The 226,264-nt window shown below is 69.2% G+C and carries 213 protein-coding genes, 3 tRNA genes, 1 pseudogene and 2 riboswitches (1 of these 219 only partly in view); of the genes and pseudogenes, 104 read left to right on the top strand and 113 right to left on the bottom strand.

Annotated elements, in window-relative coordinates; all coding sequences use genetic code 11:
* Positions 1–1,275: 1,275 nt before the first annotated feature.
* Together ACFYRH_RS03435 and ACFYRH_RS03440 are read right to left on the bottom strand one after the other, a co-directional pair.
* Positions 1,276–3,798 carry a right-handed parallel beta-helix repeat-containing protein gene (locus ACFYRH_RS03435; RefSeq protein WP_387767385.1) on the bottom strand — a complete coding sequence of 841 codons (2,523 nt, stop codon included), beginning with the start codon at positions 3,796–3,798 and terminating at the stop codon, positions 1,276–1,278.
* Entirely contained in the window at positions 3,795–14,702 is a 10,908-nt protein-coding gene (locus tag ACFYRH_RS03440) for an actin cross-linking domain-containing toxin (RefSeq protein ID WP_387767387.1), read from the bottom strand. The genes ACFYRH_RS03435 and ACFYRH_RS03440 overlap by 4 nt, the downstream gene beginning before the upstream one ends.
* Positions 14,703–14,851: 149 nt before the next feature.
* Between ACFYRH_RS03440 and ACFYRH_RS03445 the strand changes: the two genes are divergently transcribed.
* Together ACFYRH_RS03445 and ACFYRH_RS03450 are read left to right on the top strand one after the other, a co-directional pair.
* Positions 14,852–15,754, top strand: a complete 903-nt coding sequence (locus ACFYRH_RS03445; protein WP_387767390.1) for a hypothetical protein — start codon at positions 14,852–14,854, stop codon at positions 15,752–15,754.
* Between the two features lie 14 nt (positions 15,755–15,768).
* Positions 15,769–16,077, top strand: coding sequence for a hypothetical protein (locus tag ACFYRH_RS03450; RefSeq protein ID WP_387767393.1), 309 nt, complete (start codon positions 15,769–15,771; stop codon positions 16,075–16,077).
* A gap of 66 nt (positions 16,078–16,143) precedes the next feature.
* On the opposite strand, the gene ACFYRH_RS03455 is transcribed toward ACFYRH_RS03450, so the two are convergent.
* From ACFYRH_RS03455 to ACFYRH_RS03465, 3 genes are read right to left on the bottom strand one after another with little or no spacing between them, the layout of a single operon-like run.
* Positions 16,144–20,646: an FtsK/SpoIIIE domain-containing protein gene (locus ACFYRH_RS03455; protein WP_387767396.1), complete on the bottom strand. Its 4,503-nt coding sequence runs from the start codon at positions 20,644–20,646 to the stop codon at positions 16,144–16,146.
* Positions 20,637–21,695, bottom strand: coding sequence for a hypothetical protein (locus ACFYRH_RS03460; protein WP_387767399.1), 1,059 nt, complete (start codon positions 21,693–21,695; stop codon positions 20,637–20,639). Before ACFYRH_RS03460 ends, ACFYRH_RS03455 begins: the two co-directional genes overlap by 10 nt.
* Entirely contained in the window at positions 21,692–22,249 is a 558-nt protein-coding gene (locus tag ACFYRH_RS03465) for a sigma-70 family RNA polymerase sigma factor (RefSeq protein ID WP_387767402.1), read from the bottom strand. Before ACFYRH_RS03465 ends, ACFYRH_RS03460 begins: the two co-directional genes overlap by 4 nt.
* Before the next feature lie 203 nt (positions 22,250–22,452).
* Here ACFYRH_RS03465 and ACFYRH_RS03470 point away from each other — a divergent pair, with 203 nt between their 5' ends.
* Entirely contained in the window at positions 22,453–23,403 is a 951-nt protein-coding gene (locus tag ACFYRH_RS03470) for a ricin-type beta-trefoil lectin domain protein (protein WP_387767405.1), read from the top strand.
* Here ACFYRH_RS03470 and ACFYRH_RS03475 read toward each other — a convergent pair whose 3' ends face one another.
* On the bottom strand, positions 23,404–24,306 hold the full coding sequence (locus ACFYRH_RS03475; RefSeq protein WP_387767408.1) for a 1,4-dihydroxy-2-naphthoyl-CoA synthase: 903 nt from the start codon (positions 24,304–24,306) through the stop codon (positions 23,404–23,406).
* 14 nt (positions 24,307–24,320) lie between these two features.
* Positions 24,321–25,334 (bottom strand): LacI family DNA-binding transcriptional regulator, encoded by a 1,014-nt coding sequence (locus ACFYRH_RS03480; protein WP_387767411.1) that lies wholly within the window; start codon positions 25,332–25,334, stop codon positions 24,321–24,323.
* A 156-nt stretch (positions 25,335–25,490) separates the two neighbouring features.
* Here ACFYRH_RS03480 and ACFYRH_RS03485 point away from each other — a divergent pair, with 156 nt between their 5' ends.
* Together ACFYRH_RS03485 and ACFYRH_RS03490 are read left to right on the top strand one after the other, a co-directional pair.
* Entirely contained in the window at positions 25,491–27,425 is a 1,935-nt protein-coding gene (locus ACFYRH_RS03485; protein WP_387767414.1) for a Xaa-Pro dipeptidyl-peptidase, read from the top strand.
* A 184-nt stretch (positions 27,426–27,609) separates the two neighbouring features.
* A complete protein-coding gene (locus ACFYRH_RS03490) occupies positions 27,610–28,464 on the top strand; it encodes a DUF559 domain-containing protein (protein ID WP_387767417.1) in 855 nt (284 codons plus the stop codon).
* Between the two features lie 87 nt (positions 28,465–28,551).
* Here ACFYRH_RS03490 and ACFYRH_RS03495 read toward each other — a convergent pair whose 3' ends face one another.
* Positions 28,552–29,478, bottom strand: coding sequence for a helix-turn-helix domain-containing protein (locus tag ACFYRH_RS03495; RefSeq protein ID WP_387767420.1), 927 nt, complete (start codon positions 29,476–29,478; stop codon positions 28,552–28,554).
* Positions 29,479–29,619: 141 nt separating this feature from the next.
* Here ACFYRH_RS03495 and ACFYRH_RS03500 point away from each other — a divergent pair, with 141 nt between their 5' ends.
* Both ACFYRH_RS03500 and ACFYRH_RS03505 read left to right on the top strand, forming a co-directional pair.
* On the top strand, positions 29,620–29,946 hold the full coding sequence (locus ACFYRH_RS03500) for a PadR family transcriptional regulator (protein ID WP_387767423.1): 327 nt from the start codon (positions 29,620–29,622) through the stop codon (positions 29,944–29,946).
* A complete protein-coding gene (locus ACFYRH_RS03505) occupies positions 29,943–31,193 on the top strand; it encodes a DUF1700 domain-containing protein (RefSeq protein ID WP_387767426.1) in 1,251 nt (416 codons plus the stop codon). Before ACFYRH_RS03500 ends, ACFYRH_RS03505 begins: the two co-directional genes overlap by 4 nt.
* Positions 31,194–31,197: 4 nt before the next feature.
* On the opposite strand, the gene ACFYRH_RS03510 is transcribed toward ACFYRH_RS03505, so the two are convergent.
* From ACFYRH_RS03510 to ACFYRH_RS03535, 6 genes are all read right to left on the bottom strand, one after another.
* Positions 31,198–31,914 carry a GNAT family N-acetyltransferase gene (locus ACFYRH_RS03510; RefSeq protein WP_387767429.1) on the bottom strand — a complete coding sequence of 239 codons (717 nt, stop codon included), beginning with the start codon at positions 31,912–31,914 and terminating at the stop codon, positions 31,198–31,200.
* A gap of 236 nt (positions 31,915–32,150) precedes the next feature.
* On the bottom strand, positions 32,151–33,158 hold the full coding sequence (locus ACFYRH_RS03515; RefSeq protein ID WP_387767432.1) for an adenylate/guanylate cyclase domain-containing protein: 1,008 nt from the start codon (positions 33,156–33,158) through the stop codon (positions 32,151–32,153).
* 48 nt (positions 33,159–33,206) lie between these two features.
* A complete protein-coding gene (locus ACFYRH_RS03520) occupies positions 33,207–33,605 on the bottom strand; it encodes a cyclic nucleotide-binding domain-containing protein (protein ID WP_387767435.1) in 399 nt (132 codons plus the stop codon).
* Positions 33,606–33,677: 72 nt separating this feature from the next.
* Positions 33,678–35,060 carry an FAD-dependent monooxygenase gene (locus ACFYRH_RS03525; RefSeq protein ID WP_387767438.1) on the bottom strand — a complete coding sequence of 461 codons (1,383 nt, stop codon included), beginning with the start codon at positions 35,058–35,060 and terminating at the stop codon, positions 33,678–33,680.
* The gene (locus ACFYRH_RS03530) at positions 35,057–35,692 is read right to left on the bottom strand and encodes a VC0807 family protein (RefSeq protein WP_387767440.1); all 636 of its coding nucleotides are present in this window, start codon (positions 35,690–35,692) and stop codon (positions 35,057–35,059) included. The genes ACFYRH_RS03525 and ACFYRH_RS03530 overlap by 4 nt, the downstream gene beginning before the upstream one ends.
* Positions 35,689–36,282, bottom strand: a complete 594-nt coding sequence (locus ACFYRH_RS03535) for a TetR/AcrR family transcriptional regulator (RefSeq protein WP_387767443.1) — start codon at positions 36,280–36,282, stop codon at positions 35,689–35,691. Before ACFYRH_RS03535 ends, ACFYRH_RS03530 begins: the two co-directional genes overlap by 4 nt.
* Before the next feature lie 148 nt (positions 36,283–36,430).
* Between ACFYRH_RS03535 and ACFYRH_RS03540 the strand changes: the two genes are divergently transcribed.
* Both ACFYRH_RS03540 and ACFYRH_RS03545 read left to right on the top strand, forming a co-directional pair.
* On the top strand, positions 36,431–37,957 hold the full coding sequence (locus ACFYRH_RS03540) for a DUF4185 domain-containing protein (protein ID WP_387767446.1): 1,527 nt from the start codon (positions 36,431–36,433) through the stop codon (positions 37,955–37,957).
* Entirely contained in the window at positions 37,954–39,522 is a 1,569-nt protein-coding gene (locus ACFYRH_RS03545; RefSeq protein ID WP_387767449.1) for an RICIN domain-containing protein, read from the top strand. The genes ACFYRH_RS03540 and ACFYRH_RS03545 overlap by 4 nt, the downstream gene beginning before the upstream one ends.
* Here ACFYRH_RS03545 and ACFYRH_RS03550 read toward each other — a convergent pair.
* Genes ACFYRH_RS03550 through ACFYRH_RS03560 form a run of 3 tightly spaced genes read right to left on the bottom strand, consistent with a single transcriptional unit; the run spans position 39,519 to position 43,331 of the window.
* The gene (locus tag ACFYRH_RS03550) at positions 39,519–40,868 is read right to left on the bottom strand and encodes a threonine/serine exporter ThrE family protein (RefSeq protein ID WP_387767452.1); all 1,350 of its coding nucleotides are present in this window, start codon (positions 40,866–40,868) and stop codon (positions 39,519–39,521) included. The two genes, ACFYRH_RS03545 and ACFYRH_RS03550, sit on opposite strands and share 4 nt — an antisense overlap.
* Entirely contained in the window at positions 40,869–41,843 is a 975-nt protein-coding gene (locus ACFYRH_RS03555) for a sugar-binding transcriptional regulator (RefSeq protein ID WP_387767455.1), read from the bottom strand.
* A gap of 33 nt (positions 41,844–41,876) precedes the next feature.
* Complete coding sequence (locus ACFYRH_RS03560) at positions 41,877–43,331, bottom strand: DUF4038 domain-containing protein (RefSeq protein WP_387767458.1); 1,455 nt, start codon at positions 43,329–43,331, stop codon at positions 41,877–41,879.
* 47 nt (positions 43,332–43,378) lie between these two features.
* Positions 43,379–43,512: riboswitch (FMN riboswitch) on the top strand.
* A gap of 85 nt (positions 43,513–43,597) precedes the next feature.
* Here ACFYRH_RS03560 and ribB point away from each other — a divergent pair.
* Positions 43,598–44,212 carry a 3,4-dihydroxy-2-butanone-4-phosphate synthase gene (gene ribB, locus ACFYRH_RS03565; RefSeq protein WP_387767460.1) on the top strand — a complete coding sequence of 205 codons (615 nt, stop codon included), beginning with the start codon at positions 43,598–43,600 and terminating at the stop codon, positions 44,210–44,212.
* On the opposite strand, the gene ACFYRH_RS03570 is transcribed toward ribB, so the two are convergent.
* From ACFYRH_RS03570 to ACFYRH_RS03600, 7 genes are all read right to left on the bottom strand, one after another.
* Positions 44,196–45,164, bottom strand: coding sequence for a transketolase family protein (locus ACFYRH_RS03570; RefSeq protein WP_387767463.1), 969 nt, complete (start codon positions 45,162–45,164; stop codon positions 44,196–44,198). The genes ribB and ACFYRH_RS03570 overlap by 17 nt on opposite strands.
* Positions 45,165–45,282: 118 nt before the next feature.
* On the bottom strand, positions 45,283–46,161 hold the full coding sequence (locus tag ACFYRH_RS03575; RefSeq protein WP_387767466.1) for a transketolase: 879 nt from the start codon (positions 46,159–46,161) through the stop codon (positions 45,283–45,285).
* A complete protein-coding gene (locus ACFYRH_RS03580) occupies positions 46,158–47,153 on the bottom strand; it encodes a sugar phosphate isomerase/epimerase family protein (RefSeq protein WP_387767469.1) in 996 nt (331 codons plus the stop codon). Before ACFYRH_RS03580 ends, ACFYRH_RS03575 begins: the two co-directional genes overlap by 4 nt.
* A gap of 34 nt (positions 47,154–47,187) precedes the next feature.
* On the bottom strand, positions 47,188–47,991 hold the full coding sequence (locus ACFYRH_RS03585) for a carbohydrate ABC transporter permease (protein ID WP_387767472.1): 804 nt from the start codon (positions 47,989–47,991) through the stop codon (positions 47,188–47,190).
* Positions 47,992–48,074: 83 nt separating this feature from the next.
* Positions 48,075–48,965, bottom strand: coding sequence for a carbohydrate ABC transporter permease (locus ACFYRH_RS03590; RefSeq protein WP_387767475.1), 891 nt, complete (start codon positions 48,963–48,965; stop codon positions 48,075–48,077).
* Positions 48,966–48,969: 4 nt separating this feature from the next.
* Complete coding sequence (locus ACFYRH_RS03595) at positions 48,970–50,262, bottom strand: ABC transporter substrate-binding protein (protein WP_387767478.1); 1,293 nt, start codon at positions 50,260–50,262, stop codon at positions 48,970–48,972.
* On the bottom strand, positions 50,259–51,152 hold the full coding sequence (locus tag ACFYRH_RS03600) for a nucleoside hydrolase (protein WP_387767481.1): 894 nt from the start codon (positions 51,150–51,152) through the stop codon (positions 50,259–50,261). Before ACFYRH_RS03600 ends, ACFYRH_RS03595 begins: the two co-directional genes overlap by 4 nt.
* A 118-nt stretch (positions 51,153–51,270) precedes the next feature.
* Between ACFYRH_RS03600 and ACFYRH_RS03605 the strand changes: the two genes are divergently transcribed.
* The 8 genes from ACFYRH_RS03605 to ACFYRH_RS03640 all read left to right on the top strand — a co-directional run bounded on the left by ACFYRH_RS03605 (position 51,271) and on the right by ACFYRH_RS03640 (position 60,280).
* Positions 51,271–52,674, top strand: a complete 1,404-nt coding sequence (locus tag ACFYRH_RS03605; RefSeq protein ID WP_387767484.1) for an FGGY family carbohydrate kinase — start codon at positions 51,271–51,273, stop codon at positions 52,672–52,674.
* Positions 52,675–52,913: 239 nt separating this feature from the next.
* A complete protein-coding gene (locus tag ACFYRH_RS03610; RefSeq protein WP_387767487.1) occupies positions 52,914–53,648 on the top strand; it encodes a cupin domain-containing protein in 735 nt (244 codons plus the stop codon).
* Between the two features lie 7 nt (positions 53,649–53,655).
* The gene (locus ACFYRH_RS03615) at positions 53,656–54,831 is read left to right on the top strand and encodes a Gfo/Idh/MocA family protein (protein WP_387767490.1); all 1,176 of its coding nucleotides are present in this window, start codon (positions 53,656–53,658) and stop codon (positions 54,829–54,831) included.
* A complete protein-coding gene (locus ACFYRH_RS03620; RefSeq protein WP_387767493.1) occupies positions 54,831–55,979 on the top strand; it encodes a dihydrodipicolinate synthase family protein in 1,149 nt (382 codons plus the stop codon). The genes ACFYRH_RS03615 and ACFYRH_RS03620 overlap by 1 nt, the downstream gene beginning before the upstream one ends.
* A 5-nt stretch (positions 55,980–55,984) precedes the next feature.
* Positions 55,985–56,800 (top strand): sugar phosphate isomerase/epimerase family protein, encoded by an 816-nt coding sequence (locus tag ACFYRH_RS03625; RefSeq protein ID WP_387767496.1) that lies wholly within the window; start codon positions 55,985–55,987, stop codon positions 56,798–56,800.
* An 18-nt stretch (positions 56,801–56,818) separates the two neighbouring features.
* Positions 56,819–57,574 carry a sugar phosphate isomerase/epimerase family protein gene (locus ACFYRH_RS03630; RefSeq protein ID WP_387767499.1) on the top strand — a complete coding sequence of 252 codons (756 nt, stop codon included), beginning with the start codon at positions 56,819–56,821 and terminating at the stop codon, positions 57,572–57,574.
* A gap of 88 nt (positions 57,575–57,662) precedes the next feature.
* Positions 57,663–59,102 carry a diguanylate cyclase domain-containing protein gene (locus ACFYRH_RS03635; RefSeq protein ID WP_387767502.1) on the top strand — a complete coding sequence of 480 codons (1,440 nt, stop codon included), beginning with the start codon at positions 57,663–57,665 and terminating at the stop codon, positions 59,100–59,102.
* Positions 59,103–59,200: 98 nt separating this feature from the next.
* Positions 59,201–60,280, top strand: coding sequence for a hypothetical protein (locus ACFYRH_RS03640; RefSeq protein ID WP_387767505.1), 1,080 nt, complete (start codon positions 59,201–59,203; stop codon positions 60,278–60,280).
* A 90-nt stretch (positions 60,281–60,370) separates the two neighbouring features.
* On the opposite strand, the gene ACFYRH_RS03645 is transcribed toward ACFYRH_RS03640, so the two are convergent.
* Complete coding sequence (locus tag ACFYRH_RS03645) at positions 60,371–60,850, bottom strand: GNAT family N-acetyltransferase (protein ID WP_387767508.1); 480 nt, start codon at positions 60,848–60,850, stop codon at positions 60,371–60,373.
* A gap of 45 nt (positions 60,851–60,895) precedes the next feature.
* Positions 60,896–61,123 carry a hypothetical protein gene (locus tag ACFYRH_RS03650; protein WP_387767511.1) on the bottom strand — a complete coding sequence of 76 codons (228 nt, stop codon included), beginning with the start codon at positions 61,121–61,123 and terminating at the stop codon, positions 60,896–60,898.
* 167 nt (positions 61,124–61,290) lie between these two features.
* Here ACFYRH_RS03650 and ACFYRH_RS03655 point away from each other — a divergent pair, with 167 nt between their 5' ends.
* Positions 61,291–62,871 carry an alkaline phosphatase D family protein gene (locus ACFYRH_RS03655; RefSeq protein WP_387767514.1) on the top strand — a complete coding sequence of 527 codons (1,581 nt, stop codon included), beginning with the start codon at positions 61,291–61,293 and terminating at the stop codon, positions 62,869–62,871.
* A gap of 1 nt (position 62,872) precedes the next feature.
* On the opposite strand, the gene ACFYRH_RS03660 is transcribed toward ACFYRH_RS03655, so the two are convergent.
* Positions 62,873–63,619, bottom strand: a complete 747-nt coding sequence (locus ACFYRH_RS03660) for an SDR family NAD(P)-dependent oxidoreductase (RefSeq protein WP_387767517.1) — start codon at positions 63,617–63,619, stop codon at positions 62,873–62,875.
* An 86-nt stretch (positions 63,620–63,705) separates the two neighbouring features.
* On the opposite strand from ACFYRH_RS03660, the gene ACFYRH_RS03665 reads away from it, so the two are divergent.
* Positions 63,706–64,548, top strand: coding sequence for a helix-turn-helix transcriptional regulator (locus tag ACFYRH_RS03665; RefSeq protein ID WP_387767520.1), 843 nt, complete (start codon positions 63,706–63,708; stop codon positions 64,546–64,548).
* A gap of 3 nt (positions 64,549–64,551) precedes the next feature.
* On the opposite strand, the gene ACFYRH_RS03670 is transcribed toward ACFYRH_RS03665, so the two are convergent.
* The gene (locus tag ACFYRH_RS03670; protein ID WP_387767523.1) at positions 64,552–65,364 is read right to left on the bottom strand and encodes a polysaccharide lyase family protein; all 813 of its coding nucleotides are present in this window, start codon (positions 65,362–65,364) and stop codon (positions 64,552–64,554) included.
* Complete coding sequence (locus tag ACFYRH_RS03675; protein WP_387767526.1) at positions 65,361–66,869, bottom strand: alkaline phosphatase D family protein; 1,509 nt, start codon at positions 66,867–66,869, stop codon at positions 65,361–65,363. The genes ACFYRH_RS03670 and ACFYRH_RS03675 overlap by 4 nt, the downstream gene beginning before the upstream one ends.
* A 171-nt stretch (positions 66,870–67,040) precedes the next feature.
* On the opposite strand from ACFYRH_RS03675, the gene ACFYRH_RS03680 reads away from it, so the two are divergent.
* The 4 genes from ACFYRH_RS03680 to ACFYRH_RS03695 all read left to right on the top strand — a co-directional run bounded on the left by ACFYRH_RS03680 (position 67,041) and on the right by ACFYRH_RS03695 (position 70,207).
* Positions 67,041–67,913: an aldo/keto reductase gene (locus tag ACFYRH_RS03680; protein WP_387767529.1), complete on the top strand. Its 873-nt coding sequence runs from the start codon at positions 67,041–67,043 to the stop codon at positions 67,911–67,913.
* 37 nt (positions 67,914–67,950) lie between these two features.
* A complete protein-coding gene (locus ACFYRH_RS03685; protein ID WP_387767532.1) occupies positions 67,951–68,280 on the top strand; it encodes a tetratricopeptide repeat protein in 330 nt (109 codons plus the stop codon).
* Positions 68,281–68,462: 182 nt separating this feature from the next.
* On the top strand, positions 68,463–69,608 hold the full coding sequence (locus ACFYRH_RS03690; RefSeq protein WP_387767535.1) for an LLM class flavin-dependent oxidoreductase: 1,146 nt from the start codon (positions 68,463–68,465) through the stop codon (positions 69,606–69,608).
* Positions 69,605–70,207, top strand: a complete 603-nt coding sequence (locus ACFYRH_RS03695) for an FMN reductase (RefSeq protein WP_387767537.1) — start codon at positions 69,605–69,607, stop codon at positions 70,205–70,207. Before ACFYRH_RS03690 ends, ACFYRH_RS03695 begins: the two co-directional genes overlap by 4 nt.
* Here the strand turns inward: ACFYRH_RS03695 and ACFYRH_RS03700 are convergent.
* The gene (locus ACFYRH_RS03700; RefSeq protein WP_387767540.1) at positions 70,193–70,966 is read right to left on the bottom strand and encodes a TetR/AcrR family transcriptional regulator; all 774 of its coding nucleotides are present in this window, start codon (positions 70,964–70,966) and stop codon (positions 70,193–70,195) included. The genes ACFYRH_RS03695 and ACFYRH_RS03700 overlap by 15 nt on opposite strands.
* Before the next feature lie 94 nt (positions 70,967–71,060).
* Between ACFYRH_RS03700 and ACFYRH_RS03705 the strand changes: the two genes are divergently transcribed.
* A complete protein-coding gene (locus ACFYRH_RS03705) occupies positions 71,061–72,008 on the top strand; it encodes an ATP-binding cassette domain-containing protein (protein WP_387767543.1) in 948 nt (315 codons plus the stop codon).
* Positions 72,005–72,829 (top strand): ABC transporter permease, encoded by an 825-nt coding sequence (locus ACFYRH_RS03710; RefSeq protein ID WP_387767546.1) that lies wholly within the window; start codon positions 72,005–72,007, stop codon positions 72,827–72,829. The genes ACFYRH_RS03705 and ACFYRH_RS03710 overlap by 4 nt, the downstream gene beginning before the upstream one ends.
* A gap of 99 nt (positions 72,830–72,928) precedes the next feature.
* Here the strand turns inward: ACFYRH_RS03710 and ACFYRH_RS03715 are convergent, their stop codons facing one another.
* Complete coding sequence (locus ACFYRH_RS03715; RefSeq protein ID WP_387767549.1) at positions 72,929–73,696, bottom strand: SDR family NAD(P)-dependent oxidoreductase; 768 nt, start codon at positions 73,694–73,696, stop codon at positions 72,929–72,931.
* 151 nt (positions 73,697–73,847) lie between these two features.
* On the opposite strand from ACFYRH_RS03715, the gene ACFYRH_RS03720 reads away from it, so the two are divergent.
* Positions 73,848–74,387, top strand: a complete 540-nt coding sequence (locus ACFYRH_RS03720) for a GNAT family N-acetyltransferase (protein ID WP_387767552.1) — start codon at positions 73,848–73,850, stop codon at positions 74,385–74,387.
* A 55-nt stretch (positions 74,388–74,442) separates the two neighbouring features.
* Here ACFYRH_RS03720 and ACFYRH_RS03725 read toward each other — a convergent pair whose 3' ends face one another.
* From ACFYRH_RS03725 to ACFYRH_RS03750, 6 genes are read right to left on the bottom strand one after another with little or no spacing between them, the layout of a single operon-like run.
* The gene (locus tag ACFYRH_RS03725) at positions 74,443–75,258 is read right to left on the bottom strand and encodes a bifunctional allantoicase/(S)-ureidoglycine aminohydrolase (RefSeq protein ID WP_387767555.1); all 816 of its coding nucleotides are present in this window, start codon (positions 75,256–75,258) and stop codon (positions 74,443–74,445) included.
* Complete coding sequence (gene allB, locus ACFYRH_RS03730; protein WP_387767558.1) at positions 75,255–76,595, bottom strand: allantoinase AllB; 1,341 nt, start codon at positions 76,593–76,595, stop codon at positions 75,255–75,257. The genes ACFYRH_RS03725 and allB overlap by 4 nt, the downstream gene beginning before the upstream one ends.
* Positions 76,592–77,803 carry a glycerate kinase gene (locus ACFYRH_RS03735; protein WP_387767561.1) on the bottom strand — a complete coding sequence of 404 codons (1,212 nt, stop codon included), beginning with the start codon at positions 77,801–77,803 and terminating at the stop codon, positions 76,592–76,594. The genes allB and ACFYRH_RS03735 overlap by 4 nt, the downstream gene beginning before the upstream one ends.
* Positions 77,803–79,578 (bottom strand): glyoxylate carboligase, encoded by a 1,776-nt coding sequence (gene gcl, locus ACFYRH_RS03740; protein WP_387767564.1) that lies wholly within the window; start codon positions 79,576–79,578, stop codon positions 77,803–77,805. Before gcl ends, ACFYRH_RS03735 begins: the two co-directional genes overlap by 1 nt.
* Positions 79,575–80,459: a 2-hydroxy-3-oxopropionate reductase gene (locus ACFYRH_RS03745; RefSeq protein ID WP_387767567.1), complete on the bottom strand. Its 885-nt coding sequence runs from the start codon at positions 80,457–80,459 to the stop codon at positions 79,575–79,577. Before ACFYRH_RS03745 ends, gcl begins: the two co-directional genes overlap by 4 nt.
* Before the next feature lie 21 nt (positions 80,460–80,480).
* Complete coding sequence (locus ACFYRH_RS03750) at positions 80,481–81,293, bottom strand: hydroxypyruvate isomerase family protein (RefSeq protein ID WP_387767569.1); 813 nt, start codon at positions 81,291–81,293, stop codon at positions 80,481–80,483.
* A gap of 299 nt (positions 81,294–81,592) precedes the next feature.
* Between ACFYRH_RS03750 and ACFYRH_RS03755 the strand changes: the two genes are divergently transcribed.
* The 6 genes from ACFYRH_RS03755 (at position 81,593) to guaD (ending at position 91,041) form a co-directional block, all read left to right on the top strand.
* Positions 81,593–83,125, top strand: coding sequence for a PucR family transcriptional regulator (locus tag ACFYRH_RS03755; RefSeq protein ID WP_387767572.1), 1,533 nt, complete (start codon positions 81,593–81,595; stop codon positions 83,123–83,125).
* A gap of 120 nt (positions 83,126–83,245) precedes the next feature.
* Positions 83,246–85,171, top strand: a complete 1,926-nt coding sequence (gene uraD / locus ACFYRH_RS03760) for a 2-oxo-4-hydroxy-4-carboxy-5-ureidoimidazoline decarboxylase (RefSeq protein WP_387767575.1) — start codon at positions 83,246–83,248, stop codon at positions 85,169–85,171.
* A complete protein-coding gene (locus tag ACFYRH_RS03765; protein ID WP_387767578.1) occupies positions 85,168–86,604 on the top strand; it encodes a xanthine dehydrogenase small subunit in 1,437 nt (478 codons plus the stop codon). The genes uraD (ACFYRH_RS03760) and ACFYRH_RS03765 overlap by 4 nt, the downstream gene beginning before the upstream one ends.
* A complete protein-coding gene (gene xdhB, locus ACFYRH_RS03770; protein WP_387767581.1) occupies positions 86,601–88,940 on the top strand; it encodes a xanthine dehydrogenase molybdopterin binding subunit in 2,340 nt (779 codons plus the stop codon). The genes ACFYRH_RS03765 and xdhB overlap by 4 nt, the downstream gene beginning before the upstream one ends.
* A complete protein-coding gene (xdhC, locus tag ACFYRH_RS03775) occupies positions 88,928–89,764 on the top strand; it encodes a xanthine dehydrogenase accessory protein XdhC (protein ID WP_387767584.1) in 837 nt (278 codons plus the stop codon). Before xdhB ends, xdhC begins: the two co-directional genes overlap by 13 nt.
* Entirely contained in the window at positions 89,761–91,041 is a 1,281-nt protein-coding gene (guaD, locus tag ACFYRH_RS03780; protein WP_387767587.1) for a guanine deaminase, read from the top strand. The genes xdhC and guaD overlap by 4 nt, the downstream gene beginning before the upstream one ends.
* Before the next feature lie 31 nt (positions 91,042–91,072).
* On the opposite strand, the gene ACFYRH_RS03785 is transcribed toward guaD, so the two are convergent.
* From ACFYRH_RS03785 to ACFYRH_RS03820, 8 genes are all read right to left on the bottom strand, one after another.
* Complete coding sequence (locus tag ACFYRH_RS03785; protein ID WP_387767590.1) at positions 91,073–92,026, bottom strand: hypothetical protein; 954 nt, start codon at positions 92,024–92,026, stop codon at positions 91,073–91,075.
* 102 nt (positions 92,027–92,128) lie between these two features.
* Complete coding sequence (locus ACFYRH_RS03790) at positions 92,129–93,481, bottom strand: 8-oxoguanine deaminase (protein ID WP_387767593.1); 1,353 nt, start codon at positions 93,479–93,481, stop codon at positions 92,129–92,131.
* A gap of 4 nt (positions 93,482–93,485) precedes the next feature.
* A complete protein-coding gene (gene pucL / locus ACFYRH_RS03795) occupies positions 93,486–94,379 on the bottom strand; it encodes a factor-independent urate hydroxylase (protein WP_387767596.1) in 894 nt (297 codons plus the stop codon).
* Positions 94,380–94,384: 5 nt separating this feature from the next.
* On the bottom strand, positions 94,385–94,702 hold the full coding sequence (gene uraH / locus ACFYRH_RS03800; protein WP_387767599.1) for a hydroxyisourate hydrolase: 318 nt from the start codon (positions 94,700–94,702) through the stop codon (positions 94,385–94,387).
* Complete coding sequence (uraD, locus tag ACFYRH_RS03805; RefSeq protein WP_387767602.1) at positions 94,699–95,187, bottom strand: 2-oxo-4-hydroxy-4-carboxy-5-ureidoimidazoline decarboxylase; 489 nt, start codon at positions 95,185–95,187, stop codon at positions 94,699–94,701. The genes uraH and uraD (ACFYRH_RS03805) overlap by 4 nt, the downstream gene beginning before the upstream one ends.
* Before the next feature lie 88 nt (positions 95,188–95,275).
* Positions 95,276–95,629, bottom strand: a complete 354-nt coding sequence (locus ACFYRH_RS03810; RefSeq protein ID WP_387767605.1) for a helix-turn-helix domain-containing protein — start codon at positions 95,627–95,629, stop codon at positions 95,276–95,278.
* The gene (locus tag ACFYRH_RS03815) at positions 95,622–95,861 is read right to left on the bottom strand and encodes a thiamine-binding protein (protein WP_387767607.1); all 240 of its coding nucleotides are present in this window, start codon (positions 95,859–95,861) and stop codon (positions 95,622–95,624) included. The genes ACFYRH_RS03810 and ACFYRH_RS03815 overlap by 8 nt, the downstream gene beginning before the upstream one ends.
* A 94-nt stretch (positions 95,862–95,955) precedes the next feature.
* Positions 95,956–97,155 (bottom strand): DUF6986 family protein, encoded by a 1,200-nt coding sequence (locus ACFYRH_RS03820; protein ID WP_387767610.1) that lies wholly within the window; start codon positions 97,153–97,155, stop codon positions 95,956–95,958.
* Between the two features lie 117 nt (positions 97,156–97,272).
* Between ACFYRH_RS03820 and ACFYRH_RS03825 the strand changes: the two genes are divergently transcribed.
* Positions 97,273–98,037, top strand: a complete 765-nt coding sequence (locus ACFYRH_RS03825; protein WP_387767613.1) for an IclR family transcriptional regulator — start codon at positions 97,273–97,275, stop codon at positions 98,035–98,037.
* Between the two features lie 307 nt (positions 98,038–98,344).
* On the opposite strand, the gene ACFYRH_RS03830 is transcribed toward ACFYRH_RS03825, so the two are convergent.
* Positions 98,345–98,923, bottom strand: a complete 579-nt coding sequence (locus ACFYRH_RS03830) for a GNAT family N-acetyltransferase (protein WP_387767616.1) — start codon at positions 98,921–98,923, stop codon at positions 98,345–98,347.
* Between the two features lie 31 nt (positions 98,924–98,954).
* Complete coding sequence (gene fgd / locus ACFYRH_RS03835; RefSeq protein ID WP_387767618.1) at positions 98,955–99,959, bottom strand: glucose-6-phosphate dehydrogenase (coenzyme-F420); 1,005 nt, start codon at positions 99,957–99,959, stop codon at positions 98,955–98,957.
* Positions 99,960–100,051: 92 nt separating this feature from the next.
* Here fgd and ACFYRH_RS03840 point away from each other — a divergent pair, with 92 nt between their 5' ends.
* The 3 genes from ACFYRH_RS03840 to ACFYRH_RS03850 all read left to right on the top strand — a co-directional run bounded on the left by ACFYRH_RS03840 (position 100,052) and on the right by ACFYRH_RS03850 (position 102,059).
* Positions 100,052–100,375, top strand: a complete 324-nt coding sequence (locus ACFYRH_RS03840) for a hypothetical protein (protein ID WP_387767621.1) — start codon at positions 100,052–100,054, stop codon at positions 100,373–100,375.
* Positions 100,376–100,676: 301 nt separating this feature from the next.
* Positions 100,677–101,507 (top strand): carbon-nitrogen hydrolase family protein, encoded by an 831-nt coding sequence (locus tag ACFYRH_RS03845; protein ID WP_387767624.1) that lies wholly within the window; start codon positions 100,677–100,679, stop codon positions 101,505–101,507.
* 51 nt (positions 101,508–101,558) lie between these two features.
* Positions 101,559–102,059: a methylated-DNA--[protein]-cysteine S-methyltransferase gene (locus tag ACFYRH_RS03850; RefSeq protein ID WP_387767627.1), complete on the top strand. Its 501-nt coding sequence runs from the start codon at positions 101,559–101,561 to the stop codon at positions 102,057–102,059.
* Between the two features lie 5 nt (positions 102,060–102,064).
* On the opposite strand, the gene ACFYRH_RS03855 is transcribed toward ACFYRH_RS03850, so the two are convergent.
* Complete coding sequence (locus ACFYRH_RS03855) at positions 102,065–102,907, bottom strand: DUF72 domain-containing protein (protein WP_387767630.1); 843 nt, start codon at positions 102,905–102,907, stop codon at positions 102,065–102,067.
* Between the two features lie 9 nt (positions 102,908–102,916).
* Between ACFYRH_RS03855 and ACFYRH_RS03860 the strand changes: the two genes are divergently transcribed.
* Complete coding sequence (locus ACFYRH_RS03860) at positions 102,917–103,870, top strand: phosphotransferase (RefSeq protein ID WP_387767633.1); 954 nt, start codon at positions 102,917–102,919, stop codon at positions 103,868–103,870.
* A 92-nt stretch (positions 103,871–103,962) separates the two neighbouring features.
* On the opposite strand, the gene ACFYRH_RS03865 is transcribed toward ACFYRH_RS03860, so the two are convergent.
* The 4 genes from ACFYRH_RS03865 to ACFYRH_RS03880 are packed head-to-tail and all read right to left on the bottom strand — an operon-like array spanning position 103,963 to position 105,859.
* Complete coding sequence (locus ACFYRH_RS03865; protein ID WP_387767636.1) at positions 103,963–104,337, bottom strand: hypothetical protein; 375 nt, start codon at positions 104,335–104,337, stop codon at positions 103,963–103,965.
* A 22-nt stretch (positions 104,338–104,359) separates the two neighbouring features.
* Positions 104,360–104,884: a hypothetical protein gene (locus ACFYRH_RS03870; protein ID WP_387767639.1), complete on the bottom strand. Its 525-nt coding sequence runs from the start codon at positions 104,882–104,884 to the stop codon at positions 104,360–104,362.
* Positions 104,874–105,422, bottom strand: a complete 549-nt coding sequence (locus tag ACFYRH_RS03875; RefSeq protein WP_387767642.1) for an AAA family ATPase — start codon at positions 105,420–105,422, stop codon at positions 104,874–104,876. The genes ACFYRH_RS03870 and ACFYRH_RS03875 overlap by 11 nt, the downstream gene beginning before the upstream one ends.
* Positions 105,419–105,859: a hypothetical protein gene (locus ACFYRH_RS03880; protein ID WP_387767645.1), complete on the bottom strand. Its 441-nt coding sequence runs from the start codon at positions 105,857–105,859 to the stop codon at positions 105,419–105,421. Before ACFYRH_RS03880 ends, ACFYRH_RS03875 begins: the two co-directional genes overlap by 4 nt.
* Positions 105,860–105,959: 100 nt before the next feature.
* On the opposite strand from ACFYRH_RS03880, the pseudogene ACFYRH_RS03885 reads away from it, so the two are divergent.
* The 3 genes and pseudogenes from ACFYRH_RS03885 to ACFYRH_RS03895 all read left to right on the top strand — a co-directional run.
* Positions 105,960–106,071: pseudogene (locus ACFYRH_RS03885) on the top strand (ClpX C4-type zinc finger protein); the annotation flags it as partial.
* Positions 106,072–106,300: 229 nt separating this feature from the next.
* Positions 106,301–106,909 (top strand): histidine phosphatase family protein, encoded by a 609-nt coding sequence (locus ACFYRH_RS03890; RefSeq protein WP_387767648.1) that lies wholly within the window; start codon positions 106,301–106,303, stop codon positions 106,907–106,909.
* A gap of 46 nt (positions 106,910–106,955) precedes the next feature.
* Positions 106,956–107,624 (top strand): hypothetical protein, encoded by a 669-nt coding sequence (locus ACFYRH_RS03895; protein ID WP_387767650.1) that lies wholly within the window; start codon positions 106,956–106,958, stop codon positions 107,622–107,624.
* A gap of 247 nt (positions 107,625–107,871) precedes the next feature.
* Here ACFYRH_RS03895 and ACFYRH_RS03900 read toward each other — a convergent pair whose 3' ends face one another.
* The 3 genes from ACFYRH_RS03900 to ACFYRH_RS03910 all read right to left on the bottom strand — a co-directional run bounded on the left by ACFYRH_RS03900 (position 107,872) and on the right by ACFYRH_RS03910 (position 110,839).
* Entirely contained in the window at positions 107,872–109,086 is a 1,215-nt protein-coding gene (locus tag ACFYRH_RS03900; RefSeq protein WP_387767653.1) for a hypothetical protein, read from the bottom strand.
* A 68-nt stretch (positions 109,087–109,154) separates the two neighbouring features.
* Positions 109,155–110,069: a phosphotransferase family protein gene (locus ACFYRH_RS03905; RefSeq protein WP_387767656.1), complete on the bottom strand. Its 915-nt coding sequence runs from the start codon at positions 110,067–110,069 to the stop codon at positions 109,155–109,157.
* 5 nt (positions 110,070–110,074) lie between these two features.
* A complete protein-coding gene (locus ACFYRH_RS03910; protein WP_387767659.1) occupies positions 110,075–110,839 on the bottom strand; it encodes a phosphotransferase enzyme family protein in 765 nt (254 codons plus the stop codon).
* 126 nt (positions 110,840–110,965) lie between these two features.
* Here ACFYRH_RS03910 and ACFYRH_RS03915 point away from each other — a divergent pair, with 126 nt between their 5' ends.
* Positions 110,966–111,376, top strand: a complete 411-nt coding sequence (locus tag ACFYRH_RS03915; RefSeq protein ID WP_387767662.1) for a nuclear transport factor 2 family protein — start codon at positions 110,966–110,968, stop codon at positions 111,374–111,376.
* On the opposite strand, the gene ACFYRH_RS03920 is transcribed toward ACFYRH_RS03915, so the two are convergent.
* Positions 111,373–112,080 carry an SAM-dependent methyltransferase gene (locus tag ACFYRH_RS03920; protein WP_387767665.1) on the bottom strand — a complete coding sequence of 236 codons (708 nt, stop codon included), beginning with the start codon at positions 112,078–112,080 and terminating at the stop codon, positions 111,373–111,375. The genes ACFYRH_RS03915 and ACFYRH_RS03920 overlap by 4 nt on opposite strands.
* A gap of 201 nt (positions 112,081–112,281) precedes the next feature.
* Between ACFYRH_RS03920 and ACFYRH_RS03925 the strand changes: the two genes are divergently transcribed.
* Positions 112,282–112,857, top strand: a complete 576-nt coding sequence (locus ACFYRH_RS03925) for an AAA family ATPase (RefSeq protein WP_387767668.1) — start codon at positions 112,282–112,284, stop codon at positions 112,855–112,857.
* 448 nt (positions 112,858–113,305) lie between these two features.
* On the opposite strand, the gene ACFYRH_RS03930 is transcribed toward ACFYRH_RS03925, so the two are convergent.
* Positions 113,306–114,052, bottom strand: a complete 747-nt coding sequence (locus ACFYRH_RS03930) for a phosphotransferase family protein (protein ID WP_387767671.1) — start codon at positions 114,050–114,052, stop codon at positions 113,306–113,308.
* A 151-nt stretch (positions 114,053–114,203) separates the two neighbouring features.
* On the opposite strand from ACFYRH_RS03930, the gene ACFYRH_RS03935 reads away from it, so the two are divergent.
* From ACFYRH_RS03935 to ACFYRH_RS03945, 3 genes are all read left to right on the top strand, one after another.
* Positions 114,204–114,989 (top strand): RibD family protein, encoded by a 786-nt coding sequence (locus tag ACFYRH_RS03935; protein WP_387767674.1) that lies wholly within the window; start codon positions 114,204–114,206, stop codon positions 114,987–114,989.
* A 1-nt stretch (position 114,990) separates the two neighbouring features.
* Positions 114,991–115,563, top strand: coding sequence for a DinB family protein (locus tag ACFYRH_RS03940; protein WP_387767676.1), 573 nt, complete (start codon positions 114,991–114,993; stop codon positions 115,561–115,563).
* Between the two features lie 688 nt (positions 115,564–116,251).
* On the top strand, positions 116,252–116,758 hold the full coding sequence (locus tag ACFYRH_RS03945) for a hypothetical protein (RefSeq protein ID WP_387767679.1): 507 nt from the start codon (positions 116,252–116,254) through the stop codon (positions 116,756–116,758).
* Positions 116,759–116,843: 85 nt separating this feature from the next.
* On the opposite strand, the gene ACFYRH_RS03950 is transcribed toward ACFYRH_RS03945, so the two are convergent.
* Positions 116,844–116,916: transfer RNA gene (locus ACFYRH_RS03950), tRNA-Arg, on the bottom strand.
* 262 nt (positions 116,917–117,178) lie between these two features.
* On the opposite strand from ACFYRH_RS03950, the gene ACFYRH_RS03955 reads away from it, so the two are divergent.
* From ACFYRH_RS03955 to ACFYRH_RS03970, 4 genes are all read left to right on the top strand, one after another.
* Complete coding sequence (locus tag ACFYRH_RS03955) at positions 117,179–117,733, top strand: hypothetical protein (RefSeq protein WP_387767682.1); 555 nt, start codon at positions 117,179–117,181, stop codon at positions 117,731–117,733.
* Between the two features lie 260 nt (positions 117,734–117,993).
* The gene (locus ACFYRH_RS03960; RefSeq protein WP_387767685.1) at positions 117,994–118,584 is read left to right on the top strand and encodes a hypothetical protein; all 591 of its coding nucleotides are present in this window, start codon (positions 117,994–117,996) and stop codon (positions 118,582–118,584) included.
* A complete protein-coding gene (locus tag ACFYRH_RS03965; RefSeq protein ID WP_387767688.1) occupies positions 118,581–119,807 on the top strand; it encodes a hypothetical protein in 1,227 nt (408 codons plus the stop codon). The genes ACFYRH_RS03960 and ACFYRH_RS03965 overlap by 4 nt, the downstream gene beginning before the upstream one ends.
* A gap of 325 nt (positions 119,808–120,132) precedes the next feature.
* A complete protein-coding gene (locus ACFYRH_RS03970; RefSeq protein ID WP_387767691.1) occupies positions 120,133–122,031 on the top strand; it encodes a phosphoenolpyruvate carboxykinase (GTP) in 1,899 nt (632 codons plus the stop codon).
* 58 nt (positions 122,032–122,089) lie between these two features.
* Here the strand turns inward: ACFYRH_RS03970 and ACFYRH_RS03975 are convergent, their stop codons facing one another.
* Entirely contained in the window at positions 122,090–122,746 is a 657-nt protein-coding gene (locus tag ACFYRH_RS03975; protein WP_387767694.1) for a phosphoribosyltransferase, read from the bottom strand.
* A 28-nt stretch (positions 122,747–122,774) separates the two neighbouring features.
* On the opposite strand from ACFYRH_RS03975, the gene ACFYRH_RS03980 reads away from it, so the two are divergent.
* From ACFYRH_RS03980 to ACFYRH_RS04010, 7 genes are all read left to right on the top strand, one after another.
* Positions 122,775–123,188 (top strand): PPOX class F420-dependent oxidoreductase, encoded by a 414-nt coding sequence (locus ACFYRH_RS03980; protein WP_387767696.1) that lies wholly within the window; start codon positions 122,775–122,777, stop codon positions 123,186–123,188.
* Positions 123,179–124,069, top strand: coding sequence for an LLM class flavin-dependent oxidoreductase (locus tag ACFYRH_RS03985; protein ID WP_387767699.1), 891 nt, complete (start codon positions 123,179–123,181; stop codon positions 124,067–124,069). The genes ACFYRH_RS03980 and ACFYRH_RS03985 overlap by 10 nt, the downstream gene beginning before the upstream one ends.
* 74 nt (positions 124,070–124,143) lie before the next feature.
* Positions 124,144–124,233: transfer RNA gene (locus tag ACFYRH_RS03990), tRNA-Ser, on the top strand.
* A gap of 392 nt (positions 124,234–124,625) precedes the next feature.
* The gene (locus ACFYRH_RS03995) at positions 124,626–126,200 is read left to right on the top strand and encodes an LCP family protein (protein WP_387767702.1); all 1,575 of its coding nucleotides are present in this window, start codon (positions 124,626–124,628) and stop codon (positions 126,198–126,200) included.
* Positions 126,201–126,281: 81 nt separating this feature from the next.
* Positions 126,282–127,250 carry a hypothetical protein gene (locus ACFYRH_RS04000; RefSeq protein WP_387767705.1) on the top strand — a complete coding sequence of 323 codons (969 nt, stop codon included), beginning with the start codon at positions 126,282–126,284 and terminating at the stop codon, positions 127,248–127,250.
* A gap of 34 nt (positions 127,251–127,284) precedes the next feature.
* Positions 127,285–127,743, top strand: a complete 459-nt coding sequence (locus ACFYRH_RS04005; RefSeq protein WP_387767708.1) for a hypothetical protein — start codon at positions 127,285–127,287, stop codon at positions 127,741–127,743.
* 37 nt (positions 127,744–127,780) lie between these two features.
* Entirely contained in the window at positions 127,781–128,707 is a 927-nt protein-coding gene (locus tag ACFYRH_RS04010) for an acetylxylan esterase (protein WP_387771706.1), read from the top strand.
* Here ACFYRH_RS04010 and ACFYRH_RS04015 read toward each other — a convergent pair.
* Both ACFYRH_RS04015 and ACFYRH_RS04020 read right to left on the bottom strand, forming a co-directional pair.
* Positions 128,687–129,358, bottom strand: coding sequence for a response regulator (locus ACFYRH_RS04015; protein WP_387767711.1), 672 nt, complete (start codon positions 129,356–129,358; stop codon positions 128,687–128,689). The genes ACFYRH_RS04010 and ACFYRH_RS04015 overlap by 21 nt on opposite strands.
* A complete protein-coding gene (locus ACFYRH_RS04020; RefSeq protein WP_387767714.1) occupies positions 129,355–131,292 on the bottom strand; it encodes a sensor histidine kinase in 1,938 nt (645 codons plus the stop codon). Before ACFYRH_RS04020 ends, ACFYRH_RS04015 begins: the two co-directional genes overlap by 4 nt.
* 140 nt (positions 131,293–131,432) lie before the next feature.
* Here ACFYRH_RS04020 and ACFYRH_RS04025 point away from each other — a divergent pair, with 140 nt between their 5' ends.
* The 3 genes from ACFYRH_RS04025 to ACFYRH_RS04035 all read left to right on the top strand — a co-directional run bounded on the left by ACFYRH_RS04025 (position 131,433) and on the right by ACFYRH_RS04035 (position 136,496).
* Positions 131,433–131,810, top strand: coding sequence for a hypothetical protein (locus ACFYRH_RS04025; protein ID WP_387767717.1), 378 nt, complete (start codon positions 131,433–131,435; stop codon positions 131,808–131,810).
* Between the two features lie 30 nt (positions 131,811–131,840).
* Positions 131,841–134,999, top strand: coding sequence for a BTAD domain-containing putative transcriptional regulator (locus ACFYRH_RS04030; protein ID WP_387767720.1), 3,159 nt, complete (start codon positions 131,841–131,843; stop codon positions 134,997–134,999).
* Between the two features lie 84 nt (positions 135,000–135,083).
* A complete protein-coding gene (locus ACFYRH_RS04035; RefSeq protein ID WP_387767723.1) occupies positions 135,084–136,496 on the top strand; it encodes an FAD-binding oxidoreductase in 1,413 nt (470 codons plus the stop codon).
* Here the strand turns inward: ACFYRH_RS04035 and ACFYRH_RS04040 are convergent.
* The 4 genes from ACFYRH_RS04040 to ACFYRH_RS04055 all read right to left on the bottom strand — a co-directional run bounded on the left by ACFYRH_RS04040 (position 136,486) and on the right by ACFYRH_RS04055 (position 138,742).
* Positions 136,486–136,890: a GNAT family N-acetyltransferase gene (locus tag ACFYRH_RS04040; RefSeq protein WP_387767726.1), complete on the bottom strand. Its 405-nt coding sequence runs from the start codon at positions 136,888–136,890 to the stop codon at positions 136,486–136,488. The genes ACFYRH_RS04035 and ACFYRH_RS04040 overlap by 11 nt on opposite strands.
* Before the next feature lies 1 nt (position 136,891).
* Positions 136,892–137,470, bottom strand: a complete 579-nt coding sequence (locus ACFYRH_RS04045) for a class I SAM-dependent methyltransferase (RefSeq protein WP_387767729.1) — start codon at positions 137,468–137,470, stop codon at positions 136,892–136,894.
* Positions 137,467–137,700 carry a hypothetical protein gene (locus ACFYRH_RS04050; protein WP_387767732.1) on the bottom strand — a complete coding sequence of 78 codons (234 nt, stop codon included), beginning with the start codon at positions 137,698–137,700 and terminating at the stop codon, positions 137,467–137,469. Before ACFYRH_RS04050 ends, ACFYRH_RS04045 begins: the two co-directional genes overlap by 4 nt.
* Before the next feature lie 175 nt (positions 137,701–137,875).
* Complete coding sequence (locus tag ACFYRH_RS04055) at positions 137,876–138,742, bottom strand: HIRAN domain-containing protein (protein ID WP_387767735.1); 867 nt, start codon at positions 138,740–138,742, stop codon at positions 137,876–137,878.
* 231 nt (positions 138,743–138,973) lie between these two features.
* Here ACFYRH_RS04055 and ilvA point away from each other — a divergent pair, with 231 nt between their 5' ends.
* A complete protein-coding gene (gene ilvA, locus ACFYRH_RS04060) occupies positions 138,974–140,284 on the top strand; it encodes a threonine ammonia-lyase IlvA (protein WP_387767737.1) in 1,311 nt (436 codons plus the stop codon).
* Here the strand turns inward: ilvA and ACFYRH_RS04065 are convergent.
* The 6 genes from ACFYRH_RS04065 to ACFYRH_RS04090 all read right to left on the bottom strand — a co-directional run bounded on the left by ACFYRH_RS04065 (position 140,281) and on the right by ACFYRH_RS04090 (position 146,034).
* Positions 140,281–140,733 carry a hypothetical protein gene (locus ACFYRH_RS04065; RefSeq protein ID WP_387767740.1) on the bottom strand — a complete coding sequence of 151 codons (453 nt, stop codon included), beginning with the start codon at positions 140,731–140,733 and terminating at the stop codon, positions 140,281–140,283. The genes ilvA and ACFYRH_RS04065 overlap by 4 nt on opposite strands.
* 71 nt (positions 140,734–140,804) lie before the next feature.
* A complete protein-coding gene (locus ACFYRH_RS04070; RefSeq protein ID WP_130386717.1) occupies positions 140,805–141,047 on the bottom strand; it encodes a LuxR C-terminal-related transcriptional regulator in 243 nt (80 codons plus the stop codon).
* A 5-nt stretch (positions 141,048–141,052) separates the two neighbouring features.
* Positions 141,053–142,474: a rhamnulokinase family protein gene (locus ACFYRH_RS04075; protein WP_387767743.1), complete on the bottom strand. Its 1,422-nt coding sequence runs from the start codon at positions 142,472–142,474 to the stop codon at positions 141,053–141,055.
* 10 nt (positions 142,475–142,484) lie between these two features.
* Positions 142,485–144,518, bottom strand: a complete 2,034-nt coding sequence (locus ACFYRH_RS04080; RefSeq protein WP_387767746.1) for a bifunctional aldolase/short-chain dehydrogenase — start codon at positions 144,516–144,518, stop codon at positions 142,485–142,487.
* A gap of 6 nt (positions 144,519–144,524) precedes the next feature.
* Positions 144,525–145,688, bottom strand: coding sequence for an L-rhamnose isomerase (gene rhaI, locus ACFYRH_RS04085; RefSeq protein ID WP_387767749.1), 1,164 nt, complete (start codon positions 145,686–145,688; stop codon positions 144,525–144,527).
* A gap of 4 nt (positions 145,689–145,692) precedes the next feature.
* Complete coding sequence (locus ACFYRH_RS04090; RefSeq protein WP_387767752.1) at positions 145,693–146,034, bottom strand: L-rhamnose mutarotase; 342 nt, start codon at positions 146,032–146,034, stop codon at positions 145,693–145,695.
* Positions 146,035–146,229: 195 nt separating this feature from the next.
* On the opposite strand from ACFYRH_RS04090, the gene ACFYRH_RS04095 reads away from it, so the two are divergent.
* Both ACFYRH_RS04095 and ACFYRH_RS04100 read left to right on the top strand, forming a co-directional pair.
* The gene (locus ACFYRH_RS04095; RefSeq protein ID WP_387767755.1) at positions 146,230–147,306 is read left to right on the top strand and encodes a LacI family DNA-binding transcriptional regulator; all 1,077 of its coding nucleotides are present in this window, start codon (positions 146,230–146,232) and stop codon (positions 147,304–147,306) included.
* Positions 147,307–147,375: 69 nt separating this feature from the next.
* Positions 147,376–148,446, top strand: a complete 1,071-nt coding sequence (locus ACFYRH_RS04100) for a YbhN family protein (RefSeq protein WP_387767758.1) — start codon at positions 147,376–147,378, stop codon at positions 148,444–148,446.
* Positions 148,447–148,449: 3 nt separating this feature from the next.
* Here the strand turns inward: ACFYRH_RS04100 and ACFYRH_RS04105 are convergent, their stop codons facing one another.
* Complete coding sequence (locus ACFYRH_RS04105; RefSeq protein ID WP_387767761.1) at positions 148,450–149,085, bottom strand: TetR/AcrR family transcriptional regulator; 636 nt, start codon at positions 149,083–149,085, stop codon at positions 148,450–148,452.
* 95 nt (positions 149,086–149,180) lie between these two features.
* On the opposite strand from ACFYRH_RS04105, the gene ACFYRH_RS04110 reads away from it, so the two are divergent.
* Genes ACFYRH_RS04110 through ACFYRH_RS04125 form a run of 4 tightly spaced genes read left to right on the top strand, consistent with a single transcriptional unit; the run spans position 149,181 to position 151,563 of the window.
* Positions 149,181–149,984: an alpha/beta fold hydrolase gene (locus ACFYRH_RS04110; RefSeq protein ID WP_387767764.1), complete on the top strand. Its 804-nt coding sequence runs from the start codon at positions 149,181–149,183 to the stop codon at positions 149,982–149,984.
* A 29-nt stretch (positions 149,985–150,013) separates the two neighbouring features.
* On the top strand, positions 150,014–150,685 hold the full coding sequence (locus ACFYRH_RS04115; protein WP_387767767.1) for an aldo/keto reductase: 672 nt from the start codon (positions 150,014–150,016) through the stop codon (positions 150,683–150,685).
* Positions 150,616–150,957: an aldo/keto reductase gene (locus ACFYRH_RS04120; protein ID WP_387771709.1), complete on the top strand. Its 342-nt coding sequence runs from the start codon at positions 150,616–150,618 to the stop codon at positions 150,955–150,957. Before ACFYRH_RS04115 ends, ACFYRH_RS04120 begins: the two co-directional genes overlap by 70 nt.
* Before the next feature lie 54 nt (positions 150,958–151,011).
* Entirely contained in the window at positions 151,012–151,563 is a 552-nt protein-coding gene (locus tag ACFYRH_RS04125; RefSeq protein WP_387767770.1) for a DUF4240 domain-containing protein, read from the top strand.
* Here the strand turns inward: ACFYRH_RS04125 and ACFYRH_RS04130 are convergent.
* From ACFYRH_RS04130 to ACFYRH_RS04140, 3 genes are read right to left on the bottom strand one after another with little or no spacing between them, the layout of a single operon-like run.
* Complete coding sequence (locus ACFYRH_RS04130; protein ID WP_387767773.1) at positions 151,560–152,225, bottom strand: hypothetical protein; 666 nt, start codon at positions 152,223–152,225, stop codon at positions 151,560–151,562. The genes ACFYRH_RS04125 and ACFYRH_RS04130 overlap by 4 nt on opposite strands.
* Before the next feature lie 37 nt (positions 152,226–152,262).
* Positions 152,263–153,489, bottom strand: coding sequence for an RNA polymerase sigma factor (locus ACFYRH_RS04135; protein WP_387767776.1), 1,227 nt, complete (start codon positions 153,487–153,489; stop codon positions 152,263–152,265).
* Positions 153,486–153,839: a YciI family protein gene (locus ACFYRH_RS04140; RefSeq protein ID WP_387771712.1), complete on the bottom strand. Its 354-nt coding sequence runs from the start codon at positions 153,837–153,839 to the stop codon at positions 153,486–153,488. The genes ACFYRH_RS04135 and ACFYRH_RS04140 overlap by 4 nt, the downstream gene beginning before the upstream one ends.
* 180 nt (positions 153,840–154,019) lie before the next feature.
* Here ACFYRH_RS04140 and ACFYRH_RS04145 point away from each other — a divergent pair, with 180 nt between their 5' ends.
* The 3 genes from ACFYRH_RS04145 (at position 154,020) to ACFYRH_RS04155 (ending at position 156,086) form a co-directional block, all read left to right on the top strand.
* Complete coding sequence (locus tag ACFYRH_RS04145) at positions 154,020–155,447, top strand: MFS transporter (protein WP_387767779.1); 1,428 nt, start codon at positions 154,020–154,022, stop codon at positions 155,445–155,447.
* Between the two features lie 12 nt (positions 155,448–155,459).
* Positions 155,460–155,615, top strand: a complete 156-nt coding sequence (locus tag ACFYRH_RS04150) for a DUF6131 family protein (RefSeq protein WP_387767782.1) — start codon at positions 155,460–155,462, stop codon at positions 155,613–155,615.
* A gap of 108 nt (positions 155,616–155,723) precedes the next feature.
* Entirely contained in the window at positions 155,724–156,086 is a 363-nt protein-coding gene (locus ACFYRH_RS04155; RefSeq protein WP_387767785.1) for a YciI family protein, read from the top strand.
* Here the strand turns inward: ACFYRH_RS04155 and ACFYRH_RS04160 are convergent.
* A complete protein-coding gene (locus tag ACFYRH_RS04160) occupies positions 156,057–156,824 on the bottom strand; it encodes an enoyl-CoA hydratase/isomerase family protein (protein WP_387767788.1) in 768 nt (255 codons plus the stop codon). The two genes, ACFYRH_RS04155 and ACFYRH_RS04160, sit on opposite strands and share 30 nt — an antisense overlap.
* A gap of 237 nt (positions 156,825–157,061) precedes the next feature.
* Between ACFYRH_RS04160 and ACFYRH_RS04165 the strand changes: the two genes are divergently transcribed.
* On the top strand, positions 157,062–158,030 hold the full coding sequence (locus ACFYRH_RS04165) for an SH3 domain-containing protein (RefSeq protein WP_387767790.1): 969 nt from the start codon (positions 157,062–157,064) through the stop codon (positions 158,028–158,030).
* 50 nt (positions 158,031–158,080) lie between these two features.
* On the opposite strand, the gene ACFYRH_RS04170 is transcribed toward ACFYRH_RS04165, so the two are convergent.
* Positions 158,081–159,349 (bottom strand): FAD-binding oxidoreductase, encoded by a 1,269-nt coding sequence (locus ACFYRH_RS04170; RefSeq protein WP_387767793.1) that lies wholly within the window; start codon positions 159,347–159,349, stop codon positions 158,081–158,083.
* 83 nt (positions 159,350–159,432) lie between these two features.
* On the opposite strand from ACFYRH_RS04170, the gene ACFYRH_RS04175 reads away from it, so the two are divergent.
* Entirely contained in the window at positions 159,433–160,176 is a 744-nt protein-coding gene (locus tag ACFYRH_RS04175) for a phosphotransferase family protein (protein ID WP_387767796.1), read from the top strand.
* On the opposite strand, the gene sigJ is transcribed toward ACFYRH_RS04175, so the two are convergent.
* Positions 160,157–161,047 carry an RNA polymerase sigma factor SigJ gene (sigJ, locus tag ACFYRH_RS04180; RefSeq protein WP_387767798.1) on the bottom strand — a complete coding sequence of 297 codons (891 nt, stop codon included), beginning with the start codon at positions 161,045–161,047 and terminating at the stop codon, positions 160,157–160,159. The two genes, ACFYRH_RS04175 and sigJ, sit on opposite strands and share 20 nt — an antisense overlap.
* Before the next feature lie 223 nt (positions 161,048–161,270).
* Here sigJ and trpD point away from each other — a divergent pair, with 223 nt between their 5' ends.
* From trpD to ACFYRH_RS04195, 3 genes are read left to right on the top strand one after another with little or no spacing between them, the layout of a single operon-like run.
* Entirely contained in the window at positions 161,271–162,311 is a 1,041-nt protein-coding gene (trpD, locus tag ACFYRH_RS04185; protein WP_387767801.1) for an anthranilate phosphoribosyltransferase, read from the top strand.
* Positions 162,311–163,246 (top strand): sigma-70 family RNA polymerase sigma factor, encoded by a 936-nt coding sequence (locus ACFYRH_RS04190; protein ID WP_387767804.1) that lies wholly within the window; start codon positions 162,311–162,313, stop codon positions 163,244–163,246. Before trpD ends, ACFYRH_RS04190 begins: the two co-directional genes overlap by 1 nt.
* 31 nt (positions 163,247–163,277) lie before the next feature.
* A complete protein-coding gene (locus ACFYRH_RS04195) occupies positions 163,278–164,027 on the top strand; it encodes a YybH family protein (protein ID WP_387767807.1) in 750 nt (249 codons plus the stop codon).
* On the opposite strand, the gene ACFYRH_RS04200 is transcribed toward ACFYRH_RS04195, so the two are convergent.
* Entirely contained in the window at positions 164,012–164,626 is a 615-nt protein-coding gene (locus ACFYRH_RS04200) for an alpha/beta fold hydrolase (protein ID WP_387767810.1), read from the bottom strand. The two genes, ACFYRH_RS04195 and ACFYRH_RS04200, sit on opposite strands and share 16 nt — an antisense overlap.
* Positions 164,617–165,612 carry an acyltransferase domain-containing protein gene (locus tag ACFYRH_RS04205; RefSeq protein ID WP_387767813.1) on the bottom strand — a complete coding sequence of 332 codons (996 nt, stop codon included), beginning with the start codon at positions 165,610–165,612 and terminating at the stop codon, positions 164,617–164,619. Before ACFYRH_RS04205 ends, ACFYRH_RS04200 begins: the two co-directional genes overlap by 10 nt.
* Positions 165,613–165,730: 118 nt before the next feature.
* Here ACFYRH_RS04205 and ACFYRH_RS04210 point away from each other — a divergent pair, with 118 nt between their 5' ends.
* Positions 165,731–166,498, top strand: a complete 768-nt coding sequence (locus ACFYRH_RS04210) for a DinB family protein (protein WP_387767816.1) — start codon at positions 165,731–165,733, stop codon at positions 166,496–166,498.
* Between the two features lie 44 nt (positions 166,499–166,542).
* Here ACFYRH_RS04210 and ACFYRH_RS04215 read toward each other — a convergent pair whose 3' ends face one another.
* From ACFYRH_RS04215 to ACFYRH_RS04230, 4 genes are all read right to left on the bottom strand, one after another.
* Positions 166,543–166,887 carry a YciI family protein gene (locus ACFYRH_RS04215; RefSeq protein ID WP_387767819.1) on the bottom strand — a complete coding sequence of 115 codons (345 nt, stop codon included), beginning with the start codon at positions 166,885–166,887 and terminating at the stop codon, positions 166,543–166,545.
* Positions 166,888–167,040: 153 nt separating this feature from the next.
* A complete protein-coding gene (locus ACFYRH_RS04220; RefSeq protein WP_387767822.1) occupies positions 167,041–167,604 on the bottom strand; it encodes a dihydrofolate reductase family protein in 564 nt (187 codons plus the stop codon).
* A gap of 133 nt (positions 167,605–167,737) precedes the next feature.
* Complete coding sequence (locus tag ACFYRH_RS04225) at positions 167,738–168,442, bottom strand: DUF4386 family protein (protein ID WP_387767825.1); 705 nt, start codon at positions 168,440–168,442, stop codon at positions 167,738–167,740.
* Between the two features lie 235 nt (positions 168,443–168,677).
* Positions 168,678–168,766 (bottom strand) — tRNA-Ser (locus ACFYRH_RS04230).
* A 305-nt stretch (positions 168,767–169,071) separates the two neighbouring features.
* On the opposite strand from ACFYRH_RS04230, the gene ACFYRH_RS04235 reads away from it, so the two are divergent.
* The 3 genes from ACFYRH_RS04235 to ACFYRH_RS04245 all read left to right on the top strand — a co-directional run bounded on the left by ACFYRH_RS04235 (position 169,072) and on the right by ACFYRH_RS04245 (position 172,481).
* Positions 169,072–170,310 (top strand): MFS transporter, encoded by a 1,239-nt coding sequence (locus ACFYRH_RS04235; RefSeq protein WP_387767828.1) that lies wholly within the window; start codon positions 169,072–169,074, stop codon positions 170,308–170,310.
* A 74-nt stretch (positions 170,311–170,384) separates the two neighbouring features.
* The gene (locus ACFYRH_RS04240; protein WP_387767831.1) at positions 170,385–171,602 is read left to right on the top strand and encodes an MFS transporter; all 1,218 of its coding nucleotides are present in this window, start codon (positions 170,385–170,387) and stop codon (positions 171,600–171,602) included.
* A gap of 279 nt (positions 171,603–171,881) precedes the next feature.
* A complete protein-coding gene (locus ACFYRH_RS04245) occupies positions 171,882–172,481 on the top strand; it encodes a gamma carbonic anhydrase family protein (protein WP_387767834.1) in 600 nt (199 codons plus the stop codon).
* 49 nt (positions 172,482–172,530) lie between these two features.
* On the opposite strand, the gene ACFYRH_RS04250 is transcribed toward ACFYRH_RS04245, so the two are convergent.
* The 5 genes from ACFYRH_RS04250 to ACFYRH_RS04270 all read right to left on the bottom strand — a co-directional run bounded on the left by ACFYRH_RS04250 (position 172,531) and on the right by ACFYRH_RS04270 (position 177,419).
* Entirely contained in the window at positions 172,531–173,424 is an 894-nt protein-coding gene (locus ACFYRH_RS04250; protein WP_387767837.1) for a sucrase ferredoxin, read from the bottom strand.
* A gap of 103 nt (positions 173,425–173,527) precedes the next feature.
* Entirely contained in the window at positions 173,528–174,817 is a 1,290-nt protein-coding gene (locus ACFYRH_RS04255) for a cupin domain-containing protein (protein WP_387767840.1), read from the bottom strand.
* Positions 174,814–175,401 (bottom strand): hypothetical protein, encoded by a 588-nt coding sequence (locus tag ACFYRH_RS04260; RefSeq protein WP_387767843.1) that lies wholly within the window; start codon positions 175,399–175,401, stop codon positions 174,814–174,816. The genes ACFYRH_RS04255 and ACFYRH_RS04260 overlap by 4 nt, the downstream gene beginning before the upstream one ends.
* Positions 175,402–175,543: 142 nt before the next feature.
* Entirely contained in the window at positions 175,544–176,572 is a 1,029-nt protein-coding gene (gene cobC / locus ACFYRH_RS04265; protein ID WP_387767845.1) for an Rv2231c family pyridoxal phosphate-dependent protein CobC, read from the bottom strand.
* A 55-nt stretch (positions 176,573–176,627) separates the two neighbouring features.
* Entirely contained in the window at positions 176,628–177,419 is a 792-nt protein-coding gene (locus tag ACFYRH_RS04270) for a carbon-nitrogen hydrolase family protein (RefSeq protein ID WP_387767848.1), read from the bottom strand.
* A gap of 82 nt (positions 177,420–177,501) precedes the next feature.
* On the opposite strand from ACFYRH_RS04270, the gene ACFYRH_RS04275 reads away from it, so the two are divergent.
* Genes ACFYRH_RS04275 through ACFYRH_RS04285 form a run of 3 tightly spaced genes read left to right on the top strand, consistent with a single transcriptional unit; the run spans position 177,502 to position 179,937 of the window.
* Entirely contained in the window at positions 177,502–178,041 is a 540-nt protein-coding gene (locus ACFYRH_RS04275; RefSeq protein ID WP_387767851.1) for a molybdenum cofactor guanylyltransferase, read from the top strand.
* 41 nt (positions 178,042–178,082) lie between these two features.
* The gene (locus ACFYRH_RS04280; protein ID WP_387767854.1) at positions 178,083–178,943 is read left to right on the top strand and encodes a phosphotransferase family protein; all 861 of its coding nucleotides are present in this window, start codon (positions 178,083–178,085) and stop codon (positions 178,941–178,943) included.
* A 16-nt stretch (positions 178,944–178,959) separates the two neighbouring features.
* On the top strand, positions 178,960–179,937 hold the full coding sequence (locus ACFYRH_RS04285; protein WP_387767857.1) for an NAD(P)H-quinone oxidoreductase: 978 nt from the start codon (positions 178,960–178,962) through the stop codon (positions 179,935–179,937).
* A gap of 114 nt (positions 179,938–180,051) precedes the next feature.
* Here the strand turns inward: ACFYRH_RS04285 and ACFYRH_RS04290 are convergent, their stop codons facing one another.
* A complete protein-coding gene (locus ACFYRH_RS04290) occupies positions 180,052–180,471 on the bottom strand; it encodes a VOC family protein (protein ID WP_387767860.1) in 420 nt (139 codons plus the stop codon).
* Positions 180,472–180,543: 72 nt separating this feature from the next.
* Here ACFYRH_RS04290 and ACFYRH_RS04295 point away from each other — a divergent pair, with 72 nt between their 5' ends.
* From ACFYRH_RS04295 to ACFYRH_RS04320, 6 genes are all read left to right on the top strand, one after another.
* Positions 180,544–181,116 carry a TetR/AcrR family transcriptional regulator gene (locus tag ACFYRH_RS04295; RefSeq protein ID WP_387767863.1) on the top strand — a complete coding sequence of 191 codons (573 nt, stop codon included), beginning with the start codon at positions 180,544–180,546 and terminating at the stop codon, positions 181,114–181,116.
* Positions 181,117–181,149: 33 nt separating this feature from the next.
* Positions 181,150–181,722, top strand: a complete 573-nt coding sequence (locus ACFYRH_RS04300; protein ID WP_387767866.1) for a helix-turn-helix transcriptional regulator — start codon at positions 181,150–181,152, stop codon at positions 181,720–181,722.
* Complete coding sequence (locus ACFYRH_RS04305) at positions 181,719–182,435, top strand: ABC transporter ATP-binding protein (RefSeq protein WP_387767869.1); 717 nt, start codon at positions 181,719–181,721, stop codon at positions 182,433–182,435. The genes ACFYRH_RS04300 and ACFYRH_RS04305 overlap by 4 nt, the downstream gene beginning before the upstream one ends.
* Positions 182,435–185,056: an FtsX-like permease family protein gene (locus ACFYRH_RS04310; RefSeq protein ID WP_387767872.1), complete on the top strand. Its 2,622-nt coding sequence runs from the start codon at positions 182,435–182,437 to the stop codon at positions 185,054–185,056. The genes ACFYRH_RS04305 and ACFYRH_RS04310 overlap by 1 nt, the downstream gene beginning before the upstream one ends.
* Before the next feature lie 334 nt (positions 185,057–185,390).
* On the top strand, positions 185,391–185,921 hold the full coding sequence (locus ACFYRH_RS04315; protein ID WP_387767875.1) for a CGNR zinc finger domain-containing protein: 531 nt from the start codon (positions 185,391–185,393) through the stop codon (positions 185,919–185,921).
* Between the two features lie 20 nt (positions 185,922–185,941).
* Entirely contained in the window at positions 185,942–186,556 is a 615-nt protein-coding gene (locus ACFYRH_RS04320; protein ID WP_387767878.1) for a bacterial proteasome activator family protein, read from the top strand.
* 4 nt (positions 186,557–186,560) lie between these two features.
* On the opposite strand, the gene ACFYRH_RS04325 is transcribed toward ACFYRH_RS04320, so the two are convergent.
* Positions 186,561–187,370: an HAD family hydrolase gene (locus ACFYRH_RS04325; protein ID WP_387767881.1), complete on the bottom strand. Its 810-nt coding sequence runs from the start codon at positions 187,368–187,370 to the stop codon at positions 186,561–186,563.
* Positions 187,371–187,948: 578 nt separating this feature from the next.
* Between ACFYRH_RS04325 and ACFYRH_RS04330 the strand changes: the two genes are divergently transcribed.
* A complete protein-coding gene (locus ACFYRH_RS04330) occupies positions 187,949–188,506 on the top strand; it encodes a WhiB family transcriptional regulator (RefSeq protein WP_387767884.1) in 558 nt (185 codons plus the stop codon).
* 104 nt (positions 188,507–188,610) lie between these two features.
* Here ACFYRH_RS04330 and ACFYRH_RS04335 read toward each other — a convergent pair whose 3' ends face one another.
* Positions 188,611–189,405 carry an HAD family hydrolase gene (locus tag ACFYRH_RS04335; protein ID WP_387767887.1) on the bottom strand — a complete coding sequence of 265 codons (795 nt, stop codon included), beginning with the start codon at positions 189,403–189,405 and terminating at the stop codon, positions 188,611–188,613.
* Positions 189,402–190,676 carry a serine--tRNA ligase gene (gene serS / locus ACFYRH_RS04340; protein ID WP_387767890.1) on the bottom strand — a complete coding sequence of 425 codons (1,275 nt, stop codon included), beginning with the start codon at positions 190,674–190,676 and terminating at the stop codon, positions 189,402–189,404. The genes ACFYRH_RS04335 and serS overlap by 4 nt, the downstream gene beginning before the upstream one ends.
* Before the next feature lie 94 nt (positions 190,677–190,770).
* Here serS and ACFYRH_RS04345 point away from each other — a divergent pair, with 94 nt between their 5' ends.
* Positions 190,771–192,363, top strand: coding sequence for a diacylglycerol kinase family protein (locus ACFYRH_RS04345; protein ID WP_387767893.1), 1,593 nt, complete (start codon positions 190,771–190,773; stop codon positions 192,361–192,363).
* A gap of 139 nt (positions 192,364–192,502) precedes the next feature.
* Here ACFYRH_RS04345 and ACFYRH_RS04350 read toward each other — a convergent pair whose 3' ends face one another.
* Positions 192,503–192,988: a DUF4446 family protein gene (locus tag ACFYRH_RS04350; RefSeq protein ID WP_387767896.1), complete on the bottom strand. Its 486-nt coding sequence runs from the start codon at positions 192,986–192,988 to the stop codon at positions 192,503–192,505.
* 113 nt (positions 192,989–193,101) lie between these two features.
* On the opposite strand from ACFYRH_RS04350, the gene larB reads away from it, so the two are divergent.
* Both larB and larC read left to right on the top strand, forming a co-directional pair.
* Positions 193,102–193,818 (top strand): nickel pincer cofactor biosynthesis protein LarB, encoded by a 717-nt coding sequence (larB, locus tag ACFYRH_RS04355; protein WP_387767899.1) that lies wholly within the window; start codon positions 193,102–193,104, stop codon positions 193,816–193,818.
* Entirely contained in the window at positions 193,818–195,176 is a 1,359-nt protein-coding gene (gene larC / locus ACFYRH_RS04360) for a nickel pincer cofactor biosynthesis protein LarC (protein WP_387767902.1), read from the top strand. Before larB ends, larC begins: the two co-directional genes overlap by 1 nt.
* A 114-nt stretch (positions 195,177–195,290) precedes the next feature.
* Here larC and mptB read toward each other — a convergent pair whose 3' ends face one another.
* Positions 195,291–196,850: a polyprenol phosphomannose-dependent alpha 1,6 mannosyltransferase MptB gene (gene mptB / locus ACFYRH_RS04365; RefSeq protein ID WP_387767905.1), complete on the bottom strand. Its 1,560-nt coding sequence runs from the start codon at positions 196,848–196,850 to the stop codon at positions 195,291–195,293.
* The gene (locus tag ACFYRH_RS04370; RefSeq protein WP_387767908.1) at positions 196,847–197,638 is read right to left on the bottom strand and encodes a glycosyltransferase; all 792 of its coding nucleotides are present in this window, start codon (positions 197,636–197,638) and stop codon (positions 196,847–196,849) included. Before ACFYRH_RS04370 ends, mptB begins: the two co-directional genes overlap by 4 nt.
* A gap of 203 nt (positions 197,639–197,841) precedes the next feature.
* Between ACFYRH_RS04370 and ACFYRH_RS04375 the strand changes: the two genes are divergently transcribed.
* Positions 197,842–198,432, top strand: coding sequence for a dihydrofolate reductase family protein (locus tag ACFYRH_RS04375; RefSeq protein ID WP_387767911.1), 591 nt, complete (start codon positions 197,842–197,844; stop codon positions 198,430–198,432).
* Positions 198,433–198,526: 94 nt separating this feature from the next.
* Positions 198,527–199,738 carry an arginine deiminase gene (locus tag ACFYRH_RS04380; RefSeq protein WP_387767914.1) on the top strand — a complete coding sequence of 404 codons (1,212 nt, stop codon included), beginning with the start codon at positions 198,527–198,529 and terminating at the stop codon, positions 199,736–199,738.
* Between the two features lie 213 nt (positions 199,739–199,951).
* Here ACFYRH_RS04380 and ACFYRH_RS04385 read toward each other — a convergent pair whose 3' ends face one another.
* From ACFYRH_RS04385 to ACFYRH_RS04425, 9 genes are all read right to left on the bottom strand, one after another.
* A complete protein-coding gene (locus ACFYRH_RS04385; protein ID WP_387767917.1) occupies positions 199,952–200,923 on the bottom strand; it encodes a DUF5926 family protein in 972 nt (323 codons plus the stop codon).
* Positions 200,924–200,990: 67 nt separating this feature from the next.
* Complete coding sequence (locus tag ACFYRH_RS04390; protein WP_387767920.1) at positions 200,991–201,407, bottom strand: ATP-binding protein; 417 nt, start codon at positions 201,405–201,407, stop codon at positions 200,991–200,993.
* A 241-nt stretch (positions 201,408–201,648) separates the two neighbouring features.
* Complete coding sequence (locus tag ACFYRH_RS04395) at positions 201,649–202,470, bottom strand: glycerophosphodiester phosphodiesterase (protein WP_387767923.1); 822 nt, start codon at positions 202,468–202,470, stop codon at positions 201,649–201,651.
* Positions 202,471–202,673: 203 nt separating this feature from the next.
* On the bottom strand, positions 202,674–204,011 hold the full coding sequence (locus ACFYRH_RS04400) for an LLM class flavin-dependent oxidoreductase (RefSeq protein ID WP_387767926.1): 1,338 nt from the start codon (positions 204,009–204,011) through the stop codon (positions 202,674–202,676).
* Positions 204,008–204,691, bottom strand: a complete 684-nt coding sequence (locus tag ACFYRH_RS04405) for an ABC transporter ATP-binding protein (RefSeq protein ID WP_387767929.1) — start codon at positions 204,689–204,691, stop codon at positions 204,008–204,010. Before ACFYRH_RS04405 ends, ACFYRH_RS04400 begins: the two co-directional genes overlap by 4 nt.
* Positions 204,692–204,696: 5 nt before the next feature.
* Positions 204,697–205,533: an ABC transporter permease gene (locus ACFYRH_RS04410; protein ID WP_387767932.1), complete on the bottom strand. Its 837-nt coding sequence runs from the start codon at positions 205,531–205,533 to the stop codon at positions 204,697–204,699.
* Entirely contained in the window at positions 205,530–206,603 is a 1,074-nt protein-coding gene (locus ACFYRH_RS04415) for an ABC transporter substrate-binding protein (RefSeq protein WP_387767935.1), read from the bottom strand. The genes ACFYRH_RS04410 and ACFYRH_RS04415 overlap by 4 nt, the downstream gene beginning before the upstream one ends.
* On the bottom strand, positions 206,596–207,150 hold the full coding sequence (locus ACFYRH_RS04420; RefSeq protein WP_387767937.1) for a flavin reductase family protein: 555 nt from the start codon (positions 207,148–207,150) through the stop codon (positions 206,596–206,598). The genes ACFYRH_RS04415 and ACFYRH_RS04420 overlap by 8 nt, the downstream gene beginning before the upstream one ends.
* A gap of 117 nt (positions 207,151–207,267) precedes the next feature.
* The gene (locus ACFYRH_RS04425) at positions 207,268–207,339 is read right to left on the bottom strand and encodes a putative leader peptide (RefSeq protein WP_387771715.1); all 72 of its coding nucleotides are present in this window, start codon (positions 207,337–207,339) and stop codon (positions 207,268–207,270) included.
* A gap of 93 nt (positions 207,340–207,432) precedes the next feature.
* Between ACFYRH_RS04425 and ACFYRH_RS04430 the strand changes: the two genes are divergently transcribed.
* Positions 207,433–207,927, top strand: a complete 495-nt coding sequence (locus ACFYRH_RS04430) for an RNA polymerase sigma factor (RefSeq protein ID WP_387767940.1) — start codon at positions 207,433–207,435, stop codon at positions 207,925–207,927.
* Positions 207,920–208,510, top strand: a complete 591-nt coding sequence (locus ACFYRH_RS04435) for a methylated-DNA--[protein]-cysteine S-methyltransferase (protein WP_387767943.1) — start codon at positions 207,920–207,922, stop codon at positions 208,508–208,510. The genes ACFYRH_RS04430 and ACFYRH_RS04435 overlap by 8 nt, the downstream gene beginning before the upstream one ends.
* A gap of 98 nt (positions 208,511–208,608) precedes the next feature.
* On the opposite strand, the gene ACFYRH_RS04440 is transcribed toward ACFYRH_RS04435, so the two are convergent.
* Together ACFYRH_RS04440 and ACFYRH_RS04445 are read right to left on the bottom strand one after the other, a co-directional pair.
* Entirely contained in the window at positions 208,609–209,292 is a 684-nt protein-coding gene (locus ACFYRH_RS04440) for a class I SAM-dependent methyltransferase (RefSeq protein ID WP_387767946.1), read from the bottom strand.
* A gap of 26 nt (positions 209,293–209,318) precedes the next feature.
* Entirely contained in the window at positions 209,319–209,936 is a 618-nt protein-coding gene (locus tag ACFYRH_RS04445) for a hypothetical protein (RefSeq protein ID WP_387767949.1), read from the bottom strand.
* 85 nt (positions 209,937–210,021) lie between these two features.
* Here ACFYRH_RS04445 and ACFYRH_RS04450 point away from each other — a divergent pair, with 85 nt between their 5' ends.
* From ACFYRH_RS04450 to ACFYRH_RS04470, 5 genes are read left to right on the top strand one after another with little or no spacing between them, the layout of a single operon-like run.
* On the top strand, positions 210,022–211,950 hold the full coding sequence (locus ACFYRH_RS04450; RefSeq protein WP_387767952.1) for a thiamine pyrophosphate-binding protein: 1,929 nt from the start codon (positions 210,022–210,024) through the stop codon (positions 211,948–211,950).
* 9 nt (positions 211,951–211,959) lie between these two features.
* A complete protein-coding gene (locus ACFYRH_RS04455; RefSeq protein ID WP_387767955.1) occupies positions 211,960–212,664 on the top strand; it encodes a flavodoxin family protein in 705 nt (234 codons plus the stop codon).
* 24 nt (positions 212,665–212,688) lie between these two features.
* The gene (locus ACFYRH_RS04460; protein ID WP_387767958.1) at positions 212,689–213,321 is read left to right on the top strand and encodes an RNA polymerase sigma factor; all 633 of its coding nucleotides are present in this window, start codon (positions 212,689–212,691) and stop codon (positions 213,319–213,321) included.
* Positions 213,318–213,548: an anti-sigma factor family protein gene (locus ACFYRH_RS04465; protein WP_387767961.1), complete on the top strand. Its 231-nt coding sequence runs from the start codon at positions 213,318–213,320 to the stop codon at positions 213,546–213,548. Before ACFYRH_RS04460 ends, ACFYRH_RS04465 begins: the two co-directional genes overlap by 4 nt.
* A 38-nt stretch (positions 213,549–213,586) precedes the next feature.
* Positions 213,587–214,807, top strand: a complete 1,221-nt coding sequence (locus tag ACFYRH_RS04470; protein WP_387767964.1) for a cation:proton antiporter — start codon at positions 213,587–213,589, stop codon at positions 214,805–214,807.
* Here ACFYRH_RS04470 and ACFYRH_RS04475 read toward each other — a convergent pair.
* From ACFYRH_RS04475 to ACFYRH_RS04495, 5 genes are all read right to left on the bottom strand, one after another.
* Positions 214,746–216,071: a purine-cytosine permease family protein gene (locus ACFYRH_RS04475; RefSeq protein WP_387767967.1), complete on the bottom strand. Its 1,326-nt coding sequence runs from the start codon at positions 216,069–216,071 to the stop codon at positions 214,746–214,748. The two genes, ACFYRH_RS04470 and ACFYRH_RS04475, sit on opposite strands and share 62 nt — an antisense overlap.
* Positions 216,066–216,182, bottom strand: a riboswitch (TPP riboswitch). (Overlaps the previous gene by 6 nt.)
* 18 nt (positions 216,183–216,200) lie before the next feature.
* Positions 216,201–216,860: an alpha/beta fold hydrolase gene (locus ACFYRH_RS04480; protein WP_387767970.1), complete on the bottom strand. Its 660-nt coding sequence runs from the start codon at positions 216,858–216,860 to the stop codon at positions 216,201–216,203.
* Positions 216,857–217,720, bottom strand: a complete 864-nt coding sequence (locus ACFYRH_RS04485) for a hypothetical protein (RefSeq protein ID WP_387767973.1) — start codon at positions 217,718–217,720, stop codon at positions 216,857–216,859. Before ACFYRH_RS04485 ends, ACFYRH_RS04480 begins: the two co-directional genes overlap by 4 nt.
* A 29-nt stretch (positions 217,721–217,749) precedes the next feature.
* The gene (locus tag ACFYRH_RS04490; RefSeq protein WP_387767976.1) at positions 217,750–218,619 is read right to left on the bottom strand and encodes a DUF3152 domain-containing protein; all 870 of its coding nucleotides are present in this window, start codon (positions 218,617–218,619) and stop codon (positions 217,750–217,752) included.
* Positions 218,620–218,823: 204 nt separating this feature from the next.
* On the bottom strand, positions 218,824–220,017 hold the full coding sequence (locus ACFYRH_RS04495) for an ATP-binding protein (protein WP_387767979.1): 1,194 nt from the start codon (positions 220,015–220,017) through the stop codon (positions 218,824–218,826).
* 305 nt (positions 220,018–220,322) lie between these two features.
* On the opposite strand from ACFYRH_RS04495, the gene ACFYRH_RS04500 reads away from it, so the two are divergent.
* Entirely contained in the window at positions 220,323–221,339 is a 1,017-nt protein-coding gene (locus tag ACFYRH_RS04500) for a GTP pyrophosphokinase family protein (protein WP_387767982.1), read from the top strand.
* On the opposite strand, the gene ACFYRH_RS04505 is transcribed toward ACFYRH_RS04500, so the two are convergent.
* Entirely contained in the window at positions 221,323–222,753 is a 1,431-nt protein-coding gene (locus tag ACFYRH_RS04505; RefSeq protein ID WP_387767985.1) for an MFS transporter, read from the bottom strand. The genes ACFYRH_RS04500 and ACFYRH_RS04505 overlap by 17 nt on opposite strands.
* Positions 222,754–222,932: 179 nt before the next feature.
* Between ACFYRH_RS04505 and ACFYRH_RS04510 the strand changes: the two genes are divergently transcribed.
* A complete protein-coding gene (locus ACFYRH_RS04510; protein WP_387767988.1) occupies positions 222,933–224,693 on the top strand; it encodes an ABC transporter transmembrane domain-containing protein in 1,761 nt (586 codons plus the stop codon).
* A protein-coding gene (locus ACFYRH_RS04515) for an ABC transporter ATP-binding protein (protein ID WP_387767991.1) crosses the window boundary here: on the top strand, positions 224,690–226,264 show its 5' portion. It continues 204 nt past the right edge of the window; the window shows 1,575 of its 1,779 coding nt (coding positions 1–1,575); it begins with the start codon at positions 224,690–224,692; its stop codon lies off the right edge, out of view. Before ACFYRH_RS04510 ends, ACFYRH_RS04515 begins: the two co-directional genes overlap by 4 nt.

Raw genomic sequence — 226,264 nt, forward strand, 5'->3', positions numbered from 1 at the left:
CCAATCCGGAACCACAACTCACGACTCGGCGAACCACCACCAACCAAACGCCACGACTCGGCGGATCGAGGGACGGGTGGAGGTCGGGTGCGAGGGGCGCCCGTACGGCGCGCTCGTCACTCGAACCGCTCGTCACACGGCCGCACGACAGCACCGCCGGCGATCCGTCGAGTCGTGGGGACTGGCTGCCAATCCGGGACCACAACTCACGACTCGGCAAATCGCCGCCAACCAAACGCCACGATTCGGCGGATTCGGGGGACGGGTGGAGGTCGGGTGCGAGGGGCGCCCGTACGGCGCACTCGCCCCCCGCGGCCGGGACGCACCCGCTCGCGTCTCGCGCCTCATGCTCGCGCCTCGCGTCTCGCGTCTCGCGTCTCGCGTCAGACGATCCCGTCTCTGGCGCCCCTCCCACCCGCACATCCGCCGGCTCCTTGGCAGGACTGGCTGCGATCCGTCGAGTCGTGAGAATTGGCTGCCGATCCGGGACCACCACTCACGACTCGGCGAACCGCCGCCGACCAAACGCCACGACTCGACGGATCCGAGGGTCACGGAGACATCGGGGTGCGAGGGGCGCCCGTACGGCACTCGCCGGGCCGCTCACCGCGCAACCGGGACACACCCGCTCGCGCCTCGCGTCCCGCGTCCCGCGTCCCGCGTCCCGCGTCTCGCGTCTCGCGTCAGACGATCCCGTCTCTGGCGCCCCTCCCACCCGCACATCCGCCGGCTCCTCGGCAGGACCGACTGCGATCCGTCGAGTCGTGGGGACTGGCTGCCGATCCGGGACCACAACTCACGACTCGGCAAACCGCCGCCAACCAAACGCCACGACTCGGCGGATCGGGGGACACCGAGAGCTCGGATGCGAGGGGCGCCCGTACGGCGCACTCGCCGCCCCCGCGCCCCACGGCCGAGACGCACCCGCTCGCCCCTCGCGCCTCATGCTCGCGCCTCGCGCCTCGCGCGTCTCGCGCGTCGTGCTCGCGTCTCGCGCGTCGTGCTCGCGCCTTGCGCCTCGCGCCTCGACGATCTCGTCTCTGGCGCCCCTTCCACCCGCACATCCGCCGGCTCCTCGGCAGGACCGACTGCGATCCGTCGAGTCGTGAGAATTGGCTGCCGATCCGGGACCACAACTCACGACTCGGCAAACCATCACCGACCAAACGCCACGACTCGACGGATCCGGGGGGACACAGAGAGAGCGGGTGCGAGGGGCGACCGTACGGCGCGGTCCCACGCCCTCGTCGCTCGCGGGCGGAAGGGGCGCGCGGGCTAGACGGTTTCGGGGAGGTCGGCCGCTTCGAGGGCGACGAGTTGTTCGGGGGTGGGGGCGGTGAGTTCGGAGAGGCGATGGGCCTGGCGTTCGGTCATCGCCTGGAAGATCTGGCGGGCCGAGCGGCCGTTGCCGAAGCCTTCGCCGCGGGGCATCCGTTCGAAGAGGTCGGAGAGCGCGGTACGGGCGTCGGTCGTGACCTCGTACTGGTGACCGCCGGCCTGGTGCTCGACGATCGCCACGAGCTCGGCGGCCGTGTAGTCCTCGAACATCAGCGTCCGGGTGAAACGTGACGACAGACCGGGGTTGGACCCGATGAACCGGGACATGTCCCCTACGTACCCGGCCACGATCACCACCAGGTCCTCGCGGTGGTCCTCCATCAGTTTCACCAATGTGGCAATGGCTTCCGCGCCGAAATCGTTGCCGATGCCAACGGGTGCGAGCGAGTACGCCTCGTCGATGAACAGCACCCCACCGAGTGCCTGGTTCACCGCCGCGGTCGTCTTCGGCCCGGTGTGACCGACGTACTCGCCGACGAGTGCGGTCCGATCCACCTCGACCAGGTGCCCCTTGCGGAGCAGACCGAGCGCCTTCAGCACCCGCCCGTACAGCCGCGCCACCGTCGTCTTGCCGGTACCGGGGTTGCCCGCGAACACCAGGTGACGCGACAGCGGCGGCGCGGGCAGACCCGCCTCCTGCCGCATCCGCACCGTCTGCATGAGCTTCACCATCGACTGGACGTCACGCTTGACCCGGTCCAGGCCGACCTGCTCGTCGAGCTCCGCGAGGACGTCCTCGAGCGTCTCGTCGTCCGGCGGCATGCTCTCGTCCAGTCCGGCAGTCGGCGTGGGCACGACCCCGGGCACGTTCGCGGCCGCCGCGAGCGCCGGTGCCGGCGCGTTCATCGGTACGCCGTCCACGGTGCAGTCCTCGAATGTCGGGTTCGCCCCGTCCTCCTGCCCGACCGCCTCCACGCAGTCGCGGATCCGGAGGTGCTGGAACACCGGCGCGGAGGTCTTGCTCAGGTGCAGCGCCGGGTACTTCGTCCCCGTCACGTCGCAATCGGAGTACGTCCCGGCCGCCTTCTCCGCGAGGTAGATCCCGTTCTTCGCCACACTCGCGACGCGCAACGCCCGTACGGCGGGACTCGCCCCCGACCAGACAACGAGCCCGGACCCACCGCACTCCTCGATCGTGCTGCCCGCCACGTCGGCCGCGGCGCCGGTCCCGATCACGATCCCGGCGGCCTTGGACGCACTCACCCGGACCGCGTCGAGCGTGGCGAGTCCGGCTCCGGCCAGCTCGATCCCGGTCCCGGCCGTCCCGCTGACCGACGTACCGCGAACTCCGGTCGCCACCGAGGATTCCAGGTGCAGGCCCGTCCCGCCGCCGCTGACCCGGCAGTCCACTGCCTCGGCCGCCGCGCCCTCGACGATCGACAGGCCCGTCAACCCGACGTCGGCGATCCCGCACCTCGTGAGCTCGATCCGCGACGAAGCGGTCGCATGGACGCCGTGCTCCGCGCCCTCGCGCACCAGACAGTCTGTCAGCCGCACGACCGACGTACCGGTGAGGTGGACGGCGCTGTAGACCGAGCGGTCGAACCGGCTGTCGGTCAGCGTCGCCATGGCGGAATCCGAAGCCAGCAAGGCGTTCGCGCCCGCGTCGCCGACGATGCAGTCGGACGCCGTCAGGCCGGCCTGGTCCTGCACGACGAGCCCACTCGCCCGCGAGTTCCGCACGCGACAGTCGGTCAGCGTCACCTTCGCCGTACCGGCCGCGTGAATACCCGGCCCACCCGGCCGGTCGATCCGAACGTCGGTCAGCGTCGCGCTCGACGAGTCCTCCAGGAGTACGCCGGCCATGCCCGTCTGGCGGATCACGCCATCGGTCGCCTCGAGGCGGCTGGAGCCGCGCAAGCGGAAGCCGTATCCGGACGTGGTGTTCAGCCGCAGCCGGGACGCCTCCAGGAACGCGTTGCCCGACAGCACCACGCCGATCCCGTCGATCGTGTCGATGACCGAGTCCTCGACCTTCGCCCGGACCCGTCCGGACAGATGCAGCGCGGCCAGCCGGCCCTTCTCGATCCGCGTCCCGCGCAGCATCAGCGTGGTGACGCCGTACCCGGTCAGGTCCGTGCCCTGGCCGCCGCCTTCATTGCCTCGGGCATGGATCCGGCCGCCGACCACGGTGCAGTCGTCCAGCATCAGCCCGGCGCCTGGCGCGACGCCGACGGCCGGCGTACCCCCGTCGTCCCCCGCGGCCCGGATCACCAGCCCGCGCAGCGAACACTCCAGCCCTTCCGCCACCACCGCGGGCTCACCCGGTACGCCGACCAGCGCGACGGCACCGCCCTGCCCCGGCTCGGCGACGATCGCGACCGACCGGTCCAGCCGGAGCTGCTCGGCGTACTCGCCCGCGCTCACGACGATCACGTCACCAGGCGCGGCGGCCCGCAACGCCTCACTGATCCGTCGATAGGTCCCGCGCCCCTTCGGCGCCACGTAGCGGTTCGTCACTGTGCTCCTTCGACAGGAGGAAGTACCGGCGGAACTTGATACCACGACGGGTTGATCGACGCGCGGATCGCGGGGGTCAGGAACGCTCCGCCGATGCCCTTCTCGAAGAGCCGCAGCGGCATCGTCAGCACGATCTCGGCGAAGCCGCCCTTCTGGTACAGCCGGCCGATCGCGAGGTTGCCGCCGACCAGTTTCGCCAGGCCGAGGCTGTTCGCGATCGCATAGCCGGTCAGCACCGCGATCCCGCCCTCACCGACGGCCTCCCAGCCGGACAGCTTGACGGTCTTCCCGTCCGCGTTCGGGACGCCGAAGATCGCCGCATTCATCGTGCCGTTCACGAAGCCGGTGAGCGGCAGCAGCAACATGTTCAGGCTGTAGTCGAAGGTGCCGCCGCGCCAGCGCAGCGGACTGGTGTTCCCGGCCCACTCCACGCCCCACGTGGCGTCGTTGTTGTTCGGCCGCTTGGTGATGAGCTTGCCGCCGTCGAGGTTGCCCATGTCCTGTTTCAGCGTCCGCAGCGAGCCGCCGAGTTTGGTCTCCGTGAGTGCCGCACCGGCCACCGATTTCAGCGTCGCGCCGACGGCCGCGTTCATCAGTGCCTTCAGCGCGTCGTTGCCGGTGAACGGCTTGTTCTGCGCCTCCGCGACGATGCCCGCGATCATCAGGCTGGCCGCGTAGTCGAGGAAGAACTCGGTCCCGACCTGGATCAGCACCTTCTGGGTCAGCAACCGCGAGAGTGGCGCGTAGTTCGCCTCCCGGAAGGTGTTGCCGCCTGGTGTCAGCGTCTTGTCGGACAACGTCCAGTCGGACTGCATCAGCCACGGTTGCCGCTGGGTGTCACCGAGCCGCGTGTTCCAGCCGCGGTACTCCGTGAGCGCGCCCCGGAAGTCGAACTCGTTGCCGGTCAGCGTGAGTCTGCCGTCTCGCAGCTCGAAGACCAGACCGTTGTCCGAGCGCTCGCCGATCACCGCGCCGTGCTCGTCGTACAGCTTCCACTGGCCGTGCACCTTGTCGGTCTCGAGGAAGTTGTCGCCCGACTTCACCCGCTCACGGACGACCTTGTCGAAGTCGAACTCCTTCCACTGCGCGAGATCGCTCCGCCCGTTCTCGACCTTGTACTCGCGGACCCGGATCGGCCGCCCGTCGCCGACGTGCGGTGGCGTCTCGCGGACGATCTGCGGCCCGACCTGACCGTTCTGCGGCAGGCTGTCGCGGAAGTGTTGCGCGCCGGGTGTCCAGTTCTGCTGCCAGGTCCCGTCCGCGGCCCGCCACTGCCGGTCCAGGCGGGTGCTGCCGGGCACCTCGGCGCCGGTCTTGTCGAACTCCGCGACCCGCCACTGGTTCCCGTCCTGCCAGGACTCTATGAAACGGCGCTCGTCCAGCAGGTGCCGGTCGCGGATCAGGTTGCCCGCGGCATCGAAGTCGCGGAACGAGTTGTCCCAGCTGATGCCCTCGTCCCTGGACCCCTTGAAGTGGAACCGGTCGCCCTCCCGGCCGGCGATCTGGACGCCGTTGTGGTCCAGCTCCTGCCAGCGCCAGCGCGAGGAGTCGGCGCTGCCGGTGGCCACGACGTACCGGTGGTTGCCGCCGACCGGCGCCGGGGTCTGGTGCGAGCTGCCGACGAGGTTGCCGTGCGCGTCCCGCTGGACCCAGATGTTGCGGTCCGCCGGCTGCGTGTACTCGCGGACCACGCCGCCCGGGTGACTCTCCCGGACCACGGTCCAGCCCTGGACCCCGTCGACTTCGGCGACGTCCCGCCAGCCGTTGTTGTTGTCGAACACCCGCCAGCCGTTCAGGTCCCCGGCCGTCCACGGTGTGGTCGAGTTCGGGTGCGCGGTCCCGGGGGCGGTGGCGTGGTCGCCGACCTTGAGTTCGGTGCCGTCGTGCAACTTGCCCGTCGAGCGGACGAAATCGCCGTTCATGGTCACGTCGACGATCGACTCGTCCGTCCCGACGTACCGGATCCCGCGGCCCGCGTCGATGCCGTCGCCGCTGGTCTGCCAGCGGAAGATCTGGAACCGGTTGTCGCCGGAGATGTGCGCGACACTGCCGACCGTCGGTGGGTTGTCGAGGAAGTTCTGCCGGACCCAGATCGGCGGCCGCTGGTCGCCCTGCCGAACGGTCGTCAGCAGCGCGCCGTTGTCCAGCAGTTCGCCCTTGCCGACCGACTTCAGCTGCGGCGACTGGACCTCGAACTCGCCGGATCGGGTCGGGTGGTTCGCGCCCGGCTCGAGCTTGAACTCCTGGTACTGGCGTGCCTTGTCCGGGCCGTGCCACATGCCCCACTTCTGCTGCGCGACCCGCGAGACCTCGTGGCCGTTCTCCAGGACTCGGACGGTGTCGGTCCAGCCGTCGCCGATCGTCTCCAGGGTGCGGCCGCCTTGCGCGACGTGCAGGCCCTGTGCGTCGTACCGGTGCCAGGTCCAGTTCCGCCCGTCCTTGATCGCCAGTACGTGACCGGGGATCTCCTTGTCGGCCTTCCCGAGTGGCGTCGGCTGTTCGGCGATCGGGTTCGCGTACTTCTGCAGGCCCTGCTGGTAGTCGCGCACCGTGTTCCCGTGGTGGTCGTAGTCGCGCCATGACGCCCCACCGGTGTCCATGTGCCGCTTACCCCAGTTCGTCAGCGCGCCGTTGGCGTCGTACGTCGCCCACGTCGTGCGCCGGTCGAACCAGCCGTACCCGAGGGTGTCGGTCTTACGGAAGCTGTCCAGGACCGTGCCGTCCGGCAGCCACCGGCGTTCGAAGACCTCGACCTCCTTGGCGGTCGAGCTCTGCAGCCGGATCCGCCCGTTGTCCAGGCCGGCGATGTCGACCTTGCCGTGCTGGAAGCCGCCGGTCCCGCCGACGTTCGCGTCGTCGACCCGGCGCCACGTGTTGTCGGTCCGGTTGACGACGTACGTGAACTCGGTGGCCTGGCCGTTGCGGACCACCGGGAAACCCTGCTCGGTGAGGTTCCCCTCCCGCGAGAACACGTGGAACTCCCCGTTCCGCGGGCCGCCCGGCACATCGATCTCCAGCCGTACGCCGCCTTGCGCGTCGATCGTGACACGGTGCGGAGTCGGGACCGGTACGCCGTTCCGGTCGGTCCAGGTGATCGCGCCGTTCTGGTCGCGAGTGACGCGGGTGAGCCCGGCGCCGAGCCCGTGGCCGTCCAGGTCGGTGACCTCGCGCACCACGCCGCCGTTCAGGTCGAAGACGTCGTGACCGCCGGTTCGCGTCACGGTGATCTCGCCGGCTGCCGCGTCGAACGTGACGGTGCGCCCCGGGATCGGCTGGTGGTTCGCGTCCAGCCGGCGTGCGCCGGTGCCGGTGATCTCGAGGAAGCCCGTCTGGCCCGGCAGGTTCACGGTGTGACCGTGCGCCTGGAACACGCCGTCGGCGTCGTACGCGTGGTAGTTGCCACCGTCAACGACTCGGTAACCGCCGCCCTGGATGTGTTCGACCGTGCGGCCGGGGCCGCTCGGGTTGTGCAGCGTCAGGTGGTTGTTGACGTCGTGGACGACCGTCTCCGGCCCGATCGGGATCCGGCGGTCCAGATAGGTACCCGAGTCGTCGAAGGTGCGCGCGATGCCGTTCGCCTCGGTGACCCGGAAACCGCCGCCTTCGAGCGTCGTGACCGTGCCGGGCAGGTGCGCGCCGGCGCTGTCGAGGAGCTCCGGATCGCGACCGAGACCGTGGTGCAGGAAGACCTGACCCTGATGCGCCGGGTCGGCGACCCGGAAACCGGAGCCGCGGTAGACACCGTCCTGGCCGTACCAGCGCACATCGCCGAGAGTGTTGTCGGCGACCCGGAACTGCCCGTTCGGCAGGTGGTCGACCGTGGTGTTCGCGAGCGGGTTGCCGTGTACGTCGACTGCTCGGAGCCCGCCGGCGCCGTCGGGTTCGGTGAAGAACGAGCCACGCACGTGGAACGGGTCGTTGAGCACTGTCCCGTCGGCGAGATGTCCGGCGTCCGCGCCGTACCGCGCCATCTGGCCGCGCGGGCCGATCACCCGGAAGCCACCGTCCGGCAGGTCGACCACGCGGTACAGACCCTGGTTGTCGCCGGCCACGTGCGGGCGACCCTCGAGGGGGTGCACCACCCACTGGTCGCCGAACCGGCCGCCGACCTGCACGCGGACGTCGAGCTGCTTGCCGTCGGCACCGAAACCGATGCCGTTGCGTCCGTCCGTGACCACGAACCGTCCGTCCGGCAACCGCTCGAGCTGCGTGTTCGGGATCTGTACGCCGTGCCCGTCGACCAGGCGGGTGCCACCGCCGGGGATGTTCTCGGTGAAGTGGTTGCCCTGCGGGTGTTGCAGGCGGATCCCGTCGCCGAGCAGTACGCCGTTCCCGTCGTACCGCTGGGTCCGTCCGTCGGGGCCGACCAGGCGGAAGCCGTCGTCGCCGAAGTCGTTGAGCGTGAGGTGCTGCGCGTTCGGGCCGGTGACGTGCGGCGTACCGCCCTCCGGCCGGACGACCACGTGGTTGTCGAACGCCCCGCCGAGCTGGTGCTGCTGGATCTGCGGCATCTGCACGGTTCGCACGATCACCGGCTCCTGCCCGGCGAGGACCTGGTCCCAGGCCTGCGGCTTGTGCGTCATCATCCACTCGGCCTTCTGCTGGACCGTGGAGATGGTGATCACGCGCTGATCGGTCTTCGTGGCGTGGTTCGGGAACTTGTCCTTGAACCAGCCGGCGAAGTCGCCGCTGTTGTCCGCGTGGCCGATGAAACCGTTGATGCTCCGGACCGCCGCCGGGCGGCCGCCGCCGAGATCGGCGAGTAGGTCGGTGATCGACGTGGCCGGCAGCTTGTGCGTCGGGACCAGGTGCTTCAGGCCGTCCGGGACCTCGCGGAACTCGAACAGCAGTGCTTTCTCGCCGCCGATCAGCGCGTCGTTGATGCCGTGCCCGGCGACCTCGCCGCCGCCCAGGATGTACGACTTGGACTCGCGCCAGATGGTCCCGTCACCGATCTCCGGCATCTCCCGGAGCAGCTTCAGCGTCGCGGCCTTGTCGACGTCCGACAGGCCCTCCAGGACGATGTTCGGCCGAGTCCGCGGCAGCACGGACCAGCCGTTCTTCACCACTGGGTCGGTCAGGCTGCGGAACGGCTCGGCACCCGGGTAGGCGCCGATCGGGATGCTGTGCTTGTCCACCTGCTTCGCGGTGAAGCTGATGATCGACTTCAGATAGGTGTACGCCGACTCGACCGCCTCGGGATCGTCGAGCGTGGCGCGGTCGAGGTTCCGGACCGCGTCGTCGGTGCGGAACTCGGCGTTGTACCAGGGGTTGTCGCGGAGCAGCCGCAGCTCGGTGGTCAGATCACTGCCGAAGTCCGACGCCTTCACGCCGACCGTTATCTGCTGACCGCCCAGCGGCATCGTCACCGAGCCCACGTCGTCCAGGTGCATCCCGCTGCCGCCGGCGATCACGTGGCGGCCGTTCGTGATCTCCAGCTTGAAGCGGCCGTCCTGGCTGACCACGGACTCCAGGGGGTGGTGGTTGGCGCCGGTGAGGCGGCTCTTGAAGGTGTCCAGGAGGAACTGCGTGGCGTCGTCGCGGAGCGCGATGCCGGTCTGGTCGGCGACGCGGGACGGGTAGTTGACCAACTCGACGGTGTGCGTCGTCCAGTTGCCGGCGCGAGCGCCGGGCAGGTCGCCCGGGTTCCGGTAGACGCCGTTGTTCATGTCCTTGGTCACCATCACCAGCGACTCGCCGGTGTCGGCCTTCTTCACGAACGCGAACACGCGGTGCGAGCCCTCCGGCATCGCGACCACGAACCCACCGAGCTCGCTCTCGGTCCCGAACGAGGCGGAGTCGAACTCCTTCTGGAACTCCGGCGCCACCGCCCGCTGAGTCCGCGGCGGCAGATGCCCACCCGGCACATTCCCCCGGATCCCCACCACCGGCGGCGCAGGAGGCGCTCGATGCCCCGCCAACGGCGGCGGCGGAGGCGGCGGCGCCCCGTGCGCACCCGGGTCGGGCACCGCACCGTGCGTGCTGGGCTGTGGCAGCCCACTGTCCCTCGTGAGTGGCGTGGGAGCGGTGTGCGTGGTGGGCGGGGATGGTGGTGCGGTATGGGTGGTCGGGATGCTTGTGTCGGTCAGGTCGTCGACGGTCGAGTTGCCGTTCATGCCGCCGACGAGGCGGGGGCGGTCCTTCAGGGACTGGTCGAGGAGTTTGCCGAGCTGCAACTGGATGTCGTCGGCCTTCAGCCCGTACTTCGCGTCGAACGTCGCCTTCGCCTGGGTCAGCTGGTCCTGCGCCTTCCACAGGTTGACGAACATCTTCGCTCCGACCGGCGGCCCGTCCGACGGACCGTCCGCCCGATGCCCGTACATCCGCACGTCCTGTAGCGCCGCGTCCACCTTCGCCTGCGCCTTCTGAACCTGCACGAAGTCGTCCATCTTCGCTCCGACCATCGCGTCGGTGTCCCCCGGCGACCGGAACACCTCGAACCGCGCCGCGAAGTCGTCGTCCCAGGCCTTGGCGATCCCCTTGCCCTTGCCCGGCACCTGATCCCACGACGCCGGCTTCGGCATCCCGACGAACTGGTCGTTGTTGTGCAGTACGCCGCCGCGCAGGTCGGTGGCGAGGTTCGAGAACTGCTGCCCGCTCCACGTCTTGTCGAACTTGTTCGCCCCGTCGACGGTCCAGATCACCCGGACCGAGTCGGTCTGCGGATCACGCAGTACCGAGATCGTCAGTTCGTCCACGGAGCCCGGCTTGCCGACATGGACGGTGTGCGACAGCCCGTCGACGCTGGTGGTGGCCCGGGTGGTGATGTCGTCGAGCCCTTCGAAGGCCCGCAGGTTCGGCGCGTCGAACGCCTTCACGAAGTCGCCGAACGCGGTCTCCGAGGACAGCCCCGGCCACTTGGCGGTGATCACCTCGTCGAACTGGGCGAGCGGGATCGGCTCGGCCTTGACCGGGATGATCCGGTGCCCGTTCTCGATGAAGTCCGGACCGGTGCGGGTGAACTTGGCCGGCCCGAGGGTGATCTCCCACTGGTCCTGGTTCCAGGCCTTCGCCTCGCTGCCGCCCGGGTGGTAGCCCTCCGGGTACGACATCGAGAGCTTGCTGTGGTTCGGCGGGGAGTCGATCTTGAACACGACCCGGTTCGAGTCCACGCCGTTTTTCGCCCAGTCGTCCTGGAACTTCAGCGTGCTCGAGGTCGAGATCGGCAGCCGCTCCACGAACTCGTCGGCCTGGGCGCTCGCCGGGTCCATCGACACCCCGCGGTACACGGTGATGTTGTCGGTCGCGCCCTTGAACTGCAGGTCCTTGGCGATCGTGTCGAAGTTCTTCACCTTCGCGACCAGCGTGCCGTCGGCCAGCGCGGTCGGGTTCACGTACCCGCCGAAGCCGCGCTTGGACGTGAACGAACCGCCCATCACGTCCTTCATCAGGTTCTCGACCGCCTTGTTGCCCGCGGCCTCGGTGAGGTGCGTGCGGGACAGGTCGACCTGTGCGTTCCACCGGGCCAGGTCGGCGCCCTCGAGGTGCGGCGGCGGGACGGGCCGCGCCATGTCCCCGGTCGCCGTCGAACCGATGCCGTGGAACTCGCCGTCCCGGGTGTAGTTCATCGGGCCGTGCGGTGACGCGACCACCAGCCCGTCGTCGGTCACCTTGACCGGGAACTTGCCGTCCACGACCCCGCTGTCGAGGTTCCCGAGCTTGCCCTCCAGCGACAGCGTCTTGGCGTTGAACTCCCCGCCGCGCAGCGCGAACGACTCGCCGACATGGTTGGCACGGCCACCGAATCCGAGGCTGTACGTCCAGTTGTGCCCGGTCGAGGTGTCGGTGATGGTCAGCGTCTTGCCCACGACCGACGAGGTGAATTCCTCCGAGCCGGGACCGTGGACCGTGACCTGACCACCATTGACGTCGAACTTCACACCGGCGTTGCCAGGTACGTCGTACGTCATCGTGCGGCCCGAGCCGAGCAAGCGCGGGCGCAGGTTCAGCGACTCAGTCGTCAGGTCGTCCAGCTGCTTCTGCAGTCCGTCGACGCTGAGGCCGTGCTTGCCCTCGAACGCGTTCTTGGCCAGGTCGAGATCGTGCTGCGCGCCGTGCAGGTCGATGTGTACCTGCTCGCCGACCGACGGGGCGTTCGACGGGCCGTCCACCCGGTCGCCGTGGATCGCCACGTTCTCGTGCGCGAGGTCGAGGTTCTTCTGCGCCTGCTGGACACCGGTGAAGTCGTCCATCTTGGCGTTCACCGCGACATCGGTGTCGCCGGGCTTTCGGAACACTCCGGCCTTGGCCGCGAGGTCGCCGTTCCAGGCCGCGCTCACCGACTGGCTCTCGAGCTTGCCGTTGGCGTTGTAGTGCCAGGACATGCCGTCCTTGCCGAGCACGTTGACGCCGCCGGTGTCGAGCGCCCGGATGGTCAGCTGGTCCGGTACGGCGCTGCCGTCCAGGTGCGTGATGCGGAATCCACCGTCCGGTTGCTTGATCAGCACCCGGTCGTCGATCCGCGACAGGCCGTCGGCCCTGGTCAACCGCACCCCTTGGTCGACGACGAACCCGTTGCTGTCGAACCGCGTAGTGACACCGGTCGAGGTGTCGGTGAACCGCAAGCCGCCGCCGTTCAACGGGTCCAGGCGCCCGTTCGGCCCGCCGCCGTGCAGGTTGAACTGCGTCACCCCGCCCTCGAACCGCTCCACCTTCACCGTCAGGCCAGGGTGATCCGGGATCCCGTTCAGCGGGATCTCGGTCTTGCCGGTGGCGAACGAGTGCCCCGGCTGCATCTGCGTCTGGATCGGTACGTCGGTCTTCGGCAGCGTCACCGGCTGCACATGGGCCGTCGGCGGTGTCGCGACGTTCTGCACCCCGTTGAACGTCGGTACGTCGGCCCGCAGGTTGCCCGGGGCACCGATCTTCAGGTCGGCCGGCCCACCGGTGACCAGGTCGAGTGCGGCGTTCACCCGGTCGACGGTCGGCGGGTTGACGGCGTGGCCATTGGTGCCCACAGACGGTGCCGGCGGTCGGCTGAGCTCGTCGATCGACAGCCGCAGGTGGTTGGCCTGGAAGCCGTGCGAGACACCCTCGTTGATCGAGGTCGCGAAGTGTGTCGAGATGGTCGGGGTGTTGTTCCGCAGCCCGGTGCTGACCAGGTCACTCACACTCGTGGACCCCGGTGCCGAGACGTGCAGTGATCCGACGTTGGTGGCCGGCGGGTTGACGTGGACGCCGCCGTTCAGGTGCGCCGTCGAGATCGCCGTACCAGGGATCGACACGTTGGTCGCGCCGGGCACGCCGACGTGCCCGGCCGGCAGGTTCTCGACCAGGCCGTGGATCCCCTGTACGCCGTTGACGCCGTGCACCCCGTTGATGCCGTTGACCCCGTTCACCGACGGCTGGCCGATGTGCGGCGACGGGATGTTGATCGCGAATCCGTTCGTCCCGGCGGTCGCGGGCAGGTGCACGCCGCCCGGTGTGACCACGGTCGGTGGGTTCACGCTCTGTCCGATGATGTTGCCGTTGAACTCGTTCATCGGCGGCATGTGCAGGTCCTGGAACGCCTTGCCGGCCGTGAACCCGGACTCGATGGACAGCCCGAAGCCGTTGATGTGCACCGCCGGCTCGAGCCTCGGCGGCTTCATCATCCCGTCGAAGAACGACTTCACGTTCCCCATGAAGCTCAGCTTCGGGGTGTTGATCGGGATCGCGCTGACCGTGTGCCCGAGCGCGCTCACCATCGGCAGGCCGAACACGTGCTGGCTCGCGATCCCCCGCCCGAAGACTCCGACCTTCAGCGCCTGGGTGAAGGCCTGGAAGTCGGTCATCCCGAGCGCCTTGAACGCGCGGATCTCGTCCGCCGCGACCGGCAGGAACAGCCGGGTCCACTGCAGTCCGCCGAAGTGCGCGGAGAGGAACTCCTTGCCGCCGTTCCAGACCGTTCCGATGCCCCTGCCGACGGTTCCGAACCCGCGGATGATCGTCCCGGGCAGCTGCGTGAACGCCGTACCGAACTTGCCCAGGGCACCGAGTGTGATGCTGCCGAAGTTCGCGCCGAAGTTCCCCACCGAGATCGCGAAGTTCCGGATGTTCGAGACCACGAACAGCCCGGTCTCCTTGATCGACAGCGTGGCGATGAACGGCAGGCCCTTCAGCCCGGTCATCGCCTTGAACAGGAAGTCCTTGCTGAAGATGTTCCGGAAGGCGTTCGCGACGCCCTTGACGCCGGCGCCGATACCGCTCGCGATGCCCTTGATGATGCTGAAGATCGGCAGCGCCTTGGTGGTCGGCGCGATCAGCCCGAGGCCGGCCAGGAACAGGTCGAGGAAGCTCGCGTCACCGTTCGCGACGTCGACGATGGTCTTGATGAACAGCGCCAGGTTGACGCCGAGGGCGAGCAGCGCGATCGGGCCGCCGAAGATCAGCGCCGGGATGATCAGGATGATCGCCAGCCACTTGAACGCCTCCCAGAACGCCTCGCAGGACGAGATCGGCAGCTGGATGTCGGAGACCCCGTTGATCCGGCCGGAGTACGTCGAGGCTTGGTCGGACTGGTCCTTACCGGCCTGCTCCGCGATGCCCTTCTGCCGGTCCCGCTCCGGGTCGTCCTCCTTGAGCCCGCGCCCGGCGGCCAGGGCGGCGTCGGCCTTGCGCTGCTGCTCCTCGACCACCCCACGCCAGTCCCGCAGCGCCTGCGCCGAGGTCTCGAACGCGTTCGCCACGTCCTCGACATGCCCGCGCAGCCGGTCGTCCACCTTGCCGCGCAACGCGTCCGCGGCCTGGCCGACGAACACGCTGTCGTTGTTGGTGTTCATCACCGACTGGATGGCGTTGAAGATGTCCCGCGCCTTGCCGCCGAGTTTCTGCAGCACCTCGGCGAGCTGACCGATGGTCTCGGGCTCACCCGGGGTCGGGTCGCTGCCGAGTCCGATCGCGTCCCAGTCGGTCGGCCGAGGCATTCACCCTCCCTGGTGATCCGTTCTCCCACCCTGACCACGCGGCAGCAGGCCGTCGGGTTCACTCGAATGACCCCGAATGAACCTGGACCGTGGTTGCCGCGTGGTCAGGGTGGAGCCGTCGCGTTCGAGAAGGCCGAGGAGGGAACGCCGTGCCGGACAAACTCAAGATGAACTACAACCTGCTGAACGACGCCAAACGCAACCTGGAAGACCTGGCGAACAACATCGAGCCGACGCTCAACGACAGCCTGTTCAGCACGCTGGCGGGGCAGGACAGTTCGAGCATCCTCGGTAGCAGCGAGATCGACAGCGCGATCACGTCCCTGCACACGAACGCGCAGGGCACGATGACCAAGGCCGAGAAGGGCCTGAAGGAGCTCGCCAACTCGTTCGGGTCGGTCGGCGAGGCGTTCCTGCAGTTCGACGCCGAGATCGCCCAGGGCATGAACGTCACGAACACCAACCTGGCGCTGTCGAACTGGCAACGGCAGAAGGACCAGTGGGACTACTACCAGTCCCACAAGAGCGAGTGCGAGAACCTCCCGGCCGGCCAGAAGGCGCCGGACTTCTGCAGTGCCAAGGACCCCGGGCAGCAGCCGCTCGACCAGACCATCACGACGGACCGCGGCACCATCCACACCCACCTGACCCTGGACGACAAGGGCAACGTGGTGAAGGAGGAGACCACGGTCACGTACGACGGGAAGACGTACACGTCGACCTCGACGTACAGCGACGACAAGCACCACGTGATCACCGACAGCACGTATCCGGACGGCAGCACCGTGCACGACGACACGCACCTGAAGGACGACGGCAGCAGTACGACGACCACGACGAGCACCGACACCGACGGTAAGAAGGACACCGCTGACATCAGCCTGAAGTCCGACGGCAGCGGAACGAAGCACTCGACCGACAGCGACGGCACCACGCACGACTACACCCGTGGGCCGGACAACTCCGACGGTACCTCGGCCGACTGGGTCGAGACGCAGGACAGCATCGACCGGAACACCCCTGACGACACCTACATCCCCACTATCTACTGAAAGGCAGCGCAGCCATGGCGTACGACGGCATCAACCTCGAGTACGGCAAGATCACCGAGGTCGCCAACCTCCTGCACAACGCCCACGAGCAAATCGTTCCGCTGATCGTCAACCTGCGCAACAAGGTGAACCACCTGGTCGAGGACGGCTTGGTGTTCAAGCAGTCCAGCGAGGTCATCCGGAACACCTACAACCAGTTCGACACCAGCCTGAACCTCGCCGTGAAGGGCATCGAGGACTTCAAGGAGATGTTCAACAGCATCATGAAGAACGCCGAGGAGTTCGACAAGGGCATCAGCGACAGCCTGAACCAGAAGAAGTAGTAACCGCAGTCGCCCCACGCGGTGCTCCAGGCCACAGCCTGGAGCACCTTTTGCTTTCCTGTCCTGCTACTGCTGGAGTTTGAGGACGGTGAGGGGGACTTGGACGGGGATGGGTTGGGAGCCGGGGCCGGTGGTCCAGGCTCGGCCCAGGCGGGGGGTGGCGCGGGTGATGTTGGCGCCGAGGCGGACGCCGATCAGCTCGCCGTCGCTGAAGGAACGGGCCTCCAGCAACAAACCCCGTCGCGCACGGCGGGCCGCGCCGGCCCAGCCGCTCATGCCGGACTGGAAGCCGTCCGTCGTGGCACCGAACACGAGGGCAAGACCCTGGTCGCGCCCAGACACCACGATGTCCTTCAACAGCTTGTCCGCGGCCGCCGTCATCACCAGGTCGGCGTCGTCGATCACGACCACCTTCGGCCCGCGCGGCAGCTGTTCCAGGGCGCCCCGCAGTACGTCCTCGGCCGGATCCGCCTGCTCCATCAGCAGCACGTGCGGATGCCGCGCGAGCATCCGCAGCGGCGACTCGCGAGGCGTGATGACGGCCAGCGAGGACCCACCGGCCAGCAACGAGACCGCCAGGCACGACAGCGCGTTGCTCCGTCCGGACCCGGGCGACCCGAGGACGGCGTACGACGACCCGACACCGCCAAGGTCGACACCGACGGGACCGACCTCGTCGCCACCGATCCCGATCAGGCCCCACTGCGGCCGCCGGTCCGCGTCCGCCACCCGCTCGTACGCCTCGGCGAACTCGATCGCCGACGGCAGCTCCGCCATCTGGAACGGCCGCCGCGCCGCCGGCACCTTCGCGTCCCGCTTCGCGGCCTCGGCGGCGATCGCCGTCATCGCGTCGACCTGTTCCGCACCACCACCGGCCGCGAGTACGGCGACCTGCGTCTCGGTCCCCGTCAGCACATGCCAACCGCGTCCCGGGTTCACGATCGGCGGGATCTTCACCCGCAGACCGACACCCTGATAGTCGGTCCGATCCGCCTGCCGAAGCAGCAGCTTGTGGTCGTTGTGCGACGCCAGGCGCCCACCGAGCAGCGACCGCTCGGACGTCGCGATCACATGGATACCGAGACCGGCACCTTCGCGAAGTAGCCGGGTGATGTCCTGCAGCAGGTGATTGTGGTCGCTGTCGTCCAGCGTCGCCGACAGGGCGTCCCAACCATCGACAAGCACCAGCACATGAGCCGGCCGCTCGTTCTTCGGCAACACCTTGCGCAGCTCGTTCAGCCCGGTCGCGTTGTGCTTGCCGGCGAGCTCCTGCCGATCGCTCAGCTCCTGGTTCAACCGCCGCAGCAGCCGAGTCATCCGCTCCATGTCGTGCCGCGAGACGATCGCGCCGCAATGCGGCAGCCTCGACAGTGGGGCGAGACCGCCACCGGCAGCGTCGATCCCGTAGATGTGCAGATCGGCGACACTCAGGTACTTCGCCGCCGAGCCGGCCATCGTGCGGAGCGTCTGCGTCCGGCCGGATCGCGGCGCGCCGATCACGTAGAGATGCCCGAACGTGTCGAAGTCGAGGCCGGCCACCCGCTGCTGCTGCAGCGCCGGAATGTCCTCCAGCGCATACGGCGCGAACATCGGCGTCTCGCTCGTGTCCGGAAGCTCGTCGAGCAGGATCTGCGGCGCGAGCGCCGGCTTCCAGGGCTGCGGCTGCGCAGCGAAGTCCGGCAGCTCGGCGGCGGCCGCCCGCAGTGCCTGAACCAGCGCCTGCAGGTCCGTCGGCGCCGGCGCCGTACGCCGGTCGGATTCGGGCTCGGGATCGTTGTCCCGGTCAACGGCCTTGCCGAGCTCGTTCCACGGCAGCTCGGTGACCTGGACACCGGCCGGATCGACCGGACCGGCCGGCTCCTCCTGCTCCTCGGTCCGCTCGGCTCCGACCCACGCGGTCTGGAACAGGTCCGCGAGCCGCGGCCCGCGCCGGATCAGCGCGCGTCCTGGGATCCCCGGGCTGATCGACGCCGCCTCGTTCACGTCGACGACGTCCTGGCTCTCGGACTGGTCGGTCACCCGCAGCGCGATCCGCAGGTTGGTGTTCGCCCGGATGTCCCCGGTGACCACACCGGCCGGCCGCTGCGTGGCCAGGATCAGGTGGATGCCGAGCGACCGGCCGCGCTGCGCGATGCCGATCAGACCGGGTACGAAGTCGGGGATCTCGCGCACCATCGCGGCGAACTCGTCGATCACCAGCAGCAGCCGCGGCAACCGGGCCAGCTCCGGGTTCACCATCCGCTTGGCCTGGTAGTCCGGCAGGTCCTTCGCGTCGGCCGCGGCCAGGATCCGCTCCCGCCGCCGCAGCTCGGCCTCCAGCGACTCCAGCACCCGCTCGACCAGGTGCGCGTCCAGGTCGGTCACCATGCCCAGGGTGTGCGGCAGGCCCGCGCACTCCTTGAACGCGCTGCCGCCCTTGTAGTCGACGAGGACGAAGGTCAGTTCGTCCGGCCGGTTCGCGACCGCGAGCGACGCGACCATCGACTGCAACAGCTCCGACTTGCCGGACCCCGTCGTACCGGCGATCAGGCCGTGCGGGCCGTCGGCGACCAGGTCGACGGTGAACTTCCCGTCGAAGTCGCTGCCGAGCACGAACGACGTACTCGCGGGACGGCGTCCCCAGCGGGTCACGATCTCGGCGGGCTCCGGCGGTTCGAGACCGAGCTCTTCGAGCAGCTTCACCATCTTCGGCAGGCCGGCGTCGTGATCCGGGCTGACGTCGCGGACCGGCGCCAGCGAGCGGGCGATCTGCTCGCACCACTGCGGCGACACCAGGTCGGCCCGCACGTCCTTCTGGTCCGGGATCCCGGGCCGCCGGACGAGCAACGTCTGGTCCTCGGCCAGCACGACCCCACTGCATTCCTGGGGCAACAGCCGCTCGTCGCGGTCCAGGCAGACGGCGTACACACCGACCGCCGGCCCCTCGGTGAGCACCTGCACGAACCCGGGTACGTCGCGCAGCCGCCGGGAGCCGTCGGCGATCACCATCACCTCGTAGTCGACCACCGTCTCGCGCTCGTTGGAGGCCTCCGCCCGCCGATGACGCCCCTGGACCTGCGACACCAGCTCGCCGACCCGGGCCGCGGTGGTTGCCTCGTCGTTCGCGATCAGGACCGCCGCCGGTCCCTTGTCCGGACGCAGCTGCGGCAGCCACCGCACCCAGTCCCAGTCCTCGGCGTCATCGGACTCGGCGAGTACGACGATCCGCAGCGACTGCGGCGAATGCAGGACCGCCGCCTGAATGGTCAGCCAGCGCGCCAGCCCACGCACCGTCGGAGCAGCCCCGGCGATGCCGAGCACCCCGTGACTGCGCAGCGGTACGGCGATCGGCGCGTCCGGGATCGTCCATCGGATGGTCCGGTGGTTCTCCTCGCGCCCCTGGTCGTCGAGCTCCTTCAGCGACGCCTGGTCCGCGGTGCCGACGCGCAGCAGCAGGTAGTCCGGATCGTGCCGGCGGCGTTCCCACAGCCGGCTGCCCGGCCGGGTCGCGAGCTGCGCGATCCGTACCGGATCCGGAGCGGTCAGGTTCCGGATCACTCGCTCGCGGGCGACCGCGACCGCGATCTCCTCGTCGAGCGCGGCCTGCCGGGCGAAGTACAGCTTGCGGGCCTTGATGTGATCGAGCCGGTTGGACTTCCGGCTGGAGAAGAAGTTCATCCCCATCATCATTGGACTGACCAACGTGAAGACGAGGAAGTAGTACGAGTTGAACAACCCGACCATCACCAGACCGAGCACCAGCGGCATCAGCACCACCGGCCACGGGAACGGCCGGTTCTGCGGCGGCGGGGGCGGCGGGGGCAGCCGGAGCTTCTCCTCGTCGAGATGCGGCGCGAGCCGCGGCGGCCGGTTGTAGTCCAGCCCGAACCCGTCGTCGGCGACCCGGATCGCGGCGATCGGCTCGATGTCACCGCTGCACCGCAGCAGCATCGGGCCGACCACGAGGTCCTCGTCCGCCGGCCAGGACCGCACCTCGCCGACCGGCGCCGTCGCCGGGTCGACGACCCGCTGCCGCGGCTGCGGGTCCGGCATCGGCTCGTCGTCCTGTGGCCGGATCGCGCTGGTCGCCGCGTCGTCCTCGGGCGGTCCGATCCGCCGGCTCAGCACCTCGCCGCCGACGTCCTCGGTCCGGTGCCAGTACGCCTCGCCACTCGCGCCGACGGTGATCCACAGACCGCGCGCGGGTACGTCGTCACCCTCGAGCCGGATCGCACACTGCGGATCGGCTCCGATCTCGTGACTGCCCGGCCCGACCCGCCACACCCGCCCGGCCTGCGGACCGGACACGGCGTGCAGCTCGACGACGACCGGTGCGTGCCCCTTCGGCGCGCTCTGCAACAGATCGGGTACGTCGACCGGCCCGCCGACTCCGATCACGCCGCCTTCGCGGACACCGGACTGGGCCAACGGCACGCCCGGGTCGAGGCGCTTGCGGCCGAGGAAGAGCGTCGTACCCGGCTTGCCGAGGCCGTCGGCGAGACCGGCGACCGACAGTCCGCGCGGAACCCGGACGATCTTGTCGGCGCGGGCTCCGGAGCGCGAGTCGACCGTGGTCAGGTTCAGCTCCACGAGGCCGCCTTCCGGTCGGTGGAGGTCTCGTCCGTGGTCAGGGCCGACACGCCGACCGATCCGGCCGGCAGCTCGAGGTCGCCGAGGTCCTCGGTCGCGGTGGTCTCCGGGCCGAACGGCACGCCGCTCTCGAACTCGTGCGGTGGCAGCCGCCGGATCGACCGCGCGACGGCCTTTGCCAACGGCAACGGATCGATCCGCAGCCAGGGCGCGGCGCCGTGCAACCGCAGGGTCTGGTCGGGCAGTGCCTCCAGCAACCGGCTCGACCCGCGCGCGACGCCGAGCGCGACCATCCGCCGACCGGCCGGAAGCGGCCCGGGCAACGGACCGGCACCGACCACGAACCACGCGCCGAGCCGCCGCGCGGCCTCCTCCAGCGGCAACCCGTCGTGCCGCGGATGGATGCCGTCGGCAACCTCGATCGCACCGACCGGCAGCCGTACGTCGAGCTGAGCCGCGATCGCCTGGACCACCGCGCGGGCGGTCCGATCGACGCCGTACACGGACAGGATGCGCGGGCCGGCGAGCAGGTCGAGCAGGATCACGGTCGTGCCGCCGGTGTCGATTCCGGCACAGACCAGCAACGGCAGCTCCCGCACCGAGCCGGTCTCCGGTACGTCGGTGCGCGCGATCCACCACAGCCGCGGATCCTGCGGGTCCGCGGCCCAGGGTGCCGGAGGCTCGAGATCGGAGGCGCCGGCGAGCAGTACACCGATCCGCTCCTTGGCCAGCGCGACGGCGTACGGCGCCATGCCCGGGCTGACCGCGGCGGCGGCCACGATCGCCTGCTCGGCGTCGGCCCAGCGCTCGCGATCACGCAGTACCGAGGTCAGCAGCCGCAGGCGGCGCTTGTACCGGCGACGGGCCCGGATCGGCTCGGTGAAGGCCCGCACCGTGCGCTTGGTCTCGCGGCCGACGAACCGGAACAGCTTCTTCCAGCCGCCGAGCCGGCGTACCAGGAGATTGACCAGGATGACCACGAGCAGCGCGACGCCGATGTAGCCGAGTACACCGCGGACACCGCCGCCGCCCCCGAACGCCGAGTTCATGCTGCGACTCCGGCCCAGTCCACGCGGCTGAGCTCCGCCCTGATCTGCCGGACGGCGTTGTGCGCCCGCGACTTGACCGTCCCGATCGGTACGCCGAGCACTGCTGCGACCTCCTCGCCCGCGTGCCCCAGGAGATGCACCCGGGCGATGACCTCACGATGCGCCGGCGACAGACCGCGCAGTACCTCGACCAGCACCCGCCGGTCGATCACCTGCTCGGCCGGGTCCGGCTGGCTGACTGAGTGCTGCAGCTCACTCGCGCCGAGACCGACGGGTACCGCGCGCCCGGACCGCCGATGATGATCGACGACCAGGTTGCGGGCCACCCGGAACATCCACATCCGCACCGGCCGGTCCTGCCACTCGATCCGCTCCGCGAGCTGCCAGGCCCGCAGCAGCGTCTCCTGGACCACGTCCTCGACGGCATGGCTGTCCTGGCCGAGGATGCTGGTGACATACCGGCGAAGGCTTTCCCTTTCGGCCAGACACAGTTCGATGACGGTCGTCCGGCGGACTCGCTCGTCGATGATGGATCTCCCTCGTGGGCGACGCAAAGCGGAGAACCTGGCTGCGCTTCAAAATAGGTTGAGAACGCTCTCATGACAACGCCAATGGATGAACTCTCAGCAACAATTCGATCTCAGGCGGTGATCGAGATCACCTTTTCGCGCACCGTTTGACGTCAGTGGGGTGGCCGGGTGATCCTCGGCCTCAGACACGCGCAACGCCCCTTCCGTCCCAGAGCACAGGAGCAGACGTGCGACGCCGATCCACCGGTTCGTCCCGTTTCGCGGACACCTTCGCGAGCCGCCCCGGAGTACCCCGGATCACCCGGATGCCCGACCGGCGGGCCTGGTCCACCACCGCGGTCGTCGCTGCTCTGATCGGTGGGATCGCGATCGGCGCCACCGCCATCACCGGCGGCGGCTCCGGGCCGACGTACACGACCGACGTGGCCTACGTGCCGCAGAGCCGGCCGACGGTCACGCCGACCGTCACGGTGACGCCGACGCCGGAGAAGGTTGCCGGCCCGACCAGGACGATGACGGTCAAGGGCGATCCGCAGCAGGTGGTGAAGACGGTCGTGATGCCGGGCGTCACGGTCACGCTGCCGCCGGCCACGGTCACCGCGAAGCCGCCGCTGGCCGGGAAGCCGCCGACCGCGACCGTCACCGCGACCACGACGGCAACCGCGACCACCACCGCGACAAAGACGGCGACGGCCAGGACCACGACCACGACGACCGTGACCACGAAGCCGCCGGTCAAGACCACGCAGCCGCGCGGTGCGACCACCCAGGGGCCGCCCGCTGTGGCCGCGGCGCCCGCGGTTCTGCAGAACGACAGCACCAAGCGCTGCATCGACGTACAGAACTCGACCGACGGCATCGGCCGGGACGGAACTCCCTTGCAGGTCTGGGATTGCAAGGGCGTCGCCAACCAGGAATGGGTCTTCCAGCCCGACGGCACGATCCGCTCGATGGGCCTGTGCATGGACCTCGCCTGGGCATCGACCGCCGACGGCACTCAGGTCCAGCTGGTCAACTGCAACGGCGGCTGGGCCCAAAAGTTTGCCCTGAGCAACCAGCACGAACTGGTCAACCCGAGCTCCGGCAAGTGCGTAACAGCCGATGCTCCGGGCAACGGTGGCAAGCTCACGCTCCGTGGATGCACCGGCGGCGCGAACCAGAAGTGGCACAAGCCCTGACTAGTAGGCGTACGGATAGCCTGACCAGTCGGCAGGGCGCTTCTCGAGGAACGAGTCGCGGCCCTCGGCGGCCTCGTCGGTGCCGTAAGCGAGGCGGGTCGCTTCGCCGGCGAACAACTGCTGGCCGACCAAACCGTCGTCGATCAGGTTGAACGCGTACTTCAGCATCCGCTGCGCGGTCGGCGACTTCGCGCAGATCTTCTTGCCCCACTCCAGCGCGACCGCCTCGAGCTCGGCATGCGGCACGACCTTGTTCACCATGCCCATCCGGTACGCGTCCTCGGCGGAGTACTCGTCACCGAGGAAGAAGATCTCCCGCGCGAACTTCTGCCCGACCTGCCGGGCCAGGTACGCCGACCCGAACCCGCCGTCGAACGACGCCACGTCCGCGTCGGTCTGCTTGAACCGCGCGTGCTCCGCCGACGCCAGCGTCAGGTCCGCGACCACGTGCAGGCTGTGCCCACCACCCGCGGCCCACCCCGGAACGACACAGATCACGACCTTCGACATGAAGCGGATCAGCCGCTGTACTTCGAGGATGTGCAGCCGGCCGGCTCTCCCCGGGTCGATCGTGTCGGCCGTCGTACCCTCGGCGTACTTGTAACCGTCCTTGCCCCGGATCCGCTGGTCGCCGCCCGAGCAGAACGCCCAGCCGCCGTCCTTCGGCGACGGGCCGTTGCCGGTCAGCAGCACGCAGCCGACGTCGGTCGACATCCGCGCATGGTCCAGCACGCGGTACAGCTCGTCGACGGTCTGCGGCCGGAACGCGTTCCGCACCTCGGGACGGTTGAACGCGATCCGCACCACACCGGCGTCGACCGCGCGGTGGTAGGTGATGTCGGTCAGCTCGAAGCCGTCCACCTGTTTCCAGGCCGCCGGGTCGAAGATCTCGGAGACAGTCACGGGGCGAGCATATTTCAGCGCTTGGCGGTGCTTTCCCGCAGTACTACCTCGGCCTTGAAGGTCTCGGTGGTGATGTCGCCGCCCTCGATCGCCAGCTCGAGCGCCCGGCGACCCATCTGCTCCAGCGGCAGCCGTACGGTCGTCAGTCCCGGCCACACGTCCCGCAGGGTCGCGATGTCGTCGAACCCGGCCACGCCGAGCTGCCCCGGTACGTCGACCCCGCGCGCCCGCAACGCCGACATCGCGCCGACCGCCATCACGTCGTTCACCGCGAACACGCAGTCGACGTCGGTCTCGCGATCCAGCAGTTGCTCCGCCGCGGCGTACCCACCGTCGCGGGTGAAGTCGCCGGTCTCGACAGCGAGCGGCCGCAAGCCGGCCTCGGCCAGCCCGGCGAGGAACCCGTCCCGCCGGTCCCGGGCCGTCGCGAGTCCTTCCGGACCACCCAGTACCGCGAACTTCCGCCACCCGAGCTTGACCAGCTCCCGCGCCAGGTCGGCCGAGCCCGAACGGTTGTCCGGCTCGACGGTGTGGGCCGGCATCCCGGACTGGCTGACCAGCGCCAGACCAGCGCCGGAGTTGAGGAAACTCTCCACCTCGGTGGCGGTCCGGGACAGGCTCTCGGTGTCGGTCCGCCGGCTACCGATCATCACCGCGGCCCGCGCGCGCTGCGCCCGCAACGACGACAGGTATGCGATCTCGCGCTCCGAGTCGCGGAACGTACTGGCCATCATCACCAACAGATTGCGCTCGTCGGCGGCGCGCATCACGCCGTTCGCGATCGCGGCGAAGTACGGGTCCTCGATGTCGTGCACCAGGATGCCGACCACGTTGGTCGACGACTTGGCCAGCGCCTGGGCCTGCGCGTTCGGCGTGTAGCCGAGCTCGTCGGCGGCCGCCTTGACCCGTTCCTGCAGTTCTGGACGGGGCACGCGGTCCCCGCCGTTCAGCACGCGGGAGGCGGTCGCGACCGACACCCCCGCACGTTGTGCAACGTCCAGCAACGTCACTGGTGCTCGCAGATTCACTGGCCTACCCTTTCGTGCGTCCCCCCGGGGGCGGTGGCGGTCACCCTATCGAATCGCCCGTTCCCTCCGGCGTCCTCACGCTGAGTATCGGGCAGGTCGCTGCCAATCTCGGCAGAACCTGGCGTTGCGGCGCGCGAGTGACTAGCCTTCCCAGCCATGACGACCGTCCGCGCCAGGGTGACGATCCTGGTCTCGTCCGCCGTGCTCAGCCTCGCGGCCGTTACCGGTCCCGCCGTGGCCGCGCCGCTCCCGGACGGGCCCGGTGCGACCGCCGCCCCGGCAGCTCCCAGTGTGCCGCAGCACGTCGACGCGCGCACCAAGAGCACGCAGCCGGTCTACGACTACGCAGGAGCGATCCGCGAGTCGGTGTACGTCGACACGACGATGGACACCGACTCCGACGGCACGAACGACGTGATCGCGGTCGACATCGTCCGGCCGAGCGAACCCGCGCTCACCGGTACGAAGATCCCGGTCATCATGGACGCCTCGCCGTACTACTCCTGCTGCGGACGCGGGAACGAGAACGAGAAGAAGACGTACGACGGCAACGGCGTGATCCGGAAGATGCCGCTGTTCTACGACAACTACTTCGTACCCCGTGGGTACGCGATGGTCGGTGTGGACATCGTCGGCACCGGCCGCTCCACCGGCTGCGGTGACGTCGGCGGCCGCGACGAGATCCAGTCCGTCGTCGACGTGATCGACTGGCTGAACGGACGCAACACCGCGCACACCGCCGACGGGCAGAAGGTGACCGCGTCCTGGACCACCGGCGCGGTTGGCATGATCGGGAAGTCGTACGACGGAACCCTCGCGAACGGCGTCGCGGCGACCGGCGTGAAAGGCCTCAAGACGATCGTGCCGATCTCGGCGATCTCGTCCTGGTACGACTACACCCGTTCCGGCGGCGTCCCGTACTCCGACGACTACATGCCCTGGCTCGGCGGGTACGTCGGCCACGACAGCGCCGCGTGTGACGAGGTCCGCGGACAGCTCGGTGACAACGACGACGACGAGACCGGCGACTACACGGCGTTCTGGGCCGAGCGCGACTACACGAAGAACGCGTCGAAGGTGAAGGCGTCGGTCTTCATGACCCACGGCCTCAGCGACTACAACGTGCAGACCAACCATTTCTCGCAGTGGTGGTCGGCGTTGTCCCGCAACAACGTGCCGCGCAAGCTGTGGCTGGGGCTCGAGGACCACGTGGACCCGTTCGAGTTCCGGCGCGACGAGTGGGTGGACGAACTGCACAAGTGGTTCGACTACTGGCTGCAGGGCCTGCAGAACGGTGTGATGAAGGAGCCGGCGGTCTCGGTCGAGACGTCGCCCGACGTCTGGCGCGACTACAAGACCTGGCCGGCCGTGAACCGTCCGACGGCGGTCCCGCTGACCACCGGCAAGCTGGGGGCCGCGGGCAAGGGTTCGGTGCAGATCACCGACGATCCCGACCTCACCGAGGACGACATCGTCGCGGACCCGTCCCAGGTGATCGCCGGACGGCAGATGTTCCTCTCCGCCCCGTTGAGCGCCGCGATGCGGATCAGCGGTACGTCGTCGGTGACGCTGCGGCTGAAGTCCGACTCGACGACCACCCCGGTGACCGCACGACTGATCGAGTACGGCGACGCGCAACGGTACTCCGGAATTCGGCGTACCGACGAGAGCACGTGTGAGGGCTCGAGCACGGACTACGACGACAGCTGCTACTACACGGTCGAGAAGCAGACCACCCAGAGCGACCACGGCATCGTCAGCCGCGGCTGGATCGACGCCGCCCACAGCAAGTCCCTGTCCGAGCCGACGCCGCTCAAGCCCGGCCAGTGGACCACCGTGAACGTCCCGCTCCGCTCCCAGGACCAGGTCATCCCGAAGGGCCGCATCGTCGGCCTGGCGATCACCCTGTCCGACACCGAGTGGACCTCCCCCAACGACACCGGCGCCACCGTCGACATCGACCTGGCCGGCAGCCAACTCAACATCCCCGCCACCGGCGCCAAACTCACCGCCCCCACCAAGCCCCAGTCCATCGACGTGGACATCACCACCCCCACCCAACGCCCCGACCTCCGAGACCCCAAGAACTAGCCCTTTCCTTCCGCCGAGTCGTGGGGAACGGCTGTGGTTTCGGGACCAGAACCCACGACTCGGCGGGTGGGGTGGTAGCCATTCGCCACGACTCGGCGGGTGGGGTGGGAACCATTCGCCACGACTCGGTGGGGGTTGTGGATAACGGGGCTCGTGGGGTGTGGGGAATCGGGAGAATGGGGGTGTGTTCACGGCGGCGGAGGCTCGGGCGACGGGGATGCCGCGGGGTGTACTGCGTGGCGTGGGGTACCGGCGGGTGCTGGGTTCGGTGTACGTCGACGCGCGGGTGCCGCTGACGACTCGGGTGCGGGCCGAGGCGGCGTTGATGATCACGCCCGGGGCAGTCGTGAGTCACCACACCGCGTTGAGTTTGTGGACCGGTGAGGATCGGGCCGGACGCGTTCACCTGACGGTCGAGCGTGATCCGCATCGGACTCTCCCGCGGGTGAGTGGCCTGCGAGTGCACGAAGTACAGCAGCTCGAACGGGTACTGCGGGACGAGCTGCCACTCACCCCACCCGAGCGGACGTTCCTCGATCTCGCGCCGTACTGCGATCTGACCAAGCTCGTCGCCGCCGGCGATGCCCTGGTACGGCGTACCGATGCGGATCCCGAGCGCCTCGTCGACAGGGCGAAGGCGGCGGTCGGCGTCCGCAGCGTCCGCCTGGCCCGTGAGGCGGCAGTCCTTGTCCGACCCGGGGTGGACTCACCGATGGAGTCACGGCTGCGACTGCTACTCGTACTCGCCGGCCTGCCCGAACCTCAGATCGGTCACGTCGTCCTCGACGCCGACGGTGGCTGGCTGGCGCGGCCGGATCTGTCGTACCCCGAGCTGAAGATCGCGATCGAGTACGACGGGCAGCACCACCTGGTGGACCTCCGCCAATGGCAGCGCGACATCCGCCGCCGCGAGAACCTCGAACGCGAAGGCTGGCTGGTCCGTGTGATCACCGCCCACGACATCCTCCGCGCCCCCGACACCGTGGTGGCCCGCATCTCCCACGACCTCCGCACCCGTCGCACACACCTCGCCGCCTAGCCGAGTCGTGGCGAAAGGTCCGCCACCCCAGCGCCGAGTCGTGAATCCTGGCGGGTGTTCGGCGACCAGAACTCACGACTCGGCGGGTTAGTTGCTTTCGGCTACGAAGTGCATGGGGTCGCCGAAGGCCAGGTCCGTGATGCCGGCGGTGTGGAAGGCGCCGACGAGGAGGGAGCGGCGGTGGGCGGCGAACGTAAGGACGTGGGCGACCATGCCGCCGTACGTGAAGACTCGTGGGGGTTCGCAGGTGGTGTCGACGAAGCTCTCGTCGAAGCGGCCGTCCTCGTTCAACTGGTTGACCAGGGCCACGAAGCGGGCGCCGGCCTCGGCGTGCCGGACGCGGAGTTCGGGGATCGGCGTGACGACCTGCCGGCCGCATTCGGGGACCTGGAAGGGGCGGTCCTCGACCGAGGCCAGCCACATCTCCTCCTGCCAGACCAGGCGGTCGAGCAGGTACCGGATCGAGATGTCGTCGTCGATGCCTTCGACGGACAGTTCGATCGGGCGATCCAGGGTGGCGGCGTCCAGGCGGGCGCCGCGTTCGATCAGTTCACCGGTCAGCCAGACGTGATGCTCGACCATCCTGACAAGTACGTCCATCCCTCTCACCTTTCGTCGGGCCGGCAGCCGTAACCCGGCCGGCGGCTGAAAATGCACTCCACTCGGCGCCGCGAGGAAGAACACCCGCGACGCCTCCCGCCGCCACTCCCGTGGCGGCATTCCGTAAGCCCTGGCGAATGCCCGCGTGAAGGCCTCGTTCGACCCGTACCCGGCCTCGACGGCCACATCGAGTACGGCGACCTGCTCGGCCAGCAACCGGTACGCCGCCCGCTCCAGCAGCACCCGCCGCCGGAACGCGAACGGCGACTCACCGGCCACCGCCCCGATCACCCGGTCGAAGTGGAACCGGGACAGATGCGCGCGCCCGGCGAGGTCGGTGCCGTTCACCGCATCGCACGGCTCGGCCAGTCCCGCCGCCACCGCTCCCACGAACTTCTCGAACACATCCGCCATGTCCACCACTGTGCCCCCACTCGGCCCGCTCCGACTTGATCGAAATTGCGGACCCTCTGCCTGGTTCGCGGAGTACTCCGCAATCTGTAGTAGTGTTCGCCGCGGAACACCGGGAGCGTGACCGGTGCCGGAGGAGGTCTGATGGACACGAGCCAGCTGCTCAAGGGCGTACTCGATCTCGCGGTGCTGGCCGTGCTGCGGGACGCCGACGGCTACGGGTACGACGTCCTGCGCCGGCTGCGCGCCGCGGGCCTCGAGGACGTCGCGGACGCGTCCGTGTACGGCACCCTTCGGCGACTGTTCCAGGCCGGCGCGCTGACGTCGTACGTGCAACCGAGCGAGGAAGGCCCGCACCGGAAGTACTACGGGCTGAACAAGACCGGCCAGGAACTCCTGGCCCGATCCACCAAAACCTGGAATCACTTCGCCGACACCATGTCGGTGCTGCTGGAGGAGGAGGCCGCGTGAACAGCACCGTGACCGGAGCGGTCGGGATCTATCTGGCCCAGGTGCGGGCCGAGCTCAGCGACCTGCCGCCGGGCGAGCTCGCGGACGTGCTGGAGGACGTGAGCGGTCACCTCACCGAGGTGGCGGCCGAGTTCGGCACCGAACCGACCGTCGCCGACCTGCAGGAGCGGCTCGGCACCCCGCGGCAGTACGCCGACCAGTTGCGCACCGCCGCGGGCTACCCGCCCCGTCCCGCGCCGGTCGGCCAGACCCACCCCGACGCGGGCTGGAAGGCGCTGCGCTGGGGACTGGTCTCCGCCACGGTCGGGCCGTTCTTCATCGCGATCGGGATCTTCGCCTGGTCCCGCGACGAGACGACGTTCTTCGGGCTGCTCGGGTTCGGCGTGCTGTTCGTCGCGGCGTTCCTCGGCGTACGGGCGTTGCGCGGGCACGACCCGCGGATCGTCCTGGACACCCCGCGCGGGGCCCGCGGCGCGGAGGCGATCCGCGGCTGGATCGACCAGATCCCGCCACACATCCGGCGCGAACTGGTGACGATCGGCCAGCCGGTCTGGTGGGTCGCGCGCGGCGTGATCGGCGCGGGCGGGTTCTTCGCGCTGTTCGGCGCGGCGTCGGTGACGGTGGTCGCGTCGGTCGCGGGTGCGGCGGTGTCGATCTGGATCGGCCGGAAGACCCAGCAGGACCGGCGCTGGCTGTGGTACGTCGTACCGCTGAACGTCGTCGCGGCGATCGCGGTCCCGGCGTTCCTGGCCGCGGCGTACGCCGGGACGTCGTTCGGGTTCCTGAACAACTACAACGACTACCGCGGGAGCTCGCGCTACAACCCGCCGCCGTCGGGCGGCCTCACGCTGGACGGGGTCGAGGTCACGAACATCTACCCGTTCGATGCCCAGGGCAAGCAGGTCCCGGTCCGGCTGTACGACCAGGACGGCAAGCCGATCGCCCTCGAGCCGCAGGACTGCGCGGCCAACTTCGGCCAGGGCCCGCGCGGCACGACCACGAACCTGTTCCCGCTCGCCGTGGTCACCCCCGACGAGAACGGCGACGCCGGGCCCGAGAACTGCAAGGACACCACCAAGGCCCCGTTCGTCCCGCCGCCGGCCCCGGCGACCTCCAGCCCGACTCGCACGCCGAGCGCCGGTCCGACGACGACCAAGCCTTCGACAACCACGCCGTCGACGACCAGGCCCTCGACCGCGGCGACGACCAAGCCCGGCGTAACGCTCACCGTCGAGCCCACCAGGTGATCGCCTACAGGTGCGCCGCCGCCACCCGGCGGTACCTGTAGCCCAGCCGCTCGTACACGGCGATCGCGGCCGCGTTGTCACCGTTCACCATCAACGCGACCCGGCCGTGCCGCTTGATCAGCTCGGCCGTCACGAACGCGCACACCTGCCGCGACAACCCCTTGCCGCGAGCAACAGGATGCGTCGCCACCCCGGCCAGGAACCCGACCCCGGGCGCACTCCACGCATCCGCCGCGATACTCAGCAGCTCACCCCGATCGCCCGTCACCGCGGCCCACCGACGTACGCCGGGATGCCCGGGCCACGCGTACGACGACGGCGAGGCCTCGGCGAGCAACGCCTCGACGCCGGCGTCCCCGTCCAGCCAGGCGGCCGTCGTGGTGACGTCCGGGAGCTCGGACGCGTCCATCCAGCCGAACGTCGCGGCGAACTCCAGCCCTGGCACCCGCTCCGCCAGGCCGCGGATCAACTCCTCGTCCCCGAACGGACGGTACGACGGCCCGACCTCGGCCAGCACGCTCGTCGTCAACCGCGCCGCGTCGTCGACCGGACCGGCCACCGCGAGCCGATCGTGCTTCGACACATCCGGCGAGGCCACCGCCACCGCGGCGCCCGCACTCCACACGCGCACCCCGGGGCCGAACCCCTGAGCCGCCCAGGCGATCAGCGGATCGCCACCACTCACCAACTCCAGCTGAGCCGGAGCCTCGATCTCACGCACACGCTCAACTTTAGGACAGACCCTGACGCGGCAGCGACCGACCGGGGCTTGCTGGGTGGTGCAGGTCCGGTGCGGATCTGCAGGACATCACAATCCGCGAGCCACGGTGGTGCTGAGCGTGCGTGCGGCGCTCGGAGCGCGATCGTGATGGCCTGGCGGTCCGCCACCGGCCGCGCGCGGTGGCGGTGGCCTGCAGCCGGCGCGCTGGACGGCGCAGGGGGTGAGATGGCGGTGGTCTACTGGTCGGCGCGTTGGACGGCGTACGGCGTGAGGTGGCGGTAGCCGCGGACGGAGACCCGGCGCAGGCGGTGCAGGGCGTAGGCGGGGTGGCCGTCGAGGGCGGCGGCGAGTTCGCGGTCGGCGAGCACCCGGCCGGGTTTGCACTCGGTCGTCAGGCGGGCGGCCAGGTTGACGACCTCGCCGTACACGTCGCCGAGGCGGATCAGGATCGTTCCGTACGCGAGACCGATCCGCAGCTCGGGCAGCTCCTCGTCAGCGCTCACCGCGTCCTGGAGCGCCAGCGCGACCGCGGCACCCTGCGCGGCGGTGTCGGTGACGAACAGCACCTCGTCGCCGATCGACTTGATCACCCGCCCGCCGTTCAACGCGACGACGTCCGCGGCCATGCCCTCGAACCGCTCGATCAGCTCGCCGAGCTCGGCCTCGGTCAGCCGCCGCGTGAGGCGCGTGTAGCTGACGATGTCCGCGAACCCGACGGCGCGCACACCGCGCGCGAGCTCGTCCGAGCCCGCCACCGCCCGTCCGGCGGCCGCCGCGAGGTGCCGGCGCCAGACGTAGGTCTGCAGCCGCTCCATCGCGGGCAGCAGAAGGCCCGCGACCTCGATCGCCTCGTCCGCCGACAGCTTGGTCCCGCCGAGGAAGTCCAGGAACATCGCGGACTGCCACGACGCCAGCCGGGACTGGGTCTGGCCGAGCTTCCGCGCCAGCGAGGACTCCATCTCGGGCTCGATGAACCCGTCGTCCTCGAGCGCCGCGACCAGCCGCAACGCCTCGACGTCGTCGTCGGTGAACGCCACCTCGTCGTCCGGCACCGTCGCGAACCCGAGCGCGTGCCACATCCGCTCGGCGCGCTGGATCGAGATCCCGGCCCGCTCGGACACCTGCACCCGGGTGAACTTCCGCTCGCCACCGAGCAGCGTCTGCTCGAACTCACGCTGCAGCGCGCCCAGATCCACCTGTCCCGCGGCCGGCTGCGCGCCGGCCGGTTCATCGGACGCGTTCACGCCCACATGTCCCCCAGCCGCGTGCGCTGTCGTCCGCGGGCCGGAGGGTCAGGACGTACCACGACGCTCGGCGATGGTGGCGTCGATCGCGTCCCGGAACGCGGGCAGCCGACGCGTCAGGTCGTCGAACTTCTCCCGGGTGAAGTGCAGCAGCTGCAGCCGCGACTTCGCCGTCACGGTTGCCGTCCGCAACGTGTTCTTCCGGACCGCGACCTCACCGGCGATGTCACCGGGCCCGAGCTCGGCGATCTCCTGGCCCTTCTCCCGGACCGCCGCCGTACCGCTGAGGATCAGGTACGCCGCGTCCGGTGGGGTCTGCTCCAGGATCAGCGACCACCCGGCCGGTACCGAGACCTCCTCGCCGGCCTTGAAGATGTCCCGGATGTCGCGTCCGGACAGATCCGCGAACAGCGGCAGGTCCCGTGGGGACGTCCTACCCAGTGCCACGTCGATCCTCCTCGTCGGCACGGTGCCCGCCGGGCCACCCCGGCGATCCGCCGATGTTTCCAGTCGGTAACTCTAGCGGCTCGCGGCCACCCCGGTCACCCGGAGGTCAGCATTCTTCCGTCCTTCGTCCGTTGCCCACTGCACATACCCGTCCGGGCGCACCATGATCCGCGCCGCCGGGAGCTCGCCGTCGCGCGCCGCGTCGAGCAGCACGTGGCGACCGGCATGCAGCCGCCGTGCCACCGTCGTACCGTCGCGCAGCGCGAGGTCCGGCATCCGCTGCCCGACCAACGGGTGATCACCCTCCGCATAGGACAGCCCGAGGCCGGAGATCGCGCCGGCCAAGCGGCGATTCGCCTCCGGTACGCCGAGTAGATCCACGAAGGTCTCGCGCAGGCAGGCGACGTCCTCGTCGGGCACCATCAGCACGCCCTGCGCCCGGGTGTTCGCGAGTACGGCGCTCCCGGCCGGGTGGCGCTCGTCGTGATACGAGTCCAGCAGGTCGTCGTCTGTGTCGCCGCGGATGACCGCGCCGAGCTTCCAACCAAGGTTGAAGGCGTCCTGCAGTCCGAGGTTCATCCCCTGGCCGCCGGTCGGTGAGTGGATGTGCGCCGCATCGCCGGCCACGAACACGCGGCCGACTCGATACCGGTCGGCCTGCCGTGCCGCATCGGTGAAGCGGGAGGCGTATCGAAGCTCGCGCAGTACGACGTGCTCGCCGTACCAGGACTGCAGCGCGGACGCGACCTCCTGGTATGTGACCGGCTGGTCCTTCGGGAGGTTCTGTTGGTCCGGGCCGGTGAAGAGCGCCCGGTGTACGCCGTCCTCGAGCGGGACAATCGTCATCACGGCACCGTCGCGCGGCGCCAGCGACGGCAACTGCCACCCGGGATCCACCCCGGAGATCACGATGTCCGCGACAACCGCGCTGAACCGCCCGTCCCGGCCCGGGAAGCCGATCCCGGTCAGCGCGCGTACTGCACTTCGCGCGCCGTCACAGCCGACGATCCACCCCGCCGAGATCGTCGTACCGTCGGCGAACGTCGCTTCGACGCCGGCGTCGTTCTGCTGCAACTCGGTCAGCTTGAGACCACGTCGTACGACGACCCCGTGCGCGGCCAGGTGATTCTCCAGGTGCTGTTCGATGCGCAGCTGTGGAATGCCCAGCTGGTAAGGGAATCTGGTGTCCAGCGCCGTGTAGTCGAGTGGCACCGGCAGTCCGGCGAAGTGCCCGGCCGGCAGGCGTGGTGCGTCGTCGAGCAGCGCGGTCAGGAGTCCGCGGGAGTGCAGGATCTCGATCGACCTGGGCTGCAACGCCAGCGCCTTCGACTGACCCGACCGCTCGCTCGCCTTGTCGACGAGCACCACGCTCGCGCCGGCCAGGGTCAGCTCCGAAGCCAGCAACAACCCGGTCGGCCCAGCGCCGACGACCAGGACGTCATGCGGCCGGCTCATGCGAGGAGTGCGTTCTTGCGGGAGTAGATCATCATGAAGCTGTAGAGCAGGGCGAACAGCACGATCCACTGGATGGTCGTGACGCCGGGCACGGAGTCGAGCGGCAGCGTATAGGCGATCACCACCCGCACGACCGCGTCGGCGACCAACCCGACACCCCAGACGATCGTGATCAGCCGGATCCCGTGCCGGAACCGCGGCTCGTCGTCCCATCGCCGCGCCCACACCTCGCCGCCACCCTTGCCGCGCTTGGCCTCCGCGATGCCGCGGCCGATCGCCAGCAACAGAGGCTTGCCCAGGGCAACGGTCCCGAGCATCCACAGCCCACACAGCGCCGTGATCACGCCGTCCTTCGCGAGCAGCATCCGCGGACTGTGCATCGCCAGCGACGCGACCGTCCCGACCGCCAGCGCGACGATCATGAACACCGCCATCCAGTCGACCTTGCTTCCGCGAATCACGGCGTACGCGGTCCGCACGACCGGGATCACCGAGCCGGCCAGTGTTGCGCCGACCACTCCGACACCGGCGCGGCGGAGACCGTAGAAGATCAGCAACGGCAGCACGAGATCGATCAGCACGGGGGCCAGCACGGCACCCCACCGCGCCTTCGGCTGCACCTCGGTCGTCATCGCTGGATCCTGGTCGCGCGGCGGAACGTCTCGGCGAGCTCGGTCGCACACAGTTCGGGGTCGGCGCCCGCGATCAGCCGGCCGGCGACGGCGTCGATCGCCGCGCGCACCGTGACCGCCATCAGGACCGGGTCGAACTTGCGGAAGAATCCGGTCCGCTGCCCTTGTTCGAACAGCGCCACCAACCGCGACACCGCCGCGTCGGACTCCTCCGCCGGAACGTGCGCGCCCCCGAACACGATCTGCTGCACCGCCCGCACGTGATCCGGCCGTGCCGCGATGAACTCGACGTTCGACCGGATGTACGCCGCCAACTTGTCGTCCGGCCCGTCCGCCGCCTCGATCGCCGGGCGCATGACGTCGGCCGCATCGCCGGTGATGCGGCGGAGGACCTCCGCGAGCAGCTCGTCCTTGGTCGTGAAGTGGTACGAGATCAGCCGCTTGCTACTCAGCCCGGCGATCTCACAGATCGCCTCGTACGACGTGGCCGCGTAGCCGCGCTCGGCGAGCACGGTGATCGTCGCCGCGACGATCTGGTCCCGCCGGGCCGCCGTACTCCGACTGCGATCGGTGCCCTGTTTTATCCGCATGAGTAAAAGTTACTCACCTGAGTAAAAGACTGTCAAGCGCGACCCGGTCGACCGCACGCCGTTGACCCCCGCCGACCGCCGCGGTTACGGTGACCGGCAATCGATTTCTTCCCGCAGCTCTCTCTGACCACCGCCCTAGGAGACCCTGATGCGGAAACGATGGTTGCTCGTCCTGCCTGCCTTGATCGCGACGGCCGTCGTGCCCGCCGACCGGTCCGCACCCGCCCAGGCGGCGGCCGTGCCGTCTCCGGTGCAACGTGTCGCCAAACTCACCGGTCCGCAGTCGATCAACGACACCGAGACGCGCTTCGGACTGAAGGCGACCGATCTCGGCATCCTGTGGGACAACGGGTCCGGCGAGATCCTCACCGCGTTCGGCGACAGCTACGGCAGCGGATGGACCGGTCCTGGCGGTGGTGCCGGCGATCAGGCGACGATCGACTGGCGGTGCAACCTGCTGTTCCGCAGCACCGACCGCTCACTGGCCGACGGGATGGCTCTCGATTCGGCCGCCGAGGACCGGCCCGGTCACGCCAAGGAGTTCCTGCCCTGCAAGAAGATCGACCGCGACGAGCACACCGTGATCCCGACCGCGGGGATCTCGGTCGGCAAACGCCAATACGTGCAGTACATGTCGGTCAACTACTGGGGACCGGCCGGCAGTTGGTTCACGAACTACTCCGGCTTCGCCTACTCCGACGACAACGGAGAGAACTGGACGAAGGATCCGAACGCGCGGTGGCAGAACACCAGGGCCTGGGACGACAACTTCCAGATGACGGCGCTCGCCAAGGACAAGGGCTACGTCTACATGGTCGGTACGCCGAACGGCCGCTTCGGCAACGCCCAGCTCGCGAGGGTCCCGGAACAGCAGGTCCTGCACAAGAAGGCCTGGCGGTACTGGGACGGCCGCACCTGGTCACCGCAGGAGACCGCCGCCGCACCGATCGCGGCCGGTCCGGTCGGCGAGGTTTCGGTGCAGTGGAACGCCTACACCGGCAAGTGGCTGATGATGTATCTCGACGAGCACCGCGCCGCGATCGTGCTGCGATCGGCCAAGGACCTCACCGGTCCCTGGAGCGGCGAGCAGATCGTTGTCAAAGGCACCGACTACCCAGGCCTCTACGGATCCTTCATGCACCCGTGGTCGTCAGGACCGGACCTCTACTTCACGATGGCGCAATGGGACCCGTACAACGTGTTCCTGATGCACACGAAGCTCACCGACGACGCCCAGCCGACGAACCTGATCAGCGACCCCGGCTTCGAGGCCCAGACCAGCGGTACGCCGTCCGCGCCCTGGCAACTGAGTGGCACCGGCGGCATCGACCGCACCGACCTCGGACACAGCGGCACGAACAACGCCTTCGTCCGCGACTCGATCGGCACCCACCAGCTCCAGCAGACCGTCGCCGTACGGCCCGGCCACCGCTATCGGCTGTCCGCCTGGATCCGCACCGCGGACAACACGTCCGAAACCATGCTCGGCGTCCGGACGCTCCGTGGACAGCCGATTGCGCAACAGTCCGGCGGCGCGCATCCGCAGTACACGCAGGTCAGTGTCGACTTCGATTCCGGCAAGCAATCGCTCGTCCAGGTGTACGGCGGGTTGTTCGGGCACGGACAGGATGTTTGGCTGCAACTCGATGACGTGATGCTGGAGGAGGTCCGATGAAGCGACTGCTACTGGCCCTGCTGATCATCGCGAGCGCCCTGATCGCGACGCCCGCCCAAGCCGCCACCGGTCAGCTGTTGCGCGATGACACCGGTCTCTACCCACGCGCGATCCGCCTCGAGCACAGCGGTACGGCGAACGGGCGCGTACTCGCGAGCGTGGTGACCTTCAACGGCAACAACGGTCTCGGCGCGATCTACGAGAGCACCACCAACGGCTCCAGCTTCACCCAGGTCGGAACCGTCGCGGACCCGCAAGCCTCGGCAGGCAAGGGCCTGTGCTGCGCGACCCTGTTCGAGCTCCCGCAAGCAGTCGGCGCCCTACCGGCCGGCACGCTCCTCTGGGCCGCGTCGGTCGGCGCCGACGCGCGCCCGATGTCCCTCCGGATCTGGAAGAGCAACGACATCGGCCGCACCTGGAGCTACCTTTCCAACTGCGCGACCACGACCACCACGAAGGGACTCTGGGAGCCTGAGTTCTCGGTCTCGGCCGACGGCCATCTCGTCTGTCACTACTCCGACGAGACCGATCCCGCCCACAGCCAGAAGCTGATGGAGGTCCGCAGTACCGACGGTGTCACCTGGACGGACCCGTTGCCGACCGTCTCCAGCCCGACGTTCGGGCATCGGCCGGGCATGCCCGTCGTACGGCGGCTGCCGAGCGGGACGTACGTGATGTCGTACGAGATCTGCGGTCTCGGCGGGCAGTACGACTGCGCGGTGCACACGCGCCAGTCGGCCGACGGCTGGAACTGGGGCTCGCCGTCCGACCTCGGTGTCCGAGCCCAGACCGTCGACGGCAAGTACTTCACCCATGCCCCCACCATCGCGCTGGCACCGAACGGGAAGCTGCTGCTGATCGGCCAGATCCTGCAGAACGCCGACGGATCCGTCGCCACCGACAACGGCCGCACGATCCTCACCAACACCGAGGGCGGGAACGGCAACTGGTACGAGCTGCCCGCGCCGGTCGCGGTCAACAACCCGTACAACAACTACTGCCCGAACTACAGCTCGCCGATGGTCGTCTCACCCGACGGCGCCGCCGTTCTCGAGCTCGCCTCCGACTACGACGGCACGGTCTGCAAGACGTACTTCGCCACCGGGTCGGCCCAAGGTACGCAGGACGCCGCAGGCCTGACGAATGCGACGTACCGCTTGGTCAGTGCGCAGAGCGGGAACTGTCTGGACGTCTCCGCGGACTCCCGGGACCCGGGCGGCAACATCCAGCAGTGGACCTGCAACAACCTCGGCCCGCAGGCCTTCCAGCTCACGTCCGAGGGGAACGGCTACTTCCGGTTCCGCGGTCAGAACAGCCAGCTCTGCATGGAAGTCGCGAGCAACTCTTCCACGCCCGGCGCGAACGTCCAGCAATGGACCTGCCAGGACGGCGGCTGGCAGCGCTGGAAGGCGGTGAACGTCGGGCGCGGGTACTACACATTCGTCGGCCAGAACAGCAACCTCTGCCTCGACGTCGCCGGCGGCTCGACCGCTCCCGGCGCCAACGTGCAGGTCTGGACCTGCAACAACCTCCAACCCCAGATCTGGCGGCTGGAGCCCCGCTAGGCGGCGCCGCGCCGCCGGCGGGTCCTTCGGGGACCGGTCCGGCGGCGTACCGGCCGGCGAGGTCCGACCAGGCGTGGACCGGCGAGCCGGTCCTCGAGGCGGCGGGCCTCGCGGCGGATCGGCTGGGCGACGTACTCACCGAGGATCAGGCCGGAGGCGATCGCGATCGCGATCGACAAGGCGGTGGCGAGGCTGACGATGCCGAAGATGTTGCCGCGGCTCATCAGTTCGTAGAGCCCGCGGTAGATGGTCAGCCCGGGTAGCAGCGGGATCGAACCGGAGACCACCACGATCAGCGGCGGGACGCCGGTCCGGCGGCCGAGCGAGTAGCTGCCGATGCCGACCACGAACGCCGCCGCCGCGGTGGACCAGGCCGGTCCGAAGTCGGCGCGGTTCATCATCGTGAAGACCAGCGAGCCCAGCGCACCAAGGACGGCGACCGGCAGCAGCGCCCGCAGCGGCGCGTACGACGCATACGCGAACGCCACCGCCATCACCGCGCCGGAGCCGACCATGATCGGGAGGTTCGACAACTGGACCGTCTGCGCCTCGATGCCGACGTTCAGCCCGAGCTTCAGTCCGATCGCGAGACCGAGCGAGACGCCGGCGATGATCCCGCCGGTGAGCAGCATCGCCTCGAGCGTCCGGGCCGCGGCCGTCACGTAGTACCCGGTGATCGCGTCCTGGACGGCACCGGTGAGGGCGATCCCGGCCAGCAGCATGATGATGCCGGCCGCAACGACGAGTGACGGTTTCACCGGCGCGTGGACGGCGTACAGGACGAGCGCGACGGCGGTGGCCACGAAGGCGCCCGCGACCTGCTGATAGAACGCGGGCAGCCGCTGCCGGTTGAACCAGCGGTTGTTCAGGTCGATCACGACCGCGGTGACGACCGCCACCGCCGTGATCAGCCAGCCGCCGCCGAGCAGCAGCGTCGCGCCACCGGCCATCACGCCCCAGGCGAGCACCGCACTCCACCGCGGGTACGGCGGGCCCGCGGACGTCAGCCGGGCCAGCTCGCGGGATGCCTCGTCACGCGTCACGTCACCGCGGGCGAACCGGCGTACCAGGCGGTCGACGTCGGTCAGCCGGGAGAAGTCCTGCGAGCGGTACCGGACCAGGCGGATGTGGGTCTCGGGCGCAACGTCCGGCGCCTCCTGGTACGAGACCGCCATCGAGGTGAAGGTGATGTCGACCTCGCAGCCGCGCAGTCCGCCGGCCGCGGTGACACCGAGGATCGTCGCGGTCGCGTCCGCCGTACCGGCGCCGCTGGACAGCAGCACCTCACCGACCCGCAACGCCAGGTCGATGGTGGCGTAGACCTCCCGCTGCTCGTCAGGCTCCATCTACTCTTCGAGCAGGCGATGGGCCATCGCCAGGTCGGTGATCAGGATGTTCACCCAGCCGCCGAGCAGCGCGGCGCGGATCGCGGAGTGTTTGCGGTCGCCGCCGGCGACCCCGATCCGGCGCGGCACCGCCAGCAGTTCCTTCGCGGTCACCCCGATGACCCGCTGGTCGAACGTCGAGCGCACTAGCTTTCCCTCTTCGTCGAAGAACCGGAAACACACGTCCCCGACGGCACCGAGCCGGCGCAGTTCGTCCTGGTCCGCCTCCGCGACCGCGTTCCCACTGCGCTGCAGCAGCGGCGAGGGCTCCAGGCTGCCGATCCCGACCAGGGCGTCGGTGAGTTGTCCCCAGGTGCCCAGAACGTCGCGAACGGACACGTCGTTCATCATTGCCCGCCGGACACCCGGCGTCCCGACCAGACCGGGCGCGGGCAGGTAGACCGGCATTCCGCCGGTCAACTCGGCGAACCGCGCGGTCAGCCGGGTGGCCTGCATCTGCACCGCGGCGTCACCCAGACCGCCGACGATCTGGACCACCTTGTCGACCACCGGCACGCTCTTGCGCGGCATCCGGTCGACGGCGCTGATCAGCGTCTCGCTCCAGGACGAGATCCCGATCACGTGCCCGCCGGTGAGCGTCATGTCCAGGTACGCCGCCGCGCCCGAACCGAGCGCCGGCAGCACCTCGTCACCGATCCCGGCGGTGTCGACGACCACCGCGTCGCGCAACCCGTACTTGCCCTGCAGTTCGTCCTCGAGATCGCTGTGCACACCGCTCGGCATGGTCACCACGGTGTGCACGATGCCGACCTCGACGGCCTGCTTGAGCATCCGGGAGACCCGGGCCTGGGACAGGTTCAGCTCGGCGGCGATCTGCGGCTGCCGGATACCCTTCTCGTGGTACATCCGGGCCACCTTCGCGAGCAGCCGCAGCTCGTCCAGCCCGGGCTGGCGCACCGCGCGGTTGCTGTTCACCGGCTCCCCCTTCACGAGAACGATCAGACTGGACTATAGGCAGATGTAGACCCGCGGCGCGCCACCCGCGTCAGGCAGCGGACTGCCCGGCGTGTCCCGTACGCCGCTCGCGACCACCGAGCCGTTCCGCGGGTCGACGATCGTGTAGCTCAGCGGGACGCTGTCGTCGAAGACCATCACCGGCCCGCCGGTGTCGCGGTACACGATCAGCATCCCGTTCGCCCCGCGCAGCGCGCGGCCGGAGATCACCCGGGTCCAGTCCGGAACCATGTCGGTGGTCGGCAGACCGGCGAGGATCTTCCCGAGCAGTCCGACGTACGTGGATCCCTCGAAGCCGACCGCCTCGCGCCAGCCCGCGCCCGGCGCGAGGAAGAACTCCGAGTGCCCCGGCTCATCCGCGTGCAGGCGCCACTGCCACAGACTGCCCGCGCCGTAGACGACCCCCATCGTCCCGCCCGCGCACAGGTTGCTCCACGCCTCGTGCCCCTGCCACCAGCCCTCCGCCACCCCGGTCCGGCCGGTGTGCTCGTACGTCGGTTCGCCGTTCGCGACCGCCTTCACGGGCTGGTTGCGCCACATGTCCGCGACCCGCTCGGGCACGTGCTCGCCGGTGTGCCCGGTCTGGCACCACTGGAAGTCGAGCCAGTCCGCGTCCTGGTGAGCCGCCGGCCGGATGTGCGGCCGGTAGTGGATGCCCGTCGGCTGCTCGTAGCAGTCCGCCGCCTGGACCTCCGCTCCACCCGCTGCGATCTGTGGCTCGGTGCCCGTGCCGTCGGCTCCGACCAGGTAGATCGCGGGCTGAGCGCCGTACCGCGCGACGAGGTAGCGGCAGTAGGCGGCGTACTCGTCGGGAGGGACAACCGTGCCGGCCACGTCCAGGCCCTTCCAGCCGAAGCCGTGGAAGACCGGCTGGAGAACCGGGACGATGCCGTGGTCGACGAGGATCCGGAGCAGTACGTCGAGGTACCGGAAGTACTCGATGTTCATCTGGTTGAGGTGGCCGTCCGGCAGGTCCTCGAAGGCCACGCCGAAGCCCTCGTCCTGCGTCCGGTCGCGGGGACCGACGGCGCGCATGTCGGGCTGCACCGACATCAGCAGGACCGCGTTGAAGCCCTTGGCCTGACGGTCGGCGGCGTACTCACGCACCTGGTCGGGCGTGGCACGCCACGGCAGCGCCCAGGCGGTGTCGGCCACCAGCACCGCGGGTGTGCCGTCCGCGTGCACCAGGCTGCGGCGGCCGGGTGACATCCGCCAGAACCCGTGCCGGTAGAAGGGGTTGGATTCGTCAGCCGGACCGTCCGCGACCTGCAGCTCACCACCCGGCCAGGTCCACCGGCCGGGTAGTGGCGCGGCGAAGCGGACCTTCGAGTCCTCGCCACCATCGGCGAACGTCGGGCGCCGCAGCACGAGACCGCTCTCGTGGGTGAACTCGACCCAGTCGGTCGTCGCGGACAGCTCGATCTCCCGCCAGACGGATGAGATGGACATGACACTCCCGGGTCGCTGGTTGCCGTTAAGCTGAGATGGAGAAGAACACACGTGCTCTGGGGTCGGTGAAATTCCGAGCCGGCGGTGACAGTCCGCGACCCGTGACTTCGCAAGAAGAAGCGGTTGACCTGGTGGAACTCCAGGACCGACGGTGAAAGTCCGGATGGGAAGACGCACGTGGCAACCGCACGCCCCTGGAAACAGGCGCGTGAGGTTTGTCGTTGCCCCGGAGTGCTGGTGATTTCACAGCCGAGAGGACAACGATCGTGAACACCATCACCAGCCTGGACACCATCCGACGCGCCGTCGCCGAGATCGCGACCGGACGTCCCGTCGTGGTCGTCGACGACGAGGACCGCGAGAACGAAGGCGACCTGACCTTCGCCGCGAGCCTCGCCACCCCCGAACTGATGGCCCTGCTCGTCCGCCACACCAGCGGGTACGTCTGCGCGCCGGCCGCACCGGAGGTCCTGGACCAGCTGCGGCTGCCGCTGATGGTCCCCGACAACCAGGACAGCCTGCGGACGGCGTACACCGTCTCGGTGGACGCGGCGACCGGCGTCGGGACCGGCATCTCCGCCGCGGACCGGGCGCGGACCGTCCGGGTGCTGGCCGATCCCTCGGCCCGGCCCACGGACCTGATCCGGCCCGGTCACATCCTGCCGCTGCGCGCCGTCGACGGTGGAGTCCGGCAGCGGCCCGGTCACACCGAGGCCACTGTCGAACTCGTCCGGCTGGCCGGACTGCCGCCGGTCGGCGTGATCGGCGAGCTGATGAACGACGACGGCACGCTGATGACCGGTGCGGACCTGCGCACGTTCGCCGACGCTCATGGCTTCGCGATGATCTCGATCGCGGACCTCGTCAGCTACCTGAGCTGACGAGCTCGCGGGCAGCGTCGGCGATGCCCTCGGGGGACAGTCCGTAGCGGTCCAGCAGGTATCCGGCCGACCCCGTGGGCGCGAACTCGGGAATACCGAGGATCGACACCCGGGCCGGATGGTGCTGTACGACGGTCTCGGCGACCGCACCGCCGAGACCGCCGCCGCGCACCGCCTCCTCCGCGGTCACGATGCCGGCGGTCTCCCGCGCGGCCGCGACCACGGCGTCGGTGTCGAGCGGCTGCACCGTCGGCATCGACAGCACGCGCGCCGAGATCCCTTCCGCGGCGAGCCGTTCGGCGGCGGCGAGGGCGCGCCACAGGACCGTCCCGTTGCTGATCACGGTCACGTCGGCGCCCTCGCGGACCGTGATCGCCTTGCCGAGGTGGAACTCGTAGTCGTCGGAGTAGACCTTCGGCACGCTCATCCGGCTGACCCGGATGAACACCGGTCCGTCCGTCGCGGCCGCCCAGCGCAGCGCCGCCGCGGTCTCGATCGGGTCGGCCGGCACGATGATCCGGATTCCCGCGATCGCCCGCAGCCAGGCGATGTCCTCGATCGAGTGGTGCGTCGGCCCGAGTTCGCCGTACGCGACACCCGGGCTCATGCCGCAGAGCTTCACGTTGGTGTTCGAGTACGCGACGTCGGCCTTGATCTGCTCGAGCGCCCGGCCGGTGAGGAAGCAGGACGCCGCCGACACGAACGGGATCCGGCCGCCGTTGGCCAGCCCGGACGCGACGCCGACCATGTCCTGCTCGGCGATCCCGACGTTGATCAGCCGGTCCGGGAACGCCTTCCGGAAGCTGTTCAACTTGCTCGACCCGACCGAGTCGTTGACTACACCAACGATCCGGTGATCGGCCTCCGCGAGCTCGGCCAGCGTCTCGACGTACGCGTCCCGGCAGTCGTACCGCGGCTGGTCGGCGATTGACGGAGTGTGCACGAGGGTCATGGGGCCTCCCGGCCTGGACTGAGGAACGGAGGGAGCGAAGCGACTGGAGTGACGAGGGAAGGCCGGGAGTCACAGCCCCATGACCACGCCGGCGCCGAAGGCCCGGCCAAGAGCACTGTCATGCCAGCTCCTTCAGGGCTTGCTGGTACTCGGACGCGTCCGGCACCCGGTGGTGCCACGCGACGTTGTTGCTCATGAACGAGATCGGGTGGCCCTTGTGCGTGTGCGCGATCACGAACGTCGGCTTGCCGGGCCGGAACGGTACGGCCGACAGCACGTCGAGCAGTTCGCCGTGGTCGTGACCGTTCACCTCGACGACCGCGAACCCGAACGCGGCCGCCTTCTCCGGCAGCGGGTCGAGATCGTTGGTCTCCTTGGTGGTCGCGCCCTGCTGCAGCCGGTTCCGGTCGACGATCACCGTCAGCCGGTCCAGCTGGTACTGCGAGGCCGCCATCATCGCCTCCCAGTTCGAACCCTCCTGCAGCTCACCGTCCCCGACGAGCACATAGGTACGGCGCAGCGAGACGTCGAGCTTGGCGGACAGAGCGTGCCCGACCGCGACCGGCAGCCCGTGACCGAGCGGACCGGTGTTCGCCTCGACGCCCGCGACCTTGTTGCGGTTCGGGTGCCCGTTCAGCGCGGACAGCGGTTTGAGGAACGTGGCGAGCTCCTCGACCGGCAGGAACCCGAAGGCGGCCAGCGTGGTGTACAGCGCTCCGGCAACATGCCCCTTGCTGAGGATGAACCGGTCCCGCTCGGGGTCGTTCACCGTCTCCGGCGTGATGTCGAGCACCGCGCCGTACAGGGTCGCCAGGATGTCGATCGCGGAGAAGTCACCACCGATGTGCCCGGCGCCGGCGTGGTGCACCAGCTTCAGATCCTGGATCCGAATCTGCTTGGCCGCCTCGGCGACGTGCGCGACCTGCTCGGCGCGGCTGCTGTGCACCGGCAGCCGTCCGAGGACGGGCAGCGTCGCGTGCTCGGCCGTCAGCGTCATACGATCTCCGCCATCGAACTCAGAAGCACCTTCTGCACCAGCTTCTGCGCGGCGAGGGCGTCGTGCGACGCCTGCGCGGCCGCGAGCGCGTCCTCGTCCAGTACGTCGAGTGCGTGGTGCACCGCCTTCAGGAAGGTGATCGCCTGCTTCGCGGCCTGCACGCTGTCCTCGCGGAACGGGAACTGGTCCAGCTGCCAGACACCTTCCCAGTTGTTCTTCCGCAGCGTGTGGAAGAACTCGAACGTCTCGACCAGGTGCACCGACCCGACCACCATGTCGTCGTCCCAGCCGCGCAGGTTGTCGTTCACGTCGATCGCGAACAGCCGGCCGTAGTCGATCGCCAGCTGCGCCGCGTCGGCGGGCGTCTCCTGGCCGTACAGCGAATGCCCGAAGTCGAGCAGGATGCCCAGGTTCGGCAGGCCGATCTTCTCGATCCCGAGCAGGGTCCGGGCGACGTTCGGGAAGATGATCTTGACCCGCGGCTCGCGCGGCTTGTACTCGATCACGAAGTTGATGTCCGGATGCGCGGACACCAGCTCCTTGAGTCCGTCCAGCGCCAGGTTCCAGATGTCGTGGTAGTCGACCTGGAACGGGTAGTCCCAGCCGTCCTGTCCCGGCCACAGCTTGACGTACGAGCAGCCCAGGTCCTTGGCCAGCTCGGTTGCCTGGTGCAACAGTTCCAGCGCCTGCTTGCGCTTGGCCGGGTCCGGGTTGGTGAGCGAACCCTTGACGAAGTCGCGGGTGTAGATCTCCGGTGTGATCGCGATCGCCTTCAGGTTGTTCCGCTGCAGCGCGGCCTTCACCTCGTCGAGCGTCCCGTCGTACCCGGCGAACGGCCAGTTCAGGTCGACGACCGAGAGGTCGCCGACCGCGCCGGCGCGGTCGATCTGCTCGAGCAGGCCGACGGGCTCGCCGTACCCGTCGGTGGCGTAGCGGTCCTTGTACGTCGCGAAGTGCCAGATTCCCGCGCCGAAGACCGGTAGGTCAGTCATGGTTTCCTATCTCCTTGGTGTGGGGCGGTGAGGATCAGCCCTTGAGAGAGCCGGCGGTCAGCCCGCCGACGATCCAGCGCTGAAGCAGGGTGTAGGCAATGAGGATCGGCACCACCGCGATCAGGATGCCTGCCGCGAGGCCGGTGTTGTTGTTCGCGAACTGGCCCTGGAAGTTCAGCAGTCCCACCGGGATGGTCTTGTGCGCGTCGGAGTTCAGCAGGATCAGCGCGAACAGGAACTCGTTCCAGGTCGCGACCGCGTCCAGGATCGCCACCGTGACCAGGGCGGGCACCGACAGCGGCAGGATGATCGTGAAGAACACCCGCCAGTCGCCGGCACCGTCCACCTTGGCGGCCTCGATGATCTCGTCCGGGATCTGCCGGAAGAACGACTGCAGCACCAGCACCTCGAACGGGATGCCGAACGCCAGGTACGGCCCGATCAGCCCGAAGATGCTGTCGGTCGCACCGGCCGAGCGCATCATGATGAAGACCGGGACGATCGTGATGTAGATCGGGATGGTCAGCCCGAGGAACACCGAGAACATCACCGTCCGGCGGAACTTCATCCGCAGCTTGGCCAGCGCGAACCCGAGCATCGCCGAGACCAGCACACCGAGCGGCACCTTGATGACCGCCAGCACGGCACTGTTGCGGTACGTCGTGGCGAAGTTGCCGATGTCCCACGCGTCGGAGAAGTTCTTCCAGGTGAAGTCCGCGGGCCAGGAGAGCGGGCCGTTGCCGATGAAGTCGGACAGGGGGCGTACCGCGGTGATGACCAGGAGGGCAAGTGGTGAGATCCAGAAGAGGGCTATGACTGCCAGCACGAGTGTTGTCACCAGGCCTCGACGTCCTTTTGGCCCGGAACTGGTGGAGTTGAGGGTTTCCACAGGCAGCTCGACTGGCGCTTGGGCTGTGAGGGTCATGAGGCCTCCCGCGTCTGGGAGCGGACGTACGGGATGCCGACAGCGATGGCCACCAGCGTGATCACCACGGCGATCGCGGTGCCGTAGCCGGCCTGGTAGTACTGGAAGACGTTGAAGTACATCCAGGTCCCCATCACCTGCGTCGACGTACCCGGACCGCCGTACGTCATCGCGTAGATCAGGTCGAAGACCTTGAACGAGTCGATCAGGGACAGCGCGAGCACGATGTAGTGCGCGGGCCGCAGGCTCGGCATCGTCACGTGCCAGAACTGCTGCCACTTGGTCGCACCGTCCACGGTCGCGGCTTCGTAGAGCTCCTGCGGGATGCCCTGGAGGGCGGCCAGGTAGAGCAGCATCGGGAACCCGGTCCGCAGCCAGATCGCCGGTACCATCACGGCCCACAGCGCGGTCGAGTCCTGCCCGAGCCATGCCTGCGCCAGCCCATCGAGCCCGATCATCCGCAGGAACGAGTTGATCGCGCCGTACTGCGGGTTGTAGAGCCAGCCCCAGATACTCGCGATGGACACCAGCGGCAGGACGGCGGGCGTGTAGAAGACCAGGCGGAGGATCGGTTTGCCGTGCACCTTTCCGTTCAGCGCGATCGCCAGCAGCAGGCCGATCACGGTCGGGACGGCGATCGTGACGACGGTCCAGATCAGGTTGTTCCGGACCGCGGTCACCACGACCGGGTCGCTGGGCAGCTTGAAGTAGTTGTCCAGCCCGACGAACTTGTACGTCGCGCTCAGGCCGTCCCAGTTGGTCAGGCTGAACCACAGTGACGACACCGCCGGGTACACCAGGAACGCGACGTACACCGCCAGCGCCGGGATCGCGAAGAGCCAGGGTGACCAGCGGCCACCACGTTTGATTGCGACTGTGCCGGCCATGCGCTCAGCTCTTCGCCCAGGCGGAGATGATCTCCTGCATCTTCTTCGCGGCCGCGTCCGGGGCGACCTTGCCCTGCAGCAGGTCGCTCTGCACGCTGAAGTACTGGTCGGCCTGCTTCTTCGGGAACGCCTGGTCCTGGATCGTGTAGAACGGGTTGCCGCCGTACTTCTGCGACCACTCGGCCGACAACGGCAGCGACTTCGGGTCCGGCTCGGCGCCCTTCGCGGTCGAGGCGGTGATGTTCATCGCCTTCTGGCTCGCGGGCTGCACGATGAAGTCGATCAGCGCGGCCGCCTTGTCGGCGTTGCCGGTCTTGGCGTTGATCATGTACCCCTCGACGAAGCCCGAGTGCCGCGCGGGGGTCTTGTCGGTCGGCAGCTCGAAGTTACCGAAGCCCGACGGGCTCTTCTTCGCCGACAGGATCGCGCCGGCCTCGGTCCACTGCCCGGCGATCGTGTACGCCGTCTTGCCCTGCACGTACCACGGCTCGACATCGGACGGGTCCAGACCGAGAGCGCCCTGCGGCAGCCACTTCTTGTCCTGCCACTTCTTGAACAGCGTGAACGCCTCGACCACCTCGGGCCGGTCCCAGCTCTCGCCACCGGTCAGCAGCTTGTCGTGCAGCTCCGGCCCGGCGGTGTGCTCGAGCAGGTACTCGAACAGCCGCATGATGTCCCAGCCGTACTTACCTCCGAGCCCACACGGCGTGACACCGACAGCCACCAGTTTGTCGTTCACAGCCTCGAGCTCGGCGTACGTCGTGGGCGGCGCGCTCACGCCCGCCTTCGCGAACAGCGACTTGTTGTACCAGGCCCCCAACCCGAGCTGCACGAACGGTACGCCGGACTTCACGTTGTCGAATGTCATACCGGAGATGGCGGTCGTGCTGAGCTTCGAGTCCCAGCCGTACCTGGAGTAGTACGGCGAGAGGTCGAGCGCCTGCTTCGCCTTCGCGAACGGGCTGCCGATCTGCCCACCCCAGATCCGCCACACGTCCGGACCCTTGCCACCGAGCAGCTCGGTGCGCAGCTTGTCCGGATACACCGCGGCACCGGACCCCGGCAGGCTGTCCACCGTTGTGGTGGTCCCGTTGGCCTCGTCGAACTTCTTCACCTGCGCCTTGAGCAAGCCGATCGTCGAGTCGTCCTCGTAGGTGAACAGGCGCAGGTTGTTCGACGCCGCCTGAGTGGCTCCCCCGCCGGTCGAAGTACCACCGCCGGTGCAGGCGGACAGACCGGCGCCGAGCGCGGCGGCGGACGTGAGGCCGAGGAATCCCCGGCGGCTGAGGTTGCTCATTGCGTGCTCCTTTGGCGGGCGAAGCGGCGGATCTTGGCGAACATGTCCTCCAGCAGGAAGCGCACGTCGACCTGCTCGCAGACCTGGATGGGGTTGTCGGTGCCGGGCAGATACCAGCCGTCGACACCGAAGCGCGGCGCCGGACGGGTCCGGAAACTGCCGCTGTGCGGGTAGAGCATCAAGGAGATGGCCGGCGAGTCCCCGAGGGAGCGGGACTCGATGGGCTCGCCGTGGTACGTCGCGTTCCACTCGATCAACTGGTCGATCAGGTACTTGCCGAGCGGACCGGCGTCGCCGATCTTCTCCTCGAGCTCGGCGTAACCGACCGAAACCTTGGTGTAGACATCACTGGGGACCTGCCAGACGGTGATCCCGGACCCGAACACGACATTGGCCGCGTGGACGTCGTTCGACAGGTTGAACTCCATCCGGTGGTCGGCCGCGTAGCCGTTGTAGCCGCGACCGCCGATCCAGACCACGATCACGTTCCGGTGCACGATCTCGGGGTCGAGCAGGATCGCCGACGCCATGTCGGTGAGTGGGCCGAGGAACGACACGAACAGCGGGTCGTTGGCGCCGGCCAGCTTCGATTCGTCGATGATCAGCCGTGCGCCCGGTGAGTCCAGCGGGGTCTGCTCGTCCGGGATGCCGGTGGCGGCGCCGTTCGCGACCGGCACCTTCCCGGTCAGGTCGAGCAGGTCCAGGAGCAGGTCGATCTCCTCGCGGGACTCCTCCATGCTCCGGTTCGACCGGTGGGTGCCGAAGTGCGCGGGGATCAGGCCGCGGACGTCGAAGGTCGGGGACAACAGCCCGTGGACGATCGCGAACTGGTCGTCCGCCTCGTTCTTGGCATCGGTGTTGATGATCACCCGGCGTCTGCTCGGCTTCACGCGGCTCTCCTCCGGTTCTTTGTTTGAATAGATATTCAGTAGTGCATAGCCTGTCGCCCTGAGTGTCGCTACGGCGCTACAGTCCCGTCAAGACTTCGGTTGAAACTTGGAGGGGCGAATGGTCCAGGCGGTACTGGCGGTCGACCAGGGCACGACGAACTCCAAGGCGGTCCTGGTCGGCGCCGACGGGAGTGTGCTGACGACCGGCTCGGCGCCGGTCGGGCTGGCCACGCCCCGACCCGGCTGGGTCGAGCAGGACGCCGAAGACCTGTGGCAGAGCGTGTTGCGCGCGATCTCCGCGTGCCTCAGGCCTGGCATCGAAGTCGTCGGGATCGCGTTGTCCACTCAGCGTGAGTCCGTCGTCGGCTGGAACCGCGGCGGTGAACCGGTCGGACCGGTCCTCGGCTGGCAGGATGTCCGGACGAGCGAATGGTGCGACCGGCTCCCCCCGGAGGTCGACGATCTTGTCCGCCGTCGAACCGGACTGCGGGTGGACGCGATGTTCTCGGCCCCGAAGATGCGCCGGCTCCTGGACCGTTCACCCGACGCACTGGTCGGGACGGTCGACGCCTGGCTGATCCATCGCCTGACTGGTTGCCGTGAGCACCTGACCGAGGCAGGCAACGCCTCTCGTACGTTGCTCTACGACACGGTCGGCCTCGGCTGGTCGGACGAGCTGCTGGACGCCTTCGGCGTACCGCGGTCCGCTTTGGCCGAGGTGCGTCCGTCCAACGCCGGGTTCGGTGTCACGCAAGGCGTTCCCGGACTTCGCGACGGGATTCCGATTGTCGCCGTACTCGCGGATTCGCATGCGGCGATGTACGGGCAGGGGTGTACCCAGGCGGGGATGGTGAAGGCGACGTACGGGACCGGGTCGTCGGTGATGACGCCGGTGGACGGGTTCGTCGCGAGCGGCTGCACGCTTGCCTGGCTGACGGATCGGCCGGTCTACGCGCTCGAGGGGAACATCGTTTCGTCCGGCGCGGCGCTGGCGTGGACGGCGTCGATGCTCGGGCTGCCCGATGTCGGGGCCCTCGTCGAGCTGGCCGCGAACGTGCCGTCGGCGGATGGCGTCGTACTCGTGCCGGCGTTCGCGGGGCTGGGCGCACCGCATTGGGATCGCGAGGCACGGGCGGCGCTGACAGGAATGAGCAGCTCGACGACGCGGGCGCATGTCGCACGGGCCGCGGTCGACGCGGTGGCGCATCAGATCTGTGACATCGCGGACACGATCCCCGGGCCACTGGGCAGTCTGCGGGCCGATGGTGGGGCGACGGTGTCCGGGCTCTTGATGCAGACGCAGGCAGATCTGCTCGGCGCGCCGGTACAGGCCGCCGAGATCGCCGAGGTGTCCGCGCTCGGCGCGGCCGAGTTGGCGTGGACGACGCTCGGAGAGACGACCGGCTGGGCCCAGAAGCGTACGAGTCGCAGCTTCGAGCCCAGCCTCGACGACACCGAACGCACCCGCCGCCGCGCCGAGTGGGCGACCGCGGTCGCGGGAGTGCGGGTCACCCCAGCCTGACGCCACTGTCCGTCACCTCGGCCCGATGACCCTGTCTGCAACAGCGGGCTGACGCCGTCGTCGGTCACGCCGGCGCGATGCGGCCTGTTGCCCGCTGAGCGCTCGGCTGTGCGCGCGACTGTGCGCGCGACTGTGCGGAGATCGCTTTCCGTTGCAGGTTGACTGGGTGTGATGCCGCACCTAAGCTTCCCGTCACAGGCTTGGAAAGCCCTTTCCCAGCCCGAACCAGGGGAGGCGACATGTGCGAGCTCGAGTCCGGCGCCGCACTGGCGCTGCCCGGCGGGATCGGCATCTCGAAGCTCACGGTGTACGACGCCGAGGCTCCGGACGGCCTCACCGGCGGCACTCCCCACGTGCATCTGGCCTGCTCCGAGGGGTACTACGTGGTCACGGGGACCGGCACCGTGCAGTCCCTGACCACGAAGGGTTACACCGAGACGCCGCTGCGGACCGGCACCGTCGTCTGGTTCGAACCCGGCACGATCCACCGGCTCGTCAACGGCGGCGAGCTGCAGATCCTCACCCTGATGTCGAACTCCGGTCTCCCCGAGGCCGGCGACGCGGTGATGACCATGCCACCGGAGTACCTCACCGACCGGACGACGTACCTGAAAGCGACCGCCCTCACCGGTACGGGTGCGGACCGGACGGCGTCCGCGATCGCCCGGCGCGACCTTGCCTTGCAGGGATTCGCCGTACTGCGAGGGCGGTACGAAGCCGAAGGTCCGTCGGCGCTGGACGACTTCTTCGCGGCAGCGATCCGAATTGTCCGGCCGCAACTGGCCGATTGGCGCGCACGCTGGGAGCAGGGCGCCCGGCGACTCGCGGACCAGACCGGCGCCGCCCTCGACGCACTGGAGGCCGGCACCGCGCCGCACCTGCGGGACGCCGAGCTGCACCACCTTCCGACACCCACCGAGGGCGGCCGCCACGGCATGTGCGGCCACCTCGACATCTACGACACCCAAGCGTGAACCGAGCGTGAGAGGCAAGACTGTGAACGAGCGACGCATCGGCATCGTGATGAACGGCGTCACCGGCCGGATGGGCCTGCGCCAGCACCTCGAGCGTTCCATCGTGGCGATCCGGGAGCAGGGTGGACTGCCCGCCGCCGACGGCACGATGATCATCCCGGAACCGATCCTGGTCGGCCGCAACGAGGCCAAGCTGCGCCGGATCGCCGAGCAGTACGGCCTGGAGCGGTGGACCACCGACCTGGCCGCGGCGCTCGCGGAGCCCGACGTGGAGATCTACTTCGACTCCCAGCTCACCCAGCTGCGGGAGAAGGGCGTGCGCGCCGCGGTCGAGGCCGGCAAGGCCATCTACTGCGAGAAGCCGATCGCCGAGAGCCTCGACGCGGCCGTCGACCTGGCCAAGCTGGTCGTCGACTCCGGACTCAAGAACGGCGTGGTGATGGACAAGCTGTCACTGCCCGGCCTGCGGAAGCTGAAGCGGCTGATCGACGGCGGGTTCTTCGGCCGGATCCTCTCGGTCCGCGGCGAGTTCGGGTACTGGGTCTTCGAGGGTGACTGGCAGGAGGCGCAGCGGCCGTCGTGGAACTACAAGTCCGAAGAGGGCGGCGGCATCATCCTCGACATGTTCTGCCACTGGCGGTACGTGCTCGACCAGACGTTCGGCCCGGTGAAGTCGGTGTACTGCCAGGGCGCGACGCACATCCCGACCCGGGTCGACGAGAACGGCGACGAGTACACGGCCACCGCGGACGACGCGGCGTACGGCGTGTTCGAGCTGGAAGGCGGGATCGTCGCGCAGCTGAACTCGTCGTGGACCACGCGGGTGTTCCGGGACGAGCTGGTCGAGTTCCACGTGGACGGCACCGAGGGGTCCGCGGTCGCCGGGCTGCGAAACTGCCGCGCCCAGCACCGGTCCGCGACACCGAAGCCGGTGTGGAATCCGGACCTGCCGGCGACCGAGAAGTTCCGTGACCAGTGGGCGACCGTGCCGGACAACGAGGACTTCGACAACGGGTTCAAGGTGCAGTGGGAGATGTTCCTGCGCCACGTCGTCGACGACGCCCCGTTCACCTGGGACTTCGTCGAGGCTGCGAAGGGCGTCCAGCTGGCCGAGCTCGGCCTGAAGTCCTGGCACGAGGGCCGCAAGCTCGAGGTCCCCGAGCTGGACCTGAAGGCCAACTGATGGAACTGAGACTTCCCCTGGACGGCGCCTTGTCGTCCTACCGGTTGACCGGTACGCCGGTTGCGTCGGGCAACTATGCGCCGGCCGGCTCACGGCTGGCCTTCGCGGCCGCGCACGTGGTCGCGGATCCGCTCGGCGACAACTCGCCGGGGGCGCCCGCGGTGATCGACTGGGAACACACGCTGGAGTTCCGGCGGCATCTGTGGTCGCTGGGGTTGTCGGTCGCGGAGGCGATGGACACGGCGCAACGCGGGATGGGCCTGGACTGGCCGGCGACGCAAGAGCTGATCCGGCGCTCTGCGGCTGAGGCGCCCGGCGGCAGGATCGCGGTTGGGGTGGGCACGGATCAACTCGCAACTGACAACTACACCTTGGACGCCGCTGTCGCCGCGTACGAGGAGCAGCTCGCGGTCGCCGAGGACGCCTCGGCTCAGCCGATTCTGATGGCGAGCCGGGCGTTGTGCGCTGCTGCCGGGTCGCCTGACGACTACCGCAAGGTGTACGACCGTCTGCTGACCCAGTCCACCAAGCCGGTCATCCTGCACTGGCTCGGCCCGATGTTCGACCCCGCCCTCGAGGGCTACTGGGGCAGTGGATCGTTCGAGTCGGCGCTGGAGACGGTCGTTGGTCTCATCAACGACAACGTGGACCGGGTCGACGGCATCAAGATCTCGCTGCTCGACGCCGCGAAGGAAGTTGCTCTGCGCAACCGCCTCCCCGAAGGGGTGCGCCTCTACACCGGCGACGACTTCAACTACCCTGAGCTGATCCGCGGCGACGGCAGCGCGCACTCCGACGCCCTGCTCGGCATCTTCGCCGCGATCGCCCCCGCCGCGGCGGCCGCCCTGAAGGCGTTGGACGACGGCGATCTCGACGCCTACGAGCGGATCTTCGCGCCGACCGTCCCGCTGGCGCGGCAGATCTTCTCGGCGCCGACGTACTACTACAAGACCGGGATCGCCTTCCTGGCCTGGCTGAACGGGCACCAGCCCGGTTTCACGATGGTCGGTGGACTGCAGACCGGACGGTCGCTGCCGCACCTGGCCGACACGTTCCGGCTGGCCGACCAGGCCGGCGTACTGACGAACCCCGAGCTGGCTGTCGAGCGGTTCCGGCAGCTGCTCCGGGTGAGTGGGGTCGACGCGTGAACAGCGTGAACAGGTACAGCCTGAACCAGGCGACCACGAAGTACTGGCCGCTCGAGGACGTCGTCGCGGCCAGCGCGAAGGCGGAGCTGGAGTGGATCGGCCTGTGGCGCGAGCCGATCCAGGAGTACGGCGTCGAGCGCGCAGCCAAGCTGGTCGCGGACGCGGGCCTGAAGGTGTCGTCGCTGTGCCGCAGCGGCTTCTTCACCGCGACGGACCCGGCCGAGCGGAAGGCGAAGATCGAGGACAACCGGCGCGCGATCGACGAGGCCGCGACCGTCGGTACGTCGGTGCTCGTGCTGGTGAGCGGCGGCCTCCCGACCGGTTCACGGGATCTCGACGGCGCCCGCGCGATGGTGCGCGACGGGCTCGCCGAACTGGCGCCGTACGCGATCGAACGTGGAGTGCGGCTCGGGATCGAGCCCCTGCACCCGATGTTCTGCTCGGACCGGTGCGTGGTGTCGTCGCTCGGCGGCGCACTCGACCTGGCCGAACAGTTCCCGGTCGACCAGGTCGGCGTGATCGTCGACGCATACCACCTGTGGTGGGACGCTGACGTGTACCGGCAGATCGAGCGCGCCGGTGCACGGATCCTGTCCTACCAGGTGAGCGACTGGGTGGTCCCGCTCCCGGCGGACACCCTGCTCGGGCGGGGCATGATGGGCGACGGCGCGATCGAGCTGCGCCGGTTGCGCGAGGCCTGCGACACGGCCGGGTACGACGGGCCGATCGAGGTCGAGATCTTCAACCAGAAGCTGTGGGACGCGCCGGGACAGGAAGTCTTCGACCTGGCGCTGGCGAGGTACCGAGAACACGTCATCTAGAAGGAGCTGACTCGCTTTATGACTGACCGGACCATTCCCGCCGACGGTATCGGCATGCACCTCTACACAATGCGCGACGTACTGGCCGAGGACTACCCGGGGACGCTCAAGCGGCTCGCGGACATCGGCTACCGCACGGTGGGGGTGAGTGGGCGGTTCGACCACACGGCCGAGCAGATCCGTGGGTTCGCGGACGACGCCGGGCTCCCGATCGTGCTCGAGCACGTCGGGTACGCACGGATGAGCGACGACTGGGCGGGTGCGCTCGCCGATGTGAAGACGCTGGGTGCGCAGTGGGCCGTCGTACCGTCGATCCCGCGCGAACTGCACTCGGTCGAGGGCTTCAAGACCGCGGCGGCCGCGTTCACCGAGGCCGGCAAGGCGGCGCGGGACGCCGGGCTGAAGTTGCTGTTCCACAACCACGGTCACGACTTCGACGAGATCGACGGACAGGTCCTGTATGACATCCTGCTCGGGGTGGATCCGGAACTGCTCGGATTCGAACTGGACCTGTACTGGGCGGTCGACGGCGGGCACGACCCGGCGAAGCTGTTCCAGGAACACCCGGGCCGCTTCCCGGCGCTGCATGTCAAGGACATGGCCGAGGACGGCTCGTGGGAGGACGTCGGCGCCGGCAAGCTCGACTTCGGGGCGATGTTCGCGCACGCGGAGTCCGGTGGCGTCCAGCAGTACCTGGTCGAGCACGACAAGCCGGCCGACGCCTGGAAGTCCGCCGAGCGCAGCTACCGCGGGCTCACCGAGCTCCGGTACTGAGAATCGGGGATGTGAGAACGAGCGCTTAACCGGATCAATTCCGGTGACATCTGGCTCACACCCGGTGAGACCGGCCTAAGCTCGATCCGTGCAGATCGATCCCACGGTCCGGCTGACCGCCGTCCGGCGCCTGTACGAGGTGAGCACCCGGATGGGTGCCGGGCGGAGCCTGGCCGAGACCCTCCAGGCGGTCGTCGAGGGGGTCGTGACCGGGCTCGGGTTCGGGATCGCCGTACTCAACCTGCGGCACCCGGACGGGAAGTTCGAGGTGATCGCGGTGGCCGGGTCGCCGGAGGCCCGGTCGGCGTTGCTCGGCCGGGTCAGCGCTCCGGACATCTTCGACACCGAGTTCGCGATCGCGGACGCGTGGGGCAAGCTCCGGTTCGTGCCCCACGAGCGGTTGCCGGAAGGTGAGGTGACCGGCTGGGTGCCCGACGTACCGGTGTCCGACGACCCGGACGCCTGGCACCCGCTGGACGCCCTGTTCGCGCCGCTGTACTCCTCCGACGGTGAGCTGGTCGGGATGCTGGCGGTCGACCTGCCGGAGGACCAGCGGCGGCCGGGTCCGGTACACCGCGAACTGCTGGAGATCTTCGCCACCCAGGCCGGGCTGGCCATCGACCGGGCCCGGCTGACCGATCAGCTGCGCGCCGAGAAGACCCGGCTGGAGGCCAGCGAGGCGACCTTCCGGCTGGTCTTCGAGGGCGCCGGCAACGGGATGGCGACGATCGCCTTCGACGGTCCGGAGCTGGGGCGGATCCTGCGGGTCAACGACGCCTTCTGCCGGATCACCGGGTACACCCCGGACCAGCTGCTCGGGGCGCGGATGGCGACGTTCCTCCGCGACCAGGAGCCGGACCAGACCCGGCACGAGCTGGAGAACCTCGCCGCGAGCAGCGGCGCGTACCGCTTCGAGCGGATCTTCACCCAGCCGAGCGGCAACGAGATCTGGCTCGGCGGTACGGCGGCCCTCGTCGAGCAGGGCGCCGGACAGCCGCGGATCCTGCTCGTCCAGATCGACGACGTCACCGCCCGCAAGGACGCCGAACGCGAACTCCGCCACCACGCCGCCCACGACCCACTCACCGGCCTCCCGAACCGCCGGCTCCTCCAGCACCGCTTCGCCAAGGTGCTCGAACGCACCCGCGTCACCGGCCGCCCCGGGGCGCTGCTGTTCTGCGACCTCAACCACTTCAAACTCGTCAACGACGGCTACGGCCACGAGTCCGGCGACCGCGCGCTCCGCGAGATCGCCACCCGCCTCAGCTCGGCCGTCCGGCACGGCGACACCGTGGCCCGCCTGGGCGGCGACGAGTTCGCCGTCCTCGCCGAAGACATCGCCGGCGACGACCTCACGGCCCTCATCACCCGCCTCGAATCCGCCGTCAGCCGCCCCCTCCCGAACATCGCGGTCAAAGTCACCACCAGCGTCGGCACCGTCCCCATCACCCCCACCACCACAGACCTCGACGCCCTCCTCCACCAGGCCGACCAAGCCATGTACACCGCCAAACACCGCCGCCCGTAGGCTGCATCGCGCCGAGGAACGGCAGCGGGCCTTGACCCTTGGTATGTGATTGAAAGGTCTCCAGTCGCACGACCTGGGGGACCACCTTGCGCACACTCATGAGCGGCCCGGCGTGGGTCGCCTACGCACAGATCTACGTGCACAGCGCGGACAACCACGCCGACCTCGGCGAATGCTTCGCGGGACAGCAGAACGGGTTGTGCGGGGCTGCTGTGCCGGGGACCTTGTTCCTGATCACCGGCCTGCACACCGGTGATGTCGGGTTCACGGTCGAACTCCACGACGCGATGCCTTCGGTCGAGTACAGCGCGGAGGACGTCGTCGAGGCGTCGTACCGGCCGATCGGCGAAGCCGCACTCGTCACCTGGGCGGGCGACGGTGGTTCATGGCCGCTCGAACTCGAGCCCGGGGTGGACTACCGGGTCCGGTATTCCGGCTGGGGCATGGACGCGGGCCACCAGGCCGGACCGCCGATGGACGGCGAGCCGCTGGTCGACCGATACCTACTGCAGTTCTGGCCCGCACCCCCCGTCCCCGATCGCGTGGTGAAGCAGACCAGTCGACAGGCGGCGTACTGGCATGGATTCGCCCGTGAGCAGCCGACGCCGGCCGAGCTCGCCGAACGCAAGAAGGAACTGGCGCGACAGGCGGAACAGCAGCGGCTTGCCGAGCGGGCTGCCGCCTACGGCGGGACGTTGCCGAGCGAACGGATCGAGGCCACCAGGTACGGCCGCGAGCTGTCGGAGCTGGACCGGGCTCTCGTGGATGGGCTCGAACAATCCTCCCCGCAGACGTTGCGGGCGATAGCGCGATGGGCGGCGCGGCGCGCGTGCGAGGAGGCCGGGTACGCCGCCGACGAACGGATCGCGGGCATCCTGGAGCGGATGGACAGCGGCGCCGACTGGTTCGACACACTCAACGGACCGCGGCCGCCCGTCGAACCAGGGATCGAGAACCGCACGACCAGCGAATTCGTCGCCCGGATGCACGGCTGGTTCGACGACCGCGATCCCCTCGACAACACCTCGACGCTGGTCACAGCGACCTTCTCCGAGGACCCGTTCAAGTCTGCGGTCCAGACCATCTGGCTGGCAACCGGACCGTTCGCGGACAAGCAGCGGCTGCTCGACCAGCTGCTTCAGATGTTCTTCGGCGACCGTCCGCATCTCGACAGGTAGTGCACCAGCGAGACGCCGTACGCAGGAGAGCGATCACGCTCAGGTGCACTACCTCAGCACCTGGCACCTCCTGTCGAGCTGCAGATCGCCTTACGAACCCAGCTTGGTCAGCGCTTCGTCGGTGAGGCGGTAGATGGTCCAGTCGTCTTGGGGGGTGGCGCCCAGGGACTTGTAGAAGTCGATGGCGGGGGTGTTCCAGTTGAGGACGGACCATTCGAGGCGTTCGTAGTTGTTGGTGACGCACTCCTGGGCCAGGGCGGTGAGGAGGGCTTTGCCGAGGCCGGTGCCGCGGGTTTCGGGGCGGACGAAGAGGTCTTCGAGGTAGATGCCGTGGACGCCGCGCCAGGTGGAGAAGCTGAGGAACCAGATGGCACAGCCGACCACCCGGCTGTCGTGTTCGGCGACGTGGCAGAACACGGCGGGGCTGTCGCCGAACAGCGCGGTCCGCAGCTGGTCCTCGGTCAGGTGGCACTCCTCCGGAGCACGTTCGTACTCCGCCAGCGCGTACACCAGCTCCACGAGCGCCGGGATGTCCTCGGGCCGGGCACGGCGAATCCGTTCGTCGGTCATGGGCCCATCCTGCCCGCACGGGTCCGCGCGCCAGGACCTGGTGGGTCAGGCCGGGTCGCTGGTGACCTTCGACATCGTGCGGCGGATGTACTCCGCGGTGTCGATCCGGCCGAGTTCGCGGTCGACGAGGTCGGAGACGTCGTCGCGTTCCGGCTCCCAGTTCTCCACCGGGTTGTTCGCCAACGCGTCGCTGACGCGCTGCTTCTGGTCGTCGTCGAGCTGGTCGAACAGATCCGGCCAGCGTTGGGCGTAGCGGCACGGTTCGTAGGCCATGAGGTGACTCCCCGGTAGCGAGCAATTCGGGCCAGCCTAGCGAAGACCTCCTTCGTAACGTCGCCGTCAGTTAATTTACCGGCGCCGTTCGTTAACTTTCCCGCCACTCTGCGACTGAACACTGACAGCGCTTTCCCCCACCTGACCGCCCTTCATCTGGAGGAACCATGTCCTTGTCACGCCGCCGCTTCCTCGGCTACGGGGGTGCGGGCTCGGCCGCCGTGCTGCTCGGCACCAGTGTCTGGGACGCCTCGACCACGTACGCCGCCCCGTCCGGCACCGGCAACCCGTTCACCCTCGGCGTGGCCTCGGGTGATCCGCAGTACGACGGGGTCGTGCTCTGGACGCGTCTCGCCACCGACCCGTACGCCGCCGACGGGAAGGGCGGCATGCCCGCGCGCCCGGTCCGTGTCGAGTACGAACTCGCGTACGACGAGACGTTCCGGCACGTCGTACGCCGGGGCAGTGTCGTCGCCACTCCCGAGCTCGGCCACTCGGTGCACCCCGAGGTTCGTGGCCTGCTGCCCGATCACGTGTACTACTACCGTTTCCGCACCGGCCGTGAGGTGTCACCGATCGGCCGGACCCGGACCACGCCGCACCCGCTGACGTCGCCGCGGGAGCTGCGGTTCGCGTTCGCGTCGTGCAACGCGTGGCAGGACGGGTACTTCACGGCGTACGAGCACATGGCTCAGGAGGACCTCGATCTCGTGGTCCACCTCGGCGACTACATCTACGAGTCGGGCGTGAAGACGAACAAGCGCGGCATCACCACCGACCCGCGGTTCCACACCGAGACGTTCGACCTCGCGCGGTACCGGCTGCAGTACTCGCTCTACAAGACCGAGGCGCCGCTGCAGGCCGCGCATGCCGCGCACCCGTGGATCCACACGTTCGACGACCACGAGGTGGAGAACAACTGGGCCGGCGACATCTCCCAGGCCGACACCGAGCCGGACCAGGACCCGGCCGTGTTCCGGCAGCGTCGGGCGCAGGCCTTCCAGGCGATGTACGAGAACCTGCCGGTGCGGCACGAGCAGATGCCGAACGGTCCGGAGATCCGTTACCACCGGCGCCTTCCGTACGGCCGGCTCGCGGACTTCACCATCCTGGACACCCGCCAGTACCGCACCGACCAGCCGTGCGGCGACGGCGACTCGTCCACCTGTGACGACCGCTTCGACCCGGACAACACCATGCTGGGCGGCAAGCAGCGCGCCTGGCTGCTGGATGGTTTCCGCCGCTCGAAGGCGCGCTGGCAGGTGATCGGCAACCAGACCCCGATGGGCCAGACCGACTGGACGCCCGGGCCGGAGACTCACGTCTGGCTGGACCCCTGGGACGGTTACGTTGCCGAGCGCAACAAGGTGCTCGCGGCCGCGCAGGACAGCGGCGTCCGCAACCTGGTGGTCATCACCGGCGACCGGCACCAGAACTACGCCCTCGAACTGAAGCGGGACTTCGCGAACCCGGACTCCGCCACGGTCGGCACCGAGTTCGTCGGCACGTCGATCACCAGCGGCGGCAACGGCGCCGACACGACCGACCAGGGGCAGCAGTTCCTGCAGGCCAATCCGCACTTGAAGTTCTTCAACTCGCAGCGCGGGTACGTCCGGGTGACGGTCGACGAGAAGCAATGGCGCTCCGACTTCCGGGTGCTCCCGTACGTCGAGACGCCAAACGCCCCGATCAGCACGCGGGCGACGTACGTCGTGGAGGACCGCCGCGCCAACGTGCACCAGGTGTGAGTCACACGCCCAGGCCACCGTCCACGCGCAGCACGGCACCGGTGACGAACGACGCCCGGTCGCTGAGCAGCCAGGCGGCGGCCTGGGCGACCTCGACCGGCTCGGCGCCGCGGCCGAGTGGTGTCTGCGCGATCAGCCCGTCGATCACGCCGGGCGTCGCGCGGTCCCAGTCCTGCAGCATCTCGGTGAGCGTCGTACCGGGCGCGATCGCGTTCACCCGGATGTTCTCCGGGGCGTAGGTGATCGCGGCCGACTCGGTGAGGCTGTTCACCCCCCGCTTCAACGCGCCGTACACCGGGAGCGCCGGGTTGCCGGCGAAGGCGCCGACGCTGGAGGTGTTGACGATGCTGCCGGGTCCGCGGCCGGCCCGGATCGCGGCGATCTCGGCGACCATCGCCGTCCACAGGCCGCGGAAGTTCACCGCGTACACCTGGTCGAGAGCGTCCTGGCCGAGGCCGTCCATCGGGCCCGGCGGCTGACCGATGGCACCGTTGTTGAAGGCGGCATCCAGGCGGCCGTACTCCGCCACGGTCCGGTCGACCGCGGCGCGGACCGAGTCCGGGTCGGCGAGGTCGCAGACGACGTACCGCGCGTCCAGCTCCTTGGCGACGGCGGCGATCTCGGATTCGGTGCGGGCGGCGAGCATCACCTGTGCGCCTTCGGCGACGAAGAGCCGGGCCGCCGCGGCACCGATCCCACGACCGGCGCCGGTGATGAAAATGACCTTGTTGTCGAGCAGTTTGTCCATGTCTTCGAGCCTTGGTGCCCGGCAGATCGGTAACCAGGCATCGGTAGTACCTGGTTGAGCTGTCCCGACCGGGCACACTGGAAGGCGTGGACAAACCGGGACTGGCGGCGTTCCTGCGCAGCAGGCGGGAGCGGGTCACCCCTGGCGAGGTCGGCCTGCCCGCCGGCCGCAGACGCCGTACGCCGGGACTCCGCCGCGAGGAAGTCGCGCAACTGGCGTACATCTCCACGGAGTACTACACCCGGCTCGAACAGGCCCGCGCGCCGCATCCGTCCAGCGAGGTCCTCGCCGGACTGTCCCGCGCACTGCGGCTGAACGATGCCGAGCAGAACCATCTGCACCACCTGGCCGGCGCGCCGCCGGTGCGGCCGGCCGGACCGCCGCGAGAGGTGCGGCAGTCGATTCTCGATCTCCTCGACCGGCTGCCGAACGCAGCCGGGATCGTGCTCTCGGCGTCGTACGAGGTGATCGCCTGGAACCACCTCGCGGCAGCCCTGATGGAGGACTTCTCGACCCGCTCGCGCCCGGAGCGGAACCTGCTCCGCCGCGCGTTCCTCAGCGGCGACGACCACGTGTACTCCGTGGTGGACGGCCGGCGCTTCGCCCGCAGCTCGGTCAACCACCTGCGGGCGACGGCCGCCCGCTACCCCGACGATCCGGAGATCAAGGCGCTGATCGCCGACCTTCAGGCCGGCAGCCCGGAGTTCGCCGAACTGTGGGACGCCCATGAGATCGCGGCCGAGCCGACGTTGTGCAAGTCCTTCCAGCACCCGCTGGTCGGCCTGGTCACGGTGAACTGCGACGCCCTCGCGATCCCCGAGTGCGACCAGCAGGTGATCATCTATACCGCGACACCCGGCTCTCCGTCCGAGGAGGCGCTCCGGCTGCTGTCCGTCCTCGGCACGCAGCGGCTCGACCTCCCCGGCTGACCTTCATCGACGAGCGAAGATCCCGAGCGCGTCGTACGCGATCCACGATCCCTGGTCCTTGAACAGCTCGAGCACGTTCTGACCGGGCCGGAAGAGTGCCTTCGGCAACGGCAGCTCGAGGTACGACGGTTTGAGCGGCGACCCCGGGTAGGTGCTGTCCGCGATCGTCGAGCCCTTCGTCGCACCGTTCGCGAACGTCAACCGGCCGAACTCCGTGCCGTTGACCGTGAGCAGCGCGGATGCCGCGAGACTGGCATGACTGTCGATCAACCACAGCGCCAGATCGAGATCCTGCTCCGGTACGGCGGGCAGCTCGAACCGGAACGTGGCGCGGTGATTCTTCGTTCCGGCCCACTTGTCCGCGGGTCCCGGTAGCAAGTACGACCAGTCCGCCGCCGGAGTCGACGTACCGACGGTGTAGTCGACGTCGGACGGGAAGACGGTCGGGTACTGGGCATAGCCCTTCGGCGAGAGGGCCAGTTCCGAGCCCTTGCCGTCGAAGGTGCCGACGGTCGCGACCGGCGTACCGGAGATGGTGACCGAGGTCTGGTTGGCGACGGCGGCCGGCCGGGACTGAGGTGATTTGTTGCCCGCGGCGTCGACGGTGACGACCGCGTAGGACCTCGTCACGCCGGTGAAGCCGAGGCCGCGGTGGACGAAGTGCGGGTAGACGGTCTTCCCGATCAGCGCGCCGTCGGCGTACACCGCGTAGTGGTCGACGACGGTGGCCCAGGAAACCGGCTTCCAGTCGAGCGTGACGATGCCGATGGAGCCGGTGCCGTGCAGGCCGGTGATCGCCGGCGGACGGTTGGTCACAGTGCCTCCAGGCTGGGCGCGTCGACGGCGGTGCGGAAGCGGGCCAGCACGTTCGGCTGGGCGTTCGCATCCGCTTGGATATACGGGAAATTGACGAACTCGGTGGTCAGTTCGGACCGCGTCATCGTGCTGTGCACGTAGCCGCGGCGGGCGTTGTAGAGCTTCATGTACGGGTGCTGCAGCCAATCCTTCGCGTACGCGTCGGTGTCGGTGCCGTCGCCGTTGGAGCCGACCGACGAGCACACGAGTTCCACTCCGACCGTGCGGTCGTCGAGCTGGAGCTCCGACGCGACGTGGCGGTGGATGTCGCCGGTGAGCATCACCGAGGTCCCGGCACCGCCCATCGCCTCGAGCACGCGGCGGCGGTTGGCCGGGTAGCCGTCCCACTGCTCGGTGCGGTCGTCGGTGACGGCGCTCAGGACGACACCGCCCGCGACGATGTTCCACGGCGCACGCGAGGTGCGGAGGCCGTCATACAGCCAGGCCTCTTGCTCGGCACCCATGATCGTGCGCTTCTCGGAGATGCGATCGGCCTCGTCGACGGGGAGCGGGTCGCGGTACTGGCGGGTGTCGAGCAGGTGGACCCGGGCCAGCGAGCCGACGTCGTACCGGCGGTAGATCCGGCCGTCCGGGCCGTTCGGGAGACTGTCGAGGGCGATCGGGACGTTCTCGTAGTACGCCCGGTACGCGACGGCGCGGCGGTGCACGAAGAGCTCGGGCGGGACGCCGTACAGCGAGTTGGCGGCGCCGTAGTTGTTCTGCACCTCGTGGTCGTCCCAGACCAGGAACCAGGGTGCGGCCGCGTGCGCCGCCTGGAGATCGGGATCGGTCTTGAAGAGGCTGTAGCGCAACCGGTACTGCTCGAGGGTCTCGATCTCGACGCCGTGCTCGGGCCCGACCGTGACCCCCTCGCGCCACAAGTTGTCCCCGGCAACGATTCCGTACTCGTAGATGTAGTCGCCGAGGAAGAACACGGCATCCGGCGCGCGGCGGGCGATGTCGCGGTGCGCCGCGAAGTACCCGTGGTACCAGGCCTGGCAGGAGGCGGTCGCGAAGGTGAACTGATCGCCCTGCGTCGGCAGCGTCTTGGTACGGCCGACTGCGCTGAGCTGACTGCCGACGCGGAAGCGGTAGAAGTACTCACGGCCCGGCTGGAGGCCACGGACCTCGGGATGGACGGCGTGCGCCAGGTCGGGCGTTGCGATCGCGAGTCCACGCCGTACGACGTGTTGGAAGCGATCGTCCTCGGCCACTTCGTACTGCACCGGTACGTTGGTCGCCGGCATGCCGCCGTGACCGTCGGTGGCGAGCGGATTCGGGGCGAGGCGCGTCCACAGGACGAAGCCGTCCGGGCGTGGATCGCCGGACGCGACGCCCAGAGCGAAGGCGCCGTCGGGGATCGGGTGGGCCGGCGTGGCGTCGGCACTGGCCGGCGCGGAAACGCCGAGCGCGACCGAGGCGGCGCTCAGACCGGTCAACTGGAGGAAGGTACGACGGGACGGCACGGGCGGCTCCGTTCACTCCGGCAGGAGAGTTCCGCCATATTCTTACGTAACATCTCTACGATTTGTAAGCCCTTGACTTACCAGGCCGGATCGCGATTCAGAAACTGTGCCGATCGGGGCGATTGAGTTTTCCTGTTGGAATACTGAGTCCCGGCGCGCAAGGGTGGGTGTATGGCTGACACGAACAAGACCCGCCGGATCGGTGACGTCGAGGTGTCCGCGATCGGGCTCGGCGGGATGCCGATGTCGATCGAGGGGCGTCCGGACGAGGCCCGGTCGATCGCGACCATCCACGCCGCGCTCGACGCCGGGATCACGCTGATCGACACCGCCGACGCGTACCACCTGACCGCGACCGACGACGGTCACAACGAGACCCTGATCGCCAAGGCGCTGGCGTCGTACGGCGGCGACACGTCGAACGTGCTCGTCGCGACCAAGGGCGGTCACCTCCGCCCCGGCGACGGCAGCTGGACGCAGGACGGGTCGCCGAAGCACCTGGCCGCCGCGGCCGAGGCGTCGCTGAAGCGGCTCGGCGTCGAGGCGATCGGGCTGTACCAGTTCCACCGGCCGGACCCGAAGACGCCGTACGAGGACTCGATCGGCGCGATCCGGGACCTGCTCGACGCCGGGAAGATCCGGATGGCCGGCATCTCGAACGCGAACCCCGAGCAGATCAAGCAGGCGAACGAGATCCTCGGCGGCCGCCTCGTGTCGGTCCAGAACCAGTTCTCGCCGAAGTTCCGGTCGAGCGAGCCCGAGCTCGAGCTGTGTGACTCGCTGGGGATCGCGTTCCTCCCGTGGTCGCCGCTCGGCGGCATCTCGAACGCCGCTGAACTCGGGTCGACGTACCCGGCCTTCCAGACGCTCGCGTCCGAGCTGGGCATCTCGCCGCAGAAGCTGACGCTGGCCTGGATGCTGGCGAAGTCGCCGCACGTCATCCCGATCCCCGGCTCCAGCCGCCCGGAGACGATCCGCGACTCCTACAGCGCGATCGACGTCACCCTGACCGCCGACCAGGTCGCCACTCTCGACGCGGCATAACCGAGGCCGGCGCCGCGTTGAGGCTCGCATGGAAGACATGCGTGCACTCAGCTACGGCCTCGGCCGGCAGTACTTCGAGGAGCGCGACTACCGGGGCGCGATCCGCGCACTACGGCCGGTGGTCGACGAGACCCCGGACGACGTCGGCACGCGGCTGCTCCTGGCCCGGGCGTACTACCACGCGGCACTCCTGAAGCCCGCCGAGGAACACCTCCTCGAGGTCATCAGCCGAGAGCCCACCGAGTACTACGCCCACCTGATGCTGGCCCGAACCTACGAACGCCAGTCCCGCCCCGACAACGCCACCAAGCACCGCCGAATAGCCGCCGCCCTCACCGGCGACGCCGAGATCCTCAAGCCGCACTAGGCGGATCCCAGCCACTCACCAACCGCTCGAATTCGACGCCGACCCCGCCGCGCACCGCGTGGCGCTGGGTCGGTGTCGTCGTTTGGTGAGTGCTGGGGGTCCGGAGGAATGTGGGGGCGGGGATTGGCGTTGTGGGTGGTATCAGTAGTTTAATAGTGAACTACCTAGGCGAGGAGAGACGGATGCAGTTCGGGGTGTTCAGCGTTGGGGACGTGACTGAGGACCCGACGACCGGGGTCACGGTCAGCGAGGGTGAGCGGATCAAGGCGATGGTGGCGATTGCGCTCAAGGCCGAGGAAGTGGGCCTGGACGTGTTCGCGCAGGGTGAGCACCACAACCCGCCGTTCGTTCCGTCGTCGCCGACCACGCAGCTCGGGTACGTCGCCGCGAAGACGTCGAAGATCATTCTGTCCACCTCGACGACGCTGATCACGACCAACGACCCGGTGAAGATCGCCGAGGACTACGCGATGCTGCAGCACCTGGCCGACGGCCGGGTGGACCTGATGATGGGGCGCGGCAACACCGGTCCGGTGTACCCGTGGTTCGGGCAGGACATCCGCAACGGGATCGCGCTCGCTGTCGAGAACTACGCGTTGCTCCGCCGGCTGTGGCGTGAGGACGTCGTGGACTGGGAAGGCAAGTTCCGTACGCCGCTGCAGGGGTTCACGTCGACGCCGCGGCCACTGGACGACGTACCGCCGTTCGTCTGGCACGGGTCGATCCGCTCGCCCGAGATCGCCGAGCAAGCGGCGTACTACGGGGACGGGTTCTTCCACAACAACATCTTCTGGCCGATGTCGCACACCAAGCAGATGATCGAGCTGTACCGTCGGCGCTTCGAGCACTACGGACACGGCGCCGCGGACCAGGCGATCGTCGGCCTCGGCGGCCAGGTCTTCATGCGGAAGAACTCGCAGGACGCGGTGCGCGAGTTCCGGCCGTACTTCGACAACGCGCCGGTGTACGGGCACGGGCCCTCGCTGGAGGACTTCAGCCGGGAGACCCCACTGACCGTCGGCAGCCCGCAGGAAGTGATCGAGCGGACGCTGACCTTCCGGGAGAGCGTCGGCGACTACCAGCGGCAGCTGTTCTTGATGGACCACGCCGGGCTGCCGTTGAAGACGGTGCTCGAGCAGCTGGACATCCTCGGCGAAGAGGTCGTTCCGGTACTGCGGAAGGAGTTCGCCGCACTGAAGCCGGCGCACGTGCCGGACGCACCGACCCATGCTTCACTGAAGGCCGCGGCCGAGCGTGCCCGCGACCTCGAGACGATCGAGGAGCCGGCCGCCGTGGCCGAGCCGACCGCCGAGGAGCGGACCCGATGAACGAGAAGGTCATCGCCGTCGTGACGGCCGGGCTGACGACGCCGTCGTCGTCCCGGCTGCTCGCCGACCAGTTGACGGACGCCGTGCGGGACGAGCTGTCCGGTCGCGGGATCGACTCGCGGATCGAACTGATTGAGGTCCGGGACCACGCCCACGACCTGACCAACAACCTGCTCACCGGCTTCCCCTCCGCCTCGTTGCGCGAGGTGCTGGAGACGGTCGCCGGCGCGGACGCGCTGATCGTGGTGAGCCCGACGTTCAGTGCGTCGTACTCCGGTTTGTTCAAGATGTTCTTCGACGTGCTCGACGACCAGGCGCTGGCCGGGAAGCCCGTCCTGCTGGCCGCGACCGGCGGGACCGAACGGCACTCGCTGGTCCTGGAGTTCGCGCTGCGCCCGCTGTTCGCCTACCTCAAGGCGCTACCGGTTCCGACCGCTGTCTACGCGGCGTCGACGGACTGGGGTCCGAACGCCGCCGGTCTGCGGCCGCGCATCACGCAGGCCGCGGGCGAGCTGGTGGCCGCACTGCACAACGAGACCCCGGCTCGGACCGACCCGTTCGACAACCCGACGCCGTTCGAGGACCTACTGAACGGCTGATCGTTCGTCGATCAGCTTCGCCAGTCCGTCGAGAATCGTGGCCAGGCCGAAGGTCAGGGCGTGGGCCGGGTCGACGACGGACTGGAAGTGTTCACCCACCGCCGTGCCGACCCGGCCGGCGGTGGGAAAGTGCGTGCCGGACATCACCGTCGTGAGGGTCGGCGAGATCTGACGCCACCATTCCTCGTCGCTCAGACCCGAGTCCCGCTGCAGCCGGAGCTGTTCGGCGCCGGCCCGGGCCGTGCCCTGGACGTGGGTGAGGACGAGCGCGAGCGCCGAGTCCATCTCGACGTCCGTCAGCCCCAGACCGTCCAGCGGCCGGAGCTCGGCCTCGTACTTGCGGGTGATGTTCGGCCCCAACGCCGTCCGCATCGTCGGGACCTCGTGGATCCACGGATGCGCGGTCAGGATCTCCCAGTTGCGGCGCGCGATGAACTCGAGCGCGCCGCGCCAGCCGCCGGGTTGCCCGGCCGGCTCGTCGACGTCGGCGTACAGGTCGCCGTACACCTGGTCGAACATCAGGTCGGTCAGCTCACCCTTGCCGGGGACGTGCGTGTAGAGCGACATCGTGCCGACCTTCAGCCGCTCGGCGACCATCCGCATCGAGAGCGCCTCGAGGCCCTCGGCGTCCGCCAGCTCGACCGCGGCGGCCACGATCGCGCGCACCGTCAGACCGGACCGGCCGGCTTTCGTGTGGCTGCCCCAGAGCAGCGCCAGACTGCGCGCCGGATCCGGCGCCGCCGCCTTTCTTCCCGCCACCGGAACCTTCTTCCGCCGCTCGTCGTTGTCCGCATCGTACCCGAGCCGTACAATGTACGGTACGCTCTACGGCTCAACGACCCGAGAGGTGGGAATGACGACGGAACGAGTGATCGAGGCCGCCGGTGTCCGGAAGAACTACCGCGGCGGCACGGCGGGTGCGGGGCTGAACGGCTTCGACCTGGAGGTCACGGCCGGCACGGTGACGGGCCTGCTCGGCCCGAACGGCGCCGGCAAGACGACGGCGGTGCGGATCCTGTCCACACTGCTGGAGATGGATTCCGGTACGGCGACGATCGCGGGGTACGACGTACGCCGCCAAGGAGCCGAGGTCCGGCGGCGGATCGGGCTGGTGGGGCAGTACGCCGCTGTGGACGAAGTACTCACCGGGCGGCAGAACCTGGTGATGTTCGGGCGGCTGAACCATCTGAAGAAGGCGAGAAGCAGGGCGGACGAGCTGCTCGAGCAGTTCAGCCTGACCGAGGCGGCCGGGCAGGCGGTGAGCAAGTACTCCGGCGGCATGCGGCGGCGTCTCGACCTCGCGGCGAGCCTGATCGTGGCGCCGCGGGTGCTGTTCGTGGACGAGCCGACGACCGGGCTCGACCCGGCCGGGCGGATCGAGGTGTGGAACGCCGTACGGCAACTGGTCGACGGCGGTACGACGGTGTTGCTGACGACGCAGTACCTGGAGGAGGCGGATCAGCTGGCGAACCGGATCTCGATGCTGAAGGCGGGGAAGGTGGTCGCGGAGGGAACGCCGGACGAGCTGAAGACGCAGCTCGGGTCGGACTGGCTCGACCTGGTGCTCGCCGATCCGGCCGACGTACGGCGGGTGGTCGACCTGGCCGGACCGTTGGCGGACGGCGAGATCCGGGTGACCGACGTACGGGTGAGTGTGCCGGTGAAGGACCGGACGAAGGCGCTGGTGGTGATGGCGAACTCGTTGCATGAGGCAAGAATCGAACCGGAGGACATCACGTTGCGGCGGCCGACGCTGGACGAGGTGTTCCTGCACCTGACCGGAGCGGAGGTGGCGGCATGAGCGAGCGGAGCGAGCGCATCATCGGCGCTGCCGGGTTCGGGTACGCCCTCGCGGACAGCTGGACGATCGCGCGGCGGACGCTGACGCACTGGCGGATGCAGCCGGGGATCGTGGTGTTCACGTGGTTCTTCCCGGTGCTGATGCTGCTGATGTTCGGCGCGCTGCTCGGCGGGGCGATGGAGTCCCCCGAGGGTTCGTCGTACTACGAGTTGCTGGTGCCCGGGATCTTCGCGTTGGCGATGCTCTTCGGGCTGGAGGGCACGATGACCGCGGTCACCACCGACGTGTCGAAGGGGGTGACGGATCGCTTCCGGTCGTTGCCGATGAGTTCGGCGGCCGTGGTGATGGGGCGGTGCATCGCCGACATGCTGGACTCGGTGGTGACACTGGTCGTGCTGGTCGGGACCGGGCTCGCGCTCGGGTGGCGATGGCACGAGGGCTTGCTGTCGGCTCTGGCCGCCTTCGGGTTGCTGTTGTTGCTGCGGTTCGCGCTGCTGTGGGTCGGGATCTTCATCGGCCTGACGGTGAAGAACGCGCAGAGCGTCACGATGGTGCAGGTCGTGGTCTGGCCGATCGGGTTCCTTTCCAGCGCGTTCGTCGCGACGTCGACGATGCCGGCCTGGCTGGGCACGATCGCCCAGTGGAACCCGCTGTCGGCCACCGCGACCGCGGCGCGCACCTTGTTCGGCAACCCTGACCCGTCGGCGACGGCCACCTGGATCGGCACGCACGCGGAGGTGGCCGCGATCATCGGGCCGCTGCTGCTGACCGCGGTCTTCCTGCCACTGTCCGCCCACCGCTTCCGCACGCTCTCGCGGTAAGGCGGACCCCCACCACTCACCAACCGCCGCTCCACCGAGTGCTGAACGGCTACCCGAGCGTGGGACCGGATGGTTGGTGAGTGGTGCAGGTCCGCATTCTCACGGCGTCAGCTGGCCGCCGTTGATCTCGATGATCTGCCCGGTGACGTACGACGACATCCGGTCGGAGGCGAGGAACAGGATCGTGCCGACGCACTCGTGCGGGGTGCCGGTACGGCCCATCGGGATGGTGGCCAGCATCGCCTGCATCTGGGCGTCGCCGGTGTGGCGGTCGTGGAACGGCGTCGCGATCACGCCGGGCGCGATCGCGTTCACCCGGATCCCCTCCGGGGCGAGCTCCTTGGCGAGCCCGCGGGTGAACGTGCTGACCGCGCCCTTCGAGGTCGCGTACACGACCGAGCCGCCGGCGCCGCCGGTCCGCCCGGCGATCGAGGTGACGTTGATGATCGACCCGTTGCCCTGCTCGCGGAACACCGGCACGATCCGCCGGCTGAGCGCGAACACCGAGGTCAGGTTGACGTCCAGGATCCGGTGGAACTCCTCGTCCGGTACGTCGGCGATCGCGGACCGGTTCACCAGGTCGCCGGCGTTGTTCACCAGCACGTCGATCCGCCCGTGCTGCGCGAGCACCTCGTCGATGAACGCGTCGGCGGATTTCGGGTCCGCGAGGTCCGCCTGGTGCACAGACGCCGTACCGCCGGCGGTCTGCACCGCACCCAGGGTGTGCTTCGCACCCTCTTCGTTGCGGTGGTAATGCAACGCGACCGTGGCCCCCGTCTCCGCAAACCCCACCGCCGCCGCGGCCCCGATCCCACTACTGGCCCCGGTCACCACAACAACCTGATCCGTGAACTCCAGATATCCCATAGCCCTATCCTCTCCCAGCCGTCCGAGACCGGCAGGAACGCGCCGGGACGCGGACGCGGGGCGCAGGCTGCTCCGTCAGCCATCCATCGGGAGTCGTGGGAACGCGCCGAGGGGTGGGGTCGGGGAGCTGTGGCGGGGGTATTTTCATTGGATGGGATACGCGCTCGGGGAGCTGGGGCTGCGGAAGTGGCGGACGGGTGATGCGTTGCGGCTGGCCGCTGCGCACGACGATCCGGAGATGGCGCATCAGGGTGGGATCGTGGACCGGGCGTCCGCGGTGGACTGGATCGGGCGGGTCGCGGACCTCGACAACGGGCACGTGTACGCCGTCGCGGACGCCGACGACCACCCGATCGGATGCGTCGCGGTCACCAATATCGACCGGCACCGGGTCGGCTGGACCTGGTACTGGACGCTGGCCGACGTCCGCGGTCACGGCGTCGCGCGGGACGCCCTGCGCGCGCTCGCGGGCTGGGCGCACCACGACGCCGGGTTGTACCGGCTCGAGCTCGGCCACCGGCTGAACAACCCCGCCTCGTGCGCGGTCGCGGCCGGCGCCGGCTTCCTCTCCGAGGGCATCGAACGCGAACGCCTCGCCTTCGACGGCACCCGGTACGACGTGGAACGCCACGCCCGCCTCATCACGGACCCCCTCGTCGCCCCGCGGCGCCCGGTCCGCATCACCGACTGAGCGACTGGGGAGTCCTACCGGCCCGAAACGACCAGCAGAACTCCCCACTCAACACTCAGAGCGTGAGCTTGGGGTGCCGGTTGACGTCCTTGTACAGGAGGTACCGGAAGCGGCCCGGACCGCCCGCGTAGCAGGCCTGCGGGCAGAACGCGCGGAGCCACATGAAGTCGCCCTCCTGCACCTCCACCCAGTCCTTGTTCAGCAGGTAGATCGCCTTACCTTCGAGCACGTACAGCCCGTGCTCCATCACATGCGTCTCCGGGAACGGGATCACCCCACCCGGCTCGAAGCTGACGATGTTGACGTGCATGTCGTGCCGTACGTCGTCCGGGTCCACGAACCGCTGCGTCTTCCACCGCCCCTCGGTGTCCGGCATCTCCCGGCCCTCGACGTCCGCCTCGTTGGTGACCAGCGCCGGCGGTACGTCGATCCCCTCGACCCGCTCGTACGCCTTCCGCACCAGGTGGAAGGTCACCGCCGAGTCGCTGGTGTTCCGCACCGTCCAGTCGCCACCCGGCGGCAGGTACGCGTACCCGCCCTCGGTCAGCGTGTGCTTCTCGCCCGCGACGGTCAGCACAAGGTTGCCCGAGACAACGAACAGGACGGCCTCGGCCGACGGATCGGTCTCCGGCCGGTCGCTGCCACCGCCCGGCGCGACCTCCACGATGTACTGCGAGAACGTCTCCGCGAACCCGGACAACGGCCGTGCGATCACCCACAGCCGGGTGTCGTCCCAGAACGGCAGCCGGCTGGTGACGATGTCCCGCATCGTGCCGCGGGGCAGGACGGCGTACGCCTCGGTGAAGACCGCGCGGTCGGTGGTGAGGTCGGTCTGCGCGGGCAGGCCGCCCTTCGGCGCGTAGAAGGTCATCGTTCTCCTCGGGTCAGCAGGCGGCCGCGCGGGTCGACGTCGATGTCGACGGGTGCGCCGCGCAGCCAGGTACTCCGGACCACGCCGGTGAGCGTGCGGCCGTCGTACGGCGTGATGGCGTTCTTGTGCTGCAGTTGGCGCGCGTCGACGGTGAAGGTCTCGTCGGGGGCGAGTACGCAGAGGTCGGCGTCGTACCCGACCTCGATCCGGCCCTTCGTGCGCAGGCCGGTCTGCTCGGCGGGGGCCGTCGACATCCAGCGGACCACGTCGGCCAGCGTGAAGCCGCGGCGGCGGGCCTCGGTCCAGACGGCGGGCAGGCCGAGTTGGAGCGAGGCGATGCCACCCCAGGCGGTGCCGAAGTCGCCGGTGTCGAGGTGCTTGAGGTCGATCGTCGACGGCGAGTGGTCGGACACGACCAGGTTGATCGTGCCGTCCCGCAGGCCCTCCCAGAGCAGCTCGCGGTTGGCGCCCTCACGGATCGGCGGGCAGCACTTGTACTGCGTCGCGCCGTCCGGAATGTCCTCGGCGGTGAAGCTCAGGTAGTGCGGGCACGTCTCGGCGGTGATCCGGACGCCGGACGCGCGGGCGTCGGCGATCAGCGGAAGGGCGTCGGCGCTGGAGACGTGCAGGATGTGTACGCGGCAGTCGTACTCGCGGGCCAGCCGGATGACCTGCGCGACCGCCTCGTTCTCGGCCGCGCGCGGGCGGGAGTTGAGGAAGGCGTCGTACTTCGCTCCGTCCGGCGGGGTCGCCTCGTCGATGCGGTGCGCGTCCTCGGCGTGCACGATCAGCAGACCGTCGAAGCTCGCGATCTCGGCCATCGCGGCCGCGAGCTCGTCCGCGTCGAGCGGCGGGAACTCGTCCACGCCGGAGTGCAGCAGGAAGCATTTGTAGCCGAACACGCCGGCGTCGTGCAGCGGGCGGAGATCCGAGACGTTGCCCGGGATCGCGCCACCCCAGAAGCCGACGTCGACGTACGCCTGGGTCTCGGCGGTCTTGCGTTTGAGGGCGAGCGCCGGCAGGTCGCAGGTCGGCGGGATGCTGTTCAGCGGCATGTCGACGATCGTGGTGACGCCGCCGCGGGCCGCAGCCTTGGTCGCGGACGTGAACCCTTCCCAGTCGGTCCGCCCCGGATCGTTGACGTGCACGTGCGAGTCGACGAGGCCCGGCAGCAGTACCTCGTCGTCGCCGAGCCGGACCTCCGCGGTCGCGGCGAGCTCGGCGCCGTACGGCGAGATCGCGACGATCCGCCCGTCACGGACGCCGACCGCGCACGCCTGCTCCCCCGCGGCCCGCACCACCCGCCGAGCGCGAATCACCAGATCCACAGCGTTCATGCGATGCCTCTCTCGCTCCGTGTCATCGTAAGGTGCTGCACTGCGATCCGTTCCCCGAGCTTCTCGAGCAACGGCTTCGGGTCGGCGATACACCGCTGGACGTCCGGCTCCAGGTCGGTGAGCGCGTACGCCGCGGACACCCCGATCTCCCGCAGCTGCCAGGGTTCCAGCTGGTTCACGCCACAGACAGCGATCACTGGAATTCCGGCTGCGACCGACGCCACACCGGCGACCGCCTTGCCGTGCAGGGTCTGCTCGTCGAGGGCACCTTCGCCGGTGATCACCAGGTCGGCGCCGCTCAGTTGCTCACGGAAACCGACGAGGTCGAGGACGAGGTCGATCCCGGGCCGGAGGTCGGCGTCGAGGAGCGCAAGCGCTGCGAAGCCCACGCCGCCGGCGGCCCCGGCGCCCGGTACGTCGCGAAGGTCCTTGCCAGTCTCCGCGGCCACCACGTCGGCCCAGCGCGTCAGCCGCCGGTCCAACTCGACCATCTGCTCCGGCGTCGCGCCTTTCTGCGGCCCGTAGACAGCCGCAGCTCCGTGCGCACCGGTCAACGGGTTGTCCACGTCGCACGCGACAACCACCTGCACGCCACGGAGGCGGCGGCGGAGCGCCACCAGATCGAAGCCCTCGCCCGAAGCGGGGGCCCCAGCCGCCGAACCGGCATCGGCGGGACCGGTGGTCGTGGCGGCGGAGGCAGCTGGGCCGCGGAGCGCCGGGGTGGGCGGATCCTGCCCGCAGAGCGCTCGGACCAGGCCGGCGCCACCGTCCGTGGAGGCGCTGCCGCCGATGCCCAGAATGATGCGTGTGCAGCCGGCGCTGATCGCTGCGTTGATGAGTTCGCCGATGCCGTAGGTGGTGGCTGTGAGAGGGGCGGAGATGCCATCGGGGAGGCGGACCAGACCGGACACGTCCGCGAGTTCGACGACCGCGGTGTCGCCCAGGCGCGCATAGCCGGAAGAGACCGGTTCGCCGGTGGGGCCGGACGCGACAACCGGGACCAGTTGATACCCGGCGGCGACAGCGGCGGCGAGGGTGCCGTCGCCGCCGTCGGCCACCGGGACCGAGATCACGGTGGCGTCGGGGCAGACTCGTCGTACCCCGGCGCCGACCGCTGCCGCGACCTCGGTGCTCGTCAGTGTCCCCTTGAACTTGTCCGAGGCAACGACCATCCGGACCTCGAACCCCTCGAACCTCGGGGTCGTCATCAGTCCAGCAACGCGAGCGCGGTGGGGGCGTCCTCCGGCGACACCGCCAGGTCCTCGAACTCGATCACGTTGTCGATCTCGACCCCCATCGAGACGTTCGTGACCCGCTCCAGGATGACCTCGACGACGATCGGAACCTGGTGCTCGACCATCAGCTTCTTGGCCTGCTCCAGCGCCGGCAGGATCCCGTCCGGCTCGGACACCCGCAACGCCTTGCAGCCCAGGCCTTCCACGACCTTCACGTGATCGACGCCGTACCCGTTCACCTCGGGGCTGTTGATGTTCTCGAAGGACAGCTGCACGCAGTAGTCCATGTCGAAGTTCCGCTGCGCCTGCCGGATCAGGCCGAGGTACGAGTTGTTCACCACCACGTGGATGTACGGGATGTTGAACTGCGCCCCGACCGCGAGCTCCTCGATCAGGAACTGGAAGTCGTAATCACCTGACAGCGCCACCACGGTGCTGTCCGGATCCGCGACCGCGACGCCGAGCGTGGCCGGCACGGTCCAGCCGAGCGGGCCGGCCTGACCGGCGTTGATCCAGTGCCGCGGGCGGTAGACGTGCAGCATCTGCGCGGCCTGGATCTGCGACAGCCCGATCGTGCTGACGTAGCGGACGTCCGGCCCGAACGCACGGTTCATCTCCTCGTAGACCCGCTGCGGCTTGATCGGGGTGGTCTCGAAGTGCGTGCGGCGCTGCAGCGTCGTACGGCGCTCGCGGCACTCCGCGGCCCACGCCGTACGGTCGGCCAGTCTGCCCTCGGCCGCCCACTCGCGTGCGACCTCGACGAACACTTGCAGGGCGGCGCGGGCGTCCGACACGACGCCGTAGTCGGGAGCGAACACGCGGCCGATCTGCGTCGGCTCGATGTCCACGTGGATGAACTTCCGCTCGCCGCGGTACACGTCCAACCCGCCGGTGTGCCGGTTCGCCCACCGGTTCCCGATCCCGAGGACCAGGTCGGAGGCGAGCATCGTCGCGTTCCCGTACCGGTGCGACGTCTGCAGACCGACCATCCCGGCACTCAGCGGGTGGTCGTCCGCGATCGCGCCCCAGCCCATCAGCGTCGGTACGACGGGAACTCCGGTGAGCTCCGCGAACTCGACCAGCAGGTCCGCGGCGTCGGCGTTGATGATGCCGCCGCCCGCGACGATCAGTGGCTGCGCGGCCGCGTTCAGCATCGTCAGAACCTTCTCGGCCTGACCGCGGGTGGCGGCCGGGCGCGAAACCGGAAGCGGCTCGTAGGTGTCGATGTCGAAGTCGATCTGCGCCAGCTGCACATCCAGCGGCAGGTCGATCAGCACGGGACCCGGACGGCCTTCGCGCATCACCTGGAACGCCTTCTGGAAGGTGCCCGGGACCTGCGCGGCCTCCATCACGGTGACCGCCCACTTCGCGACCGGCTTGGCGATCGCGGAGATGTCGACGGCCTGGAAGTCCTCCTTGTGCAGCTTCGCGACCGGTGCCTGGCCGGTGATGCAGAGGATCGGGATCGAGTCCGCGGCCGCGGAGTACAGGCCGGTGATCATATCGGTGCCGGCCGGTCCCGACGTACCGATGCAGACGCCGATGTTGCCGGCCTTGGCCCGGGTGTATCCCTCGGCCATGTGCGAGGCGGCCTCGACGTGGCGGGCGAGCACGTGCTTGATGCCGCCGTGGTCGCGGATCGCGCTGTAGAACGGGTTGATCGCGGCGCCGGGCAACCCGAACGCCTGCGTCGACCCTTCCTTCTCCAGGATCAGTACGGCGGCATCGACCGCCCGCATCCGGGTCATGAGTTCGCCTTTCCGGACAGGCGCTCCACACCGCGGAGCAGCGCCGAGTGGTCAAGACCGCCGTCGCCGTTCGCGCGGGCCGACGCGACCAGCTGCGCCACCAGGGCACCCAGCGGTACGACGACTCCCGCCTCGCGGGCGGCCGCGGTGACGATGCCCATGTCCTTGTGGTGCAGGTCGATCCGGAACCCGGGCTCGAAGGAGCGGGACAGCATGTTCTCCTTCTTCTGGTTCAGCACCGTGGACCCGGCGAGGCCACCGCCCAGGACCTCGAGGGCCGCCTTGGTGTCGACGCCGTACGCCTCCAGGAAGATCACCGCCTCGGAGACGGCCTGGATGTTCGCGGCCACGATCAGCTGGTTCGCCGCCTTCACCGTCTGGCCGGAGCCGCTCGGGCCGACGTGGACGACGGTCTTGCCGACCGCGTCGAACAGCGGCTTGGCGACCGCGAAGTCGTCCGCCTCGCCGCCGACCATGATCGACAGCGCGGCGTTCTTGGCGCCGGCCTCGCCGCCGGAGACCGGGGCGTCGAGCAGCCGGAACCCGAGCGCGCGGGCCTGCTCGGCGAGCTGCTGGGTGACGTCCGGGCGGATGCTGGAGAAGTCGATGATCAGGGCGCCGGTCTCGGCGCTCTGGAAGACCCCGTTGTCGCCCTCGAGGACGTCCTGGACGTCGGGCGAGTCGGGCACCATCACGCAGATCACGTCGGCGCCCTTGACCGCGTCGGCGATCGAGCCGGCCGCGCGGCCGCCGGCGGCGACCAGGGCCTCGGCCCGCTCCGGGGTGCGGTCCAGGCCGGCCACGGTGTGCCCGGCGTTCGCGAGGTGGACGGCCATCGGGTTGCCCATGATGCCGAGGCCGATGAAGGCGATGTTCGTCATTTCGTCGTCTCCTGGGGAAGGTCAGCGGCGCTCGAACGGCAGCCAGCCGAAGCTTGCTTCTGAGGTGGTGGACGGCTTGTACTCGAGCCCGACCCAGCCGGCGTAGCCGTTCGCCTCGAGGGCGGTGAGCTGTTGGTCGAGCGGGAGCGTGCCGGTGCCGGGCTCGTTGCGGCCCGGGGCGTCGGCGATCTGGACATGCGCGACCCGCTCGGTGTGCGCGGCGATCACCCGGTCGACGTCGTCACCGTTGACCGCGAGGTGGTAGAGGTCCGCGAGCAGTCCGACATTCGGTACGTCGTACGCCGCCTGGACGCGATCGATCACGGTCAGCGCGTCGGCCGCGGTCGTCAGCGGGTACCGGTCCGCACCGCTGACCGGCTCGACCAGGACCGTGGCGCCGATCCGGGCGGCGGCCTGCGCGGCCAGGGCGAGATTCTCGACCGCGAGGTCGTCCTGCTCCCGCTCGGCGGCGCCGTCGACGCGGTTGCCGTACAGGGCATTGAAGCCCTGGGTGCCGAGGCGTTCGCCGATGCCGACGGTGACGTCGACGTTGTCGCGGAACTCGCTGGACCGCTTCGGCCAGGACACCAGGCCACGGTCGCCGCCGGGCATGTCGCCGGCGAAGAAGTTCAGGCCGGTCAGCTGGACGCCGGCGTCGGTCACCGCGGTGACGAACGCGTCGACCTGCCGGTCCGGCGGCACGGCCTCGACGAACGGCCACCAGAACTCGACCGCGCCGAACCCGGCCCGCCGCGCCGCGGCCGGCCGCTCCAGCAGAGGCAACTCGGTGAACAGCAGCGAACAGTTCACCGTGAACCGCAGATGGTGACTCATCCCGACTCCAATTTCCGTATTGCGGAATCTTGTTTCTGCTTCGCGAAATGACGATAAGCGTGTCACCACCAGCCGTCAAGGCACCGCCCGGGCGAGGTTTGAGTGGTTAACCCTCGCCCGCGCCCCTTCACAGCACGCATGCGGAGCAGGAAGGGGCAAGCCGGGTGGTGAACCCCCAAAACGCCGAGCAGCCGGGCCGGCGGCGAGCGCGGGATGCGCAGGATGCGCGGGGCGGACGCTTCGTGTGCGGGCGCGCGCGTTGTACGTTCCTCTAAAGCGACGGACCTGGGAGGTACGGCGTGTTACTGGCGGAACTGCTGGATGCGCCGGAGCTCGGGCTGCGGCTGCTGCACTCGGCCGGCGGGACGCTGGATCGCCCGATCGGCCGGCTGGTGACGACCGACCTGCTGGAGCCGGGGCGGTACCTGAACGGCGGCGAGGTGGTGCTGACCGGGCTCGTCTGGCGGCGGCGGCCGATGGACAGCGAAGTGTTCGTGAGCTCGATGGCGGCGCGGGGCGCGACGACGATCCTGGCGGGAAAGGCGCAGCTCGGCGACGTACCGGCGGATCTGGTGCAGGCCTGTCAGCGGCACGAGGTGACGTTGATCGAGGTGCCGGTCGAGATCGCCTTCGCCGACGTCACGGAATACGTGGCGGCGGCGGGCTCGGCCGAGACCGGGGCGCGGCTCTCGGCGAGCCTGGTGCGGCAGCGGCAACTGCTGTCGTCGATCGCGGCCGGCCGCAGTCTCGACGAACTGGCGGCCCGGATCTCCGCCGAGATCGGGCACGACTGCCGAGTGCTGACCTCGACCGGGCGCCACGTCGTACCCGGGCCGGGTGAGCTCGACGCGGCGGCCGTCGACGCGGTGACCCGCAAGTTCCTGACGGCGGACCGTACGCCGGCACTCGCGCTGACGATCGACGCGTCGTACAGCCTGTTCCCGGTCGGGTCGGGGCTCGGCAACCGGCTGACGGCGTGGGTGCTGGTGATCGAGGGTGACCACACCGAGTGGTCGCGGGACCATGTCGAAGCCGTGCACGAGTTGTGCGCGATCGCCGCGCTGGACCGGGCCCGGCGGGACGAGGGCCGCCGGGCGCTCCGCCCGCTGGTCGCCGACGCGTTGGCCCTGGTCGAGTCGGGCGCCCCGCAGGCCGAGGTCGCCGCGCGGCTCCGGCAGGCGGGCGCGCACTCGGAACGGCCGATGGTCGTCGCGGTCGCCGAGCTTCGCGACGACGGACCGAGCGAGGTCGCGCTGAGCCTGCTCGAGGACGTCGCGCTGACGGTCGGGCCGGCCGTCGTCGCACCCGGCCGGGACGGTCTGCTGATCGGCTTCCTGCCGTCTACGCCTGAGCTTCCCGAGCATCTGCGCCGCGCGTTCGGCCGGCTCGGACCCGGACTTCAGCGGGCCCGGCTCGCCGTCGGGATCAGTGGCGAGACCACCGTCGACGCGCTCGCCGGCGCCGTCGAGGAGGCCCGTTTCGCGCAACGCGCCGCGGGCGCCGGCCGGGCCCCGGTCTCGGTCGTGACGTCGGACGAGGTCGCGTCACACGTGCTCCTGCTCGCCACGTTGCCGGACGACGTACGGCGTACCTACACCAACCGCGTCCTCGGGGCGGTGCTCGAGCACGACCGCCGTACCCACGCCGACCTGCTCAGCACGCTCCAGGCGTTCCTCGCGTGCTCCTGCTCGTGGACCCGTACGGCGGAGTCGCTACACCTGCACGTCAACACCGTTCGCTACCGGATCGAACGCGTGGAGCAACTGACCGGACGCGATCTGTCGACCCTCGAGGACCGGGTCGACGTGTTCCTGGCGCTCAAATCAATCTGATTGTGTGATCACACAAAGCGGACTGTTCACGGGCGGTTCATCTTCGGACGTTCGTCGGGTGCCATCGCGGCCGTAGGAAGTCGATGCTCGGGGCAGGTCAAACCCGAGGAGCGTGTCCCGATGAAGACAGTCCTGCGACCGTCCCGCCGCGCCAGCCGTCATCCTGTCGACCAGGTGCTGCCGCCCGGCAAGCTGGCCGTGTACGGCACCCAGCACGTCCTGGCGTTCTACGCCGGGGCGGTGATCGTCCCGATCCTGCTGGCCGGTTCGATCGGGCTCACCACCGAGCAGCTCATCCACCTGATCAACGCCGACCTCTTCACCTGCGGGATCGCCTCGATCATCCAGTCCGTGGGGTTCTGGAAGGTCGGCGTCCGGCTGCCGCTGCTGCAGGGCGTGACGTTCACCGCGGTGTCGCCGATGATCGCGATCGGTCTCGCGGCCGGTGGTGGGACCAACGGTCTGCTGGTGATCTACGGCGCCGTCCTGGTTGCCGGTCTGGCCACCTTCTTCATCGCACCGTTCTTCAGCAAGCTGATCCGGTTCTTCCCGCCGGTGGTGACCGGCTCGGTGATCACGATCATCGGTCTCGCGCTGCTGCCGGTCGCGGCCGGCGACGCGGTCGGCGGCGCCGGCCCGGACGCGGCTCCGACGAGCGGCAAGAACATGGCCTACGCCCTCGGCACGCTCGCACTGATCGTCCTGATCCAGCGCGTCTTCAAGGGGTTCATGGCGACCATCGCCGTCCTGGTCGGGCTGGTGGCCGGGACGCTGGTGGCCTGGGCGTTCGGCGACGCGCATTTCAGTGCGGTCGGCGACGCGTCCTGGGTCGGCGTGACGCAGCCGTTCTACTTCGGTTGGCCCAAGTTCTCGATCGCGGCGATCATCTCGATGGTCGTGGTCATGCTGATCACCGCGGTGGAGACCACCGGTGACGTGTTCGCGACCGGCGAGATCGTCGAGAAGCGGATCGGCCGCGAGGACATCGCCCGGGCACTGCGGGCCGACGGTCTGGCGACCACGATCGGTGGCGTCTTCAACTCGTTCCCGTACACCTGCTTCGCGGAGAACGTCGGCCTGGTCCGGTTGACCCGGATCCGCAGTCGCTGGGTGGTCGCCGCTGCGGGCGGGATCATGATCCTGATCGGGCTGGTGCCGAAGGCGGGGGCGATCGTGGCCGGCGTACCGCATCCGGTGCTCGGCGGCGCGGCGCTGGCGATGTTCGCGACGGTGGCCGTCGTCGGCTTCCAGACGCTCGCCAAGGTCGACTTCCACGACCACCGGAACGTGGTGATCGTGGCGACCAGCGTCGGCCTGGCGATGTACGTGACCGCGCAGCCGCAGGTCGCGCAGGCGGTACCGCACTGGGCCGAGATCATCTTCGGCAGCGGCATCACGCTCGGCAGCCTGACCGCGATCTTCCTGAACATCCTGTTCCACCACGTCGGTAAGAACTTCGGTCCGGCCGTGGCGGGGCAGCCGGGTGACACCATCCGGCTCGACCAGGTCAACACGATGAGCCGCGAGGAGTTCGTCGAGACGTTCGGCAGCCTGTTCCAGGGCCCGCGCTGGGCCGTCGAGCGGGCCTGGGACATGCGCCCGTACGCCGACACGCACGCGCTCCGGCGGTCGTTCCAGGAGGCGCTGTTCTCCGGGTCCCGCGCGGAGCAACTGGAACTGATCCAGGCGTATCCCCAGCTCGGATCGCAGTTCGTCGCCGACGGCCTGAGCGGCGAGGCGTCGCTGCGGGACCAGTCGGACAAGGGCCTGACGTTCCTCGGCGACCCGGAGCGCGACGAGCTGACCGCGATCACCGACGCGTACCGCGAGCGGTTCGGGTTCCCGCTGGTGATCTCGGTCCGGGACGCGGAGTCCTTCGAACGGATCGTCGAGCAGGGCCGCGAGCGGCTCGGCAACTGCGAGAACCAGGAGCATGCCGCCGCGCTGCTGGAGATCGCGAAGATCGCCGGCTACCGGTTCGACGACTTCGTGTCCGACGCCAACCCGATCCACAGCGCCCGCACCCGTTGGAGCAGCAACCGATGACCACGCAAGCCCTTCGTACCTCTGCCCTGACCGTGAACGGTGCGGTCACCGCGATCGGCGACGTACCGGTGCACACCACCGTGCTGGACTGGCTGCGCGACCGCGGCCTGACCGGCGCGAAGGAAGGGTGTGCGGAAGGCGAGTGCGGCGCCTGCTCGGTGCTCGTCGCCCGGCCCGGGACCGACGCGCCGACCGAGTGGACCGCGGTGAACGCGTGCCTGCTGCCGATCGCGTCGCTGGACGGCCAAGAGCTCATCACGTCGGAGGGACTGGGTTCGCCGTCCGAACTGCACCCGGTCCAGAAGGAGATGGCGGTCCGCGGCGGCTCCCAGTGCGGGTTCTGTACGCCGGGCTTCATCTGCAGCATGGCGGCGGAGTACTACCGCCCCGGCCGGGCAGCCGGCGACGGCGATCACGAGCACGGGCCGAACGGCTTCGACCTGCACTCGCTCAGCGGAAACCTGTGCCGCTGCACCGGCTACCGCCCGATCCGCGACGCCGCCTACGCCCTCGAGGACCCGACGGAGAACGACGCCCTGGCGGTACGTCGCAACTCGCCGGCCCCCGCCCCGGCGCCGACCGGTCTGGTCTCGGACGAGGGCGAGTTCGTCCGGCCCGCGTCGCTCGACGGCGTACTGGATCTGCTGGCCGAGCGACCGGAGGCGCAGATCGTCGCCGGGTCGACCGATCTGGGTGTGCAGGTGAACATCTTCGGATCCCGCCCGCCGCTGACGATCGCCGTCGACCGCTTGGAGGAGCTGCGTGAGTTCAGTTTCGGGCCCGGCGAGATCCGGCTCGGTGCCGCGCTGACGCTCACCGAGATCGAGCGCCGCCTGGCCGGTCGTGTCCCGTTGCTGGCCCAGTTGTTCCCGCAGTTCGCGTCCCGGCTGATCCGGAACGGCGCGACGATCGGCGGCAACCTCGGCACCGGGTCCCCGATCGGCGACACCCCGCCGGCGCTGCTCGCACTCGACGCCTCGCTGGTCCTGGCCTCGCGCCGCGGCGAACGGGTCGTCGGTCTGGCGGAGTACTTCACCGGCTACCGGCAGACCGTGAAGGCGGTCGACGAGCTGATCCGGACGATCGTCATTCCGTTGCCGTTGGCACCGATGACCGCGTTCCACAAGGTCGCCAAGCGGCGCTTCGACGACATCTCGAGCGTCGCGATCGGGTACGCCGTCGAGGTCGTCGACGGTGTGGTCCGGGACGTCCGGATCGGACTCGGCGGGGTCGCCGCGACCCCGTTGCGGGCCCGCGAGACCGAAGCGGCGCTGACCGGGAAGCCGTGGACCGAGGAGACCGTGCGGGTCGCCGCGGGCGTGATGGCCGCGGCGGGTACGCCGATGGACGATCACCGCGCGAGTTCGGCGTACCGCTCGGCGATGCTCGGCCAGTCCTTGCTGCGTTTCTACTTCGAGGGGGTGGGCGCATGAGCTCGCTGTCGGAACGGCCCGCTGCCGCGCTGGTCGGAGTACCGCTGCCGCACGAGAGCGCCGCGCTGCATGTCACCGGAACGGCCTTGTACACCGACGATCTGGTGATGCGGACCCGCGACGTCCTGCACGCGTGGCCGGTGCAGTCGCCGCACGCCCACGCTCGCGTCACCGCGTTGCGGGCCAAGCCGGCGTACGACGTACCCGGTGTGGTGCGGGTGTTGACGGCGGACGACGTACCCGGGGTGAACGACGCGGGGGTGAAACACGACGAGCCACTGTTCCCGGGTGAGGTGATGTTCAACGGGCATGCGGTGTGCTGGGTGCTCGGGGAGACGCTGGAGGCGGCGCGGCTCGGGGCGTTGGCGGTGGAGGTCGAGTACGAGCCGCTGCCGTCTCTGGTGACCGTTCGCGAGGCGATCGAGGCCGAGAGCTTCCAGGGCATCGGGCGGCACCTGGAGCGGGGCGACGTCGAAGAGGCGTTGGCGGGGGCGGCGCACGTGTTCAGTGGCGAGTTCGAGTTCGCCGGGCAGGAGCACTTCTACCTGGAGACGCACGCGGCGCTGGCTCTGGTGGACGAGTACGGGCAGATCTTCGTGCAGTCCAGCACGCAGCACCCGTCGGAGACGCAGGAGATCGTCGCGCATGTGCTCGGGCTGGCCAGCCACTCGGTCACGGTGCAGTGCCTACGGATGGGCGGTGGGTTCGGTGGCAAGGAGATGCAGCCGCACGGGTTCGCCGCGATCGCCGCGCTGGGCGCGACCCTGACCGGGCGACCGGTGCGGTTGCGGCTGAACCGGACGCAGGACATGACGATGTCCGGCAAGCGGCACGGGTTCCACTCGTCCTGGACCGTTGGATTCTCCGACGACGGCAAGCTGGTCGCGCTGGACGCTGTGCTGACCGCGGACGGCGGGTGGAGTCTCGACCTGTCGGAGCCGGTGCTGGCGCGGGCGATGTGCCACATCGACAACGCGTACGAGGTCCCGCACATCCGGGTCGACGGTCGGATCGCGAAGACCAACAAGACCTCGCAGACCGCCTTCCGCGGGTTCGGCGGCCCGCAGGGGATGCTCGTGATCGAGGACATCCTCGGCCGCTGCGCCCCACTTCTCGGGTACGACGCCCTGGACCTGCGCCGGCGCAATTTCTACCAGCCGGGCGACTCCACGCCGTACGGGCAACCGGTGCGGCACGCGGACCGGTTGGAGTCGTGCTGGTCGCAGGTGCTGTCTGTTGGTGAGGTCGAGGCGCGGGCTTCGGAGATTGCCGAGTTCAACGCCTCGCAGGCGCACGTGAAGCGCGGTCTGGCGCTGACGCCGGTGAAGTTCGGGATCTCGTTCAACCTGACGGCGTTCAACCAGGCGGGCGCGCTCGTCCACGTCTACAAGGACGGGTCGGTGCTGATCAACCACGGTGGCACCGAGATGGGGCAGGGACTGCACACGAAGATGCTGCAGGTCGCCGCCACCACACTCGGCGTACCGCTGGCGCGGGTGCGGCTCGCGCCGACGCGGACCGACAAGGTGCCGAACACGTCCGCGACCGCCGCGTCGTCCGGCGCCGACCTGAACGGTGCCGCGATCAAGAACGCCTGCGAACAGATCCGGGAGCGGCTGGCCCAGGTCGCCGGCGGGAAACTCGGGATCAGCCCGTCGGACGTCCGGTTCGCCGACGGCGTCGTCCGCGGGCTGTCCGGCGACGGAGTCGACTGGAACGAACTCGTGGGGATGGCCTACCTGCAGCGCGTGCAGCTCTGGGCCGCCGGGTTCTACCGCACCGAAGGACTGCACTGGGACGCGAACGCGATGCGCGGCGAACCCTTCAAGTACTTCGCGTACGGCGTCGCCGCGTCCGAGGTCGAGGTCGACGGGTTCACCGGTGCCTACACGCTGCGCCGGGTCGACATCGTGCACGACGTCGGGGACAGCCTGAGCCCGCTGATCGACATCGGTCAGATCGAGGGCGGGTTCGTCCAGGGCGCCGGGTGGTTGACGCTCGAGGACCTGCGGTGGGACGAGAGTGCCGGCGAGCGGCGCGGGCGGTTGTCGACGCAGGCCGCGAGCACGTACAAATTGCCGAGCTTCTCGGAGATGCCTTCGGTCTTCAACGTGCACCTGCTGGAGAAGGCGCACGAAGAAGGCGCCGTCTACGGCTCCAAGGCTGTCGGCGAGCCGCCGCTGATGCTGGCGTTCTCGGTTCGCGAGGCGTTGCGGCAGGCTACGGCGGCGTTCGGACCGGCCGGTACCAGCGTCGATCTCCCGTCGCCGGCCACACCCGAGGCCGTGTACTGGGCGCTCGACCGCGCGCGAGGCGGTGTGTCATGGAGTGGGTAAAGGCCATTCAGATCCTGCGGGCCGGGCGTCGGCCTGGGGTGCTCGTCACCGTGATGTCGGTGCGCGGGCATGCACCGCGTGCGGCGGGCGCGAAGATGGTTGTTGCTGCTGACAACGTTTGGGCGACTGTTGGCGGCGGCAACTTGGAGGCGTTGGCCGTCGAGCGGTCGCGGGCGATGATCGCCGACGGGGCGTCGGTTCCTGAGGAGCTGACGGCGGCGCTGTCCGACAAAGCGCCGTACCAGCATGGGGTCCAGTGTTGTGGTGGTGAGGTGAGGTTGTTGCTGGAACCGTTGCCGGTGGTGCCGTCGGTGGCGATCTTCGGGGTCGGGCACGTCGGCCTCGAGCTCGCCCGGATCCTCGCGCGGCACGACATCGAGCTGCATCTCGTCGACTCCCGGCCCGATCAGCTGACCGTGGATCGGTTGGCCGTGCTGGACGACGCGATCGCGCAGGTCCACGTTCACAACGTGCCGGTCCTGCCCGAGCTGGTCGTCGGTGAGCTGCCACCCGGGACGCACGCACTGATCATGACCCACGACCATGCGGAGGACGCCGCGCTCTGCGACGCCGCGATCCGCAACGAGGCGCTCGCGACGATCGGGCTGATCGGGTCCAGCGCGAAGTGGGCCCGCTTCCAGCGCAAGCTCGCCGAGGACGGCAACACCCCGGAAGCGATCGCCCGGATCACCACGCCGATCGGCATCCCCAGCGTGACCGGCAAGGAGCCGGCTGTCATCGCGGTCGGCGTCGCTGCCTGGCTGCTCGAACTGTTCACCGCCGAGCGTCGCCCCGCCTCGGCTCATCGTGAGGCGAAGGCATGACTCTTTACCGTGGCACGTTCATCGACACCCCGGAGAACCCGTTCGCCGGCGCCGGCCTGCGGGTCGCCGTCGACGCCGGGGTGCTGGTCGATAACGGCATGATCGTTGCTCGCGGCCCGTTCCTGGAGATCCGCGAGGCACATCCCGCCGAGCAGGTCGTGGACCTGCGGGACGGCGTCGTACTCCCGGGCTTCGTCGACACGCATGTGCACTTCCCGCAGATCCGCGCCGTCGGCGGTCTCGGGCTGCCGTTGCTCGAGTGGCTCGACCGGTACGCGCTGCCGGAGGAGGCGCGGATGGCCGACACGGCGTACGCGGCGAGCGTGGCCGACGAGTTCGTCCGCGGGCTCGCGGCCGCGGGGACGACGTCGGCACTCGTGTTCGGCGCGCACTACGCGGACGCGGTCGACGCCCTCTTCAGCTCCGCGTCGAAGGTCGGTCTGCGGATCACCTCCGGCCTGGTCCTCAGCGACCGCCTGCTCCGGCCGGAGCTCCTCACCACACCGGTCCGCGGGTACGCCGAATCACTCGCGATCGCGAACCACTGGCACGGCGTCGGCCGCAACCGGTACGCCGTGACGCCCCGCTTCTCGCTCTCGTGCACCGACGAACTGCTCGCGACCTGCCGCGGACTGATGGACGCGATCCCCGGCGCACTGTTCACCTCACACGTCAACGAGAACGAGGCCGAGATCGCCAGCGTGGCCGACCTGTTCGGCGGGAGCGATTACGTGACGACGTACGACCGGCACGGCTTGGTGGACCGCCGTACCGTACTCGCCCACAACGTCCACCCGACCGACGTGGAACTCAAGCTGCTCGGCACGAGCGGAGCTGCGGTGGCGCACTGCCCGACGAGCAACGCGGCGCTCGGCAGCGGGTTGTTCCCGCTGCACCGGCACCTGCAGCACGGCGTACGCGTCGCTCTGGGCTCCGACGTCGGCGCCGGCACCGGCTTCTCGCTGCTGAAGGAGGGCCTGCAGGCCTACTTCTGCCAGCAACTCCTCGGCGATCAGGGCCGCCCGCTGACCGCCGCCCACCTCCTCTACTTGTCCACCACCGCCGGCGCCGAGGTCCTCGACCTCCCCGAGGTCGGCCACCTCTCCGTCGGCCACCGCTTCGACGCCCAACTCCTGCGCCCCAGCGAAGGCTCCCCCTTAGCGGTAGCCATCACCCACGCCGAAGACACCGAAGAGGCCCTGGCCCGAATCTTCACCCTGGGCACCCCCGCCGACGTCCAGGCCGTCTGGATCGACGGCGACCTCCTCCACCACTGACCACGCACCCCCATTGCGGACCTCGGACAAGCTATTGGTTGTCCGAGGTCCTCGCCGCCTGTCCACGTAGTCCCCGCCAGAGCCGGTCAGCCGTGCGGTGGGGCTGGTTGAGATCGGACCAGCCGACTCGGATCATGCCGTAGCCGCGCTCGCGGAGCCGGTCCTCGCGCCATTTCTCAGCGCGAACGACGTCTGCGCCGGCGTCGTACTTCAGAGCTCCGTCGAACTCCACCACGAGGACCCCGCCGAGCAGGAAGTCGACGCGACCGATCAGTCGCTCGGTCTCGTCACGGATCTCGACCTGCAGCTCCGGCGTGGGCAGACCGTGATTCGCCATCAGTACGCGGAGTCGTGACTCGCCGACCGACTCGCTCAGCCCGTCCGCGAACAGGACAGCCGCACGCGCCGCCGCCGTACCTGGCCAATGCTGATGACGCCGCACGACGGCTTCGAGCTGCTCCGGTGTCGTCAGACCGAGCCGAAGCGCCGCGTCGGCCAGCACCACACCGACCTCGTACGACGTGCCGCCCGCCGTCTCCACGATCGCCCGCTCGACCCGCGTCACTCGCAGACCGGCACACTCGACGACCTCGTCCGCAGCCACCGGCGACCGATGCAGCCGCACGTGTCGTCCTGCTCGCCCACGACCCGTCACCGGGCGGGTGAAGTGCGCCTTCGCAAGGTCGATCCCCCAGATCGGCAAGCCATGAAGAACCGCAGCCGACTGATGGCTGACCACGACATCACGCAGCCGCTCGTAGGCCATCCGCACGCTCAACCGATGCAGGCGCAGCGAGCGATCCCACGGTGGCTCGTCCGGCGGCCAGTCCCGAGGCTCGACGTACGAGTTGTAGGTCAGCCGCTGCCACTGCCGGGTGCGCAACCGGTGCTCCAGCCCGCTGGCGCTGTACCCGGCGGCGAGCGCGTCGGCTCGGGTGAACCAGCCGCCCCGCGCGGCGGCGGCTACTGCCAATCTCCTGTTCATGCCCAAGAACATGCACCGAGCACACCACCCCAGAACGACCGATTCGGCAGTTTGTGGACAACCCCCGCGGACCTCGGACAGCCAATAGCTTGTCCGAGGTCTTCAGCGGATGTCCGCAGTCAGCAGCGCCTGGGTACGGGCGGCGGCGCTCGCCAGCGTGGCCTCGTCGGCTGTGAGGAGTACGTCGTGTTCTACGACGGGGCGGCCGTTGGCGAGAAGGAGCGCGAGGGGTGGGGGTGAGCCTAGGACGAGCGCGGCGACGGGGTCGGGGAGGCCAGCGTGAGGGAGGGTGTTGAGGTTCCACACGGCGACGTCTGCGAGTTTGCCGGGCTCTAACGAGCCGAGGTCGTTCGCGCGACCGAGGATGCGGGCGCCGTCCAATGTGGCCATCTCCAGGGCGGCGCGGACGGTGAGGGCTTGCGGGCCGCCGCGGGCCCTCGCGAAGAGGAGGGCGTGACGGAGTTCCTCGATGAGGCTGCCGGACTCGTTGCTCGCGGTGCCGTCGACGCCGAGGCCGACGGGGGCGCCGGCGGCGCGGAGGTCGGCGGTGCGGGCGATGCCGGCGCCGAGGCGGGCGTTCGAGCTGGGGCAGTGGGCGACGCCGGTGCGGGTACTGCCGAGGTGCTTGATCTCGGCGTCGTCGAAGTGGATGCCATGCGCGAACCACACGTCGGGCCCGGTCCACCCGAGCTGGTCGGCGTACTCGAGCGGCGTGCACCCGTACGTCGCGCGGCACCACTCGGTTTCGTCGGTCGTCTCGGCGAGATGCGTGTGCAGGTGTACGCCGTGACGCCGCGCGAGCTCGGCCGACTCGCGCATCAGCTCGCCGCTCACGCTGAACGGCGAGCACGGCGCGACGACGAGCTGCAGCATCGAGTCCGGCGACGGGTCGTGCCAGCGCTCGATCGCGGCCTCGGTCGCCGCGAGGATCTCGTCGCGGTCCTCGACCACCGAGTCCGGCGGAAGGCCACCGTCCTTCTGACCGCGGTCCATCGACCCCCGCGCGGGATGGAAGCGTAGACCGATCTCCTGCGCCGCGGTGATCTCCGCCGCGAGCAGGTCGCCGCCACCGCGCGGGAAGACGTAATGGTGATCGGCGGCGGTCGTGCATCCGGTCAGCGCGAGTTGGGCGAGCGACGCCTGCGCGGCGACGTACACGGACTCCTCGGTGATGCGCGCCCACACCGGGTACAGCGTGGTCAGCCAGCCGAAGAGCGTGGAGTCGACGGCGAGGCCGCGGGTCACCCACTGGTACAGATGATGATGCGTGTTCACGAACCCCGGTGTGACGAGACACCCGCGCCCGTCCAGCACGCGCGCATCGTCGTACGCCGGTGCCGGTCCGGGCCCGACCGCGACGAGCCGATTGCCATCAGCAACCACATGGCCGACGAACTCGCGCCGGGCCGGATCGAGGGTCGCCACGTGGGCGCCCTCGATCACGATCCTCGCCATGGCGTCAGCAGAACCCTGGTACGGCGTGCCACGCACTGCCGGCGTCGCTCGCGTCGTCGCGGGTCACGCTCGCCTCGATCAAGCCGTACGGCCGGTCCGCGGCGATGAACACCTCGCCCGGGTTCTCGACGTCGAACGGCGAGAGGTCGACGAGGAAATGGTGCTTGTTCGGCGCCGAGAACTTGATCTCGGCGACCTCCGGGTGCTGCTCGAGCACCGCCTGGCCCATCCCGTACAGCGTCTGCTGCAGCGCGAGACTGTGGATCTTCGCGAACTGTTCGAGCAGCAGTCCCTTGATCTCGTCGTACGACTTGTCCCAGTCGACGTCGGTGTGGTCGTAGCGCCAGCGCGCGACCAGCGAGGTGGCCAGGATCCGGTCGTTCGTCTCCTGCAACGTCGTGTACTTGTCCTTCAGGAACCCGTGGAACTCCGAGCCGGTGGACTTCAGCACCACCAGGTCGTTGATCCCGGACACCACGTACGCCTTCCGGTCCGCGCCGCGGCCCTCGACGTTCACCACCGTGTTCCGGACACCGGCACCAGACCGTACGAACGCGTGATCGTGGTCCTGGATCCGCTCCCAGGAGTATTCCTCGACCTCGATCCGCGCGCCTTCGGCGGCCGCCGACGCGTCCAGGAAATGCGCGCCGAGGGCGAGCGCGTAGTCCTCGATCGCGTCGATGCCCTTCTCCTTCGCGAACGCGAACGCGGTGTTCTTCTGGGTGTCGGTCGGCAGCACGTCGCTCTGGTCGCCGGTGGTGTGCGCGGCCTCGAAGTTCCCGCGCAGCGCGGTCGACACGTTGAGGTCGCGGATCTGGTGGCGAGGCGTGTCGCGGTAGATGCGGACGACGCGGCTCTCGGCTTTGCCGTACTGGTTGGCTCCCAGGTGGATGGCCATCGGGATCAGCTCCCTCGGTAGGTGGAGAACGCGAACGGGCTGAGCAGCAGGGGGACGTGGTAGTGCCGCTCGTCGGCGACCGTGAAGGTCACGGAGACCTCGGGAAAGAAGATGTCCTGGCCGGTGGATTCCGCGTACGCCGCGACGTCGAACCAGAGCCGGTACGTGCCGTGCTCGAGCGTCGGCGCGAGCTCGGCGATCCGGCCGTCGCTGTCCGTCGTACCGGTGGCTTCGAGCACGTCGCCGCGGTAGAGGCGGACGCCGAGGTTCGGCGCCGGCCGTCCCAGTGCGGTGTCCAGGACGTGGGTCGACAGGCTGCTCATGCGGTCACCACTTTCGCCAGCCGGAGCAGCGCGATCTTGCGCAGCTCTTCGTGGACGACGGCCGCCTCGGTCGCGTCGTCGTGGGTCAGGCGTTCCTTCAGGCTGTTCAGCATCTGTGCCGCCGAGAGTCCGGTGGCGCAGATCAGGAACACCCTGCCGAAGCGGTCCTCGTACTGACGGTTGCCCTCGGCAAGCGCCTGCCGGGACTCCGGGTCGACACCGGACTGCTCCTTGCGCGACCAGGCCGCCTCGGTGCTCGCGCCCTGCGGCCGGTCACCGATCCGCGGATGCGCCCGCAGAGCACGATCGACCTCGTTGTCGTCGAGCTCCCGGAGTGCCTGGTCGGCGACCGCGGTCAGTGCGGCGACGTCGGCGTACGGCCGCTTGGCCAGGATCGCGTCGACCCAGCGCGGCACGTCACAGCAGGCCGCCAGTTCCGGCCGCAGCCGGTCGGTCGGAGCGGAGTTGAACTCCAACAGGTCCACGGTCACACCTTCTCGAATCCCGAAATCGACTTTCCGTATGACGAGAGCGTGACATCCACCCTGCCCGTCGTCAACAGTTTGTTGAATATCAGCGGGCGCGGTTCAGGTAGTTGTAGACGGTGAAGCGCGTGACACCGAGCGCCTCGGCCACGATCTCCGCCGACTTCCGGAACTCGAACGCGCCGCGCGCCTCCAGCATCAGCACCGCCTGCTGCTTCTCCGACCTCGGAAGCTCGTTGAGCGGTCCGCCCAGCTCGTCCGCCACCTCCGCGAGCAGCCCCTGCACGCCACCCTTGGCCGGCAGGCGCACCGCGACCACCGGCTTCCCGTCCCACTCCAGCGGTACGTCGTCCGCGCGGGCGTCGGCCGGGTCGACGAGTTCCGCGTTCAGCCGTTCGATCAACGGGCCGATCGCCTGGACCAACGGGTGCTGCTCAGGCATCGCGGCGTACCTGCAACGTCACCTGGCTCGCGCCGCCGGCGAACGCGGCTTCGAGCACCTTCGGCAGTGCGGGCAGCAGCAGGTGCTGCTCGCCACTGACCTGCGTACCGAGCGGGCCGAACTCACAGTCGAGCCCGGCCTCCTCGGCGGCACGCAACGCCTCGGTGGCGTGCGCGGGGGGTGAACCCTCGACCTCGAAGGGTTCGGTGGTGAACTCCGCAACCAGTCGCATGTCGCGAGGCTAGAGCATGTCTCCCAATCCCACGCCGTAGCGAGCATGTGCCCGCCGAGTGCCGCGCAGTAGGCGTGGGGTTGGGAGACATGCTCTAACTCTCCGGGACCGCCCGGCGGGCGAGTTTGGCGAGACCGGTGGTGTCGAACTCGGTCGTGTCGATGGCGCCGCACTCGATCCCGCGGAGGACGAACCCGGCGAGCGCGGCCGCCGTCGCAGGTTCATCCAGGTAGCCGGACTCACCGTCACCGAGGTACGCACGCAGGCGCAGCGCAGCCTGGTCGAACCCTTCGCGATAGAAGAGGTACGTCGCGGCGAAGCGAGTCGGGAGCTGGGCGGGGTGCATGTCCCAGCCCTGATAGATGCCGCGCGCTAGTGAACGCCGTACCAGCCGGAAGTGCAGGCGCCAGGCGTCGTGGACGGCGTCGCCGACCGGGAGGACGTTGGTGGAGCCGTCGGACACGAAGACACCGGTGCCGGCCGCGGCGAGCTGCATGACGTCCTTGGCGTGGTCGGCGACCGGATGCTCCATGCTCTGGTACGCCGCCGCGACACCGAGCGAGGCGGAGTAGTCGTAGGTCCCGTAGTGCAGACCGGTCACCCGATCGCCGCCGGCCTTGATCATCCGGGCGATCAACGCGGTCCCGTCGGTACCGAGGATCGCCTGCGGGGTCTCCACCTGGATCTCGAACTTCAGCCGCGGTACGCCGTACTCGCGCTCGAGCGTCTCGAGGACGAAGACCATCGCCTCGACCTGCTCGACCGAGGTCACCTTCGGCAGCGTGATGACGAAGCCGTCGGTGATCGTGCCGAGATGCTTGACGACGAGGTCGAGGGTCCGGACGGCGCGACGCCTGGTTGGCGCTTCCAACGATTTGATCCGCAGACCGTAGTACGGGGTCTGGTCGGAGAATGTTTGAGCAGTGACGATCGCTGCGGCGTCCTCCTCTTCGTCGGGCCGGTTGCCGTAGCCGTCCTCGAAGTCGACGCGGAGGTCCTCGATCGGCTCGCGTTCGAGTTTCGCCCGGACCCGGTCGTACACCTCGTCCGCCAGCTCGGCCGGCAGGTCCAGCACCTTCGCGAACTCCACGGCCGACCCGGCGTGCTCGTCGAGCGCCGCCCGCGCCAGCGCGCCCCAGTCGGCCACCGTGCTCGCGTCGTACCGATCGGCCGGGACGTAGACGGTGTGGATCGGCTGGCGGACTCCTCGGTCACCGCGGTAGTCCGCAGCCAGCGCCGCGTCTGCGGCTGCCAACCGCCGGTCGAGCTCGGTCACCAGATCATCCAGGCTCATGCGGCCGCCTCCTCAGATTTCCGTATTGTGGAGACTAATATCTACTTCGTGGAAGATACAAGTCTTCGTGCTTCCGGGATCTGTCGCTAAACTTCCGTCATCCGGAAAGGAGCTTCAATGGCGGAGACGAACGGTGGCAAGGCACGCACCGGCAGCGTGCAGTCGATCGAGCGCGCGTTCGGGCTGCTCGAGACGATGGCCGACGCGGGCGGGATGATGGGACTGTCCCAGCTGGCCACGGCCTCCGGCCTGCCGCTGCCGACGATCCACCGGCTGGTCCGGACCCTGGTCGACCTCGGGTACCTGCGGCAGGAGCCGTCGCGGCAGTACGTGCTCGGACCGAAGCTGATCCGGCTCGGGGAGAGTTCGTCGCACATGCTCAGTGTGTTCGCCCGGCCGCACCTGGCGCGCCTGGTCGACGAGCTCGGCGAGTCCGCGAACATGGCGATGCTCGACGGCGACCAGATCGTGTACCTCGCGCAGGTCCCCTCCCGGCACTCGATGCGGATGTTCACCGAGGTCGGCCGCCGGGTCCTGCCGCACTGCACCGCGGTCGGGAAGGCGATCCTCGCCCAGTTCCCGGACGCCGACGTCCGCGAACTCCTGCACCGCACCGGCATGCCGCAGCACACCGACAACACCATCACCACGCCCGACGCCTTCACCACCCAGCTCCACCAGGCCGCCGACACCGGTTACGCGATGGACGAAGGCGAGCAGGAACTCGGCGTCCGGTGCGTGGCCGTAGCCGTCCCCGACGCCCCCTCCCACCTGGCCATCTCCATCTCCGGCCCCGCCGGCCGCATGACCGAAGACCTCGTCGAACGCGCCGTCCCCCTCCTCACCCAAGCCGCCAAGTCCCTCTCCGAGGACCTCCACTAACCCGGCTGTCGTCGGGGCCGGAGACAGGTACTGGTGGGGTGGGACCTGTTATTTCCTGTCGCAGGTCCCGGTACAGGTCTCAGGTCCCGAGTTGTGGCACGCACGGCGGTGGGTGACGCGCTTGCGGGGCGATGCAGGCTCCGCGAACGGCAGGCAGAGCGAGCAGGCGGCAGGCAGAGCGGGCGGGCGGCAGGCCGCAGGCGGGCGCTGCGGGCTGGCGCTGCGGGCTGGCGCTGCGGGCGGGAGCTGCGGGGTGCGGGCTGGCGCTGCGGCGGGTGGGCGCTGCGGGCGGCGGGCGGGCGGCGGGTTACTGGGGGGCGTAGGTTCGCCACTGCTCCGTGAGTTTGTAGCCGAGGGACTGGTTGGCCTGGAGGCTGGCCTGGTTGGCGGCGGCGCCGCCGGTGCTGAAGCGGGTGATGCCGATGTCGAGGAACGCCAGGATCGACGCGGCCTTGACCGCTTGGGCGACCCCGCGACGGCGGTGCGTCGACAGCACGGAGGTGAACGCGGTGTCGCCGAACCCGTCGTGGTTGCGGATCACCGTGGCGCCGACCAGGCGGTGGCCGTCGAAAACTCCGAAGACGCGGTGCTCGGGCCAGAGCGCCTGGGTGTCGGCGAGCTCGCCGACCACCCGATGCGTCGCCGGCGTGTACGGATAGTCCGCCTCGTTCGCCTTCTCCAGCGCGTGCAGGACCGGAGCCGACTCGGGCCCGAGCTCCCGAACGGTCAGTCCGTCGGCGGTCACCCGGCGTACGGCGGACTCCAGCAGCTCGCGGTCCGGGTCGAACAAGCGCACGGCCCAGGACTCGCCGACCACGCGGTAGCCGGCTGCTTCGAGCTCGGCGCACCGCGGGTCGTCGTCGCGAACGATCTGAAAGTCGGGCACGCGCCGATTGTCCGGCGCCCGGCCGTCAGGCTCAAGACAGTTTGCGCAGCAACGGCAGAACGTCTTCGGTGAACTGGGTCAGGAACCGCTCCTGGTCCTGGCCCGGACCGTGGACGACGAAGTGGTTGAACCCGGCGTCGACGTACGGCTGGAACTGCTTCACGACCTCCTCCGGGTCGGACGCCACGATCCACCGCTTCGCGACCTGCTCGATCGGCAGCTCGTCCGCGAGCCGCTCCATCTCGGTCGCACTCGTCACGCTGTGCTTCTGCTCCGGCGTGAGCGACAGCGGCGCCCAGAACCGGGTGTTCTCCAGCGCGGCCGCCGGGTCGCGGTCGTAGGAGACCTTGACCTCGAGCATCCGGTCGATGTCCTCGAACTTCTTCCCGGCCTTCTCCGCGCCCTCCTTCACGGCGGGGATCAGCTTGTCGTTGTAGAGCTCCATGCCCTTGCCGGACGTCGCGATGAACCCGTCGCCCGCGCGGCCGGCGTACTTCGCGACCAGCGGTCCGCCGGCGGCGACGTACACCTTGAGCGGGGTCTCCGGGCGGTCGTAGATGAACGCATCGACGGTCTTGTAGTACGGGCCCTCGGAGCTGACGCCGTCCTTCGTCCACAGGTCGCGGATCAGCTGCACGGCCTCCCGCAGCCGGGCGAACCGCTCCTTGAACTCAGGCCACTCCATCCCCGACACCGCGATCTCGTTCAGCGCCTCGCCGGTGCCGACGCCGAGCATGACGCGCCCGGGGTACAGCTCGCCGAGGGTCGCGAACGCCTGCGCGATGACGGCCGGGTTGTACCGGAAGGTCGGCGTCAGCACCGACGTACCGAGCAGCACCCGGTTGGTCCGCTCACCCACCGCCGCCATCCAGGCGAGCGCGAACGGGGCGTGGCCGCCCTCGTGCCGCCACGGCAGGAAGTGGTCCGACACGGTCACGCTGTCGAGCCCGAGTTCCTCGGCCCGGACGGAGTACTCCACCAGCTCGCGCGGCCCGAACTGCTCCGCCGACGCCTTGTACCCGACTCGAATGCTCACCCTCTGCTCCAAACCTCGTCTACGCGTACTCCTGATGACAACCGCGTCACGGTCCGACTTTATGCCGCCCCGGGTCGCTACCATCGACGGCTGTGTACGCCAACGACGCACGAGTGCTGGGTCTGATCGGTACGACGTTCCGCGCGGCCGGACTGCCGGCCATCCGCGTGACCGTGCCGGCCGCCCTCGCCGAGCGGGCCGTCGCCGCCTGGGAACACGACGACACGAGCGCCCCACTGGGTCCCGAGGACGCGTTCGCGCGCCTGCAGCGGCAGCGTGCCGGGGCGCTCGCGCTGATCGGTCTGTCGATCACCGAGACCGGGAATCTCGACCCCGACGGGAACACCGTCGTCGACCTCAGCCCGGAACTGATCGGCGTCGCGATGGACGCGGCGGACGACGTCCTGCGTCGCTGACGATTTCTGTCCGAAGGCCGAGTTAGGATGTGGGCTCCGGCGCGGCCCGCGCCTCACCTTCGTCGACCGGCCCCAGCTCGGTCACACTCGAGAAGGCAAAGGGACTTCCTGTCTCGGGCCGCCTGTCCTGGTCGACCGCCTCGGACGGGATCGCTGGGGGATCGCGGACGAGTGCGTGGAAGGCCAGATGACAGCGCACAGGAACTTCAAACAACGGGTCCGTGCCCGTGCCGCCAAAACCGGCGAGTCCTACACGACTGCCCTCCGGCACTTCCGTCCAACTCCGACAGGAGAACCAGACATGCCGGAAATCGTACGAATCGCCGCGACCCAGTCGACGGTCCGGGAAGACCCCACCGACGGCGCCCTGCTCCGGGAGAGCGGCGACGAGGTCCGCGCCCTGATGCGGCAGGCCGCCAAGGACGGCGCCCGGATCGTGCACTTCACCGAGGGAGCCATCTGCTTTCCGAGCAAGCGTGTGATGTCCGAGCTCGGACCCGACGAGATCGGACCGTCCGACTGGACCAAGGCCGACTGGACGGCCCTGCAGGGCGAACTTGACCAGATCGCCGCGCTCTCCCGCGAGCTCGGGATCTGGACCGTGATCCCGTCCGTGCATCAGGTGCCCGACACCCGACCGCACAACAGCATGTACGTCCTGTCCGACCAGGGCAAGATCGTCGCCCGGTATGACGAGCGCATGCTCTCCACCACGAAGGTCACCTGGATGTACTCGGCCGGCAAGGATCCGGTGACGTTCGACGTGGACGGAGTCCGCGTCGGGCTCATGCTCGGGCTGGACGTGCTGTTCCCGGAGCTGTTCACCGAGTACGACCGGCTCGGCGCTGATGTCGTGCTGGTGTCGTACGCCAGTTCCGGCGGCTCGAACGATCACATCGGGGTGCAGGTGCGCGGGGCCGCCGCGAACAACACCTCCTGGGTCAGCCTCGCGGCGACTGCCGACCCGAACGCGGGCCTGGCGTCCGGTGTGTCCGGCCCAGGCGGGCAGTGGCTGGTGCAGTGCGCGGCCGACGGCACCCCGTCGGTCGCAGTCGCCGAGTTGCAGACCGACGAGGTCACCAAGATCGGCCGGGACTTCCGGCAGCGGACTCGGGAGCGCGTCGGCTTGTAGTCCGCACACGTCTGGTCCTCACACGTCCGGGTGCGGGCGCGTTCTACCTGTATGAACAGGCACGCGATTGTCAGCACCCGGATCGGGGACCTCACGCTGGTCGCCGCGGACGACGTACTGGTCGGGATCTACTTCCCGCACCACTGGGTGAAGCCGACGGTTGAGACGCTGGGTGAGCGGGTCGAGTCGACCGACCCGCTCATCACCCTCGTCGTCGAGCAACTGGAGGAGTACTTCGCCGGCGAGCGGATCACGTTCGACCTCCCGACCCGGCTCGCGGGCGACGAGTTCCAGCGCCGGGTGTGGACGGTCCTCGAAGAGATCCCGTACGGCGAGACCACGACGTACGGCGAGATCGCGGCACGACTCGGCGAGCCGCCGCACCAGGCGCAGGCGGTGGGGAAAGCAGTCGGGCAGAACCCGTTGTCGATCGTGGTCCCTTGCCACCGGGTGATCGGGAAGAACGGGTCGCTCACCGGATACGCCGGCGGGCTGAAGCGGAAGCAGTTCCTACTGGACCTCGAGCAGCCGGTGGGGGCGCGACTCTTCTGAGGCCGTCATCCTTCGGTGGCGGCCGATTCGATCCCCAGGCGAGCAGCCAACCGCTCGGCGTCGTAGGGCGCGTGCACCTTGACGTCGTTGTCGAAGTACACGTAGGTGTCACATTTGCAGGACCGGATCTTTCGGGCCCAGCGCGCCAGCGACTTGTCGTCGTACCCGCTGACGTAGAGCTCCTCGGCGCCGTGCAGCCGGACGTACGCGAAGCCGGCGGTCACGTCCTCGAACATCGGCCACTTTCCGGCCGTGTCCGCGCAGACCACCGCAATGTCGTGCTCCCGGGCCAACTCGACGAACTTCCGGGTCTTGAAGCTGTCATGCCGGACTTCGATCGCGTGCCGCAGCGGGATATCGACCTTCGCCTCGAGCAGCGCCCGGTCCTTCATCCGCTCGTCGTGACCTTTGGCGACCTCGGCGGCCGCACGCGTAGTGCGCGGCAGTTGTGCGAAGAACGCGGCGCAGCGATCGGCGTCGAACTGGAAGTTCGGCGGTAGTTGCCACAGGACCGGCCCGAGTTTGTTGCCCAGTGCAAGGACACCGGAGGCGAAGAAGTTCGCCAGCGGCGCGTCCACGTCGGCCAGCCGCTTGACGTGCGTGACAAAGCGCGGACCTTTGACCGAGAAGACGAAGCCGTCGGGAGTCTCGTCGTACCAGCGTTGGTAGGACGACGGTCGCTGGAGGGCGTAGAAGGAGCCGTTCAGCTCGATCGAGTTCAGGCGGTTGGACGCATACTCGAGTTCCGCCCGCTGCGGGAGACCTTCGGGGTAGTAGACCTTGCGCCACGGTGGATAACGCCAGCCGGAGATCCCGACCCGGTACGGGGTGTCCGGCCACTGTGCCATCCTCCGATTATGACCTTGCAGATCGACCGCGGCTCCTATCCCGAGGCGCGGACCCCCTGGGAGGAGCCTGCGTGGCGTACGGCGGCGCTCGACTGGCTGGAGCGGGAACTGGCCGTGCTCGGCGTCGGCGAGACGGGTCCGCGGCGGGTGCGGCTGCGGCCGTGGTCGGTGATCATCCGGGTCGAGGCGGAGCGACCGGTGTGGTTCAAGGCGGCGTCACCCGGGAGCGCCTTCGAGCCCGCGCTCGCCGAGGCACTGGCCCGCTGGACGCCCGGGCAGGTGCTCACGCCGTACGCCGTCGACACCGCCCGCGGCTGGTCGCTGCTGCCGGACGGCGGACCGATGCTTCGCAGCCAGCCGGTCGATGTCCGGCACTGGTTCGAGGTCTTACCGCAGTACGCCGAGTTGCAGCGGGGACTCGTCGCGCGGGCGGAGGAGTTGCTGGCGCTCGGCGTACCCGATGCGCGGGTTGCGGCGCTGCCGCTGCTCTTCGACGCGACGTTGGACCGTAACCGGAGTCTGAGCGGGGAGGATCGCGAGCGGTTGCGCGAGTTCCGGCCGCGGTTGGTGGCATGGTGCGATGAGCTCGCGGAGATCGGCGTACCGGATTCGCTGGACCATGCGGATCTGCACGACGGTCAGATCCTGGTGGCGGGGGCCGGGCGGTACACGTTCTTCGACTGGGGTGATGCGAACGTGGGGCATCCGTTCTGCAGCCTGCTGGTCGCGCTCGGCCGGGCGGCCGACGAGCACGGCGCGGAGGTCGTCACACGGTTGGAGGACGCGTATCTCGAGCCGTGGACGGCGGGCGGATACGCGCTGCCGGAGCTGCGGCGGGCGGCCGAGCTCGCCCGGCGCCTCGGCCAGCTGACTCGTGCCGGCTCATGGGGCCGCCTCTTCCCCGCCGCCGCGACCATCGGAGACCCCGAACGCGCCGCGGCCTTGCTCCGGATGATCGAGTAGCGGATCCCGAGGCCATCACCAGTGGCGCGTTCGCGCCCGCTCACGCCTGACGATGCCGCCGGCGGCTGCTTGTGATGGCGTGGAGGTCCGGGTCAGGTCGGAATCCAGGCGGGCCACCACGGCGGGACGTTGCCCGGGCAGATACCGGGCGACGCGGCCGGGGTGCCTTGCCACGAGAACAGGGCGAGGTCGGCGATCGCGAGGGCGATAGCGGCCGCGACGAGCGAGAACAGGAACGCCTTCCCGGCGTACCGGAAGACCAGGGTGAACAGCACCAGGTTGACGATCAGCGCCAGCGGCAGGCCGAGGAACAGCAGCGTCAGCCCGTTCGGCATGCTCCCGGCGACATCCACGCGGCACGCCTTCCACGCCCGTGACGTGATCACCACGAGCCCGAACGCCGCCCCACCACCGACCACCACCGCAAGGAACGACTCTCCCTTGCTCCCCTTCGCAGCAAACGCCATGAGGATCACCGTAAGTGATCCGTCACCCCACTTCACCTTCCCCGGCGCGGCCCACCTCGAGCGGGTGCAGATCGACCGGAGTGAGCACCCACCGGAACCCGTACTTCGGCGTTGCGTCGCGGTCCACTGTGTCCGGCGCGAAGTACTCGCCGATCAGACTCAGCAGGCGCTCGTGGAACTCCGCCACTCGCTCCCCCGGGACCCGCCCGGCATGCTCCCCGCTGTCTTGCACGAACCCGGCACCGAACATCCCGGCCGCCGCATCCGCATACGCCTGCACGTAGTCCTGCTCGCTCGATCCGGGCAGCTCGGTCCACGTTCCACGTTCAGGCGCCGGCCGCTGCGCGAGCTCCGCGCCGGCCGCCGTACGACGCCAGACGCCCCCGTCCTCCTCGACCCGGCCGGCGTCGCGCAGCTTGCCGAGGTACCAGAGGACGCGCGCATCCGTCACGCCGAGCGCGTCTGCCAGCTCGGTCAACGACCTCGGCACCTGCAGCAAGCCGACGATCCCGCGTGGCAGATCGGATGTTTCCCACTCATTGCTCATGCGAGAGATTCCTCCTGGCGAGGGTGGTCAGGATTTCGCTGGCGACCTGGGCGATCGGGGCGGTGGCATCGATGAGGAGAGCGCCATAGCGGGCATTGTCGGTGTCGACGTTTGCGTGCCAGGTGAGCACGCGACCCAGTTCGGCGCGGGTGGACCCGAACCCGCCGGGGCGGCCTGCGAGTCGCCGGCGCAGGGTCGGCGCGTCGACGCTCAGGCTGACGACCGCGTCGAACAGGTCCCAGATCTCGGCTTCGTTCCCCGTCGTCCCGCAGATGAACGTCAGGCCGGCGGCCTCGTCCGCGATCCGGCGCACGGTTTCCACCGGCAACCGATACGTGTGCTCCGCGAACCAGGCGTCATCCCGGTACGACGGCATGCTCACCTCGGCGCCGGACGCGTTCTCGAACCAGCGCGCGAGGCGGTCGACGTCGAACACGCCGTACCCACGTCGCCGCAGCTCATCGCCGACCGTAGTCTTCCCGGATCCCGGTGAGCCCGTCACCAGGACCAATCCTCGAGAGTCCAGCGCGGTGGTCATTTCGGGGTCGGAGGCAACCACATGATGGTGGTCGCCTGCTCGGGGTCGTCCAACTCGTGCGGGACGACGACCACCTGGTCCTCGTCCTCATAGATCACCCGCCCCGGCGCCGCCGAGGTGTACCGCTCGCACGGAAGGTTGTGTGCGGCAAGGATCACGAGGTACTGCGGGATCGGCTCGAACAACCGAACCGCGGACGGCTTGAACCATGCCACCGCGTGCGGGTTGACGTCCGGGTCGTACACCGCCGGGTCGACGCTCGCGGGATTCAGGTACGCCGCGTCGTACCAGGCATTCGTCGTACGCCGGAACTCCTCCTCCGCCGCACTCAGCAGCCCGCGTTTCCCCAGCATGTTCATCAGCCCGAAGATCCCGATCCGCCGCCCGCGCCGATCGGGGACCGGACTCTGATAGCGCACATACCCCGCACCGTCCACGCGCCGATTCTGCCCTGTCACCGGTCCTTGACCAACGAATCTTGTCAGGGCTAGCCTGACAAACGTGTCAGGGTGATCCTGACACGATGGGAGGAGAACGATGGCTGACAACGTGTTGCGGTGCTCGTTCTGCGGGAAGCAGCGGGACGAGGTGCAGCGGCTGATCGCCGGGCCGGGCGTCTTCATCTGCGACGAGTGCGTGGCGCTGTGCGAACGCGTGCTGAACGACCAGCCGCTGCCGTCCTTCCCGCCGTTGGACGGGAAGAGCGACGACGAGTTGCTGGCCGACGTGGCGCGACTCGACGCGTCCCGCGGGCAGGTCGAGCTGGCGGTACAGGACCGCGTGCAGCGCCTTCGTACCCGCTCGGTCACGTGGGCGCGCATCGGCGAGGCGCTCGGTATCAGCCGCCAGTCCGCGTGGGAACGCTTCTCGGGGGAAGAGTGACTCGAGTACTGCTGGTTCGGCACGGGGCGGTCGACGGCGAGCAACTCGATGCCGAAGGCTGGTGGGGCCCAGCCCGCGACTTCGCGCCGCTGTCGGCAGTCGGGGTCGAGCAGGCGCGCGAGGTCGGCCGACGGCTGCGCGGGTGTGGGGCGCGGCGGATCGTTTCCTCACCGATGACCCGGGCGCTGCACACCGCGAGCCTGATCGCGGCGGAGACACAGCTCCCTCTGGCCGCCGTCGAGGTCGATCTGCGCGAGTGGCTTCCGGACTCGACGCTGACCTGGCGATCGGCCGAGGCCTTCGCCGCGGCCGAGGATTTCCACCGGCACGACGGCGAGTGGCCGGCCGGCGAGACCCGGACCTGGGAGCCACAGTCCTCGGTACGCCGCCGCGCGCTCGACGCCCTGCACCGCCAGGCAGCCCTCGACGCCACCCCGTTCATCGCCGTCTGCCACGGCATGCTGATCGAGTCCCTCACCGAAACCACAGGCATCGAACACTGCGGCATCCGCGACCTCAACCTCAACCACACCACCCACCGACCCGCGATCCCGTTCCTCCCTCAGATCACGGCAGCGCCCCGGCCGAACGGGGACCGATCCTAGGAATTTCCATGGATTCGTCCTTCCACAACCCCCTAAGGTCCTCGCCATGAACACCCCGCCGCCCGCGCCCCAGCTGGCCGCGATCCGAAACCGCTGGTTGAGCGCCGCGACGACTGCCCTCCGGAGCGATCCGCTCGTGCTCGGCGCGGCCCTCATCGGGTCCTTGGGAGGCGGGCGGGCTGACGACTGGAGCGACGTCGACCTGCTGATCGTCGTCGACGACGCTCATCTCGACAGCGATACGACCGCCGAACATCTGCCGCCCGGCGACCGGACCTTCAGCATCGACGCCCGCCACAACGGCCCGCTCGGCACTCGGGCGCTCAGCGCACAGTACGTGGTCGACGGGCTGCCGCTGTGGGTCGACTGGCACGTCCACCCGCTCTCGCTGGCCGCGTGGCTGCCCGACAGCACCGTCCTCCTCGACCACCGCGGTATCCCCAAAGCCTCAACCACCGACTCCCGCCGCGAACCCTCGACCCCGAAGTCTCCGGAGGAAGAGGCCGCCCTACGGCTGGCCCTGATCCCCATCGCCGGCAAGCAGGTGGCCCGCCGTTCACCACACGCGGCGGCAACCATCCACTTCCTAGGCGGACCGCACCTCCCCGACCCCCACGCCCAACTACGCGCCCTCCGCGAACTCCTCACCCAGTTCCCCAATCCCCCCACAGCCACCGCCACATACCTCGACCTCGTCGAACAATCCCTCCACTGACCCCGAGCACGCGGCGATCGCGGCCATGATGACGGCCCGCGAGTACAGGATCGCGAAAAGTTGTCACGGTCTGTGGTGATGAGCCCGCTCTACGTGCTGTCGCCGTGCGGAAGGTGCCGGGAAGTTCATTCGGCCGATCGATCCGGCCAACCTCCCCACCGACGTGATCCTGGGCCGGGAGCGTACGTCGCCTCTCAGCACGCTCCTGCCTGAGACGGCGCGGCCCGCGGCGCTCGGCTGGGGTGGTTTATGGGGTGGTGACGGTGTGGCGGTTTAGTTGTTTTGCTCGGTGGGCGATTGCCAGGGTGCTGATGATGTCGGTGATGAAGATTAGTTGTAGGACGGTGTGGAGGGCGCAGAAGCGGGGGGTGATAGCGCGCCGGCGCATCAGGAAGGCGAGGGTCGTCAGGCTGTAGATCGACGTCGGGAGCAGCATCAGGTACGTGCCGATGACGGCGGGGACCAGGCCGGCGGTGGTGAATGCCCCGACCAGGGCGTAGCCCCACGCGCCCATGAAGAACAGCACCGCGCCGCGTGAGATCGCGATCGGGAGCAGCGTCAGCGCGAGTACGACGACTGCGCAGAGGACGAAGTTCTGGAGGAAGAGCGGGATCATGCCGAGCTTGACGACGCGTGCCGACCGCGCGAGCGCATTGATGTCCTCGCCCAGGTAGAAGCGGACGGCCGTCCGGAACGCGACGAGCGGCGCCACCGGGACGACCACGAGCAGGAAGAACTCCATGGACGACGTGAGACCGAGCAGGTTGATCGCGTACGGCATCGGGATCCCGAGCGGATGGGACGAGTAGAAGATCCCGGTGAACACCAACCACACCGCCGCGAGCGACGAACCGACGATCACCACACCGGCCAGCAGATATCGGGACAGCGGACCCGGCGGTCGCGCGATACCCAGGCGGTCCCGGGCGATCTCGACCACCACGATCCCGCTGAGGACGTCGACGACGTACAGGAAGTGCAGCACCATGTTGAGACCGAACGTGATCGGACCGATCCCGTCGCCCCGCTTCAGCACTACGAGGCAGCCCACGCCGTACGCCGACGTCGGCAGCAGCACGAGATACGTCAGTACGACGAACAGCAGCGCGACCAGGAACCCGTCGAGACCGAACCGATCCTTGTCGTTCGACCCGATCAGCGTGACGACTTGTGCCAGTGCGATGAAGTTGAGCGCGAAGAACGGCACGGCGATGAGCTTCACGAGGTTCGCCGAGTCCTGCAGCGTGTTGAGATCGCGCCGACGCACCAATCGCACCGCGTCGCCGACGGCGGCGATCCCGAGCATCAGGTAGATCACGAACCACAAGCCGAGCAGCACGAACGGCACCGTCAGGTCGCCGGTTCCGTCGATCCGGAACGGCTTCTTCAACCCGATGCCGGAGGCAACACCGGCGACCAGCACCGCCCCGACAACAAGCCATGCACCGAGTGCCTTCGCCATACCCGTTGTCCCCCGTGAATGCCTTGCCTACCTGCGCCGTCCGGACAGCATCTTCCCGCCCGGGCAGGTCACCCCACTGAAATGCCCAGCGCTGCGAACCGGCCCGCGAGGTCGTCGACCCACTCCCGTGGCGTCCGATGGTCCGGGAGCGGCACGCCTGCCTCGCTGCGCCAGAGAGCGTCGCCGAGCGCAGTACGGAGATGCCAGGCCATCACCCGGTCGACCGAGAGTTGTCGTCCTGTCAGGCTTTCGTAGTGGCGAATGGTCGCAGTCGTGAGCTCGACGCCCGGTCCCGTTCCCGGGAAGCAGCGCAGGTCGTACTCCGGCTCGTGCAGGCCCGCCGTTTCGAAGTCCACGACCGCACGCAACTGCCCGCCGTCCCACACCTGATTCCCGCCGTGCAGATCCGCATGTACCAACACGTCAGGGCCTGGCGTCGCGAGTACGTCGTCCGCCCAGTCACACCACCGCAGTACGGCGGCCTGCTGATCCACGCGCGCCCACTTCGGGAAGCCGGCCCGCAAGGTATCTGTCGTTGCCGGCTGGAGTATCGCCGGCGACAGCTCGCCGACGGCTTCGACACGTTCGCGCGTTGTCCGACCGTGCAGTGCACCCAGGAAGTGAGCGAGCTGCCGGCCGGCGTCGCCGCGGTCGAGCGCGTCCACGACGTCGAACAGCGCGGCGCCCGGCACGAGTCTGGTGACCAGCAGCAGCGGATCGGTGCTACTGGCAACTACCTCGGGCAGGAACGGGACCACGGGCCCTAACGCCTCGAGGACCGCGATCTCATGCGCCACCCGCGCCGCGGCGGGCCGGGACCAGGCGAACTTCACGACGAAGCGCCCACCGAGCACGGCGCTCCCGGCCCACCACTGCGGATCGGTCTCCCCCAAGCCTTCGCGAACCGCGATCGGATCGTCGGCCAACTCGGGAGCAACCTGCCGGAGTGCCGCGCGGACCGCCTCAGCGGTCCCTGCTGCCAACCACCTCATCTCTTGGCGGTCAGCGCGGCGACCCAAGCGTCGTGATGCTGTTCGACATAGGCGGCGGTTGGTCCCCAGTAGTCTCCGTGGCCTTCCAGGTACATGCGCGCCCACGGTTGCTCACCTGTCTCGTGCCCGCGGACGAGCAGTTCGTACGAGCCCCAGGTTCGAGCCGCGATCTGAGCGGGGAGGGCGTGGCGCTGCTCCTGGTCGAGGCCGTAGCCGTCCACGAGGGCACCCAGTCGCGGCGCGTCGGCCTCCACGGTGCCTTGGGGAGTGAACGGGAGGAACGCGGTGGCGGCGTACCCGAGATCCCAGAGGCGTGACGACGGCGCCGCGTTGTCCCAGTCGATGAAGACCCAGCGGTCGTCGTTGCAGATCAGGTTCCAGGGGGCGAGGTCGTTGTGGCAGATCAGGCTGCCGCCCGCAGGGTCCGGGACGAGTGACTGCCAGACGGCGTCTGCCGGTGGCTCGAAGGTCTCCATCACGTCGTGGAGTTCGCGGATCAGCCGCCCGACCCGGCGCAGGTCGTCGAGCGCGAACGGCAGCATCGTGTGGGCGAGGGCCCCGGGGACGAACTCGATGACGTGTCGTCCTTGGTCGTCCCGGCCCAAGGTCCGCGGCGCGCCGTCGAAATCGCTCTCGGCGAGATGGGTGAGCACGGCTTCGACCGCGGCCGTCTGGGGCAGAGCCGGCTTCCGCACGGTCGAACCGACCCGGACGACCTGCGCAGCGACGTTCCCACCGGTCAAGACCTCTTCGGCTTCCATCCCGGACATCATGCCCTGCCCACCGGCCACACCTGCGTGGCGTACGACAGGTCCGCGGGCACATGATGCTGTGGTGGGAGGGTTCCGGCCGCCGTGTCGGTGGCCGGGTCACGGGAGGGGCAGGTCATGGACAACGTCATCGAACAGTTGATCGCGGCGATGAACCGCCACGACGCGGCGGCTGTCGCGGCGTCCTTCGCCAGCGACTACCGCAGCGAGCAGCCGCTGCACCCCAACCGAGGCTTCGGCGGCAGCGCGCAGGTGCTGGCGAACTGGACCTCGGTGTTCGAGGGTGTGCCGAACTTCTCCGCGGAGCTCATCTCGTCGGCCTCGTCCGAAGGCACGGTCTGGGCGGAGATGCGCTGGTGGGGCGCGTATCGCGACGGTTCACCGTTCCAGATGCGAGGCGTGGCGTTGCTCGGCGTCCGCGAGGACAAGATCGTATGGGCGCGGCTGTACATGGAACCGGTCGAGCAAGGCGGGTCCGATATCGAGGGCGCCGTACAAGAGCTCTATCGGCCGTCGTCCGACAGTTAGGCGGCTCGGCCGGCAATGACGTGGTTGGCCCGGCGGGCGATGACTCGGGAGAGGCCGAGGGTGCGGCCGTTGTCAGTGCGGAGCATCTGGGCTTCCTCCTGTCCGGGCGTGCCGTTGTCGCGGTCGCAGGCGTCGTTCCACTGCAACCAGTCACGCCATCCGTCGGGCAGGCGATCGGCGACCTCGACGGTGACCAGGCCGGTCTTCTCCCAGTGCCGCCGCCACCAGGCGGGGCTGTGCCAGGCGCAGAAGTCCCACTTCCAGTAGGGCTCGAGGTGCGGCGGCGGCAGCGTCTCGTACTCCGCGGCGAGCCCCGGCTGGATGATGCCGATCTGGCCGCCGGGCTTCACGAAGCGCGAGAAGTAGCCGAGGTAGAGGTCGTCGGTGCCGAAGTAGTGATACGCGCCGATGCTGACGAGCGCGTCGAAGAATCCCTCGGCGAACGGCAGGTCGTGAGCTTCCGCAAAGATCGGGTGCACCCGGTCCGCCATACCCGCCTCGTGTGCGCGACGCAGGTTCTCGTCGGGCTTGACCCACAGGTCGGTCGCCCACACCTCGACGCCGTACTCCTTGGCCAGGAAGATCGAACTCAGCGCCGACCCACATCCCATGTCGAGCACCCGCATACCCGGCTCGAGCGTCATCAGTCCGCTCAACGCCTCGGCCTGCCACACCGGGTTCGGCCCCATCCCGCCGTCAACCATCCACCGACCCGAGTAGCCCGCAGACCGCGGGTACCTAGGATTCCTCAACAATTCCCCAAGCACACCATCATCCATGCGGTCGGAGTGTTGACGACTACTACCGGACCGGCAACCGGTTATTCCGGTCCACCTGCCCGTTGGAGCCGGCTCGCGTTAGGTTCTTCGGAGGAGTTCTTGGTCTGTTGATGGGATGGGCGTTGTATGGGTGATGTCGCGGTGGTGCAGATGTCGGGTCCGCCGGGGGCCGGGAAGACGACCATTGCTCGTGAGTTGGTGCGGCATCGGCGGTTCGTCGCGATCGATCGGGACGTCGTTCTGACCGCGATGCTGGACACGGGCGGAGCCAATCTGGAGAAGGACGACAGCTTCTCCTTCGCCCGGGTCTCCAGCTACAACGTGGTGAAGGCGATGGCGGACGACGTACTGGCGCAGGGCATCGGCGTGATCATCGACAGCCCTTGCTTCTACGACGAGTTGCTGGCGGCCGGGCAGGCGCTCGCGGCCAAGCACGGCGTCCAGTACCGCTACATCCAATGTGTCACCGAGGACATCGGCCTGCTCGACACCCGCCTGCGATCCCGGCCCGCCCTGCGCAGTCAACGGCCGGCGGTCGACCTTCCGCCGATCGACCTGGGGACCGAGCCGGAGCGCGGTACGGAGCTGTTCACCGACTGGATCTCGAAGGTGAAGCGCCCGGACGAGTACCTCAGCCTCGACACCACCCGCCCGCTGGAGGAATGCGTCACGAAGGCCCTGGCGTACCTCGACGGCCCGTGACAGTTTGTCGGTGGGGGCGGCCTGAAACTGGCTGGCGCTGCGGCCGAGGTTCTGGCTCGACGTACGGCGTTCCTCAGCGACACCGTCCCGCTCGACCTAGAACTCAATGATGTGTACGCCGACCGCTCGACCGGCGTACTCCACTCGCGCTTCTTCGCCTTCGGCAATGCGCTCTCGGCCCATCCATTCGCCTCGCTGCACGGCTTCCTCGCCTGACGATCTGGCGCGACGACCCCCGCGCCGAGCCCCTCGAACTCCAAGCCCGCGCCGAAATCCCCCACACCTGCCTGTCCAAGATCGCCGCCCTCGCGAGCTAACGCCCTGCGCGCGATCGATGTGCGCAGCCGGAGGGGCGCCCCCGGAGTTGGAGGGTTGCCCCACGAGAATCTCAGGGGGCATCCCACCAACTCGAGGGGCATGAACTCGCGGAGGACTGAAAGCCCAGGTCTTACATCCGGGCTCTGAGTACGTCGACCTCGCCGCCTGGTGTGAACGGGTCGTAGCCGTGGTCGATCAGCCAGCGGACGCCTAGCAGGGTTCGCAGCGACCACCATGCCCGGATGACGTCGAGGTCGACTGGCGTGCCGTAACCGGCTACCAGGTCGCCGAGGCGGTCCGGGTGGCCGAGTGTCAGCGTGGCGAGGTCGCGCAGGGCGTCGCCCTGGCCGGCCTCGGACCAGTCGATGATGCCGGTGAGTTCGTCGCCGTCGACGAATACGTGGGCGATGTGCAGGTCCCCATGCGTGAACACCGGAGTCCAAGGTCGGAGCGCTGCCTCGGCGACCTCGCGGTTACGGGTGACCAGGTCGGCGGGCAGGATGCCGTCCGCTACGAGGCGCTCGCATTCGTCGTCGAGTTCCGCCGCCAGTTCCTCGAGGGCCTGACCGCCACGGCCGGGCCAAGGCGGCGCTGGCGTGTCGTGGAGCCGCCGGATCGCGGCACCGGCAGATGCCCACGCTGCCGCCGAGGCGGTTGACGGCTTACCCAGCCGGCCGAGCACCACTCCTGGTACGGCGGAGATCGCGAGGACGGACGGCTTACGCCACAGGACCTTCGGAGCAGGAACCGGCACCAGACCGATCACCTCGGCCTCGCGATCGATGCGCGCCTGGTCGGTATCCACCTTCAGGAACACGTCCCCGACCCGAAGCGTCGCCCGCTCAGAATGCGCGACCACGACACTGACCTCATCCATGAACGCCCAGTATGGCGAGACCGCCCGCCACCGTCGCCCGCTTTATCGGTTGAACACCCGTCAGCGCCGGCCCCTGCCTCGTAGGCGCGGGTTGTCGGTGGGGGCTGGTAGGTCTTGGTGTCCGCTGTACGGCGTACCGGAGGAGGCTGCGATGGGGAAGCGACCGCGGGTGGTGGTCACTGTGGAGGCCAGTGCCGATGGGAAAGTGGCGCTCACGCGGAACGCGCTGTTGATGCATCCGCCGAGTTCGGAGCTGTGGGGCGCGATGACGCCGCCTGCTGCCGATCCGGTATCGCTCGATGTCGCCGAGGTGGTCAGGAAGCAGTACGGCTGCAACGCGATCCTGGAGGGCAGCGGCAGCCTGGTCGCCGAGGACGTGACTCTGGAAGAACTGCCCGCCCACGAAGGCGACACCGCAGAGCTCTACCAGCACTTCCTCCCACCCGACATCACCGGGCAACCATCCCCGCCGCACATGTGGTTCACCATCGTCGACAGCCGCGGAAGAGTGCGCTGGACCGAGAAGCACGAGAACTGGGACGTCCTGGTCCTCGTGGCGCGGTCCACGCCAGTCGACTATCTCGCCTACCTCCGCCGCGAACGCATCTGCTACCTCGTCGTCGGCGAGGACCGCGTCGACCTGACGAAAGCGATCACCACGATGGGCACCGAACTCGGCATCACCTGCGTCCTGTCGAACGCCGGCGGTGGCCTCAACGGCGCGTTGCTCCGAGCCGGCCTGATCGACGAACTCCACCTGACGCTGGCGCCGGCCCTCATCGGCGGCCTCGGCACCCCATCAGTAATGGACGGACCGCCACTTGCCGTCGGCGAGTCCCCAACCCAGCTGCGGCTGCTCTCCATCCACGCCGACACGAACGGCGCCGTACGCCTGCATTACGCCGTACCCCAAACCTCCACTGGCATTGGACATTGACATGGATCTGAAGGCGCGGCTGCACGAATCTCTTCGCGGGGCTCGGGAGACCAACCTCAGTAAGTTGGAAGGACTGGGCGAGTACGACCTCCGCCGGCCGCTGACTCCTACGGGGAGCAATCTGCTGGGGATTCTGCGGCATCTTGGCGGGATCGAGCATGCGTATCTGTGCGAGACCTTCGGACGGCCCCTTCCGCCGCCGCCGTTGCCGGATGACTGGGACGAAGAGCTCTGGCACAACGGCGACATGTGGGTGCGGTCCACGGAGTCGAGCGAGGCGGTTCTCACCTGGTATCGCGAGGCGTGTGCGCAGGCCGATCAGACCATCCAGCTGCTCGATCTGGACGCACCCGGCAGGGTGCCGCATTGGGAGAACGGCTCGACGACTCTTGGACACATGATCGTGGTCGTGCTCGGTGAGGAATGCCGCCACGGCGGCCACATCGACGTCGTCCGCGAATTGGTCGACGGCCGAGCAGGTCCCGACTACGGCGTCTTCGGATCTCCGGAGAAATGGCAGGCGTACGTCGCCCGCGTCCAGGCGGCGGCCGACCTATTCACCGACAAGAACTGACCAAATCGCGCGCCGCCGGCCGGACGTCCGCGGTCGGGTGATCCGACGGTCGTCCGCCAGTTGATCTCCGACGCTGACTAGGGTGACCGATCACGAGATGCGTCGAGCGATGCCGTTCCCGTACGAAGGTGATCGCTTCCCGCCTGCCTTGGGAGCGGTCGTGCACATCACGGTTCTTCGGGAGGTCCGTGTCCTCACCGGATGGGGCCAAGAGCAAGTACCGCTCATCGGCACATCCGTACGGCGGCCGTGCCAGTTCTTGTCGTCGACAGCCACACGCCTGAGGCCCCTCCGACTCCGGCGTATTCATGGTCTGCGGCCAGAAGATCTCTCTGCCGCCCACCGCTACCAAACGCTCACGACCTGCGCCTCGGAGACCACGCTGACGGTCAACCTCGACGACGAAGAGAGCAGCGTCGTACGCCGAACCACTACTCTGCCGGTCCGCAATACCAAGACCGCCCCCACCGGTCGGTGCGCACGCCAATCGCGCGGAATCCGCGCTGCTCGAGTCCCGAGTACTTGCGCCGGACGATCAGCCGGTGGAGATACACGGACGGCTCTTGCTGCTCCTGTGGCGCTCAGCCTTTGAGGCCCGAGTCGAGTCGGGGGCGACGGCGGCGGGGTGCTGCTAGCAGAGGTGTTGGCAAGGTCCGCCGCTGACGTTGCGGGTGGCATCCTGGTGGACGTGAAGCGGGTGGTGGTCTTTGGCTGTGCCGGCAGCGGCAAATCGACCCTGTCCAGGGAGCTGGCCACTTGCACTGGATTGCCTCTGACCGAGCGAGATGCTCTCGGCGTACCAGGGTCGCGCGACTATCGAGAAGCCCTCGTCGAGCTGGCCCGTCAGCCGCTCTGGATCCTGGACGGCGCTCCGTACTACGAAGACGATCTCGTCTACGGGGCGGCCGACACCGTGATCTTCCTCGACTACCCGAAGCTGGTCGTGATGTGGCGGGTGCTGCGGCGAACACTCCTCGTCGAGTTGTTCCGCCGCCCCGTCGGTGCGCACAAGCCGAGCGGGTTGGGTGCTTGGCGCGATAGCGAGTACCCCCTCCGATGGGCGTGGGCATCTCACGGAGCCCGCCATCAGGAGGGCCTCGCGCTGATCGCCCGCCCCGACCTGGCAGACGCTGAGGTCATCCACTTCACCCGCCCGGCCCAAGCAAGGCGCTGGACGGGTCAGCTCCGCCATTGAAGTCGCGCTGGCAGAGGTCTTGGAAGAACAGCCCCGGACAAAGAAAACCCCAGGTCAGCTAGCTCGTGACCTGGGGTTCCTGCTGCGCGCTCGGAGGGATTCGAACCCCCAACCTTCTGATCCGTAGTCAGATGCTCTATCCGTTGAGCTACGAGCGCTGGACAACGTCGAGTAACGATACATGGAGGAAGTGGGTGTAGGCCAATCGGCTCGTCGAGGGGGGTTGACGGGGGTTCCGGGGCGGGGATTTTCGGGCTTGGGGTGAGGGGTTGAGGGGCGGTTGGCGGGGGCGGGGCCGGATGGTGTGGCGCGACTCCGTGGGGTGCGGCGGGCGGGTGTGGGGCGACTGCGTGGGGTGGGGTGGTTACTGGCGGTGCGGCGTACCCGGGGAGAGGCGGGGCGGGGACCTACGATCCGCGCATGGGACTTGAGGAGTTGTTGGGTGGGCGGGATCTGGGGGACGTGAAGAAGGCGGTCGGGTTCGTGATGGAGAACTCGGACGACTTTCAGAAGGTTCTCAATCTGGTGCGCGGGTTGCCAGATGATGCGCTCGGAGTCATCGGGAAGTTGCCGGAGCTGCTGAAGACGATCGGGTCGGGGCTGGCGGAGGCGGGTGAGCAGGCGGCGAAGGCGGCGGGTGCGCTGGTCGGGGAGGACGGCGAAGGGGGTGCGCGGAAGGCGTTGACCGGGAGCGCCGGGACGATGAACGCGGCCAAGGATCGGCTGCACGACGCCGCCGGGATGTTGTCGGGGCTGGCGGGTGAGCTGGACAAGATCCCCGGGATCGGTGACGCCGCGGCGAAGAAGCTGAACGAAGGGAGCGGCCAGGTGGGTGGGGTCGCGACCGAGATCGAGAGCCTGGCCGGCAACCTGCAGGACCTGTCCGGCATCCTCGCCACCGTCGGCGACGCACTCAAGGGCCTCGGCACCAAGCTCACCGAGTCCGGCGGATCGGTCCAAACCCTCCTCAGCTGACCCCGAGCCCGGCCCCGGACCGCCGTACGCCGGAACTCGCCGCGGACCACAGCCGACCCCGAGCCCAGCCCCGGACCGCCGTACGCCGGGGCTGTGGACACGCTTTGGTTGCCTCGGACAGTGAATTGCTTATTCAAGGCCACCAAAGACCATCCAAGGTCCCGGGACACGTCAGCACAAGCGGTGGGAACCGGAGCGTCGAGGGCCGCGTCGGAGGGGGATGGCAGAGGGAGGACCTTCGCGTGGCTAAGGTCGCGGGCATGGCTAGTCGACTGGTTCGGGGTACGGCGATCGGGTGCGGGGTGGCCGCGCTCGCGGGGGGTGGGATCGGGTTCGCGGTCGGGGAGCCCGTGACGCCGGAGGACGTCGTACCGGCCCGGGCGCTGCCGGCGGATCTGTGTGCGCGGATCGGGGACGTGTCCCAGCTGTTGCCGAAGGCATCGAGTGGGCCGGTGACGATGAGCCAGGGCGGGGGCTCGGAGGTGATCTGTCAGGCCGGCAGTTCGCGGGCGAAGGTGCGGGCGTACACGTCGGCGGCGGTGAAGGTGACGATCACGCCGTACGCCGGGCAGGACGCGGGCGCGGGCAACGTGCCGTTCACGCCGGACCAGACGGCGAAGAAGGCGTTCACCCGGTCGCCGATGAAGGCGCTGAACGAGAACCGCCCGTACCCGACCAAGGTCGACCAGAGCGCGAAGGGGCTGGCCGGCGAATCGTGGAACGTCCGCGTGCTGGTGCAGCGCGCGGACATCGTCGTACTCGTGGACTACACGGCCAACCCGGTGCAGGCCGACGTGGCGCAGCAGGCCGCGCTGGCGCTCGCGGACCGGGCGATCTGGGAGAGCAAGTGAGCAACAGTACGCCGGAGATCCCCGGCTACCAGCTGGACCAGCGACTGCTCCAGCACCCGTTGGCGGAGTTGTGGCACGGCCGCACGTTCACCGGCATGGAGATCGTCGCGCTGGTGCTGAGCGAGGCCGGGGCCCAGGACCCGACGGTCGTGGAGCGGCTGACCCGGGCGAGCCGCGACGCCGCGCTCGTACCTGGCCAACAGGAGACTCCGCTGTGGGCGGCGAACTTCACCTCCGGCCGCCCGTACGCGATCACGCAGCTGATCCCTGGCCAGACCGGTGCGGAGCGGCTGATCGATCCGCTCGACGGAATCCTCGGGAACGACGACGAGTCGCTGCAGGCAGTCCGCGCGCAACTCAGCCGGTACGGCGCCGTACCGCCGACGCTCCCCGACGTCGATCACGAGCGCAGCCGGATGGCGATGCCGTCGTACGTCGACCACCCGGAGCAGCCCGCGGCGACGCAAGCACAAGAACAAGGCCAATCGCAGTCGAAGATCGACGTGGCCCGGCAGTACCGCCGCAAGATCGGCGCGTGGGTCTACGGCGTCGTCGCGATCGTCGTGCTGATCATCTTCAGCATCACGTATTCGATCGGCACCGCTATCGGCAGCGCGGTGAAGGATGAGCCGGCCGCGGCCGGCCCCGCAGCGGCGGTCAGTCCGGAAGCGATCCCGAAGACCGTGCTGCTGCCGCCGGTGAACCGCGTGACGACGGCGCCGTACAAGCGGCCCGACGGTTCCCCCGGGGTGTTCGGCGCGACGTACGCGGCAGGCACCGATCTCCAGGTGGTGTCGAACGCGGAGCTGCCGTTCGCGATCGGCTGGCCGCGGCCGCCTCAGGTGGACTTCCTCGGTGAGTCGTCGCAGCTGATCCTGCGGCGCATCGTCACCAAGAACGACTACGACCCGGACGGCCTGAAGAACGCGTTCCGCGCGCAGCTCGCGCTGCACCCGTGCGTCAGCCTGGCGCAGTGCCTGGCCGACCGGCTGACGTTCGACCAGCAGTGGACGAAGGTCTACAAGACGAGCGCGCCGACGACCGCGAAGGATTCGCGGACCTGGCTGACGGTGTCGACGAAGGCGCCGTACACGATCACGATGACGCGGGCGTTCCAAAGCGGCGGTCAGTGGTGGCTGGTCGGCGTGATGGCCTACGGCCAGGTGGCCGAGGCCGCGGACATCCAGCGACTGGTCAACGACATCTGGCGGCAGACCAGCTGATCCACCGGAAAATCTCCCGAACGGCCCGTGCGAAACAGCACGGGCCGTTCTCTTTTTCACAAGCGCCGACGGAAAGCGATTGTCGCGGAAACTTTGTGACCGGGTTCACGTCCGAGCGGTTCTCAGACCCCGGTGGCGTCGCGTACGGTAGTACCACTTGCACACTGGTATGTATCCACTGGAACTACTGGTATGCGACAGATCACACCGCCAGTCAGCCGATCGAACCGCCGGAGACCCCGGCGGCCGTCGCCGTTCCGCCTTTCAGCGTCGAAGGGGCCGGGCGGGCGCCGGGCACGACCAGCCGAGAGGGAATGAGCCGCGCATGACGACAACCGCCAACCCGACCCATACCGACACCGCCCCGCAGAGCACCCCGGACCCCCTCGCGAGCGCTGCCCCCGCGCCGTCCGACCTGACCACCGACCCGACGACCGCCCCGACCCGCCACGCCGGCCTGCTGGCCTGGGTGGCCGAGGTCGCCGAACTGACGCAGCCCGACCGGATCCACTGGGTGGACGGCTCGGATGCCGAGTACACCAGGCTCACCGACGAACTGATTGCCGCCGGCACCATGGTCCGGCTGAACGACGAGAAGAAGCCGAACTCGTTCTGGGCGCGCACCGACCCCTCCGACGTCGCCCGGGTCGAGCAGCGCACGTTCATCTGCTCGGTCGACGAGAAGGACGCGGGTCCGACCAACAATTGGATGGACCCGACCCAGATGAAGGCGCTGATGACCGAGCTGTACCGCGGCTCGATGCGCGGCCGGACGATGTACGTCGTCCCGTTCTGCATGGGCCCGTTGACGGCGGAGCAGCCGATGTTCGGCGTCGAGATCACCGACTCGGCGTACGTCGTCGCGTCGATGCGGATCATGGCGCGCACGGGTGCCGAAGTACTGGCGAAGATGGGCACCGACGCGACGTACGTGCCCTGTCTGCACTCGGTCGGCGCACCGCTCGAGCCCGGGCAGCAGGACGTGCCGTGGCCGTGCAACGACGAGAAGTACATCGTCCAGTTCCCCGAGGAGCGGGCGATCTGGTCGTACGGATCGGGGTACGGCGGCAACTCGCTGCTCGGTAAGAAGTGCTACTCGCTGCGGATCGCGAGTGCGATGGCCCGCGACGAGGGCTGGCTGGCCGAGCACATGCTGATCCTCAAGCTGATCTCGCCCGAGAAGCAGGTGCACTACATCGCGGCCGCGTTCCCGAGCGCCTGCGGCAAGACCAACCTGGCGATGCTCGACCCGACGCTCGAGGGCTGGGAGGTCGAGACGCTCGGCGACGACATCGCCTGGATGCGGTTCGGCAAGGACGGCCGGTTGTACGCCGTGAACCCGGAGTTCGGTCTGTTCGGTGTTGCCCCCGGCACCGGCTGGAAGACCAACCCGAACGCGATGCGCACCATCGAGAAGGGCAACTCGGTCTTCACCAACGTCGCGCTGACCGACGACGGTGACGTCTGGTGGGAGGGCTACTCGCCGACCCCGCCGAACCACCTGACCGACTGGAAGGGCCGCGAGTGGACGCCGGACTCGGGCGAGCTGTCGAGCCACCCGAACAGCCGGTTCTGCACGCCGATCAAGCAGTGCCCGATCATCGCCGACGAGTACGACGACCCGAACGGCGTACCGATCTCGGCGATCATCTTCGGCGGCCGCCGCGCGACCACGGTCCCGCTGGTGACCGAGTCCCGGGACTGGGCGCACGGTGTGTTCATGGGCGCGACCCTGTCGTCGGAGACGACGGCCGCCGCGGTCGGCCAGGTCGGTGTGGTCCGGCGGGACCCGATGGCGATGCTGCCGTTCCTCGGGTACGACGCGGGCCAGTACTTCGACCACTGGCTGACGGTCGGCAAGCAGCACGACACGGCGCAGCTGCCGAAGATCTTCTACGTGAACTGGTTCCGCAAGGACGACGCGGGCAAGTTCGTCTGGCCGGGCTTCGGTGAGAACAGCCGGGTGCTGAAGTGGGTCATCGAGCGGCTCGAGGGCCAGGCGGACGCGGTCGAGACCCCGATCGGCCGGGTGCCGGCGGCGGACGCGCTGGACGTCAGCGGACTGGACCTGACCGCCCAGGACCTGGAGATCGCGCTCGGCGTCGACGCGGAGGAGTGGAAGGCCGAGATCCCGCTGATCGAGGAGTGGTTCGCCAAGCTCGGCGACACCGTCCCGGCCACGCTCAAGATCGAGCTCGACAACCTGAAGGCCCGTCTGGGCTGACGAACGCCGGCCGCTGTTTCGGAAGCCAGTGGCCGGACCAACAGCGCGGCGCCCCGGGTCATCCGTCGGGGCGCCGCGCCGTGCTTTCGGCGAGCACCCGGCGGACCTCGTCGTCGCTCACCGGCGAGAAGTCCCGGTAGGCCTGGCCGACCGCGCCGAAGTACCGCGGGATCCACACGCACACCACCTGGTCGGCGATCCGCGACAGTCGCCGGCAACTGTCGATCCCACCCACGGGTACGGCGACGATCACGCGGGCCGGCCGCTGTCGCCGTACCGCTTCCACTGCCGCCCGCATCGTCGAGCCGGTGGCGAGGCCGTCGTCGACCAGGATCACGACCCGGTCGCGGACGTCGATCGGCGGGCGGTCGCCGCGGTACTCGCGCTCGCGGCGGCGCAACTCGTCGACCTCGCGCCGGCGGACCGCCTCCAGGGTGTCCGGGTCGACCTCGGCCGCGATCGGCTCGTTGCGGACCACGTGCAGTACGTCGCCGACGCCCGCGATCGCGCCCATCGCCAGCTCCGGCTGACCGGGGAATCCGAGCTTGCGGACGATCAGTACGTCGAGATCCGCGTCCAGGGCGTCCGCGACCGGCGCCGCGACCGGTACGCCGCCGCGCGCGAGCCCGAGGACCAGGACGGGGCCGGTGACCGGGCCGAGCTCCTCCGCGACGGCCGTACCGGCGGCCGCCCGATCCGGGTACGGCCTCCTCATGGCGCCATGATCCAACTACGTTGGCCTCATGCGAATCCCTGAGAGCGCGCGAACCGTGCTCGAATCCAACGCCCTCGGGCACTTGGTGACGCTGAATCCCGACGGCAGCCCGCAGGTCTCCGTGGTCTGGGTCGGCCTGGACGGTGACGAGATCATCGCCGCGCACATCCCGAACAACCGGAAGGTGAAGAACATCCGCCGCGACCCGCGGGTGGCACTCACCCTCGAGACCGACCGGATGAACGAGGCCGGTCTCATGGAGTACCTGCTGATCAACGGCACCGCCCGGATCACCGAGGGCGGCGCGGGCGAGGTACTGCGGGAGCTCGCGAAGACGTACATCGGGCCGGACGCGGAGTTCTTCCCCGGCGCGACGCCGCCGCCCGGGTACGTCACGCACATCAGCGTCGACAAGATCGGCGGTGTCGGTCTGTGGGCCTGAAGATCGGTGTGATGCTTCCGCTCGGTGCCGGCGACGGGCCCGGCGGCGGGATACCGCGGTGGGCGGACGTGCGGGCGGTGGCCGAGGCGGCCGAGCGGGGCGGCCTGGACTCGGTGTGGCTCGCGGACCATTTCCTGTACCGGGACCCGGAGGGTCAGGTCTACGGGATGCACGAGTCGTGGACCCTGCTCACCGCGGTGGCCGCGGTCACCTCCCGGGTCGAGCTCGGGAACATGGTGCTCTGCGCATCGTTCCGGGACCCGGGGCTGACCGCGAAGATGGCCGCGACGCTGGACGAGGTCTCCGGCGGCCGGTTGATCCTCGGCGTCGGCGCCGGCTGGCACGATCCGGAGTACGACGCCTTCGGGCTGCCGACCGATCATCGGGTCGGGCGGTTCGCTGAGTGGCTGGAGATCGTGGCGCGGATGGTGCGCGGCGAGACGGTCACCTTCGACGGTGCCTACTACCGCGTCCAGGAGGCGAACCTCGATCCGGCGCCGCCGCACCGGATCCCGATCCTGATCGCCGGACGGCGGCCGCGGATGATGCGGCTGACCGCGGAGTGGGCCGACGCCTGGAACACCGCGTGGTACGGCGCCCCGAACGAGCAGGTCGAGGAACGGCTCGAGACCTTGCGCCAAGCCGTTGACGCGGCAGGCAAACCGGTCGGCTCGGTCGCCGCGACGGTCGGGATCATCGTCCGCGATCCGGACCAGCCGGTGGCGGAGCCCAGCACGCAGGCGATCGAGGTCCGGGACCTGCCCGCGGCGCTGGCGGCGTACCAGGATCTCGGGGTCGACCATGTGATCATTTCGCCCGAGCCGATGACACCTCGGACGGTCGAACTGATCGCCGCGGCCAGGCAGTCGGTCGTCGGTTGACCCCGCTTTTGCCGCCAAGCGGGTCGACCGGATAGTCTTGGCCGTCGTCGTGTCCCCTCGCGGGGATCGTCGGAGGAGGCGTCGCCTAGTCCGGTCGATGGCGCCCGCCTGCTAAGCGGGTTGAGGGTGATCCCCTCTCGCGGGTTCAAATCCCGCCGCCTCCGCTCGCTCCTGGGAGCTCCCTGTCCGCAAAAAGCGCGGACTTGGGAGCTCCCAAGTGCTTTCTGGGGGTGCAACCCCCAGACCCCGCCCGGCGGGGCTTCGCCCCCCGGACCCCCCCCAACGCGCGTGGGTGCCCCTGGGGCGCCGATGAGCGCTGATCGAGTTCTGTGGTGCTGTGGTGCGTTCTTGGTCACGTTGACCTCGATGGTTGCTGTGGGTGTTCGAGTGGTGTTCTTGGGTGCGTCGCCCGGTGGATGTGTACGCTGGCGACCAATCGACGGGGGTCGCCTGCTTCACGTCAACCAACTGGGTGCCGTGGGCGTCTGAAGTACCGTGGGTCGCCCAGCGCGGCCGACGGAAAGGTCGTCCTGTCGTCGATCAGGGAAACGGAGCCATGTCGCGGAGCACTCGCGCAGCCGGTCGGAGGGCGGCACCTCGTGCCAACCGGTCCCGTCCCCGTTCGCACCGGGCCCGCACGGCGTCCAAGGCGATCGGCCTGACGCTGGTCAGTGCCCTCCTCCCGGGGTCCGGGCTGTTGATGGGCGGCCGGAAGAAGCTCGGCGCGTTCGTGCTGACGATCAGCGCCGGCCTGCTGCTGATCGGCGCGTACGTCGGTCTCACGCATCGGGACTCGGTGCTCGCGCTGGCGGTCTCGCCGCGGCAGCTGCTGATCGCGACCGGCGCCGTCGTCCTGCTCGGCGTCGCCTGGATCTGGGTGGTGATCGCGTCCCACAAACTGATCCGCCCGGTGAGCATGACTTACACCGGCCGGCTGGCGGGCTCGATGTTCGTCGGGCTGCTGTGTTTCGCGATCGCCGTACCGACGACCGTGGCAGCGCAGACCGTGATGGCGCAGCGCGACCTGGTCGGCAGCGTGTTCCAGTCCGAGGGCAACTCGAAGTCCGCGACCCGGCCGAAGGTGAGCAACGCGAGTGACCCGTGGGCGAAGACCCCGCGGCTGAACCTGCTGCTGCTCGGTGCCGACGACGGCGTCGGCCGGACCGGTGTCCGGACCGACACGGTGATCGTGGCGAGTATCGACACCAAGACCGGTGACACCGCGCTGATCTCGCTCAGCCGGAACTGGATGCGGATGCCGTTCCCGGCGGACTCGCCGCTGCACAAGGTGTACCCGGACGGCTTCTGGGACCCGAGCAAGGGCAACGTCGAGCAGCCGGAGTTCTACCTGGACGCGATGTACGACAACGTCCCGAAGGCGCACCCGGGCATCCTCGGCCAGACCGACAACGAGGGCGCGGATGTGGTCAAGCTGGCCGCGAGCGCCGCGCTCGGCCTGGACATCGACTACTACATGCAGGTGAACCTGGCCGGCTTCAAGCAGATCATCGACGCGATCGGTGGCATCACCGTGAACGTCAACTACCGGGTGCCGATCGGCGGCGACTACGGTGCCGGCCCGGGCTCGAACAGCGAGAAGAAGCCGAGCGGCTACATCGAGCCGGGGCCGAACCAGAAGCTCGACGGGTACCACGCGCTGTGGTTCGCCCGCGGCCGCTACGGCCTCAGCGACCCGTCCCGGCAGGAGCGCCAGCGCTGCACGATCCACGCCCTGGTGAACAGTGCGAACCCGGCGACGCTGGTGACGAAGTACCAGCAGATCGCCGCGGCCGGCAAGCAGCTGCTGCGCACCGACATCCCGCAGGAGATCCTCGGCGCGTTCATCCAGCTCGGCCTGAAGGTGAAGAACGCCAAGGTCACCAACATCGACCTGGACAAGAACAAGAACTTCCCGACCGGCAAGAACCCGGACTACACGGCGATGCGGGAGATCATCCAGAAGGCGATCGCCCCGAAGGCACCGACCAAGCCGACGGTGAAGCCGACCACAAAGCCGACCGCCGGGACCACCACGAAGAAGCCGACCACACCGAAGCCGACCGTGACCCCGGGGGCCGCGGAGAACCTGGCCGACGCCTGCGCCTACAACCCCAGCCAGACCGGCAACTGACGTCCCCGCCCAGGCTCTGGGTGAACCCCTCCAGGGGAAGTATTGGGACAAAGTGAAGATGAGTCACACCTGGGGGTGGCTGTGAGGCGTTCGTTGGCGGTCGTGGTCGGAGTGACGGTGCTGGCCTGCGCGGGCTGCGGCGGCAAGGCGGAGAGCGGCGACGCTCCGGCGGCAGGCGGTACGACGACCCAGTCGAGTGCCCCACCACCGTCGTCGGCCGCACCCACGCCGACCCCGGCGCCGAGCCCGGCGGCGTTGTCGGTCCCGATGTACCAGCGCGCGCTGACGAACGTCGAGAAGGTCCTCAAGCCGTCCGTCGCGCGGGTGATGAACGCGAAGACCGTCGCGGCCTTCGACGCGGCCCGCGCGCAGCTCGCGAGTGCCGTCCTGATCGAGCGCAACGAACTGGCGAAGATCACTCCGCCGAGCGGCCTGGTGTCGGCGCATCCCGCCGTACTCGATGCCTTCGACGCCTACTCCGGGGACGTCAGCACCAACCTGGGCAAGGCCGGGGAGACGCGCACCGGCTGTGGGTTGCCGAAGGCCCCCGAGGTCCGGCTGTACGAGGCGAAGGACGGCGTACGGACGGCATTCGCCGGGCTCGCGCAGAGCGTGCAGAAGTCGATCGGCCGGGGCGTGAAGTTCGGTGCGGTGTCGGTGCCGGCCAAGCCGGCGGCGCCGGCGGTGATCGGCGGCCGGGGCGAGAACGGTGACGTGTTCCAGCGGTCCGGTCCGCGCGGGTCCAACACGCTCAAGATCAAGAACGCGGGCTCGGACGCGGTCATCGTGGTGACGGCGAGCAGCCCGAAGACACCGCAGGCCTCGATCTATGTCCGGGCCAACAAGTCCGCGACCCTGAACGGGATCCGCGGCTCCTTCTGGGTCTACTACAAGACCGGCACGAACTGGGACGCGAAGTACCACCGGTTCACCGAGGACTGCTCGTACTCCAAGTTCGACCGGCGGCTGGACAGCGGGTACATCTGGACGATCAGCCTGTCGAAGACGCCGTTCGGCAACGCGACGACGTCCGAGACCGACGCCTTCTGAACCGGCCGTCCGGGCTGGATGAGATCCTGTGGCGATGCGTACGACGTACCGGATGCGGGCAGGACGGTTCCTCGGGATCCTGGCCGCCGGGCTGATCATTCTCGGGGTGGCCGCGGTGCTCTGGGCACTGGGGCTGCCCGCGGTCGCGGTGTCGGTGTTCCTCACCCTCGGCGGGATGATCGCGGTCGCCGGGCTGTACATCCTGGCCCGGCCCCCGAAGGTCGCACGGCTGCGCGACAACGACATCGAGGTCCGCGGCGTCCGCACCCCCTGGACCGACGTCACCGAGGTCGGCCGGGTGCAGACCACCCACGGCGAGGCGATCGTGCTGCGCACCAAGCAGCCCGACCACCCGATCCTGCTGCCGGTCTCCTGGCTGGTGCCCGGTCAGGTCACGTCACTGGAGAACACGCTGCGCGACAAGCTGAACGCGGCGCACGGGTACACCATCTGGGACGGCACTGCCCCGGACGACGCCGACGGCGCAGAATGATCCGGTGCTTTCCTTCGAACTGCCGTAAGACGAACTGCTGACCTATGAGGGCACGAATCCGCGACCGGCGGACTTCGACGCGTTCTGGGACAAGGCGCTGCTCGACCTCGAGTCGGTCCCGGCCGACGAGGAGTTCGTCGATGCCACCGACTTCCCGCTGACGACCGCGGTCGCCCAGCACCTCTACTTCACCGGGACCGGCGGCTACCGCGTGCACGCGAAGGTACTGCGTCCCGCGGAGCCGACCGGCCCGGCGGTCCTGCTGTTCCACGGGTACGGCGGTGAGCAGCCGAAGTGGGTCGAGCTGCTGCCGTACGCCGCTCGCGGGTTCACCGTGGCCGCGCTGGACGTGCGGGAGCAGGTCGGGTTCCGTACTCCGTCGCAGGAAGCCAACAGCTTCTCGCTGCAGCACCACCTGGTGCACGGACTGGACGCCGGACCGGACGGACTGCTTTACAAGCACGTGTTCCTGGACACCCGCCGGCTGGCCGACATCATCGGCGGGCTGCCCGAGGTCGACGCCGCGCGGATCGCGACGACCGGCTGGAGCCAGGGCGGCGGATTGTCGCTGGTGGCGGCCGCGCTGACACCGTCGATCAAGTACACGGCCAGCGTCTACCCGTTCCTGTGCGACTACCAGCGGACCTGGGACCTCAACCTGGAGACCGGCCCGTACGACGAGATCGTCACGTGGTTCCGCAAGCGCGATCCCCGGCACCTGCGGCAGGACGAAGTCTTCACCACGCTCGGCTACATCGACGTCCAGCACCTCGCGGCGCGGATCCAGGCCGAGGTGACGCTGTTCGTCGGGCTGGAGGACCAGATCTGCCCGCCGTCGACGCAGTTCGCGGCGTACAACAAGATCCAGTCCGTCAAGGAGACCCGTCTGTACCCCGACTTCGGCCACGACGACCTGCCGGGCGCCCACGACGACATCTACCAGCTAATCGGCACCAAACTCTGACGCCGCCCGGCTCCCGAGGCCGGCATCCCGCGCGCGGGAGACAGCTTCGGCCCGGCCGGCGACGTGCAGTTTGCTGAAGACGTTCGAGACGTGGTTGCGGACGGTCTTGTCGCTGATCACCAACTGCCGGGCGATCGCGGCGTTCGTCAGGCCGCGGGCGACCAGATCCAGGATCTCGCGCTCGCGGTCGGTGAGCTCGGGGAACGGCGCGACTTCCGGGCCCGGCCGGCCCGCGGCGAAGTACGCCAGTACCCGGCCGGCGATCGCGGCGGAGAACACGACCTCGCCGTGCGACACCCCGTCCAGCGCCCGGCCGATCTCGGCACGGTCGGCGCCCTTGAGCAGGTAACCCCGGGCGCCGGCCCGCACCGCGGCGAACACCGATTCGTCGTTCTCGAGCATCGTCAGCACGAGGACGGCGATCTCCGGATGGTGCTCGGTCACCCGGCGGGTCGCCTCGACCCCGTTGAGCACCGGCATGTGCAAATCCATCACGACGACGTCCGGCACGAGGTCACCGGCGAGCCGGACCGCCTGCTCGCCGTCCGCGGCCTCGCCGACGACCTCCTTGCCGGGCATCGTCGAGATCGCGGTGACGAGACCTTCGCGATAGAGCGGATGGTCGTCGACAACCAGCACCCGAACCGTCATGACGTCTCCTTCGGCAGCAGCGCGGTGACGGTCGTACCCGGTGGCCCGGTCACGATCTGCAGCTGTCCCCCGAGCTCCTCGGCCCGCTCGCGCATCGACGACGTACCGACGCCTGGTCGCGGTCGATCGGGCAGCCCGCGACCGTCGTCCACCACCTCGATCCGCAGGTAACCGTCCACGTCGCACACCCGGACCGCGACCGAGTCCGCGCCGGAGTGCCGGACCGCGTTCCCGATCGCCTCACCGGCGATGTGGTACGCCGCAACCTCAACGGCAGCAGGCAATCCGGCGATCTCGTCCGTGACGACGCGAACCCTTGTCGTTGCCGTGGACAACCGATCACCCAGTTCCCGGACCGCGGCCGCGAGCCCCAGTTCGTCCAGCATCGGGGGTCGGAGTTCGTGCACCAGCGCCCGGACGTCCGCGACTGCCGCGTTCAGCCGGGGCACCAGCCGGTCGAGCAACCGGCCCGCGGCCTCGGGGTCGTCCGGCGCGAGGTCGCGAGCCGTCTCGACGTGCAGGGCCAGCGCGGCCAGCGACGGCCCGATGCCGTCGTGCAGATCGCGACGCAGCCGCCGGCGTTCTTCTTCGCGCGCGACGACGACGGCCTCGCGAGCGCGCTGTGCCTCCCGTGCGAGCAGAACTGTGTGCGCCGCTACGGCCGCCTGCGCCGCGAGTTCGTCGAGCGCTCGGAGCTCGTGTCCGTCGAACTCGGCCGACCGCGTAACGGTGAGCTCACCGAACCGTTCCCCGGCGTACTCCAGTGCGACGGTCGTCCCCGGCCGCGAGCCTTCGCCGTACGACGTGATCGATCCGTCTCGCAGCGCGATCGTGGCCCGCTGCGCGCGCAGGGATCGCGCCACCTGTTCGACCACCGATGGCAGTACTCGCTCGGACAGGTCGTCAGGCGTGGTGGCCGCCGCGAGTCGCGCCCCGAGTCGCGCGAGTACGGCGTACGGCTCGTTGTCGTCACCGTGGACCAGCCGATTGACGTGGCGTTGCAGCCAGGACCGCAGCGGCAGCGCTGCCAGCGCGACCACGGTTGTCGCCAGGATCGGCGTACCGGTGGTGGCTCCGAGCCGATCGCCCACCAGCCAGACCGTGACGGCGTACAGGGCTACCACGAGGGTCGACAGCCCGCCGTACACCAAGGCCCGGGAGATGACGATGTCCACGTCCCACAGGCCGTAGCGCAGTACGGCGATGCCGATGGCGATCGGTAGCGGCAGCATGGCCAGCGCGGCGACGGGACCAGTACTCTCACTCGGGAGCAGCCTCGCTATGCCGAAGAGGACCACCGTGCAGGCGTAGCCGACCAGGACCCACTTGAGCTGTTGCCGTTCCAGGTCCGCGACCCGCCGCCACCTGACGACGAGCGCGACGAAACCGGTCACGACGGCAACGAGGAGGAACACGCCGGCGATCGCCGCGGTGACCGATTCGCCGGCCACCGGCACGGCCAGCGGATTCCGCGCCCCCCGCAGCGCTTCCGGGAAGTCCTGCGAGTTGTACGGCGTGAGCGCCCAGATCACCGTGATGACGCCAACCGCGCTGGCGTTCAGCAAGAAAGCGAACCGGGATTGCGGTCGACCGTCCGGAAGCAGCACCGGAAGCAGGACACCGATCGCGACGTAGCCGGGCGCCCACAGCCAGGCCCCGATCCACGTCGTCCAGTTGTCGCCGGACAGCGCCCCGCTCTCGGAGCACAGCAAGGCCAGACCCTGAGTCAGCGCGACACCACCCAGCACGATCTGGATCCGGCGGGTCTCGGACCGCCGCAGCACGACGCAGACGAGGCCGTAGGCGACCGCGGCCGCCACTTCCATCAACCAGAACGACGGGCCCACCGCGCGCCCTGCCGCCGCGTTCACCGCATGCAGGCCGGCACCCGTGAGTCCGGCGAGCACCGCGAGTACTCCGATGACAACCCCCATGACGGCATCATCGCCGCCCTGATGTCCCGCCGTCACGGGACAAGAAGTCCCGGCTGACGTCGTGATCCCTGGCCGTGTCGATCGGGACACCCCGGCCGCCAGTGTTGGCCGCAGGTGAAACCGAACGACAGGAGACGGCAATGACCACCACCACGACCACAATGACCAGTACTCGTCCGCGGCTGTCCACGGCCGTCGTCACCGCGTCGGTCCTGCTCGGGCTGATCGCGCTGGTCGGCGGCTACGGAGCGATCTACTTCACCGGCCTGGAAGGCTGGGACGGCATCGCGATGAGCTTCGTCGTCGCGTACGAGTTCCTGACCCTCACCGGCCTGGTCGCCGTGGCAGCGTTCCTGCGCGGCCACCGCCTCGGCCGCCCGGGCGTCGTCCTCTACGCCACGTGGATGATCTACTTCACGCTCTTCAAACTGATCGCGTTCCAGGAGGTCCAGGCGATCCCGTTCGGCGTGCTGGCCCTCGTCGCCCTGGTGTGCGCGACGCGTCCCGCCGCGCGCTGACCCGGTCTACCCTCGTCGGGGGAGGGTGTCGTGCGGATTCAGTTGCTCGGGGGGTTCGGGATCGAGCGCGGCGGCGTGCCGGTCGACGGTCAGGCCTGGCGGCTGCGGAAGGCCCGGACGCTGGTCAAGATGCTGGCGTTGGCTCCGGATCAGCGGCTGCACCGGGACCTGCTGATCGAGGAACTGTGGCCGGATCGGCCGCCGGCGTCGGCGGTGAACAACCTGCATCAAGCCTTGCACGTCGGACGCCGGGTGCTTGCGGGGGACGACCCGAGCGACGGCCTGCTGGAGTTGCGGGACGAGTTCGTCGTACTGCGGGCCGGTGAGCCGGTGGAGGTCGACGTACGGACCTTCGAACGGCTGGCGGTGGCGGCGCGGGCCAGTGGGCGGCTCGCCGAGCTGCGCGCGGCGGTGGGTGCGTACACCGGCGATCTGCTGCCGGAGGACCGGTTCGCGGACTGGGCCACGCGGCCGCGGGAGGAACTGCGGGCGAGCTTCTGCGATCTACTCGTCGAGTTCGCCGACGTGGCCGGACCCGACGTGGAGGCGTACGACGCTCTGCAGCGCGCGCTCGCCATCGATCCGCTGCACGAACGTGGGGTTCGGAGCCTGATGCGCCGGCTTGCCGCGATGGGGCGGTCGTCCGAGGCGCTGGCTCAGTACGAGCGACTGCGTGGCGAGCTGCGGACGGCGTACGGCACCGATCCGGACCCGGAGACCCAGCGCGTGTACCGCGATCTGCTGACCGGCGATGTCGAAGAGCCGGCGACGGCACCCCGGCACAACCTCGCGCCGGCTTTGACGAGCTTCGTCGGTCGCGAGCGGGAGATCGCGGACGTCCATCGCCTGCTGGAGCGGGGCCGACTCGTCACCCTCACCGGCGTGGGTGGTGCCGGCAAGACGCGGCTCGCCGAGGAGACGGCGCGCCGGCTGCTCGACTCGTACACGGACGGGATCTGGATCGCGGACCTGGTGCCCGTCGCGGATCCGCGGCTGGTCGCGGACACCGTCGCGGAGGCCCTCGGGCTGGACCCCGCCGCGGGTTCGGACTCGCTGCGGATCCTGATCGGCCGCCTTGCCCGACGCAACCTCCTGCTGGTGCTCGACAGTTGCGAACACCTGCTCACCGCGTGTTCCGAACTCGCCGGCGCCGTACTGCGCACCTGTCCCGGCATCACGATCCTCGCGACCAGCCGGGAACCCCTGCATGCGCAGGGCGAAGTGACCTTCCGGGTACCGTCGCTCGAACTGCCGGAGGCCGAGGACGCGGCGGACCCGGCCCGATTGGAGACCTTCGCGTCGGTCCGGCTGTTCGTCGAACGGGCCCGGGACGTGCGCCCCGGATTCGTGCTCAGCACAGACAATGCGGCGGCCGTGGTCGAGATCTGCCGCTGCCTCGACGGCATCCCGCTCGCGCTCGAGCTGGCCGCCGCGCGGGCGTCGCACCTGGAGCCGGCGGAGATCGCGGAACGTCTCGGCGACGCACTTCCGCTGCTGACCCGGCACGGCGAGATCACCCGGCACGCCACGTTGCGGGCGGTGCTCGAGTGGAGTCACGCGTTGCTCTCGGACGACGAGCAGGTGGTACTGCGGCGGCTCGCGGTCTTCGCCGGCGGCTTCGCGCTCCGGTCGGCCGAAGCGGTGTGCGCGGACAAGCGGATTCCCGCCACGGAGGTGCTGGACCATCTCGGCCGGTTGGTCGACAAGTCCTTGCTGCAGGTCGATCACGACGGTCCGCGGTCCCGTTACCGGCTGCTGGAAACCATTCGGCAGTTCGCCCGGGAGCGACTCGTCGCGGCGCAGGAGCTCGGGCACCTGGAGGCCGCGCACTGCCGGTATTTCCTGGAGCTCGCGCTGGACCAGGACCCCGAACGGGCCGGCATCGTCGAGCGTCCGCAACTGCTCGACGTCGACCACGACAACCTCCGGGCCGCGCTCGCCTGGGCCCTGCGCAACGATCACGAGCGGGCCTTGCTGCTCGGGCTCAGCCTGTCGCAGTACTGGCTCGCACGGGGCCATTTCGCCGAGGGAGCGGATTGGCTCGAGCGCATCCTCGAGGTGGCCGTCGAACCGTCCCGCGATCGGACCCGAGCGCTCTTCGCGCTGGCGATCCTGGACGCGCGGCGCGGCCTGAGCGACCGGATGCCCGGTCTCGGCGACCGGGCCGTCGCCGTCGCCGAACAGTCGGACGAACCGGCCGACCTGGTGTCCGCGCGGGTACTGCGCGGCACGCTCCTGCTCGGCAGCGGGGACCTGAACGAGATCGAGCAGACCGCCTCGGAAGCGCTCGCGCGGGCCGACGCACTGGGCGCCGAGGCCGTGGCCGCCACCGCGCAGGGGCTCGCCGGGATGGTGGCTCTGTTCCGCGAGGACGGCGAACCGGCGCAGCGACGACTCGCCGAATGCCTGCGGCGACTGAGCCTGATCGACGCATCGGTAGCTCCGTTCTTCCCGGCCGTCACGATGTGTCTGCCGCTCGCACCGGTGCGCGAATCGATGCTTCCGGTGTTCGAGGAGACGTTCTTGCTCGGCCGTCGGGTCGGCGCGATGCGTGGTACCGGGTACGCCTGGTCGGCGTTCGCGGACGCCTGTCGGCTGGCCGGTGACCTCGGCGGCGCACTCGACGCCGTACGGCGGTCCGTCGACACCTTCGCCGCAGTCGAAGATGCCGCCGGACTCGGCCACGCGCTGAACCATCTCGGCTGCATCGAACGCGATCAGGGCCTGTTCGACCCGGCCGGCGAGCATCTGCACGAGGCGTTGCGGATTCGCGAGCAACTGGGAGATCGCCGTGGCGAGAACCTGACGCTCGCCAACCTCGGCCTGCTGTCCGCCGCGGCCGGCGACCCCGCGGAGGGCCGGCGCCTCACCAGGATCGCCGTCGACCGGGGAGACGCGGTCGACGACCGTCCCGGCGCCGCGGGCGCGTTGCTGGATCTGGTCGTCGTCGAGCTGTTCGCGGGCGAACGCCGGACCGCTCGGGCGCTCGCCGAGCAGGCCGTCGCGGCCTTCCGCCCGCAGGGCTACCTGCGGCTCGAGGCGTGGGGACGGCTGATCGCCGCCGAGCTCGCCGCGGACGACGGTGACACCCAGGCACGCACCGGCCACGGGCAGGTGGCTGCCGAGCTGTTCGGGCGGCTGGGCTGCCGGATCGGGACCGCCCGGACGGCCGCGTTGATGGCCGGCTAAGCCACGCTAAGCCACTGCGAAGGCGGCGTTCCTAGCGTCGTTGGTGTCCAGGAAAACCTCCTGGTCCGACGCTTAGGAGTGGACATGACAACAACGCAAGCGCGACAGGACACCCTCGGGGAGGCCACGCTCGGTGAGTTCGCAGAGGGTCTCCGTGGCGAACTGGTCCGGCCGACCGATCCGTCGTACGACGAAGCCCGGTCGATCTGGAACGCCGCGCACGACAAACGGCCCGCACTGATCGTGCGATGTCACGGCGCCGCCGACGTCATCCGGGCGGTCGAGTTCGCGCGCAGCGAAGGGCTGGCGCTCGCGGTCCGCGGCGGCGGGCACAGCATCCCCGGTTTCTCGACCACCGACGGCGGCCTGGTGATCGACCTGTCGCCGATGAACACCGTCCGGATCGACCCCGACCGGCGCCGGATCGTGGCGCAGGGCGGATGCACCTGGGGAGACGTCGACGCCGAGGCGCAGGCCTTCGGGCTGGCCGTCACCGGCGGTCTGGTGTCGACCACCGGGGTCGCCGGGTTCACGCTCGGCGGCGGGATCGGCTGGCTGGTACGGCGGGCCGGCCTCGCCTGCGACAACCTCGTCGGGGCCGACATCGTCACCGCGGACGGCCGGTACCTCCACACCAGCGAGGACGAGCATCCCGAACTGCTGTGGGCCTTACGGGGCGGCGGCGGAAACTTCGGCGTGGTCACGTCCTTCGAGTTCAAGGCCCACGAGGTCGGTCCGATGGTGCACGCCGGCCTGGTCTTCTACCCGGGCGCGGAAGCAGCCCGCGTACTGCGTGGTTTCGGTGCGGCGGCGGGATCCGCACCGGACGAGTTGTCGCTGGCGATCAACCTGACCACCGCGCCTCCGCTGCCGTTCCTTCCGGAGGACGTCCACGGCAAGCCGATCGTCGCCGTACTCGGGATGTACTCGGGGCGGACCGAGGACGGGGACGCGGCGACCAAGCCGTTCCGCGAACTGGCTCCGGTGATCGCCGATCTGTTCGGGCCGATGCCGTACACCGCGATGCAGACGCTGCTCGACCCGCTGTTCCCGCGCGGGATGCGGAACTACTTCCGGTCGGCGTTCTTCGGCGACCTCGGACCGGCGACCGTCGACGCGCTCGTCGCGGCGCACGACCAGGTGCCCAACGGCGTGTCCGAGCTGCACGTCCACCATCTCGGCGGCGCGATGGGCCGGGTCCCGGCGGACGCCACCGCGTTCGGCACCCGGGACCACGAGTTCATCCTGAACGTGGTCGCCCGGACGCCGGATGCCGAGGGGTACGACGAGGCCGTCCAGTGGGCACGTTCCTCGGCCGCGTCGCTCGGGCCGGACGCGGCGTCGTACGTGAACTTCACCGGGGAGACGAACGAGGACATCGTGCGGGCGTCGTACCCGGCGGCGACGTACGACCGGCTGGTGGCGGTGAAGAACACCTACGACCCGACCAACCTCTTCCACCTCAACCAGAACATCCGGCCGACGGCTACAGCATGAACCAGTAGTTGACGGTGGCGCCTTGGGTGGCGAGCCCGCCGCCCAAGGCGTCGTACAACTTGCGGGCCGGGACGTTGCCGGCGCCAGTGGTGAGAAACATCTTGGTCGCGCCGGCCGCCCGGCCCGCGCTGATGAACTCGGTCACCAGCCAGCGCCCGATCCCCTGGCCACGCCGGGACTCGACGACCGCGAGGTTGTGCAGGTAGAGCATGGACGCACCGTCCGGGCGGGGCAGCCGGTAACCCCAGCACCAGCCGGCGACCTCGTCGTCCACGGTGGCGACGAAGATCAACGTGCCGGCAGCGCCCAGGTAGCCGGCGTCCGCGTCGGCGTTCTGGAAGGTCCGGACGGCACGCGCCAGTAGGCCCGCGTCGGGTACGGCGACCTCGGCCATCTCACTTCCTCCAGGTGATCGAGTAGCGGAACAGCAGATGGCGACGGTACGCCGACCCCGGGAGCACGTCGCTCGCCAACGTCCGCATCTCCCGAAACGTCGTCGGCGGCGGCCACACCGTCGGCGAAGGATGTTGCCAGTGGCCCTTGACCGCGCGATACGCCCACCCCGCGGCGACACCGGCCAGCGCGAACGGCAGGTCCTGCGGCAACGTCTCCCGCGCGAGTCCGATCACCACCAGTACGCCACCCGGGCGCAGCAGTTCGCCCATCCGAAGCAGCCCGGCGCGCGCGCCGACGTGGTGCAGCGTGGCGACCGATGCGACGACGTCGTACGACGCGGGTTCGAACGGGTACCGCAGGAAGTCGCCCTCGACGTACTCGATGTCGTCGCCGGACTCGCGCGCCAGTTCCAGGCTCGGCGTATCGAGGTCGATCCCGGTGACCTCAGGTACGACCTGGCGCAACTCGCGCGCGAGCATGCCCTCGCCGCAGCCGATGTCGAGCGCCCGTTCGGCACCGGGCGGGACCGCCTGGAGGATCCGCGGGTGGTAGTGGATGTTGTGGTTCCACCGGGTCACTCGACTTCCTGGAGGGCGGCGTCGATGGCGGTGCTCAGGGCCTCGTCGTCATTACCGCGCCAGGTGTGCTGCGCGGCGCACATCCACTCGTCGGGCTCCGGCGGGATCACGCAGCCGAACAGCCGGACCTTGCCGGCCGCGGCCGCTTCCCGCGCAACTCGCGTGGGCAGGCCGTACAGGATCGGCACTCCCCGTTGTCCACAGACCGGGCACTCCGCTGCGTTCGCCATACGGCCAACGTACGCTGGCACCGGCCGACGCACGGTCGCGCGAACCGACGTCGTATGCCGCCCCACCGGCCGCGAGCCGACAACCTTCGCGGCCTGGTGTGGCGGCAACCTGCAGTCGTTCAAGTAGCTCCGCAGTACCGGCCTGGTGAGGCATGGTCAGTACTGCGCAGCCGCCTTAGTTCGCTTCTTTGGTGGCCCAGTAGTGCCATTGCGGGGAAGCGACTGGGGAGCGGGCCAGTCCGTCCGGCCAGGTGGCCGGCAGGTCGTGACTCCGTGCCGCGTAGAGGATCACCTCCGATGCGATCCGGTCACCGCGCACAGCGACGCGGGCGGCGGTCTCGGCACGCATGTCGGACAGGTAGTGGATCGCCGGCAGGAACTCGGCGCTCAGCCGCGGGCTGAGCCGGCCGACGGGTTCGTCGTCGAGCCGGATCTCGACCACGATCCGGTGCCGGTCCTGAATGCTGTCCTCCTCCTCGATCGCGTGCATGGTGGCGTACGCCCAGCACTCGCCTTCCGCGCGGAAGAACGGCGCCAGCACGTCGGGATGCACCTCGCTGCCCGGGACGACGATGCCGCTGCCGGGCGGCAGCAGGTGAAAGCTGCCTGGCGGGGGCAGGTTCACCGGCACGAGCATGTGCGGCTGCCCGAGGGCGACCGCGACACTGGCGTGGAACTCGGTGCCCTGGGCGCCCTTGCCGTCCCAGTCCGCCGGCTCCCACTCACTCACCCACAGGTGGCACGGCACCTGCGGTTGCAGGCCTTGCGCCACCAGTTCTGACAGCACCGGGTGGTACCGGTGCGCGTCGTCCCTCGGCAGATAGCCGACAACCTTGCCCTGCACCCGAACGGCGATCGACCGCGGGTCGAAACGGTTGTGCGGTTCCGGGACGAGGTCCGCCTCGGTGTCCAGATCTGCGCCACGCGCCGGGATGGGGTCCGGGAACAGGCTACGGATCGCCTGCTCGTGCGGGGCCTCCCGCACGACTTCCTGACCACACCACAACGCGTCTCCCCACAGACTGAACGGAATCAGTTCCATCTGTGCCCTCCAGTCCTCACTGACCGGCTTTATCCGGCTCATCTCTTCCGGGGGCCCGGTCGTTACACCGTGTGAGCGTATGAAAACTAGACTGCCCAGTGAAGAGCCGTTTCACGCATGGTGCAAGAGTCTGATACGCAAAGGTATCCACCGGTCCGGACTCTGGACGCGGATCGTCTTGTGCAGCGAGCGAATCGGCGAAGATCGTGCAAATGCACGGGAAGGAACGTCATGCAGGGCAGCAGTTCAGTCGCTCGATCGACCACTCGGGACGGCGCCGGCGCCGTCGGCACCGTCGATATTGTTGACGCCGCGGCGATCGAGGCGGCGATCCAGCGTTTGGACGGCGTCGCCGTCCGTACGCCGTTGCAGCGCAATCTCCGCCTGTCCGAGCGCACCGGAGCGCAGGTCTGGCTGAAGCGTGAGGACCTGCAGATCGGGCGTTCCTACAAGCTGCGCGGTGCCTACAACCTGATCGCCCAGCTGGACGACACCGCCAAGGCCGCCGGCGTCGTGTGCGCGAGTGCTGGCAACCATGGTCAGGGGCTGGCGTATTCGTGCCACATCCTCGGTGTCCAGGGCAAGGTCTACGTCCCGCGGACCACGCCGCGGCAGAAACGGGACCGGATCGCGGCGCTCGGCGGGAAGCAGATCCAGGTGATCGTCACCGGCGACACGTACGACGACGCGGCCGCCGCGGCCCTCGCGGAGAGTGCGGCGACCGGGGCAACGATGGTGCCGGCGTTCGACGATCCGCGCACCGTCGCCGGGCAAGGGACGGTCGCCGTCGAGTTGGTGGAGCAGCTCGGGCACGCACCCGACGTACTCGTGGTGCCTGTTGGCGGTGGCGGTCTCGTTGCAGGGGTTGCAACCTGGATCGCCGAGCGGCATCCCGGCGTACGGATCGTCGGGGTGGAGCCGGACGGCGCGGCGAGTATGGCCGCCGCGCTGGCGGCCGGTGAGCCGGTGACGTTGCCCCAGCTGGACAGTTTCGTGGACGGTGCCGCCGTACGACGGGTCGGTGCCGTGACCCTTCCGCTGGTACGGCGGGCCGGCGTCGAGCTGATGTCGGTGCCCGAGGGTCTGGTCTGTTCGGAGATGCTCGCGCTCTACCAGACCGACGGGCTGATCGCCGAGCCCGCGGGGGCGTTGTCGACAAGTGCCCTGGGCAACGGCCTCGAGGTGCGCCCGGGCGAGACGGTCGTCTGCCTGCTCTCCGGCGGCAACAACGACGTCAGCCGGTACGGCGAGATCCTCGAGCGATCGCTGGTGTACGAAGGGCTCAAGCACTACTTCCTGGTGACATTCCCGCAGGAGCCCGGCGCGTTGCGCACGTTCCTCGACGACGCGCTCGGCCCGGACGACGACATCACGCTCTTCGAGTACGTGAAACGCAACAACCGTGAGACCGGGGTCGCGTTGGTCGGCCTGGAGATCAGCAGCCGCGAGGACCTCCCGGGCCTGCTGGCCCGGATGGAGGCCACGCCGCTGGACATCGAGCGCATCGACCCGAACTCTCCCGAGTTCAGGTACCTGATCTAGTCCGTTCGCGAATGCTTCGGGTGCCGCGGGTCGTGCGGATGGCTGCCGTCGTCCCAGTTCGCCGGGTGCTGGTCGGGCGATTCCATGGTCTCGCGGCGGCCGTCGTCCGGCCACAGGTTCTGGGCCTGGTCGCGGTGCTCCTCGGACTCCGCGCGGGCCTGCGCGGCGGCCTCACGGCGTTCGCTCGCACCGGCTGACAGCCGCCGTGCCTCGGCCGCCTGCTCGTCGGCGACCGCCTGTGCCTTGCGGGCCCGGGCATCGACCTCGTCGGCGACGGCTTGCTGTTTCTCGGCCTGCGCCGCGCTCGCACGGGCCTGCTGCTCGTGCTCGTACGCCGCGCGCTCGGCGCGATCCCGCGACCTGCGCGACATCGCGCCGGCGATCAGCGCGACGACGATGACCAGCACGGCCACGGCGACGACGATCCAGACAATGGTCATTCCGTTCATCGGTCCTCCTCGGCTCGATGTCCAGAACGTCCGGTACCCGGAGGCCGTCGCCGGTTAAACGCCCTGCTGTCTCAGACGAGCCCGCGGCGGGCCGCCCACACGATGGCTTCGATCGCGGTGCTGAAGCCGAGCCGGTCACAGATCAGCCGCGTCCGGCGACGGACAGTGCGTTCGGACAGGTCGAGGCGGCGGGCGACGCCGTCGACCGGAAGGCCGGTGGCGAGCAGCCGGAGCAGCTGCAGGTCGTCGTGGCTGATCTCGCGCGGCGGTACCCGGCGGGCGAGCGGTCGGAGTTCCTGGGGGAGGACGGTCATGCGAATCACCTTGTTCCGAACATCCGGGACTCGGCGGCGTCCCAGTCGGCCGGTTTGCCCTGCGGGTCGTAGCGCCGCAGAGAATGTGTGGACCGGACCAGCGCACGCATCGCGCGCAGATCCGGGAACGGCTCGCCGAGGGCGCGAGCTTGGACGAGGACGTTGCCGAGCGCGGACGCCTCAACAGGTCCGGCGAGCACCGGAACACCGCACGCATCGGCGGTGAGCTGACACAACAGCTCGTTCTGCGATCCGCCACCGATCACATGCAGTACGTCGACCTCGCGGTCCGCGAGCGACTGCGCGGACCGCAAGGTACGCCGGTACGCCAGCGCCAGACTCTCGAGGATGCACCGCACCACGGCGCCCCGCGACCGCGGCGGTTCCTGCCCGGTCGCCCGGCAGTGCTCGTCGATCCGGGACGGCATGTTGCCAGGAGCAAGGAACTCGGGAGCGTCCGGGTCGATCAGGACCGCGAACGGCGGCGCCTCGGCCGCGGCGCGCAACAGACCGGCGACGTCGTCGTCGCCCCAGATCCGCTGGCATTCCTGGAGGATCCACAGCCCCATCACGTTCCGCAGGAACCGGATCCGGCCGTCGACGCCGCCTTCGTTGGTGAAGTTCTCCGCGCGCGCCTCGTCGGTCAGCACGGGCGCGTCGAGCTCGAGCCCGACCAGCGACCACGTCCCCGACGAGATGTACGCGAACCGATCGCCCGCCGCGGGCACGGCAACGACAGCAGATGCCGTGTCATGCGATCCGACCGCGATCACCGAGATCTCCGGCGCCAACCCGGTCTCGTCGGGCAGTACCCTTCCCACCACGTCACCGGGCTCCCGCAGTTCCGGGAACAGCCGGCGCGGCAGTCCCATCCGCGAGATCAACTCATCGCTCCAGTCGCGCGCACGAACGTCGTACAACTGGGTGGTCGAAGCGTTGGTCCGCTCGACGCCGAGTTCGCCGGTCAGCCAGTAGCCGAGGAGGTCGGGGATCATCAGCAGGCTGCTCGCGCCTGCCAAGGAGTCGACTGCCAGCTGGTAGATCGTGTTGAACGGGAGCTGCTGCAGGCCGGTCGCGGCGTACAGGTCCGTAGCGGGGATCTTCTGCAGCACCTGGTCCATCACGCCGTCGGTGCGGGCGTCGCGGTAGTGCACTGGGTTACCCAGCAGGCGGCCGGACGCGTCGAGCAGCCCGTAGTCGACAGCCCAGGAGTCGATTCCCAGGCTGTCGATCGAGCCGGCCGACCGCAGCCCTTCGAGGATCGAGCGGTAGAGGTGCAGGATGTCCCAGTGCAGCGTCCCGCGCAGGCGGACCGGCCCGTTCCAGAACCGGTTGAGTTCGCGCAGTTCGAGGACGTGCGGACCGACCTCGCCGAGCATCACCCGCCCGCTCGACGCGCCCAGATCCACCGCGGCAACCCGCTTCACGGCCGCGCTCCTACCGCAGGAACGCGGCAGCCACGCCGGCGTCGACAGGCACGTGCAGACCGGTCGTGTGCGTCAGGTCCCCACCGGTCAAGGCGAACACCGCGGCGGCGACGTTCTCCGGCAGGACCTCGCGCTTCAGCAGCGTCCGCTGCGCGTAGTACGCACCGAGCTCCTCCTCCGGTACGCCGTACACCGCGGCCCGCTTCGCGCCCCAGCCACCGGCGAAGATGCCGGAGCCACGGACCACGCCGTCGGGGTTCACGCCGTTGACCCGGATCCCGTGCTCGCCGAGCTCGGCCGCGAGCAGCCGGACCTGGTGCGCCTGGTTCGCCTTCGCGGCGCCGTACGCGACATTGTTCGGACCCGCGAAGACCGCGTTCTTGCTGGAGATGTAGACGATGTCGCCGCCCATCTCCTGGTCGATCAGGACCTTCGCGGCCGCCCGCGAGACCAGGAACGAGCCCTTCGCCATCACGTCGTGCTGCAGGTCCCAGTCGCGTTCGGTTGTGTCCAGCAACGACTTCGAGATCGACAGCCCGGCGTTGTTGACGATCAGGTCGACACCGCCGAAGGCCAGCACGGCCTCGCGCAGCGCCGCCTCGACGGCCTCCGCGGACGACACGTCCGCGCCGACCGCGACCGCCACGTCGGCCGATCCGATCTCCTTGGCGACCGCTTCGGCCGCCGCCTGGTCCAGGTCCGCGACCACCACACACGCGCCCTCGGCCGCGAGCCGTTGCGCGATCGCCTTGCCGATCCCCGAGCCACCACCGGTCACGAACGCGACCCGGGTCGCCAGCGGCTTCGGCTTCGGCATCCGTTGCAGCTTCGCCTCTTCGAGCGCCCAGTACTCGATCCGGAACTTCTCCCGCTCGTCGATCGGCGCGTACGTCGACACCGCCTCGGCGCCGCGCATCACGTTGATCGCGTTCACGTAGAACTCGCCGGCCACCCGCGCGGTCTGCTTGTCCTTGCCGAAGCTGAACATCCCGACGCCCGGGACCAGCACGATCGCCGGGTCGGCGCCGCGCATCGCCGGGCTGTCCGGCTCGGCGTGCCGGTCGTAGTAGGCGGCGTACTCCTCGCGATAGGCGGCGTGCAGCTCCTTCAACCGCGCCACGGAGTCCTCGACCGACGAGTTGGCCGGGAGGTCCAGCACCAGCGGGCGGACCTTGGTCCGGAGGAAGTGGTCCGGGCAGGACGTGCCGAGCGCGGCCAACGCGGCGAGCTTCTCCCGCGCGGTGAACTCGAGCACGACCTCGGAGTCGTCGAAGTGGCCGACCTGCGGCTTGTCGGTCGACGCCAGACCACGGATGACCGGCGCCAGTGCGGCCGCCTTCAGGCGCCGCTCGGCCGGGTCGAGCGGTTCGTAGCCGGCCACCACGGCACCGAACGGTTCCGCGACACCACGCTCGGCGAGGAAGCGTTCCGCCGTACGGATGATGTCCAGGGAGTTGGCCTCGCACTCCGCGGAGGTGTTGCCCCACGCGGTGATGCCGTGACCGCCGAGGATGCAGCCGATCGCCTGCGGGTTCTCCCGCTTGACGGCCGCGATGTCCAGCCCGAGCTGGAAGCCGGGCCGCCGCCACGGGACCCATACGACACGGTCGCCGAAGCACTCCGCGGTGAGTTTCTCACCGTCGGCCGCGGTCGCCAGCGCGATCCCGGAGTCCGGGTGCAGGTGGTCGACATGAGGGGCGTCGACCAGTCCGTGCATCGCGGTGTCGATCGACGGTGCCGCGCCGCCCTTGCCGTGCAGGCAGTAGTCGAACGCGGCGACCATCTCGTCCTCGCGGTCCACGCCGGGGTAGCTGTCGACCAGGGCGTTCAGCCGGTCGAGCCGCAGTACGGCGAGACCCTTGGTCGTGAGCGTGCCGAGGTCACCACCGGAGCCCTTCACCCACACCAGGTCGACCGGCTGCTGAGTGACCGGGTCGGTCTGCGTACCCTTCGCCGAGGTGTTGCCGCCGGCGTAGTTGGTGTTGCGTGGATCGGCACCCAGTCGGTTGCTACGCGCAACGAGCTCGGCCGCAGTGTCGCTCATGCTGGTTCAGGCTCCCCATCCGGCTTGCTGACCGCCTTGACGGTCCTTGGTGATCTGCTCGAAGTAACCGCTGCGCTTGTACGCCGCGACCGGGTCGGCGTCCCGTCCCTGCGACTCGCGGAGTTCCGCGAGCAGCGGTCGGACGTCGGTGTTGTACGCATCCATCAAAGCCGCGTTCGCACCGAGCACGTCGCCTTCCTGCTGGGCCTTGCGCAGCGCGTCGCGGTCGACCAGCAGCGCCTTCGCCGTGGCCTCCTGGACGTTCATCACCGAGCGGATGATCGCGGGGATCTTCTGCTCGATGTTGTGGCACTGGTCGAGCATGAACGCGATCCCGCGATCCGGGTCGAGCGCGTCGCCGCGGACGATCTCGTTCATGATCCGGAACAGCTGGAACGGGTCCGCGGCACCGACCATCAGGTCGTCGTCGGCGTAGAACCGGCTGTTGAAGTCGAACGCACCGAGCTTCTTCGTACGCAGCAGGAACGCGACGATGAACTCGATGTTGGTGCCCGGCGCGTGGTGCCCGGTGTCGATACAAACCGTCGCCTTCGGCCCCAGCTCGAGACAGTGCGCGTACGACGTACCCCAGTCCGGCACGTCCGTGGTGTAGAAGGCCGGCTCGAAGAGCTTGTACTCGAGCAGCATCCGCTGGTCGTCACCGAGCCGGTCGTAGACCTCCCTGAGCGCGGTCGCGAGCCGGTCCTGGCGGTCCTGGATGTCGTCCTGCCCGGGGTAGTTGGTGCCGTCGGAGAACCACAGCTTCAGGTCCCGGGAGCCGGTCGCGTCCATGATGTCGACGCATTCGAGCAGATGGTCGGTGGCCTTCCGCCGGACCGCCGGGTCCGGGTTCGTGACGCTGCCGAGCTTGTAGTCGTCGTCCTGGAACACGTTGCTGTTGATCGCCCCGAGCCGGACACCCTGCTCCTTGGCGTACGCCGCCAGCGCCGCGTAGTCGTCCACCTTGTCCCAGGGGATGTGCAGCGCGACGCTCGGCGCCACCCCGGTGTACTGGTGGACCACCGCCGCGTCGGCGATCTTCTCCTCCGGCGACCGCGGGACGCCGGGCTGGGTGAACACCTTGAACCGGGTCCCCGAGTTGCCGAACGCCCACGAGGGCAGCTCGATCTCCTGGCGGCTCAGGGCGGCCTTCACGGCATCGGTCGTCATGGTGTCAGTCCCCTTCAGGAGCATGTGCGGACAGATGGAAGATCTCGGGCAGCAGCAGGAAGGACTCGTCCGGCGGCCGGCCGTCGATTCCGGTGAAGAAGTCCGTCATCTGCGCCTGCCACCGGGCGTTCACCTCGGTCGCCGCCATCGCCTTCTGCGCCGCCTCCAGGTCCTCGGACTCGACGTAGCCGATCAGCAGGCCGTCGTCGCGGAGGAACAGCGAGTAGTTGTGCCAGCCGGAGTCACGCAACGCCGCCTGCATGTCCGGCCAGACGTCGCGGTGCCGATCGACGTACTCGTCGAGCCGGTCGGGCCGAACCTGCAGGCAGAAGCAATAACGATTCACTGCGTCACCTCTACCTGGGGCGGACGGAGTCGGTGAAAGGTTTCAACGACGTCCCCTGACGCTAAGCGTGAGCCACCGGAGCCGTCAAGAGGCTGACCACCTTTTGCGGCCGATCCCGGACCGGCACCGCCGGGATTCGCCGGACAGCGGGTATTCTTCGGCAGCTAAGACGTTTCAAGTGCGCAGGGAGGTCTCGTGTCCGTGGACGATGCGGAAGCCCTGCCCGAACGGACCCGGCGGCGCCGGGCCCCGAAGCCGCACGCGGCCGGCGTGAAGGCGGTCGCCGCCGCGGCCGGGGTCTCGCTGGGCACCGTCTCGAACGTGCTGAACCGGCCCGAGGTGGTCAGTCCGCTGACCCGGGCGAAGGTCGAGGCGGCGATGGCCTCGCTGGGTTTCGTGCGCAACGAGTCGGCCCGGCAGTTGCGCGCCGGCTCCAGCCGGATCCTCGCCTACCTGATGCTCGACGCCGGCAACCCGTTCTTCACCGACGTCGCGAAGGGTGTCGAGGAGGCCGCCCGCGAGGCCGGACTGTCGGTGTTCCTCTGCAACAGCAGCGAGGACGCCGACCGCGAGGCGGCGTACCTGGATCTGCTCGAGCAGCAGCGGGTGCAGGGCATCCTGATCACACCGATCGACCAGAACTCGTCCCGCCTGCGCAAACTGCCCTCCCGCGGTACGCCGGTGGTCGTGGTGGACCGGGCCATCGACGACGCGGAGCACTGCTCGGTCGCGGTGAACGACGTCCTCGGCGGGGAGCTCGCGATCGCCCATCTGCTCGAGCTCGGCCACCAGCGGATCGCGTACGTCGGCGGACCGAACACCATTGGCCAGGTCATCGACCGGCGCAACGGCGCCCGCCGCGCGCTCCGGACGGCCGGCAAGCCCGCTGCCGATCTCGTCGAGCTGACCACCGGCGCGCTCACGGTCGCCGAAGGTAGGGGCGCGGGGCAACGACTCGCCGGCCTCCCGGCGAACCGCCGCCCGACCGCGGCGTTCTGCGCGAACGACCTGCTGGCGCTGGGATTGCTGCAACAGTGCGTGAGCCTCGGGCTGCGCGTCCCGGAGGATCTCGCGATCGTCGGGTACGACGACATCGAGTTCGCCGAGGCAGCCGCCGTACCGCTGACGTCGGTGCGGCAGCCGCGCCAGCTGCTCGGACGGACCGCCGCTGAACTGCTTCTGGACGAGTCGTCGAACCCGGACCACGAGCACCAGCGCGTCACCTTCACCCCCGAACTCGTCGTCCGGACCTCGACCCGAGGAACCCTCTGAGCGCAGCGCGTCACGGCATCGGGGTCACGGTATGGTGCGAGGCGAAGGGTGCTTGGTACGAGGTGAGAGATGCGCGTCGCAGGGGGCTTGGTACGACGCTGGGGCGGCCGCGCGGTTGGCCTGGCGATCACCGGCATCGGCCTGTACATCGTCGCGCCGAGCCTGCTGTCCGTCTTCGGATCCTGGCCCCGCCTCGCGGACATCGAGCCCTGGTGGTTCCCGGTGCTCGCGCTGTTGGAGACCGCCAGCTTCGCTGCCCTGTGGTGGCTCGCCGAACTCGCCATGACGCAACAGGACGGCGGCCAACAGCCAGAGCCGCCGCCACTGGGGTGGGGGACGATCGCCACGGCGCAGCTCGCCGGAAACGCGGCCAGCAAGGTCGTCCCGGGCGGCCCGGCCAGCGGTAGCGTCGTCCAGGGCAGGCTTCTGATCCAGGCCGGGCAGCCGGGGCCGGTCGTCGCCTCCGCTCTGACCGCCATCGGTCTGATGACCACTGGCGTACTGCTGCTGTTGCCGATCCTGACCGTGCCTGCTCTGCTGATCGGTCCACCGCCGGCTCGGCAACTGGAGTTCGGTCTGCTGGTCTCGCTGATCATGGCGGTCGTCATCGTCGGCCTCGGGCTGACCGCGCTGACCTGGAAGCGTTTCGTCGTACTGATCGGTCGTGGAATCGGTCGCGCGATCCACGTCGTCAAGCGGAGTGTGACCGCCGACAGCTGCGCCGCGTCGCTGGTCGCGCAGCGGGATCGGGTCGCCGCTGCCTTCGAGGGCCACTGGTGGGGCGCGGCGTTCGCGGCGGCAGCGAACCGCATGTTCGACTACGCCGCACTCGTGGCGGCACTGGTGGCGCTCAACGTGCACGCCCGCCCGTCCGAGGTGCTGATGGCGTACGTCGTGGCTCAGGCCCTCGCGCTGATCCCGATCACGCCCGGCGGTCTCGGCTTCGTCGATGCCGGTCTCGCCGCCCTGCTGGTCCTGATCGGGGTCGACACGGATGCGGCACTCCTCGGCACGCTGCTGTACCGGCTCGTGTCGTTCTGGCTGCCGATCCCGGTGGGCCTGCTGGCCTGGGCGGGCTGGCGGATCCACCGGCATGTCACCGACCCGTCCCGGACCCAGGCCGTCACGGACGACGAGTAGCGGTCAGGCGCCGTACGCGGCGAGGAAGACCTCGGTCGCCCGGTCCGCGAGCTTGTCCAACTCGTCCGGCTTGGGCCGCTGCCGCGTGCCGGCGAACATCGCGCGGTTCATCGGCTTGTACATCACCAGACCGGCGAACTGGTACGCGGCCAGCGTCGGGTCATCCAGCTCCTTGAGCAGACCGCGGTCGCTCAGTTTCGCCAAGGCCTGCCCGAGCGCGTCGAGGGACTGCTCGAAACCGCTGGTGAACCAGGCGCCGCACACCTCGGGGAACCGGTCCGCCTCCGCGATCACGAGCCGGCGGAGCTGCAGAACGCTGTCGGCGGTGAGGCTCTGGAGCAGTCGATGCGCCAACGCACGCAGGGCTTCCCGGGCGTCGGCGGCTCCGTCGAGAGTGTCGACGTACGCCTGGAGGAGGCCGTCCATCAGCTGGTCGCTGGTGCCGAGCACGATCTCGGCGAACAGGCGTTCCTTGTTCTCGAACTGCTTGTAGACGGTCTGTTTGGAGACGCCGGCCCGGGCCGCCACCTCGTCCATGCTCGCGCCGAGGTACCCGTGCTGCAGGAACACCTCGGTCGCGGCGGCCAGGATCGCGCGGCGCTTGCGCGGCGTCCGGCCTTCGGTCTCCACCTGCTCCACGAAGCCCTCCTCCGGTCCGATCCGGAAATCATACTAGACAGTCCAGTTCTCTCCTGAGTACTGTACGGTCTAGTTCCTAAGGAGGGGAGATCACCATGAGCACCGTGACATCCACCGACGGCACGGCGATCGCGTTCGACGCGTACGGCGCCGGCCGGCCGCTGATCCTGGTCGACGGGGCGACCGCGCACCGCGCCGTGAACCCGGCGAACGCCGAGGTCGGGAAGCTGCTGAGCGACTCGTTCCGGACCTACGTGTACGACCGTCGCGGGCGGGGCGCGAGCGGCGACACCGCGCCGTACGCGATCCAGCGGGAGATCGAGGACCTCGACGCGTTGATCGCGGACGCCGGGCAGCCGGCCATCGTGTTCGCCTGGTCGTCGGGTGGCCTGCTGGCGCTGGACGCCGCGGCCGCCGGGCTGCCGATCGCCGGGCTGGTGCTGTTCGAGCCGCCGGTCGTCGTGGGCGACGTCCGTCCGCCGCTGCCGGCCGACTACGTCGAGCAGCTCGACGCGTTCGTCGCCGAGGGCCGTCGCGACCGGGCCGCCGAGCTGTTCATGACCGCAGCCGCGGGGATGCCTGCCGAGGCGGTCGCGGGGATGAAGCAATCGCCGTACTGGGCGCCCGTCGAGGAGATCGCGCACACGATCGCGTATGACGGCCGGATCATGGGCACCACGATGTCCGGCAACCCGTTGCCGGCCGAGCGGTGGGCCGGCGTGAAGGTCCCGGTCCTGGTCCTGCACGGCGACCAGACCTGGCCCGCCCTCTCGGCAGGCGCCGAGGCAATGGCCGCCCATCTCCCGACCGCCACACTCAGAGTCGTCCCCGGCGAGAACCACAGCACCGAGCCGGCAACGCTGGCACCAGTACTCCGTGAGTTCGCCGACTTGACCTAGTCCGCACTCCAGCAGTTTGGATCTGGCGCATGACGAACCTTGCGCTAGGAGCGATGGAGTACGGATCCCGGATCGACGAGCAGACCTCGTTCCGGCTGCTGGACGCGTACGTCGACGCGGGCGGCGAGTGGATCGACACGGCGAACTGCTACGCGTTCTGGCAGCACCCGAGCGGTCACGGTGGACAGAGCGAGGAGCTGCTCGGGCGGTGGCTCGCGCAGCGTCCCGGCGTACGGGACCGGGTCAAGCTGGCGACGAAGGTCGGGTGCGAGCCGCTGTGGCCGGGCAGCTACCCGGAGCACGCTGAGGGCTTGAGTGCCAAGGCGATCGACGCGGCGCTCGAGACCTCGCTGCGCCGGCTCTGCGTCGACCACATCGACCTGTACTGGGCGCATCGGGACGACCGTGCGACACCACTCGAGGAGACCGCGACCACGTTCGGGAAGCACGCGGCGGCGGGAACGATCGGCCGGATCGGCCTGTCGAACTACGCCCTGTGGCGCGTCGAACGCTTCCACGGCGTCGCCGCCGGCCTCGGAGTCATGGGCCGACCGCGTTGCAACTGCGGTACTCGTACCTACAGCCGCGGCCCTTCGTCCGCGACCACGCCCACGACCACCGCTTCGGCTGGATCACCGACGAGGTCCTCGACTACGCCGCGACCAATCCCGAGCAGCAGCTCTTCGCCTACAGCCCACTGATGGCCGGCGCCTACGAGAACCGCGCCGACCGCCCCCTCGACCCGGCCTTCGACCACCCCGGCACCACCCGCCGCCTCGAGGCCCTGACCGACGTCGCCACCACCCTCGGCGTCACCCGCTCCGAGGTAGTCCTCGCCTGGCTCACCACCGGCACCCCACCCGTCACCCCCATCGTCGGTATCAGTACCCCGGCGTACCTCCAAACCGCCCTCACCGGCACCCGCCTCACCCTCACCCCCGCCCACCGCACCCAACTCGACGAGGTCTGGTAATTCACCGCGGATCAGCGCTCCCGTTGGACCCGGGGTCGGTGAGATGGTTTGGGGGTGGACAGGGATGGTTTCTGGGGGCTGGTCGAGGATGCGCGGGCCACGGTGGATGACACCGTGGCGGATCCGGACGGGGTGGCGGACGCGTTGACCAAGGTGCTGGGAATGGCGGAGGCCGGGGAGATCGCCGGGTTCGGGATCGAGCTGGCGCGGCTACAGGTCGAGTCGTACCGATGGGATCTGTGGGCGGCGGCGTACCTGATCAACTCCGGTGCCTCGGAGGACGGGTTCGACTCGTTCCGTGGCTGGCTGATCGCCCAGGGCAGGGAGGTGTGGGACGCGGCGCTGACCGACCCGGACTCGCTCGCCGACGTGGTCGACGAGGACCGGCCGGAGGGCTTCGAAGGGTTTGACGGGGAAGGGATGCTGCACGTCGCGAGTCACGCGTACAAGAACGTGACCGGTGACGAGGCGGCGTACTGGAAAGCGGTCGACGCGGACGCGCCGGACACCCCGGATCTGCCCGCGGGCAACGAGATCGACTTCGACGACGCCGACGAACTCGAGTCCCACCTGCCGCGGCTCGCCGCCTTGTACCTGGACACTTAGGCCGGTTCCCCGCCGAGTCTCTCGATGGCGTTGCGAAGCCGGCGGCGCCAGCCGGAGCGGCCTGCCTCCTCGTCCGCGGCGGCGAGGCTGACCAGGTGTTGCGCCGTCTCGAAGCCCTCGGCGATCTGCGGTTCCGTCTCGGTCAGCGCCGACTGCGGTTCGTCGTGGTCGTACTCGATCGGCCGGCTGGTCCATCCGAACCCGTCCGGCACCAGCAGCTCAGGTACCAGCGTCTCGTGACTGAGGGACGCCAGCTCCTTGTCCCCGTTCCCGATGCTGAAGATCGTCGTACCGCGGCGTCGTACGTCGCTGATTCGCTCCAGCAGCGTGGCGGCCGGATTCTCCTCGGCAACGACCAGCAGGGACTCACCACGACCTGAGTCCCGCAGCCGGTCCAGACCAATCGCCAAGTGGGGCGGGGCATCCGGTGGCGGCGCCCAGCGGACCAGGGACGGCCGCATGTCCTCCACGCCGGCCCGGTGCAGCTCGTCGTCCAGGTGAGCGGTCAGGTGCCAGGGCTCGTCGTCGACCGGTCCGAACAGCATGAGACCGCTGCGCCTGGTGGTGAACCGCCGCAACGCATAGCCGAACTCAGTGGTGCGACTACCCAGCTCGGTGCCGCTCAGCATCTCCCGGAGGAGTGACGCCCTGGTGAGGTCCACCTGTCCAACCTGACACATCCAGAGGTCCAACGCGACTTCAGTCCAGGCGGTCCGCCTTCGACTGCAGGTAGTTGCGCTCCGGCACACTCGTCGTACGCCGGGCCGCCAGCAGGTAGCTCTCCCGCGCAGCGGCGGTGTCACCGGACATCTCGAGCAGGTGCGCGCGGACAGCCTCCAGCCGGTGGTTCATGCGGTCGTCCGACTCGAGCGGCTCCAGTACGGCGAGACCCTCCTTCGGACCGACCGCCATACCGACAGCGACCGCGTGGTTGAGCTTCACCATCGGGTTGTCGACCAGCTGCTCCAGCACGTCGTACAGCGCGACGATCTGCCGCCAGTCCGTGTCCTCGGCGCGCGCAGCCGTGTCATGAACCGCCGCGATCGCGGCCTGCACCTGGTACGGACCCAGCTGCGTTCGGGACAAGGCATCCGACACCAACGCCTCACCCTCGACAATCAGCGCCTTGTTCCACAGGCTGCGGTCCTGCTCGGACAGCGGTATCAGGGTCCCGTCGGCGCCAGTGCGCGCCGGCCGTCGCGCATCGGTGAGCAGCATCAGCGCCAGCAGCCCTGCCACCTCACCGTCGTCCGGCAGCAGCTTCCGTACGCCGCACACCAGCCGGATCGCCTCGGTGGTGAGCTCCGCACTGTGCAGCGACGTCCCGGACGAGGCCGTGTAGCCCTCGTTGAAGATCAGGTAGAGCACATGCAGTACGGCGCCCATCCGCTCGTCCCGCTCCGCCTCGGGCGGCATCTCGAACGAACTGCCCGCCTGCTTGATGCTCCGCTTCGCCCGGCTGATCCGCTGCGCCATGGTTGCCTCGGGCACCAGAAATGCGGCGGCGATCTGCGCGGTGCTGAGACCACCGACCGCACGCAGCGTCAGAGCGATCTGCGATGCCGGTGACAACGCCGGATGGCAGCAGAGGAACAGCAACGTCAGCGTGTCGTCCCGGCCGCCCGGATCGTCAATCTCCGGGCCTGAGGCAACGAACTCCTCCGGAGCGGCGAGCTGCGCGGCATTCTCCTCCCGACGCCGCCGCGCGGACTCGCTGCGGAGCAGATCGGTCAGCCGCCGCGAGCCGACCCGGATCAGCCAGCCGCGCGGGTTGTCCGGCACGCCCTCGGACGGCCACTGCTGCGTTGCTGCCAGCAGCGCCTCCTGGACCGCTTCCTCGGCCAGGTCGAAGTGGCCGTAGTGCCGGACCAGCGCACTCAGCACCTGCGGCGCCTGCTCCCGGAGCAGCAGGTCGAAGTTGCTCACATTTCCAACCCGGACATGTCCATCACAGGTCGCACCTCCACGGCGACGTACTCCGCGTCCGGCATCCGGGCGGCGTACCCGATCGCCTGGTCGATGTTCTCGCACTCGACCAGGTAGAAACCGGCCAGATGCTCCTTCGCCTCGGCGTACGGCCCGTCCGTGGTGGTCGTGGTGTCGTCACGCACCTGCACGGTCCGCGTGGTGATCGGGTCGGCCAGACCGGCCGCACTGACCAGCAGGCCTTGCTCGGTCAGCTCCCGGGACAGCGTCTCGTGGGCCTCGACCAGACCGTCGCGTTGTTCGGCCGACAGGCCCGCCCAGCTCTCGGGGTTGCTGTAGATCAGCAGCATGTACTTCACAGACACCATCCTGTCCCCAGCGGAGGCCGCGGTGACCTCCAGTTAACAGGTACGTCGGAACAGACCCGCGGTACTTCGACAGTTCCGGAATGTCGAAGTACACCAGGTCGGCGCCGACGTCCCCGGCGAGTGACGCTCAGCCGGGGCGTCCCGCGGTACTGGAGATGGCTGATGGTTTCCGAATCGAAGCGCTGGTTCGCGCTGGCGTTGCTCTGCCTGACCGGGTTCATGATCATTCTGGACGCTTCGATCGTGCTGGTCGCCGTACCGTCGATCGAGCGGGAGCTGACCTTCTCGACCGGTGGGGTGCAGTGGGTGCCGAGTGGGTACGCACTGATGTTCGGTGGTCTCCTACTGCTCGGCGGCCGGATCTCCGATCTCCTGGGACGCCGGCGGGTGCTCATCACTGGACTGCTGCTCTTCGCCGGGTCCTCCCTGCTGTGCGGCTTCGCCTGGAGTGGTGATGCTCTGGTCCTCGCGCGCGGCCTGCAGGGCGCCGCGGCCGCCGTACTCGCTCCCAGTGCGCTGTCGATCGTGATGACGACGTTCCCCTCCGGACCGGATCGCAACAAGGCGTTGGGGATCTGGGGCGCGACCAGTGGAGTCGGCGGTACGGCGGGATCGCTCATCGGCGGCCCCGTCACCGACGGACTCGGCTGGCAGTGGATTTTCTTCATCAACGTGCCGGTCTGCCTCCTGGTCGTCGCACTGGCGCCTGCCGTACTGATGGACAGCCGTGGACCTGGACGCCGCGGCTTCGACGTCGCTGGCGCCGTCACAGTCACCGCAGCGCTCATCGTCCTCGTGTACGCCGTCATCGGGGCACCGGAGTCGTCAGCGCTACGGACTGCGCTTCTGGCTCTGCTCTCGGCCGTCCTCTTCACGCTGTTCGTCCTTGTCGAGAAGCGATCCGCGGCACCACTCGTACCGCTCCGGATCTTCTGCTCGCGCACGCTGGTCGGTGGGAACCTCATCACGATCGCCTGGGGCCTGGCGGCCTTCGGACTCAACTTCGTCTACACGCAGTACGCGCAGCTCGCTCTGGGCGTGTCCGCGATCCGCTACGGCCTGATGTCCGCCGTACTCGCGGCAGCAGCCGTCATCGGGTCCATGATCGGCCAGCACCTCGTCACTCGCGTCGGACCGCGCCTGGTCGCCTTCGTGTCCTTGCTGATCGCAGGAGCCGGTACGACGCTGATGACTCGACTGACCGTGGACTCCGGGTACTTCGAGCTGGCCTTCTGGGGTCTGACGATCTTCGGCGCCGGGCTGGGCGCCGGCTCGGTCGCAGGTTCGATCGCCGCACTCAGCGACGTGGCAGGGGAGGACTCCGGAGTCGCTTCCGGACTCCAGAACGCCAGCTTCCAGATCGGCGGTGCAGTCGGCGTCGCTGCCGTCTCGGCCGTGGCCACCGCCAGTACGTCGGGCAGCACTCCGACCGCACTGAGTCACGGCTATCGGATCGCGTTCGCGACGGTGTGGTTGTTCATCGCCGTCGGCCTCGCCGGATGCCTGCTGGTCAAACGACTGTTGGAGGTTCAGGGGGCCGGGAGTGGGAACCGGGAGTCTGCGGCCGCCACCGTCAGGCGGCCCAGTTGAAGGAGGGTTTCCATGCTGGTCCTCGGCCTGATCCTGTTGCTCCTCGGGTTCTTGCTGCACATCTCGATCCTGTGGACGATCGGTATCGTCCTGCTCCTCGTCGGAGCGGTTCTGTGGCTGCTCGGAGCGACCGGCCGCGCGGTTGGTGGCCGACGGCATTGGTACTGATGCCGCACGGATGCCCTGGCATCCTGAACTGACAGAGGAAATCCACGGGACCCCGCGAACCGGCACGGTTCGCGGGGTTCTGTCGGTCCCGCTGGTTACGGTGAGGCCATGAAGTACGTCGTGATGATCTTCCGGAGTATCGACCGCGTCTGGACCGCCGAGGACGACCAGTCGCTGGCCCGGCTGATCCAGCTGGAGCGCGAGCTGGCCGCGTCCGGTGAGCTGGTCAGCTCCGAAGGGCTGCGGCCGCCCGAGGACGGCCGGATCGTGCAGATCCGGGACGGTCAGCAGGTGGTCACCGACGGTCCGTTCGGTGAGGCGAAGGAGCAGCTGGCCGGGTTCTTCCTGATCGACGCCGCCGACGACGACCGGGCGCAGGCGATCGCCGGCTCGGTGTCGGCCGCTGTCAGCGACCGGGTCGAGCTGCGCGGCACGCTGATCTCATCGGGGATGCCGGCCGAACTGCGGTGACCGCTTCTCGGTGAAGGCCGCGATCCCTTCCGCGAGTTCACCCGAGGCGATCGTCTCGCGATAGCGCCGTACCGCTGCCGTCTCGGCGTCGGTGCCTGCCAGCAGCGCGTTGACCGACTCCTTGGCCGAGCGGATGGTCAGCTGCGACCGCGTCAGCATCGTGGCCGCGAACGCCTCGGCCGCCGCCATCGGGTCGTCGGCCACCCGATCGACCAGACCCTTCAGGTGGGCCTCGTCGGCGGTCAGCAGCTCGCCACTGAAGAGCAGGTACTTCGTGGTTGCCGGGCCGACCAGATCGAGCAGGACCTTGATCGCGTCCGGCGGATAGACGACGCCGATCCGGGCCGGCGTCACGCCGAAACTCGCGTCCCGGGCGGCGAACCGGAAGTCGCAGTTCACCGCGAGCTCGAGACCGCCACCGATGCAGTGCCCGCGGACCACCGCGACCGTCGGCTTCGGGAACTCCCGCAACGCGGCCTGTGCGCGCAGGTTGAACGCCCGCAGCTCGGCCATCGGATCGGCCGGATCGTCGCCGGAGATCAGCTCCCGGATGTCCGCGCCGGCCGAGAAGCTCGGCCCGTCCCCGGTCACCAGCAGGACCTTCACGGCGTCGTCTTCGGCGAGCTCGGTGAGCAGTCCGGGCAGTGCCTCCCACATCGCGCGGGTCAGGGCGTTCCGCTTCGCGACCCGGTCGATCACCACCCGGGCGACCGCGCCGCCTTCGATCCGAAATCCCACCCGCGCAGTCAACCAGCAACGCCCGGCACGCGCCGCGCCCTGGATCACAACGGCGATCTCTGCACCAAGCGTTTGATCTCGAACCGATTACTTCCGGATAGCGGGCAGATCACGACTCGGCCGAGTCGGTGCACGTTCGTAATGCGTTAAGACTCCAGGCCGATTCGAACCGGCGCGGCGATGTGTGCTTGACTCCTCCGGTCGATAACGTTTTGGTCTCGGCAGATTGGGTGACAAGTGGCAGGACGGCATAGACAGGCGCGGCACAAGCAGTCGCGCCTCAAGGGCATCCAGCCCGGCATCGTGAAGGTTGCGATCCCCGGCGCGGCAGTGGCCATGGTGGCCACCGGATCTGCCGCCGCATTCCCCAGCCAGCACGTCAAGCTCGACCCGTCGATCGCCAGCTCGTCCCTGCAGCTGTCGCGCGACACCACGATCAGCCGGGACGCTCTGCGTCCGCCGATCAACACCCCGTCGACGACTCCGAGCGCCACGCCGAAGCCGAAGTCGACCCCGACGGCGAAGCACCTGAAGAAGCAGGCTCCGATCCCGAAGCCGACCTCCGCCAAGACCCGCGCGTCGGCCGAGGTGAACGCGGCGCCGCCGAAGATCTCCGGCACGAAGTACACCACCACCGACGTGAACCTCTGGTCCCTGCCACTGACCGGCATCCTGCTGGACGTGCTGCCGAAGGGCACCAAGGTCTCGGTCACCGGCAAGGTCGACGGCCTGTACGCCGAGGTCGTCAGCGACGGCAAGTCCCGCTGGGTGAAGGCGCAGTACCTGGCCGCCACCAAGCCGGTCGCAGCCGTCGCCGGCGCGATCTCGCAGACGGTCTGCAAGTCGGGCTCCGCGGTCGAGGACGGGCTGACCCAGGACGCGATCCGGGTGCACCGGGCGATCTGCGCGAAGTTCCCCGACATCACGTCGTACGGCGGGATGCGGTCCGGCGACAGCGGCTCCGAGCACTCGACCGGGCACGCGCTCGACATCATGGTCAGCGGCTCCGAGGGCCAGGAGGTCGCGGACTGGCTGAAGGCCAACTACAAGAAGCTCGGCGTCAGCCAGCTGATCTGGCAGCAGCACATCTGGACCGTCCAGCGCAGCAGCGAAGGCTGGCGCGCGATGGAGGACCGCGGCAGCACGACCGCGAACCACTACGACCACGTGCACGTGACCGTCTACGGGAACACCGGCACGGTCTGACCTGGGGTGAGCGGTCCGGTCTCCGCCCTTCCGGGGACCGGGCCGCTTCTTCATGGCCGGATGTTGGCGTTCAGGTGGAAGAAGTTCGCCGGGTCGTAGGCCCGCTTCACCGCCCGCAGCCGCTCCAAGTCCGCCGCGCCGTACGCCGTCTCCGCGCGCCCAGGATCACCGAGGAAGTTCACGAACGTCCGGCCCGAGCTCGCCAGCCCCGCCACCTCGCGGTCGATGATCAGCGAGTACGCCGCCCCGCGGTGACCGACCGGCCCGGCGCCCGGTCCGGGGTGCGCCATCGCGCCGCCCCAGTGCCGGACCTCGACCATCGCGTCCTCGAGTTCGGCGACCATGTCGATCACCTCGTCGGTCAGCGTGTCCAGGAAGTCGAGGTGCCGAGCGGGCGTGCCACCCATCGCGGCCTCGGCGTACTCGATCGTCGTGAGTTCACCGGCGAGACGTTGGCCGGCGACCTCGAACAGCGGCTTGAGGAGGTGCTCGGCGAGATCCGCGGGGCCGGCGTACAGAACCTTGATCGCGACGGCGCGCTGCTCGGTGCCGGGGATACGGGTCAGGACGACCGCGGTGCTGAGTTCGTTGGGGATGGTGGCAGTCCAGTCGCGGTACCGGCGCAGGATCGCCGCGGCACGGTCGATGCCGTAGTACACGATGCCGGCGTGGACCTGGCGGACCGGGTACAGGCGGAACTCGAGCGACGTGACGATGCCGAAGTTGCCGGTGCCGCCGCGGATCGCCCAGAACAGATCGGGGTGCTGCTCGGCGCTCGCGGTGACGGTACGGCCGTCGGCCGTGACGACCTCGGCGCGGATCACGCTGTCCGCCGCGAACCCGTACTTGCGGGCCAGCCAGCCGACACCGCCGCCGAGCGTGTACCCGGTGACGCCGACGTCGCGGTGCGACCCGGACAGCGGGGCGAGCCCGAACTGGCGAGCGGCGTCCAGTACGGCGCCCCACCGAGCGCCCGGCGCGACCTTCGCGATGCGCCGCTCCGGGTCGATCAGGACCGACGTCATGGGGGTCGTCTTGAGCAGGATCCCGCCGTCGGCCGGGACGCGGGTGCCGTGTCCCGTCGCCTGCACAGCCAGCGGTACGCCGTACTCGCGGGCCGTCCGTACGGCGGCCTGGACGTCGGATCGGCTGAACGCCTCAGCAACCACGAGAGGGCGCGAATCGACCGACGGGATCACGGAGCGACGCTGCTCGTCGTACTCCGCCTCTCCCGGCAGCCGGACGGCACCGTTGAACCCCGCCCCCAACAGACCCGCCACCACGTCACTGGCAACCGCAACAATCGCCTGCGTAGACATCCGATCCGCTCCCTCACGTAGCTGCTTCTGCCTGTACGTCGAAGAAGGGGGCCGATTATTGACACCCCGGACAGACTTTTCTGATGACGCATTCGGTCGAGGCAACCGGCGCCACCGTCACCAAGCGCTACGCGTCCTGGTCACGCGCTGAGCCGTCGCGCGAGTGGGACGCCCTCGCCCTGCTCTCCCGAACTGTCCCTGAGCTTGTCCCGGCACCCCTCACCTCATCCAGCGAGCCCACTCCGTGGATGACGATGACGCCGCTGCCCGGCGTACCGCTGGTGGATCCGCTCACCGCTCCGCAACTGACGGCCCTCGGTACCGCGCTGGAGACGCTTTGGTCGGTCCAGCCCAGCGGTCTGCCCCCGATCGATCTACCTGCGCTCGTCGACCGCACCCGCGCAGGTCTGAAGGCGTTGCAAGGCACTGCCGGCGTGATCGGCACAGCCGCGCAAGCCTGGCTCGACCACGAGCCGTCGGACGTGATCGACGTACAGGACCCGGTGGTCGCACACGGCGACCCCAACCTGACCAACTACCTGTGGGACGGCACTCTGGTCCGCATCATCGACTTCGAGGACGCCGGGCTCGGTGACCGGACTGTCGAGCTCGCCAACCTCGTGGAGCACCTGTCGGGTCGCGCGACCGACTGGACTTCACTGGTACGGCGCTTCGCTGTGGATCCGGGGCGGTTCCGGGCAGCGCGGTGTCTGTGGGCCGGGTTCTGGCTGACGCTGATCGGACCGGGCGGGCCGAGCGCGCACCGCAACCCCCCGGGGACCGCGGCGGCGCAGGCTCAGCGCGTGGTCAGGCTGGTAGGGGGATGATCTCGAGGCGGTCGAGGTCGGCGAGGATGTCGATCTGGGTGATCTTGCCGGCGGCCACGGTGACCGCCATGACACCCATCAGGCGGTCGTTGACGACAGTGATGACCCCCGGAGCGCCGTTGACGATCGCCAGCTGGTTGTACGGCGCCATGCGGCTGAACAGCAGCGCCTGCTCGACGACCGCCTTCGCACCGCGGACCAGCTTGGACACCGCCGGCCCGGCGAACTCCGCGCTCGCGCCGCCAGCGTCGGCGCGCAGCAGCACCTCGGGGTCCAGCAGCTCGAGCAACGCCTCGAAGTCACCGCCGCGCGATGCCGCCATGAACGCCTCGACGACCGCGCGCTGCCGGCTCACGTCCCCGTCACTGGCCGGCGCACCCTGCACCCGCCGCCTAGCCCGACTCGCCAGCTGCCGCGTGGCCGCCGGTGACTTGTCCACAATCGTCGCGATCTCGTCGAACCCGACCCCGAACATGTCGTGCAGCACGAACGCCAGCCGCTCCGCCGGCGACAGCGTCTCCAGTACGACGAGCAGCGCCAGGCCGATCGCGTCCGCCTGCATGGCCTCGCCCTCGGGCCCCAGCTCCCCGTCCACCCGCTCGATGATCGGATCCGGCACATAGGTGTCCAGCGAGTCCTCCCGCCGCGACTTCCGGCTGCGCAGCATGTCCAGGCACACCCGCGACACCACAGTGGTCAGCCAGCCCGCCAGATTGCCGACATCACTCACGTCGGTCCGGCTCAGCCGCAGCCAAGCCTCCTGTACGGCGTCCTCCGCCTCGGCCAACGACCCGAGCATCCGGTACGCGACCGCACGCAGGTGCCCACGGTTCTGCTCGAACTGCCGCGCCAGCTCCTCGTGCTCGTCCACCGCTGCCCTTCCGCTGTCCCGGTCCTCAGTGCTCTGACGGATCGACTCATCATGATGTGACAAGCAGTCCGCGTGCGCTAATCTCGGGTGCATGTTCCAGCGCGCAGGTATGTGGTGGGCCGTCGACTGACGGCCTGATCGCGCGCATCCACCCGGCCGTCTCCTGCGAGGCGGCCGTTGTCATGTTCTCCTCGTGGGCGGCCCAGCACCCCGAGGACTGTCGATGGCAACAACGCTCCGGACCTGGTCCGGCCTGATCTCCGCGCTCCTGGCCGGCTCCGACCTGTCGGCGGCGGACACCGGGTGGGCAATGGACCAACTGGTGCTGGGCGACGCGTCACCGGCCCAGATCTCCGGCTTCCTGATCGCCCTGCGGGCCAAGGGCGAGACCTCGGACGAACTCATCGGCCTGGCCGCCGCACTCCGCTCGCATGCCACACCGGTCCGCATTACCGGACCGTTCGTCGACATCGTCGGGACAGGCGGTGACCGCACTGGTGCGGCGAACATCTCCACCATGGCCTCGGTGGTCGTAGCCGCCACGGGTGTCACCGTCGTCAAACACGGCGGTCGCGCTGCCTCCTCTTCAGCAGCCGGCTCCAGTGACCTGGTCGAGCACCTGGGGATCCCGCTCGACCTGTCCGCAACTCAGGCCGCTCAGATGGCAGCCGACGTCGGGCTGACCTACCTGTTCGCTCCACGCTTCAACCCAGCCCTCCGCCAAGTCGCAGTGGTACGCCGTGAGCTCGCAGTCCCAACCGCCGTCAACGTGCTCGCACCCCTGCTCAACCCAGCTGATCCACCACACCAGCTCGTCGGCGTCGCCAACCCACAGATGCTGCCCGTACTGGCCGGCGCGCTGGCCGAACAGGGCAAGTCCGCCTTGGTCGCTCGTGGCGACGACGGCCTCGACAAGCTCACTACTACTGGCTATTCGCGTGTCTGGGTCGTGCATGACGGCTCTACCCGGGAGGCGGTGTTCGACCCGCGCTCACTGGGCCTGCGGCCGACGTCATTGGCCGAGCTACGAGGTGGTGACGCCGCGTTCAATGCCCGACTGATGCGTGACGTGGTCGCCGGAGAACGCGGTCCGGTGCGGGACGTCGTACTCCTGAATGCTGCCGCTGCACTGACCACGTTGACGCTGGAGCGGGGTCTGGAGCCGTTGGCGGATTGCTTCGAGCGCTGCGCGGAGGCTGTGGACAGCGGCAAAGCTGCTGCAGTGCTGGATCGCTGGGCCAACCAGTCGTTAGCGTGCCAGTGATGCAGGAGCTGCTGGCCGCCGCGCGAGCGGGTGACGAGCACGCCTTCGGACAGCTGGTCGATCCGTGGCGTGGTGAGCTGCACGCGCACTGCTACCGAATGCTCGGCTCTGACGCGGACGCGCAGGATGCTGTCCAAGAGACGCTCCTCCGCGCGTGGAGCAGCCTGCCGCGGTACGACGACCGCGGATCGATCCGCGCGTGGCTGTACAAGATCGCCACGAACCGTTGCCTCACGCTGATCGAGCGCCGCGATAAGCGTGCGGAGGAGGCTCTCGATCCGTACCCGGAGAGCCGGCTGACGTGGACCGCTGCGTTGACTCCCGAGGCCGAGATGCTGGCGCTGGAGTCCGTCGAGCTTGCGTTCGTCACGGCGCTGCAGCACTTGTCCGCTCTGCAACGGGCAGTGCTCCTACTGCGCGACGTACTGGCATTCAGTGCCCGTGAGGTGTCCGAACTGCTGGAGACATCGGTTGCCGCGGTCAACAGCGCGCTGCAGCGTGCGCGGTCCGTGGTGAGCGCCGTACCGAGTCAGCAGCAGACTCTGCGCACGCTGGGCGAGTCGGGCGAGCGAGACCTGGTACGACGCTACATCGCAGCGTGGGAGGCCCGCGACGTCGACACGATCGTGGCGATGCTGGCCGAGGACGCGAAGTACTCGATGCCTCCGCTGCCGGACTGGTTCGTCGGTCGCGACGCGATCCGGACGTTCCTGCTCGACGGACCGCTGCGCGACCAGTGGCGGTTCCTGCCCGCGCGTGCGAACGGCCAGCTCGCGTTCGGCACCTACCTGCTCGAGGGCGACCGCTACGTGCCCGCCGGGCTCGATGTCGTCGTACTGCGGGGCTCGCACATCGTCGAGGTGGTGTCATACCTGGAGGCGGATTTCCCGACTTTCGGGCTGCCCGATGAGTTTGTGGATCCTCCCGGGTTGTAGCGGGTGACAAGCTGCCTTACCGAGGAGTGCCATGAGTGACGAGCAGGAGATCCGCACACTGATCGAGAACTGGGTCACCGCGGTCCACGCGGGCGATCTGAAGACGGTGCTGGCCGATCATGCCCCTGACCTGGTGATGTTCGACGTGCCGCCGCCGTACGACGGGGTGCGCGGGCTGGAGGCGTACCGCGCGACGTGGCCCGGGTTCTTCGAATGGCAGCGGTCGGGGGCCTCGTTCGAGCTGGTGTCGCTGGACGTGACCGCGGGCTCGGACGTCGGTTTCGCCTTCGCGCTTCTGCGGTGCGGGACCCCGGACGACAATCCGGACCAGCGTCTGCGTCTCACGATCGGCCTGCGGAAGATCGACGACCGCTGGACCGTCACGCACGAGCACCACTCCTTCCCCCACGAGGACGCCGACACGACGGAGGTCGGCGCCGTCCTCGACAAGTGGGGCGAGGACACCGCCTCCGGCGATCTGGACGCGTTGATGGAGCCGATCGCCGAGGACGTCGTCTCGTACGAGATCGACGGCAACTACAGCGGCAAGCCTGCGGTCCGCGAGGTGTGCGCGGCCGGCCTGAAGTCCAGTTCCAACCCCATCACGTTCACCATCCCGAACCCCACCATCGAGTCCGCGGGCAATCTCGCCGTGGCCTGGTCCATCGACCACATCACGGCCGACGGCACCGAGACCAGGCCGCGCGCCACCCGCGTCTTCCGCAAGACGCCAACCGGCTGGCAGATGATCCACCAGCACCTGTCCTACCCGGCGTCGTAGTCCCCGGCCAGCCGTCGCACGGCGTCGGTCACTGTGTCTGCGTGGCGCAGCGGATCGGCGCCGGGTGTCCAGATGAACTCGCAGCCGGGGATGCGGGCCGCAGTGGCGCCGGCCATGGCTGAACGCACCGGACTGTCCTCGTCGCCGACCACGACAACGGACGGCACCCGGATCTCGTGTAGCTGGTCGTACACGTCGTCGTCGAACCCGTCTTCCCCCGTGCTCTCGGGACGCGGGAAACCGGGCACGTCGGGGTACAACAGCACCAGTCCATGCACCTGCTCGGGATGTACGAGCGCGAAGCTGAGCGCCGTCCCGCCGCCGGCCGAGCAGCCGACCAGGAGCACCCGCTGGAGGTCCAGTTGGCTCAGTACGGTCTCAAGGTCCCCGAGCGGCGAGAACTCACCGCTCGCGCGCGACGAACGCCCTGACCCGCGAGCGTCGTACCGGAGCACGCGTCGGCCACTCAGCCCGGGCAGCACTGGGTCCCACACCTGCGAGTCCCCGCTCTCGGGGTGCAGCAGGACGATCGGTACGCCGCCTCCGGCCAAATGGTCGGCCCAGACCTCGTCCGTACCGACTGGGATCCTCAGCTCCATGTCTTCAGGGTGCCCGTGCGCTGGTGCCAGTGGCGACCGGCACGCAGGTGGTCGACGAACGCACGCTGCAGAGTGGTCTCTTGAGGGACCGCGGCGAGGTCCTCCTCGGTCAGCGGATGGTCTGGTACTGCGATCTGCAGACCGAGCCGCATCAGTTCGCGATCACCGTCACTCGGGTCATCGGGTGGGAGGTACGGCAGCAGGTCGAACCGACGCTGGAAACGGATGATGTTGGACTCCGGAGGCAGGTACTCGGCCAGCTGCGGGTCCAAGAGCCAGGAGTGACACACAAACGCACTCACCGGCTCTTCTGGGTACCAGCGCTTGAACGACTCGACCGCAGTGGCAATCGACTCTTCAGAAGCCTGTGCGTCGAGCCGGCCGGTCGGTGGGATGTGCAGAGACAGCACGTACCCGGACACGTCGTCGCCCATGCCGAGCTGAGTCCGAGTGAACGCGTGGCGACCGAACTCGTAGTCGGCACCACGGAACCGCAGCGGTGGCGTCCACATCGACATCAGGCCGACTCCGGAACGGCCGAAGAGGTGCCGGTGCGTTCCCATCACCCCTCCGAGCGCGGAGACGCTCGTTCTCGTCACCGCCTCCGGCACACCACGCCTTGCGTGCAGCTCGCACAGCCGCGGCACACTGGCCAGCAACGCCCACGCCGCCGCGAACAGTCCCACGGGGGACGCATCCCGCGGTACGGCGGGCCACCCGCGGAACCCGGTGGGCGGGATGGGTAGGTCGAAGTCGCGTTCGATCTCTCCCGCCAGTGCGGCGGTGACGGCCCACCACTCCGGCTCGTGGTCCGGGTCCGGCCGCGCCGCGAGCATCTCCTTCTGGTCGGCCGGGTCGACTCCGCAGTACGCCATCAGGTCCGCGGCGTTGTCCGGTAGCCGCAGGTCGCCGTACCGCAGTCCCTCGAACCGTGTCCGGTCCCGCTCCGGGTAGCCCAACCGCTCGGCCGCTTCCAGGACGTCCATGTCCAGTTCCTTTCGCCGGGTCTCTCGACCCCATCACGGGCCGGGTCCCGCGCGCACGACTTTTGTGTCCGAGGTCACGGCTAGGCTCGCCGCGACATCGACAACCACGGGAGTTGGCATGACGAAGTTCGGTCGGACGGACGATTTGCAGGGCGCGGAGTTCGTCGAGGCGAACCTCAAGGGAGCACGGTTCAACGAGGTGAACCTGAAAGGGGCCCAGTTCATCGAGGCCGACCTGTCCGGCGTGGTGATGCGCGGCATCGACCTGCAAGGTGCCGACCTCGACTCGCCGTGGCTCACCGAGGCCGGGGGCAGCATGATCGTGAACGGCGTCGACGTGGCTCCGCTCGTAGAGGCTGAGCTCAACCGGCGGTTCCCGGGCCGCGGAGAGCGGCGGGCGCAGGATCCGGAGGCATTCCGAGCAGCGTTCGCCAAGGTGGAGGCCGCCTGGGCAGCCGCCCAGGCACGCGCCGCGGCGATGCCGGAGGGCACTGTCGACGTCTCGGTGGGCGGTGAGTGGTCGTTCGCGCAGACGCAACGGCACCTTGTCCACGCCACCGACATCTGGTTCGGCAGCGCCATCCTGGAGCTCGACGAGCCGCACCACCCGATCGGCCTGCGTTACGGCGGCACCGACGACGGCACCTCCCCCGTCCCGACGTACGCGGAGGTCCTCGAGGCCCGCGCCGGCCGCCTGAAGATGGTCCGCGACTACCTCGCCGAAGTGACTGCCGCCGACCTCGAATCGGCCCGCAAGAACCCGCATGCACCCGAGCACCCCGAAACGGTCGGCTCCTGCCTGCGCGTCATCCTCCACGAGGAGTGGGAACACCTCCGCTTCGCCACCCGGGACCTCGACACCATCGACTCCAACAAGGCCACCTGACCCGGCGGGCCCGGCGCGAGGCGGGCGGGGTCGGGCGGCCTTGGTCAGGCCTCCGGGTCGTCCATGAACTTGCGAAGATCCTGCGGGCAGCGGCACGCGGCTGCCACCTTCGCCGCCCACTCGAGAGCTTCCGTCCGGGTGGGCACGTTGACGACGAAGATCCCGCCGAGCTGCTCCTTGTTCGTCGCGAACGGCCCTTCACTGAACAGCCCGTCGGTCGTCGCCGTGGCAGCGTCGACGCCGTAGTTCAACCCACCGGCGAACCGGAACACACCGGCATCCTTCGCTTCCTGGATCACCGCCTGCCCCGCCTTGGCCACATCGGGCAACTCTTCCGCGGGCACGTGGTCCATCGCCCCGTTAGCGAACGAGATCAGGTAATGCGCCATCTCAGCACTCCTTGTCCGACGGCCGCTCCCCGACCGCCTCCCACCGGTCCCACGAACGCTACCCACCGGATCCGACACCCCAGGCCTGACAATTCTCGGAAAAGAGGTGGGCGTGCCTCGCCGGAGGCGTTCCACTCGCGCTGGGAGTCGCGCTCAACGCCTCGTCTCGTACCTGGTCACGACCACGCCGCCGGGCAGCGTCCGCGTCTCCACCAGGTTCAGGTTCACCCAGCTGTCCAGCGCGGAGAAGAACGGTCTGCCGCCGCCCACCAGCACCGGATGAGTGACGACCTCGTACTCGTCGACGAGCCCGGCCCGCATGGCCGCCCCCGCGAGCGTGGCGCCACCGACCCGCATCGGCTCGCCGTCGCCCGCCTTGAGCCGGGTGATCTCCCCGACCGCGTCGCCCGTGACCAGGCGGGCGTTCCAGTCGACCTTGTCGATCGTCGAGGAGAACACCACCTTCGGCGTGTCCCGCCAGTTCCGCGCGAACTCGATCTGCGCCGGCGTGGCGTCGGGCTGCTCGTCGCCGGTCGGCCAGTACGAACTCATCCCCTCCCACATCTTGCGCCCGTACAGAAACAGCCCGATCGCCAACTCCCGATCAAGCCACCACTGAAAGAACTCGTCACTCGGACTGCTCCACCCGATGTCATCACCAGGCGCTGCGACGTAGCCGTCCAGAGTCAGGTTCATTCCGTAGATCAACTTCCGCATACCGCCACGCCTTTCTGCCGGTCCGGGAGCCTGTCTCCGGCCGCCCGTCACCCCTGCAACGAACACCCAACTCCAGATCCGACAGCCCGCCGCCAGAATTTCTGTACAGACTGCCGAATGGCGGGAGCGGTTCCTAGGTAGCGCCGACCTTCCTGGGCATCAGAACCAGCCGTACGCCGGTCACCAGCAGCCACACGAGCCAGGCGGCGTAGCCGAGTAGCCCCACGAGCAGGATCGGCGAGCCGTCAGCGATCGCGAGGTTGGCCACCCCGGCGGCGATCGCCAGGCCTCCCCCGGCCACGCCGAGCACACGCTGCCACGGCGCCGCCAGCCGACTCGCATGCGCCGCCAGCGCAGCGCCGATGAAGGTGGTGCCGAGCGCCGACAGCGCCAGAGCGAATGCTCCTGCATGCAGCTGCCAGACGAGCTTGAACAGCGGGCTCGGCTCGGCGAGCTCGCCGGCGGACAATACGACTCCGTCCCACAGAACGGCGTAGAACGCGAAGACCGCCGCGAGCGTCGCGCCCGCGGCCACCGCGAGGCGCGACCAATCGGCGCCCGCACCCCCGCGACGCCCTACCAGCCCGTGGAGACCGGTCACGAACACGAGCAGCAGCGGCAGGTTCAGCGCCTCTGAGGCGACCGCGATCGCGACCGCGCCCCGGTTCTCCGCGTGCCAGGCGAGCACCTTCTCGATCGGGTCGCCGTAGCCGGGCGGCCTGGTCCAGACAAACACCGCATTCTGGATGACCAACGACGCTCCCAAGGCGATCGCCGCCGCGCCCACGACCCGTTCCCCGAACGCCGGGGTCGGCGTCGTCAGCGGAACCTTGTTCACGGCCACAGCATGCGCTTGCGTAGCCGCCGCAATCAACATCGGGGATCCGCACTCACCCCTGCCGCACGGTCGCACCTGAAAGCAGATCCGCAGCTCGGTTCGCGGGCACAATGCGGGCACAGACAGCCGCAGACGGCTGGTGTTGGCCGGACACGCCCAGGAACACTCGGACCCGCTCAAGCGGCGCCACCCCCATGTTTCAGCAGGTAAGGGCGCTGCTCGGTGACTCAGAAAGCGGAGGGTGTGGGATTCGAACCCACGATGACGGTCACCCGCCATACCGGTTTTCAAGACCAGCGCACTCGGCCGCTATGCGAACCCTCCTGGCGGTTGCCGCCGAGCGTTGAGGATAGCGCAGGTGGGGCGGGGGGAATCCGAGTGCGGGGGCGGGGAGTGGCCGGTAGGGTCGCCGCAGCGGCGGATGGACCGCCTGAGGGTACGGACGGAGGTGGGAGCGATGTCTCGGTCCTTCGAGGTCATGGCACACACGGTCCGGTCGGCACGCTGACTCGCTGGCTCGCTGAGTAGCACCGAGTAACACCGAGCAGCGCTGAGCAGCACCGACCGGATGCACGGACCGGCGTACGCCGGTGCCCTGTCGATCCGTCATGCCCTCAGGAGTCACATTCATGCGTTCTCTCGACGCACTGGCGTTCCCGGCCGAGCTCGGGTCCGATTTCCGGAAGATCTGGCCGGCCTCGATCATCTCCAACCTCGGCGACGGCGCCCTGCTCGCCGCCGGCCCGCTGCTCGTCGCCTCGATCACGACCGAGCCGGCGGCCGTCGGAGCGGCCGCGTTCGTCCAGCAGCTGCCGTGGCTGCTGTTCGCGCTGTTCAACGGCGTCCTGGTGGACCGTTTCGACCGTCGCCTGATGATCGTTGCCGCCGACACCTTTCGCGCGATCGTCCTGGCCGGGCTCGGCATCGCCGTACTGCTCGGCGCCGCACCGCTCTGGGCGGTCTACGTCACGCTCTTCCTACTCGGTACGGCGGAAACGCTTGCGGACAACGCCTCTGGCGCACTGCTCGTGAGCGCGGTGCCGAAAGAGCACCTCGGTAAGGCGAACGCGCGCCTGTTCGCCAGCGGCACGGTGCTCCAGCAGCTCGGCGGTCCGCCGCTCGGCGCACTGTTGTTCGCAGCGGGCGCCGGCATCCCGCTGGTCTTCGACGCGGTCACGTTTGCCGCTGCTGCGGCGCTCATAGCGCGGGTCGCCGTACGCCCGCCGCAGCCTGACCACGCCGCTCGGGCAGCGCTCTTGCACGAGGTGCGGGACGGAGTCCGGTGGCTGTGGAAGCACGCTGGTGTGCGGACGCTCGCGCTGTCGATCCTGGTCATGAACATCACGTTCTGTGCCGCCTTCGCCACCTGGGTGTTGTTTGCCCGTGAGCGGCTCGGTCTGACCGAGACACAGTTCGGACTGCTCGTTTCGGTCGGCGCCGTGGGCGGTGTGCTCGGTATGCCGACGTACCACTTCCTGGAGCCGCGGGTTGGCTCGGTGACGCTGCTACGGGTCGGACTGGTCGTCGAGACGACGGTCCACCTCATCCTCGCGCTCACCAGGAGCCCGTGGGTGGTCGCCGTGACGATGGCGGTCTTCGGGGTTCATGCGGTGATGTGGGGCATCGTCTCGACTACAACGCGTCAGCTGGTCACTCCGGACAACCTGATGGGCAGAGTGAACAGCGTGTACCTGCTGGCTTCAGTAGGCGGTGCAGCGGTCGGCTCCGCGCTGGGAGGAGTACTGGCGCAGCGCTTCGGACTGGCCGCTCCGTTCGCGATCGCCTTCGTGGCGATGGTGGTGATGACACTGACCGCCTGGCGTCCCCTCCAGAACGTGGCGGTACGGCGGGTCTCCGCAACAGACTGAAATCTGTTGGAGCGTGCTGACGAACGCTTGCTAGTGTTCGCCAGCCCCCAAAAGCCCGATCGGAGTGCTTTGCCATGCCCGCAGCCGCGTCACTCGGTCTCCCGAACGTACGTGGCCGCGTACCGCTCCTGGCCGGTCTGGCGATCGACTCATTCGGCGGTGGGTGCGCGGGGCCGCTCCTGCTCCTGTTCTTCAACAAGGTCGCCGGCATCGAGCTCGGGACGGCCGGACTGATCCTGACTGTCGCCACGCTGTTCTCCATCGCCGCCCCGGCCGCGGTAGGCGTGGTGATCGACCGGATCGGGCCGCGCAACATCGTGGTGGGCGCACAGTTCGCCCAGGGCCTGGCGTTCACCGGCTTCTTCTTCGGGCGGTCGGTCTGGCTGCTGTTCCTGTGCTCGCTGGTGATGGCGACCGGACAGCGGGTGTTCTGGTCGGCGATCTTCAGTCTGCTCGCGGATGTCGCCGACGAGGGCGATCGAGACAAGTGGTTCGGCCTGGGCGGGATGATGCAGGCCGGCGGTCTCGCGCTGGGCGCTCTGGCGGCCGGCTGGCTGCTGGCGATCGGGGGCGATGCCCCGTTCCTGGTCGGCATGGCCGTGAACGCGGTGACGTTCTATCTCGCCGGGCTGCTGCTCCTGCGACTGCATCCGTCGCACCACAAGCGATCCACGCAGGACACCGGACCTGCTCCGCTGTTGCGCAAGGACAAGACCTTCCTGGTGCTGATCGGCGCCAACACCTTGCTGGCCCTCTGCACGATGATGCTCGGCGTCGGCGTGCCGGTGTACGTCACCGAAGCACTGACCGTGCCGAAGTGGCTCGTCGGTGTGCTGATCGCGGCGACCGCGCTGGTGCTGGCGACCGGTCAGACGCTGGTCGTACGGCACACCGAGCGCAGGCGCCGTACGAACGTCATGGTTGTTGCTGGAATCGCCTACGCGGTGTGGGCGCTGCTGATGGCGCTGCAGGTTCACATCCCGGCGGGTCTGGTCGTGGCGGTGCTGGTGCTCGCGACGGCCTGTTATGCGTTCGCCGACGTACTGCACGCGGCGACCAACAACGCGCTGTCGGCGGCGGTCGCGCCGACGGTCGGGCGCGGTAAGTACCTGTCGTACTGGCAGTACTCGTTCACGTTCGCGAGCGTGCTGGCGCCGGCGTTCTTCACGCAGCTCTTCGAGGTCCATCACGAGCTGCCGTGGCTGGCGCTCGCGGCGGTCGCGCTGATCGCCAGCGCGACCATCTACGTCCTCGCGCGGGTCGCGCCGCGGCTCAGCTCCGAGCGGATCTGACACCAGGCGGCACCGGTGTCGACGCCGGACGGCACTGCTCACCACCCTCGGTACCTGACCCGTCAGGATGCGTTGCACTCTCTCGAACATCTGTTCTAATGTTGGCTCAGTTCGCGGTTCTCCACCCGAATTGTCCGCCGGCCCGAGCCTCCCACCTCCGACGTGGACGGCCCGGAGGACACCGCCGCCCGGGTTGTGAGGACCCGGGCCGTGGAGAGTCCGCACAGATCGGGTACGCATTGAGGAGCGAGGTGACAGGCTAGGAGAGGACACCGACAGATGCTGATGGAACACCGCGGCCGTCGACCGGTCGTGCCCGAATCCGCGTACGTCGCCCCATCGGCCGTGCTCTGCGGCGCCGTCGTCCTCGGCGAAGGCAGCAGAGTCCTGCACGGTGCGGTGCTGACCGCGGAGAACGGCGAGATCCGGCTCGGCGAGAACAGTGTGGTGATGGAGAACGCCCTGGTGCGAGGCCGGGCCGACCATCCCGCGCTGATCGGCGACGCGGTCCTAATAGGTCCCCATGCACACGTGAACGGCGCCACGGTCGAGGACGAAGTCTTCATCGCCACGGGCGCCGCGTTGTTCCCCGGTTCCGTCGCCGGCGCAGGTGCGGAGCTCCGGATCAACAGCGTGCTGCATGTGAACTCGCGACTGGAAGCAGGCGTGGTCCTCCCGATCGGATGGATCGCGGCCGGCGACCCGGCGCAGCTCTTCTCCCCTGACCGGCACGAGGAGCTGTGGCAGGTCCAACGCGAACTGGACTTCCCCGGGACGGTGTACGGCGTACCCCGCGGCACGTCCATGCGCGAGATCATGGCGCGCCAGTCGGAGTACTACGGCGCGCACAGTGCGGATCGGCCCGTGGATCCGTCCTGACCCGTTAGGTGTGCGGCCAGGGTGGTGGCCACGTGGCGGTCATGCACGGTCACGTGGTGTTCAGGTTGTGGAGTTCGAAGCGGCGGACCTGAGTGGGCGAGGAACCCGCGCAGGTCAGGCGGGCGTCGATCGTGTCGACATGGGCCGACACCTCGACGGAGACCAGGCTGTTGGTGGATGCGAGGAGGATTCGCCAGCGGTGCTCCCCGAGGACTTCAACAGCTTGCGGAAGGAGGTCGTCGACACGGGCCGAATGACCGGCAGCGCGGGCGAAGTGCTGGGCCGCCTGCACGGGCGGGATGAGCGCACCTGATCCACGGAGGAGATCGGGTACGACGGCACGCTCGTCGTACTGCTTCGCGAGTTCGACGGCGCGGGCCGGTGGGACGTGCCCGTAGAACAAACCGTGGGGCAGGACGACCACGTTCGCCGCGAAGCGGTCGCCGCCGACGTGGCTGCACTCCCAGGTTCGTTCCGGGTATGCGGCAGTGAGGGCTGCCGCGACGGGACGTCCGCGGACGGCGCAGCACGCGTCGTGACGGCCGTGCGTGCAGACGAGGTACACCGGCTCGCTACTGACCACGCCGGCGTCGTTGCCGGCCAGGACCTCGAGGAGATGCCCATCGGTTGGCAGGTCACCCCAACGTGCGAGCTCACGTCCCGGCCTGCAGTCCACCAAGGCCCAGCGTCGGGGCCTGGTCCGGTCGACTCGTCCGGGGCGGCGCACCAGGACCGGGCGGATTCCCAGCTCCCGGCACCTGCGCGTCACTACGTCACCCACAGATCGGAGAGAGGTGAGTGCTTGACGAGGCCACGGGCCGTGAGTCTCGATGAGTAGCCAGCGCTCGGCGGGTGGGGCGGTGGCAATCAGCGAGTCGTGACGGAGGTCGGCTTGCGCTGCGCAGCCGGTCTCCGGTCGATACCTGACGTCACCTGGGTCCACGCCGCCTCACGATACTGTTGCGGACTTCAACTACCCGGACGTTTCCACTGTGCGGCCAACGGAGCGACTCGCGGGCGGTTCACCGGTTGCTTGGATGTGCGGATCACTGGGCGGTTGCGACTACTACGGCTTCGGTGAGGAGGCGGCGTACCAAGACCAGCTGGTCGGCGTCGTCGAGGCCAGGCAGGTTGCCGACCTTGCAGTCGGCACCCGACGCGAGTTCGGCGACCGCAGCAGCGGTGACGGCCGGGAACGTGATGGTCCGATCCGGGAGCTGGAGGGCGACCGGATCACCTGGGACGACACGACAGCGCAGACCGGCGCGCAGCCGGACCGTCGTACCAACCGCCAGCGAAGCGATCGACGCAGCGTGAGCGAGTGGAGGGAGCGGAGCCGGCCGGTTGCTGGACCAGGTCCGGCGACGGAGGCGTGCAGCCAGTGCCTCCGGCGTAGCGGATTGGAGCTCCTGTGTGAGGAACTCGACCACCTCAGGCAGCTCCTCCGCCAACTGCTCCGGGTCACCGGGGTCGAACCCAAGCGGCAGCGCCGTGCGCAGTGACGCCTGGTCCGCAGCCAGCACCGCCAACTCCTGCACGAGGAGGTAGCGCGTCAGAGTGTGCAGGCCGATCGTCAGGTGTGCGCTGACGCCGCCCAGCGCCTTCGCGGAGTGCAGGAACCCTCGCGGCACATAGAGCGAGTCGCCAGGCCTCAGCACCTCGTCGATCACCGGCTCCCGGTCCCGAGCCGCCGCTGCGACTGCCTGAGAGTGCTCCGTCCACGGCTGATTGCGCAGCGGATCGAGATGAACCGGTTCATGCACAGTCCAGTGCTTCTCGCCCGCCACCTGCAGCACAAACACATCGTGTACGTCGTAGTGCGCCGAGAAACCCTGCGACTCGGCAGGCGTGATGTACGCGTTGATCTGCACCGGATGACCCGCATCGGCCGCCAGCTGAGTGGAGAAGTCCACCAGCGCCGGCCATGTGCGATGGAGCGCCTGCAGTACGACGGTATGCCCGCTCGCGAACAACGCTGCGACTTTGTCGTCGCGCACCTGGTCCGCGACCTCAGCACCGGCACCGGCCGGCCCGGTGAACTGACTGTCGCCGACAACCGAACCGTTCTTGGCGATCCGCAGGAACGGCGTGCGCAGCCCGCGGCGGGACAGCAGTTCATCCACCGCCTCGAGACTGAACAGGTCGTCGTACGGCGCGGGCAGGTCGGGGGCGTGGGACAGCAGCGCCCGCGAACCCCAGTAGGAGTTGGCGAACTCGTCCAGGTCGCCGGCTACACAGCGCCGGAGTGCCGGGCGCTCGTCCCGCAGCGACTCACGGCCGTCAGCCGGCGGCTGCGAGTTGTTGGGAAAGGGCCCGGCCTCCGGCACGGTACTCACCAGCTTCCGGAGTTCCCGCCGGCGCCGCCGTCAGCGCCACCATCGGCACCACCGTCCGAGCCGCCCGAGTTCCCGCCACCCTCGCTATAGCCACTACCCGACTCACCACCGGAGTCACCCGAGCCGCCGGAGTAGTTCCCACCCGACTCGCCGCCGGCACCACCGTCAGCGCCACCGTCCTGCGAGCCCTGCGAAGCACCACCATCAGCAGGACCCTCGCCATAACCGCCGCCACCATCCCCACCACCGGAGCCGCCGTCTCCACCGGAGCCGCCGTCGCCGTAACCACCAGCGCCACCATCAGCACCGCCGTCGGTCCCACCCGGGTTCGCGCCGCCATCCGCAGTACCCTCGCCGCCGCCGGCACCACCGTCTGCGCCGCCGTCCTGCGTGCCCTGCGACGCTCCGCCGTCCGCCGGACCCTCGCCGTAGCCGCCGCCCCCCGCGCCGCCGTCGGCTCCGCCGTCCGCGCCCCCGTCGGACGACGAGCCGTACCCGCCACCCGACGAACCGTCGTCGCCTCCGCCCGAGTTCTCGTAGCCGCCTTCGGACGAGGTGTTCATGTCGTCGTCGCTGAGACCCATGACGCTGCTCCTTTACGAATGGCCAGAAATTGCCCGGGACATACCACTCGGGCACCTGGTCATCTTGTGCGCAAAGTCGTCCTCAGCTAAACCCCTCGTGCGTTACAGCGCCAACTCGATTGAGCGGCAGGCCCGACTCCACTCAGCGCAGGACGTCGGACAGCACCTTCACGAACCCGTCCGTGACGTCCTCAGGACGCACGGCGATCCGCAACCAGTCCGGCCCGAGCCCGGGGAACGTGTCCCCGCGCCGAACCGCGAATCCCTGCGCACGCAGCGATTCCCGCACTTCCGCGGCACCCGGCACGTGCACGAGGACGAACGGTGCCCGCGCCACGCCGTACGTCGAAAGTCCACCCGCCGTACGCAACCTGTCGAGCAAATGGACACGCTGACGTTCGATGTCCAACGCCGCCTGGGCCGCTTCGGCGACGGCCCGCTCGTTGCTGCAGGCAATGGCCGCCGCGAGCGCAGGAGTGGACACCGGCCAGTGCGGCTGAACCGCGGCCAGCTGCTCGATCAGGCTCGCGCCCGCGAGCAGGTACCCGACCCGCAGCCCCGCGAGTCCCCAAGTTTTCGTCAGGCTGCGCACCACCACGAGGCCCGGGATCGACGCCCCGGCGAGCGACTCGGGCTCCCCCGGTACGGCGTCCATGAATGCCTCGTCGACGACCAGGATCCGGTCCGGCCGCGCGAGCTCGCGCAGGTCGTCGGCCCGATGCAGCACCGAGGTCGGGTTGGTCGGGTTGCCGATGACAACGAGATCCGCATCGGCCGGTACGGCGGAAGGGTCCAGCCTGAACCCGTCCTCGGGACGCAGGATCACCCGGTCGACCAGGTGCCCGGCCGACCGCAGCGCGGCCTCGGGCTCGGTGAACTGTGGATGAACGACCACCGGATGCCGCGGCCGGAACGCCCGCGCAATCAGCACGAACGCCTCCGCCGCGCCCGCCGTCAGCAGCACCCGGTCCGGCGCTACACCATGTCGGTCGGCAACAGCTGCCACCGCCGCATCCTGGCGTGGGTACGCGGCCAGGTCGGTCAGGCTCGCGGTGATCGCGTCGACCAGCCAGGCCGGCGGCGTCCCCGCGCGCACGTTGACAGCGAGGTCGACCAGTCCCGCGCCGACCTCGAGATCGCCGTGATGCTCCAGATCAAACCCATCCACCACGCCCAGGAGGCTAACGGGTCCGCCAGACTTTTGGACCACTCGGTCCGCGCACTGGTCAGCGGGGGGTGACGGAGTATCTGCGGTTCTGCAGCGACGGGTTGCGCTTGCGTACGTCGGCCAGGCGCTCTGCGGTGACCTCAGCGAACGCATGTCCGTCCGACTCGCCTACCGACGCGAGCGCGACGCCCTGTGGGTCCACGATCTGGCTGAGGCCGCAGTACTTCTTCCCGTTCTGAGCGGCCGCCGCGACGTAGCAGGTGTTCTCCACGGCCCGGGCGGTGAGCAGCGTGGTCCAGTGGTGTTCCTTGAGCGGTCCGCGGACCCAGGCGGCCGGGACGACGAGCACCTCGGCGCCGGCGTCCACCAGTGCGCGAGACAGCTCGGGGAAGCGCAGGTCGTAGCAGGTCATCAAACCGAGTGAACGGCCACCGATCTGCACTACTACCGGCGCGACGTCGCCAGGTGTCAGCTGGTCGGACTCCTTGTAGCCGAAGGCGTCATACAGGTGGATCTTCCGGTACGCACCGAGCAGCGAGCCGTCCGCGCCGACGGCCAGGAGCGTGTTGTACGGACGATGCTGGTCACAGCTGCGTTCGAACATACCGGCGACGATCGCCACCCCGTGCTCGACCGCGGCCTTCCGCAGCGTCGCCACGAACTCACCGTCCAGCGGCTCGGCAGCCTCGGCCACCGACTCCCCTTCGGCGGCGAAGTCCGACATCACCGCTTCCGGCAGGACCACCAGATCAGGCCGGCCCTGGGCGGCGTCCGCGACCAGGCGGGTGACCAGGTCCCGGTTCGCGGCCTTGTCGTAGCTGCTGGCGGTCTGCACCACGGCGATCCTCATCTCTCCATGGTGCCGCAGAAACCACGCCTTGAACCTCAGGTGGTCTGAGAACTGAGAGGACGGTTGCTGGCAGACTGCGAGGGTGGAGTTTGACGCGGTGGTGCTGGCCGGGGGCGGGTCCACTCGGTTCGGCGGCGTGGACAAGGCGATGCTCGTGCTGGATGGCGTCTCGATGCTGGACCGGGTACTGACCGCCACAGCCGCCGCGACGTCGACGGTGGTGGTCGGACCGGTGCGTACGACGTACCGCACGGTCGACTGGACGGTTGAGGACCCGCCCTCGGGCGGTCCGCTGGCCGGGCTTGCCGCCGGATTGGCACACGGCACGGCGCCCGTCGTGGTCGTGGTGAGTTGTGACCTGCCGTGGATCACAGCTCACGATGTAGCGACGCTGATCGACGGTCTAGGGGAGCACGACGGATGCGGCCTGCGCGACCACAGCGGGCAGGAGCAACAGCTCGCCACCGCCTACCGCCGCACCGCCCTCGCGCAGGCGATCCAGCAGGTCGGCGATCCCAGGGACAAGTCGGTACGCCGAACGCTCGCCGGACTCGACCTCGTCTGGACCCCACCGACCAGAGCCGGCGACGACGTCGACACCTGGTCCGACCTCGACAACTGAAGGCCGGAAAACCCGCTCGACACCGCCCATAGGTTCGACTCATGGATATCGCCCAGTTGGTGTCCGACGTCGTCGGGCTCGACGTCGTCGAGGTGCTCGAACGCACTGGCGGCCAGCTCAGCACCGTGTACGAGGTCCGCACCTCCGCCGACCCACTGATCGTCAAGGTCTACGCGCCCGAGTGGCGCTGGAAACAGGCCAAGGAAGTCCACGTCTACCGGATGCTCGAACCCGAGGTCGGCGACTCGATCCCGCGAGTCGTGCACGTCGGCGACGGCGTCACGATCCTCACCAAGCTCGACGGCGCGCCGCTGTCCCAGGTCGAGCCGCCCGACTGGCGGGCGATGTACACCCAGCTCGGTGAGCTGCTGCAGCGCGTGCACCGCATCGCGCAACCGGCGTACGGCTATCTGACGGATCAGATCCTGGACCCGCTGCCGGACAACGACCAGTACATGCGGCGCCAGTTCGCCAAGAAGCTCGCGGAGTTCGAGCAGCTCGGTGGTGACGCGAAACTGCACGCCAAGCTCAGCACCCACGTCCGCGACCACGCGCACCTGTTCTCGGACAACACCGCTGCCGTGCTGTGTCACAACGACTTCCACGAAGGCAACATCCTCGTGGACACCGGCACCTGGCGCGTCACGGGTTTCATCGACGTGGAGAACGCGATCGCCGCCGACCCGTTGATCGATCTCGCCAAGACCATCCAGTACTCCGCGCACGACGACGCCGGCAAACTCGCGGGCCTCACCGACGGGTACGGCGCCGTACCGGCGGACCGGATGGACATCTACCGGCTCTACCACTCGCTCGAACTATGGGACTGGTTCCAGTCGATAGGCGAGACCACTTACCTCGACTCGATCGCGCAGGACATGGTCCGGCTCATCGAGAGCTGAGGGTAAGTTGGGCAGCATGCGAGCTGTCGTGTGTGATGGAGCCGGCGGAATCGACGTCCTCGGGATCGGTGAGCTCCCGGACCCGGAACCAGCCGTCGACGAGGTCGTCATCGACGTCGTTGCCGCCGGCATGAATCGGGCTGACCTGATGCAACGCCAGGGCTTCTATCCGCCGCCGCCAGGCGCTCCTGGCACGATCGGTCTCGAGGTATCCGGCCGGATCGCGGCGGTCGGTGCCGAGGTCGAGGGCTGGTCGGTCGGCGACGAGTGCTGCGCGCTGCTCGCGGGTGGTGGGTACGCCGAGAAGGTCGTCGTACCCGCACCGCAGGTGATGCCCGTCCCGGACGGTGTCGACCTGGTCAGCGCGGCCGCGCTGCCCGAGGTAGTGGCGACCGTCTGGTCGAACGTGTTCATGACCGCGCACCTCAAGGCCGGCGAGACCCTGCTGGTGCACGGCGGCTCGTCGGGGATCGGCTCGATGGCGATCCAGCTCGCGGTCGCCCACGGCGCGCGGGTGCTGACCACGGTCGGCAGCGCCGAGAAGATGGAGTTCTGCACCCGGCTCGGGGCGGATGTCGCGATCAACTACAAGGAAGCCGAGTGGCCCTCGGTGGTCAACGAGGCCACCCACGGCGCGGGCGCCGACGTGATCCTCGACATCATCGGCGCGAAGTACCTGGCCGACAACGTGAAGACGCTCGCGTACGACGGGCGGCTCGTGGTGATCGGGATGCAGGGCGGCACGAAGGGTGAGCTGGATCTCGGCCGGTTGATGAGCCGGCGCGGCTCGGTGATCGCCACCGGCCTGCGGTACCGCGCGGTCGAGGACAAGGGCCGGATTCTCGCGGAGGTCGTCGGCCACGTCTGGCCGTTGATCGCGGAGAAGAAGGTCCGCCCGGTCGTGCACTCGACGTTCCCGCTGGCCGAGGTCGCGAAGGCGCACGAGATGCTCGAGCAGTCCACCCAGCTCGGCAAGGTCCTACTCACCGTCTGAGGCGGACCGCCAGCACTCACCAACCCGCGGCGCGGACCACGGCTCACGCTCAGCCGACCGGCGATCGCACCGCTCAGGCGGACTTGGTGAGTGCTGGAGATCCGCACCCACGGGTCATGGCGCCGTGGGCAGGTTCGCCGCGACCCATTCCGGGTCCGGTTCGACGAGCTGGATCACGTCGATCCACGTCCCGGCCGGGTCGCGGACGAAGAAGTGCCGCTGCCCGAACACCTCGGTGACCGGCTCGTTCTCCAGTCGCACGCCACCCTCGCGCAGAGCGGTCGCGATCTTGTCGACGTCCTCGACGACGAAGCCGAAGACGTTGGTGCTCTCGGTCAGCGCCGACACCGCCGCCGGAACGGTCGGGTGGCCGCGCTCGCAGATCGCCAGCTCCCAGTCCGCCGTGCCGCGGCGCAGCGTGATGAACCAGCCGAGATCGATCCCGACCTGCAGGTCGAGGTACTGCGCGTAGAACGTGGCCACGTCCGATGGCCGGTCGGTGACCACGGTCGCGCCGAATGCCGCGGGTTGCATACGCTCTCCTGACTACTACAGCTGTCGTTGTTGTGTACGACATTTGTAGTTGTTTCCTGCTAGGCTGTCAACATGCCCCGGAATCCGGAACGCCGTACCCAGCTGGCCGACGCCGGTCTGACCGTGCTCGCGGAGGCCGGCGCCCGCGGCCTCACCCACCGCGCCGTCGACGCCGCCGCCGGGCTCCCGGCCGGCACGGCGTCCAACTACTTCAAGTCCCGTGACGCCTTGCTCGGCGCCCTCGGTGAGCGGATCTTCGAGCGTCTCGCCCCCGACGAGGCAGTCCTCGAGCCGCTCGCCGCGCGCGAGCCCGGCCTCGACCTGATGACGGACTACGTGCGCTACATCGTCGAACGCCTACTCGGCCGCCCCGAGCTCTCGCTCGCGTTGCTCGAGCTCCGCCTCGAAGCCGCGCGCCGCCCGGGCCTGCACGAGATCCTGTCGCGCACACTCCGGCAGGGCTTCGACGCCGACGTCGCGTTCAACGCCCACGCCGGCCTGCCCGGCGGCGCCGAGGAGATCCGGCTTCTGCATTTCGCGATCGACGGCCTCGTCCTCGACCAGCTCACCCCCGGCACCGGACGCCCGTACGACGTCGACGCGACGACCGCCCGCCTGGTCCGCCGGCTCACCCGCGAGGATTGACGCGAGCATACCGGGTATGCATACTCGGTATCTATGTCGATCAAGCATGGTTTGCTGGCGCTGCTCCAGGACGAACCGAAGTACGGCTACCAGCTCCGCGGTGAGTTCGAAGCCGCCACCGGAGCCACCTGGCCGCTGAACATCGGGCAGGTCTACACGACGCTGACGCGCCTCGAGCGCGACGGGCTGGTCCGGGCCGCGTCCAGCGAGGGCGACGGCCGGTCGATGTACGAGATCACCGACGCCGGGCGCACCGAGCTCGCGAAGTGGTTCGAGACCCCGGTGACCCGCGAGTCGCGGCCGCGGGACGAGCTCGCGATCAAGCTCGCACTCGCGCTCGCCGTCCCGGGCGTGGACGTCAGCGCCGTGGTGCAGCGGCAGCGGATGTCGACCATGCAGTCGCTGCAGGAGCTGACCCGGCTGAAGCGCAACAGCACCGACGGCGAGATCTCCTGGCAGCTGGTGATCGAGTCGATGATCTTCGGCGCCGAGGCCGAGATCCGCTGGCTCGACCATTGCGAGTCGATGCTGTTACGGCACCGCGGCAAGCCACGGGCGGTGCCGCAGAAGTACGACGTACCGGATGAGCAGGAGGCACGGTCGTGATCCTGGACATCCGGAAGCTGACCAGGACCCACGGTCAGGGGGAACAGGCCGTACAGGCCTTGCGGGGCGTGGATCTGGCGGTCGCCCCGGGCGAACTGGTCGCGGTGATGGGACCGTCCGGCTCCGGCAAGTCGACGTTGCTCACCTGCGCCGGCGGCCTCGACCAGCCGACCAGCGGCGAAGTACTTGTCGACGGCAACGACCTGGCGACGCTCAGCCGGAACGCGGTGGCCGCACTCCGGCGCCGCCGGATCGGCTACGTCTTCCAGGACTTCAACCTGATCCCCGCGCTGACCGCGGCCGAGAACGTCGCGCTCCCACTCGAGCTGGACGGCACCCGCAGCCGGACCGCGCGCAAGTACGCCGTCGCCGCGTTGCAGGAGGTCGGGATCGACGAGCTCGCCGACCGGTTCCCCGACGACATGTCCGGTGGCCAACGGCAACGAGTCGCGATCGCTCGCGCCATCGTCGGTGAACGCCGCCTGCTGCTCGCCGACGAGCCGACCGGCGCGCTGGACTCCGAGACGGGCGAGGCCGTACTCCGGCTGCTCCGTGACCGCTGCGACCAGCACGGGATCGGCGGCGTTCTCGTCACTCATGATGCACGGCATGCCGCGTGGGCGGATCGCGTCGTCTACCTGCGTGACGGCGTCCTCGTGGGCCAGTCCGGACCGTTGTCCGATGCGGATGCGCTGCTCCAGGAGAGCCGCTGATGGGCCAGTGGGGTCCACCGCTGCGGATTGCCCGCCGTACGACGCGGAGGTCGCTCGGCCGGACGCTGTTGGTGGCAGCGCTGATCGGCCTGCCGGTGCTGGCGGCGACCTGGATGGGCATCATCCTCAAGACCCAGAGCCCTGAGGGCGAAACGCTCGCCAACAACACCATCGGCCGCGCTGACGCCCGGCTGGACGTCACCAAGTACGGCAAGCTCCAGATGCCTCAGGGCGGTCAGATCACGTACGGCGAAGCGTCGCCGGCCGATGGGCAGGACAAAGCCGTCCGGACGCCCGCGACGTTCGACCCACGACCGCTGCTCCCGCCGGGCACCAAGCTCGCTCGCCAGCTCGTCGAGTCGGGCCTGATCCAGGTTCGCGGTCCGGAAGCGAAGACCTCGGTCACCCTGGTCACCGGCGACGGCTCGAACCCGCTGACCGAGGGCACCGTCAAGCTCGACAAGGGCCGGCTGCCGGCGACGGCGAACGAGGTCGCGATCTCGCCTTCGCTCGCCGGGAAGCTCGGACTGAGCGGACCCGGCGGCACGCTGGTGAGCGACAGCGGCAAGAGCTACACCGTCGTCGGCGTTGCGCGGATGCTCTCCACGCAGAGCACGCGGACCGTCTTCGCCACGCCGGACACCACGCTGAACGAAGCCGACCCGGCCGGCACGGTCCAGTACCTCGTCGACCTGCCCGACTCGGCCGACCCCGACCAACTCGGCGCACAACTGCTCGACCAGGGCCTCTATCTCTTGCCGCGCGCAACCATCGTCGACCCGCCGCCGGACCCGTTCACCCAGGCCAGCGACATCGGCCCGTACGCCGCGATGGCTCTGGTGATCGGCTTCGGCATCCTCGAGATCGTCCTGCTCGCCGGTACGGCGTTCGCGGTCGGCGCCCGGCGCCAGACCCGCGAGCTCGGTCTCGTGATGGCCGCCGGCGGTACGCCGCGCGACGTACGGCGGATCGTCGCGATGCAAGGCCTGTTCGCCGGACTGGTCGGTGTCGTCGGCGGCCTGGTCATCGCGAGCGTCGCGGTGTTCAGCGCGAAGCCGTTGTGGGAGCGGATGACCGACTCGATCTTCACCGCCTGGCAGGTCCCTTGGGGCACGATCCTCGCGATCGCCCTCCTCGGGCTCGGTGCCGGGCTCGCCGCGGCCGTCGTACCGGCGATCAGTGCGGGTCGGCAGGCGCCGCTGGCCGCGCTGGCGGGCCGGTTCACGGTGACGGTGAAGGCGGCGCGGATCCGGATCGTCACCGTCGTCCTGCTCATCGCCGGTCTGGTCTGCGTGTTCCTGGGCAGCACGATGATCGGGGTCGCGCTGAAGGAGGCCCGGCATTCGAGCCAGATGGGCCAGCAGGCGAGCGTGACGCCGTCCGGCGCGATCGCGCTGGTGTTGCTCGGCATCACGGCGACGATCGCAGCGCTCGTCTGGATGCTCCCGAGTCTCGTGGCCAAGATCGCCGGCTTGGCCCGCGCCCTGCCGTTGAGCGGCCGCATGGCGATGCGCGACGCCGCGCGGCACCGGCACCGCACCGGGCCCGCGACCGCGGCGATCATGATGGCAGTGGCCGGTACCGCCGCGATCTCGTTCGCCGGAGCCAACTCGATCGCAGCCGATGCCGCGGACTACACCGCGGTCGGCCGGCACGGTGACGCCGTACTGCGCTTCGGCCAGGGCGTCCCGGGAGCGCTCTCGTACACGCCGGAGCTCGTGTCGGAGGTGACCGGTCTGCTGCCGGTTCGGCAACGGTACGAGCTCGGCGACGTACTGTTGCCGAACGCAAAGCCCAACGAGTACGGCTACACGCCGGTGCTGTCGGTCGCCTCGCCGGAGAACACCGAGGGGATGACCGGGTTCACCCTGCAGGCGGCCGATCCGGCGTTCGTCGCTCGCTTCGGCGAGTACGGCGAGAAGGCGGCGGCCGCGCTGCGGGCCGGTCAGGTGGTGATCCCGGACGTCACACTGAAGCCTGGGCAAAAGGTTGCCATGCACAACGATGACGGCCAGAAGTACCTGCGGGACCTGGACGCGGTGTCGCTCGGTACGACGCCACGTGTCCAGTTCCTGCAGGAGACGGCACTGATCAGTCAGGACGCGGCCCGCAAGCTGGGCACCATCCGCGTCGCCGAAGTGCACTTCGACCTGACCAGGGACCCTTCGAAGGATGAGCTCGCCGCGGTCGCCCGGCTGCTCGGTTCCGACGAGGAACTGCAGGTGGAGAAGGGCTACCAGAGCCCGGCACGGGTGTTCCTGATCGGGATCCTGCTGGCCGCGACGGTGGTCACGCTGCTCGGGGTGGCGATCTCGGTGTCACTGTCGGCGGCCGAGGGACGGGCCGATCTCGCGACGCTCGCCGCGATCGGTGCGCCGCCGCGCCGTCGACGGTCGCTGGCCGCGGCGCAGGCGTGGGTGCTGGGTCAGCTGGGCTGCCTGCTGGGCGTGGGGGTCGGCGCGCTGTACGGCTACACGGCCCATGCCGCGTTCGGATCACCGCACTTCACGGTCCCGTGGGCGGAGATCGGCGGCATCGTGGTCGTCGTACCACTGTTCGCCGGACTGCTCGCGGGGCTGCTCACCCGCTCACGCCTACCGATGGTCAGCCGTATCGACTAAGGCGTGTCTCCCAATCCCGCGCCGTAGCGAGCAGGTGCTCGGTGCGGTGGCTCGGTGCGCGGGAGCGAAGGTCTCGATGCGGAGCATCGTGGCCTTTGCTCACGTGCAGCGAGGTGCCGTGCCGAGTGCCGCGCAGTAGGCGGGGGATTGGGAGACACGCCCCAAGGCGAGTTCGGGATAGGCGATGGGGTACGGCGGTGTGCTTGCGACCCTCCACCGGCCGCAGGCGCACCGCTGGTAGACGACCAGGCCTTCGCTGACCTGATGGGTGGAGACCACGCTCCAGCGGTGCCGGTGAGCATCTGTCATGGATCCATCGTGATGTAATGGCATTATGCATCTCAACCCTTACGGCGCCGACGCCGTCCTGCTCGCGGTGAACCTGGCCACCCGGCCGGCGAACACGCCGGAGGAGCTGGCCGACCGCTGCGAGGAGAGCGGCGTCGAGAACCGCCTGGTCCGCGACCGCGACGTCACTGCCGCGGATCTGGCCGCGGTCCGGGTCGCGCTCGACGAGTGGCTAGCGGTCGTGGACGCCACGGACGAGCGGACCCGCGTCGATCTGGTGAACGCGATGCTGGCGAAGTACACCGAGCATCCACGGCTCACGAACCACGCGGGCGACGGCTGGCACGTGCACTACCGGCCGGACGACGTACCGGTCGGCCGCCTCGTCGCGACCCTGATCAGCACCGGTACGGCGCTGCACCTGGCCGGCCGTGGCATCAGCCGGGTCGGACGCTGCGCCACAGAAGGCTGCGCCAACGTGTACGCCGACCTCTCGCGCACCGGACGTCAGCGCTACTGCAGCCCCGCCTGCGCCAACCGCGACGCCGTACGGAGGCACCGCGCCCGGACCAATTGAGGCGGTTCTAGGATGGGGGGATGACCGAGAGCAGCAGCGAGGGCCAGGGAACACCGATGGCCGGGGCGCGGACCGAAGACGGCAAGGTGCTGATCGTCGGGCCGGACGGCATGGCCGTCGAGGGACCGCCGCGCTCCGACAGCGATCACGACGAGCACGACGACGAACCCCGTTCGGTCACCGAGCTGGTCGAGCAGCCGGCCAAGGTGATGCGGGTCGCGAACATGATTCGGCAGCTGCTCGACGAGGTGAAGTCGGCGCCGCTCGACGAAGCCTCCCGGGCGCGTCTGCGATCGATCCACAAGGCATCGATCAAGGAGCTGGAGAGCGGGCTGGCGCCGGAGCTGGTCGAGGAGCTGGAACGCCTCAGCCTGGACTTCACCGACGACAGCACGCCGACCGACGCCGAGCTGCGGATCGCGCAGGCGCAGCTGGTGGGCTGGCTGGAGGGCCTGTTCCACGGCATCCAGACGGCGTTGTTCGCGCAGCAGATGGCCGCTCGCCAACAGCTGGAGCAGATGCGCCGCGCACTGCCCGGCGGCCAGCAGCTGCCCGGCGACGAGCACCCGAGCTTCCCCGGTGCACCGCAGGCCGGCACCACCGACGGGCCCGGCAGCGGCGGGATGTATCTGTAAAGCCTTATTTCACAGGCTGGAACAACTCCTCGAGGACGGCGGCGACGCCGTCCTCGTCGTTTGCCGGGGCAGTTCTGTCCACCACCGCGAGCACCTCGGGGTGCGCGTTCGCCATCCCGTACGAGGTTCCGGCCCAGGCGAGCATCGGCAGATCGTTGACCGAGTCACCGAACGCGATCGTCTCAGCAGCCGAGATCCCTTGTGACGCAGCGAAATCGGCCAGCATCGCGGCCTTGGACACCCCGGACGCGGAGATCTCCACCAGACCGTGGCCGCCGCTGTGACTGGCCGTGACTCGTTGGCCCACCAACGGTGAGACCAGCGCGAGCAGTTCGTCGGCCTGCAGGCTCGGATGCCGGACGAGCAGCTTCGCGGCCGGCTCCGCGACGAGTTCCTCGACCGCCGCGATCAACGTGTCGGCAGGTTTCGGCCAGCGATTCAGGTAGACCGGTTCCTGTCCGTAGCGGTCCGGTCGCTCGATGGCGAACTGGACGTCCGGGATCGCCGCACGGATCGCCTGCGCGACGTCGAGAGCGATCGCCGGATCGATCAGCCGGGTCCGAATCGCCTGCCGGCGCGGGACGTCGTACAGAATGGCGCCGTTGGCAACAATCGCGACACCGTGCGCGCCGACCAGGTCCGTCAGGTCGTGCAGCCAGCGAGGTGGCCGGGCGGTGACCATCACGAAAACACTTCCCGCGCGTTGTGCCGAACGCACCGCGGTCAAGGTCCGGTCGGACACGGTTCCATCACTACGGACCAGAGTTCCGTCGAGATCGGTGGCAATCAGGCGGGGGTACTGCGAAGCCGTCACAGGCCCACCGTATCCTCGGTGACGGCGGTCCCGCATTACTCCCCCGGGCAGCCGGAACGCAACCCGTTCGACAGTGGTTTCAGCGGGTTTTGACTTTTCTGGTTGAGGTTTTGACAACGTCATCAGACCGTTACGGCAGGATGCTGCAAAGGCAGCAAGTTCCCCTGCACCGCCCTGCGGGTGCGTGATTTCATGCGGAGGTCTGGCGGGGAACCGGGGGCTGTTCGGCCGCGTCGTATGCGTGTTCTGGATCAGCGCGACTGAATCCGCCCCACCTTGCGTAAGCACACACAAACGTCGAAGAACTGTTGTGGGATTGGCTGCAACCAAACCCGCGGCAGCGACGTCAAGAGTTATGGATCGGTGCGTCCCGCGCCCGGGACGACAACGGTGGGCCGGCAACAGTTCGCAGGTCCATCAGCTAGCGGATCTGTGCGAACGAACGACGTTCACTGTTCGTTCACTCAGGTCTTGATACTTGGGGAGCCTTGATGACCGTCAACAGCGCCAATCTAGCGGGGCCGGGGGGCAATAGCTCCCGAGCGGCTGTCGACACGTCTTCCAGCAGGGAGGGGGCCATGACCGGCTGCATCGCCCGCCCGGACATCTTTCAGCACCGCCTGATGGAAGAGCCGCCGCCCGCGTCCGCGACCCGTCGTACCAGGGAGCGGTACGAACAGCTGACCCGCGAGGCCAAGACGTTGTGCGCCTCGTGCCCGCTGTTCACCGACTGCCTGTACAGCGCCGTCGCCGAACACGACGTGAGCGGCTTCGTCGCCGGAACCACCGCTGCACAACGGCGTTCGATCCGCAACCTGCTCGATATCGAGGTGCAGGCGGACGACTTCGACCAGCTCGCCGGCGCGCGGGGGACGCGCCGGCCGGTGAGCCACGAAGAAGTCCTGCGGCTGCGCACGCAGTACCCGAACGACAGCCTGGAGTCCCTGGCCATGCGGCTGGGATGCTCCCTGTCCACGGTGAAGCGGCACCTGCGCCGCGCTCGCCGCGGTCAGAGCCCGGCTGCGAAGACGCCGCGGCCGCGACCCGAGGTGAACGCCGTACTGGACGCGTTCGACACCGTGGTCGACCACCAGCACAACCAGCCGCGCCGGACCGGCAGCACCCGCGTCGCCTGACCGATACTCGGCCCGCCAGCGGACTATCGGGCAAAAGCCCAGAACCCCTGCAACTGCGGGGGTTCTGGGCTTTCTGTTGCTTGAAGCAAGCTGTTTACGCCGGGTCAGAACCAGCGGTTGAGGATCGCGGCGGCACCGTCGTCCTGGACCGGCTTGGTCACCTCGTCGGCGGCGGCCTTCACCTCGTCGGGCGAGGACCCCATCGCGACCCCGAGACCGGCGTACGTGAGCATCTCGATGTCGTTGCGTCCGTCACCGATCGCCAGCAGGCCGGCCGGGTCCAGGTCGTACTGCGCGAGCGCGACCTTCAGGCCCGTCGACTTGTCCACACCCTCGGGCGCGATGTCGAGCCACGCCGTCCAGCCGACGAAGTAGCTGACGCCGTGCAGGCCCAGGCGTTCCGCCAGGTGGACGAAGTCGCTCTCGGACTGCTCCGGGTCCCGGATGATCAACCGGGTCACGGGTTGCGGCGCGAGCTCCTCGTCACCGACCACCCGGATCCGCGCGTCCCGGCCGAGGTCGCCGTCCGGGAACGGTGCGGTGACCAGATAGCTGCCGTCGTACTCCTCGACCGCCATCCGGGCCTTCGGGGCGTACTTGCGGACCGAGGCGATCACCGTCGACGGGTCGAACGTCCGCTCGTCGACGACCTCGCCGTCCGGGTAGCGGAGCGTGCGCGCGCCGTTGCTGCAGACAACCAACCCGCCGGCCGGCAGACCGAGCCGCTCGGCCACCGGCCTGGTGGTCGACCAGGCCCGGCCGGTGGCCAGGATGACGGGAACCTGCGCCGCGGTGCGCCGGACCGCGTCGACGACCGCGGGCGACAGTCTCTCGTCGTGATCGATCAGCGTGCCATCGATGTCCAGGGCAACGGCCGTCGGCCGTGCGCCTTCCTTCATTTGGCGACCGGCTCGAGGACCTCGCGACCACCGACGTACGGGCGCAGGGCGGTCGGTACCCGGACCGAGCCGTCGGCCAGCTGGTGCGTCTCCAGGATCGCGACGATCCAGCGGGTGGTGGCCAGCGTCCCGTTCAGGGTCGCGACCGCCTGCGTCTTCCCGTCGGCGTCCCGGTGCCGGATGTTCAGCCGGCGGGCCTGGAAGTCCGTGCAGTTCGACGTCGAGGTCAGCTCCCGGTACCGGCCCTGCGTCGGCACCCACGCCTCGCAGTCGAACTTCCGGTACGCCGAGATGCCGAGATCGCCCGTGGCGGTGTCGATCACCCGGTAGCTCAGCTCCATCTTGTCGAGCATCTCCTTCTCCCAGGCCAGCAGCCGCAGGTGCTCGGCGGCGGCATCCTCGAGGCTGCAGTAGGAGAACATCTCGACCTTGTCGAACTGGTGGACACGGATGATCCCGCGGGTGTCCTTCCCGTGCGACCCGGCTTCCTTGCGGTAGCACGACGACCAGCCGGCGTACCGGATCGGGCCGTTGGACAGGTCGATGATCTCGTCCATGTGGTAGCCGGCCAGGGCGACCTCCGACGTACCGGTCAGGTACAGCTCCGGGTCCTCGAGGCGGTAGACGTCGTCGTGCGCCGACAGGTAGCCGGTGCCGCCCATCACCTCGGGCTTGACCAGGGTCGGCGTGATCATCGGGGTGAAGCCGTTCTCCACCGCCTGCTGGACGGCCAGCTGCAGCATGCCCAGCTGGAGCAGCATGCCGACGCCCTTGAGGAAGTAGAACCGCGAGCCGGAGATCTTCGCGCCGCGCTCCATGTCGATCGCGCCGAGCAGCTCACCGAGCGCGAGGTGGTCGCGGGGCTCGAAGCCCTCGGCGGCGAAGTCGCGCGGCTTGCCGACCTCCTCCACCACGACGAAGTCGTCCTCGCCGCCGACCGGCGCCTCGTCGGAAACCAGGTTCGGCAGCGCCCGGGCCAGCTCGTCGAAGCGGTTCCCGGCCTCGTTCGCCGCGGCCTCGTGGGCCTTCACCTCGGCGGCCAGCGTCTTGGTGCGCTCCAGCAGCGCGGTCCGGTCGTCCCCCTTGGCCTGGGCGACCTGCTTGCCGAGCGTCTTCTGCTCGGCCCGGAGCGCCTCGAAGGCGGAGATGGACGATCGACGCTCACTGTCGGCCACCAGGATCTGGTCGACCAGGTCCGTACTTTCGCCGCGCTTGGTCAGGGCCGCGCGGACGACATCAGGGTTCTCACGGAGCAGTTTCGCGTCAATCACACGACGAGGGTATCGGGGCGTGTCTGAACCGGCGAAGTCTATTCGGGATGATGTGGTGAGCACAGGCGATCGGCGGGGAGGATCTGAGCGGGCGATGAACCACCACCCACCCAGTCCGGTCGGCCGTGCGCTCACGGTCGTCCTGGGTGCGCTGCCGTTCACCGTCATCACGCTGCTGGTCTTCGAGGACTGGTCACCGCTGGCCCGCTGGGACCGGTCGGTCGCCGCCCGCGCCGCGTCGTACGGCGCCGGGCACGAGAGCGTCGTCGACTTCTGGCAGGTCGTCGGGGCCGTCGTCCTGCCCTGGACGTCACGGGCGGTGATCGTGATCGTGGCGGCGTACCTGTGGCAGCGCCGGGCCCGGTTGCTGACGTTCTGGCTGCTTACCTCGGCGGTCGCGGAGCTGGTGCTGGTCCAGGTGGTCAAGGCGATCTTCGAGCGGGAGCGGCCGGCCCAGATGCTGGTCGAGACCAGCGGCTTCTCGTACGTCTCCGGTCACGCGACGGCCGCGTTCGTGATGGCGGGCGCGCTGGGGGTCGTGCTGCCGTCGGTGCGGGGCTGGCGGCGGCGGTTCCGGCTGCTCGTGCTGCTGCCGGTGCTCATCGTGGTCTGGATCGCGTCCGCGGACCGGATCGCGCTGAACGTGCACTACGTGTCGGACGTGCTCGGCGGCTGGGCGCTCGGACTGGCGATCCTGACCGCGACGTCGATCGGGTTCGGGTTGCGTCCGGGGCTGCGCCGGCGCAGGCGCCGTACCCCGTCCGACGGCGACGGTACGACGGCTCCGCCGCGGGCCGCCGTCATCGTGAACCCGATCAAGGTCGGCGACGGGGTCGCGTTCCGCCGCAAGGTGACCCGGGCGCTCGAGGTCCGCGGGTACGACGACCCGCTGTGGCTCGAGACGCGCGAGGACGACGCCGGGAACGCGATGGCCAAACAGGCGATCGAGAACGAGTCGGACCTCGTGCTGGTCGCGGGCGGGGACGGGACCGTCCGCGTGGTGTGCTCGGCGCTCGCGCACACCGGGATCCCGGTCGGGGTGATCCCGGCGGGGACGGGGAACCTGCTGGCGCGGAACCTGCACATTCCTTTGGACCTGGATGACGCGCTGGAGCGGATCCTGGAAGGGCGGGATCGGCGGATCGACCTGGTTCGGGTGCACGGGGACGAGCTGGACACCGACCGCTTCGCGGTGATGGCCGGGCTCGGGCTGGACGCGGCGATCATCTCGGACGCACCGCCACACCTGAAGAAGCAGATCGGGTGGACGGCGTACCTGGTCTCGGCGGCGAAGAACATCAACCACCCGTCCGTACGGGTCCAGCTCACCATCGACGACGCGGAGCCGATCGAACGTCGGGTCCGGACCGTGGTGGTCGGCAATGTCGGGATGCTGCAGGCGAACATCCCGCTCCTGCCGAACGCGCGGCCTGACGACGGTCTGCTGGACGTGGTCGTGATCGCGCCGCGGCGGGTCACGCAGTGGCCGATCGTCCTCTGGCGCCTGATGACGCGGACCAACCGCACCGACATGTACCTGGAACGCTTCACCGGCCGAAAGGTCGAGATCTACGCGGCCGTCGACGTCCAACGCCAACTGGACGGCGACCCGATCGGCCCCGGCCGCTACCTGATCAGCGAAATCGAACCGGGCGCCCTGACAGCACGGGTCCCGAAGCGCCGCTGACGACCTGCTGCAGCTAGACAGGAGGTGTCAGCTCAGCCGGCGGCTCGTCACGCTCACCACGGTGGGCGGATCGGGAAATCTCAGGGACACCTCCTGTCAAGCTGCAGTCATCACCCGCGAGGTCAACTCAAAGAGTCCGTCAGTCGACCGTGGGGCCGGACTCCTTGCGGAGGGTGTCGATGGCTTCTTGTTCTTCGGGGGAGAGTTTGGACTCGCTGGTGAAGGAGCGGACTTCCTTGGCGTAGGTGCGGGCGTCGGCGCGGCTGTTGATGGACGTGAGGATGACGCCGTCGCCGTTGTTGTCCAGGATCGCCATCGACCAGGAGAGTTTGCCGCCGGTGTCGCCGAACGCGTCGTACCGGACGACCGCCAGATGCTGCAGCGTCTCCTTGAGTTCGCCGCGGGTGGCGTCGAGTTCCTTGCTGAGCCGGCGCAGTTCGGATTTGACGGTTCCGGGTTTCGCCTCGGGCTGCTCGGGTTGCGGGGCCGGATCCGGGAGTGGGGCGGGTGTGACCTGGTCCGACGTGTCTGTCCGGGCCCGGAGGGCCTGGATCGCGAACACCAGGGCTAGCACCGCCACGAAGAGGGCGGCGACCCCGAAGGCACCGGCTAACGTCGAAGACACAGCACGAGAGCCTAAGGCATGCGGTGTTATACCTGAGTAAACAAGCGATTGCACAGCGTGTGGGTGACGGGACGGATGCGGTACGTCGGGCCTCGGCAACGTAGATTCGCCGCGTGACACATTTGCCTGATCAGGGTCCACAACCGGGCGTCCACGACCTCGGGTACGCCCGCCTCGACACCGACCGGCTGGAGCGTACCGGCGACGCCGAAGTCGTCTACGGCGCCGGCAAGACGCCGTCTCAGGTGGTGGAACTGCTCCGTACGCTGCACGCCACGCACCCGGATCACGCCGTCCTGGCGACCCGGCTGACCGTCGAGGCGCAGGCGGCGGTGACCGCGGCGCTGCCGGCGGCCGTGGTCGACCCGGTCGGGCGTACGGCGGTCCTCGGCAAGCGCGGCGCCCTGCGCGGGCGGGTCGCGGTGGTGGCGGCCGGTACGTCGGACGCGCCGGTCGCGGCCGAGGCGGCGACGACGGCCCGGGTGTTCGGGGCCGAGGTCGAGATGATCACGGACGTCGGCGTGGCGGGGCTGCACCGGATCCTCGGGGTCCGTGAGCGGCTGGACGCGGCGGACTGCCTGATCGTGGTCGCGGGGATGGAGGGGGCGCTCCCGAGCGTCGTCGGCGGGCTCGTCGGCGTACCGCTGGTCGCCGTGCCGACCTCCGTCGGGTACGGCGCTTCGTTCGGCGGGCTGGCCGCGCTGCTCGGGATGTTGAACTCGTGCGCGCCCGGCGTCTCGGTGGTGAACATCGACAACGGGTTCGGTGCCGGGGTCTTCGCGGCGCGGGTCGCCCGTCGTTCGGTGCCGCGCGAGACGAAGGACGCCTGATGCGCACTGCCTGGCTCGACTGCTCCGCGGGCGCCTCCGGTGACATGCTCCTCGGCGCCTTCCTCTCCGCCGGCGCCGACCTCGCGGCTGTGAACGCCGCGGTCGCCGCCGTAGACCCCTCACTGTCCGTCAGCATCACGCAAACCGCCCGCCACCAGATCGCCGCTACCAAAGCCTCCGTCGAGGTCAACGGCACGCCCCACCCGGAAAACTTCCCCGACACCGTCCACGGGCACGAGGCAGGTGCTGGGCACGGGCACGGGCACGGGCACGGGCACGGGCATGGGCACGGGCATGGGCATGGGCACGCCGACGACGGGCAGGAGGCGGTTGCCGACGGGTCCGGGCCGGGCGACGGCCAGTCCCCGCACCACCACAGTCACGGACCGACGCGGGCGTGGGCAGACGTCCGGCGACTGCTCGAAGCAGCCGCCCTGGACGGGCGGGTCCGGGAGCTGGCGCTGGACACCTTCGGCCGGCTGGCTCGGGCTGAAGGGGCGGCACATGGGGTGGATCCGGAGACGGTGCACTTTCATGAGGTCGGTGCGTTGGATGCGATCGCGGACATCGTCGGGGTCGCGGCCGCCGCGGTGAGTCTCGGGCTGGAGCGGATCGTGGTGTCGACGATCGCGCTCGGCGGCGGCACCCAGGTGCGCGGGCAGCACGGCGGCATCCCGATTCCGGGTCCCGCGGTCCTGCACCTGGTGGCCGAGGCCGAGGCGCCGGTGATCGGCGGTACGGCGCCGTACGAGATGACCACGCCGACCGGGGCCGCGCTGCTCGCGACACTGGCCGACGAGTTCGGGATGATGCCGCCGATGCGGGTCGGCACCACCGGTGTCGGCGCCGGCGGGCGGGACCCGGTGGAGGTGCCGAACATCCTCCGCGTGATCGTTGGCGAGTCCACCGACCGCCCGGCGACCGAGCTCGTCTACGAGACGAACGTCGACGACCTCGACCCGCGTTTGTGGCCGCAGATCCTCGCGAAGCTGCTGGCCGCCGGTGCCGCCGACGCCTGGCTCACCCCGATCCTGATGAAGAAGGGCCGCCCGGCCCACACCCTGTCGGTCCTGGTCACGGGCAAGAACGCCCCCGCGGTCCGCCGCGTCATCCTCACCGAGACCACCGCGATCGGCCTCCGTGAGTACCCGATCAGCAAGCACGCCGCCGACCGCGAGTTCACCACGATCAAGCTCGACGGCGCCTCGATCAGCGTGAAGATCGCCAGGTACGACGGCCAGGTGGTCAACGTGCAACCGGAGTACGACGACGTGGTCGCCGCGGCCACGGAGCTCGGCCAACCGGTCAAGCTCGTCCTGGCCCGCGCGATTGCCGCCGCCGAATCACTCTGGAGCTGACCGCACCCTCACGCCCGCGCGAGGGGATAACCCCTGGTGTTACGGGTTCTCCCCTCGCATACCAGCAGAGAACCCCCAACACGACGGGTTATCCCCTCGTGTGCGGTGACGCGCCTAGTGCGCCTCGGCGGCCTTCTGCGGGACGGGCTTCGGCTTGCGGCGGGGCCAGTCGTACGGCCACCACTGGGCACCGTTCCGCCGAGCCCACACGATCAACGCGACCAGCACGAACAGCTCGACCGCGGGGCAGAGCGTGTCCCGCAGTCGCGCGCTGAAGAACTCCAGCGAGTCCGACAGGCTCGCCGCGACCTGCCGGGCGTTCGGGTCGCGGCCCGGGACGTAGGCGATCGCGAGCATCGTCGTACGGATCACCATCAGCCCGTCGACCTTGGAGGCGGCGACCGCGGCGAGGGCGACCCAGGCGATCACGTCGTACCAGGGCAGTGAATACATCGCGGTCAGCACCCAGGCGATCGCGTAGATCGCGGTGTAGCGGATCGCGGCCGGGGTCGGGTCGTCGGGATGCGTTTGCGGCACCAACGACTTCGGCATCACCTGGGTGAGCAGGATCGCGACCACGATCAGCCCGACCCACGCGAGGATCGCCAGGACGGTCCGGACCAGCCCGTTCGGCAGGAACAGCGTGAAGAAGCTCAGCAGCACCTTGTGCGGCGTGCCGGTGGAGATGAACGACGTCTGCGACCGCGCCTGCTGGAACGCCTGCAGGCCGACGATCGCGTACAGCCCGCCCATCGCGAGCGCGCCGCCACCGCAGAACCAGACGCACTTGCGGCGGTCGGCACGCAGCGCCCACAGCATCGCGACACCGACCAGACCGATGGACAGCTTCGTGCAGCCCGCGACGCCGAGCATGATCCCGGCCAGGAACACGTGCCGCCGGAACAGCACCAGCGCGATCACCGCGAACATCACCGCGATCGCGTCGTTGTGCGCGCCGGCGAGCACCGCCCAGAGCAGCAGCGGGTTCGCCAGGCTGAGCATGATCACCCGTCGGCGGGCCGGCAGGTCCTTGCCGACGAGCTTCAGCAGCAGCAGCCCGGTGACCACCAGACTGATCGCGACCGACAGTTGCAGCATCCAGACGGTGAGCTGCGCGGAGTCGCCGCCGATCACCGACGAGAGCCACTGGATCCAGGTCGCGATCGGCCCGTACACGCTGCGCGCGCCCTGCCACGGCCGCTCGGTCGCGGCGATCACCGGGTCGTACCCGAGCCGGATGGTGTCGGCCGGCGAGGCCGTGTACGGGTCGCCGCCGAGCGCCATGATCCGGCCGTACGCCGCGTAGATCAGCACGTCGCCCGAGGCCATCGGCGGCACCAGCGTGACGGCCGCCGTCGTACCGATGCCCAAGGCAATCAAACGGTCGATGCGCGGGGCCCAGCCGTGTTTCAGGGCCTTGGTGGCGAGATAGACGCCGTACCCGCCGAGCAGGATCGCGACGTAGATCATCACCGACACGAGCCAGTCGTTCGGCTTGGTGGTGAACCAGTACGACGGGAGCCAGGTGTGCCGGCCCGTCAGGGTCAGCACCACCACGGACGGGCCGAGCAGCCCGACCGCGACGATCAGCGCCGTACACGCGAGGTAGAGGGCGACGGCGCGGCGACCGTACTTCCGGCCGAGCTCGACGTCGGGGGTGTCGACAGTGCTCATTGGGCGGTCTTCCGCGGGAACAGACTGCGCAGCGACGGCCCACCACCGTCCGCGGGCAGCGCACTGCGGGCGGCGAGCGCCCGGCGGACGTGCAGGTACTGCTTCGCGCGGTGCAGCTGCCCGCGCAGGTCCGTGCCGGTCGCGCGGTGCCGGACCTCGATCGGCACCTCGAGGATCCGGAAGCCCTTCCGCCCGAGGTCGATCGTCAGCGCGGTCTCCACCCCGAACCCGGCGGCCAGCGGTACGGCGGAGTCGAACGCGGCCCGGGTCAGACAGCGCTGGCCGGACAACGGCTGCTCCGGCGCCCAGCCGGTCGCCTCCTGGATCCCGGCCCGCGCGAGTCGCACCACGAATCCGTGACCGCCCGCCTTGGACCCGTCGGTGCGAACCTGGGCCGGCAGTGTCCCGATGGTCATGTCGGCGCGGCCGGTCTGCACCGGCTCGATCAGCGGGCCCGCCGCGGTCGCCGTGTCGGTCAGGTCGGCGTCGAGGAACAGCAGGTGCCGCGGCCGGGCGCCGTCGCGCTCCGCGACCGCGGCCGCGCCGGTCTCCATCGCGGCGGCCTTGCCGCGGTTCCGCTCGTGGCGGACCACGACCGCGCCGGCGCGCTCGGCGGACTCCGCCGTACCGTCGGTGGAGCCGTCGTCGACGACCACGACCAGGTCGACGCCGATGATCTTGTGCACCGCGTCGACAGTCGCCGCGATCCGCTCGGCCTCGTCCTTCGCCGGGATCACGCAGGCGACGGCACGCTCGAACGGTTCGGAGGACAATTCATCACCGGGCACAGCACCGCAGCCTAGTTCCTCTCCAGCCGATCGACCTCGTCCGTAGCGGCCAGCTGTGGATATTCGTCCTTTCGTACGACGGCCCTGTCAGCCAGGCGGGTCGCGGATATCAGCCAGGTGGCAGATGTTCCGGCCGCGCCCCGGCGGCAGGATTTCTGGTGTCAGGCCGAACCGGCCGCAACGAACAGGAAGAGGACACCGAAATGACTCGCACAGTGACCGCCAACATCTCGCTCTCGCTCGACGGCCGGGTGAACGGACCCGGAGGCGACTTCGACATGGGCTGGATCGTTCCGCACGCGATCACCGAAGGTGCCCGGAACCACATGCTCCGGGTGACCGAGCCGGCCACCACCGTGCTGCTCGGCCGGAAGAACTACGAGGGCTTCGGCGGCTTCTGGCCGGCGGTGGCCGACGACGAGAGCGCGGCGCCGCAGGACCGGGCCTTCTCGCGCTGGCTGAACGAGACCGACAAGGTGGTCTTCTCGACGACCCTGACCGAGGCCCCGTGGCTGAACTCCCGGATCGCCGAGGGCGAGCCCGCGGACGTGGTCAAGGACCTGCGCGGCCAGGAGGGCGGCGACATCATCGTGCTGGCCAGCTCGAGTGTGATCCGCGCGCTGCTGGCCGCGGACGAGGTCGACCGGCTGAGCATCACCCTCGATCCCGAGCTGGTCGGTGGTGGCGCCCGGCTGTTCGAGGACGGGCTGCCGGCCACGTCCTGGAAGCTGGCCGACGCGACGCCGACCGAGTCCGGCGCGCTCTGCCTGGTCTACGACCGGGTGCGCTCCTGAGAAGTTGGCACTCCGAGGCATATTGTCGGACAATCAGACAGATTGATCGGACTGCCGTAGCGTGGTGACCACGACCGGAAGAAGGGCTGGGCGGATGACCGAGACGGGCGGAGTCAAGGCGTACGGCGTCGACAGCGAGGTCGGACCGCTGCGCACGGTGATGCTGCACCGGCCGGGCAACGAGCTCCGCCGGCTCACCCCGCGGAACAACGACAAGCTGCTGTTCGACGGCATCCCCTGGGTCGGTCGCGCCCAGGACGAGCACGACGCGTTCGCCCAGGCCCTCCGGGACCGCGACGTCGAGGTGCTGTACCTCGGCGAGCTGCTGACCGAGGCGCTCAACGATCCGGAGGCCCGTGCGCAGGCCGTCGCGGGCGCCATCGAGGACCTGCGTCTGGGCGACACCCTGCGCGACTACCTGCGGTCGTCCCTCGGCGCGCTCGACCCGGCCGCGCTGGCCGAGGCGCTGATGGCCGGCGTACGGAACGACGAGGTGCGCGTGGGCGGGCTGGTGACGTCGCTGCTGGCCCACGAGGACTTCCTAATCGACCCCCTGCCGAACCTGCTCTTCACTCGCGACTCCAGCGTCTGGATCCGGGACTCGGTCGCGGTCACGTCCCTGGCGATGCCGGCCCGGATGCGCGAGACGCAGCTGACCGAGCTGATCTACACGTTCCACCCGCGGTTCGCGAGCGCGGACAAGGTGTACGACCACCAGTTGGAGCACGTCGAGGGCGGGGACGTCCTGGCGCTCGGCCCCGGCGTTCTCGCCGTCGGGGTCGGCGAGCGGACGACTCCGGCCGGCGTCGAGCGGTTGGCGCAGCGGGTGTTCGAGAAGGGACTGGCGCACACCGTGCTCGCCGTACCGATCGCGCAGCAGCGGGCGACGATGCATCTCGACACCGTGTGCACGATGGTCGACACCGACGCCGTACTGATGTATCCGAACATGGCCGAGGAGATGCGGGCGCTGGCGGTCACGACCGACGGCGCCGAGTTGCATGTGGCGGAGCCCGAGCCGTTCCTGGTCGCCGCGGCGAAGGCGCTCGGGATCGACACGCTCCGCCGGATCGACACCGGGCTGGACCCGGTGACCGCCGAGCGGGAGCAGTGGGACGACGGGAACAACACCCTCGCGCTGGCGCCGCGGGTCTGCATCGCGTACGAGCGGACCGTCGAGACCAACGCGCGGCTCGAGGAGTCCGGTATCGAGGTCATCCGGATCTCCGGCTCCGAGCTCGGCTCCGGCCGCGGCGGACCCCGCTGTATGTCGTGCCCGGTGTTGCGCGCGCCGGTAGGCGCGTAAGCCCAACGACACGCGGAGTGAAATCGGGGCTTGTGTCCCGGCACCAACCTGACTACTCTTCATGCCTAGGCCCAGGCCCTGTTGCTCCCCCGTCAGCAGGACTTGGGCCGTCCACGTTTCACGGTCGCGTCGGTTCTGATGGCCTGGACCACCGTGAGTCAGCGAAACGCCCACCCCGGCCGCGGCCAGGGTGGGCGTTCGTCGTTCAAGCGGTCAGCGGATGGTGAGTTGGCGGCTGGCGAGGCCGGCCCGCGCGGCCCGCTCCTCGGTGGTCAGCGGCGCCTCGGTGGCCAGCGCCTTCTCCAGCGCGACGGCGAAGTCGGCCGCCGGCTTCTCGACGTCGGCGGCGTCGGTCCCGGCCGGCAGCTCCCAGACCGGCGCCAGTACGCCGAGGGCGCGGAAGGAACCGATCAGCCGGCTGCCGTCGATGAGCGCCGACGAACCGGCGGCGTGCAGCCGGGCGAGCGCGTCGAGCAGCGTGTCCTCGGTGTGCGGCAGCACCCAGCGCAGGTAGATGCGGTCACCGATCTGCGTCCAGTACGCCGCGTCGACCGACTCCAGCCGGACGGTCGGAGCAGCCGCGGCGTTCGCGCGCTCCAGGCCGGCGGCGACCTCACCGGTCGGGTCCTCGACGTTCTCGCCGACCCAGTAGTCGAAGCCCTCGTGGACCTTGATCTCGAGCGGCTTCGAGGTGTCGATCAGGTCCTGCAGCCGCGGTCCGTCCTTCATCAGGTCGCCGAGCTGGATCGGATTCCCCGGCTCGGTCCGCAGCGCGGCCGTGATCGCGTGCCCCAGGTCGCGGCTCGGGTCACCCGAGGACGCGTGCGTCTGCAAGCCGATCCAGATCGTCTCGTCGTCGCGCACCAGACCGGGCATCGCCATCGGCAGCAGGGTGACCAGGTTGACCACCTTGCCGGCGTTGTCGCCGACCAGCTCGACCTGCACGGTGCCGGACGGGACGATCTCACGGAACGCGATCAGGTCACACTCGGACGGCAGACCCTCGAACGGCCGCACCACGAACGTGTCGGCCGCCTGCGCCCGGTCCTTGCCGTGGCACTGCTTGAACCGCTTGCCCGAACCGCACGGGCAGGGTTCCCGCGGCCCGACATCGACCAGATCGGCCGGGTCGAGCGTGACGGTCGTCGTCGTGTTCTTCGCGCGCTGCCGCGACTTCTTTCCCATAACCCCGCAGTCTTGCAGCCCGGCACACCCCGGAGCCAACCCGGCTCAGGACACCAGCCGGGTCGGGTCAGTTCGGGATGACGGCGTGGACCGTGCGGTGATGGGCGGCGGTGCGGACGTCCCAGCCCGTGGTGAGCATGTCGACGATGGCCAGACCGCGGCCGCCGACCGACTCGGGATGGGTGTCGCTGATGCGCTGGGGCTCGGTGTCACCGCGGCCGTCGGTGACCTCGACATGGATTCCGGCCTTGTCGATCCACCAAGCGGCACGGACCTCGCCGGCCGGCAACGGCGGCGCGTACCGGATCGCGTTCGACAGCAGCTCCGTGAGCACGAGTTTCGCGTCCTCACAGGCATTTCCGGCCACCCGGTACCGCTTCAGGTAGGTGGCCAGACGGCGTCGTGCGTCCGCTACCGCGGACACTTCGTGCGGCAGTACGACGTCCACGACGCTCACGTCGGCGGGCAAGGTCGCTGAGGACAAGCAGGGTCTCCTCGATGATCGGAACAACCACAGGAACTTCTGCCCACGATCCGGTCCCGGAAAACCACTGCAAGTATTCCGTTACATAGCCACCGCGGAGTTCCCGTCTAAACTCCGGGAAACCGTGATGAAATCGACAGATTGAACGTTAAGAATAACCGCCCGCATTCGCGCCACTACGTATCCACACCGGCGTGACACAAGCCACGCAATCCGATCCGAAGTGTCACAAACCCGCTGGTCAGGTACGGCGTCCTACACCTTCCGCCCCGTCCGCGAGCACCCGCAGCGCGACGTCCGGCCGGTCGCTGATGACCGCGTCGACACCGAGCTCGCGGCACCGCCGGATGTCTTCTTCGGCGTTCACGGTCCAGACGTGAACCTGATGCCCGTGTTTGTGCACGCGATCGACGTACTCCGGGTCCGCGGTGACGATCGCCAGGCCCGGGCCGGCGTACGAGACGCCGGTCGGGAGCGTGCCGTCGCGGAACCGCAGCGGGACGCGGTCCATCAGCAGGACGGTCCGCAGCCCGGGCGCGGCCGTACGCATCCGGCGCAGCGACAGCCAGGAGAAGCTCATCACCCGGGCCGGCGACTCCGTACCGAGCTTCGGGTGCGCCCAGCCGTAGCGGTCCAGGGCCTCGATCAGGCGGCGCTCGACGAGACCGGCGTACCGGGTCGGGTGCTTGGTCTCGATCGCCAGCTCGACCGGGCGGCCCGCGTCCCGGACGGTCGACAGCAGGGTGTCGAGCGTCAGCACCTTCCGGCTGTCGAGGTCGGTGTCGGCCGTCGGCCGTTTCCACGAGCCCCAGTCGTAGGTCTCGAGCTGTTCGAGGCTCATCTTGGACACCACGCCCTGCCCGTTCGAGGTGCGCTCGATCCGGCGGTCGTGTACGCAGACGAGATGTCCGTCCGCGGTCAGCCGGACATCGCACTCGAGTCCGTCGGCGCCCATCTCGATCGCCCGCCGGTACGCCGCGAGCGTGTGTTCCGGATCGACTGCGCTGGCGCCGCGATGGGCAACGACGCGCGGGACCCGCTTCGCGATGGGACTCAGCCGCATGGAAGAAACTCTTTCACACGACACCGGCGAATCGCCGTACCGGACCTACCCGCACGCCATGGACGGGCGCGCGATCGTGCTGGACGGTCCGATGCACCGGAGGAACTGCGAGTGCGACGGGTCCCCGTCCAGGACGGTAGGGCGGTCGGGAGGCTCGTGGTGCGGGTTGGGGGTCCCGCCGCCTGACGGGACCCCCGACGTTCTCAGGCGGTGGCCTCCTGGAGTTCCGCCGTTCGGCCGGCCGGACGGGGCAGGCCGTAGTGGTCGCGCAGCGTCGTACCGGAGTACTCGGTGCGGAACAGGCCGCGGGACTGCAGGATCGGGATCACCTCGTCGACGAACGTGGTGAGCCCGGACGGGAGCACCGGCGGCATGATGTTGAACCCGTCGGCGGCGCCGGCCTCGAACCAGTGCTGGATGGCGTCCGCGACCTGCTCCGGCGTACCGGTGAAGGTCCGGTGACCACGCCCACCACCGAGCCGGCCGATCAGCTCGCGCACGGTCAGCTGCTCGCGCCGGGCCAGCGACACGATCAGCGTGTACCGGCTCTTCGCGCCTTCGATCTCGTCCTCGTCGGGCAGCTCGGCCGGCAACTGCTGGTCGAACGGCAGGTCCTCGGGCGCCACCCGCAGCGTCTTCGCGAGCTGCAGCCGCGCGTACTCGGGCCGGATCAGCGCGTCCAACTGGTGCTCCAGCCGCTCTGCCTCCGCGACCGTGGACCCGATCACCGGCACGATCCCGGGCAGGATCTTCACCTCCGACGGGTCCCGTCCCAACGCGACCGCCCGCGCCTTCAGGTCCCGGTAGAAGTCCTGCGCGTCCTCCAGCGTCTGCTGCGCGGTGAACACCGCCTCGGCGTACCGCGCCGCCAGACCCTTGCCGTCCTCCGACGAACCGGCTTGCACGATCAGCGGATGACCCTGCGGCGAGCGGGGCAGGTTCAGCGGCCCGCGGACCTGGAAGTGCCGGCCGACGTGGTCGATCGGCCGCACCCGGTCCTGCACCGCCCAGACGCCCTCGGCCTTGTCCGCGACCGCCGCGTCGTCCTGCCACGAGTCCCACAGCTTGTACGCGACCTCGAGGAACTCGGCCGCCCGCTCGTACCGTTCCGCGTGCGCCGGCTGGTCGGCCAGGTTGAAGTTCCGCGCCGCGTCCGGCCCGGCCGTGGTGACGACGTTCCACCCGGCCCGTCCACCGCTGACGTGGTCGATGCTGGCGAACCGCCGCGCGAGGTTGTACGGCTCGTTGTACGTCGTCGACGCGGTCGCGATCAGCCCGATCCGGGACGTCACACCGGCCAGTGCGGCGAGCAGCACCGTCGGGTCGAGCGCACCCGCGGGACGCCGGCCGACGGTCCCGATCAGGACCGGTGAGTCGGCGAAGAAGATCGAGTCGAACTTCCCGCGCTCCGCGGTCCGGGCCAGCTCCTGGTAGTGCTCGATCTTCACGTTCGCGAACGGGTCGCTCTCCGGCAGCCGCCAGGACGCCTCGTGGTGCCCGGTGCTCATCAGGAACGCGTTCAGATGCAATTGCCGGCTCATACCGAAACTCCTAGCGCGTCGAGAAGCCGCGAACGGACCGCGGCGAATCCTGGATCGGCCGTACTCCGCGGCGCCGGCAGGTCGATCGTCTCCTCGGCGACGATCCGGCCGGCGTCGAGCACGATCACCCGATCGGCCAGCACGATCGCCTCGTCGACGTCGTGCGTGACCAGCAGTACGGCGGGTTGGTGCGCGGCGCACAACTTCCGCAACAACACGTGCATCTTCAGCCGGGTCAACGCGTCCAGCGCGCCGAACGGCTCGTCCGCGAGCAACAGCTCCGGCTCCCGCACCAGCGACCGCGCCAGCGCGACCCGCTGCTGCTCACCACCGGACAGCTCATTCGGCCAGGCCTTCTCGCGACCGGCCAGCCCGACCTCCTCGAGACTCTGCCGGCCACGCTCGCCGGCGTCGGTCAGCCCGAGCACGACATTGTCGAGAACTTTGGCCCATGGCAACAAGCGGGAGTCCTGGAAGACCACCGACACGTTCTCCGGGACCGACACGTCACCGGATCCGTCGACATCGAAGTCGAGCCCGGCCAGGGCCCGCAGCAACGTGCTCTTGCCGGAGCCGCTCTTGCCGAGCAGCGCGACGAACTCGCCCGGCTCGATGTCCAGGTCCACCCCGTCCAGGACGGCGCGGTCGTCGTACCGGCGGACCAGGTCGCGGACCTGCACTGTCCTTACGAGGCTAGCGTTCGGCGCCATGAGAGGGCCCTCCTCTGGATCAGGCGGACGACCGCGTCGGAGAGCAGGCCGAGGACGCCGTACACGACCAGGCCGACGATGATGATGTCGGTCTGTCCGTACGTGCGGGCCAGCTCCATCATGTAGCCGATTCCGCTGGTGGAGTTGATCTGCTCGACGACGACCAGCGACAGCCACGCGCCGGTCACCGCGAACCGCAGGCCGAGCAGGAACCCAGGCAGTGCTCCCGGCAGTACGACGCGGCGGATGAACTGCCATTGCGACAACCCGACCGTCTGCGCGAGTTCGACGTACCGGCTGTCGATGGTGCGCAGGCCGTTGTGGGTGTGGATGTAGACCGGCACGAACACCCCGAGCAGGATGGTGACTACCTTCATCGACTCGCCGATGCCGAGCCACAGGATCAGCAGCGGCAGCAAGGCGAGCGACGGGATCGCCCGCTTGATCTGGATCGGCCCGTCGAGGACCGCCTCACCGAGGCGGGACAGCCCGGAGATCAGCGCCAGCAGTACACCCAGCACGACTCCGAGCGCCAGACCGAGCAGCGCGCGCTGGGCCGACGTCCAAAGGTTCGACTGCAACCGGCCGTCCGCGATCAGGTCGCCGGCCGTGGTCACCACGGTCCACGGCGCGGACAGGATTCGTTGGTCGATCCAACCAGCCGCGGACCCGATACTCCAGATCACCAGCAGCAGCACCGGCCCGATCGCGGCCCCGAACCTGATCGGCTTGCCGGGCCCGAGCCGCCGACGGCGTACGACGGGTTTCGCGGTGCTCCGGGTCCGTAACCCGGGCAGGGTTGTGGCGCTCATTTGGCGCCGCCCTTGATCGCGTCCGCGGCGACGGTCTGGAACCGCAGGTCGTAGAGGTCCTTCGCCTGGATCACCGGGTTTCCGGTCTCCTTCGCGAGCAGCTCGATCGTCTCCTGCTGCCGCTGGATCGCGTCACTCCAGTCCGCCGGGATGTCCGGGTGACCGGCGTTGTCGACCAGCCACTGACCATCCGCCTCGGTGAGGCCCTGGTCCTTCACGTAGTACCCCGCGATCCACTCCTTGGGGTGCTTGTCGATCCAGTTCTGCGCGATTCCCCAGGCGGCGACGTACGCGCGGATCGCGGCCGCCTTACCCGGATCCTCGAGCGACTCGACCGGACCGTAGAGGTGGCCGGCGTCGTCGCGCAGGCCGTGGTCGATCACGCTCGCGCCGTCCTTGCCGTACTTGGCCAGGTACCGCTTGATCTGGACGCCGCCGATCGGGGCGACGTCGACCTGCTTCGAGGAGAGCGCGTTCGAGTACACGTCACCGGTGCTCGGCAGCTCGACCAGCTTCACGTCCTCCTTGGTCAGCCCGGCCTTCTTCAGCACCTTCAGGATCAGCGCGCCCTGCGCCTGACCGGGGCTGTAGGCGATCTTCTTGCCGCGCAGGTCGCCGAGCGTCGACACCGACACGCCGGGCGCGACCCCGAGCTTGTAGATCGGGTGCGTGAGCGGGTCCTGCCGGAACTTGGAGGCGACGATCTTCACGTGCAGGCCGGTCCAGGTCGCGTTGATCGAGGGGATCTCGGCGACCGAGCCGAGGTCGAGGGCGTGCGCCCGGAACGCCTCGGTGGTCTGCGGGCCGCCACTCAGGTTGGCGAACTGGACGTACTTCGAGACCGCGTCGTACTGGCCGGAGAGCTTCAGCGCGACCTCGGTGGCCGGGTCACCGACGACGATCTTGGCGCCGGCCGGAACGGTGGTCGGCAGCGGCGCGTCGAGCGAGAGCTTCGCGTCCGCGCCGCCACCGGCCTTGGCATCACCGCCGCAGCCGGTCAGCAGGGCGACAGCAGCCAGCGCCGTGGTCAGGGAAGCGGTGAGTACGGCGAACTTACGGATCTCAGGCATGGTGTGCTTTCGGGGTGGCGGTGGCGTACCGGCCGTCGTGGTAGAGCAGCGGCTCGTGTTCACGGCGTTCGGTGTGGGTGGCGAGGCGGGCGACGACCAGGTAGTGATCGCCGACGGCGAAGCGGTGCTCGACCTGCGCACGCAGGTAACTCGGGGCGTCGTCGAGGACAGGCTCCCCGGTGGCGAGGCGGGACCAGCGGGTCGGCTCGGCGAACCGGTCGATCCCGCTGGTCGCGAACCGGCCGGCGATTCCGTGCTGGTCGGCGGACAGGAAGTTGATCACCACGCTGGACGCCGTACTCACAGTCGGCCAACTGGAGGCGCTGGTGGCGATCGCGAACGAGACCAGCGGCGGCAGCAGGCTGATCGAGACCAGCGAGGTGGCGGTGAACCCGGACGGGCCGTGGCCGGCGTCCGCGGTGATCACCACGACACCGGCGGCGTGGCGACGGAAGACCGAGCGGTAGACGTCGGAGTCCACCACCCGCTCCTGGGCATGGTCGGGGACGACGGACAGGGCAGGACGGTTCAGGGCAGGCAAAGACATGTCTCTCCCTCGAAACACGGGGCAGGGACGACCGGCAGCGGCTACCGGGCGGAGAACAGAGGCAGCGGCCTCATGAAGTGAGAAGCGGGACAGCCTCGTGCGGTACGAGGACAGGGCTCACCGACAGGTGGCGCTCGCCGTCCGCAGCAGATCGATGACGCGACGGCGGGTGAGGAAGGTCGTCGTCATGTCAGATATCTTCGCATCATTGTCTACTGACTAAGTGGACAATCTCGTGATGCGGACTCACACGCCGCGTGGGCGATGCGTTCTACTTACGTGATGGCTCGGGAGAAGGTCGCACTGCCGCCGTTCCAGGCGCTGCTCGACGCACACTGGCGGGACGTGGCCCGACTGGCGCGTGCGCTGGCCGGACCGGTGGACGGTGACGACGTCGCACAACGCGCCTGGGAGAAGGCGTACGCCGCCTACCCGGCGCTGACGTCGGCGAAGAACCTGCGCGGCTGGCTGCTGACCATCACCGCCCGGTGCGCGACCGACGTCCACCGGACGCGGAAACCGCAGCGCCCGCTGGACGAGGCGCCGCCGGTCGCGGTCGAGGGCCCGGAGGCCGCGGACTGGCCGGACCCCGACCTGTGGCAGGCGGTCAACCAACTCCCGGAGCGGCAACGCTTCGCGATCACGCTCAAGTACGTCGGCGACCTTGACCACCACGGCGTGGCCGCCGCCCTGGACACCACCCCCGCGGCGTCGCGCCGGCTCGTCAGCGACGCGCTGGCGACCCTGCGCACGAAACTCGGAGTACACGATGACTGATCTCGAGAGCCGGCTGACCCGGCTCAGCACACCCGGCCTGAAACCCCCGATCCTCCCGGCGGCGGACGTCGCCTACACGCTGCACGACACCCCGATCGGGACCTTGCTACTCGCGATCACGCACGGCCGGGTGGTGGCCAGCTCCTTCGGCGACGAGGAGACGATGACCAATCGGCTGGCCCGCGCGATCTCGCCGCGGGTACTGCGGCAGGCCCGCCCGCTCGACGACCTGCGCCGCCAGCTCGACGAGTATCTGGCCGGCGAGCGTCAGGCCTTCGACGTCGAGGTGGACCTGGCGCTGGCGACCCCTTTCCAGCGACTGGTCCTGAACGATCTGCCGGCCAACACCAGCTACGGCGCCACCACGACGTACGGCGCGGTCGCCGGCGACATCGCGAAACCCAAGGCGGCCCGCGCGGTCGGCACGGCCCTCGGGGCGAACCCGGTCTGCGTCGTACTGCCGTGCCACCGGGTGGTCGGCGCGAGCGGCGCCCTCACCGGGTACGCCGGTGGGCTCGAGGCGAAACGCTTCTTGCTGAATCTCGAAGCAAAAAGCCGAGTTTTCCGGAATCGTCCGGAATAGATTTAGACTGAATACACAAAGGAGCAGATCCCCAATGTGGAGTGGGGATCTGCTTCTTGTTCACCACTACCCGCAAGGGCCGCCGAATTCCTGACGTGTCAGTGATTTGCTGGTTGGTGGATCTCCAGGATCAGCCGCCGGCGACCGCCCCAGTCTCGTTTGTAGACCTTGTAGTCGGAGATTCCGGCGGCCGCGCAGAGCCGTCCGTAGCTGATCTCGTCGTGGATGAAGTGCACGCTGCTGGTGTCGTCGGCGTGCTCGGTGGTGACGATCCGGTGCTCGGGTCCCTGCCGCAGGCCGTTGGCGATCTCGGCGGCCGTCGCCGGGCCCCAGGCCGGGCCCTCGATGACCGCGATCCCGCCCGGCTTCAGCACCCGGGAGATCTCGCAGATCGTGGAGATCTGCTCGTCCTCGGCGAACAGCTCGTGGAACGCCGTCCACAGGCAGATCACCGCGTCGAACGAGTCCCACTTGTACGGCAGATCGGTCATCGAACCGATCGCCCAGTCGACCGCGAGCTCTTCCTCGGCGGCCTGGGCGCGGCCGGCCTCGATCAGGTTCGGCGAGATGTCCAGCGCGCGGACGACCTTGCCCGAGCGCCGCAGCGGCAGCGCGATCCGGCCGTACCCGCAGCACAGGTCGAGCACCGTCTCGCGGTCGGCGAGCAGCTCCTCGACCGCCTTGACGATCATCGCGTCCCGCTCCGGCGTCGTACGCGCGGCCAGGCCGTCGGCCCCGAGTTCCGCATATTCGGCCCGGCTACGCAGTGCGGAGTTCAGCATGCGGCAAGTATTCCGGTAGCCCCGGGTCAGTTGTCCAGCAGGGATCTCGCGGTATCGAAGAACTCCCGGATGGCGGACAGTTCGGACAGCTCTGACAGCGGGCGGGCGGCGCCGAACGGTGCATTCCAGAATTCACCGGTGCGCGGCGTCGGCAGACCGACGTACGCGTAGGGCTCGGGCAGGCTGTCGTCGCCTGGTGAGACGCCGTAGTTGACCTTGTCGACGCTGACTCCGACGTCGAAGTGCTCGGGCCAGAGCGTCGGCGTCTCACCCGGCGCGACGGCCCGGAGCGCGGCGTCGCCGCGGGCGAAGGCGTCCTCGAGCAGCCGGGTGGCCGCCGGGTCGATCTCCAAGTGGTCGTCCGGCGCGATCTTCGGACCGCCGGAGTACACGTTGTCGAGTCGGCTCGCTTCGACGCCGACGGCCGCGGCGAGTTCGGCGTACGTGCCGGTCAACGGCACGGAGATCGTCGGCGAGACCAACGAGTCGCCGGCAACACGAAGCGTGCCGTCCAGGGTGCCGAAGCCGCCGGGTACGACACGCAGCTTGATGCCGCGGCCTTGACGGTGCTGCGGTCCGGCCAGCAGCAGTTCGGCGACGCCGTGCAGGGATCGGCGGGTTACGGCGAGCGAACGTGCGTCCATGGTGCCCCCTCTTCCTGTAACGCCTGACCGGTGGCCGGCACTGATCTGTCGGAGGGTCGGTGTCGCGAGGGGCGGGAGACGTTACATGTCAGCGAACTGGCATCGGGTGAACGAGATCGACGTACCGGCGGAAGGCCGGGTCCGCAGTGTCGTCGTCGACGGTCGGAGCATCGCCATGGCGCGCTGTGGGGCGCGACTCGGCGCGTTGGAGAACAAGTGCCCGCATCAGGGCGGTCCGCTCGGTGAGGGCTCCATCGAGAAGGGACTGCTGCGCTGTCCGTGGCACGGGTACGACTACGACCCGATCACCGGTCAGCCACCGGAGGGGTTCTCCGACGGCGTTGCGTCGTACGACGTGGACGAGCGCGCCGACGGTGTCTACGTACGGCTTCCGGAACTGCCGACGCAGGCACGGACCGTCGCGGACGTTCTGGTCGAGACGTTGGTCGCGCACGGGGTAACGCACGTGTTCGGCATGGTCGGGCACTCCAACCTCGGGTTCGCCGACGCGATGCGGCGCGCCGAGGACCGTGGCGAACTCACCTACATCGGGATCCGTCACGAGGGTGCCGCATCGTTCGCGGCCGGCGCCTACGGCAAGCTGACCGGCCGGCCGGCCGTGTGCTTCGCGATCGCGGGCCCGGGGTCGACCAACCTGCTCACCGGGCTGTACGACGCGAAGCTCGACGGCTCGCCCGTGATCGCCGTCTCCGGACAGGTGCCGTCGAAGTGGCGCGGGCGCGGCGCGTTCCAGGATCTCGATCTGACCGCGGTCTTCAAGGACGTCGCGGTCTCGAGTACGTCGGTGCACGCGGGCAGTGACCACGCCGAGCTGGCGGCGCTCGCGGTCAAGCACGCGGTCGACGGCCGCGGCGTCGCCCACCTGGTGCTGCCCGACGAGGTCCAGGTGCAGCCGTCGGACGCGCCGGCCATGGGCCCGCGCGGACGGCTGTCACCGCGCCTGATCCGCCCGGACGAGGACAGTTTGGGCCGGGCTGCCGGGATGATCCGCGACGCCCGCCGGCCGGTGCTGATCGTCGGCCACGGCGCCCGCCGTGCCGAGACCGAGGTGCGCGAGCTGGCGGAGCGTCTGAACGCACCCGTCCTGACCACCTTCAAGGCCAAAGGGCTGGTGCCGGACACCCATCCGCTCGGCGCCGGGGTGCTCGGCCGCAGCGGTACGCCGGTGGCGAGCTGGCTGATGAACGAGTCGGATCTGCTGATCGTCGTCGGCGCTTCGTTCTCGAACCACACCGGCATCGCGGCGTACAAGCCGATCGTCCAGATCGACGACGACCACGCCGCCATCGGTCGCTTCGACCCGGTCGCCGTGGACGTGCTCGGCGACGCGCAACTGGCGCTGACCACGCTCACCCGGATGCTCGCCGACGCCAAGGCCGAGGATCAGCGGCCGGATGTGGCCGAACGCTGGGCGATCTGGCGGGCGGAGAAGAAGCGCCGGGTCGACGACGACCGGGGCAAGGGTGTGTCTGCGGCCGCGGTCTTCGACGCATTGTCCAGGCACCTGCCCACGGACGCCGTCGTGACCGTTGACGTCGGCAACCATGCGTACTCGCTCGGCCGGTACCTGGAGTCGAAAGGCCAGCCTGTGCTGATGTCCGGCTACCTCGGTTCGATCGGCTTCGGGTATCCGGCGGCGCTCGGCGCGCGGGCCGCCGCACCCGGCCGGCCGATCGTCGCGGTCACCGGCGACGGCGGGTTTGCGCAGTACGCCGCCGAACTCACGACCGCGGTCAAGTACGGCATCCCGATCAAGCATGTCCTGCTCGACAACCACTCGCTCGGCAAGATCAGCAAGGAACAACTCGCCGCCGACTACCCGGTCTGGCACACCTCCTTGCACAACCCGGACTGGGCGTCGTACGCCGAACTCTGTGGCGCAATCGGGCTGCGGGTGACCCGGCGCGCGGACCTGGACGCCGCGATGACCGAACTGTTCGCCGCCACCCGACCAGCCCTGCTCTGCATCGAGCAGGACGCCGAACTGCTTTAGGAGCTACCGATGACCGAGTACGACGACCTTCGCGCACTGTTCGTGAACTGCACGCTGAAACGCTCGCCGGCCGTCAGCAACACCGAGGGCCTGGTCGACATCAGCCGGAAGATCCTGGAGAAGCAGGGCGTCCAGGTCGACGTGATCCGGGCGATCGACCACGACATCGCGACGGGTGTCTGGCCGGACATGACCGAGCACGGCTGGGCGACCGACGCGTGGCCGGCGATCCAGGAGCAGGTGCTCGCGGCCGACATCCTGGTGATCGCCGGGCCGATCTGGCTGGGTGACAACAGCTCGGTCACCAAGCGCGTCATCGAGCGCTTGTACGGCAACTCGTCGATCCTCAACGAGCACGGGCAGTACGCGTACTACGGGCGCGTCGGCGGCTGCCTGATCACCGGGAACGAGGACGGCGTGAAGCACTGCGCGATGGACATCCTCTACTCGCTGCAGCACCTCGGCTACACGATCCCACCGCAGGCCGATGCCGGTTGGATCGGCGCGGCCGGCCCCGGACCGTCGTACCTGGACACCGGCTCGGGCGGCCCGGAGAACGACTTCACCAACCGGAACACAACCTTCATGACCTGGAACCTGCTGCATTTCGCCAGGATGCTGAAGGATTCCGGCGGGATCCCGGCGCACGGCAACCAGCGGTCCGAATGGGATGCCGGCTGCCGGTTCGACTTCGAGAACCCGGAGTACCGCTGACGGCCGCTGTTGTACCGTCGGCCTGTGGGGGTGGTGGTGCCGACGGACGACGTACTTGTCGACGGTCTGCGTACCGGGGACGAGGAGACGTTCGCATGCCTGCTGAACGGCTGGTCGGGCTCGATGCTGCGGCTGGCCCGGTCGTTCGTGTCGACCACGGCGAGCGCGGAGGAGGTCGTCCAGGACACCTGGCTCGCGGTGTTCGAGGGGATCGAGCGCTTCGAGGGCCGGTCCACGCTGCGCACCTGGGTGTACCGGATCCTGGTGAACATCGCGCGGAAACGGGCGGTCCGCGAGCAGCGCACCGTGCCGTGGACCAGCCTGGCCCCGGACCATGGGCCGACGATGGACCCGCAGCGGTTCCGCGGCGCCGACGACCGGTACCCGGGCGGATGGCGCGCGTTTCCGGAGCGCTGGCCGACGACGGAGACCGAAGTACTCGCGCACGAGGTCCGCGCGACGGTGGCGGCGGCGATCGACGGCCTGCCGATCCGGCAGCAGGTGGTCTTGACGCTCCGGGACATCGACGGCCACGACGCCGAGGACGTGTGTGACTTGCTGGAGATCTCGATGGCCAACCAACGGGTCCTGCTGCACCGCGCCCGGGCGACCGTCCGCGGCCGGCTGGAGCACTACTTCGCAGGAGCTGGCTCATGACGTGCGCCGAGCTGGTTGAACTGGTCACCGCGTACCTCGAGCAGGCGCTGGATCCGGAGACCGAGCAGCGGTTCGTCGAACACCTCGCACTCTGCGACGGCTGCGAGATCTACGTCGAACAGATCCGCCGTACCATCGCCGAGGTCGGTCAGGTCGACCCGCAGCACCTGTCCGCGCAGACTCGCAACGGTCTGATGGAGGCGTTCCGCGGCTTTCCCCGCAGTTGACGCGTAACGTCCGGCCGCAGCGGTGGCACTGACCCGGTATGCCGCACGTTGAGTTCGCCAATCTGTTCGCGGTCACGCTGATCGCGCTGCTCGCACCGCTGCTGCTCGGGCTCGCACCGCGACTCCGCGTGCCTGCCGTCGTACTGGAGATCGTGGCCGGGATCGTGGCCGGGCCGCACGGGCTCGGACTGGTCACTGTGGACCTGCCCGTACAGATCGTCGCGCTGCTGGGCCTCGCCTTCCTGCTGTTCCTGGCCGGCCTGGAGATCGACGTCCACCAGCTCCGCGGCCAGGTGCTGCGACTGGCGGTCCTCGGGTACGTCGTGACGCTGCTGCTCGGTTCACTCGCCGGACTCGGCCTGTCCGCAGCCGGGTGGGTGCACAGCCCGTTCCTGCTCGCAGTGACGTTGTCGGCGACGTCACTCGGGCTGGTGGTTCCGGTGCTCAAGGACGCCGGCCAGTCGGAGAGCAGCGTCGGGCAGTTCGCGATTGCCGCCGCGTCGGTCGCTGACTTCGCCGCCGTACTGGTGCTGTCGCTGGTGTTCTCGACTGAAGGCGGCAGCGCGGGTGAACGGCTGGTGATGGTCGGACTGTTCGCACTGCTGGTCGTCGTCACCGGACTGGTCGTCGCCACCGCCGGACAGTCGCAGCGACTCGGCGGAGTGCTGCTGCGACTACAGGACACGACGGCGGAGATCCGGGTCCGGGCCGCAGTGGTCCTGATGGTCGCGTTCGTGGCGCTGGCCGAGCAGTTCGGTCTGGAGACGATCCTGGGCGCGTTCCTGGCCGGTGCGGTGATCGGACTGGTGGATCGCGACACCGCGTCGCATCCGCGCTTTCGGATCAAGCTTGAAGCGTTGGGCTACGGCTTCCTGATTCCGGTGTTCTTCGTGACCAGTGGACTGCGTCTGGACCTTCGCGGTCTGTTCAGCGACCCGACGGCGCTCATCCGCGTGCCGCTCTTCCTGCTGGCACTGCTCGTCGTCCGCGGAGCACCGGCATACCTCGCGGTGCGGAGGCTGGGATCCCGGGCGACTGCCGCAACGGCCTTGCTGCAGGCGACCTCGCTTCCGTTCATCGTCACGGCGACGCAGATCGGCGTACTGACCGGCCTGATGACACCGGTCACCGCCGCCGCGCTGGTCTGCGCCGGATTGCTGTCAGTGTTGGTGTTCCCAACGGTCGCGCTGGGGCTGCTCAGGCAGCCGGCCGCCGACCGATCCGGCCGAGCAGTACAGCAGCCACCATCGAGACGATGATCGACGTGTAGGTCGCACCGAGCCAGGTCGGCACCGGCTGGTGGTTGAACAGCCCTTGCTGGATGTCGGTCCAGAACGGCGACCATCCACTGACGGTGCCCGGATTGACCAGCTGGTACGCCGCGAAACCGATCAGCCACGCGAGCGTCGGCTGCCAGCGGAACTTCGCCGTATCGGAGACGTCCCACTTCATCTTGCTCACGATGAAGAAGTCCGCGATCGCGACCGCGAACAACGGGATGAAGACCGAGCCGATCAGGTACAGGAACTGCGTGTAGTTGCCGAGGTCAATGAACAGCGCGATACCGGTGGCGATCACACCGATCGCGACGGAGATCCACCGCCGGTCGACGTGGCCGATCAGGTTGTGGGCGGCCATCGTGGTCGAGTAGACGTTCGCGTACGCCTCGTCGACCTCATCCACCAGCAGCACGAACAGTGCGATCGCGCCGGCTGGCAGCGTGACCAGCGCGGTGATCACGTCATCGCTGTTGGTCTGCAGCGTTGCGACGGCGACGACACCGAGGGCGTAGTACCCGATCGCGGCCAGGCCATAGCCGAGTGCGGAGCCGCCGAAAGCAGCCTTATTAGTGCGCGAGTGGCGCGTGTAGTCGGCAGCTAGTGGGGCGAACGACACCACACCGGCCGCGGCGAGGTCGACCGCCGGCCAGAAGCCGAACACGTTGTCCTGGGGCAGCGTGTGCGCCGGCTTGCTGAGCACCTGGACGAACAGGTAGATCGACGCGAGCAGCACCAGCCAGACCATGAACTTCCGCAGGATCTTCACGCTGCCGAGCGGCCGGACCGCCATCGTCGTCGCGATGATGCCCGCGAGTACGACGAACACCCAGCGCCAGCGCTCGCTCGTCACCGCGACCGCGGCCTGCGAGATCACGATGATCTCCATCGTCGCCCAACCGACGTTCTGCGCGATGTTCAGCACGGTCGGCGCCATCGAGCCGCGGCGGCCGAACAGCCCGCGCAGACAGGCCATCGCCGGCGCCCCGGTCTGCGAGCCGAACACGGCCGCACCGCCGAGCACGAGCGCACCGATCCCACAACCGACCACGACCGCGAGCAGACCCTGCCACAGCGAGCCCGTGTACGCCGCCACCAGCGCACCGGTGACCGGACCGAACAGCGAGATCCCGAAGTTCCCCCACAGCGTGAACTGGTCGAAGAACCCGAGCGTCCGCGGCGCGTCGGTGGTGAGGACGAGCGGCGCCTCGGTGGTGCTCGCAGAACGGACAGCAGTACTGGTCATGAGTGACCCACTCCCTACGCCGGCATTACCCGGTCAGGTTCAGGCGGTCGGCGACCCAGCTGTCGCCCTCTCAGCCCGCGCTACTCGGTGCGAGCTCCCGCAGAGGTTTGACGCGTTAACTCTAACGCGTCAGCGACTTTCCGGAAGAGTGGCTGCTCGTTCTATGAGAGTCGCCACTTCGGGGCCGTTGGTGACGATCGGCATGTGGGCGCCGGTGTCGAGGGTGCGGGCCTCGCCGTGGCTGAGCGTCGCGAGCCGATCGACCCACTCCGCTGTCGAGAGCAGGTCATGCCGCCCGCGGACAATCAGCACCGGCGCCTTGACCTGCGAAATCACCGCGGCAAGGTCGTGCTGCCGGGAGGCCTCGCCGGCCCGGGCGATGGTCGGCAGTGTCGTCCGGGCGTACTGCGGGGTGACGACCCGCAGGAGCTTCGGCGAGTCGGGTACGGCGGACCCGAGCCAGCGCACCGCTCGGTCCACGCTCGACATCCGGGCGTCACCCGACGGCGCGACGAGGACGACGGCGTGCGCCAACTCGGGGTACCGGACGGCAGCCTCGACGACGATCTGACAGCTCGCCGAATGACCGACGAGCACCGACCGCTCGCGGATCTTCTCGCCCAGCGCCACCGCGAGGGCCCGTGGGTGCAGGTCCTCCCGGGCACCCGCGGGTTCGCCGTACCCGGGCAGGGTGACCAGGTGGTACGGCGTGATCAGGTGTTCGACCGTCCGGGTGTACGACTCCGGGCCGAGACCCAGGCCGGGCACCAGGACGACGGGTGCGCTCACTCCCAGGGAGCCTTGGCCGGCGGACCCTGCACAACCGGGTTCGGTACCTCGGGCTTCAGCTCGCGGTACCCGAGGAACAGGCCGGCGGCGAGCAGCAACAGCCCGAAGCCACCCCAGCCGTACGCCGTCGGCAGCCGGTGCACCGACTCGTCGTTGGCACCCAGACCGGTGGACAGCACCATGACCAGCCACACCAGGATCGGCACCGCGGACACCGCGACCAGGATCAGCCCGACCAGCTCGCCCGGCTCGAGCTGCCGACCGGCACGGACCCGCGCCCGGACGTCACGGAACCACATCACCAGCGCGACCACACCGACCACGAGCAGAAGCAGCTGACCGACCGCGTCGATCACGTCCGTGCGCAGCGGGTGGTTGAGCGGCGAGCCCGGCGCCTGCGAGATGTCGCGCAGCGAGACCCGCTGGACGGAGATGACGAGCAGCCCGTAGAGGGCGGCGATCCCCGCGGCGAGGCCGACCACCCGAGCGGCGCGGGGGTCACGCGGTGCGACCGGTTCCTCACGGCCGTACGTCGGGAGCTGGTGCGGCTCGGGCTGCGACGGGGCGCCGTACGGGGTGCCGGGGCGGTACGTCGGGGGCTGGGCGTGCGGTGCGGTCACCTGTCCCTGCAGTTGCCCAGGGGCCTGCGGCTGTGGTTGCGGCGGGACGCCGTACTGGCCGGGCGGTGTGCCGTAGCGCTCCGGTTGCGCGTAGTACTCGGGCGCGTCCGGTGGCTGTTGGCCGGTAGCGTAGTTGCCACCGCCGTACGGCGTCGGCGGGGCGTAGTGGTGCTGTTCCGCACTGGGCTGCTGCTCGGGCTCATCGCCCCGGCCGTACGTCGGGAAGTCCTGTGACGACATGCCTGCTCCCTCCCGTCGTACCCAGTCTCTCAGGTGGCTTTGATGGTCGGCCAGGCGTTCGGTAGGCAGCCGGCCAGGCCCTTCGTCTGCTGCATCATCACCGGCGCGGGGGTCTTCACCTTCGTACAGGTCGAGTGGCCGTGGCCGAGCGCGTGCCCGACCTCGTGGTTCACCAGGTAGCTGCGGTAGAGCTCGACGTTCCCGTTGTACGCCGGGATCGCGTAGATCCAGCGCTTCGCGTTGAGTACCACCCGGTCCTCGACGCGGCAGGACACCTCACCGCCGGTGTCGAGCGGCAGACACAGCTTGTCGGTCAGGGTCGGCGTCGCCAGGATGATCCGCAGATCGGCGTTGACGCTGTCCGTCCGCTCGAAGTTCACCGGATGGATCGCCTGCCAGCCCCGCGGGTCGGTCAGCGTCTTGTGGATCGCGGCAGCCACCGCGGCGCCGTTCACCGTCACGCCCTGCTCGATCTCCACGCGGTACGTCAGCTTGTCCTTGACACCGCTCGCCTTGTTGAAGCCCGGCACCACGGCCAGCTTCCCGGTCGAGACGAGCACGTTCGGCTTCGCACCCTTGGGCTTGCGCGTCAGACTCGGTGCCGGCCGCAACGGTGTCGTGAACTTCTGCGTCGGCGTCGCGATCGGCGTCGCACTGGGCGGAGGCGCCGCGATGTTGTCCGGCTCCTCGCGCACCGCACTGCCGGCCCCCGCAACCACTTCGGCCGCGAGGCTGGCCTGATGCGTCACATCCGGATGCGCGACCACCACGGTCCCGAGCACCGCCAGCGCAGTCACCGTGAGCCACTGGCCCTTGTACGACTTCCGCCGACTGTGCCGCCCCGCACGCCGCTTCCGCCCAGCCGCGTCCGCAGACTGGCCGCTCCGCCGGGTGGTCATGGTAATTGACCCTACAGAGTCATCACAGAACCCCGAAACCCCCGTTTCACACCAAGAACCGCCGAGCAACCACTACACCTGCCCGCGAGCCGGTGGGTTATCCCCTCGTGGTGGGGGTTCTCGGTTCTCACACCAACGCAGAACCCCTCACACCAACGGTCATCCCCTCGTACGCGTGGAGCTCGGCTGTGGAGTGCGCGGAGGTCAGGCGGTGCGGGTGCGGAGGAATTTGCCGAAGTGGGGGACGGTGAAGGCTACGGTGCCGCGTTCGGCGGAGAAGACGAGGCCTTTCTTGATGAGGCCGTCACGGGCGGGTGAGAGGGACTGGGGTTTGCGGTTGAGGGTGCTGGCGACTTCGGCGGTGGGGACGGCGCCGTCGTCGACACCGATGCCGAGCTCGGCCATCGCGCGCATGTACTCGCGTTCGGCCGGAGTCGCACGCTCGTACCGCGAGCCGAAGAAGCCGACCGTCAGCTCGGCCGACGCCTCGGGTGCCGCCACAGCCACGTCCTTGATGGTGATGGGTGACGTGGGTGCGTGGTCCCACGTGGAGTGTGCGAAGGCCTGCACGAAGTACGGATAGCCGTCGGTCTGCGCGTACAGCTCGTCCAGCGCCTCCTCGTCGTACTGCACGCCCTCGCTCTCCGCCGGGATCATCAACGCCCGGTCGCACGCGTCGCGCGCCAACCGGTCGACACGGATGTACCGGAAGAGCCGCTCGGAGTACGACTTGCTGGCAGACAGTACGGCGGGCAGATGCGGCAGCCCAGCACCGACAACGACCAATGGCGCGCTCTGCTGCGAGATCTCGTGGCAGGCAGCGCACAGCGCGGACAGGTCGTCCGCGCTGATGTCCTGCATCTCGTCGATGAACAACCCGACCCCGACAGACAAATCACCGGCCAGATCCGCCGCGTCGGTGAACAGCTCGATCAGGTCCATCTCGAGGTCACCGGAGTCAGCACGCCCCTTGGCCGCCGCCACGTCGACCGGCGGGTGCCACCGGATGCCCTTCCGGTCATTCGCCGCGGTCCGCAACGCGAAGGCCTTCAGTACGGCGCTGAACTGGTCGACCCGCTCGTCGTCGCGGTGCCGGTGTCCCAGCTCCCGCATCGCGGTGTGCAGCGCCTGCGCGATCGGCAGCCGGACGCTCTGATCCGGTCGCGCCTCGATCTTCCCGGTCCCCCATGCTCGCTTGATCGCCTGCGACCGCAGCGTGTTGAGCAGCACTGTCTTACCGACACCCCGGAGCCCGCTGAGTACCAGGCTCCGCTCCGGCCGGCCCGCCGCGACCCGTTCGAGCACCACCTCGAACTGCCGCACCTCGGTGTCGCGTCCGGCCAGCTCAGGCGGCCGCTGACCGGCGCCGGGCGCATAGGGATTCCGGATCGGATCCATGCTTTCACTGTATGAGCCCGTCTAGCGTTTTCCGTAGATTGACCAATCAAGAACCAGAGCGTGTCGCGAGCACTCTCTACCCCTCTCTACCAAAAACCCAAGAAACCCCTAGAAACCCCCAGCAACCGCTAGCAACCGCTAGCACCCGCCAGCACCCGCCAGCAACCGCTAGCACCCGACTTTGTGCACCCGTTCCGTGCCTTCGGACGCGGAACGTACGGACGCGGTGCACAAAGTCGGCTCGAAGCGAGGAACTCGCCTGGCGGCGAGGCGGGGTGCGGGGCCGGGGCACTAGGGTTCCGCCCATGGTGGAGTGGGCTCCGCAAGCGGGGGCGTTGTACGAACGGGTGCACCAGCAGTACGTCGGTGGCGCGCGCAAGCTCGAGGCGCTGATCAACGAACTGATCGGTGAAGAGGAAGGCATCAACTACCTGACCGCGACGGCCCGCGCGAAGGACCCGGAGTCGTTCCTCGCGAAGGCCTCGAAACCGCACCCGGACGATCCCGCGCGGCCGAAGTACGACGATCCGCTGAACCAGATCACCGACCTGGTCGCGGCCCGGGTGATCACGTTCCTGGTCGAGGCGGTGGACCGGGTGTGCGAGGTGATCGAGGCCGAGTTCGAGATCGTCGAGCACACCGACATGGGTGCGCACACCCGGGCGCAGGGCGTCTTCGGGTACGCGAGCAAGCACTACCTGGTCCGGCTGAACGAGCACCGCCGCGAACTGCCGGAGTACGCCGTACTGAAGAACCTGGTGATGGAGATCCAGGTGCGGACGGCGGTTCAGCACGCGTGGGCCGAGTTCGAGCACGACATCCGGTACAAGCTGGACATCCCGCCGGACCGCAAGCCGGAGTTCGACCGGCGGTTCCTGCTGGCCGCGGCGCTGATGGAGCTGGCCGACAACGAGTTCACCGAGATCGACCGGCTGTACCGCGAGCTCGCCGCGACCGCCTCGGACAAGGCTCCGCTGGATCTCACCACGGCCACGCTGACGACGTACCTGACCCGTCGCTACCCGGACGCACCGCACGCGAAGACGACGCACTACACCTGGATCCTCGGTGTGCTGCACCGCCTCGGCGTCACGACCGAGGAGCAACTCACTGAACTCCTCACGGGCATCGACAGCCGGGCGGTACAGGCCGCCATGACCCATCGGGCCCCGGCCGGCACGGTACGCCGCCTCGACGACGACCTGCTCGCCGCGAAGGGACCGGACTACCTGGAACTGTTCCCCGGCGAGGAGCGCCGCCAGAAGATCCTGAAGGGCCGCCTCAAGGCGCTGACCCGCGCCGGCCTCATCGAGCAGCCTTAGCTTCCGACAGCTCGTCTGCGACCGCAGACGCGGTACGGCGAGCCCACTGCGTGGTTGTGATGAGTCCCAGCACGAGGACCAGCAGTCCGCAGCCTGCGATGATGAACCAGCAGAGCTGAGCCGCGTCGACGAACCCTGTCTCGAAAGAGCCGACCAACCGCGCAGTCAGCACCGTACCGGCGACTGCGACGCCCAGTGAGGCTCCAACCTGGCGACTGGTGGATGCGATCGCCGCAGCGACCCCTGCCTGGGCTCGCGGCATGCCAGACACCGCCGCGTTGGTAATAGGTGCGTTCAGCATGCCGAAACCGAGTCCGAACACCAGATAGCCGACCAGCAACAGCACCGTCGGGGTATCGGTGCTCAACCGCGACAAGATGAGCCCAGCGGCCGTCAGCATCGTCCCAGCGACCACCAGCGGCACCCGTGGACCCCGGTGGCCGACCAGCCAGCCGGACACCGGCGCGAACACCACAGTCATCGCTGCCATCGGCAACGTCAGCAGACCGGCGTGCAGCGCGCTGAACCCACGCACCGACTGCAGATAGAGCGAGTTGAGGAACAGGAATCCGGACAACGCCGAGAACCCGCACACCGCGATCAGTGTGGCGCCCGAGAACGGCGCGCTCCGGAAGAACCGTGGATCGAGCAGCGGTTCCTTCCGGCGCCCCTCGTAGTACACAAGTGCCACCAGCGCCGCCACGGCCACAGCGAAGCACCCGAGGATCAGTGGCGACCCCCACCCGGCCGACCGTCCCTCGATGACTCCGTAGGTCAGTCCACCGAGCAGCAGTACGACGAGCACCTGCCCCACCGGGTCGATCCGCCGCGGTACGGCGGATCGCGACTCCGGCACGAACAACGCGGTCATCAGTACGGCGATCAGGGCCACCGGCACGTTGATCCAGAAGATGAACCGCCACCCCGGCCCGTCCACCAGCGAACCGCCGACGACCGGTCCGACCGCCATGCTCAGCCCGACCACCCCACCCCAGACGCCGATCGCCTGCGCGCGCTCGCGCGGGTCGGTGAACGTGTTGGTGATGATCGACATCGCCACCGGGTTCAGCATCGAACCACCGACGGCCTGCAGCACCCGGAAGATGATCAGCAGGTTCACGGTCGGCGCGATGCCGCACAGCAACGACCCGATGCCGAACACGACCAGTCCGGCCTGGAACGTCCGGCGCCGCCCGATCCGGTCGGCTGTCGAGCCGGACACCATCAGCAGGCTGGCCAGCACCAGGGTGTAGGCGTCGATCGTCCACTGCAGTTTCTCGACCGACGCTCCGAGCTCCGAGCGGATGGCCGGCAGGGCCAGGTTCACGATGGTCGAGTCCAGCCCGACGATGAACAGGCTGGAGCAACAGATGCCGAGAACCAGCAGCCGCCGCCCGCGCGTCAGCTCCTCCACCCGGCTCCTTCCGATCGCCCGTTGAAGACTGTACTACCCGGTTCCGGAAACGATTCCCGAGAGGTTCGCCACAGGCCCGGAAAACGGTTTGACGGGTTGTCGGCGGGCACGCCTACGCTTGTTCCATTCGCCTGGTCAGGCACCTTCTCTCATCCCTCTATGCCTCTTTGTGAGACGTCATGTCGTTGCGCCTCATTCCGTTCGCCGATCCGGGTGTGCCGGACACCCGATCCGGCCTCCGACTCATTCTCTGGCTGGAGCACCAGCAGCTGCGCGGGCAGGCCCTCGCAGTCTTCTGGGGGCTTGTCTTCTTCGGCGGCATCGCCGCCGCTCCGGTCGCCGTCGGTCTCGCCGTGCAGGCGGCGATCGACCTTTCCTGGCCCAAGCTGATGCTGGCCGGTGCACTGCTGCTGGTCTTCGGCGCGGCCAAGGCCGCCGCCGACTCGTTCTTCCACCGCGCCGTGGTGACGAACTGGATCAGTACGGCGTCCCGCCTGCAGCAGCTGCTGATGCGCAAGGCAGCGGAGCTGGGCTCGTTGCTGACCCGCCGGATCGCCGCCGGCGAGGTGGTCGCCGTGAGCAGCGGCGACGTCGAGAAGATCGGGTGGTTCGTCGAGGTCCTGGGCCGGTTCACCGCCGCCCTGCTGACCTGTTTCGCGGTCGTCGTCGGCCTGATGCTGTACGAACCGCAGCTCGGCCTGGTGGTCCTGGTCGCCGTGCCGGTGCTGGCGTTCTCGATCGTCCCGCTGATGGGTCCCGCGGAGCGCCGCGCGGACGAGCAGCGGGCCAAGGGCGGCCGGGCCACCGAGCTGGCCGCCGACACCGTCGCCGGTCTGCGCGTGCTGCGCGGCATCGGCGGTGAGCAGCTGTTCCTGGACCGCTACCGCGAGGCCTCCCAGCAGTACCGCAGCAGCGCGGTCCGCAGTGCCCGGATGTGGGCGCTGATCGCGGCTCTGCAGGTGCTGCTGTTCGGTCTGTTCCTGGTGGTCGTGGTCTGGCTCGGCGTGCACCTGGTGACGTCCGGCAAGATCTCGGTCGGCGAGCTCGTCACGACGTACGGGTTCGTCACGTTCATGCTGGTGCCGCTGCACACGTTCGAGGAGACGGCGAGCGCGTTCATCTTCTCGAAGGTGTCGGCCCGCCGGGCCGCGCGTGTGCTGGCGCTGCAGCGGACCGACGCGACCAAGGCCACCGGTGAGGCACAGACGCCGGAGGGCGACCTGCTGGACCCGGTCACCGGTCTGCACGTCCCAGCCGGGAGCTTCACCGCGGTGGTCTCGGGCAACCCGGACGCCGGTGGTCTGCTGGCCGACCGGCTGGGTGGCCACAGCCCGAACGCCGACGGCGAGGCGTCGGTGCTGCTCGACGGCGTCGCGCTGGACGACCTCCCGCTGGACTCCGCGCGGACGGTCGTCCTGGTGCAGGACAAGGACCCCGTGCTGTTGTCAGGGACGGTGCGCGACCTGTTCGACGTACCGGCCAGTGGTGCGGTCTCGCCGGAGACGGCGCTGGAAGCGGCGCAGTGCGAGGACATTCTCGACGTACTGCGGCAGACGCTGCCCGCTGGTGAGTCCGACGCGATGCAGGCGGTGCTGACCGAGCGCGGGCGATCCCTGTCCGGTGGTCAGCGGCAGCGGGTCGCTCTGGCCCGTTCGCTGTACGTCGACCCGCAGGTGCTCGTGCTCGACGAGCCGACCAGTGCGGTGGACGCGCACACCGAAGCGCGGATCGCCGACGGCCTGCAGCTGCTGCGGGCCGGCCGGACCACAGTGGTGTTCACGTCCAGCCCTCTGATGCTGGACCGCGCGCAGCGGGTGGTGTTCGTGCCGGACGGCCGCGTCGAAGCGGTCGGTACGCACCACGAGCTGTTGCAGACCAACCCGCGGTACCGCGCCGTCGTGACCCGTGAAGACGAATCGACTCTCGAGGAGTCCGTGTGAAGCGCCCGGAGTACGACCCGGCGGCCCCACAGGAAGTAGTGCGGCTCCCGGTGGCAGGTGGCGTGACCGTACGCGCCTATTTGAAGACACTGTTCCGCCGGCACCGCCGTGCGTTCTTCTGGCTGACGCTGGTGAACGCGGTGACGGCCCTGAGCGCCATGGTGGGTCCGTGGTTGCTCGGCAACGTCGTGCAGAAGTTGTCCGAGGGCCACACCGACGTGAAGCTCCCGTACGTCGTGACCGCCTTCGTGATCGCCCTCGCGGTGCAGACCGTGTTCACGCGGCTCACCCGGTTGCGTGGCGCGGTGCTCGGTGAGGAGATGCTCGCCGACCTCCGCGAGGACTTCCTGGTGCGGTCGGTCGGTCTGCCGCCCGGCGTCCTGGAGCGGGCCGGGACGGGCGACCTGCTGTCCCGGATCACCACGGACATCGACCGGCTCTCGCACGCGATGCGGGACGCCCTGCCGCAACTGACGATCGCGGCGCTCTGGGCCTCGCTGCTGATCGGTGCTCTGGTCGTCACCGCACCGCCGCTGGCCGTGGCCGTGGTGATCGCGGCGCCGATCCTGATCATCGGCGGCAAGTGGTACTTCCGCCGCGCCCCGAAGGCGTACCGGTCGGAAGCGGCCGGGTACGCCGCGGTCGCCTCGGCGCTGGCCGAGACGGTCGACGCCGGCCGCACCGTCGAGTCGCACCGGCTCGGTGGCCGCCGGATCGGCCTCGGTGACACCCGCATCGGTCAGTGGGTCGCCTGGGAGCGGTACACCCTGTACCTGCGGATGATCCTGTTCCCGGTGATCAACATGACCCACACGGTGGCGCTGGCCGCCGTACTGGTGATCGGTGGCGGTTTCGCCATCCAGGGCTGGATCACCGTCGGTGCGCTGACCACGGGTGCGCTGTACATCCAGATGCTCGTCGAGCCGGTCAACATGATGATCCGCTGGTACGACGAGCTTCAGGTGGCGCAGGTGTCGCTGGCGCGCCTGGTCGGCGTCCGTGAGGTCGAGACCGAGGAGACGACGAGTGACGCCGAGCCGGACGGGCGGACGGTGCTCGCCGACGACGTACGGTTCGGGTACCTGGAGGGTCGCGACGTACTCCACGGCGTGACGCTGACGGTCGAGCCGGGCGCCCGGGTGGCACTGGTCGGGCCGTCCGGTGCCGGGAAGTCCACGCTGGGCCGGCTGCTGGCCGGCATCTACTCGCCGCGCGTCGGCGACATCACCCTGGGTGGTGCGGCACTGGACCAGATGTCCGCCGAGCAGGTGCGCAGTCATGTTGCCCTGGTCAACCAGGAGCACCACGTGTTCGTGGGCAGCCTGCGCGACAACCTGCGGCTGGCCCGGCAGGGCGCGACCGACGCGGACCTCTGGGCGGCCCTGCGCTCGGTGGACGCCGACGGTTGGGTCGCGGGCTTCGACGACGGTCTGGACACCGAGGTGGGCTCCGGCGGGGTCTCACTGACACCGGCGCAGGCGCAGCAGGTCGCGCTGGCCCGGCTGGTGCTCGCCGACCCGCACACGCTGGTCCTGGACGAGGCGACCTCGTTGATGGACCCACGCGCGGCC

This window comes from Kribbella sp. NPDC004875 (assembly GCF_042873375.1).
GTDB lineage: Bacteria > Actinomycetota > Actinomycetes > Propionibacteriales > Kribbellaceae > Kribbella.

Excerpts from the sequence above, each read along its gene's own strand:
- ACFYRH_RS03720 (WP_387767552.1), top strand. The coding sequence starts at position 73,848 with ATGGGATACGCGCTCGGGGAGCTGGGGCTGCGGAAGTGGCGGACGGGT.
- ACFYRH_RS04510 (WP_387767988.1), top strand. The coding sequence starts at position 222,933 with ATGTCGTTGCGCCTCATTCCGTTCGCCGATCCGGGTGTGCCGGACACC.
- uraD (WP_387767575.1), top strand. The coding sequence starts at position 83,246 with ATGAAGACAGTCCTGCGACCGTCCCGCCGCGCCAGCCGTCATCCTGTC.
- ACFYRH_RS04110 (WP_387767764.1), top strand. The coding sequence starts at position 149,181 with ATGAGCACCGTGACATCCACCGACGGCACGGCGATCGCGTTCGACGCG.
- ACFYRH_RS04330 (WP_387767884.1), top strand. The coding sequence starts at position 187,949 with ATGACCGGCTGCATCGCCCGCCCGGACATCTTTCAGCACCGCCTGATG.
- ACFYRH_RS04270 (WP_387767848.1), bottom strand. The coding sequence starts at position 177,419 with ATGAGGATCGCCGTGGTGCAGACCGCCAGCAGCTACGACAAGGCCGCG.
- ACFYRH_RS03715 (WP_387767549.1), bottom strand. The coding sequence starts at position 73,696 with ATGGGATATCTGGAGTTCACGGATCAGGTTGTTGTGGTGACCGGGGCC.
- ACFYRH_RS03765 (WP_387767578.1), top strand. The coding sequence starts at position 85,168 with ATGACCACGCAAGCCCTTCGTACCTCTGCCCTGACCGTGAACGGTGCG.
- ACFYRH_RS03725 (WP_387767555.1), bottom strand. The coding sequence starts at position 75,258 with ATGACCTTCTACGCGCCGAAGGGCGGCCTGCCCGCGCAGACCGACCTC.
- ACFYRH_RS04500 (WP_387767982.1), top strand. The coding sequence starts at position 220,323 with ATGGTGGAGTGGGCTCCGCAAGCGGGGGCGTTGTACGAACGGGTGCAC.
- ACFYRH_RS04335 (WP_387767887.1), bottom strand. The coding sequence starts at position 189,405 with ATGAAGGAAGGCGCACGGCCGACGGCCGTTGCCCTGGACATCGATGGC.
- ACFYRH_RS03695 (WP_387767537.1), top strand. The coding sequence starts at position 69,605 with ATGAACGAGAAGGTCATCGCCGTCGTGACGGCCGGGCTGACGACGCCG.
- ACFYRH_RS04440 (WP_387767946.1), bottom strand. The coding sequence starts at position 209,292 with ATGCTGAACTCCGCACTGCGTAGCCGGGCCGAATATGCGGAACTCGGG.
- ACFYRH_RS03570 (WP_387767463.1), bottom strand. The coding sequence starts at position 45,164 with ATGACCCTCGTGCACACTCCGTCAATCGCCGACCAGCCGCGGTACGAC.
- trpD (WP_387767801.1), top strand. The coding sequence starts at position 161,271 with ATGGCAACAACGCTCCGGACCTGGTCCGGCCTGATCTCCGCGCTCCTG.
- ACFYRH_RS04140 (WP_387771712.1), bottom strand. The coding sequence starts at position 153,839 with ATGCTGCTGATCTACAGCAACCCCGAGAGCTGGGCGGGCCTGTCGGCC.
- ACFYRH_RS03485 (WP_387767414.1), top strand. The coding sequence starts at position 25,491 with ATGACGACCGTCCGCGCCAGGGTGACGATCCTGGTCTCGTCCGCCGTG.
- ACFYRH_RS04450 (WP_387767952.1), top strand. The coding sequence starts at position 210,022 with ATGTCAGCGAACTGGCATCGGGTGAACGAGATCGACGTACCGGCGGAA.
- ACFYRH_RS03845 (WP_387767624.1), top strand. The coding sequence starts at position 100,677 with ATGCCGGAAATCGTACGAATCGCCGCGACCCAGTCGACGGTCCGGGAA.
- ilvA (WP_387767737.1), top strand. The coding sequence starts at position 138,974 with ATGCAGGGCAGCAGTTCAGTCGCTCGATCGACCACTCGGGACGGCGCC.
- ACFYRH_RS03440 (WP_387767387.1), bottom strand. The coding sequence starts at position 14,702 with ATGCCTCGGCCGACCGACTGGGACGCGATCGGACTCGGCAGCGACCCG.
- ACFYRH_RS03860 (WP_387767633.1), top strand. The coding sequence starts at position 102,917 with ATGACCTTGCAGATCGACCGCGGCTCCTATCCCGAGGCGCGGACCCCC.
- ACFYRH_RS03955 (WP_387767682.1), top strand. The coding sequence starts at position 117,179 with ATGGGACTTGAGGAGTTGTTGGGTGGGCGGGATCTGGGGGACGTGAAG.
- ACFYRH_RS03535 (WP_387767443.1), bottom strand. The coding sequence starts at position 36,282 with ATGCGGATAAAACAGGGCACCGATCGCAGTCGGAGTACGGCGGCCCGG.
- ACFYRH_RS04490 (WP_387767976.1), bottom strand. The coding sequence starts at position 218,619 with ATGACCACCCGGCGGAGCGGCCAGTCTGCGGACGCGGCTGGGCGGAAG.
- ACFYRH_RS04375 (WP_387767911.1), top strand. The coding sequence starts at position 197,842 with ATGACTCGCACAGTGACCGCCAACATCTCGCTCTCGCTCGACGGCCGG.
- ACFYRH_RS03540 (WP_387767446.1), top strand. The coding sequence starts at position 36,431 with ATGCGGAAACGATGGTTGCTCGTCCTGCCTGCCTTGATCGCGACGGCC.
- pucL (WP_387767596.1), bottom strand. The coding sequence starts at position 94,379 with ATGGCCATCCACCTGGGAGCCAACCAGTACGGCAAAGCCGAGAGCCGC.
- ACFYRH_RS04115 (WP_387767767.1), top strand. The coding sequence starts at position 150,014 with ATGACGAACCTTGCGCTAGGAGCGATGGAGTACGGATCCCGGATCGAC.
- ACFYRH_RS03810 (WP_387767605.1), bottom strand. The coding sequence starts at position 95,629 with ATGCCTGAGCAGCACCCGTTGGTCCAGGCGATCGGCCCGTTGATCGAA.
- ACFYRH_RS03895 (WP_387767650.1), top strand. The coding sequence starts at position 106,956 with ATGAACACCCCGCCGCCCGCGCCCCAGCTGGCCGCGATCCGAAACCGC.
- ACFYRH_RS03495 (WP_387767420.1), bottom strand. The coding sequence starts at position 29,478 with ATGGCGGATGTGTTCGAGAAGTTCGTGGGAGCGGTGGCGGCGGGACTG.
- ACFYRH_RS04070 (WP_130386717.1), bottom strand. The coding sequence starts at position 141,047 with ATGACCGTCCTCCCCCAGGAACTCCGACCGCTCGCCCGCCGGGTACCG.
- ACFYRH_RS03620 (WP_387767493.1), top strand. The coding sequence starts at position 54,831 with ATGGAACTGAGACTTCCCCTGGACGGCGCCTTGTCGTCCTACCGGTTG.
- ACFYRH_RS03685 (WP_387767532.1), top strand. The coding sequence starts at position 67,951 with ATGCGTGCACTCAGCTACGGCCTCGGCCGGCAGTACTTCGAGGAGCGC.
- ACFYRH_RS04260 (WP_387767843.1), bottom strand. The coding sequence starts at position 175,401 with ATGGGTCTCAGCGACGACGACATGAACACCTCGTCCGAAGGCGGCTAC.
- ACFYRH_RS04200 (WP_387767810.1), bottom strand. The coding sequence starts at position 164,626 with ATGGAGCTGAGGATCCCAGTCGGTACGGACGAGGTCTGGGCCGACCAT.
- ACFYRH_RS04170 (WP_387767793.1), bottom strand. The coding sequence starts at position 159,349 with ATGTCTACGCAGGCGATTGTTGCGGTTGCCAGTGACGTGGTGGCGGGT.
- ACFYRH_RS04400 (WP_387767926.1), bottom strand. The coding sequence starts at position 204,011 with ATGAGCCGGCAATTGCATCTGAACGCGTTCCTGATGAGCACCGGGCAC.
- ACFYRH_RS03745 (WP_387767567.1), bottom strand. The coding sequence starts at position 80,459 with ATGACGAACATCGCCTTCATCGGCCTCGGCATCATGGGCAACCCGATG.
- gcl (WP_387767564.1), bottom strand. The coding sequence starts at position 79,578 with ATGACCCGGATGCGGGCGGTCGATGCCGCCGTACTGATCCTGGAGAAG.
- ACFYRH_RS04155 (WP_387767785.1), top strand. The coding sequence starts at position 155,724 with ATGAAGTACGTCGTGATGATCTTCCGGAGTATCGACCGCGTCTGGACC.
- ACFYRH_RS03530 (WP_387767440.1), bottom strand. The coding sequence starts at position 35,692 with ATGACGACCGAGGTGCAGCCGAAGGCGCGGTGGGGTGCCGTGCTGGCC.
- ACFYRH_RS03935 (WP_387767674.1), top strand. The coding sequence starts at position 114,204 with ATGGGGAAGCGACCGCGGGTGGTGGTCACTGTGGAGGCCAGTGCCGAT.
- ACFYRH_RS03655 (WP_387767514.1), top strand. The coding sequence starts at position 61,291 with ATGTCCTTGTCACGCCGCCGCTTCCTCGGCTACGGGGGTGCGGGCTCG.
- ACFYRH_RS03855 (WP_387767630.1), bottom strand. The coding sequence starts at position 102,907 with ATGGCACAGTGGCCGGACACCCCGTACCGGGTCGGGATCTCCGGCTGG.
- ACFYRH_RS04285 (WP_387767857.1), top strand. The coding sequence starts at position 178,960 with ATGCGAGCTGTCGTGTGTGATGGAGCCGGCGGAATCGACGTCCTCGGG.
- ACFYRH_RS03930 (WP_387767671.1), bottom strand. The coding sequence starts at position 114,052 with ATGGATGAGGTCAGTGTCGTGGTCGCGCATTCTGAGCGGGCGACGCTT.
- ACFYRH_RS03710 (WP_387767546.1), top strand. The coding sequence starts at position 72,005 with ATGAGCGAGCGGAGCGAGCGCATCATCGGCGCTGCCGGGTTCGGGTAC.
- ACFYRH_RS03595 (WP_387767478.1), bottom strand. The coding sequence starts at position 50,262 with ATGAGCAACCTCAGCCGCCGGGGATTCCTCGGCCTCACGTCCGCCGCC.
- ACFYRH_RS03450 (WP_387767393.1), top strand. The coding sequence starts at position 15,769 with ATGGCGTACGACGGCATCAACCTCGAGTACGGCAAGATCACCGAGGTC.
- ACFYRH_RS03870 (WP_387767639.1), bottom strand. The coding sequence starts at position 104,884 with ATGAGCAATGAGTGGGAAACATCCGATCTGCCACGCGGGATCGTCGGC.
- xdhC (WP_387767584.1), top strand. The coding sequence starts at position 88,928 with ATGGAGTGGGTAAAGGCCATTCAGATCCTGCGGGCCGGGCGTCGGCCT.
- ACFYRH_RS04470 (WP_387767964.1), top strand. The coding sequence starts at position 213,587 with ATGCCGCACGTTGAGTTCGCCAATCTGTTCGCGGTCACGCTGATCGCG.
- ACFYRH_RS04320 (WP_387767878.1), top strand. The coding sequence starts at position 185,942 with ATGACCGAGAGCAGCAGCGAGGGCCAGGGAACACCGATGGCCGGGGCG.
- ACFYRH_RS03705 (WP_387767543.1), top strand. The coding sequence starts at position 71,061 with ATGACGACGGAACGAGTGATCGAGGCCGCCGGTGTCCGGAAGAACTAC.
- ACFYRH_RS03975 (WP_387767694.1), bottom strand. The coding sequence starts at position 122,746 with ATGAGGAGGCCGTACCCGGATCGGGCGGCCGCCGGTACGGCCGTCGCG.
- ACFYRH_RS04005 (WP_387767708.1), top strand. The coding sequence starts at position 127,285 with ATGCGTACGACGTACCGGATGCGGGCAGGACGGTTCCTCGGGATCCTG.
- ACFYRH_RS04040 (WP_387767726.1), bottom strand. The coding sequence starts at position 136,890 with ATGGCCGAGGTCGCCGTACCCGACGCGGGCCTACTGGCGCGTGCCGTC.
- ACFYRH_RS04065 (WP_387767740.1), bottom strand. The coding sequence starts at position 140,733 with ATGAACGGAATGACCATTGTCTGGATCGTCGTCGCCGTGGCCGTGCTG.
- ACFYRH_RS04025 (WP_387767717.1), top strand. The coding sequence starts at position 131,433 with ATGACCACCACCACGACCACAATGACCAGTACTCGTCCGCGGCTGTCC.
- ACFYRH_RS04475 (WP_387767967.1), bottom strand. The coding sequence starts at position 216,071 with ATGACCAGTACTGCTGTCCGTTCTGCGAGCACCACCGAGGCGCCGCTC.
- ACFYRH_RS04485 (WP_387767973.1), bottom strand. The coding sequence starts at position 217,720 with ATGTCGTCACAGGACTTCCCGACGTACGGCCGGGGCGATGAGCCCGAG.
- ACFYRH_RS04455 (WP_387767955.1), top strand. The coding sequence starts at position 211,960 with ATGACCGAGTACGACGACCTTCGCGCACTGTTCGTGAACTGCACGCTG.
- ACFYRH_RS04420 (WP_387767937.1), bottom strand. The coding sequence starts at position 207,150 with ATGTCTTTGCCTGCCCTGAACCGTCCTGCCCTGTCCGTCGTCCCCGAC.
- ACFYRH_RS03645 (WP_387767508.1), bottom strand. The coding sequence starts at position 60,850 with ATGACCGACGAACGGATTCGCCGTGCCCGGCCCGAGGACATCCCGGCG.
- ACFYRH_RS04410 (WP_387767932.1), bottom strand. The coding sequence starts at position 205,533 with ATGAGCGCCACAACCCTGCCCGGGTTACGGACCCGGAGCACCGCGAAA.
- ACFYRH_RS03875 (WP_387767642.1), bottom strand. The coding sequence starts at position 105,422 with ATGACCACCGCGCTGGACTCTCGAGGATTGGTCCTGGTGACGGGCTCA.
- ACFYRH_RS03680 (WP_387767529.1), top strand. The coding sequence starts at position 67,041 with ATGGCTGACACGAACAAGACCCGCCGGATCGGTGACGTCGAGGTGTCC.
- ACFYRH_RS04050 (WP_387767732.1), bottom strand. The coding sequence starts at position 137,700 with ATGGCGAACGCAGCGGAGTGCCCGGTCTGTGGACAACGGGGAGTGCCG.
- ACFYRH_RS03915 (WP_387767662.1), top strand. The coding sequence starts at position 110,966 with ATGGACAACGTCATCGAACAGTTGATCGCGGCGATGAACCGCCACGAC.
- ACFYRH_RS03790 (WP_387767593.1), bottom strand. The coding sequence starts at position 93,481 with ATGGCGAGGATCGTGATCGAGGGCGCCCACGTGGCGACCCTCGATCCG.
- ACFYRH_RS04100 (WP_387767758.1), top strand. The coding sequence starts at position 147,376 with ATGCGCGTCGCAGGGGGCTTGGTACGACGCTGGGGCGGCCGCGCGGTT.
- ACFYRH_RS04175 (WP_387767796.1), top strand. The coding sequence starts at position 159,433 with ATGACGCATTCGGTCGAGGCAACCGGCGCCACCGTCACCAAGCGCTAC.
- ACFYRH_RS03920 (WP_387767665.1), bottom strand. The coding sequence starts at position 112,080 with ATGGTTGACGGCGGGATGGGGCCGAACCCGGTGTGGCAGGCCGAGGCG.
- ACFYRH_RS03900 (WP_387767653.1), bottom strand. The coding sequence starts at position 109,086 with ATGGCGAAGGCACTCGGTGCATGGCTTGTTGTCGGGGCGGTGCTGGTC.
- ACFYRH_RS03940 (WP_387767676.1), top strand. The coding sequence starts at position 114,991 with ATGGATCTGAAGGCGCGGCTGCACGAATCTCTTCGCGGGGCTCGGGAG.
- ACFYRH_RS03850 (WP_387767627.1), top strand. The coding sequence starts at position 101,559 with ATGAACAGGCACGCGATTGTCAGCACCCGGATCGGGGACCTCACGCTG.
- mptB (WP_387767905.1), bottom strand. The coding sequence starts at position 196,850 with ATGAGCACTGTCGACACCCCCGACGTCGAGCTCGGCCGGAAGTACGGT.
- rhaI (WP_387767749.1), bottom strand. The coding sequence starts at position 145,688 with ATGACGACCGATGCCGTGAAGGCCGCCCTGAGCCGCCAGGAGATCGAG.
- ACFYRH_RS04035 (WP_387767723.1), top strand. The coding sequence starts at position 135,084 with ATGACAACAACGCAAGCGCGACAGGACACCCTCGGGGAGGCCACGCTC.
- ACFYRH_RS03610 (WP_387767487.1), top strand. The coding sequence starts at position 52,914 with ATGTGCGAGCTCGAGTCCGGCGCCGCACTGGCGCTGCCCGGCGGGATC.
- ACFYRH_RS03735 (WP_387767561.1), bottom strand. The coding sequence starts at position 77,803 with ATGACGACCCCGAGGTTCGAGGGGTTCGAGGTCCGGATGGTCGTTGCC.
- ACFYRH_RS04395 (WP_387767923.1), bottom strand. The coding sequence starts at position 202,470 with ATGCGGCTGAGTCCCATCGCGAAGCGGGTCCCGCGCGTCGTTGCCCAT.
- ACFYRH_RS03460 (WP_387767399.1), bottom strand. The coding sequence starts at position 21,695 with ATGAACTCGGCGTTCGGGGGCGGCGGCGGTGTCCGCGGTGTACTCGGC.
- uraH (WP_387767599.1), bottom strand. The coding sequence starts at position 94,702 with ATGAGCAGCCTGTCGACCCACGTCCTGGACACCGCACTGGGACGGCCG.
- ACFYRH_RS03925 (WP_387767668.1), top strand. The coding sequence starts at position 112,282 with ATGGGTGATGTCGCGGTGGTGCAGATGTCGGGTCCGCCGGGGGCCGGG.
- ACFYRH_RS04280 (WP_387767854.1), top strand. The coding sequence starts at position 178,083 with ATGGATATCGCCCAGTTGGTGTCCGACGTCGTCGGGCTCGACGTCGTC.
- xdhB (WP_387767581.1), top strand. The coding sequence starts at position 86,601 with ATGAGCTCGCTGTCGGAACGGCCCGCTGCCGCGCTGGTCGGAGTACCG.
- ACFYRH_RS04290 (WP_387767860.1), bottom strand. The coding sequence starts at position 180,471 with ATGCAACCCGCGGCATTCGGCGCGACCGTGGTCACCGACCGGCCATCG.
- ACFYRH_RS03545 (WP_387767449.1), top strand. The coding sequence starts at position 37,954 with ATGAAGCGACTGCTACTGGCCCTGCTGATCATCGCGAGCGCCCTGATC.
- ACFYRH_RS03960 (WP_387767685.1), top strand. The coding sequence starts at position 117,994 with ATGGCTAGTCGACTGGTTCGGGGTACGGCGATCGGGTGCGGGGTGGCC.
- ACFYRH_RS04435 (WP_387767943.1), top strand. The coding sequence starts at position 207,920 with ATGACTGATCTCGAGAGCCGGCTGACCCGGCTCAGCACACCCGGCCTG.
- guaD (WP_387767587.1), top strand. The coding sequence starts at position 89,761 with ATGACTCTTTACCGTGGCACGTTCATCGACACCCCGGAGAACCCGTTC.
- allB (WP_387767558.1), bottom strand. The coding sequence starts at position 76,595 with ATGAACGCTGTGGATCTGGTGATTCGCGCTCGGCGGGTGGTGCGGGCC.
- ACFYRH_RS03825 (WP_387767613.1), top strand. The coding sequence starts at position 97,273 with ATGGCGGAGACGAACGGTGGCAAGGCACGCACCGGCAGCGTGCAGTCG.
- ACFYRH_RS04465 (WP_387767961.1), top strand. The coding sequence starts at position 213,318 with ATGACGTGCGCCGAGCTGGTTGAACTGGTCACCGCGTACCTCGAGCAG.
- ACFYRH_RS04220 (WP_387767822.1), bottom strand. The coding sequence starts at position 167,604 with ATGCGGAAGTTGATCTACGGAATGAACCTGACTCTGGACGGCTACGTC.
- ACFYRH_RS04080 (WP_387767746.1), bottom strand. The coding sequence starts at position 144,518 with ATGAGCGACACTGCGGCCGAGCTCGTTGCGCGTAGCAACCGACTGGGT.
- ACFYRH_RS04215 (WP_387767819.1), bottom strand. The coding sequence starts at position 166,887 with ATGGCGCATTACCTGATCTCGTTCGCTAACGGGGCGATGGACCACGTG.
- ACFYRH_RS03750 (WP_387767569.1), bottom strand. The coding sequence starts at position 81,293 with ATGAGTCACCATCTGCGGTTCACGGTGAACTGTTCGCTGCTGTTCACC.
- ACFYRH_RS04385 (WP_387767917.1), bottom strand. The coding sequence starts at position 200,923 with ATGGGAAAGAAGTCGCGGCAGCGCGCGAAGAACACGACGACGACCGTC.
- ACFYRH_RS03630 (WP_387767499.1), top strand. The coding sequence starts at position 56,819 with ATGACTGACCGGACCATTCCCGCCGACGGTATCGGCATGCACCTCTAC.
- ACFYRH_RS04445 (WP_387767949.1), bottom strand. The coding sequence starts at position 209,936 with ATGGACGCACGTTCGCTCGCCGTAACCCGCCGATCCCTGCACGGCGTC.
- ACFYRH_RS04415 (WP_387767935.1), bottom strand. The coding sequence starts at position 206,603 with ATGCCTGAGATCCGTAAGTTCGCCGTACTCACCGCTTCCCTGACCACG.
- ACFYRH_RS04150 (WP_387767782.1), top strand. The coding sequence starts at position 155,460 with ATGCTGGTCCTCGGCCTGATCCTGTTGCTCCTCGGGTTCTTGCTGCAC.
- ACFYRH_RS04055 (WP_387767735.1), bottom strand. The coding sequence starts at position 138,742 with ATGGAACTGATTCCGTTCAGTCTGTGGGGAGACGCGTTGTGGTGTGGT.
- ACFYRH_RS04300 (WP_387767866.1), top strand. The coding sequence starts at position 181,150 with ATGTCGATCAAGCATGGTTTGCTGGCGCTGCTCCAGGACGAACCGAAG.
- ACFYRH_RS04195 (WP_387767807.1), top strand. The coding sequence starts at position 163,278 with ATGAGTGACGAGCAGGAGATCCGCACACTGATCGAGAACTGGGTCACC.
- ACFYRH_RS03995 (WP_387767702.1), top strand. The coding sequence starts at position 124,626 with ATGTCGCGGAGCACTCGCGCAGCCGGTCGGAGGGCGGCACCTCGTGCC.
- ACFYRH_RS04015 (WP_387767711.1), bottom strand. The coding sequence starts at position 129,358 with ATGACGGTTCGGGTGCTGGTTGTCGACGACCATCCGCTCTATCGCGAA.
- ACFYRH_RS04020 (WP_387767714.1), bottom strand. The coding sequence starts at position 131,292 with ATGGGGGTTGTCATCGGAGTACTCGCGGTGCTCGCCGGACTCACGGGT.
- ACFYRH_RS03580 (WP_387767469.1), bottom strand. The coding sequence starts at position 47,153 with ATGACTGACCTACCGGTCTTCGGCGCGGGAATCTGGCACTTCGCGACG.
- ACFYRH_RS04190 (WP_387767804.1), top strand. The coding sequence starts at position 162,311 with ATGCAGGAGCTGCTGGCCGCCGCGCGAGCGGGTGACGAGCACGCCTTC.
- ACFYRH_RS03560 (WP_387767458.1), bottom strand. The coding sequence starts at position 43,331 with ATGTCCATCTCATCCGTCTGGCGGGAGATCGAGCTGTCCGCGACGACC.
- ACFYRH_RS03640 (WP_387767505.1), top strand. The coding sequence starts at position 59,201 with ATGAGCGGCCCGGCGTGGGTCGCCTACGCACAGATCTACGTGCACAGC.
- ACFYRH_RS04430 (WP_387767940.1), top strand. The coding sequence starts at position 207,433 with ATGGCTCGGGAGAAGGTCGCACTGCCGCCGTTCCAGGCGCTGCTCGAC.
- ACFYRH_RS04380 (WP_387767914.1), top strand. The coding sequence starts at position 198,527 with ATGACCGAGACGGGCGGAGTCAAGGCGTACGGCGTCGACAGCGAGGTC.
- ACFYRH_RS03660 (WP_387767517.1), bottom strand. The coding sequence starts at position 63,619 with ATGGACAAACTGCTCGACAACAAGGTCATTTTCATCACCGGCGCCGGT.
- ACFYRH_RS04315 (WP_387767875.1), top strand. The coding sequence starts at position 185,391 with ATGCATCTCAACCCTTACGGCGCCGACGCCGTCCTGCTCGCGGTGAAC.
- ACFYRH_RS04240 (WP_387767831.1), top strand. The coding sequence starts at position 170,385 with ATGCCCGCAGCCGCGTCACTCGGTCTCCCGAACGTACGTGGCCGCGTA.
- ACFYRH_RS03820 (WP_387767610.1), bottom strand. The coding sequence starts at position 97,155 with ATGAGCCTGGATGATCTGGTGACCGAGCTCGACCGGCGGTTGGCAGCC.
- ACFYRH_RS03590 (WP_387767475.1), bottom strand. The coding sequence starts at position 48,965 with ATGGCCGGCACAGTCGCAATCAAACGTGGTGGCCGCTGGTCACCCTGG.
- ACFYRH_RS03575 (WP_387767466.1), bottom strand. The coding sequence starts at position 46,161 with ATGACGCTGACGGCCGAGCACGCGACGCTGCCCGTCCTCGGACGGCTG.
- ACFYRH_RS04145 (WP_387767779.1), top strand. The coding sequence starts at position 154,020 with ATGGTTTCCGAATCGAAGCGCTGGTTCGCGCTGGCGTTGCTCTGCCTG.
- ACFYRH_RS03815 (WP_387767607.1), bottom strand. The coding sequence starts at position 95,861 with ATGCGACTGGTTGCGGAGTTCACCACCGAACCCTTCGAGGTCGAGGGT.
- ACFYRH_RS03525 (WP_387767438.1), bottom strand. The coding sequence starts at position 35,060 with ATGAGCCGGCCGCATGACGTCCTGGTCGTCGGCGCTGGGCCGACCGGG.
- ACFYRH_RS03970 (WP_387767691.1), top strand. The coding sequence starts at position 120,133 with ATGACGACAACCGCCAACCCGACCCATACCGACACCGCCCCGCAGAGC.
- ACFYRH_RS03550 (WP_387767452.1), bottom strand. The coding sequence starts at position 40,868 with ATGGAGCCTGACGAGCAGCGGGAGGTCTACGCCACCATCGACCTGGCG.
- ACFYRH_RS04295 (WP_387767863.1), top strand. The coding sequence starts at position 180,544 with ATGCCCCGGAATCCGGAACGCCGTACCCAGCTGGCCGACGCCGGTCTG.
- ACFYRH_RS03650 (WP_387767511.1), bottom strand. The coding sequence starts at position 61,123 with ATGGCCTACGAACCGTGCCGCTACGCCCAACGCTGGCCGGATCTGTTC.
- ACFYRH_RS04235 (WP_387767828.1), top strand. The coding sequence starts at position 169,072 with ATGCGTTCTCTCGACGCACTGGCGTTCCCGGCCGAGCTCGGGTCCGAT.
- ACFYRH_RS04495 (WP_387767979.1), bottom strand. The coding sequence starts at position 220,017 with ATGGATCCGATCCGGAATCCCTATGCGCCCGGCGCCGGTCAGCGGCCG.
- ACFYRH_RS03980 (WP_387767696.1), top strand. The coding sequence starts at position 122,775 with ATGCGAATCCCTGAGAGCGCGCGAACCGTGCTCGAATCCAACGCCCTC.
- ACFYRH_RS03785 (WP_387767590.1), bottom strand. The coding sequence starts at position 92,026 with ATGAACAGGAGATTGGCAGTAGCCGCCGCCGCGCGGGGCGGCTGGTTC.
- ACFYRH_RS04310 (WP_387767872.1), top strand. The coding sequence starts at position 182,435 with ATGGGCCAGTGGGGTCCACCGCTGCGGATTGCCCGCCGTACGACGCGG.
- ACFYRH_RS03690 (WP_387767535.1), top strand. The coding sequence starts at position 68,463 with ATGCAGTTCGGGGTGTTCAGCGTTGGGGACGTGACTGAGGACCCGACG.
- ACFYRH_RS04245 (WP_387767834.1), top strand. The coding sequence starts at position 171,882 with ATGCTGATGGAACACCGCGGCCGTCGACCGGTCGTGCCCGAATCCGCG.
- ACFYRH_RS03865 (WP_387767636.1), bottom strand. The coding sequence starts at position 104,337 with ATGGCGTTTGCTGCGAAGGGGAGCAAGGGAGAGTCGTTCCTTGCGGTG.
- ACFYRH_RS04345 (WP_387767893.1), top strand. The coding sequence starts at position 190,771 with ATGAACCACCACCCACCCAGTCCGGTCGGCCGTGCGCTCACGGTCGTC.
- ACFYRH_RS04210 (WP_387767816.1), top strand. The coding sequence starts at position 165,731 with ATGACGAAGTTCGGTCGGACGGACGATTTGCAGGGCGCGGAGTTCGTC.
- ACFYRH_RS03500 (WP_387767423.1), top strand. The coding sequence starts at position 29,620 with ATGGACACGAGCCAGCTGCTCAAGGGCGTACTCGATCTCGCGGTGCTG.
- ACFYRH_RS03910 (WP_387767659.1), bottom strand. The coding sequence starts at position 110,839 with ATGGAAGCCGAAGAGGTCTTGACCGGTGGGAACGTCGCTGCGCAGGTC.
- ACFYRH_RS03605 (WP_387767484.1), top strand. The coding sequence starts at position 51,271 with ATGGTCCAGGCGGTACTGGCGGTCGACCAGGGCACGACGAACTCCAAG.
- larC (WP_387767902.1), top strand. The coding sequence starts at position 193,818 with ATGCGCACTGCCTGGCTCGACTGCTCCGCGGGCGCCTCCGGTGACATG.
- ACFYRH_RS04205 (WP_387767813.1), bottom strand. The coding sequence starts at position 165,612 with ATGGACGTCCTGGAAGCGGCCGAGCGGTTGGGCTACCCGGAGCGGGAC.